Below are 220,027 nucleotides of genomic sequence, written 5' to 3' on the forward strand. Positions count from 1 at the left end.
CTGGCGGCCGAGCAGGCCGAAGCCGAGCGTCTCGCGGCGGAAGAAGCCGCGCGCCAAGAGGCCGAACGCATCGCTGCGGAAGAAGCTGAAGCGGCGCGTCTGGCGGCCGAGCAGGCCGAAGCCGAGCGCCTCGCGGCGGGAGAAGCCGCGCGCCGGGAAGCCGAACGCATTGCTGCGGAAGAAGCCGAAGCAGCGCGTCTGGTGGCCGAGCAGGCCGAAGCCGAGCGCCTCGCAGCGGAGGAAGCCGCGCGCCAGGAAGCCGAGCGCATCGCTGCGGAAGAAGCCGATGCGGCGCGTATGGCGGCCGAGCAAGCCGAAGCCGAGCGCCTCGCGGCGGAGGAAGCGGCGCGGCGGGAAGCCGAACGCCTTGCGGCGGAAGAAGCCGAACGTCAGCTGGCGGAAGAGGCCGCGCGCCTCGAAGTCGAACGCATTGCCGCGGAGGAGGCAGAGGCCGCGCGCGTAGCCGCAGAGCAGGCCGAGGCCGAGCGCGTGGCGGCGGAAGAAGCCGCGCGCCAGGAGGCCGAACGCATCGCTGCGGAAGAAGCCGAGGCGGCGCGTCTGGCGGCCGAGCAGGCCGAGGCCGAACGCCTCGCGGCGGAAGAAGCGGCGCGTGCGGAAGCCGAGCGCATCGCCGCCGAAGAGGCGGCGCGGCGCGAAGCCGAGCGCGCCGAAGCCGAACGCATCGCCGCCGCGCGCGCCGAGGCCGAGCGCCTCGAGGCGGAGCGCGCCGCGGCACGCCGCGCGGAGGCCGAACGCGCCGACGCGGAACGCCGCGCCGCGGAAGCCGCAGCAGCGGCCAGGGCGCGCGAGCAAGCGGCGCTGGCCGCACTGCAGGCCAGCGCGGGAGCGAGCGAGGACCCGGACGAGCCGCTGGATACCAGCGAACTGGACCTGGAGCTGGTCGACATCTTCGTCGAGGAGGCAGGCGACCTGCTGGACCACTCCGACGGGCTGCTGGCGAAGCTGCGCGAGACCCCGGACGACAACGAACTGGTGGTGGGCCTGCAGCGCGACCTGCACACGCTCAAGGGTGGCGCGCGCATGGCCGGCATGATGCCTGCCGGCGAACTGGGCCACGCCATGGAGTCGCTGCTGGAAGCCGTGGCGGCGCAGAAGATCGACTTCGGCATGGATGGCGTGCCGCTGCTGGAACGCGGGTTCGACCGCCTGCACGGCATGATCACCCGCATCGCCGCGCGCCGTGCGCTGGGCATGCCGGATGCGCTGATCGAGGAATTCAATGCACGTGCGGAACAGCGCCCGGCGGCGGTGGCGGGGCCGGCGGCCGGTGCCGGCCCGGTCCCGGCAGTGCAGCCCACCGCGAAGATCGGACTCAAGCCGCTGTCTGCGCCGATGGGCCAGGACGGGTTCGGCGAGGACGACGAGATCGGCGTGCGCGCGCCGCAGGAACAGGTACGCATCCGCGCCGACCTGCTCGACCGCCTGGTGAACTACGCGGGTGAGGTCGCCATCTATCGCGCCCGCCTCGAGCAGCAGCTGGCGGCGTTCCGCAGCACCGCCGCCGAAATGGAGCAGACCAACCTGCGCCTGCGCGACCAGCTGCGCCGCCTGGATTCGGAAACCGAAGCGCAGATCATCGCCCGCTTCCAGCGCGAGCACGACACCGGCAACGAAGCCTTCGATCCGCTGGAGCTCGACCGCTTCAGTACCCTGCAGCAGCTCTCGCGCGCGCTGGCCGAATCGGCGGCCGACCTGCAGAGCCTGCACGGGTCGATGGACGACCTGACCCGCCAGTACGAAACCCTGCTCACCCAGCAGTCGCGGGTGAGCTCGGAGCTGCAGGAAGGCCTCATGCGCACGCGCATGCTGCCGTTCGACTCGCTGGTGCCGCGCCTGCGCCGGGTGATCCGCCAGGCCGCCGCCGAAACCGGCAAGCAGGCGCAGCTCAAGCTGGACGGCGCGCAGGGCGAACTCGACCGCAACGTGCTGGAGCGCATGACCGCGCCGCTGGAGCACATGCTGCGCAACGCCATCGCCCACGGCCTCGAGGCGCCGGATGCCCGCCGCTCCGCCGGCAAGGCGGAGGAAGGCAGTATCCGCGTGGCGGTGCGCCGCGAAGGCTCGGAAGTCGTCCTGCAGATCTCCGACGACGGCGCCGGCCTGAACCGGGCCGCGATCCGCGCACGCGGCGTTGAGCGTGGCCTGATTGCGGCGGACGCGCAGCTGACCGACATCGAACTCGATCAGCTGATCATGCAGCCCGGCTTCTCCACCGCCGAAACCGTCAGCCGGCTGGCCGGCCGCGGCGTGGGCATGGACGTGGTCGCCAGCGAGGTCCGCCAGCTGGGCGGCACCATCGACATCGCGTCGCAGCCCGGCAAGGGCACGGCGTTCACCCTGCGCCTGCCGCAGACCCTGGCGGTGACGCAGGCGGTCTTCGTCAGGATCGGCGAGACCGAGTATGCGGTGCCGATCGCCTCGGTCCGTGGCGTCGGCCGCATCTCCCGCGAGGAGCTGGCGCAGGCCGGCGCGACTTACCGCTACGGCGGCGAGGACTACGTGCTGCACGATCTGGGCGTGCTGGTCGGCACGGCGCCGGCGCGCGCCGAAGGCCACCTGCAGATGCCGCTGCTGCTGGTCGGTTCGGGCGAGCTGCGGGCGGCGGTGGCGATCGACCAGGTGCTGGGCAGCCGCGAAATCGTGGTCAAGACCGGTGGCCCGCAGCTGACCTCGGTGCCGGGCATCTTCGGGGCCACCATCATGGGCGATGGCCGCGTGGTGGTGATCCTGGACGTCGCGCCGCTGGTGCGCCGGCAGGCCGCGGCGACGCCGGCGGACGTCGAGGTCGCCCACGTTCCCGGCACCCAGCGGCGGGTGCCGCTGGTCATGGTGGTCGACGACTCGGTCACCATGCGCAAGGTCACCGGCCGCGTGCTGGAGCGCCACAGCCTGGAGGTCGCCACCGCGAAGGACGGCCTGGATGCGCTGGAGCGGATGGTCGACATCGTGCCGGACCTGATGCTGCTGGACATCGAGATGCCGCGCATGGACGGCTACGAGCTGGCCACCGCGATGAAGGCCGATCCGCGCCTGCGCGAGGTGCCGATCGTGATGATCACGTCGCGCACCGGCGATAAGCACCGCCAGCGCGCGTTCGAGATCGGCGTGGAGCGTTACCTCGGCAAGCCGTACCAGGAAGCCGAGCTGATGCGCAACGTGTTCGAGCTGTTGGGGCTGGAGCACGCGGGCGCCGGAACCGCGCAATGAGCGCGCGTCGCGTGCTGGTGCTGGCGCGCGCGGGGGTCGCGCGCGACCGCACCGAGGCGGCGCTGCGGCAGGCGGGCGCGGCGCTGGCGGGGGTGTTGGACCCGGCCAGCGCGGAGGAGGCGCAGATTCGCGCGGCCGCGCCGGACGCGGTGTTGGTGGTGCTGGATCCGGTGGCCGAAGCGGCGCTGGAGAAGTTCGACGCGGTGCTGGCCGACCCGTCCCTGCTGGTGCTGTTCGACGACGCCGAGGTGGCGGCCCGCCGCGACGGTTGGGAAGCGGCGCGATGGGCGCGGCACCTGACCGCCAAGCTGCAGGGCCACCGCGATGTCCTGCCGGCGCCGCCCGGTGGTGCGCCGGCGAGCGACTTCGAACAGGAAATGCGCGACCTGACCATGGAGGTGGCCGCCATGCAGCCGCTGCCGGCGGCATCGGTGGGTTCGGCGCTGATCCACCCGGACGGCGCGGTGGTGATCGCGGCCGGTGTCGGCGGGCCGGATGCGGTCCGCCAGCTGCTCGGCGAATTGCCCGAACATTTCCCGCGCCCCGTGCTGTTGCGCCAGCGCATCGAGGGGGGGCAGTACGACCGCCTGGTCCGGCAGATGCAGCGCGCCGCGCGCATGCCGGTGGTGCTGGCCAGCGCAGGCGAGCCGCTGCGTCCCGGCCACGTCCACGTGATGCCGGACCACATCGACGTCCACCAGGCGCCGGTCGGCCTGCATTTCGTGGAGGCTGCCGGCGAACCGCGCTTCGCCGCGCTGCGCCCCGCCGACAGCGCCATGCTGCTGCTCAGCGGCGCGTCGCCGGGACTGGTCGACGTGGCCCTGTCGATGCGCATGGCCGGCGGGCTTGCGCTCGGCCAGGCGGCCGAGAACTGTTTCGATCCCGCCGCCAGCCAGGCGCTGGCGGCACGCGGCGGCGACGCGGACAGCCTCGCCGGGATGTCCCGTCAACTGCTGCAACGCTGGCCTGCCTGAGGTTTCCATGTCCGACATCGCATACATCATCCGCGGCGTGCTCATCCAGGTGGCCGATGCGCGCCTGCTGCTGCCCAACGCGACCATCGCCGAGGTGTTGTCCTATGCCGAGCCGGAACCGCTGGAGGACGCGCCGGACTGGTTGCTGGGCCGGATCCGCTGGCGCGGCTGGCAGCTGCCGCTGGTGTCGTTCGCGCGGTTCGCTGGCATCGCCGAGGAGCAGGGCGGCCTGGGCAGCAAGGTGATCGTGCTGAAGGCGCTGGGCGGCAATCCCAAGCGGCCGTACTTCGCGCTGCTGACCCAGGGCTTCCCGCGGCTGGTGACGGTGACCGAGCAGACCCTCGCAACCCAGGAGGAGGGCGACGGGCTGCCCGCCGGCGTGCTGGCCCGCGTTCGCCTGAACGAAAACGACGCGATGGTGCCTGACTTGGCCGCGCTGGAGCAGCGCCTGCACGCGGCGCTGGCGGCCGCCGCCTGAAACCCTGCCCGGCCGCAAGCGCGGCCTGGCATCTTCAACCCAGATCGCCGGCCATCGCCTGCAGGGCGGCTATCGCGGCGATGCCGGCGGTTTCGGTACGCAGGATGCGCGGGCCCAACCGCAGGCCTTCGAAGCCCGCCGCCGCAAGCTGCTCGCGGTCGCGCGGCGACCAGCCGCCTTCCGGGCCGATGGCCAGCGTGCAGGCGCCCAGTGCGCCCCCCTGCAGCGCCACCAGCCCCTGCTGCGCAAACGGATCGAGGATGAAGCCGCGGCCTTCGCGCAGCGCGGCCGCCCGCGCCAGCGGTTGCGGCGCGGCCACCTCGGGAACGCGGGCGCGGCCGCTCTGTTCGCAGGCGGACACCACCACTTCCCGCCAGTGCGCCACCCGCTTGTCGGCGCGCTGCGCGTCCAGCTTCACCTCGCTGCGCTCGCTGCTTGCCGGCAGGATGCGGGTGACCCCCAATTCGGTCGCCTTCTGCAGGATCAGATCCATCTTCTCGCCGCGGGCGATGCCCTGCAGCAGGGTGATCGCCAGCGGCGATTCGCTGTCGACGCGGCGGGTGGCGACGATCTCCGCCAGCACTTCGCGCTTGCCGACCGACACGATGCGGGCATCGCAGTCCAAGCCGTCGCCGTTGAACAGCACGCAGGCATCGCCGGCCTGCAGGCGCAGCACGCGGACGAGATGCGCGGCAGCGTCCTCGGGCAGGGCGACGGTCTCGCCCGCGCGCAGCGGCAGGGCGACGAAACTGCGGGTCAGGCGCATCGGAATGCCCTCTGCGGTGCCGGTGAACGAAGGAGCGAGAAGGGTCGACGCCTCATGCGACGGCCTCCGCCAGCGCGGCGCGGGTGGCCGCTGCCAGCTGCTCCAGCTGGGCGTCCTCAATGCAGTACGGCGGCATCCAGTACAGCACGTCGCCCAGCGGCCGCAGCAGCACGCCGGCCCCGAGCGCCGCGCGGTACATGCGCAGGCCACGGCGGCCGGCGATCTCCACCGCGTGGCCGTCCTCGTCGTTGCCCGTTTCCGGGTGCAGCTCGATGGCGACCACCATCCCGCGCTGGCGGACTTCCGCCACCGCCGGGTGGGCCCGCAACGGCGCGGCCAGCGCGGCCATCCTGGCGGCGGTGGCGCGATTGCGCGCCAACACGTCGTCGGCGGCGAAGATGTCCAGCGAGGCCAGCGCCGCCGCGCAGGCCAGCGGGTTGCCGCTGTAGCTGTGCGAATGCAGGAAGGCGCGCTCCCGCGAGTCGTCCAGGAAGCCGTCGTAGATGGCCTGCGTGGCCAGCACCGCGCACAGCGGCAGGAAGCCGCCGGTCAGGCCCTTCGACAGGCACAGGAGATCCGGTTGGACGCCTGCCTGCTCGCAGGCGAACAACGTGCCGGTGCGGCCGAAACCGGTGGCTATCTCGTCGGCAATCAGGAACACGCCGTGCGCATCGCAGAGTTCGCGCGCGCGTTGCAGGTAGCGCGGGTGATGCATGCGCATGCCGCCGGCGCATTGCAGCAGGGGCTCGACGATCAGCGCGCAGACCTCGCCGGCGTGCGCGTCCAGCAGGCTGGCCAGGGCATCGGCGGCGCGCTCGGCGCAGGCGATGGCCCCGGCCTCGTCGCGCGCGCCGAAGGCATCCGGCGACGGCGCGAACAGGGTTTCCAGCAGCAGCGGCGCGTACACCCGCCGGTACAGCGGAAGGTCGCCCACCGACAGCGCTCCCAGCGTTTCGCCGTGGTAGCTGCCGGTCAGCGCGACGAACTTCGTGCGCCCCTGGACCCCCTTGTTGTGGAACCAGTGGAAGGCCATCTTCAGCGCCACTTCCACGCCTGCCGATCCGTTGTCGGCATAGAACACCTTGGCCAGCGGATCGCGGCCGGGCTGGCGCGGGGCAAGGGCCAGCAGGCGCTCGGCGAGCTCCACCGCGGGGGCGTGCGAGCAGCCTGCCAGGATCACCTGCTCCAGCTTGTGCGCCTGCCGGCCGATGGCCGCGGCGATGCGCGGTTCGGCGTGGCCGTGCAGGTTGGTCCACCAGCTGCTGACGCCGTCGAGGACGCGGCGGCCATCGAACCCCACCAGCCAGGCGCCTTCGCCGCGCGCCACGGGGAACAGCGGCAGCGCGTGCGGGTGTTCGCGCATCTGCGTGCAGGGATGCCAGAGCACCGCCAGGTCGCGCGCCCGCCAGTCATCCGCCGCGGCTATCATTGGGCCATCGTGAAGTCCTTCCATCCCGCCATTATCGCCGCCGGGGCGACCGCATGAGCCGCCGCCTGCCGGTCATCCACGGCATCACCGAGCACGACGCCGGACCGTACCGGATGGAGCGGCTCGACCTGGAGTTCAGCAACGGCGAGCGTCGCCTGTACGAGCGCCTGCACGGGCGTGGCCATGGCGCGGTGGCGGTGGTGCCGATGCTGGATGCGCATACCGTGCTGCTGGTGCGCGAATACGCCGCCGGCGTGCACCGCTACGAACTGGGGCTGGTGAAGGGACGTATCGACGCCGGCGAGACGCCGCTGGAAGCGGCCAACCGCGAATTGATGGAGGAGGCCGGCTATGGCGCGCGCGACCTGCGCGTGCTGCGCAGCCTGACGCTGGCGCCCACCTACATGAGCCACCAGACCCACGTGGTGCTGGCGCGCGACCTGTATCCGCAGCGGCTGCCCGGCGACGAGCCGGAGGAGCTGGAACTGGTGCCGTGGAAACTGGCCGACCTCGGCCAGCTGATCCTGCAGGATGATTTTTCCGAAGGCCGCAGCATCGCGGCCCTGTTCATGGTGCGCGAATGGTTGCAGCAGCATGCAGGTGAATGACGCGCTCCGCGACGGCGTGATCGCCATCGCCCGCCAGGCCGCTGCGGCGATCCTGACGGTCTACGACAGCGCGTTCTCCGTGCAGCACAAGGACGACCGCTCGCCGCTGACCGCAGCGGATCTGGCTGCGCATCGCTGCATCGTCGCCGGGCTGGCCGCGCTGACCCCGGGCATCCCGGTGCTGTCGGAGGAATCCAGCGGCGCCGACATCGCCATGCGCCGGCAGTGGACGCGGTTCTGGCTGGTCGACCCGCTCGACGGCACCCGGGAATTCATCAAGCGCAACGGCGAGTTCACCGTCAACATCGCGCTGATCGAGGACGGCGTGGCGATGTTCGGCGTGATCCAGCAGCCGGTCACCGCCGCGCTCTGGCACGGCGCGCCGGGCCGCGGCGCGTTCCGTCGCGACGGCGATGCCGACGTCGCCCTCCATGCACGCATTCCGGCAGAGGCGCCGCTGCGCATCGCCGCCAGCCGCTCGCATCGCGATGCGCGCACGCAGGCGCTGCTGGAGGCGTTGCCGGGCAGCGAGGTGATCGGCTGCGGCTCGTCGCTGAAGTTCTGCCGCATCGCCGAGGGCGCGATGGACCTGTACCCGCGCTTCGGGTCCACCAGCGAGTGGGACACCGCCGCCGGGCAGGCGATCCTGGAAGCCGCCGGCGGCGCGGTGCTTGACCCGAAGGGGCGGCCATTCCGCTACAACCAGCGCGACACCCTGCTCAACGGCGACTTCATCGCGATGGGCGATGCCGCGCTGCGCGCGCGGTTGCCGGCATGAGCGACATCGCCGACCTGCTCGCCATCATGGCGAAGCTGCGCGACCCGGACGGCGGCTGCCCGTGGGATCTGGAACAGGACTTCGCGACCATCGCCCCGTACACCATCGAGGAAGCCTACGAAGTCGCCGACGCCATCGACCGCGGCGACATGGCCGACCTCAGGGACGAACTGGGCGACCTGCTGCTGCAGGTGGTATTCCATGCGCGGATGGCCGAAGAAGCCGGCGCGTTTGCGTTCGGCGACGTGGTGGCGGCGATCTGCGACAAGATGGTGCGCCGGCATCCGCATGTGTTTGCCGCAGGGACGGCCGATGCCGACGACAGCGCCGCGGTGCTGCGCCACTGGGACGCGATCAAGCGGGCCGAGCGCGCGGCGAAGGGCGAGACCGATACGTCCGCGCTGGCCGGCATTGCCCGCGGCCTGCCGGAGTGGCAGCGTGCGGTGAAGCTGCAGCAGAAGGCGGCCAAGGTCGGCTTCGACTGGCCTAGCCCGGCGCCAGTGCTGGACAAGCTGCACGAGGAAATCGACGAGGTCCGCGCCGAGTTCGATGCCGTGGCCGCCGATCCCGGCGATGCCGCCGCGCGCGACCGGCTGGAGGATGAGCTGGGCGACGTGCTGTTCGTCTGCGCCAACCTGGCGCGGCATGCCAGGGTGGACGTGGGCAACGCGCTGCGCCGCGCCAACGCCAAGTTCGAGCGCCGCTTCCGCGCGATGGAAGCGATGGCGGCAGCCGATGGCGGCCTTGCCGGCAAACCCCTGGACGCGCAGGATCGCTACTGGGTGCGGGCCAAGCTGGCGGAACGTGATAAGCCTTAGGGCGGCGGAAGCCGGAGGGAGAAAAAAGATGGCGGATTTTTCCAGCTTCCGCGAGTTCTACCCGTTCTACCTGGGCGAGCACCGCAACCGCACCTGCCGGCGCCTGCATTTCGTCGGCACCAGCTTCGCGATCGGTTTCATCGTGCTGGCGATCAAGGGCGGCAACCCGTGGTGGTTGCTGGCAGCGCTGCTATCGGGCTATGCGTTCGCCTGGATCGGCCATTTCTTCTTCGAGAAGAACCGTCCGGCCACCTTCAAGCATCCGTTCTATTCGTTCGCCGGCGACTGGGTGATGTACCGGGACATCCTCATCGGCCGCATTCCGTTCTAGCGACACCATCTGGCAGGCGTCCGCGCGGTCGGTGCCCGTCCGGGGACCATCGGCGGCAAGGATGCCGCCGATGGTCCTACATGGATGTATTCACGGCGTGTCCCCGGACGGGTGCCGGCCGCGCGGATGCCCGCGCAGGACCCGTCACGCGAACCCCTCTACGCCTGCGGTCACTCAAGAAAAATCAGCCACGCCGCCACCGCGATCAGCGCAAACCCCGCCCAGTGGTTCCATTTCAGCGGCTGGCCGAGATACCAGGTGGAAAACCCGACGAACACCAGCAGGGTGATGACCTCCTGCATGCCTTTCAGCTGCGGCGCGCTGTAGACCGTGCTGCCGATGCGGTTGGCTGGCACCATCAGCAGGTATTCGAAGAACGCGATGCCCCAGCTGACCAGGATGACCTTGGCCAGGGCGGTCTCCCGGTACTTCAGGTGGCCATACCAGGCGAAGGTCATGAATACATTGGAAAATACCAGCAGGAGCGGGGCAATCAGGCGGTCGTAGGGCATGCGGGCGGGCGGTGTGCGCGGGAGCGCGCAGATTACGCCTTCACGCGGCTTCGACTCCGCAATCGTCATCGTTTGGCAAGTCAATTCGAGCGAGGCGCGCATGCGCGAACAGGAACAGGCGGGACTGGTGCTCATCGTCGAGGACAACCGCAACATCTCCGAGATGGTGGGCGAATACCTCGAGAGTCGTGGCTTCGAGATCGATTACGCAGCCGATGGCCTGGATGGCTATCGGCTGGCATCGGAGAACGTCTACGACGCCATCGTGCTGGACCTGATGCTGCCGCGGCTGGACGGGATCGAGGTGTGCCGCCGCCTGCGCGGCGACGCGCGCAAGGCCACGCCGATCCTGATGCTGACCGCGCGCGACACCCTGGACGACAAGCTCACCGGCCTGTCGTCCGGCGCCGACGACTACCTGACCAAGCCGTTCGCGATCCGCGAACTGGAGGCGCGACTGCATGCGCTGATCCGCCGCGACCGCCGCCAGGTGGGATCGGAAGTGCTGCAGGTGGGGGACCTGGTGCTGGACCCGGCGTCGTTGCGGGCCACCCGCGGAGGCATCGAGCTGCAGCTGTCCCCGATCGCCCTGCGCCTGCTGACGATCCTGATGCGCGAGTCGCCGCGGGTGGTCAGCCGGCAGGAAATCGAGCGCGAGATCTGGGGCGACGAGCTGCCGGACTCGGATACGCTGCGCAGCCACCTGTACAACCTGCGCAAGGTGATGGACAAGCCGTTCGAGCGTCCGCTGCTGCATACCGTGCAGAGCGCCGGGTATCGGATCGCCGATCTCGCCGACTGACGCCGAAAGCCTGCCCATGTCCGTTGCCCTGCCGCGCCCGCCTTCTGCCGCCAATCCATCACCGGAGGCGGCGGAGCGCGAGCGTGATTTCACCCGTGACGCCAGCCACGAGCTGCGTACGCCCCTGACGGTGATCCGGGTGGCGAGCGACCTGATCGCACACGATGACGGGCTTTCCCCCGCCTCGCGGCGTTCATTGGCGCGCATCCAGGACGCGGTGGCGGGCATGGAAGCCGTGATCGATGCACTGCTGTTCCTGGCCCGCTCCGAGCAGGCGCCGCTGGACGTGGACGATGTCGTGGTGCGGGAAGTGGTGGAGCGTGAGGTCGATCGGGTCCGCCCGATCCTGCGCCACAAGCAGCTGGCCCTGCATCTGGAAGTCGAGGCGGAGCCGGTGCTGCATGCGCCGTCGCGCATCCTGCAGGTGATGCTGGGCAACCTGCTGTCGAACGCGGTGCGGTTCACCGACGCCGGCGGGGTGGTGGTGCGGCTCAAGGAAGGCTGCGTGGAGGTGGAAGACACCGGTATCGGCATGGACGCGGCCACGCTGGCGCGCGCGTTCGAGCCGTTCTACCGGGGCGAGGGCGAACAGTACGTCGGCTCCGGGCTGGGGCTGTCGATCGCGCACCGGCTGGGGCAACGCTGCGGCTGGCCGGTGCGGCTGGAGAGCACCCCCGGACAGGGAACCCGGGCCAGCATCCTGTTCGGAAGGATCAACCGGGACTGAAGGCACGGTTGCCGCGCGGGCAACGCGGCTAGGATGCGCGGCTGTCAACCGGACGCGCATCCGTGCGTTCCCACCCGTCAATCCCAGCCGACCGTCCCCATGAGCCAGCCCCGTCGTTCCCGCAACACTTTCCGCAAGGCCGGCCTGGCCGTTGCCGCCATCGCAGTGCTGGCCGCAGGCTGGTATGCCTGGAGCAAGCGCGCCGCCACCGACGAGGCCGGCGGCTACCGCACCGAAACCGTCCAGCGCGGCGATATCCGCGTGGCGATCTCTGCCACCGGCACCCTCAGCGCCATCACCACCGTCACCGTGGGCAGCCAGATTTCCGGCCAGGTCACCGACATCCTGGTCGACTTCAATTCACCGGTGAAGAAGGGCGACGTGCTGGCGCGGATCGATCCGTCCACTTACCAGGCCCAGCTGGAGCAGGGCAACGCGCAGATCGCCAACGCGCAGGCGCAGCTGCGGCAGGCGCAGGCCAGCCTGCACAACGCGACCCTGGACTTCGAACGCAAGCAGTCGCTGTCCGCGCAGAAGCTGATCGCACGCAGCGACCTCGACCTTTCCCGCGCCGCGCTCGACCAGGCTCGTGCCCAGGTCAACGCCGCGCAGGCCCAGATCCGCCAGCAGACCGCGTCGCTGAAGAACACCCAGGTCAACATCGACCGCGCGGTGATCCGTTCCCCGGTCGATGGCGTGGTGCTGACCCGCAAGATCGAGCCGGGCCAGACCGTGGCCGCGAGCTTCTCGGCGCCGGAGCTGTTCACCATCGCCGAAGACCTCTCGAAGATGAAGATCGAGCTGGCCGTCGACGAATCCGACATCGGCCAGGTGCGCACCGGCCAGGCGGTGGGCTTCACCGCGGACGCCTTCCCCGACCGTCGCTTCAAGGGCGTGGTGGAGCAGGTGCGGCTGGCGGCCACCACCAACAACAACGTGGTCACCTACCCGGTGGTGGTGACCGTGGACAACAGCGATGGCACCCTGTTGCCGGGCCTGACCGTGAACGCGGAAATCGAGGTCAGCAAGCGCGAGGGCGTGCTGCGGCTGGGCAACGCCGCGCTGCGCTTCAAGCCGGCGGAGGGCTCGGCGCTTGCCGAACTGCAGCCGCAGGGCGCGCCGGCCGGCGGCGGTGCAGGCTCCGGGCGCGGCCCGGGCATCGGCGAGGATCTGCAGGCGCTGGCGGGGACGCTGGGGTTGAGCGCCCAGCAGAAGGCGGCGTTCGATGCGGCGCTGGAGGAAATGCAGCGACGCCAGGCCGAGCGCATGGCGCAGGCGCAGGCGCAGCAGGGGGCACAGTCCCAGCAGCAGGGTGGCAACCGGCTGTTCGGTGGCGGCGGCATGCGGATGGGCGGCGGCAACGGCGGCGCCAACCCGGCGATGCTGGCGCAGATGCGCGCGCGCATGCGCGACCGCCTGAACCAGCAGTTCGATGCGTTCGTCTCCAGCCTGGACGAGGCCCAGCGGGGCAAGTGGAATGCCGGCCTGGAGGCCCAGCTCAGCGCCAAGCGTGTGCTGGCTTACAAGCTGGTCGGCGGCAAGCCGCAGCCGGTCATGCTGAAGGTTGGCGCCAGCGACGGCAGCAGCACCGAGATCTCCGGCCGCGACATCAAGGAAGGCGACCTGATCGTCTCCGGCGAGCGTTCGGCGGCGGAGAGCAAGTGATGGCGGCGGAGTCGGTTCCGGTCATCCTCACGCGCGGTCTGGGCAAGGTGTATTCGGCCGGCACCGAGGCCGAGGTGGTCGCCCTGCGCGGGGTCGACCTGCGCATCGACCGCGGCGAATTCGTGGCGATCATGGGGCCGTCCGGTTCCGGCAAGTCCACGCTGATGAACCTGCTGGGCTGCCTGGACACCCCCAGCGCCGGCCGCTACGAGTGCGATGGCGTTGACGTGGCGACGCTGGACGCCGAGGCATTGGCGGCGCTGCGCCGCGACAAGATCGGCTTCGTGTTCCAGGGCTTCCACCTGTTGCCGCGGATGAACGCCACCGACAACGTGGCGATGCCGATGGGCTATGCGCAGATCCCGCCGGCCGAGCGCCGGCGCCGCGCCGTGGCCGCGCTGGAGGCGGTGGGCCTGGGCGCGCGCGCCGCGCATTTTCCCAACGAGTTGTCCGGCGGCCAGCAGCAGCGCGTGGCGATTGCCCGCGCGCTGGTCAACCAGCCGCCGATCCTGCTGGCGGACGAGCCCACCGGTGCGCTGGACAGCAAGACCGGCGAGGAAATCCTGGCCCTGTTCAAGCGCCTGCGCGACGACGGCCATACCGTCATCCTGATCACCCACGATGCCCACGTGGCGGCCCATGCCGACCGCACCTTCGTGATGCGCGACGGCGAGCTGCACGCCCAGACCGACGCGGAGGCCGCATGAGTTTCCTCGACATCCTGCGCACCGCGTTCTTCGCCCTGCGCGGCAACTGGATGCGCAGCGCGCTGACCTCGCTGGGCGTCATCATCGGCATCGCGGCGGTGATCGTGATGGTCTCGATCGGCCAGGGCACCCAGGCCGAGATCGACAAGATGGTCTCCGGGCTGGGCTCGCAGCGGCTCGACATCAGCAGTTTCGGCGGCATGGGGCCGGGTGGCGCGCGCATGGCCCAGGGCAGCCGCTGGAGCCTGGGCGAGGGCGACGTGGAGGCCATCCGCAGCGAGGTGCCGAGCGTGCAGTACGTGGCCGGCTCGCTGCGCGGCGGCACCCAGGTGGTGTTCGCCGAGAACAACGCTTCCACCCAGTGGCAGGGCGTGCAGGCGGACTGGTTCGCGATCAACGACTGGCAGGTGGCCAAGGGCCAGGGCTTCGACGCCGGCGACTACGGCGGCGGCGCCAAGCCGGTCATCCTAGGCGAAACCGTGCGCAAGGCGCTGTTCGGCGACGACGAGGACGGCATCGGCCAGACCGTGCGGCTGGGGCGGGTGCCGTTCACCGTGGTCGGCGTGCTGGGGTCGAAGGGCCAGGGCGGCTTCGGCCAGGACCAGGACGACATCGTGGTGGTGCCGCTGGAAGCGGCGCGGCGCCGGCTGGCGAGTTCGCAGGGCATGCCGCCGGGGGCGGTGCAAAGCATCGCCGTGGGCGTCGACGACCCGCGCAACCTGGCCAGCGCGCAGGCCGAGATCGAGGGCCTGCTGCGCCAGCGGCACAAGATCGAGCCCGGCGCCGACGACGATTTCGCGGTGCGCAACATCAGCCAGATCGTCGCCACCCGCACAGCCACCACCAACCTGATGTCCAAGCTGCTGGGCGCGGTGGCAGGCATCTGCCTGATCATCGGCGGCATCGGCATCATGAACATCATGCTGGTGTCGGTCACCGAGCGGATCAAGGAGATCGGCCTGCGGATGGCGGTGGGCGCGGGCCCGCGCGACGTGCGCCGGCAGTTCCTGGCCGAGGCGATGCTGATCTCGCTGATCGGCGGGGTGATCGGCATCGGGATCGGCGTTGTCGGCGCGCTGCTGGTGGGCAAGTTCGGCAACCTCCCGGTGGAGTTGAACGCCAGGGTGGTGCTGCTGGCGGCGGCGTTCTCGATCAGCACCGGGCTGTTCTTCGGCTACTACCCGGCGCGCAAGGCCTCGCTGCTGGACCCGATCGAGGCGCTGCGCGCGCAGTAGCGCGCCGGCCCGCGCCTGCCGCGCGGCCTGCCGGGGCCCGCAGCGGGGTGTGGCAAAATGGCGCATTCGCTCCTCGACGCTGCCGCCAGATGCCAACCCGCCTCACCGCCATGTCCGCCCGCCCCCCGGTTCCCTCGCATGGCTGACCTTTACGGACACCTGCCGCGCGGTCCGGCGGGCGTGCTGCGCGCCGCCCGCTGGTCGATGTTGGGCCTGCGCGCGGCGTGGCTGCACGAATCCTCGTTCCGGCTGGAAGTCTGCATGTTCGCCGTGCTAGGGCCGCTGGGCTGGTGGCTGGGCGCCACCCCGGTGGAGCAGGTGTTGCTGATCGGCAGCTGCCTGCTGGTGATGGCCATGGAGCTGATGAACTCCTCGATGGAGGCGGTGATCGAACGCTTCGGGCCTGAACGCCACGAACTGGCCGGGCGGGCCAAGGACATGGGTTCGGCCGCGGTGTTCGTGCTGATGGTCAACGTGGTACTGGTGTGGTCGCTGCTGCTGCTGCCGCGCTATCTGTAAACCGCGCGATGGCGCGACATGAAGAGTAAAGAATGGACCTGAGTTTTCTTGCTTCGCCGGACGCCTGGCTCACCCTGGTGACCCTGAGTGCCCTGGAAATCGTGCTGGGTATCGACAACCTGGTGTTCATCTCCATCGCGGTCAGCCGCCTGCCCGAACACCGCAAACCGTTCGCGCGCAAGCTCGGCATCGCGGTGGCCTGCATCACCCGCATCCTGCTGCTGGTGACCCTGGCGCACCTGGCGCGGATGTCGCAGGACCTGTTCGTCCTGTTCGGGCAGGGCATCTCGATCCGCGACCTGGTGCTGATCCTGGGCGGTGCCTTCCTGCTGGTGAAGGGCCTGCAGGAAGTCCGCGACATGGTGACCGGCGGCGAAGACGAGGATCCGCGCACCACCAAGGCATCGGCGGTGTTCGGGATGGTGATCGCGCAGATCGCGGTGATCGACATCGTGTTCTCGCTGGATTCGGTGATCACCGCGGTGGGCATCGCCGAGCACATCCCGATCATGGTGTTCGCGATCCTCACGGCGGTGGCGATCATGCTGCTGGCCGCCAACCCGCTGGGCCGCTTCATCGATGCCAACCCGACCGTGAAGATGCTGGCGCTGACCTTCATCCTGCTGGTCGGCGTGGTGCTGATCCTGGACGGCCTGGAGGTGCACGTGCCCAAGCCGTACATCTATTTCGCGATGGGGTTCTCGGTGCTGGTGGAATGGCTGAACCTGCTGATGCGCCGCAAGGCGGTCGCGCACAAGGTACCCGGCGCCGGCGAGTGGTAACCGTCCCGAATTGACCCGTTTCCCGGAGCCGCAGCCGCATGCCCATCCTCCACCAGATCGATCCCGTCGCCGTCGCGCTGGGGCCGCTGAAGATCCACTGGTACGGGCTGATGTACCTGCTCGGTTTCGCGGTGGCCTGGTGGCTGGGCCGGCGACGGGTGCGCGCCGGCCGCCTGCCCGGCGTGGACGACAACGGCTTTGGCGACCTGATGTTCTACGCCATGCTGGGCGTGGTGCTGGGCGGGCGCATCGGCTACGTACTGTTCTACGACTTCGGCGCGTTCCTGCACGACCCGCTGATGCTGTTCAGGGTGTGGGAAGGCGGAATGAGCTTCCACGGCGGCCTGCTGGGCGTGCTGGGGGCGGGCGCATGGTGGTCGCGCCGGCATCGGCTGCACTTCTTCGATACCGTCGACTTCGTGGCCCCGCTGGTGCCGGCCGGGCTTGGCTTCGGCCGCCTGGGCAACTACATCGGCGGTGAATTGTGGGGCAAGCCCACCCAGGGCACCGCGTTCGAGGGCTGGGGCGTGGTGTTCCCGCATGCGCTGCCGGCGCCGTTCGCCTCGATGGACCCTGCCGCGCTGAAGGCGCAGTTCGACAGCGGGATGTTGGACGCGTTCGCGCGCCACCCCTCGCAGCTGTACCAGGCCACGCTGGAAGGGCTGGTGATGTTCGCGGTGCTGGTCTGGTATTCGCGCAGGCCGCGTCCGCGCTACGCGGTGGCCGGCCTGTTCGCGCTGCTGTACGGCAGCTTCCGTTTCCTGGTGGAGTTCGTGCGCGAACCCGATGCGCAACTGGGCTACCTGGCGTTCGGCTGGCTGACCATGGGCCAGGTGCTGAGCACGCCGCTGGTCCTGCTGGGCCTGTTCTGGCTGTGGCGCTCGCGCAGCGCGCCGACGCTGATGCCGGAGGCGCGCTGATGCGGCAGTACCTGGAGCTGCTCCGGCACGTGCTGGAGCACGGCAGCGACAAGGCCGACCGCACAGGCACCGGCACCCGCAGCGTGTTCGGCTGGCAGATGCGCTTCGACCTGGGCGAAGGCTTCCCGCTGGTGACCACCAAGAAGCTGCACCTGCGCTCGATCGTCCACGAGTTGCTGTGGTTCCTGCAGGGCAGCACCAACATCGCCTACCTGAAGGACAACAAGGTTTCGATCTGGGACGAATGGGCCGATGCCGATGGCGAACTCGGCCCGGTCTACGGCAAGCAGTGGCGCAGCTGGGAAGGCGCGGATGGCCAGACCCACGACCAGATCCGCTGGGTGGTGGACGAGATCCGCCGCAACCCGGATTCGCGCCGGTTGATCGTGTCGGCGTGGAACGTGGCCGACCTCCCGAAGATGGCGCTGATGCCCTGCCATTCGCTGTTCCAGTTCTACGTGGCGGACGGGAAACTGAGCTGCCAGCTGTACCAGCGCAGCGGCGACATCTTCCTCGGCGTGCCGTTCAACATCGCCAGTTACGCGCTGCTCACCCACATGGTGGCGCAGGTCTGCGGACTGGGCGTGGGCGATTTCGTGCACACGCTGGGCGATGCGCATCTGTACAGCAACCATTTCGAGCAGGCCCGCGAGCAGCTGGCGCGCACGCCGCGCGCGCTGCCGCGGCTCTTGCTCAACCCGGGCGTGAAGGACATCTTCGGCTTCCGTTTCGATGACATCGCCATCGAGGGCTACGATCCGCTGCCGGCGATCAAGGCGCCAGTGGCGGTGTGAGCCGGCCATGCGCGTTTCGCTGATCGCCGCGCTCGACCGCAATCACGCCATCGGCCGCGGCAACGCATTGCCCTGGCACCTGCCCGACGACCTCAAGCGGTTCAAGGCGCTGACCTTGGGCAAGCCGGTGCTGATGGGCCGCAGGACCGCGCAGTCGCTGGGCCGTGCGCTGCCCGGCCGCAGCAACCTGGTGCTCACCCGCGGCGGCGCGGTGCCCTTCGCGGGCATGCAGGCGGTGGCGTCGCTGGAAGTGGGGATCGCGCAGGCGGCTGCGGAATGCGACGAGCTGTGCGTGATCGGTGGCGGCGAGGTTTACCTGTTGGCGCTGCCGCAGGCCACCCACCTGCACCTGACCTTGGTCGATACCGTGGTGGAGGGGGCCGACGCGTTCTTCCCGCGCTTCGACGCCCGGCACTGGCGCGAAACCGCGCGCATCCACCATCCGGCGGATGCGACGCATCCGTTCGCGTTCGATTTCGTCGATTACGAGCGCGCCTGACCCTGGCCTTCTGGCGCACGGCCCCCGTCGTGGCGGCGCGGACCGTGGTTGCCATGCGGCTTGTGGCCGTGCCGCGGCGGGCGCTGCCGCGGCGCCGGTGCCGGCACGTCGCGGCCCGGGACCTGCACCAGCTGGAAGTCGTCGGCATCCAGCCGCAGGGCGGTCAGCTTGCCGCTCCACACCGCGCCGGTGTCGATGGCGTGCACGCCGTGGCCGATGAACAGGCCCAGCGTGCTCCAGTGGCCGCAGACGATCTTCAGGTCGCGCGGCGCGTGGCCGGGCACCGAGAACCACGGGTACAGCCCCGGCGGCTGGGTGCCGGGCGCGCCCTTGTGTTCGAAAGCGATGCGCCCGCGCGGGCTGCAGTAGCGCATGCGGGTGAAGATGTTGATGATGGCGCGGTCGCGGTCGCTGCCCTGCAGCCGCGGCGACCAGTCGGGGCCATCCCCGTACATGTTCTTCAGCAGCTTGCGGTAGCCGTCGCCGCGCAGGCGGGCTTCGATCTCGCGGGCGTGCTTTTCGGCCAGTTGGGTGGTCCACTTCGGCGCCAGCCCGGCGTGCACCATCATCCAGCCCAGCTTGCGGTCCACGTGGACCAGCTGGCGCCCCCGCAGCCAGGTCAGCAGCTCCGGCGCGTCCTCCGCGAACAGCACGCCCTGCAGGTCCGGATTGACCCGGCGCTGTTCCTCCGGCGTGCGCTCGGCCACCGCCAGCAGCGACAGGTCGTGGTTGCCCAGCACCACCTCGCACTGCTCGCGCAGCGAATGGACCAGCCGCAGGGTCTCGATCGACTGCCCGCCGCGGTTGACCAGGTCGCCGCAGAACCACAGCCGGTCCGCCGCCGGGTCGAAGTTGATCTTCTCCAGCAGGCGCCGGGTGACGTCGTAGCAACCCTGCAGGTCGCCGATTGCCCAGACGGCCATCTCAGTGCAGGGTGCGCGGGACGGACAGGGTGAACGCCGGGATCGGCGCGGCGAAGCGGGTGCCGTCGTCGGCCAGCACGTCGTAGCTGCCGCGCATGGTGCCGAAGTCGGTCTCCAGCACTGCGCCCGAGGTGTATTCGAAGCCTTCGCCTGGCTGCAGCCACGGCTGCTCGCCCACCACCCCTTCACCCACCACTTCGCGGACCTTGCCGTTGCCGTCGGTGATCAGCCAGTGGCGGCCCAGCAGTCGCGCGGGGATCTTGCCCAGGTTGCGGATGTGGATGGTGTAGGCGAACACGTAGCGGTCTTCCTCCGGCGCCGACTGCTCGTCGAGGAAGCGGGTGTCGACATCGATGTCGAACTGGTAATCGTTGCTGCTCATGCCGACATTCTAGCGGCGCGTGGCGCGGCGCGCCGGCTCCATTCAGGCGCCGGCCAGCAGGTTGGCCAGGCGCACGAAGCCGGCGACTTCAACCTGCTCCGCGCGGGCGTCCGCGCGCAGGCCGGCAGCTTCGATGGCGGCACCATCGGCGACGCCATTGAGTGCGTTGCGCAGGGTCTTGCGGCGCTGGCCGAAGGCGGCGCGGACGACGTTGGCGAATACCGCGCGGTCACGCACCTCGATGCGTTCGGCAGCTTTCGGCACCAGCCGCACCACCGCTGAATCCACCTTCGGCGCCGGCCGGAACGCGCCCGGCGGCACCACGAACAGCGGCGTCACCGTGCAGTAGGCCTGCAGCATCACGCTCAGGCGGCCGTACACCTTGCTGCCGGGGCCGGCGGCCATGCGCTCCACCACTTCCTTCTGCAGCATGAAGTGCATGTCGCGGATCGCGGCGGCATGGTCCAGCGCATGGAACAGGATCGGCGAGGACAGGTTGTAGGGCAGGTTGCCGACCAGCCGGATCTGCCCGAGGGCATCGCCGCGCTGCGCGGCCAGCGCGCCGAAGTCCACCCCCAGCACGTCGCCCTCGATCAGGTGCAGCTGGCCGTGCTCGCGCGCTGCGGCCTGCAGCGGGGCGTGCAGGTCGCGGTCGAACTCGATGGCGGTGACCTCGCCATGTTTCCTCAGCAGCGGGAAGGTCAGCGCGCCCTGGCCGGGGCCGATCTCGACGAGCACATCGCCCGGTCGTGGATCGATGGCCTGCACGATCTTCTCGATCACGCCCTTCTCGTGCAGGAAGTTCTGGCCCAGATGCTTCTTGGCCGGTTCGGTGAAGCCAGTGTTCATGGCAGGCGGGCTCATGGCGGGCGGGCTCACAGCAGGCGCGTCCCCAGCGGCACGTCGCGGTCCGGCACGCACAACGCCACTGCGCCGTCGGCGTCGTGGAAGCCGGTGACCAGGCATTCGGACATCAGCGGGCCGATCTGTTTCCTGGGGAAGTTGACCACGGCGACCACCAGCCGGCCCACCAGGTCTTCGGGGCGGTAGTGGACGGTGATCTGCGCGCTGGATTTTCGCACGCCGAGTTCGGGGCCGAAGTCGACCTGCAGCACATAGGCGGGCTTGCGCGCCTGCGCGAATGGTTCTGCCGACAGCACTCGGCCGACGCGCAGCTCGACCTTCAGGAAGTCGTCGAAGGCGATCTCGTCCATCACGCGCCCGCGCGCCGCGACGCCAGCTGCGTGCAGCAGCGGATGGCGGCGAACAGGCTGGACGGATCGGCCTTGCCGGTGCCGGCCAGGTCCAGCGCGGTGCCGTGGTCCACCGCCACGCGCGGGTAGGGCAGGCCGAGGGTGAGGTTCACCGCATGGGCGAAGTCGGCGTGCTTGAGCACCGGCAGGCCCTGGTCGTGGTACATCGCCAGCACCGCGTCGAAAGCGCGCAGCTTGTCGGGCAGGAAGGCGGTGTCGGCCGGCAGCGGGCCGACTAGGCGCAGGCCATCAAGGCGCAGGCGCTCCAGCGTCGGAATGATGACGTCCAGTTCCTCGCGCCCCAAGTGGCCGTCTTCGCCCGCATGCGGGTTCAGGCCGAGCACGGCGATGGTCGGCGCGGCGATGCCGAACTGGGTGCGCAGGACCCCATCGACGATCCGCAGCGTGCGCTCCAGCGCGCCAGGGGTGATCCGGTCGGCCACCTCGCGCAGCGGCAGGTGCACGGTCTGCAGGGCCACCCGCATGGCGGGATTGGCCAGCATCATCACCACTTCAGTGCCGGCGTGCGCCGCCAGCAGGCCGGTGGTGCCGGTGTAGTGGATGCCCCCCTCGTTGATCGCCGCCTTGTGCACGGGGCCGGTGACCAGACCGTGCAGCCGCCCTTCGAGGCAGGCCTGCGCGGCGCTGGTCAGCGCATCCACCACCGAGGCCGCGTTGGCCGGCTCGGGCGTGCCGAACGCGGCTACGACCGGGTGCGGGATGTCCACGATCTCCAGGCTGCGCGGCCCGGCGGGAGGTTCGCCGCTGCGATGCAGGGCCAGCGGCAGCGACAGCGCGGCGGCTGCGCGGTGCAGGCTGCCGGCGTCGCCGAACACGACCAGGTCCGCGTCCCAGTCGCGCTGGGCCGCGTGCACGACGAGCTCCGGGCCGATGCCCGCGGGCTCGCCGGGGACCAGCGCAAGCAGGGGACGCATGTGCGCCTCAGAAGACCGCGCGGCTGCCCTCGGCGCGCTCGACCGGGGTGACCTTGGGCTGTTCCTTCTGCGTCTCCGGCAGTTCGGGCCGGGTGGACCTGCCCTGTTCGTTGCGCACGTCCACGTAGGCTTCCCCGCGCATCTCGCGCAGGAAGCGGTCCCATTCCTCTTCCAGCTTGCGGCGACCGATGGTCTCGCGGACCTGCGCGCGCAGGTTCTCGTCGCCTGCGGCGATCTCGCGGCTGCCGTTGCGCTGCACGATCACCCAGCCCGCATCGGTCTTGAACGGCGCCGAGGTCTGCCCGTCGCCCAGCGCCGCCACCTGCATGCCGAACGCGGTGCCGTAGGTGTCGGCGCCGAACCAGCCCAGGTCGCCGCCGCGGCGGCGGGTGGTGGCGTCGTCGGAATCCTCGCTGGCCAGCTTGGCGAAATCCGCGCCGCCGGCCAGCCGCGCCGCCAGCGTGTCGATCTTCGCCTTGGCGGCCGCGTCGTCGGTCTTGTCGTCGACCTTCACCAGGATCTGGCGGGCCGAGAACTGGGTGACCTTCTCGCCGCTGCCGGCGGCCTGGGTGCGGGTGCCCACCAGCTGCAGCAGCTGGAAGCCGCTGGGGCCGCGGATCGGGCCGATCACCTGGCCGTCCTGCATCTGCTGGATGACCGACGCGAACGACGGCGGAATCTCGTTGAGGCTGCGCCAGCCGAGGTCGCCGCCCTCCAGCGCGTTGGGGCTGTCGGAATAGCGCACCGCGGCGGCGGCGAAGGTCATCTCGCCGCGGTCGATCAGGCCCTTCACGCCCTCGATCTTCTTCTGCGCGGTGGCGATCTGCTCCGGACTGGCCGCTTCCGGCGTCCCCACCAGGATGTGGGCGAGGTGGAACTGCTGGCTGGCGGTAGCCGAGGCGTTGGCCATCGCCGCGTCGACCTCGCCCTCGCTGACGTTGATCCGGCCCTGGGCGAAGCTCTGGCGCAGCTTCTGGGTGATGATCTCGTCGCGCAGGCTGTTGCGGAAATCGGTGAACGACAGGCCGTCCTCGGCCAGGCGCGCGCGCAGCTGGTCGATGGTCATGCCGTTCTGCTGGGCGACGCCCTGCACCGCGCGCTCCAGGTCCTGGTCGCTGGCGGTGATGCCGGCGTCGGTGGCGCGCGCGATCTGCAGGCGCAGCAGCACCAGGCGCTCCAGCACCTGCCGTTCCAGCACGTCGGCCGGCGGCAGCTGGTTGGCCTGGCCGGCGTACTGGGCGCGGATGTTGGCGACCGCGCGGTCGAGTTCGCTGCGCAGGATCACGTCCTCGTTGACCACGGCGGCGATCCGGTCGACCGGCTGGAGGGACGCGGCGTCCTGCGCGGCCGCGCCACCGGCGAGCAGCAGCACGGGCAGCAGCGCGGCGAGATGGCGGGGGGCACGCAGGCGATGGATGAAGGTCATGGATTGGCGTTCGCGTTGTCGGGCGGGAAAGGCTGGCCCGTGGCGGTCTGCGGCGGCACCAGATAGAGGTCGTCGCGATTGTAGCCGAGGATCGACCGGCGCAAGGCGCGGCGCGCGTCTTGGCCGGCGGAACCGAGGCCCTTGAGTTCGATCTCGAACATCAGTGCGTTGCTCAGCTCGCCGGCGCGGTTGTGCACGTAGCGGCGGGCGACCAGGCGCATCGCCACGCAGCAGCTGTCCCACTGCACGCCGGCCAGGCTCTCCAGCGCCTTGCGGTCGCGCAACGAATAGTAGCCGCGGCCGACCAGGCTCCAGCTGGCGTTCAGCGGGTACAGGAAGGAAACATCCACCTGTTCCAGCAGCGCGCGGCGGTAACGGTAGGCGAGGTTGAACACGCCCTCGTCCGGCAGCAGGTAGCGCGCGCGCATGCTGGCCAGGTCGGTGCGCTTGAACTTCGGGTCGCGCTGGTAGGAGGCGCCGATGGTCCAGCGGTCGGTGGGCGCGTAGTTGACGTCGGCTACCCACGCCGAGCGGCCCTTCTCGGTCACCGGCTCGTTCGGCAGCCGCACCAGCGATTCCTTCAGGTAGCGGATCTGGCCCAGGCTGGCGGAAAAGCGTTCGAAGCCGTCCGCCTGGCGGATCATGCGGGAGCTGACCGCCAGGGTGATCTGGTTGGCATCGGCCTGGCGGTCGGCGCCGGAATAGCGGTTCTCGCGGAACAGCTGGCTCCAGCTGAAGGTCAGCGGCTGGGTGTCGAACACCGGCATGTCGCCCTGGTCCTCGTAGGGCACGTTCAGGTAGAACAGGCGCGGTTCGATGGTCTGCAGGTAGCGCTTGCCCTTGACCTGGGTTTCGCGGTCGAAGAACAGGCCGGTGTCGACGCTGAAGATGGACTGTGCGCGCGTCGGCGACTCCCCGCCCAGCGCCTGCCCCAGCGTGCGGTCCAGCGAATAGCCGGTGTAGCGCCAGGCCAGGGTGGGGCGGAGGAACCAGGCGTCGCCCTCGAGCGGGGCGCCGATCCACGGGCGCAGGTCCACGCGCGAGCCGGCGGCGTATACCGGGTGATGGAAGCGCACCGCTTCGGCATCCACGCCCGCGTGCAGCAGGCCGCCGACGCGGCGTTCCCAGTTCAGGTAGGCCCGCGGCAGGCGGTCGTAGGGCAGCACCGCGTCGGTCAGGGTGTAGTCCGCCAGCTGCCAGTGATCGGCGACCACGCCGGCGGTCCAGTCGCGGCCGCGGCCGTAGACGCCCAGCGCGCTGTACGAGGTCGCCTGCGACAGGCCGTCGATGCTGCTGCTGAAGTCTTCGTAGTAGCGCGGGTCGCTGATCCAGTTGAGGCTGGCGCGCGCCTGCCAGTCCGGCGCGAGGTTGTGCACGCCCTCGAAGTGGGCCAGGCCGCGGCTGCGGTCGCGCAGTTCGTCGTTCGGCATCCAGACGCCATCCAGCGTGCCTTCGCCGTTTTCCAGCAGGTAGCGGAACTGCGCGCCCAGCAGCGCGCCGCGCTTGCTCATCCAGCGCGGGCTGAGGGTGGCATCGTAGTTGGGCGCCAGGTTGAGGTAGACCGGCTGGCGCCAGTCGAAGCCGTTGCGGCCGGAATTGGAGATCGACGGATACAGCAAGCCGGTGCGGCGGCGCTCGTCGGTGGGGAACATGAACCACGGCATGTAAAGCACCGGCACCTTGCCCACCTTCAGGCTCGCGCCGCGGGCCACGGCCATGCCGCTGTCGGTATCGATGTCGATCCGCCGCGCGCTGACTTCCCAATGGCGCTGCGCCGGCGGGCAGGTGGAGAACGTGGCGCCGCGCAGGCTGCCCATTTCCCCGGCCAGGTTGAGGCTGTCGGCCCTGCCGTTGCCGCGCCGCGACAGCAGTTGGTATTCCAGGTCCTGCATGGCATGGGTGTCGGTGTTCTGGTCGCCTTCGGCGCGCGCCGCGCGCAGGCGCAGGCCGCGGGCCTGGAAGCGCACGCTGCCTTCCGCTGCGTACTGGCCCGCCTCCTTGTCGAAGGTGAGCTGGTCCGCGCCCATGAACTGGTTGCCGCGGCGCATGGTCACGTTGCCCTGGAACATGGGGTTGGCGTCGGTGCCGGACAGCAGGTCGCCTTCGATATCGGTGGGCGTCTCGCCGGTGGGATCGATGTTCAGCCCTTCCGGCGCACGCATGGCGTCCGCGAACGGTGGCACCACGTCGCCGACCGGGCACAGCCGCCAGTTCTGCGGTGGGTCGTCGGCGGCGCGCGCCTGCAGGCAGAGCGCGACGCACAGGGACAGGGGAAGCAGGCGCAGGACGGGACGCACGGGCGATCCGGGGCGAAAAACGGATCGTTAGCTTGCCGGAAGCAGCCAGCAGCGGCAAACGCGGGAAGCGCCGCGCGTTTGCGTGGGCTTCAGCCGCGCCTTCACAGGCGCAGGCTGTCGACGTGCGCCACCACGCATTCGGCCAGCGTGGCGAGGTCGTAGCCGCCCTCCAGCGTCGACACGATCCTGCCGTCGGCGTGGCGGTCGGCGATGGCGACCAGTTCGCGGGTCAGCCAGGCGAAGTCGGCGGTGTCCAGCAGCAGCCCGGCCAGCGGGTCGCGGCGATGGCCGTCGAAGCCGGCGGACACCAGCAGCAACTGTGGCTGGAACAGGTCCACCGCCGGCAGCAACTCCTCGCGCCAGGCGGCACGGAAATCCAGGCCGTCGGTCCCCTTTGGCAGGGGCAGGTTGAAGATGTTGCCGCAGCCGGTCTCGTTGCGCGCCCCGGACTCGGGATACAGCGGCCACTGGTGCGAACTGGCGTAGAGCACGCGCGGCTCGCGCTCGAAGATCGCCTGGGTGCCGTTGCCGTGGTGGACGTCGAAATCGACGATCGCCACCCGCTCCAGGCCGTGCCGGTCGATGGCATGGCGGGCCGCCACCGCCACGTTGTTGAACAGGCAGAAGCCCATCGCCGCTGCCGCGGTGGCGTGGTGGCCGGGCGGGCGCACCGCGCAGAACGCGCGGCGGGTGCGGCCGGCCAGTACGGAATCGACCGCGGCCACGCCAGCGCCGGCGGCGCGCAGCGCGGCATCGGCGGACTGGGGCGACAGCATGGTGTCGGGATCAAGCGGTTGCAGCGCGCGCGGCGCCGCCTCCAGCACCGCGTCGAGCAGATGCGGGTCGTGCACACGCAGCAGCTGGCCCCGGCTGGCGGGGGGCGCCTGCTGCCAGTCCAGGTCCGGATGCGCCGCTTCCAGCGCATGCAGCACCGCGCGCAGGCGCTCGGGGCGTTCCGGGTGGTCGGGGCCGGTATCGTGCGCCAGGCAAGCGGCATGGGTGTAGATCTGCATCACCTGCCGTTCCTCCGCCAGAGGTCTACCTGCGGCGCTCGTGCTTCCACAGCACCTCGCCGTGGCCGCTGGCGCGGGCGAGCACGCGGGCGAGCACGAACAGCAGGTCGGACAGCCGGTTCAGGTAGCGCACCGGCTGCGGACGCACCTCTTCCAGACGCGCCAGCGACACTGCGGCGCGTTCGGCCCGGCGCACCACCGTGCGGGCGACATGGCAGCGCGACGCCGCTTCGCCGCCGCCGGGCAGGATGAATTCCTTCAGCGGCGGCAGGTCTTCGTTGAAGTGGTCGAGCTGGGCTTCCAGCGCTTCGATGTCGGCATCGAAGATTGCCGCATGCCCGGGAATGCACAGCTCGCCGCCGAGGTCGAACAGCTGGTGCTGCACGCGCACCAGCAGGCCGCGCACGTCCTCGGGCACGTCCGCGGCCAGCAGCACGCCGATGCAGGAATTGGCTTCGTCGACGGTGCCGTAGGCCTCCACCCGCGCCGAGTCCTTGCCGACCCGCGAACCGTCGCCCAGGCCGGTGCTGCCGTCGTCACCGGTGCGGGTGTAGATCTTGCTGAGGCGGTTGCCCATCAGGCCGTCTGCGCGCGCAGCGCCGGCAGCTGCCGGCGCAACAGCTCGAAGCCCCCGAACAGCAGCGCCGCGTAGACCAGGGTGCCGAGCACGGTCCACTGGAAGAACGGCACGCCGGCGACGAAGGCCGCGGTCAGGCCGGCGGCGTTATGCGGATACATCGACCCGAACGCCCACACGCCGGCATTGGTCAGCACGAAGAACAGCAGCGAGCCGGCCAACGAATAGCCCAGCACGCGGCCGGCGCCGACCTTGCCGCGCAGGCCGAAGCCCAGCACGGTGGAGAGGGCGATGCAGGCATACACCATCAGGTAGCCGGCGCTGGCGAAGTAGCTCCAGTAGATGCCGCCGTTGACCAGGCCCAGCACCAGGTCGGAGGCGAACATCGCCACCAGCGGCACGACCAGCGCCCACTGGCGCTTGGCGAAATAGGCGCCGCCAAACAGCGCAACCGCCTCGATCGGGGAGAAATTCGGCGGGTGCGGAATGACCCGGCTCAGCGCCGCGACGAAGATCAGCGCGGTGAGCAGCAGCGGGCCGGCGGGGAGCGTCGAGGCGGGGCGATTCATGGCATCGGGACGGGCGGACTGCGGAGCCGTTAGCATAGCGCAATGTCCATTCAAGCCTCTGGAAACGGCCCCGCGCATGACGTGCTGATCGTCGGCGGCGGCCTGGTCGGCGCCAGCCTCGCGATCGCGCTGGACGCGCAGGGGCTGGATGTCGGCATGGTCGAGGCCGCACCGGCCGGCGCGCTGCCGCCGGTGTTCGACCAGCGCAATCTCAGCTTTGCCGAAGCTACCCTCAATGCGCTGCAGGCGCTGGGCGTGCTGCCGCTGATGCGTGCGCCCACCGGGCCGATCCGGCGCATCCACGTCAGCCGCCGCGGCGACTTCGGGCGCATGCTGCTGGACGCGCAGGCCTACGGGCGCAGCGAGTTCGGCCGGGTGGTGGTGGCGCGGGATTTCGGCGAGGCGCTGGAGGCGCGGCTGCTGCAACTGAAAGGCCTGACGCGCTACCGGCCCGCGCGTTTCACCGGACTTGGCGAAGGCGAAAATGGCCTGCGCGCGATCCGCATCGTCGATGCGAATGGCGAGCGGGAGCTGCGGGCGAAACTGCTGGTGGCCGCCGACGGCGCGCGCAGCGCGCTGCGCGAGGCACTGGCCATCGGCACGCGCGAGCACGACTACGGCCAGACCCTGTTCGTGGCCCGCCTGCGCACGCAGCGCGCGCCCGACGGCACCGCCTTCGAACGCCTGACCGAGCACGGCCCGACCGCGCTGCTGCCGCGCGGCGACGGCCATTACGGGCTGGTGCACGGCGTCCGGCGCGAGGACGCGGAAGCGGTGGCCGGGCTGGACGATGCGGCCTTCCTGGCGCGCGTGCAGGAAGCGTTCGGCTGGCGCGCCGGGCGCTTCCTGTCGGTCGGCGAGCGCAGCCGCTACCCGATGCTGGGTTGCGTGGCCGACGCGCTGGCCGCGCCGCGCGCGGTGCTGGTCGGCAATGCCGCGCAGTCGATCCATCCGCTCGGCGCGCAGGGTTTCAATCTGGGCCTGCGCGATGCGCTGACGCTGGCCGAATGCATTGCCGAACACGCCCGCGATCCCCGCGATCCCGGCGATGACGCCGTGCTGCGACGGCATGCCGCGCGCCGCGAAGAGGACCGCAGCCGCACCATCGCGTTCTCCGACGGGCTGGCGAAGCTCACCGCCAACGACGCACCGTTGCTGCGTCCATTGCGCAGCGCCGGTCTGGTGGCGGGCGATGCCTTCGGCTGGCTGCAGGGCCGGCTGGTGGGCGGCGCGATGGGCTACCGCGGCGACGTGCCGGCGCTGTGCCGCAAGGTGGCGGCATGAACCGGCGCGGCCTGCTGGACGCGGTGGTGGTCGGTGGCGGCGTGGTCGGCGCGGCCAGCGCCCTGATGCTGGCGCGGGAAGGCCTGCAGGTGGCGCTGGTGGAGGCGCGCCAGCCGGAGCCGTGGCGGCGCGAAACGCGCGACCTGCGGGTGTTCGCCTTTGCACCCGACAACGCCGCGCTGCTGGCCGATCTGGGCGTGTGGGCGCAGGTCGAAGCGGCGCGCGTGCAGCCGTATCGCGGCATGCGCGTGTGGGATGCGGCTGGCGGTGCGCCGCTGGCCTTCGATGCAGACGCGCTGGGCGAGCCGCAGTTGGGTTGGATCGTCGAGAACGCTCTGCTGGTGGATGCGCTGTGGAACGCGCTGCCGGCCGCCGGCGTGCGCCTGCACTGCCCGGCGAAAGTGGAAACGCTGGCGCAGGATACCGGCGGCGTGCGCCTTGGCCTGGAAGATGGACTGGTGCTGGAGGCGCGGCTGGCGATCGCCGCCGACGGCGGCCATTCGGCGCTGCGCCGGCTGGCCGGCATCCAGGCGCCATCGCACGACTACCACCAGCGCGGGCTGGTCGCCTTCGTCGCCAGCGAGGCGCCGCATCGCGAGACCTGCTGGCAGCGCTTCCTGCCCACCGGGCCGGTGGCGCTGCTGCCGTTCAATGACGATGGCGAGGCGCTGCTGCGTGGCCGCCTCGGTTCGATCGTTTGGACGCTGCCGGAAGCCGAGGCGCAGCGGCTGCTGGACGCACCGCAGGCCCAGTTCGAGCGCGAGCTGTCGGTGGCGTTCGGCGGCGAGCTCGGCGGCTTTACCCTCCAGTCGCAGCGCGCGGCGTTCCCGCTGCGCCGGCAACTGGCGCAGCGCCAGGTCGAAGGCCGGGTGCTGCTGGTCGGCGATGCCGCCCATGTGATGCACCCGCTGGCCGGGCAGGGCGTGAACCACGGCTTGCGCGATGTCTCCGCGCTGCGGGCGATGTTGCGCGGCGCGCAGGCGAAGGGTGGCGACATCGCCTCCGCGAGCCGGCTGGCGCGCTGGGCGCGCGCGCGCCGCAGCGACAACGCGCTGGGCGCGCACGCCTTCGAGGCCATCAACCGCGTCTTCAGCAACGACGCACTGCTGCCGACCCTGCTGCGCGGCCATGCGCTGGGGCTGGCGGGGCGCATGCCGCCGCTGGTGCGCGCGCTGTGGCGGCATGCGGCGGGGCGGTAGGCGGCAACCCGCGCGAACGGCATGGACGGCAATGCCGGCACCCCCTTCGATGGCGGCCGGTCACGGCGTGATGCCGCTACTGGCGCGGCAGGGCGCGGGTCGCGCCGGATGGGCCGCCAGTCAGTCGCGCGGGCGGTCGACCGTGGCGCTGGCGAACACGGTGATCTCCTCGCGGTCGTGGTAGAGCTGCTTGGCGCGGATGGTCAACGGCCTACCGGCCTGCTGCGCGAACAGGTCCAGGCACAGCCGGGTTTCCTGCCAGCGCTTCTTCATCGGCAGTTTGAGATTGAAGATGGCGTGGCGGCACCAGCCTTCGCGCAGCCAGGTGGCCATGCGTTCGGCCACGCGGCGCGGCTGTTCCACCATGTCGCACACCATCCAGTCCAGCGGATGGGGCGGCTGCCAGGAAAATCCGTCGGCGCGCAGGTGCTGCACCATGCCGGTGTCCAGCACGTGCTGGCGCAGTGGGCCGTTGTCGATGGCCGACACCCGCAGGCGGTTGCGGACCAGCACCCAGGTCCAGCCGCCGGGGGCGGCGCCGAGATCGGCGGCCACCATGCCTTCCTTCAGCAGGCGCGTGCGCTCGTCTTCGCTGAGCAGCACCAGCAGCGCCTCTTCCAGCTTCAGCGCGGAACGCGACGGCGCGTCCTTGTGCATGCGCAGGCGCGGGATGCCCAGCGGCCAGGGCGCGCTGTCGGCGGGCGTGCTGGTGGCGAGGAAGGCGTGGTCGCCGGCGGCGAAGCAGACGTGCAGGCGCGGCAGCCGGCGGCTGTCCTGCGCACTGAGCAGGTAACCCTTGCGCAGCGCCGGGCGCAGCGCGTTGCCGAGGCTGCGCGCCAGCCCCGCCAGCGGTTTGCCGGCATCGCTGTCCGGATGCTCCATCACCAGCTCGCCGTATAGCGGCGCCTGTCCCGCGGTGCGGGCGGGCGGCAGCGCCGCCAGCATCGGCGCGATGCGGTCGCTCGGATCCAGCCCGTTCAGTTCGGCCAGCAGGCGCAGCTTCTGCCGCGCGAAGATCAGTTCCGAGAACGGCAGCGCGCGATCCAGCGCTTCGCCGTCTTCGCAAAAGAACACCACGTAGCCGCTGTCGCGCTCGGTGCGCGCATAGCCGGCGATCCCGGCCTGTGCGGCGCGTTCGGTCAACTCGCCGGCCAGCTCCGGCTCGAAGCCCTGGCGGCAGTAGCACAGCAACCCGTCAATAATTCGGCCCGCCCAGTTCGCCGTAGGTCTTCAGCACCGCGCAGGCGGCGTCGCGCTGCACGTCGCGCACGACTTCAATGCCGCGCTTGTTGAGTTCGCCCACCCAGTCCGCCGGCAATGGGCCTTCGTCGAACGCGGTCAGCGCCATCACGTCCTCGGCGCGGGCGCCGATCAGCAGGCGGTCGATGCCGGCCCACATGGTCGCGCCGTAGCACTGGCAGCAGGGCTGCGCCGAGGTGGCCAAGGTGACCGGGCCGCCCAGCTCGTTCAGGCGGAACTGCTGCAGGCGCTGCTGCGCCAGCATGTAGGCCATGGTTTCCGCATGCGCCAGCGAGCAGCTCTGGCGCACCACCCGGTTCACGCCCACCGCGATCAGCTGGTGCTGCGGGCTGAACACCGCCGCGCCGAACGGGCCTCCGCTCTGGCGCTCCACGTTGTATTGCGACAGTTCGATGGCGAAGGCGACCTTGGCCTCGTCGCTGGAGAAATCGCGGCCGGCCACGTCCAGTTCCAGTACCCAGATCGGCAGGGTGATGTGCAGCTGCGCGGGAAGCGGCATCGCCATGTCAGGCCTTCTGCGCCCAGGTGTCGCGCAGGGTCACGCTGCGGTTGAACACCGGCTTGCCGGGCGCGTGGTCGTAGCGGTCGGCGACGAAATAGCCCAGCCGCTCGAACTGGAAGCCCTGCTCGTTCGCCGCCTGCGCCGCCGCCGGTTCGACGTAACCCGTTACCACCTTGCGCGAATCGGGATTGAGGTAGTCGACGTAGGTCTTGCCGCCTTCGTCGTTGTCCGGGTCCGGAACCGTGAACAGGCGGTCATACAGACGCACTTCCGCCGCCACCGCGTGCTGCGCGCTGACCCAGTGGATGGTGCCCTTGACCTTGCGGTTGGCGCCTTCCATGCCGGGGCGCGATTCCGGGTCCAGCGTGCAGCGCAGCTCGACCACGCGGCCGTCGGCGTCCTTCACCGCCTCGTCGCAGCGGACGATGCCGGCGCCGCGCAGCCGGACTTCGCCACCCAGGGTAAGGCGCTTGAAGCCCTTCGGCGGCACTTCCTCGAAGTCCTCGCGCTCGATCCACAGCTCGCGCGAGAACGGGATGCTGCGTTCGCCCTGCGCCTCGTCCTTGGGATGATTGGCGAAGGTGAGGGTTTCCTCGAAGCCGGCATCGAGGTTGGTCAGCACCAGCTTCAGTGGATCGATCACCGCCATCCGGCGCGGCGCGTGCGCGTCGAGGTCGTCGCGCAGCGCGCCTTCGAGGATGGAGATGTCCAGCAGCGAGTTCTGCTTGCTGATGCCCACGCGCTCCACCATCAGCTTCAGCGCCGACGGCGTGTAGCCGCGGCGGCGGATGCCCTGCAGGGTGGGCATGCGCGGGTCGTCCCAGCCGTCCACCAGCTTGTCGGTGACCAGCGCCATCAGCTTGCGCTTGCTCATCACCAGGTAGTTGAAGTTCAGTCGCGAAAATTCGATCTGGCGCGGCTTCCCGGCTTCCTTCGGCAGCCCCCGGGCGACCAGCGGCTCCAGCAGGTCCGGGTTGCCGGCCAGGTCCACGTTGTCCACGCACCAGTCGTACAGCGGGCGGTGGTCCTCGAATTCCAGCGTGCACAGCGAATGGGTGATGCCCTCGATGGCGTCGCCCAGCGCGTGGGCGAAGTCGTACATCGGGTAGATCGGCCATTCGCTGCCGGTGTTCTGGTGCTCCACGTGCTTGATCCGGTACAGCGCCGGATCGCGCAGGTTGATGTTGCCACTGGCCATGTCGATCTTCGCGCGCAGGGTGCGCGCGCCGCCCGGGAACTCGCCCGCGCGCATGCGCCGGAACAGGTCCAGGTTTTCCTCGACGCTGCGCTCGCGGAACGGCGAATTGCGGCCCGGCTCGACCAGGCTGCCGCGGTATTCGCGCACCTGTTCGGCGGACAGGTCGCAGACGAAGGCCTTGCCGTCGCGGATGAGTTTCTCGGCGGCAAGGTAATAGACGCCGAAGTAGTCCGAGGCATGGCGCAGGCTGTGCCAGTCGAAGCCCAGCCAGCGCACGTCGTCCTGGATGGCGCGCACGTATTCGGGGTCTTCGCGGGCGGGGTTGGTGTCGTCCAGCCGCAGGTTGCAGACGCCGCCGAACTCCTGCGCGACGCCGAAATCCAGGCAGATCGCCTTGGCGTGGCCGATGTGCAGGTAGCCGTTGGGCTCGGGCGGAAAGCGCGTCTTGATCGCGCTGTGCTTGCCGGAGGCGAGGTCGTCGCGGACGATCTGGCGGATGAAGTCGGTGCGGACGGGGGCGTCGGCGGCGGGCGGGGTCGGGGTCGAGGACACGGCGTGGGTGCTTCCTGGGTAGTCCGCTAGTCTATCCGAGCCGCACAGTGCAAGGGTTTCGCGGCGCCGTCGCGGGGCGTACGCTGGCCGCCACAAGGAGTGCCGATGCGCAGCGTGTACGAAGCCGCCAACCTGATCGATGCCCACCTGGTCCGGCAGGCGCTGGAAGCCGAGGGTATTCCCGCGTTCGTGCGCGGCGAGGCGCTGACCGGCGGGATCGGCGAACTGGGCGTGTTCGGGCTGGTGGGGGTGATGGTGCCCGATGCCGCCTGGCCGCAGGCGCGCGACGTGGTGGCGGCGCTGCAGCTGGGCGAGCAGGCGCTGGCGGACGACGAGGAATTTCCCGGCGCCCAGCCCGCATGAGCGCGGCGCATCCGCAGCGTGCGGCCGGCCTGCAGCTGCTGGCCGGTGCGGCGATCATCGGCAGCAATGGCCTGATGGTGCGGATGGCGGCGATGCCGCCGACCGCGGTGGCGTTCTGGCGGATGCTGCTGGCCGGCGCGCTGCTGGCCGCACTGGTGAGCGCACGACATGGTTGGCAACCGTTGCCGCGCAAGGCGTGGTGGTGGCTGGCGGTGCCGGTGGTCGCCTTCGCGGTCGACCTGTGGATGTGGCACAAGAGCATCCTGCTGGTGGGGCCGGGACTGTCCACCCTGCTGGCCAATGCGCAGGTGTTCTTCATGGCTATCGCCGGCGTGCTGCTGTTCGGCGAGCGGCTGAACGCGCGCTTCGTCGCCGGCGTGCTGCTGGCGTTCTCCGGCCTGTGGCTGCTGCTGGGCGCGGACTGGGCCACGCTGCCGCCGCAGTACCGCTGGGGCGTGTGGCTGGGGCTGGGCGCGGGCGTGTGCTATGCCGCCTACAACGTCGGCATCAAGCGCTCGCAGGCGGAGGCCGGCGCCGGGCGGGCGCGGGTGCCGGTGGAGCAGGTGCTGTGCTACGCCGCGTTCGGCAGCGCGCTGTGCCTGGGCTTGATCGGCTGGGCCGAGGGCGAGGCGTTCGCGCCGCCGTCGCTGCGCAGCTGGGGCGTGCTGCTGGCGCTGGCCGCGTTCGGCCATTGCCTGAGCTGGGTGCTGATCTCCCGCGCGATGGGCATGCTGCCGGTGGCGCTGGCCGGGTTGCTGCTGCTGGCGCAACCGATCGTGGCCTACCTGCTCGACGTGGTGTTCCTGGACGTGACCATCACCCCGCGGCAGTGGGCGGGGCTGGCGGTCAGCCTGGCCGGGATCTTCGTGGCCGGGATGAAGACCCGGCAGGACCACGCCGCGCAGGAGCCGTGAGCGCGGTCACAGCGCGGTCATAGCGTGGTCAGCGCACAGGCGTAGACCAGCTCGCACGCGCCGTCGCCGCTGTCGTCGCGGCGGAGCGAGCTGCGCCAGTGCCAACGGCCGTCGTCGGCATCGATGCGGACCAGCCAGCCGTCGATGCGCAGGCGCTGGCCGGCCTCGACCCTGCCCAGCGCGGCGGCCACGGCGTCGTTGGCGGGCACGATGTGCATGTTGGCGCTGCTGCGGGCGATTTCGTCCGCCGGAATCGGCGGCTGGTCCTGCCACCGGTAGCGGTACCAGCGGCCGCCCTGGCTGATGGTCAGCTGCGCCAGCACGGTGTCGTCGGCCATGCGGCCCCAGCCCAAGGCAAGGTCGGTGGGCGAAAACTCCGCTTCGCGGCCAAGCCGGTAGTCCTCGCGGCCCAGCACCCGCGCCTCCACGCTGAAGCCGGCCAGCGGCGAAAGCGTGGCGGCGCCGATGGCGGGCAGGGCGAGGCCGCGCGGTGCGTCGGTCTGCAGTGGCGGGTCGCCGCGCGGCACCCGCGGCGGCAATGGACAGCCGGTGATCGCCGTGGGGTCCGGCCGTGGCAGGGTGGACGGGGGATGCGCCAGCCACCAGCCCGCCAGCAGGCAGGCGACGACCGCCGCGAGCACCCCGCCGCGTATCCGCATCGATCTTGCTCCCGGTGCGCTTCTCTCAACCCTGCGCCAATTGTGCCCGTGCCTGCGTGCCGATCACATCCGCAAGCTGCTGCAGGAAGCCGTCCAGCGCCGAGGACTTGCGCCAGACCAGCGCGATCCGGCGGCTGGGCGCCGGATCGGCGAAGCGCACCAGGCGGATGCCGGCCGGCTGCACGATCGGGTCGTGCACCGACAGCGCCGGCAGCAGGGTGACGCCCACGCCGGCGGCCACCATCTGCCGCAGCGTCTCCAGGCTGGTGGCGCGGAAGCCGGTCTTCTCCTGCGCGCCCGACAGCCGGCACACGTCCAGCGCCTGGTCGCGCAGGCAGTGGCCGTCTTCCAGCAGCAGCAGGGTCTCGTCGCCCAGCGCATCGACGCGCAGTCCGTTGGCCTGCGCCAGCGGATGCTGCTGCGGCGCGGCCAGCAGGAACGGCTCCTCGAACAGGAACTGCGCATGCAGCTGCTCGTCGTGGAGCGGCAGCGCCAGCAGCGCGGCGTCCAGCTTGCCTTCGCGCAGCCGCGCCAGCAGCACGTCGCTCTTCTCTTCGGTGAGCAGCAGCTCCAGCTGCGGGAAGCGTTCGCGCAGCTGCGGCACCACGTGCGGCAGCAGATACGGGCCAAGGGTGGGGAACACGCCCAGCCGCAGCGCGCCGGACGCCGGGTCGCGGCCGCGCCGCGCGGACTCCTTCAGTTCGTCCACCTCCGCCACGATCCGGCGCGCGCGCTGCACCGCGTCCTGGCCGGCCGCGGTCAGCATGACCTTGCGCGGCGCGCGTTCGATCAGCACCACGCCCAGCTCCTCCTCCAGCTTGCGGATCTGGGTGGACAGGGTGGGCTGGCTGACGAAGCAGGCGTCCGCGGCGCGGCCGAAATGGCGCAGGTCGGCCAGGGCGACGAGGTAACGGAGATCGCGCAGGTTCAAGCGGAGGGGCCCTTGAGTTCGACGGTGTTGCCGTCGGGATCGTCGAAATAGAGCGAAAGGCCATCGCCTTCCGCGCCGAAATTGCTGGTTGCGGGTCTCTGGGGCACAACGCCATGCCCGGCAAGATGGGCGACGATGGCGGCCTCGTCAAACGGTTCGATGCGCAGGCACAGGTGGTCCAGGTTGCGGCCCTCTGAGCCCGCCGCACCGCCGCCCCGGCGGCCCAGTTTCCCGTCCACCGCGACCAGGTCGATCATCGAGGCGCCGGCGCGCAGGTGACGCAGGCCGAGGTCGTCGCGGCGGCGCGCGACCTCGCAGCCCAGCACCGCGCGATAGAACGCCTCGCTGCGGTCCAGGTCGCGCACGCGCAGCACCACGTGGTCGAGGCGCTGCACGTCGAACGGCCGGGCAGTCATCGCTCAGGCCGCCTGCGCCACGGCTGCCGGGGCGGAGTGGCGGATCAGGAAGTCGAAGGCCGACAGCGCGGCGGTCGAACCCGCGCCCATCGCCACGACGATCTGCTTGTACGGCTCGGTGGTGGCGTCGCCGGCGGCAAACACCCCCGGCACGCTGGTGTGGCCGCGGTCGTCGACCACGATCTCGCCGCGCGGGGACAGTTCCACTGCGCCCTTCAGCCATTCGGTGTTGGGCAGCAGGCCGATCTGCACGAACACGCCGGCCAGCTCCAGGTCGCTCACCTGGCCATTGGTGCGGTCGGTGAAGCGTAGGCCGGTCAGCTTGGCGCCATCGCCCACCATCTCGGTGGTCTGCGCGTTCAAGTGCACCGCGGTGTTGGGCAGGCTGCGCAGCTTGCGCTGCAGCACGTCGTCGGCGCGCAGCTTGCCGTCGAACTCCAGCACGGTGACGTGTTCGACCACGCCGGCCAGGTCGATCGCGGCCTCGATGCCGGAGTTGCCGCCGCCGATCACCGCCACCTTCTTGCCCTTGAACAGCGGGCCGTCGCAGTGCGGGCAATAGGTCACGCCCTTGGTGCGGTAGTCGGCCTCGCCGGGCACGCCGGTCTGGCGCCAGCGTGCGCCGGGGGCGAGGATGACGGTGCGGGCGCGCAGGGTGGCGCCGCTCTCGAGCTCCACGCCCGCCAGCTCGCCGGCCGCGCTGGCTGGATGCAGGGCCTTGGCGCGCTGCGCGGTGATCACGTCGACGCCGTAGCTGCGCACGTGCGCCTCCAGCGAGGCCGCCAGCTTCGGGCCTTCGGTGTATTCCACCGACGGGAAGTTCTCGATCGACATGGTGTCCAGCACCTGGCCACCGAAGCGCTCCGCCACCAGGCCGGTGCGGATGCCCTTGCGCGCGGCGTAGATCGCCGCCGCCGCACCGGCCGGGCCGCCGCCCACGATCAGCACTTCGTACGGCTCGCGCTCCTTCAATGCCTCGGCCGCGCGCGCCGCGGCGCCGGTGTCGAGCCTGGCCAGCACCTGCTCGATGCTCATGCGGCCGGCGTCGAATTCCTCGCCGTTCATGTAGATCGTCGGCACCGACAGGATCTGCTTGGCCTCGACCTCGGCCTGGAACAGCGCGCCGTCGATGGCCACGTGGCGGATGCGCGGGTTGAGCACGCTCATCGCGTTCAGCGCCTGCACCGTGTCCGGGCAACTCTGGCAGTGCAGCGACATGTAGGTCTCGAAGGCGTAGTCGCCCGGCAGCTCGCGCACCTGCTGCGCCAGCGCCTCGTCGATCTTCACCGGGTGGCCGCCCACCTGCAGCAGCGCCAGCACCAGCGAAGTGAATTCGTGGCCCAGCGGGATCGCGGCGAAGCCGACCTGCACGTCGCTGCCGGTGCGGCGGATCAGGAACGAGGGCTTGCGGGCGTCGTCGCCGCTGGCGCGGGTGATCTTCGGCGACAGCGCGGCGATCTCGCCCAGCAGTTCATCGAGTTCGCGCGCAGCCTCGGAGTCGTCCAGCGAGGCGACCAGTTCGATCGGCTGCTGCAGCTTTTCCAGATAGGCGGCGAGCTGGGTCTTGAGGGCGGCATCCAACATGGCTGTCTCCTGCGGGGGTCGGGATTCGGGTAGGCGTTGCCGTTGCGCACGGCATCGCCGGCGCGGACGGGCGAAGAAAGGGTTGCGCGGAACCGGCGCGTGGCACCAATTCCGCGCAACCCTCTCCCTTGCGGAAGAGGGTGCGCGTGCCGGGGTCAGATCTTGCCGACCAGGTCCAGCGACGGGGTGATGGTCTTGGCGCCTTCCTTCCACTTGGCCGGGCAGACCTCGTTCGGATGACTGGCGACGAACTGGGCCGCCTTGAGCTTGCGCACGGTCTCGCTGACATCGCGGGCGATGGCGTTGTCGTGGATTTCCATCGTCTTGATGGTGCCGCTCGGGTCGATCACGAAGGTGCCGCGCAGGGCCAGGCCCTCCTCCGGGATGTGCACGCCGAAGGCGTTGGTCAGCGCGTGGGTGGGGTCGCCCACCAGCGGGAACTTGGCCTTGCCGACGGCCGGCGAGGTTTCGTGCCAGACCTTGTGGCTGAAGTGGGTGTCGGTGGTGACGATGTAGACCTCGGCGCCGGCCTTCTGGAACTCGTCGTAGTGCTCGGCGGCGTCTTCGATCTCGGTCGGGCAGTTGAAGGTGAAAGCGGCCGGCATGAAGATCAGGACCGACCACTTGCCCTGCAGATCCTTCTCGGTCACTTCGATGAACTGGCCGTTCTTGAACGCGTTGGCCTTGAACGGCTGGACCTGGGTATTGATCAGGGACATGGATGCTCCTCGGATGGTTGGGGGGTGGATGGTCTGGAACGAAGGCCAGCATAGGTGCCGGCAATCAATTTTTGAAATTGATTGTTGCCATTCAATTGATAGCTCAAGACTATCATAGTTGGCGTTTCCATGCTGCGCGGCGATACCTTTCTTTGGCGTCAAGACGCGCGCTGGCTACCATCTGGCGATGAATCCGGACGTTCCCACCGTTGCGCGCCTGCTGGCCCGCGCCCGCGACCTGATCGATCCCGCCGATGCCGCGCTGCTGCTGGCGCACGCGCTGGGCGAATCGCGCAGCTGGCTGTTCGCGCATGCCGACGACGCGCCGGGCGAGGCGGAAGCCGCGCGCTTCGACGTCCTGCTGGCGCGGCGGGCCGCGGGCGAGCCGGTGGCCTACCTGACCGGCTGGCGCGGGTTCTGGACGCTGGAGCTGGCGGTCACCCCGGCGACCCTGGTGCCGCGCCCGGAGACGGAACTGCTGGTGGACTTGGCGCTGGCGCGGCTGCCCGTCGATGCGCCGGTACGGGTGGCCGACCTCGGCACCGGCAGCGGCGCGATCGCGCTGGCCATCGCCAGCGAGCGGCCGCGGGCGCAGGTGCTGGCGACCGATGCCAGCAGCGCGGCGCTGGACGTGGCCCGCGGCAACGCCGCGCGCAACGGCATCGGCAACGTGGCGTTCCGCCTTGGCAGCTGGCTGCAGCCGCTGGGCGAAGACACATTCGACCTGATCGCCAGCAATCCGCCGTACATCGCCGAGGGCGATCCGCACCTGGCCCGTGGCGACCTGCGCTTCGAACCGGCGATGGCGCTGTCCTGCGGTGCCGATGGGCTGGATGCGATCCGGGTGATCGTGCGCGACGCGCCGGCTTGCCTGCGTCCGGGCGGCTGGCTGCTGCTGGAACACGGCTGGGACCAGGGCGATGCGGTGCGCGCGCTGCTGGCGGCGGCCGGGTTCGCGGACGTCGCCACCGAGCGCGACCTCGAGCAGCGCGACCGGGTGAGCCTGGGCCGGTTGCGCTAGCCGCGCGGCGATCCTGCGCCGCGCTTCTACAATGGGCGCCAGGATTCGCCACAAGGATGCCCCCATGCGCACGCTGTATCCCGAGCTCGCCCCCTACCAGACCGGCACCCTGCAGGTCGACGACCGCCACACCCTGTACTGGGAGCAGTGCGGCAATCCCGACGGTAAGCCGGTGGTGCTGCTGCACGGCGGCCCCGGGGCCGGCTGCAGCGACAACATGCGCCGCTTCCACGATCCCGCGAAGTACCGCATCGTGCTGTTCGACCAGCGCGGCGCCGGCCGCAGCACGCCCCACGCCGACCTGGTGGACAACACCACCTGGGACCTCGTCGCCGACATCGAAAAGCTGCGCGAGCACCTGGGCATCGCGCGCTGGCAGGTGTTCGGCGGCAGCTGGGGCTCCACCCTGGCGCTGGCCTATGCCGAAACCCATCCGCAGCGCGTCACCGAACTGGTCCTGCGCGGCATCTTCATGCTGCGTCGCTGGGAGCTGGAATGGTTCTATCAGGAGGGCGCCTCGCGGCTGTTTCCCGATGCGTGGCAGCACTACATCGACGCCATCCCGCCAGTGGAACGCCACGACCTGATCTCCGCATTCCACCGCCGGCTGACTTCGGACGATCCGCAGCTGCGGCTGGCCGCGGCGCGCGCCTGGGCGATCTGGGAGGGCGGCACCAGCTACCTGCAGATTCCTTCCGATTACGCCGACACCCACGGCGATGCCGAGTTCGCGCTGGCGTTCGCGCGGATCGAGAACCACTACTTCGTCAACGGCGGCTTCTTCGAAGTGGAAGACCAGCTGCTGCGCGACGTCCACAAGATCGCCGACATCCCCGGCGTGATCGTGCACGGCCGCTACGACGTGGTTTGCCCCATCCAGAACGCATTCGACCTGCACCGGGCGTGGCCGAAGGCCGAGCTGATCGTGTCCGCCACCGCCGGCCACTCCGCCTTCGAGGCGGAGAACGTGGACGCGCTGGTGCGGGCGACCGACCGCTTCGCCGGGCGATAACCGATCCAGGCATCGTGGGAGCGCACCGCAGGGCGCTGCGCTTTGAGTGATCTCGCAAAAGCGTTCGCGCCCCCGTGCCCCAGGAAGCGATCGGGCTGCAGGCTCAATCCGCCGGCGAGCCGTCCGGATTGTGGTCGATCATCCAAAGCCCCGCCCAGAGCTTGAGGTCCAGCTCGTAGCCTTCGGCGCGCTTGCGCATCAGCCAGGCCGGCGCCTGTGCGCGCGGGACCGCGTGGACGACGATGTTCTCGTCGTCCACGCCGCCGCCGTCGCCCACCCGCACCAGGTCGCGGGCGCGGACGAAGGCGATGCGCTCGTTGCTCATGCCGGAACTGGTGGGGCCGGTCAGCAGCACCTCCACGCGCCCCGGCGACCAGCCGGTTTCCTCGACCAGCTCGCGCCGCGCGGCGTCCACCAGGGTGTCCTCGGCGTGGTCGTCGCCGACCAGGCCCGCCGGCATCTCGATGGTGCGCGCGCCCAGCGGGATGCGGAACTGCTCGACGAACAGCACCTCGTCGGCCGGGGTCACCGCGATCACGATCACCGCCATCCCTTGCGCATGCGTGCGCTCGCAGGACTCCCAGTGGCCGATCCGCACCAGCCGCAGCCATTGGCCTTCGTACAGGGTCTGTTTGAGGTTGGTCATGCGCCGATGCTAGCGCAGGCGGGTGACGGTGTTCGTGCGCAGCGCGGCGCTGCCACGGCAAGGGTTCGCCGCTCAGGCTCCGCGTCCGGCTTCGATGCACGGCCGCCCGCCCGCGATGCGGTCCGGCCCAGCACAGTGTGCCGGGCGATCGCAACCACGCACGGCATGCCGCGCTGGCGACATTTGCGCACGCATGGCGCGCTCGAACCCTTGCCGCAGCAGCGCCCCGGTGCCCGGCAACGGATGGGGGTGGGAGTGAAAGGCAGAAGCAAACTGCAGCAAGCGCTGCGCCGAATTCGGCGCTACAGGCCGGCCGCGTCGACCAGCCGCTTGCGCGTCATCGGGCCGAACTTCACCCAGTCGGCCAGCGCGGCCAGTTCGTCGGCGTCGCCGCGGCCGCGGGCGAAGCCGTGCTCCGGCAGCGGCGCGTCCAGCGCGATGGTGGTCAGCTGCCGCCACAGCAGGGCGTGCTCGCGCTGCTCGCGCAGGCGCGTGGCCAGCGTGGCGGCGCCGCGCAGGCGCAGGAACGGCACCTCGTCGATGCGGTCCAGCAGCGCGTCCAGCGACTGGAAATGCGCCAGCAGCACCGCCGCCGATTTCGGGCCGATGCCGGTGACGCCGGGGATGTTGTCCACCGCGTCGCCGGTCAGCGCCAGGTAGTCGGCGATCTGGTGCGCATGCACGCCGTGCCGCGCCTTCACGCCATCCGCGCTCCAGCGCTGGCCCTTGGCGAAATCGTATTGTTCGTCGTGCGCGTGCAGCAGCTGCGACAGGTCCTTGTCGGCGGACACGATGACACTGCGGAAACCCTGGCCGCGCGCGCGGTGCACGGCGCTGCCGATCAGGTCGTCGGCCTCGTAGTCGGTGTGCGCCAGCGTGGCCAGGCCCATCGCCCGGCACAGCGCCTTGCACCAGGCGAACTGGCGGCGCAGCTCCGGTGGCGCGGGATCGCGGTTGGCCTTGTAGGCGGGGTACAGCGCGTTGCGGAAACAGGAATCCAACGCTTCATCGAAGGCCACCACCACGTGCCCGGGACGCTCGCGCTCCAGCAGTTCAAGCAGGAAGCGGGCGAAGCCGTGCACCGCATTGGTCGGCCAGCCGTCGGCGTCGTGGAATTCGTCCGGCATCGAATGCCAGGCGCGGAACACGTACAACGAGGCATCGACGAGGTGGAGCGTGGGCTGTGACATCTCCGTATTGTAGGAGCGCACCACAGGGGCGCGGTGCTCTTGCCGGATCACGCAGCGGGCATCGCGCCGCTGCGGTGTTCTGACGCATGCCAGTCCGCGAGCAGTGACGCCGCATCCGGGCGGTCGCGTTCCGGCACGTCGACCGTCGCGGTGCCCAGGGCGATCGTGCCCACCAGCTGCTCATCGGCGGACAGCCCCAGCGTCTGTTCCAGGAACGGCCGGTCATAGGCCGGCCAGCCGGTCAGCCACTGCGCGCCATAGCCTTCGGCCTGCGCGGCCTGCATCAGCAGCAGGCAGACGCAGGCGGCGGTGGAGAAGCGTTCGGATGCGGGGATCTGCGCGTCTTCCTCCAGCCGCGCGATCACCGCCAGCGTCACCGGCGGCAGCAGGAAGCGTGTGCGCAGCTTTTCAATCACGCCTTCGCCGGAGTCGGGCGCGCGTTCCAGCAGCCGGCGCGCCGCCGCATCGGCCAGGCGTCCGCGCGCCGCGCCGGCGATGCGCAGGAACCGGAACGGCACCCGCTTGCCGTGGTCGGGCACGCGCACCGCGGTCTGCAGCATGCGCAGCAGCTGGGCCTCGCCCGGGCCCGGTTCGGCCAGCTGGCGGGTGGGCGTGGAGCGGCGGCTGTCGAGGGCGTCCAGGGTCAGCATGGCGGGCCTGCTTGCGGGGGACGGCCATGGTAACGGTAGGATGCGGAATCCAATCTGAGGCGGAGCGGGCGATGGCGGCGACAGCGGTAATCGTGGGCGTGGCGCGCGAAACGGCGGCGGGCGAGCGCCGGGTGGCGCTGAGCCCGGAAACCTGCAAGAAGCTGGTGGCGGCCGGTGCCACCGTGCGGGTGCAGCCAGGCATCGGCCTGGGCGCGTTCTTTCCCGACGAGGCCTATGCCGCCGCGGGCGCGCAGCTGGCCGAAGACGCCACGGCGGATGCCGACCTGGTGGCCTGCGTGCAGCCGCCGTCGAATGCGGCCATCGCCGCCCTGAAGCCGGGGGCGGTGCTGGTGGGCAGCCTGCATCCGCAGGCCGACGCGGAGCGCGGCGAGGCGATCCGCGCACGCGGCATCGTCGCCTTCCCGCTGGAACGGCTGCCGCGCACCACCCGCGCGCAGGCGATGGACGTGCTCAGCTCGCAGGCCGGCATGGCCGGCTACAAGGCGGTGCTGATCGCGGCCCAGCTGGCGCCGCGGTTCTTCCCGATGCTGACCACCGCGGCCGGCACCATCCGGCCGTCCAGGGTGCTGATCGTGGGCGCCGGCGTCGCCGGCCTGCAGGCGATCGCCACCGCCAAGCGCCTCGGCGCGCAGGTGGAAGGCTTCGACGTGCGCCCGGAAACCCGCGAACAGATCGAGTCGCTGGGCGGCAAGTTCCTCGACCTGGGCGTGTCCGCGGCGGGCGAGGGCGGCTATGCGCGCGCGCTGACCGACGAGGAGCGCGCCGAGCAGCAGCGCCGGCTGGCCGAACACCTGAAGAACATCGACGTGGTGGTGTGTACCGCCGCCGTGCCGGGGCGGCCGGCGCCGAAGATCGTGTCGGCGGCGATGGTGGCGGGCATGAAGCCCGGCAGCGTGATCGTCGACCTGGCCGCGGAAACCGGCGGCAACTGCGAGTTGACCCGGCCCGGCGAGCAGGTGGAAAGCGGCGGCGTCACCATCGCCGGCCCGCTCGATCTGGCATCGATGGGCGCCCAGCACGCCAGCGAGATGTATGCGCGCAACGTGTTCAATTTCGTCAGCCTGCTGCTGAAGGACGGCGCGCTGGTGTTCGATTGGGGCGACGAGCTGCTGGCGAAGACGGTCTGGCCGGAGCGGGCCGCGCCGGCCAGCTGATCAATCCGGTTGCCGCCGCTCCGGGGCCGGGTGCGCCTTCACCCACTCGGCGCGCTGCTGGGGCGTCATCTGCCGCCATTTCTCCATGAAGTCATGCCGCGCGTCCTTGTCCAGGCCGCGCACGGCGTGGAACAGCGCGCGCGCCTGCTCGCGCTGTTCCGGCGTCATGCCCTCCCAGCGCTGCATGCCGTGGCGGGCGCGTTCGCGCTGCGGCGGCGGCATCGACTTCCAGCGCTCGGCGTACTCCATGAAGCGCGCGCGCTTTTCCGGCTCGCGGTTCCAGCGGTCGCGCACCGGTGCGATCAGCAGTTCGCGCTGGGCGGGGGTGAGTTGGTCCCAGGCCGGCAGCGGCGTGGCGGCGGGCTTGTTGGCGTCCTGCGCCAGTGCGGCGGCGGGTGCCAGCGCAAGCGCGACGAGCAGGAACAGGGGGGCGGTGTGGCGGCGCATGGCTTACTCCATCGCCAGCCGGGGGGCGTCCGCCGAACCCAGCCAGGCATAGAAAGCGGGATCCTCGTCCAGCGGCAGGCTGCCGCCGGTGTTGCTGGTAGCCGCCGTGACCGGCACCGCGGCGGTCGCGGGTACCGCCTGCGGCGACTGCGACTGCGGATACAGGCGCAGGCCCAGCGCCAGCGCGCACAGCGCGGCGAAGCCGGCCACGGCAAAGCGCAGCCGGTGCTGGCGCGGACCGGGTGGTTGGCCGCGCAATGCGGCTCCGCGTCGCTGCGCCAGCTGCGCGCGCACCTGCGGCGACAGGTGCGCAAGGGCGGTTGCGTGGCGTGCGCGGACGGCCGCGTCGAAGCGGGCGTCGGCGCCCCCTTGCATCGACGGGCTGTTCATCGACGGCTTGTTCATCGGAAGTCCTCCAGTTGCTTTTGCAGCGCCGCGCGCGCGCGCGACAGATGCGTTTTCACCGAGCCTTCGCTGCAGCCCATGACCCGCGCGGTGTCGGCCACGTCCAACTCCTCCAGCACGCGCAGGGTGAAGGCTTCGCGCTGGCGGGCAGGGAGTCGTCGCAGCGTGGCTCCGATCCGCTCCCAGGCCTCGCGGCCGTCGTGGCTGCGCGAGGGATCGGGCGCATCGTCGGCCCAGTCCAGCGCCTCGCCGTCCCGGTCGGTGCTGCCGGGCAGCAGCCAGCGCAGCCGCAGCAGGCCGCGCCGCTGCATGTCCACCATGCGGTTGCGCAGGATGCTCCAGAACAGCGGGCTCCATTCCGACGCCGGCCGGTCGCGGTAGGCCAGCATCTTCAGCATCGCGTCCTGCACCGCGTCCAGCGCATCCTCGCGGTGGCGCAGGCCAAGCTCGGCGAAGCGGAAGGCGCGTGCCTCGATCCCGCGCAGGAACGCTTCCAGCGTGGCCGGTTCAGGCGGGGGCAGCGGGACTTCGGCGTTCACCGGTCCAAGCTTAGCGGGGGTCAGCAGCAGCATGGCGGCCCGGGGGCAGGGGCGGCGCGGGATTGCGCCGGGCATGCTGGGAAAACGCACGGCGCCGGCCGCGGTTGACACCGCGCGCGGCGGCGGGGCGCAGACGCCGGACATATCGTTATGATGCGGACAGGCAACCGGGGAGCGGCATCGTGGGCGACGGGTTCGTGGCGCTGTACATCTTCATGCTGGCGGCGATCGCCGGTCACGTCATCATCTCGCGGGTACCGGTGATCCTGCATACGCCGCTGATGTCGGGCTCCAACTTCATCCACGGCATCGTCCTGATCGGCGCGATGATGGTGCTGGGCGAGGCGCAAACGCCACTGGAGCAGGCGTTGGGCTTTGTCGCCGTGCTGCTGGGCGCGGGCAATGCCGCCGGCGGCTACGTGGTGACGGAACGGATGCTGGAGATGTTCAAGGCTTCGAAGAAGCCCGGGGGCGCGGCATGACCGACGTCCTGGTGAAGCTGAGTTACTTCATCGCCGCCACCCTGTTCCTGCTGGGCCTGCAGCGCATGGCCAGCCCGAAGACCGCGCGCAGCGGCATCCAGTGGGCCGGCGTGGGCATGCTGATCGCCACCTTCGCCACGTTCTTCCTGCCCGGACTGCACAACATCGGGCTGATGATCGCGGCCATCGTCATCGGCGTCGGCCTGAACTGGGCCTGGGGCCGCAAGGTGGCGATCACCGACATGCCGCAGATGGTGGCGCTGTTCAACGGCATGGGCGGCGGCAGTGCGGCGGCCATCGGCGCGGTGGAGCTGGTCAAGCTGGCCGCGCAACCGGGCGCGCATCAGGTGGCTGGCTTCGTGATGTCGACGACCGATGGCGTCACCACCATGCAGCTCAATGTGGGCCTGCCGCTGGCTGTGGTAGGCGCGCTGATCGGCGCGGTGTCGCTGACCGGTTCGATCATCGCCTGGGCCAAGCTCGACGGGCGCATGGACAAGCGTTACACCTTCCCCGGCCAGCAGTACTTCAATGCCTTGGTCGCACTGGCAGCGGTGCTCTGCGGGGTGATGGCGCTGGCCACGCTGGCCCTGCCGTGGATCATCGCCTTCTTCGTGCTGGCGCTGGCGCTGGGCGTGCTGATGACGCTGCCCATCGGCGGTGCGGACATGCCCGTGGTGATCTCGCTCTACAACGCCTTCACCGGCCTGGCGGTGGCGTTCGAGGGCTATGTGCTCGGCAACGAGGCGCTGATCATCGCCGGCATGATGGTCGGCGCGGCCGGCATCCTGCTGACCCGGCTGATGGCCAAGGCGATGAACCGCAAGATCAGCGGCGTGCTGTTCTCCAGCTTCGGCGGCGGCGGTGCGGAAATGCAGGCCATCGGCGGTTCGATGAAGCCGATCGAGGCCGCCGACGTGGCGGCGATGATGGCCTTCGCCGAGCGCGTGGTGATCGTTCCGGGCTACGGCCTGGCGGTGGCGCAGGCCCAGCACAAGATCTGGGAGCTGGCCCAGCGCCTGCAGGAGCGCGGGGTGAAGGTGAAGTTCGCGATCCACCCGGTCGCCGGCCGCATGCCGGGGCACATGAACGTGCTGCTGGCCGAGGCCGGCGTGCCCTACGACCTGATCGCCGACATGGACGACATCAACCCGGAGTTCGCCAACACCGACGTTTCGCTGGTGATCGGCGCCAACGACGTGGTCAACCCGGTGGCCAAGACCGACCCGGCCAGCCCGATCTACGGCATGCCGATCCTGGACGTGGTCAACTCGAAGAACACCGTCGTCATCAAGCGTGGCAAGGGCACCGGGTTCGCCGGCATCGAGAACGCGCTGTTCTATGCGGACAACACCCGCATGCTGTACGGCGACGGCAGCGAGATGGCGAACGCGCTGGTCAGCGAACTGAAGGCGCTCGACGGCGGCCACTGAGCACCGCCGGCGCCGACGCGCGGCTCAGCGTGCGGCCCACCATGCCACCAGCAGGGCGGCGGCATAGAAGAGCAGGTCGATGCCGCCGTTGGCCATGCCGGCCAGCAGCCAAGCGTACGAGGGCCCCATCTTCAGCGCGGATTCCCACGGCCGCAGGCCGAAGCTCTGGCCGATCTGTCCGGCCGCGATCAGCATGTTGGCGGCGCCGATGACCGCGGCGCAGGCGGCGACCGCCAGCGCCCGCCGGGAGTTCGCGGCAGGCCATCTGGCCAGCTTGAGCAGCAGCGCCATGTCCAGCGCCGCCACCGGCGCCAGCCAGCTGCACTGCCGGTTCAGCGCCAGCGCCAGCAGCATCCAGGCGGCGGCAAACCCGGCCCCGCCCAGCGCCAGCAGGGGCAGGGCGTACCAGCGGGGCGGCGGGATGGCGTGATCGGGCATGCGGGGCTGATCGAGATCAAACAGCCGGCGATGATCCCATTGCGAAGGCAGACGGGCAATTCGATTGGGACTAGAATGGTACGGATTCGATCCGGCCATTCTTTCCGCCATGTACTCCCGCAGCAGTGAACCCGTCCGATTCGAGCGCGATTGCGCCGCCGTCCTCGTCCCGCAGGGCGACGAGGTCACCCTGCCCGCCGGCACCGTGGGCTACATCACCCAGGCGCTGGGCGGGAGCTGGACGGTATTCGTGGAAGGCAACCTGATGCGCATCGCCGGCGAGGATGGCGATGCCATCGGCAAGCAGCCGGCCGAACCGCTGGAGCTGCCGGAAGGCGCCACCGATGCGGATGTCGAGCGGGTGGTCTGGGACCAGCTGCGGACCTGTTTCGACCCGGAAATCCCGGTCAACATCGTGGATCTGGGGCTGGTCTACCTGGCCGAACTGTATCAGCCCGAGGAAGGCGGCCGCGGGGTCAGGGTGCGGATGACGTTGACCGCGCCGGGCTGCGGGATGGGCGACATCCTGGTGGACGATGTGCGCAACAAGCTGGAAAAGATCCCCACGGTCGTCGCCACCGACATCGAGCTGGTGTTCGACCCGCCGTGGAACCAGACCATGATGTCGGACGTGGCCCGCCTGGAAACAGGGATGTTCTGAGTGCGCCATTCCCGGCGTGCGTCGGGGGGGGGGGGGGCTGGAGTAGAAAACGACCCTAGCCGGGCAGGTTAATTCAGTTGGCCGCCTCGAAGCGATTGGCGGCCACGTTCTTGCGCACTCGCTCCGGCGTCCAGATGCGGCCGTTCATGGCGATGTAGACGCCCTCCGGCAGCGACTGCACTGCGCCGATCGCGCAGCCGATGTTGAATTCGGCGTCCGAGCCGCGGAAGCGTGCCGGGCTGAGTGCGCCGGTCATCACGATGGTCTTGCCCGGGATGCTCTGCAGCACCTTGCCGGTAGCCACCATCGAGTCGGTGCCGTGGGTCACCAGCACGTGGCGGGTGGGCTGGGCGGCGATGGTGGCGCGGATCAGCTCGCGGTCGTCGTCGGTGATGTGCAGCGAATCCTTGCGCAGGATCGGGATCACGTTGAACTGGAAGGTCACCCCCAGTTCGCGCAGGATCATGCCGATCTGCGGCTCGCCGATCTGGTAGTCCGACTTGTCGTCGAAGTAGATCTTGTCGATGGTGCCGCCGGTGGTGACGATGAGCAGGTTGTCCATGCCCGCATTGTCCGTCAAAAAATGCGGCGGGCACACCCGGCCTGCAGCTTGGCCTTCGCCGCTGGCCATGCGCGAGGCGTAGCGCCGGTGCAAGGCCGGCCGCCCGTGGGTCGACGGCCTCAGGATTGCCGGTTGCGCGTCCGGCGGGCGCGGATGCCGGGCAGGCAGGCGGCATGCACCACCACCAGGGCCAGCGCGGCCTCCGCCAATGCGAACAGGCGCTGCGCAGGCTCCGCCCACGCCAGCATCACCCCGTGGCTGAACCACAGCAGCGCCAGCACCGCGGCGGTGAAGCCGGCGCGGCGCCAGCCGCGCAGGGCGGTGATCGCCAGCAGGGCGGGCGGCAAGGCGAACACCAGCAGTCCGGAAACTGCGGCGGCATGCGTCGCCGACCAGCCGACGAACAAAGCGGCGAGTGCGCCCAGCGCCGCGGCCAGGTAGCGCTGCGCGCTCATGCCTGCAGCCGCTGCGCAAGCTGTGCGATGCGGCGACCCAGCGCACGCGCCAGCACGGTTTCATCCTCGCTCAGCTGCGGGTCGTCGTCGATGCCGGCGACGTGGCTGGCGCCGTAGGGCGTGCCGCCGCTGCGGGTCGTGTTGAGCGCAGCCTCCGTGAACGGGATGCCGGCGATCACGCAGCCGTGGTGCAGCAGCGGCACCAGCATGGTCAGCAGGGTCGATTCCTGGCCGCCGTGCATGGTGGCGGTGGAGGTGAACGCCGCCGCCGGCTTGCCGACCAGCGTGCCGCTGGCCCATTCCGCGCCGAGGGTGTCGAGGAAATGCTTGACCGGGGCGGCCATGTTGCCGAAGCGGGTGGGGCTGCCCAGCAGCAGGCCTGCGCATTCCGCCAGGTCGCGTTTGTCGACGTAGGGCGCGCCCTCTTCCGGCTCCGGCGGCTGCGCGGCCTGCGTCACCGGTGCCACCGGCGGCAGCGTGCGCAGGCGTGCCTGCATGCCGTCTACTTCCCCGATGCCGCGCGCGATCTGCCGCGCCAGCCGCGCCACCGAGCCGCCGCGGCTGTAGTACAGGACCAGGATCTCGGACATGCGCGCCAATCGTGCGAGGGGACGCGGCAGCATAGTGCAAGCGGTGCATTCATGGCATCGGTTACGCTTGCCGGATGGAACCGCTGGATTCGATCTACCGCTGGAGCGAACGCCTGCGCGACCCGGCGCGGGCCGGCAGCTTCGGCCGCTTCGTGCTGCGGCGCTTCCTCGACGACCGCCTGTTCGAGGCCGCCGGCGCGCTGTCCTACACCACCGCATTCGCGCTGGTGCCGCTGTCGATGGTGGCGTTCGGCGTACTGTCGGCGTTCCCGGTGTTCGATGCCTGGAGCGAGCGCCTCAGCGGCTACATCTTCGCCAACTTCGTGCCACGCGCCGCGCAGGCGGTGTCCGGCTACCTCACCGATTTCTCCTCCAACACCAAGTCGCTGACCACCGCCGGCGCGCTGGCGCTGATCGTGTCGCTGCTGGTGACGCTGAGCAGCGTGGAGGCGATCTTCAACCGGATCTGGCGGGTGCCCACCGCGCGGCCCAAGTTCGGCCGCTTCCTGGTCTACTGGACCGTGCTGACCCTGGGCACGCTGGTGGCGGCGGCCAGCGTGGCGCTGTCCACCCGCTTCTTCGCGCTGGCGATCTTCGAAACCCTGGCCGGCCGCTGGCTGGAGGCGCTGATGCTCCGCCTGGCGCCGATGGGGATCGAACTGCTGGCGTTCGCCGCGGTGTTCAAGGTGGTGCCGCACCGCACCGTGGCGTGGCGGCACGCGCTGGCAGGCGGGCTGCTGTCGATGGCGCTGTTCGAATGCGTGAAGTCTGGCCTGGGCCTGTACCTGGGCAGCTTCGATTCGTACCAGAAGATCTACGGCGCGGTGGCGCTGGTGCCGATCGTGATGCTGTGGATCTTCCTGAGCTGGGTGTCGATCCTGTTCGGCGCCTCGTTCGCTTCGTCGATGTCGGCGTTCCGTTACCAGCCGCAGGCGCTGCGGCTGCCGCACGGGCACGAACTTTACGGGCTGCTGCGCATGCTCGGCCGCTTCCAGCGCGCGCGCGCCAGCGGCAACGGCCTGACCAGCGAGCAGATCGAGGCCATGGAGCCCAGCCTGACCGACAGCATGGTGCAGTCGCTGCTGGGGCGGATGGCCAGCATCAACGTGCTGCAGCGGGCCGAGAGCGGGCAGTGGCTGCTGGCGCGCGACCTCGACGACGTCCGCCTGGACGAACTCTACGAGGCCGCACAGCTGCGCATCCCGGCGGTGGACGTGCCGGTGCCGCAGCCGGACGACGCGCTGGGCGTCGCCGTGCGCGACACCATCGCGCAGCTGCGCACCCCCCTGCAGCAGCCGTTGCGGCAGCCCGTATCCAGTGTCTTTGCCGGGATCCCTGAGGAATGAATCGCATGCACGTTCGCATCGTCGCCCTGCTGCTGGCGGGCTTGCTCGCGGCCTGTTCGCGTGGGCCAGCCCCAGCGCCGCAGGCGACCGCGCCCGCCGCCAAGCCCAAACCCGCTTCCGCCGCGGTGCAGCCGCCGCAGGTGGAGCGCCCGTCGCTGCGCGTCACTACCCTGGACGGCGCGGATTACGACCTGGCTGGCCAGCGCGGCAAATGGGTGATCGTCAATTACTGGGCCACCTGGTGCGGGCCGTGCATCAAGGAGATGCCGGAGCTGTCGGCGCTGGCGGCGATGCGCCAGCACATCGCGGTGATCGGACTGGCCTACGAGGACACCAGCGAGGACGAGCTGCGCGCGTTCCTAGCCAAACGCCCGGTGGCGTACCCGATCGCACGCATCGACGTGTACGAGCCGCCGAAGGATTTCGGCGCGCCGCGCGGCCTGCCCACCACCTGGCTGATTGGCCCCGACGGCAGGATGCTGCGCAAGTACACCGGCCCGGTGACCGCGCGCATGCTGGAAGACGATATCGCCGCGTTCGGCGGGCCGAAGCCGGCCGCCGCGGAGCCGGCAGGCTGAGGGATGGCTGCCGCCCGCTTCCTCGTCCGCGGCCGGGTGCAGGGCGTGCGCTTCCGCGCCGCCACCCGCGACGAGGCGCTGCGGCTTGGGTTGTCCGGGCATGCGCGCAACCTCGCCGACGGCAGCGTCGAGGTGCTGGCCGCGGGCGAAGACGCATCGCTCGCGGCGCTGCAGCGCTGGCTCCAGCGTGGCCCGCCGCTGGCGCGGGTGGACGAGGTGGTGCGTTTCGAAGCGGACGCCGCGGGCGCGGAAGGTTTCGTGACCGGATGAGCGGCGTCAGGGCGTGAAGCCGGGAATCGGCTTGAGCACGCCATAACGCTCCTTCGCCAGCCGGCCTGGCAGCGGCGGGAACGCGAGATCGGGGGCGTCGATGCGGGTGTCGGGCAGGCGGTCCAGCAGGTCGCGGATCAGGGTCAGCCGGCCCAGTTTCTGGTCGTTGAAGTCCACCAGCGTCCACGGCGCGTGCTCGCTGTGGGTGGCCTTGAGCATCGCCTCGCGCGCGTCGGTGTACGCGCGGTAGCGGGTGCGCGCCTCCAGGTCGATGGGCGAGAGCTTCCAGCCCTTGAGCGGGTTGTCCAGGCGCTCGGCGAAGCGCTTTTCCTGCTTGTCCTGGTCGCAGCACAGCCAGTACTTGAACAGCAGGATGCCGTCGTCGACCAGCTGCCGCTCGAACTGCGGGGCGGCCCGCAGGAACGCCGCCACCTGCGCTTCGCTGGCGAAGCCCATGACCTTCTCGACCCCGGCGCGGTTGTACCAGCTGCGGTCGAACAGCACGATCTCGCCGGCCGCGGGCAGCTGCGCGATGTAGCGCTGGAAATACCACTGGCCGGCTTCGCGTTCGGTCGGCTTCGGCAACGCCACCACCCGGCACTGGCGCGGATTGAGGTGCTCGTGGATGGCGCTGATGGCGCCGCCCTTGCCGGCGGCGTCGCGGCCCTCGAACAGCACCACCAGCCGGCGGCCGCTGTGCTGCAGCCAGCGCGCGGCGTGGGCCAGTTCCACCTGCATCGGCTCCAGCAGGGCTTCGTACTGCTTGCGCTTGAACTGGCTCATTTGCGCGATGTCCTCGGCTTCATGCTGCGCGCCACTTCCAGCAGCGCCCCCTGCTGGCGGGTGCCCAGGGCGCGGTAGGCGGCCAGCAGCTCGTGTTCGCCCTTGGTGCGGGCCGGGTCGAGGGTGCTGGCCAGTTCCGACAGCAGCGCGCTGGCGGGCACGCCGAAGGCCCGCGCCAGCGCGTCGATCTGTTCGCGACCGGGGAGCTTCTCGCCCTTCAGCCAGGCGTTGACGGTGCCGATCCCGGCCCTGGGGATGGCGGTGGCGATGTCCGCCACGGACAGGCCGCTGGCCTTGCTGAGCAATCGCAGGGTGGCGTCGATCGACATCGTCGTCCCTCGGATGGGCGGTGCGCCGAGTGTAGCGCTGCCCGCCCGGCAGTCACGGCATCGCCGATGCCGGCCGCGGGCTCAATCCAGCCGCAGCGAATGCCACTGCGTGGCGTCCTCGTGCCAGCCCGCGGCGCGGTACAGCGCCCGCGCGGGGGCATTGTCGCGCGTGGTCTCCAGCGAGATCCCGGCGGCGCCGTCGGCGCGGGCGAAGTCGGCGGCGGCATCCATCAGCGCGCGGGCCACGCCGCCGCGGCGGTTCGTGGGCAGCACGTAGAGGTCGTTGAGGATCCAGGTGCGGGCCAGCCGGACCGAGGAGAACATCGGGTAGAGCTGCACGAAGCCGACCATGTCGGCGCCGCGGCGCGCCACCAGCACCATCGACTCGCCGACCCGCAGGCGGCTGCGCAGCCAGTCGCGGGCGGCCGCAGCGTCGGACGGCTGGCCGTAGAACTGGCGGTAGGCATCGAACAGCAGGGCCAGCGCGTCGAGATCGGCCGGGCCGGCGCGGGAGATGGTGGTCGTCATGGCATTCCTTGGTGGGTCAGGCCCGCGGATGCGGGCATTCCGGTGCCCGGCCGCTGCGGCCGGTGGTCACGCCTCGCGTGCCAGCTGCGCCAGCGCCTCGGCCTGCTGTTCGTGCTGCAGGCGGACGATGAGCGGATCGAGGTCGCCTTCGAGGATGTGCGGCAGGTCGTACAGGGTCAGGCCTTCCACCCGGTGATCGGTGATCCGGCCCTGCGGGAAATTGTAGGTGCGGATGCGCTGGCTGCGGTCGCCACTGCCCACCTGCAGCTTGCGGTCGGCGGCGGTGGCGGCGGCGCGCTTCTCCAGCTCGGCTTCCACCAGCATCGCCTGCAGGCGCTTCATCGCCTTGTCGCGGTTGGCGTGCTGGCTGCGCTCGGTCTGCGACTCCACCACCACCCCGCTGGGCACGTGGGTGATGCGGATCGCCGATTCGGTCTTGTTGACGTGCTGGCCGCCGGCGCCGGAGCTGCGGAAGGTGTCCACTTTCAGGTCGGCGGGGTTGATGACGATGTCGGTATCGCCGTCGTTCTCCAGCGCGATGATCGCCACCGTCGCCGCCGAGGTGTGGATGCGGCCCTGCGATTCGGTGGCCGGCACCCGCTGCACGCGGTGGGTGCCGGATTCGTATTTCAGCTTGGCGTAGGCACCGGCGCCCTCGACGCGGGCCACGATCTCCTTGTAGCCCCCGTGCTCGCCGGGGTTGGCCGATTCCACCTCGACCCGCCAGCCGTTGCGCTCGGCGTAGCGCGCGTACATGCGGAACAGGTCGCCCGCGAAGATCGCCGCCTCGTCGCCGCCGGCGCCGGCGCGCACTTCCAGGTACAGGCCGCCATCGTCGCGGGCGTCCTTGGGCACCAGCTGCGCCAGCAGTTCGCCTTCCAGCTGGACCAGGCGGGCAGTGGCGGTTTCGATCTCGTCGTCGGCCAGCCCGCGCAGCTCCGGATCGGCCCGCATCGCCTCGGCGGCGGCCAGGTCGTCGCGTGCGCGCGCTTCCGCCGCCAGAGCGTCGGCCACCGGCTGCAGGCCGGCGAATTCGCGCGACAGGGCGCGGAAGCGTTTCTGGTCGGCCGCCACCGCCGGGTCGGCCAGCAGGCGCTCCACTTCCTCGCGCCGTTCCAGCAGCGCTTCCAGCTTGCGGCGCAGGGCAGGGGTCATGCGTCGGCGTCGCCGGTGGGCGCGGGCGGGAACATCCGCTCCGCCGCGCGCGCCAGCTGCGCGTCGCCGCTGCGGGCGGCTTCGCGCAGGGCCACGGTGGGCGCATGCAGCAGGCGGTTGGTGAGGGTGTGCGCCAACAGCTCCAGCGCCTGTTCGGGGGGCATGCCGGCGGCCAGCTGCTGGCGCGCCTTGGCCAGCGCCTCCGCGCGCGCCGCCTCCCCGTGCGCGCGCAGCTGCAGGAGCGGCTGCTGGCGGTTGCTGGCCTGCCACTGTTCGACGAAGCGCGAGGTCTGCAGCTCGATGATGGCTTCGGCCTGTTCGGCGGCCTCGCGCCGGCTGCGGCGGTTGTCCTCGATCACCCGCTCCAGGTCGTCGACCGTGTAGAGGAACACGTCGCGCAGTCCGGACACGTCGTGCGCGATGTCGCGGGGCACCGCCAGGTCCAGCAGCAGCATCGGCCGGTGCCGGCGGGCGCGCAGCGCCTGCTCGACCTGGGCGCGATGCAGGATGGGCGTGCGCGCGGCGGTGGCGGAAATAACCACGTCGGCTTCTGCCAGGTGCCGGTCCAGCTCTGTCAGCGGCAGCGCGATGCCGCCATGGCGGCTGGCCAGGTCCTGCGCGTGCGCCAGGGTGCGGTTGGCGACGAGCATGCGTTGCGCCTTGGCCTCGGCCAGGTGGCGCGCGGCCAGTTCGATGGTTTCGCCGGCGCCGATCAGCAGCACGGTGGATTCGTCCAGGCGGGCGAAGTTGTCCTGCGCCAACCGCACTGCGATGGACGCCACCGATACCGGATTGGCGCCGATGCGGGTGTCGGTGCGGGTGCGCTTGGCGGTGGCGAAGGCCTGCTGGAACAGCCGGTCCAGCTGTCCGCCCAGCGCCCCGGCCTCGCGCGAGGCCACCCATGCCTGTTTGACCTGGCCCAGAATCTGCGGCTCGCCCAGCACCAGCGAATCCAGCCCGCTGGCGACCCGGAACAGGTGGCGCACGGCGTCGGCGTCGCGGTGCCGGTACAGGTAGCCGTGCAGGGCGTCGCCCGCCTCGGGATGCGCGGCCAGCCAGTCGGCCAGCGGTCGCCCGTCGCCTTCCGCGTGCGCATACAGCTCGGTGCGGTTGCAGGTCGACAGCAGCACCGCCTCATGCACGCCCGGCAGCGAGCGCAGCGATGCCAGCGCCGGCGCCAGCGCGTCCGGGGCGAACGCCACCCGCTCGCGCAGGGCAACCGGCGCGGTCTGGTGGTTGATGCCGAGGACGTACAGGCTCATGGGGCGTGGCAGGGGCTGCGATGCGCGACGGATGCGTTCAGGCGCCTGCGCTAAGCTGCGGGCCCGACCGTCAATTGTACCGGCCCTTGCCATGCCCAATCCGCAACGCTCCGGTTCGCGCACGTTTCCGCTGGCTGCGCTGCTCGGCGCTCTGCTGGCCTGCACCGGGGCCCTTGCCGGCAATCCGGCCGCGGCGCCGGCGCAGGTGGATCCGCTGGAGGCCAGCCTCGCCGGGGAGTTCGCGCTGCAGGCCGGGCTGCTGCCGGAGGCGGCCCGGCATTATCTGGACGCCGCGCGCGCCGCGAGGGATCCGGTCCTGGCCGAGCGGGCCACCCGCATCGCCCTGCTGGCGGACCAGGATGCGCTGGCCCGCGAGGCTTACGGCACCTGGCAGGCGCTGGCCCCGCAGCGGGGCCTGGAGGCGCGGATGGTCGCCGCCAGCCTGGCCCTGCGCGCCGGCCACAAGCGCGATGCGCGACGCGAGCTGCGGGCCCTGCTGGCCGAACCGGAGGGCTGGCGGCCGGCGCTGACGGCGCTGGTGGGCGCGGTCGGGCGCCAGCAGGCGCTGGTGGTGAGGATGCTCAAGGACATCGTGTCCCGCGATGCCCTGCCGCACCAGCTGCAGGCGTGGCTGGGCTTCGGCGGGCTGGCGCAGCGGCTGGATCAGCCGAAACTGGTGGACCACATCGTCCAGCGGGTGGTGGCGCTGTTCCCGGGAGAGCCGCGCGTGGCATTGCTGCGGGCGCAGCTGCTGCGCGAGGGGGGCAAGCTGGAAGAGGCGCGCGCGGCGTTGGCGGCGCTGGGCGAGCCGGCGCAACTGCCGCCTCCGCTGCGCTGGGCACTGGCGGGCGAATACGATGCGCTGGGCGATGCCGGCAAGGCCGCGCAGGTGCTGGCCGCGGGCGCGCAGGACGAAGCGGCCTACGCCCGCCGCGCCGCACTGCTGGACAAGGCCGGCGACAAGGCCGGGTTGGCTGCGCTGTACGACGAGGTCAAGCGCGGTGCGACCAAGCCCAACCCCGTGCGCCGGCTGCTGCTGGGGCAGCTGGCCGAACTCCTTGGACGCTACGAGGAAGCGTTGGAGTGGTATGCCCGCGTGCCCGGCGAGCGGATGCAGGGCGCCGCCCGCCTGCGCGCCGCCGGCGTGTTGCATGCGATGGGTCACCCGCAGGAGGCCTACGATGCAGTGCATGCCATCCAGGCCGACGCCGGGCTGGACGACGACGAGCGTCGCGACGGCTACCTGCTGGAGGCGGAGCTGCGCCAGAAGGGCGGCGATGCCGAGGGTGAGCAGGATGCCTACGCGCGCGGCCTCGCGGCCTTTCCGGATGACGCGGTGCTGCTGTACGCGCGCGGGTTGATGTGGGAGCGGCTCGACCAGATCGGCAAGGCCGAGGCCGACCTGCGCCGCCTGCTGGTGGTCGAGCCCGACAACGTCGCCGCGCTCAACGCGCTGGGCTACACCCTGGCCGACCGCACCGACCGCTACCGCGAGGCGCTGGAGCTGATCGACCGTGCGCGCGTGGCCGAACCGGGCAATGCCGCGATCATCGACAGCTACGGCTGGGTGCTGTTCCGGCTGGGCAAGCCGCGCCAGGCGCTGGACCACCTGCGCCATGCCTACGCCCTGCAGAAGGACCCGGATATCGCCAGCCATCTCGGTCAGGTGCTTTGGGCGCTGGGGCACCGGGACGAGGCGCGCAGATATTTTGATGAGGCGCGTCGCCTGGATCCGGACAACCGTTCATTGCAGCGGGCCCTGCGGGAGACCGGGGCGTGAGGCGGGCGGCCTGCATCCTGCTGGCGCTGGCGCTGGCGGGTTGTGCCTCGCTGCCGCCGCCGGCGAGTGGCGACGCCTTCGCCGGCGATGCCGCCCAGCGCGCGCGGATCGATGCCCTGGGGCTGGCCGGCGGCGACTGCGCCGCGCCGGCCTGGTCGCTGGTTGGCAGGGTGGCCCTGTCCAACGGCAGGCAGGGCGGCAGCGGCCGGATCGAATGGACGCAGGCGGCGGGCGCGCAGCGCCTGCAGCTGTCGGCGCCGGTGACCCGGCAGAGCTGGGTGCTGGAGGTCGACGCCGGCGGCGCCGAGCTGCAGGGCATCGCCGGGTCCCCCATCAGCGATTCCGACCCCGCGCGGCTGCTGCGCGACGCCACCGGCTGGGATATCCCGGTGGCCGCCCTCGGCTGCTGGGTGCGCGGCGCGGCGGCGGCCGGGCTCGGCCCGGCGCGGATCGACTACGGCGTGGATTTGTTGCCGCGGCGGATCGAACAGGACGGCTGGACGGTGGAATACGACGGCTGGCGCGGCAGTTCCGATGGCCCCGCCCTGCCGGGCAGGATCGAAGCCCGCCGCGGCGAGGATCGGGTGCGCCTGGTGGTGGACCAGTGGGCGATCCAGTGAACGGCTTCGACCGGGCCGATGGCTGGACGGCCTGGCCGGCACCGGCCAAGTTGAACCTGTTTCTGCATATCACCGGCCGCCGTGCCGACGGCTACCACGAATTGCAGACCGTGTTCCGGCTGCTGGATTGGGGCGATACCGTATTCCTGCGCCCGCGCCGCGACGGCGTCGTGGCCCGCGCCGGCGCCGGCACCGCGGGTGTCGCCGAGGCCGACGACCTGACGGTTCGTGCCGCCATCCTGCTGCAGGATGCAGCCAAATGCGCTCAGGGTGTCGATATAAGGATCGAGAAGAGAATTCCGATGGGGGGCGGATTCGGCGGCGGCTCGTCCGATGCGGCCAGCGTCCTGGTCGCCCTCGACCGCCTGTGGAGGTTGGGGCTCGGCGAAGCGCGACTGGCCTTGCTGGGGCAGCGGCTGGGGGCGGACGTGCCGGTGTTCGTGCGGGGTCGCAATGCGTGGGCGGAAGGAGTCGGCGAGCGCTTGACGCCCATCCAGCTCCCGTCGGCTTGGTACGTACTGGCCTCGCCGGACGTGCACGCGGCCACCGCGGCCCTGTTCCAAGCCCCTGATTTGACGCGCGATGCGCCACCCGTGACAATAGCGGGCTTCCTTTCCGGGACTGTGCTCGGCAATGCGTTCGAGCCGGTGCTGCGTCGCCGCGAACCCGCCGTCGAGGCCGCGTTCGAGGCGCTTGCGCGCGTCGGCACGCCGCGTCTGACGGGTTCGGGCAGCGGCTGTTTCGTGGAATTCGCGGATCGCGGTTCCGCCGAAGCGGCGCTGGCGGCGCTGCCGCCGGGCATGAACGCCTGGCTGGCGCGCGGCGCGGAACGGTCGCCGCTGCTGGATGCAGTGGAGCAGCATCACTAGGGGCGTCGCCAAGTGGTTAAGGCACCGGGTTTTGATCCCGGCATTCGTAGGTTCGAATCCTTCCGCCCCTGCCAACCCGCGCTTGCGCGCGTCGTCCATCGTCCTCCAACGCGGCCACCACAATGCAGGACAACCCCAACTTGCTGGTCTTTTCGGGCAACGCCAACAAGCCGCTGGCCGACGCGGTCTGCCGCGAGCTGGGGGTGCGCCCGGGCAAGGCCCTGATCAGCCGCTTCTCCGACGGTGAAGTGCAGGTTGAGATCGAGGAGAGCGTGCGCCGGCAGGAGGTGTACGTCATCCAGCCGACCAACGCGCCGAGCGCCGAGAACTTCATGGAACTGCTGGTGCTGATCGATGCGCTCAAGCGCGCGTCGGCCGCCAGCGTCACTGCGGTGGTCCCGTACTTCGGCTATGCCCGCCAGGACCGCCGCCCGCGGTCCTCGCGCGTGCCGATCACCGCCAAGGTGGCGGCCAAGATGTTCGGCGCGGTCGACACCGACCGCGTGCTCACCGTTGACCTGCACGCCGACCAGATCCAGGGCTTCTTCGACTGCCCGGTGGACAACGTCTACGCCTCGCCGCTGCTGCTGGCCGACATCTGGCGCGTGCACGGCACCGAAGGCGTCATCGTGGTGTCGCCGGACGTCGGCGGCGTGGTGCGCGCGCGCGCCATTGCCAAGCGCCTGGACGACGCCGACCTTGCCATCATCGACAAGCGCCGCCCGCGCGCCAACGTCGCAACGGTGATGAACATCATCGGCGACGTCGAGGGCAAGACCTGCGTGCTGGTGGACGACATCGTCGACACCGCCGGCACCCTGTGCGCCGCCGCCAACGCGCTGAAGGAGCGCGGTGCGCGCAAGGTCGTGGCCTACTGCGTGCACCCGGTGCTGTCGGGCGCGGCGATGGACAACCTCAACAAGTCCTCGCTGGACGAACTGGTGGTGACCGATACCATCGCGCTGTCGCCGGCAGCCAAAGCCTGCGGCAAGATCCGCCAGCTCAGCGTGGCCGAACTGCTGGCCGAAACGATCCGCCGCATGGCGTTCGGCGAATCGGTCAGCTCGCTGTACGTCGACTGATCCCATCCGCGTCGTCGGCTTGCCGGCGGCGCACCCCCACTCACCTGGTCGCGGGTGAGTGCCTCCACCGCCGCGAGGCGGTTCCATCGCAACAGAAGTGAGTCATTCCCATGTCCGAACACACCATCAAGGCCACCAGCCGCAATGTCGAGGGGAAGGGTGCGAGCCGCCGCCTGCGTCATGCCGCCCAGCTGCCGGCCATCGTCTACGGCGGCAGCGCCGCGCCGCAGGCCATCCAGATCGAGCACGAGCAGATCTGGCTCGCCAGCCACCACGAGTGGTTCTATTCGTCGATCCTGAACCTGGACGTCGACGGCAAGGTCGAGCAGGTGCTCCTGCGCGACATGCAGCGCCATCCGTACAAGCAGCTGATCATGCACCTGGACTTCCAGCGCGTTGACGCCAGCCAGGCGCTGCGCACCAAGGTGCAGCTGCGCTTCCTGGGCCAGGAGAAGTCGCCGGCCGGCAAGACCGGCGGCGTGATCATCATGCACGAGCTGACCGAAGTGGAAGTCAGCTGCCTGCCGAAGGACCTGCCGGAGGCGATCGAGGTCGACCTGTCCGCGCTGGAGATCGGCCAGGTGGTGCACCTGTCCGCCCTCAAGCTGCCGGCCGGCGTGGAAATCCCCGCGCTGAAGCTGGGCAAGGAGTACGACGTCGCCGTCGTGGTCGCCAAGCACGGCAAGGAAGAGGTGGAAGAGGCGGCTGCGCCGGAAACCGCCGAAGTGCCGGCGACCAAGGCCGCCAAGAAGGACGAGAAGTAAGCCTGCTCCGCGCGTCATCCCTGCTGGCGCGGGGATGACGCCGCGGGCGCGGGGTCGATCCGATGGCTGGTCTTCGCCTCATCGTCGGGCTGGGCAATCCCGGTGCCGAACACGCCCGAACCCGGCACAACGCCGGGTTCTGGTTTATTGACGCGCTGGCGCAGGCCGACGGCGTGCGCTTCGGCTTGGAAAGCAGGCTTTTCGGCGAAACCGCGAAGGTTTCAGTTGCCGGCCAGCCGGTCTGGCTGCTGCGGCCGGCCACGTTCATGAACGCCAGCGGCAAGTCGATCACCGCGGCCCTGCGCTACTGGAAGATCGAGCCGGAGGAAATGCTGGTCGTGCACGACGAACTGGACCTGCCGCCCGGCGTGGCGCGGCTCAAGTTCGACGGCGGCCACGGCGGCCAGAACGGCCTGCGCGACACCATCCGCCTGCTTGGCCACGGCAAGTTCCACCGCCTGCGCATCGGCATCGGCCATCCGGGCCACAAGGACAAGGTCACGCCCTGGGTGCTGGGCCGTCCCGGCGCGGCCGACGAGGCGCTGATCCTGCGGGCGATCGGCAATGCCGCCGAAGTGCTGCCGCTGGCGGTGCAGGGCAACTACATGGATGCGATGACCCGGCTGCACACGCCGGCGCCGTGACTGGCGATTGGTGATTGCCGATTCGGCGGAAGCGTCGAATCGGCAATCACGAATCCCCGAACCACGGATCCCCCATGGGCATCAAATGCGGCATCGTCGGGCTGCCGAACGTCGGCAAGTCCACCCTGTTCAACGCGCTGACCAAGGCTGGCATCGCCGCCGCCAACTTCCCGTTCTGCACCATCGAGCCGAACGTGGGCGTGGTGCCGGTGCCGGATCCGCGGCTGGGCGCGCTTGCCGAAATCATCAGTCCGCAGAAGGTGATACCGACCGCGGTGGAGTTCGTCGACATCGCCGGACTGGTGGCCGGCGCTGCCAGCGGCGAGGGTCTGGGCAACAAGTTCCTCGCCCACATCCGCGAGGTGGATGCGATCTGCCACGTGGTGCGCTGCTTCGAGAACGACGACGTCATCCACGTCAGCAACCGCATCGACCCGATCGCCGACATCGAGACCATCGACACCGAGCTGGCGCTGGCCGATCTGGAGTCCGTGGACAAGGCGATCGCCCGCTACGAGCGCGTGGCCAAGGGCGGCGACAAGGATGCCAAGGCGAAGATCGAGGTGCTGGGCAAGCTGCGCGCCGCGCTGGACCAGGGCAAGGCGGCGCGCACGGTGGCGCTGGATGAAGATCAAAAGGCGGTCATCCGCGAGCTCTTCCTGCTCACCCTGAAGCCGGTGATGTACGTCGCCAACGTGCTCGAGGATGGCTTCGCCGACAACCCGCACCTGGAGGCCGTGCGTGCCCGCGCGCAGACGGAAGGGGCGCAGGTGGTGCCGGTGTGCGCGGCGATCGAGGAGGAGCTCAGCCAGCTGGACGACGCCGATCGCGATGCCTTCCTCGCCGACCTCGGGCTGGAGGAGCCGGGCCTGAACCGGGTGATCCGGGCCGCCTACGCGCTGCTGGGCCTGCAGACCTATTTCACCGCCGGGGTCAAGGAGGTGCGCGCGTGGACGGTCAAGGCCGGCGCCACCGCGCCGCAGGCCGCGGCGGTCATCCACACCGACTTCGAGAAGGGCTTCATCCGCGCCGAGACCATCGGCTACGACGATTTCATCAGGTATCGCGGCGAAGCCGGCGCCCGCGACGCGGGGCGCCTGCGCCTGGAAGGCAAGGAATACCGCGTGCAGGAAGGCGACATCCTGCATTTCCGCTTCAACGTCTGAACCGGCCGGGCCCGGAGGGGAGCCGTGCACGGGCCGCCGCCACGGAGGGAGCGGGATCCGGATCTTTTTGCAAAAAAGCCGTTGACACAATCGAAAGTGACGGCCAGAATAACGGGCTCTTTGAGGGGCTTCGCCGTCTTTCAACGAGGAAAGCACGGAGGGATACCCAAGCGGCCAACGGGGGCAGACTGTAAATCTGCTGGCTTACGCCTTCGGTGGTTCGAATCCACCTCCCTCCACCAGTTCCGGGTCCGCTTGCGGGGTCGGCAATTTGATGAGTCAAGCCGCCGGCCTTACCAGCCGGGGGTGCAGCAAGGCAGGACTCCCGGCGCGGGAGTAGTTCAATGGTAGAACTGTAGCCTTCCAAGCTACTAGCGCGGGTTCGATTCCCGTCTCCCGCTCCACCATTGCTTTCAGCGCGCGGTCCTGTCGTACAACCTGCTCACGTAGCTCAGTCGGTAGAGCACCTCCTTGGTAAGGAGGAGGTCGATGGTTCGATTCCATTCGTGAGCACCATTTTTCGCAATCCCACGCCTGCCTTGGCAGGCAAACCCAGCGAGACGCAGCCATGGCAAAGGGTAAGTTCGAGCGCACCAAGCCCCACGTGAACGTGGGCACGATCGGTCACGTGGACCACGGCAAGACGACGCTGACGGCGGCGCTGACGAAGGTGGGCGCGGAGCGTTTCGGTGGCCAGTTCCACGCGTACGACGCGATCGACAAGGCGCCGGAAGAGAAGGCGCGCGGCATCACGATCTCGACCTCGCACGTGGAGTACGAGAGCCCGACCCGCCACTACGCGCACGTGGACTGCCCGGGCCACGCCGACTACGTGAAGAACATGATCACAGGTGCGGCGCAGATGGACGGCGCGATCCTGGTGTGCTCGGCCGCTGACGGCCCGATGCCGCAGACGCGCGAGCACATCCTGCTGTCGCGCCAGGTGGGCGTGCCGTACATCGTCGTGTTCCTGAACAAGGCCGACATGGTGGACGACGCCGAGCTGCTGGAACTGGTCGAGATGGAAGTGCGCGAGCTGCTCTCCAAGTATGACTTCCCGGGCGACGACACCCCGATCATCGCGGGTTCGGCCCGCCTGGCGCTGGAAGGCGACCAGAGCGAGATCGGCGTGCCGGCGATCATCAAGCTGGTGGACGCGCTGGACACCTGGATTCCGGAGCCGGAGCGTGCGATCGACATGCCGTTCCTGATGCCGGTGGAAGACGTGTTCTCGATCTCGGGCCGTGGCACCGTGGTGACCGGCCGCATTGAGCGCGGCATCATCAAGGTGGGCGACGAAATCGAGATCGTCGGCATCCGTCCGACCCAGAAGACCACCGTGACCGGCGTGGAGATGTTCCGCAAGCTGCTGGACCAGGGCCAGGCGGGCGACAACGCGGGTCTGCTGCTGCGCGGCACCAAGCGTGACGACGTGGAGCGCGGCCAGGTGCTGTGCAAGCCGGGTTCGATCACCCCGCACACCGAGTTCGAGGCGGAGGTGTACGTGCTGTCGAAGGACGAGGGCGGCCGTCATACCCCGTTCTTCAAGGGCTACCGCCCGCAGTTCTACTTCCGCACGACCGACATCACCGGTGCGGTGACCCTGCCGGAAGGCGTGGAGATGGTGATGCCGGGCGACAACATCAAGATGGTGGTCAGCCTGATCAACCCGGTGGCGATGGACGAAGGCCTGCGCTTCGCGATCCGCGAAGGCGGCCGCACCGTCGGCGCCGGCGTGGTGGCGAAGATCCTCAAGTGACGTGAGGCCCCGCGCGCTACGGCGCGCGGCTGGCCCGGACGTCATCCCCGCGAAGGCGGGGATCCAGCTTCGACGAGCCGCCAAGCAAGTCGAGGCCAGGGCAGGCGGCGCAAGCCGCCGTTGCCTTTTTCGGAAGCAACAAGTTTTTCGATACGCCAGTAGCTCAATTGGCAGAGCAGCGGTCTCCAAAACCGCAGGTTGGGGGTTCGAGTCCCTCCTGGCGTGCCAATCGCGGGAAGCCCGTCGTGGATTCCCTGTAGAGGGATGACGTTTTGACCAGCCATACGCTGCCTACCCAGTCCGCCAGCGCCGGGGATATCGCCAAGTACGCCGCGGCCCTGCTGCTGGTGGCCGCGGGCATCTTCGCTTACTACTGGTTCGAGGGTTCCTGGCCGTCCGGCGTTCGCATCCTGGCGATCGTGGCCGGGCTGGTGCTGGGTGGCGTTGCCTTCTTCGCCACGGCCAAGGGGCATCGGACCCGCGACTTCCTCTCGGAGTCCCGCTTCGAGTTGCGCAAGGTGGTCTGGCCGACCCGGCAAGAAGCCACCCGTACGATGTGGGTCGTGATCGCCGCGGTCATCATCATCAGCCTCATCCTCGCCGCCTTCGACTGGGTGATTCAGCTCGTCGTGAAGGCGCTGCTCGGTTCGTGATGGAGACCTCAGTGAGCAATTCCGAAGTCCACAAGCGCTGGTACGTGGTTCACGCCTATTCCGGCTTCGAGAAGTCGGTGGCGCAGGCGCTGCGTGACCGCATCGTGCGCATGGACATGCAGGAGCGCTTCGGCGAAGTGCTGGTTCCGACCGAAGAGGTCGTGGAGATGCGCGGCGGCCAGAAACGCCGCTCCGAGCGCAAGTTCTTCCCGGGCTATGTGCTGGTCCAGATCGCGACTCATACCGAAGACGGTATCCCGCGCATGGACAGCGAGTCCTGGCATCTGGTCAAAGAAACCCCGAAGGTGATGGGTTTCATCGGCGGCACCGCCGACCGCCCGTTGCCGATCCGCGACGACGAGGCCGACGCCATCCTGCAGCGCGTGCAGGACGGCGTGGAGAAGCCGAAGCCGAAGGTGCTGTTCGAGCCGGGCCAGATGGTCCGCGTGGTCGACGGCCCGTTCAACGATTTCAACGGCGTGGTCGAAGAGATCAACTACGAGAAGAGCCGCCTGCGCGTGGCGGTGCTGATCTTCGGGCGCTCGACGCCGGTGGAACTGGAGTTCGGTCAGGTCGAGAAGGCCTGATTCCCGCCTGCGGGCGGCGCTCCTCGAAAACCTGTTATCATTGCCGGCTCCCTCGCGGGAGCTGGTTGCGTGTCGGCCGCCTTCGGGTGGCGATGGCGCGGCGGCAAACGAATGAAGGGTGGCGGCGTGACGCCGGGACGCGCCGCCTCCGATAACGATGATCCCGGTCCGATGGGGAGCCTGCAACCCAGGCGTTCGCACCCGGAGACAATCCAATGGCAAAGAAAGTAATCGGCTACATCAAGCTGCAGGTGAAGGCCGGTCAGGCCAACCCCTCGCCGCCGGTCGGTCCCGCGCTGGGCCAGCGCGGCCTGAACATCATGGAGTTCTGCAAGGCGTTCAACGCGGCGACTTCCAAGCTGGAGCCGGGCCTGCCGACGCCGGTGATCATCACCGCGTACTCGGACCGCACCTTCACCTTCGTCACCAAGAGCACCCCGGCGACCGTGCTGCTGAAGAAGGCGGCGGGCGTGACCTCGGGCTCCAAGCGCCCGAACACCGAGAAGGTGGGCAAGGTTACCCGCGCGCAGCTGGAAGACATCGCCAAGGCGAAGGAACCCGACCTGACCGCGGCCGACCTGGACGCGGCGGTACGCACGATCGCGGGCTCGGCCCGTTCCATGGGTCTGACGGTGGAGGGCTGAGACAATGGCACTGAACAAGCGACAGAAGGCGATCCTCGCCGCCACCGTGCCGGGCAAGGCCTACGCCATCGATGAAGCCCTGAAGATCCTCAAGGACAACAGCAAGGCCAAGTTCGTCGAGGCCATCGACGTGGCCGTGCGCCTGGGCGTGGACGCCAAGAAGTCCGACCAGCAGGTGCGCGGTTCCACCGTGCTGCCGGCCGGTACCGGCAAGTCGGTGCGCGTGGCGGTGTTCTGCCCGGCCGGCGCCAAGGCTGACGAAGCCATGGCCGCTGGCGCCGACGTGGTGGGCATGGACGACCTGGCGGAGAAGATGATCGCCGGCGACCTGAACTACGACGTGGTCATCGCCACTCCGGACGCGATGCGCGTGGTCGGCAAGCTCGGTCAGGTGCTGGGCCCGCGCGGCCTGATGCCGAACCCGAAGGTCGGCACCGTGTCGCCGAATCCGGCCGAGGCGGTCAAGAACGCCAAGGCGGGCCAGGTGCGCTACCGCACCGACAAGGCCGGCATCATCCACTGCACCATCGGCAAGGCCAACTTCGAGAACGACGCGCTGAAGGGCAACCTGCAGGCGCTGCTGCTGGACCTGATCAAAGCCAAGCCGGCGACTTCGAAGGGTACCTACCTGCAGAAGATCTCGATCAGCTCCACCATGGGTCCCGGCGTGACCGTGGACCAGGCCTCGCTGACCCTGAAGTAATGTTCCACGCCGCGTCGCCCCGGCGGCGCGGCGGTTCCGAATTTTGAAGGCCCCGTTCGACTCCTCGAGCGGAAGCCGTCAAAGACCGCAGGTGCGGTCCGCGCATGGCAACGACGGGCAGGGATGCTCACACGGCATGGAATCGCCGTTGCCAGAGGCGGGATCGCTTAATCCGCACCCTACGGGGGCGGGCCTGCGTAGATGGTGCAGCCCTTCTGGAAATGTTTTGGATCAAGACAGATCTGGATGGCCACCGCCAGGGATGCCCCGCATCCCCGATGCCACGGACCGGCATCGCCCAGGACCGCCGGCGGCAGGAGCCGCGGGCGGCGTTCAATGTAGGAGTGACTATGGCTCTCAATCTGTCCCAGAAACAGGACGTTGTCGCGGAGGTGGCGGAAGTCGCCGCCAAGGCGCACTCCCTGATCGCGGCCGAGTACGCCGGCACCACGGTCTCGCAGATGACCGCGATGCGCAAGCAGGCCCGCGAGACGGGCGTGTTCCTGAAGGTTGTCAAGAACACCCTCGCCGCGCGCGCCGTCACCGGCACCGAGTACGAAGTGGCGAAGGACTCCCTGGTGGGTCCGCTGCTGTATGCGTTCTCGACCGAGGAGCCCGGCGCTGCCGGTCGCCTGATCAAGGAATTCGCCAAGGGCAACGACAAGCTGCAGCCCAAGGTCGTCGTCGTCGGTGGCCAGCAGTACCCGGCCAGCCACGTCGATGTCCTGGCCTCGCTGCCGACCCGCGACCAGGCGCTTGCCATGCTGGCCCGCGTGCTGGCCGAACCGGCGGCGATGTTCGCCCGTGCGGTCAAGGCGGTTGCCGACAAGCAGGGTGGTGGCGAAGCCCCGGCCGAAGCCGAGGCGCAGGCCGAACCGGCCTGATCCGCGTCCGATCCTGACAACGTTCCCATTTAAACGAAACATATCCAGAGGTAATTGAAATGTCCCTGACCAACGAGCAGATCGTCGACGCCATCGCCGCCAAGTCGCTGATGGAAGTGATGGAGCTGGTGAAGGCCATCGAAGAGAAGTTCGGCGTCTCCGCCGCCGCCCCGGTCATGGCCGTCGCCGCTGCCGGCCCGGCCGCTGCTGCTGAAGAGCAGACCGAGTTCAACGTCATCCTGAAGACCGCTGGCGACAAGAAGGTCGAAGTGATCAAGGCCGTTCGCGCGATCACCGGCCTGGGCCTGAAGGAAGCCAAGGACCTCACCGAGGCCGGCGGCACCGTGAAGGAAGGCGTGTCGAAGGAAGACGCCGAGAAGATGAAGAAGGACCTCGAGGCCGCGGGCGCGACCGTCGAAGTCAAGTAATCCGCTGTTGCGTCGCCTGGCAGAACACGCTGGCGACCACCGAAGGCTGGGGACGAAAGTCCCCGGCCTTTGGCCGTTGTAGAACAACCGTTCCAGAACCGTTCGAGTTGGCAGTCGGAAGTAGCGGGAGAAGGCGTGCTGGTGCCGGCAATACCAGCGACTTCCCACTGCCAGTTTGATATTCCCCCGTTGGCCGCCCGCGGCCGCACATGACGAGGCGCACGCTCCATGACTACCGCCAAGCAGTATTCGTTCACCGAGAAGAAGCGCATCCGCAAGGACTTCGGCAAGCGCCGTTCGATCCTGGAAGTACCCTATCTGCTCGCCATCCAGGTGGACTCCTACCGTGAGTTCCTGCAGGAACACGTCGACGCCGCCGCGCGCGACGACAAGGGGCTGCACGCCGCGCTGAAGTCGGTGTTCCCGATCTCCAGCTACAGCGGCAACGCCGCGCTGGAATACGTGGGCTACAAGCTGGGCGAGCCGGCCTTCGACGAGCGCGAGTGCCGCACCCGCGGCCTGTCCTACGGCGCCCCGCTGCGCGTCACCGTGCGCCTGGTCATCTACGACCGCGAGTCGTCCACCAAGGCGATCAAGTACGTGAAGGAGCAGGAGGTCTACATGGGCGAGATCCCGCTCATGACCGACAACGGCACCTTCATCGTCAACGGCACCGAGCGCGTCATCGTCTCCCAGCTGCACCGCAGCCCGGGCGTGTTCTTCGACCACGACCGCGGCAAGACCCACAGCTCCGGCAAGCTGCTGTTCTCGGCCCGCGTGATCCCCTACCGCGGCTCCTGGCTGGACTTCGAGTTCGACCCGAAGGACGCGCTGTACACCCGCATCGACCGCCGCCGCAAGCTGCCGGTCAGCGTGCTGCTGCGCGCCCTGGGCTACAGCAACGAAGAGATGTTGAACGACTTCTTCGACATCAACACTTTCCACATCGAGTCCGAAGGCGTGCAGCTGGAGCTGGTGCCCGAGCGCCTGCGCGGCGAGACCCTGGACTTCGACCTGGCCGATGGCGACAAGGTCATCGTCGAGGCCGGCAAACGCGTCACCGCGCGCCACGTCAAGCAGCTGGAAGCCGCGGGCGTCGCCGCGCTGTCGGTGCCGGACGACTACATCCTCGGTCGCATCCTCTCGCACGACGTCATCGACCCGGCCACCGGCGAGCTGCTGGCTTCCGCCAACGACGAGATCAGCACCGACACCCTGGAGAAGCTGCGCAAGGCCGGCATCGCCAGCGTCGGCACGATCTGGGTCAACGACCTCGACCGCGGCCCGTACCTGTCCAACACCCTGCGCATCGACGGCACCAAGACCCAGCTGGAAGCGCTGGTCGAGATCTACCGGATGATGCGCCCGGGCGAGCCGCCCACCAAGGACGCCGCGCAGAACCTTTTCCACAACCTGTTCTTCACCTTCGAGCGCTACGACCTGTCCACGGTCGGCCGGATGAAGTTCAACCGCCGCCTGGGCCGCAAGGAAGTCACCGGCGCGCCGGTGCTGTTCGATGCCAAGTACTTCGCCGACCGCAAGGACGAGGAGTCCGTGCGCCTGCGCAACGAAGTGGGCGGCGGCTCCGACATCCTCGACGTGATCCGCGTGCTGTGCGAGATCCGCAACGGCCGTGGCGTGGTTGACGACATCGACCACCTCGGCAACCGCCGCGTCCGTTCGGTCGGCGAGATGGCCGAGAACGTGTTCCGCGTGGGCCTGGTCCGCGTCGAGCGCGCGGTCAAGGAGCGCCTGTCGATGGCCGAATCCGAAGGCCTGACCCCGCAGGAGCTGATCAACGCCAAGCCGGTGGCCGCCGCGATCAAGGAGTTCTTCGGCTCCTCGCAGCTCTCGCAGTTCATGGACCAGAACAACCCGCTGTCGGAAGTGACCCACAAGCGCCGCGTCTCGGCGCTTGGTCCGGGCGGCCTGACCCGCGAGCGCGCCGGCTTCGAAGTGCGCGACGTGCACCCGACCCACTACGGCCGCGTCTGCACCATCGAGACGCCGGAAGGCCCGAACATCGGCCTGATCAACTCGCTGGCGGTGTTCGCCCGCACCAACAAGTACGGCTTCCTGGAGACGCCCTACCGCAAGGTGGTGGACGGCAAGGTCACCGACGACGTCGAGTACCTGTCGGCGATCGAGGAGAATGAGTACGTCATCGCCCAGGCCAACGCGCCCCGCGACGACAAGGGCAACATCTCCGCGCAGTTCGTGGCCTGCCGATTCCAGGGCGAGAACCTGCTGAAGCCGCCGAGCGAAATCCACTTTATGGACGTCTCGCCGATGCAGACCGTGTCGGTGGCGGCGGCGCTGGTGCCGTTCCTTGAGCACGACGACGCCAACCGCGCGCTGATGGGCGCGAACATGCAGCGCCAGGCTGTGCCGACCCTGCGCGCGCAGAAGCCGCTGGTGGGTACCGGCATCGAGCGCGCGCTGGCGCGCGACTCCGGCGTGACCGTGAACGCGCGTCGTGGCGGCGTGGTCGAGCAGATCGACGCCGGCCGCATCGTGGTCAAGGCGAACGAGAGCGAGATCTCCGGCGAGCACGATGCCGGCGTGGACATCTACTCGCTGGTCAAGTACACCCGCAGCAACCAGAACACCTGCATCAACCAGCGTCCGCTGGTGAACGTGGGCGACGTGGTGGCGCGCGGCGACGTGCTGGCCGATGGTCCATCCACCGACATCGGTGAGCTGGCGCTCGGCCAGAACATGCTGATCGCGTTCATGCCCTGGAACGGCTACAACTTCGAAGACTCGATCCTGCTCTCCGAGCGCGTGGTCGAGGAGGATCGCTACACCACGATCCACATCGAGGAACTGACCGTGCAGGCCCGCGACACCAAGCTGGGGCCGGAGGAGATTTCCGCTGACATCCCGAACGTGTCCGAGCAGGCGCTGGGCCGGCTGGACGAGTCCGGCGTGGTCTACATCGGTGCCGAAGTGCGCGCCGGCGACATCCTGGTGGGCAAGGTCACGCCGAAGGGCGAGAGCCAGCTGACCCCGGAAGAGAAGCTGCTGCGCGCGATCTTCGGCGAGAAGGCCTCGGACGTGAAGGACAGTTCGCTGCGCGTGCCCCCGGGCATGGACGGCGTGGTTATCGACGTGCAGGTGTTCACCCGCGACGGCATCGAGAAGGACAAGCGCGCGCGCCAGATCGAGGAAAACGAGATCAAGCGCGTCAAGAAGGACTTCGACGACCAGTTCCGCATCCTCGAGAACGCGATCTACGCGCGCCTGCGCGAGCAGCTGCTCGGCAAGGTCGCCAACGGCGGCCCGGGCGTGAAGAAGGGCGACACCGTGTCGTCGCTGGTGCTGGACGGCATCAAGCGCTCCGACTGGCTGCAGTTGCGGATGAAGGACGACGATGCGGCCGATGCCATCGAGCGCGCCGCCAAGCAGCTCGACGCGCACCAGAAGGAGTTCGAGCGCCGCTTCGCCGACAAGCGTTCCAAGATCACCCAGGGCGACGACCTCGCGCCGGGCGTGCTGAAGATGGTCAAGGTCTTCCTCGCGGTGAAGCGCCGCATCCAGCCGGGCGACAAGATGGCCGGCCGCCACGGCAACAAGGGCGTGGTGTCGAAGATCGTGCCGGTCGAGGACATGCCGTACATGGCCGACGGCCAGACCGTCGACATCGTGCTGAACCCGCTGGGCGTGCCGAGCCGAATGAACATCGGACAGGTGCTGGAAGTGCACCTGGGCCTGGCCGCGAAGGGCCTGGGCCAGAAGATCCAGCGCATGCTGGACGCACAGGCGAAGGTGGCCGAGCTGCGCAAGTTCCTCGGCGAGATCTACAACCACGACAGCAAGACCCACATCGAGCGCGTGGACCTGACCCAGTTCAGCGACGACGAACTGGTGGCGATGGCGAAGAACCTCACCGACGGCGTGCCGATGGCCACCCCGGTGTTCGACGGCGCCACCGAGGCCGAGATCAAGACCATGCTGAAGCTGGCGGACCTGCCGGAATCGGGACAGACCCAGCTGTACGACGGCCGCACCGGCGAGGCGTTCGACCGCCAGACCACCGTGGGCTACATGCACATGCTGAAGCTGAACCACCTGGTCGACGACAAGATGCACGCGCGCTCGACCGGTCCGTACTCGCTGGTCACCCAGCAGCCGCTGGGCGGCAAGGCGCAGTTCGGCGGCCAGCGCTTCGGCGAGATGGAAGTCTGGGCGCTGGAAGCCTATGGCGCGGCCTACACCCTGCAGGAAATGCTGACGGTGAAGTCCGACGACGTGCAGGGCCGCAACCAGATGTACAAGAACATCGTCGATGGCGAGCACGAGATGGTCGCGGGCATGCCGGAATCCTTCAATGTCCTCGTGAAGGAAATCCGCAGCCTGGCCATCAACATGGAACTCGAGGAGCACTGAGTCTGGCGACGGCGCGGCGTTGACGCCGCGCCGACCCGCTCAGACCCATTGCCCCCGACCCGGAGAATCCCAATGAAAGATTTGCTGAACCTCTTCAACCAGCAGCGCCAGACGCTCGACTTCGACTCGATCAAGATCGCGCTGGCCAGCCCGGACCTGATCCGCTCGTGGTCGTACGGCGAGGTGAAGAAGCCCGAGACGATCAACTACCGCACCTTCAAGCCGGAGCGCGACGGCCTGTTCTGCGCCGCCATCTTCGGCCCGATCAAGGACTACGAGTGCCTGTGCGGCAAGTACAAGCGCATGAAGCACCGCGGCGTGGTCTGCGAGAAGTGCGGCACCGAAGTCACCCTGGCCAAGGTGCGCCGCGAGCGCATGGGCCACATCGACCTGGCCTCGCCGGTCGCGCACATCTGGTTCCTCAAGTCGCTGCCGTCGCGCATCGGCCTGATGCTGGACATGACCCTGCGCGACATCGAGCGCATCCTGTACTTCGAAGCGTTCGTGGTGACCGATCCGCTGCTGACCCAGATGGAGCGCGGCCAGCTGCTGACCGAAGAGCAGTTCCTGCAGGCGCGCCAGGAGCATGGCGATGATTTCGAAGCGGCGATGGGCGCGGAAGCGGTCTATGACCTGCTGCGCACCATCGACCTGCAGAGCGAGATGGCGCAGCTGAAGGAGGAGATCGCCTCCACCGGCAGTGAGACCAAGCTCAAGCGCCTGACCAAGCGAATCAAGCTGATCGAGGCCTTCATCGAGTCCGGCAACCGCCCGGAATGGATGGTCATGACCGTGCTGCCGGTGCTGCCGCCGGACCTGCGCCCGCTGGTGCCGCTGGACGGCGGCCGCTTCGCGACCTCCGACCTCAACGACCTGTACCGCCGCGTCATCAACCGCAACAACCGCCTGCGCCGCCTGCTCGAGCTCAACGCGCCCGACATCATCGTGCGCAACGAGAAGCGCATGCTGCAGGAGTCGGTGGACGCGCTGATGGACAACGGCCGCCGTGGCCGCGCCATCACCGGCACCAACAAGCGCCCGCTGAAGTCGCTGGCCGACATGATCAAGGGCAAGCAGGGCCGGTTCCGCCAGAACCTGCTCGGCAAGCGCGTCGACTACTCCGGCCGTTCGGTGATCGTGGTCGGCCCGTACCTGAAGCTGCACCAGTGCGGCCTGCCGAAGAAGATGGCGCTGGAACTGTTCAAGCCCTTCATCTTCGCCAAGCTGCAGCTGCGCGGCCTCGCCACCACCATCAAGGCGGCGAAGAAGCTGGTCGAGCGCGAAGAGGCCGAGGTGTGGGACATCCTCGAAGAGGTGATCCGCGAGCACCCGGTGCTGCTGAACCGTGCACCGACGCTGCACCGCCTGGGCATCCAGGCGTTCGAGCCGGTGCTGATCGAAGGCAAGGCGATCCAGCTGCACCCGCTGGTCTGCACCGCGTTCAACGCCGACTTCGACGGTGACCAGATGGCCGTCCACGTGCCGCTCTCGCTGGAAGCCCAGCTGGAAGCGCGTGCGCTGATGATGGCGTCCAACAACATCTTGTCGCCGGCCAACGGCGAGCCGATCATCGTCCCGTCGCAGGACGTGGTGCTGGGCCTGTACTACATGACCCGCGCGCTGGAGAACAAGGCGGGCGAGGGCATGGTGTTCGCCAACATCGCCGAAGTGAAGCGCGCCTACGACAACCGCGTGGTGCAGCTGCACGCCAAGTGCAAGGTGCGCATCACCGAATCGGTGGTTGCCGAGGACGGCAGCCGCAGCCAGCAGACCTCGATCGTGGACACCACGGTCGGGCGCGCGCTGCTGCGCGAGATCCTGCCGGAAGGCCTGCCGTTCGCGCTGGCCAACACCGAGCTGACCAAGAAGAACATCAGCCGCCTGATCAACAGCTGCTACCGCATGCTGGGCCTGAAGGACACGGTGGTGTTCGCCGACAAGCTGATGTACACCGGCTTCGCCTACGCCACCCGCGCCGGCGTGTCGATCGGCATCGACGACATGACCATCCCGCTGGAGAAGAAGTCGATCCTCGACGAGGCCGAGGCCGAAGTGCTGGAAATCCAGCAGCAGTACCAGTCGGGCCTGGTCACCGCCGGCGAGCGCTACAACAAGGTGGTCGACATCTGGTCGCGCACCAACGAGCGCGTGGCCAAGGCGATGATGGACACCATCGGCACCGAGAAGGTGGTCAACGCCAAGGGCGAGACCATCGACCAGAAGTCGATGAACTCGATCTACATCATGGCCGACTCTGGCGCGCGTGGTTCGCAGGCCCAGATCCGCCAGCTGGCCGGCATGCGCGGCCTGATGGCCAAGCCGGACGGCTCGATCATCGAGACCCCGATCACCTCGAACTTCCGCGAGGGCTTGAACGTCCAGCAGTACTTCATCTCGACCCACGGTGCCCGTAAGGGCCTGGCGGATACCGCGCTGAAGACCGCGAACTCCGGTTACCTGACCCGCCGCTTGGTCGACGTGGCGCAGGACGTGGTGATCACCGAGACCGACTGCGGCACGCTCAACGGCCTGACCCTGACCCCGATCGTGGAGGGCGGCGACGTGGTCGAGCCGCTGAAGGATCGCGTGCTGGGCCGCATCGTGGCCGAGGACGTGTTCCTGCCTGGTAACGACGAGGATCCGTTCGTCACCCGCAACACCCTGATCGACGAGCAGTGGGCGGCGCGCCTGGAAGAAGCCGGCGTGCAGGTCATCAAGGTGCGCAGCACCATCACCTGCATGGCGCCGTTCGGCGTGTGCGCGCACTGCTACGGCCGCGACCTGGGCCGTGGCCACCTGGTCAACCACGGCGAAGCCGTGGGCGTGGTCGCCGCGCAGTCGATCGGCGAGCCGGGCACCCAGCTGACCATGCGTACCTTCCACATCGGTGGTGCGGCGTCGCGTGCGGCAGCGATCGACAACGTGACGGTGAAGACCACGGGCTCGGTCAAGTTCAACAACCTCAAGTTCGTGACCCACGCCGACAGCCATCTGGTCGCGGTGTCGCGCTCGGGCGAACTCTCGGTGCTGGACAACCACGGCCGCGAGCGCGAGCGCTACAAGCTGCCCTACGGCGCCACCATCCAGTTGCAGGATGGCGGCGAGGTCAAGGCCGGGCAGGTGGTGGCCAACTGGGATCCGCACAACCACCCGATCGTCTCGGAAGTCGCCGGCTTCGTGCGTTTCATCGACTTCGTCGACGGCGTGACCGTGATCGAGAAGCTGGACGAACTGACCGGCCTGGCCTCGCGCGAGATCACCGATCCCAAGCGCCGTGGTTCCCAGGGCAAGGATCTGCGCCCGCTGGTCCGCATCGTCGACAAGGACGGCAACGACCTCAACATCCCGGGCACCGACCTGCCGGCGCAGTACCTGCTGCCGCCGCGCTCTGTGGTGAACCTGCAGCACGGCGCCGCCGTGGGCGTGGGTGACGTGGTCGCCAAGATCCCGCAGGAAGCGTCCAAGACCCGCGACATCACCGGCGGTCTGCCGCGCGTGGCCGACCTGTTCGAGGCCCGCAAGCCGAAGGACCCGGCGGTGCTGGCCGAGAAGTCCGGCATCATCTCGTTCGGCAAGGACACCAAGGGCAAGCAGCGCCTGATCATCAAGGGTCCGGATGGCGAGGAGCACGAGGAGCTGATCCCGAAGTACCGCCAGATCATCGTGTTCGAAGGCGAGCACGTGGAGAAGGGCGAGACCGTGGTGGACGGCGAGCCGAGCCCGCAGGACATCCTGCGCCTGAAGGGCGTCGAGGAGCTGGCCGCCTATCTGGTCAAGGAAATCCAGGACGTCTACCGCCTGCAGGGCGTGAAGATCAACGACAAGCACATCGAGGTGATCATCCGCCAGATGCTGCGCAAGGTCGAAGTCGTGGACCAGGGCGATTCCAAGTTCCTCAATGGCGAGCAGGTCGAGCGCCAGCGCGCCATCGAGGAGAACGAGCGCCTGGTCCGCAAGGGCGAGATCCCGGTCAAGGTGGAGCCGGTGCTTCTGGGCATCACCAAGGCCTCGCTGGCGACCGAGTCGTTCATCTCGTCGGCGTCGTTCCAGGAGACCACCCGCGTCCTCACCGAAGCGGCGGTGCGCGGCACCCGCGACACCCTGCGTGGCCTGAAGGAGAACGTGATCGTGGGTCGCCTGATCCCGGCAGGTACCGGTCTGGCCTACCATAACCAGCGCCGGAAGAGCGCCACCGGCCTGACCGAGGCCGAGATGGCGACCCTGGCCGGCGAGCCGGCCGAAGCCGAGTCCGCCGCGGAATAAGTGGTTCCAGTCCCGCCCGGTGCAAAACCCCGGGCGGGACTTGCGGGATTGACCGGCGATACGTATAATCGCCGGGTTTTTCGATGGCTTTGTGCCATCCAGATCACCAAATGAGGTCGCAGGGAGCGCCTCGTGTTGGGTCCAGGACGGACGGGATCGCAGATGAATCGCCGCTGCCCGCGTTGCGGGCGGGGTGGTTTTTCGGTATGGCTGCGTTTGGTCGCAAGATCGAGCGCGGGCTATACTTTTTCGTCTTGGCTGGCTGGATTGCGACATGGATCCGGCCTGCTTTGTCTCCGAATGGGCCCCAGGCCCACCAATTGAGCCCCGAAATGGCAACGATCAACCAGCTGGTGCGCAAGCCGCGCAGCCCGGAAACCTACAAGAGCAATTCGCCCGCGCTTGCCAATTGCCCGCAGCGCCGCGGCGTGTGCACCCGCGTGTACACCACGACCCCGAAGAAGCCGAACTCGGCACTTCGCAAGGTGGCCAAGGTGCGCCTGACCAACGGCTACGAGGTCATCTCGTACATCGGCGGCGAGGGCCACAACCTGCAGGAGCACAGCGTGGTGCTGATCCGCGGCGGCCGCGTCAAGGATCTGCCGGGCGTGCGCTACCACACCGTGCGCGGCTCGCTCGACGCCGCCGGCGTCGCCAAGCGCAAGCAGGCGCGCTCGAAGTACGGCGCCAAGCGTCCGAAGTCCTAAGAGGCGGGCCGGCCCGGTGTCATCCGGGTGACAGGTTCATCCACGCAGAATAACGGTGGGCTGCCGCCCGCCCTACGAGAGAAGCAACATGTCCCGTAAAGGCAATACTCCGCAGCGTTCGGTGCTGCCGGACCCGAAGCACGGAAGCGAAACGATCGCCCGCTTCATCAACATGGTGATGCAGAGCGGCAAGAAGTCGGTCGCCGAGAAGATCGTCTACGGCGCGATGGACGTGATCGGCGAGAAGAACCCGAACGCCCTCGAGCTGGTCGAGAAGGCGCTGGGCAACGTGTCGCCGTCGGTCGAGGTGAAGTCTCGCCGCGTCGGTGGCGCCACCTACCAGGTGCCGGTCGAAGTGCGCGCCTCCCGCCGCATGGCGCTGGCGATGCGCTGGCTGATCGAATCCGCGCGCAAGCGCGGCGAGAACTCGATGCCGCGCAAGCTGGCCGGCGAGCTGATCGACGCGTCCGAGAACCGTGGCGGCGCGATCAAGAAGCGCGAGGAAACCCACCGCATGGCCGACGCCAACAAGGCGTTCGCCCACTACCGCTGGTAATTCCGGCGGCGCTCCAGGGCGGGTGGTGGCGATCGCCGCCAACCCGTCTCGCGGCCCCGAACCGGCCGTGCGACCCCGAACGCCGCCGACAGGCGGCATTCGGTCATTCCGAAATCCGAAAAAATTGAGAGGCTCCCGTGGCCCGTTCCACTCCCATCGAGCGTTACCGCAACTTCGGCATCATGGCCCATATCGATGCCGGCAAAACCACTACGTCCGAGCGCATCCTGTTCTACACCGGCAAGAGCCACAAGCTGGGTGAGGTGCATGACGGTGCCGCCACCATGGACTGGATGGAGCAGGAGCAGGAGCGTGGCATCACGATCCAGTCCGCCGCCACCACCGCGTTCTGGAAGGGCATGGACAAGTCCCTGCCGGAGCACCGCTTCAACATCATCGACACCCCCGGGCACGTCGACTTCACCATCGAGGTGGAACGCTCGCTGCGCGTGCTCGACGGTGCGGTGTTCGTGCTGTGCGCGGTCGGTGGCGTGCAGCCGCAGTCCGAGACCGTGTGGCGCCAGGCCAACAAGTACCACGTGCCGCGCATCGCGTTCGTCAATAAGATGGACCGCACCGGCGCGAACTTCCTGAAGGTCCGCGACCAGGTCAAGGCGCGTCTCGGCGCGCACCCGGTGCCGATGCAGGTACCGATCGGCGCAGAGGACAACTTCGAGGGCGTGGTCGACCTGCTCAAGATGAAGGCGATCCACTGGGATTCCGCCTCGCAGGGCCTGACCTTCGAGTACCGCGACATCCCGGAAAACCTGAAGGCGCAGGCCGAAGAGGCGCGCGCGTTCATGGTCGAGTCCGCGGCCGAAGCCAGCGAAGAGCTGATGGACAAGTACCTGGGTGGCGAAGAGCTGACCGAGGAAGAGATCGTCAAGGGCCTGCGCGAGCGCACCCTGAAGACCGAGATCGTGCCGATGTTCTGCGGCACCGCGTTCAAGAACAAGGGCGTGCAGGCCATGCTGGACGGCGTGGTCAACCTGCTGCCGTCGCCGGTGGACGTGCCCTCGATCAAGGGCGTGGACGTGGACGACGAGACCAAGGAACTGGAGCGTCATTCCAGCGACAAGGAGCCGTTCTCGGCGCTGGCGTTCAAGATCATGACCGACCCGTTCGTGGGCTCGCTGACCTTCTTCCGCGTCTACTCGGGCGTGCTCAACGCTGGCGATCAGGTGCTGAACTCGGTCAAGGGCAAGAAGGAGCGCATCGGCCGCGTGCTGCAGATGCACTCGAACAACCGCGAAGAGATCAAGGAAGTGCTGGCCGGCGACATCGCCGCGGCGGTGGGCCTGAAGGACGTCACCACCGGTGACACCCTGTGCGCGATCGACGCGCCGATCATCCTCGAGCGCATGAGCTTCCCGGAGCCGGTGATCTCGATGGCGGTCGAGCCGAAGACCAAGTCCGACCAGGAGAAGATGGGCAACGCGCTGAGCCGCCTGGCGCAGGAGGATCCGTCGTTCCGCGTGCGCACCGACGAGGAATCGGGCCAGACCATCATCGCCGGCATGGGCGAGCTGCACCTGGACATCATCGTCGACCGCATGAAGCGCGAGTTCAACGTCGAGGCGAACGTCGGCAAGCCGCAGGTGGCCTACCGCGAAACCATCCGCAAGTCCGACGTCAAGAGCGACTACAAGCACGCCAAGCAGTCCGGCGGCAAGGGCCAGTACGGCCATGTCGTGATCGAGCTGTCGCCGATGACCGAGGCCGACAAGGCCAATCCGGATGTCAAGAACGACTTCCTGTTCGTCAACGAGATCACCGGTGGCGTGATCCCGAAGGAATTCATCCCGGCGGTCGAGAAGGGCATGCGCGAGACCATCACCAGCGGCCCGCTGGCCGGCTATCCGGTGGTGGGCGTCAAGGCCAAGCTGGTGTTCGGCTCGTACCATGACGTCGACTCGTCGGAAATGGCGTTCAAGCTGGCCGCGTCGATGGCGTTCAAGGAGGGCTTCCGCAAGGCCGATCCGGTCCTGCTGGAGCCGATCATGAAGGTCGAGATCGTCAGCCCCGAGGATTACCTGGGCGACGTGATGGGCGACGTGAGCCGCCGTCGCGGCGTGCTGCAGGGCCAGGACGACAGCCCCTCGGGCAAGATTATCAACGCGATGATCCCGCTGGGCGAGATGTTCGGCTACGCCACCTCGCTGCGTTCGATGTCGCAGGGTCGCGCCACCTTCTCGATGGAATTCGACCATTACGAAGAAGCGCCCAACAACATCGCGGAAGCAGTCATCAAGAAGGCCTGACGGCCTGACGCGAGGCCCGGGATCCCCCGATGGATCCCGGATCCGCGCGAACCAGCATTCACGGGTCGCCGCGCCGGCGGCAGCCCAGTTCAAAACCCCCAATCTCGGAGTTTCAGGCAATGGCAAAGGGTAAGTTCGAGCGCACCAAGCCCCACGTGAACGTGGGCACGATCGGTCACGTGGACCACGGCAAGACGACGCTGACGGCGGCGCTGACGAAGGTGGGCGCGGAGCGTTTCGGTGGCCAGTTCCACGCGTACGACGCGATCGACAAGGCGCCGGAAGAGAAGGCGCGCGGCATCACGATCTCGACCTCGCACGTGGAGTACGAGAGCCCGACCCGCCACTACGCGCACGTGGACTGCCCGGGCCACGCCGACTACGTGAAGAACATGATCACAGGTGCGGCGCAGATGGACGGCGCGATCCTGGTGTGCTCGGCCGCTGACGGCCCGATGCCGCAGACGCGCGAGCACATCCTGCTGTCGCGCCAGGTGGGCGTGCCGTACATCGTCGTGTTCCTGAACAAGGCCGACATGGTGGACGACGCCGAGCTGCTGGAACTGGTCGAGATGGAAGTGCGCGAGCTGCTCTCCAAGTATGACTTCCCGGGCGACGACACCCCGATCATCGCGGGTTCGGCCCGCCTGGCGCTGGAAGGCGACCAGAGCGAGATCGGCGTGCCGGCGATCATCAAGCTGGTGGACGCGCTGGACACCTGGATTCCGGAGCCGGAGCGTGCGATCGACATGCCGTTCCTGATGCCGGTGGAAGACGTGTTCTCGATCTCGGGCCGTGGCACCGTGGTGACCGGCCGCATTGAGCGCGGCATCATCAAGGTGGGCGACGAAATCGAGATCGTCGGCATCCGTCCGACCCAGAAGACCACCGTGACCGGCGTGGAGATGTTCCGCAAGCTGCTGGACCAGGGCCAGGCGGGCGACAACGCGGGTCTGCTGCTGCGCGGCACCAAGCGTGACGACGTGGAGCGCGGCCAGGTGCTGTGCAAGCCGGGTTCGATCACCCCGCACACCGAGTTCGAGGCGGAGGTGTACGTGCTGTCGAAGGACGAGGGCGGCCGTCATACCCCGTTCTTCAAGGGCTACCGCCCGCAGTTCTACTTCCGCACGACCGACATCACCGGTGCGGTGACCCTGCCGGAAGGCGTGGAGATGGTGATGCCGGGCGACAACATCAAGATGGTGGTCAGCCTGATCAACCCGGTGGCGATGGACGAAGGCCTGCGCTTCGCGATCCGCGAAGGCGGCCGCACCGTCGGCGCCGGCGTGGTGGCGAAGATCCTCAAGTGACGCAATCCGACCGTGCGCGCCAAGCGCGCACGGCTGCGGTTGCGTCATCCCCGAGTGCTATTGTCGGGGATCCAGTGTCTTGAACGTCATTGGATTTCCACTGTCGCGGGGATGACGGGCAAGAGCGGAACCGGGGCTTGCAAAGCCCCGGTTCCCTCCGTTAGAATGCAAGACCCTCGCGCAATGTGAGTTGTCGAAGGGTCGCGAAATGAGGTGCAGGAAGCGCCTCGTGTTCGCCAGACAGGGAGATGTCGCGTGGCAAGGCCTCGTCCGTTCCGGAGATTTCCGGGACACATCGGCGGGGCCTTTCGGCGCGTTCATGGAAACCTGATCTGGCGGGCCGGGCAACCGGTTCGCCAAAACGCGTGCAGGACGCAACGAAAACCAGCAAGACCCGTTGTATTCACGGGGTGTGGCGCACCCAACGCCGTCGCACCTGTCGCTCTTTAGAACACGAGGCATTCCTCCCATGGCGGACCAGAAGATTCGCATCCGGCTGAAGGCGTTCGATCATCGTCTGATCGACCGTTCGGCCAGCGAGATCGTCGAGACGGCCAAGCGGACCGGCGCGCAAGTGCGCGGCCCGATCCCGCTGCCGACCAAGATTGAGCGCTACACCGTGCTGGTGTCGCCGCACGTCGACAAGGACGCGCGCGACCAGTACGAAACCCGCACGCACAAGCGCGTGCTCGACATCGTCGACCCCAACGACAAGACCGTGGACGCGCTGATGAAGCTCGAGCTCGCGGCTGGCGTTGATGTCCAGATCAAGCTGACCTGAGGAGTACCGAGATGAGCGCGAAGAAGTATTCGCTCGGCATCGTCGGTCGCAAGGCCGGTATGAGCCGCATGTTCACCGAAGACGGCAAGGCCGTGCCGGTGACCCTGATCGAAGCCACGCCGAACCGCATCACCCAGATCAAGACCGTGGAAACCGACGGCTACAGCGCCGTGCAGGTGACCGCGGGCGTCAAGCGCGCCAGCCTGCTGACCAAGCCGGCCACCGGCCACCTGGCCAAGGCCAAGGTGGAAGCGGGCCGTGGCCTGTGGGAGCTGCGCGTCGAAGCTGACCAGATCGGCGGTTATGAAGTGGGCGGCGAGATCAAGGCCGACATATTCAGCGAAGGTCAGGTCGTCGACGTCCAGGGCGTGACCAAGGGCAAGGGTTTCCAGGGCACGATCAAGCGCTGGAACTTCAAGATGGGTGACGCCACCCACGGTAACTCGCTGTCGCATCGCGCGCCGGGTTCGATCGGCCAGCGCCAGACGCCGGGCCGCGTGTTCCCGGGCAAGAAGATGGCCGGCCACATGGGCCACGTCACCCAGACCACGCAGAACCTGCGGGTCGTGAAGGTCGACGCCGAGCGCGGCCTGATCGCCGTGCGTGGTGCGGTCCCGGGTGCGCCGGGCGGTGACGTGATCGTGCGCCCGACGAGCAAGGGAGTCTGATCATGGAACTGAATATCAATGGCGGCGCCAAGCTGCCGGTCTCCGAGGCGGTGTTCGATCGCGCCTTCAGTGAGGACCTTGTCCACCAGGTCGTCGTGGCCTACCGCAACGCGGGTCGCGCCGGCACCAAGGCGCAGAAGACCCGTTCGGAAGTGAACGGCACCACCAAGAAGTCGAAGAAGCAGAAGGGCGGCGGCGCCCGTCACGGTGCCCTGACGGCCCCGATCTTCGTCGGCGGCGGCGTGACCTTCGCGGCCAAGCCGCGCAGCTTCGCGCAGAAGGTGAACCGCAAGATGTACCGCGCGGCGATCGCGTCGATCCTGTCCGAACTGAACCGCCAGGGCCGGATCACCGTGGTCGAGTCGTTCGACATCGACGCGCCGAAGACCAAGGGTCTCGTGGCCAAGCTCGCCGAGCTGAAGGCCGGCAAGCGTCCGCTGATCGTCACCGAGGAAGCGACCGACAACCTGTACCTGTCCGCCCGCAACCTGCCCTACGTGCAGGTGCGTGACGTCCAGGGCCTGGATCCGGTCGCCCTGGTCGGCGCCGATACCGTGCTGGTGACCACCGACGCGGTGAAGAAGATCGAGGAGTGGCTGGCATGAGCGCCGCAAACCTGTACGAAGTGATCCGTGCGCCGCGCGTGTCCGAAAAGACCGCGCGCCTGCAGGAAGTCTCCAACCAATACGTCTTCGAAATCGCGAAGACCGCCACCAAGGCTGATGTCAAGGCGGCGGTCGAGAAGATCTTCGACGTCAAGGTCGAGGCGGTCAACGTGGTGAACGTGAAGGGCAAGACCAAGTCCTTCAAGTTCCGCCAGGGCCGTCGCGGCGACTGGCGCAAGGCGTACGTCACCCTGGCCGAAGGCCAGGCGATCGACGTGATGACGGCCTCGGCCTGAGGAACGAACCATGGCACTGATGACATTCAAGCCCACCTCGGCCGGCCGTCGCTCGATGGTCCGCGTGGTGACGCCGGATCTGCACAAGGGCGCGCCCTACGCGCCGCTGGTTGAAAAGCAGAGCCGGACCGGTGGCCGCAACCACCACGGCCGCATCACCACCCGCCACATCGGCGGTGGGCACAAGCAGCATTACCGCATCATCGACTTCAAGCGCGACAAGGAGGGCATTCCGGCCCGCGTCGAGCGCATCGAGTACGATCCCAACCGCACCGCGCACATCGCGCTGCTGTGCTACGCCGACGGCGAGCGCCGCTACATCATCGCGCCGAAGGGCCTGAAGGCCGGCGACCAGGTGATCGCGGGCCGCGACGCCCCGATCAAGGCCGGCAACACCCTGCCGCTGCGCAACATCCCGGTGGGTTCCACGATCCACTGCATCGAGATGAAGCCCGGCAAGGGCGCGCAGCTCGCCCGCGCCGCTGGTGCCGGCGTGCAGCTGGTCGCCCGCGAAGGCGTCTATGCCACCCTGCGCCTGCGCTCCGGCGAAATGCGCAAGGTGCCGGCCGAATGCCGTGCAACCATCGGCGAAGTCAGCAATGACGAGCATGGCCTGCAGAAGCTCGGCAAGGCCGGTGCCGCCCGCTGGCGCGGCGTCAAGCCGACCGTGCGTGGCGCGGCCATGAACCCCGTCGACCACCCGCACGGTGGTGGTGAGGCGAAGGCAGGCCAGGGCAACCCGCATCCGGTCACCCCGTGGGGCGTGCCGACCAAGGGTTACAAGACCCGCAAGAACAAGCGCACCCAGCAGTTCATCGTGCGCGATCGCAGGAGCTAATCGGCAATGGCACGTTCACTCAAGAAAGGCCCGTTCATCGACCACCATCTGCAGAAGAAGGTGGAGACCGCGGGTAGCAGCAAGAAGCCGATCAAGACCTGGTCGCGTCGTTCGACGATCCTGCCGGAAATGATCGGGTTCACCATCGCCGTGCACAACGGCAAGAACCACGTTCCGGTGCTGGTCAACGAGAACATGATCGGCCACAAGCTTGGCGAATTCGCCGTGACCCGTACGTTCAAGGGTCATGGCGGCGACAAGAAGGGGAAGTAAGGAGATGACCATGGAAGCGAAAGCCGTCCTGCGCAGTGCGCGCATCTCCGCCCAGAAGGTCCGCCTGGTCGCCGACCAGGTGCGCGGCCTGCCCGTGGCCCGTGCGCTCGACCTGTTGAAGTTCTCGGACAAGAAGGCCGCCGGCATGATCTACAAGGTCGTGTTCTCGGCTGCCTCGAACGCCGAGAACAACAACGGCGCCGATGCGGACGAACTCAAGGTCAAGACCATCATGGTCGATGAGGGTCCCTCGCTGAAGCGCTTCATGGCGCGTGCGAAGGGCCGTGGCACGCGCATCACCAAGCGCACCAGCCACATCACCGTGGTCGTGGGCGAGGGCAAGTAATCATGGGTCACAAAGTCAATCCGATCGGCATCCGCCTGGGCATCGCCAAGGACTGGAACTCCAAGTGGTATGCCGGCAAGAAGCAGTTCGCCGAGTTCCTGTCGGCCGACCTCCGCGTCCGCGACATGTTGCGCAAGAAGCTGGCCCAGGCCGGCATCAGCAAGATCCTGATCGAGCGTCCGGCCAACAATGCCCGCGTGACCATCCACACCGCCCGTCCGGGCGTGGTGATCGGCAAGCGCGGCGAGGACATCGAGAAGCTGCGCAAGGAAGTGTCCGATGTGCTCGGCGTGCCGGCGCACATCAACGTCACCGAAGTCCGCAAGCCGGAACTCGACGCGCAGCTGGTGGCCGAGTCCATCGCCCAGCAGCTGGAGCGCCGCATCATGTTCCGCCGCGCCATGAAGCGCGCGGTGGGCAACGCGATGCGTCTGGGCGCGCTGGGCATCAAGGTCAACGTGGCCGGCCGCTTGAACGGCGCTGAAATCGCCCGTTCCGAGTGGTACCGCGAAGGCCGCGTGCCGCTGCACACCCTGCGTGCGGACATCGACTACGGCTTCGCGGAAGCGAAGACCACCTACGGCATCATCGGCATCAAGGTGTGGGTCTACAAGGGCGAGATCTTCGATTTCTCCCAGGTCGGCCAGGAGAAGCAGGACGACTCCCCGGCGCCGCGTGGCGGCGACCGTGAGCGTCCGCGTGGTCCGCGCCGTGACCGTGGCGACCGCGCCGAGCGCGGCGAAGCGAGGGAATAAATCATGCTGCAACCCAAGCGAACCAAATACCGCAAGGTCCACAAGGGCCGCAACGAAGGCCTGAGCTGGAGCGCTAACGCGGTCAGCTTCGGCGAGTTCGGCCTGAAGGCGACCGCCACCGGCCAGCTCACCGCTCGCCAGATCGAGGCCGCGCGCCGTTCCATCAGCCGTTACGTGAAGCGTGGCGGCAAGATGTGGATCCGCGTGTTCCCCGACAAGCCGATCACCAAGAAGCCGATCGAAGTCCGCATGGGCTCCGGTAAGGGCAACGTGGAGTACTGGGTCGCCCAGATCCAGCCCGGCCGCATGATCTACGAGATCGAGGGCGTCAGCGAGGAAGTCGCGCGCGAGGCGTTCCGCCTGGCTTCGGCCAAGCTCTCGGTCACCACCACTTTCGTGACCCGGACGGTGCGCTGATGGAACTCAAGCAACTGCGTCAGAAGTCGGCGGACGAACTGAAGGCCCACCTGGTCGAGCTGCAGAAGGAGCGCTTCGCGCTGCGGATGCAGAAGGCCACCGGCCAGCTGCCCCCGTCCAAGACCAACGAGCCCCGCCGCGTGCGCCGCGAGATCGCTCGCGTCAACACGCTGCTTGGCGCGCTGCAGAACAGCGCGTCGAAGTAAGGAACGGCAGACATGACTGAACAAACCAAGAAGCTGCACACGGTCGAAGGCCGCGTCGTCAGCAACAAGATGGACAAGACCGTGACGGTGCTCGTCGAGCGCCAGGTCAAGCACGCGCTGTACGGCAAGTACATCCGTCGCTCGACCAAGCTGCACGCGCACGATGCCGACAACACCTGCAATGAGGGTGACGTCGTCCGCGTGGCGGAATGCGCGCCGATGTCCAAGACCAAGAACTGGCGCGTGGTGGAAATCATCACGCGCGCCGCCGAGTAAGCAGGAGAGACAGCCATGATCCAGATGCAGAGCTTTCTCGACGTTGCCGACAACTCGGGTGCCAAGGAACTGATGTGCATCAAGGTGCTCGGCGGCTCCAAGCGCCGTTACGCCGGCATCGGCGACATCATCAAGGTTTCGGTGAAGGAAGCGATTCCGCGCGGCAAGGTGAAGAAGGGCGACGTCTACGACGCCGTCGTGGTGCGCACCCGCAAGGGCGTGCGCCGCGCTGACGGCTCGCTGATCCGCTTCGACGGCAACGCCGCCGTGCTGCTGAACAACAAGCAAGAGCCGATCGGCACGCGCATCTTCGGGCCCGTGACCCGCGAGCTGCGCACCGAGAAGTTCATGAAGATCGTCTCGCTCGCGCCTGAAGTGCTCTGAGCGGAGGAAGGAAGAACATGAACCGTATCCGCAAGGGCGACCAGGTGGTCGTGACCACCGGCAACAAGAAGATCAAGGGCCAGACCGGCGAAGTGCTGCGCGTCGATGGAGAGCGCGTGTACGTCGCCAACCTGAACCTGGTCAAGCGCCACACCAAGCCCAACCCGCAGGCCGGCCAGCCCGGCGGCGTGGTCGAGCGCGAGGCGTCGATCCACATTTCCAACGTGATGCTGCTCAACCCGGCGACGGGCAAGGGCGAACGCGTTGCCACCAAGGTGCTCGAGAATGGAAAGCGCATCCGCGTGTTCCGCTCCAGCGGCGAGGCTATCTGACATGACCACCCGTCTCGAAAAGTTCTACAAGGAAGAAGTGGTGCCGAAGCTGATGCAGCAGTTCGGCTACACCAATCCGATGCAGGTCCCGAAGCTCGTCAAGGTCACGCTGAACATGGGCGTGGGCGAAGCGGCCACCAACAAGAAGGTGCTCGAGAACGCCGTCGCCGACATGACCAAGATCGCGGGCCAGAAGCCGGTGGTCACCAAGTCGCGCGTTTCGGTGGCGTCGTTCAAGATCCGCGACGGCTGGCCGATCGGTTGCAAGGTCACCCTGCGCCGCGCCCAGATGTTCGAGTTCCTCGACCGCCTGATCAACATCTCGCTGCCGCGCGTGCGTGACTTCCGCGGCGTGTCGGGGCGTTCTTTCGACGGCCGCGGCAACTACAACATGGGCGTGAAGGAGCAGATCATCTTCCCCGAGATCGACTTCGACGCCGTCGACGCGATGCGCGGCATGGATATCGCCATCACCACCACCGCGAAGACCGACGCCGAGGCCAAGGCCCTGCTCGAAGCCTTCCGCTTCCCGTTCCGCAACTAAAGGACACGTCATGGCCAAGACTTCCATGATCAACCGCGAGGCCAAGCGCGCCAAGCTGGCCAAGCAGCACGCCGCCAAGCGTGAGGCGCTGAAGAAGGTCATCGCCAGCCAGGACGCCTCCTATGAGGACAAGATGGCGGCGGCGACCAAGCTGCAGAAGCTGCCGCGCGACTCCTCGCCGTCCCGCCAGACCACCCGCTGCGCCCTGACCGGTCGCCCGCGCGCTGTCTACAGCAAGTTCGGCCTGGGCCGCAACAAGCTGCGCGAAGCCACCATGCGCGGCGACGTGCCCGGTCTGCGCAAGGCGAGCTGGTAAGAAAAGCTGCTATACTGTCCAGCTACCCGCCGCGAAAGTGGTGGTAGCGGCACCCGGACCCCGCAGCAATGCGGGGTTCGCGCCTGCAACAGCGCCGCGGCGTTCCGTGCCCGTGGCGTCCACAACCCGACAGATTTTCGCGAAAGCGGATATCGGTGCTACTCATCAGGTGAATCCACATGAGCATGACTGATCCCATCGCCGACATGCTGGTCCGCATCAGGAATGCGGCCGCGGTTGGCAAGCCGGCGGTGAAGATGCCGTCCTCCAAGGTCAAGGTCGCGATCGCCAACGTCCTCAAGGACGAGGGCTACATCGCGGACGCCCGCGTGACCCCGAACGGCGCCAAGGCCGAGCTTGAAATCGCCCTGAAGTACTTCGAGGGCAAGCCGGTGATCGAGACCCTGAAGCGCGTGTCGCGCTCGGGCCTGCGCCAGTACCGCGGCAAGGACGCGCTGCCCAAGGTCCTCAATGGCCTCGGCGTTGCGATCGTTTCCACCTCCAAGGGCATCATGACCGATTCGCAGGCGCGCCAGCAGGGCGTCGGCGGAGAAGTCCTGTGCATCGTGGCCTAAGGGAGTAACGCACATGTCCCGAGTCGCCAAGAAGCCCGTCGCCCTCGCCAAGGGCGTCGAAGTCAACGTCCAGCCGGACTCCATCAGCGTGAAGGGGCCCAAGGGCACCCTGAGCATCGCCAAGCCGGCCGGCGTCGAAGTCAAGATCGAAGACGGCCAGGCGCTGCTGTCGGCCAGCGATGCGTCGCTGGTGCCGATGGCCGGCACCCTGCGCGCGATCGTGGCCAACATGGTCCACGGCGTCAGCGCCGGCTTCGAGCGCAAGCTCGAGCTGGTCGGCGTCGGCTACCGCGCCGCCATGCAGGGCCAGGACCTGAACCTCTCGCTGGGCTTCTCCCATCCGGTTCTGTTCGCGCCGCCGGCCGGCATCACCATCACCACGCCGACCCAGACCGAAATCCTGGTCTCGGGCGCCGACAAGCAGCTGGTGGGTGAAGTCGCCGCCAAGATCCGTGGTTACCGCCCGCCGGAGCCCTACAAGGGCAAGGGCGTGAAGTATTCCGACGAGACCATCATCCGCAAGGAAGCCAAGAAGGCGTAATCGCGCCTTCAGCTTTCGGAGAAGAAGACCATGGAAAAGAAGATCGCTCGCCTGCGTCGCGCCAAGTCCACCCGCGCGCACATCCGCGAACTGGGCGTGCCGCGCCTGTCGGTGCTGCGCACCGGCCAGCACCTGTATGCCCAGGTGTTCACCCACGACGGCGCCAAGGTGCTGGCTTCGGCCTCCACCGTGCAGGCCGACGTGATGGCTGGCCTGAAGAACGGGAAGAATGCCGAAGCCGCCGCCAAGGTGGGCCAGGTGATTGCCGAGCGTGCCAAGGCCGCCGGCATCGAGCGCGTCGCGTTCGACCGTTCGGGTTACCGCTACCACGGCCGCATCAAGGCGCTGGCCGACGCCGCGCGCGAAGGCGGCCTGCAGTTCTAAGGGCCTGAGGCGCGGGGCTTCGGCTCCGCCTCGCCCGCTGCCGATGCGGCCTGCATCGGGCGCGGTCGCCGGTTGCGGCGGTCGCGGAACGTCCGCGGTACTCAACAACCATAAGCGGCGAAGCCGCAAATCCCCTCAATAATCGAGACATCGAAATGGCAGAACAGCGCGAATCCCGCGGCCGCGATCGCGGTCCCCGCGAGGAAAAAGTCGATGACGGCATGATCGAGAAGCTGATCGCCGTCAATCGCGTCAGCAAGACCGTCAAGGGTGGCCGCCAGTTCACCTTCACCGCGCTGACGGTGGTGGGCGACGGCGCCGGCAAGGTCGGTTTCGGCTATGGCAAGGCACGCGAAGTGCCGGTTGCCATCCAGAAGTCGATGGAGCAGGCGCGCAAGGGCATGAGTTCGGTCGACCTGAACAACGGCACCCTGCATCACCAGGTGAAGGCCGGTCACGGTGCGGCCCGCGTGTTCATGCAGCCTGCTTCCGAAGGTACCGGGGTGATCGCCGGCGGCGCGATGCGCGCCGTGCTGGAAGCGGTTGGCGTCAAGAACGTGCTGGCCAAGGCGGTTGGCTCGCGCAATCCGATCAATCTGGTGCGCGCCACGATCAAGGGCCTGGAGTCGATGCACTCCCCGGCGAAGATCGCGGCAAAGCGCGGCAAGAAGGTGGAGGATCTAGTCAATGGCTAACGACAAGACCATCAAGGTCCGCCTGGTCAAGGGCCTGCGCGGCACCCAAGCGCGCCATCGCCTGTCGGTCAAGGCGCTCGGCCTCGGCAAGCTCAACAGCGTCCGCGAACTCAAGGACAGCCCGCAGGTTCGTGGCCTGATCAACAAGGTCCACTACCTGGTGAAGGTGGAGGAGTAATCACATGAAGCTCAACACGCTCAAGCCCGCAGACGGCGCCCGCAAGGAGCGCACCCGCGTTGGCCGTGGCATCGGTTCCGGCCTCGGCAAGACCGCCGGTCGCGGCCACAAGGGTTCGTTCGCGCGTTCCGGCAAGGGCAAGATCAAGGCCGGTTTCGAAGGCGGCCAGATCCCCATGCAGCGTCGCCTGCCCAAGATCGGCTTCCGCTCGAAGCTGGCCAACGACTGCGCCGAAGTGCTGCTGTACAAGCTGGACCTGCTCCCGGCCGGGGAAGTCGACTTCGCGGCCCTGCGCGCAGCGAAGCTGGTTCCCAGCACCGCCAAGCGCGCCAAGGTCGTCTCCAAGGGCGAAGTGACCAAGGCCTACGTGCTCAAGGGCATTGCTGCGACCGCCGGCGCCAAGGCCGCGATCGAGGCGGCCGGCGGCAAGCTGGCGGAGTAAGAACGGCATGTCGCGCAGTGCGGGAGCATTGGCAGGCCTGATGGGCGCGGGCAAGTTCACCGAACTTCGCTCGCGCCTCCTCTTCGTCATCGGTGCGCTGATTGTCTATCGCATCGGGTGTTTCATCCCGGTGCCGGGCGTCAATCCCGAAGCCATGCTGCAGCTGATGGACTCGCAGAAGGGCACCGTCGTGGACATGTTCAACATGTTCTCGGGCGGTGCGCTCGCGCGGTTCAGCCTGTTCGCGCTGAACGTGATGCCGTACATCTCGGCGTCCATCGTCATGCAGCTGATGGTGCAGATCCTGCCCAGCCTGAAGGCGCTGCAGAAGGAAGGCGAGTCGGGTCGACGCAAGATCACCCAGTACTCGCGCGTTGGCTCGGTGTTCCTGGCGGTGTTCCAGGCCGCGGGCATCGCCATCGCGCTGCAGGGGCAGGGCGCCAGTGGCGGCGTCCCGGTCGTGTACAACCCGGGCATCGGCTTCGTGGTGACCGCGGTGGTGTCGCTGACCGCCGGTACCGTGTTCCTGATGTGGCTCGGCGAGCAGGTGACCGAGCGCGGCATTGGCAACGGCGTCTCCCTGATCATCTTCGCCGGCATCGTCGCCGGCCTGCCTGGCGCGGTGCTCAACACCCTGCAGCAGGCCAACAGCGGCGACATGCAGTGGATCACGGTGTTCTTCATCCTGGCGATCGTGCTGGCAGTGACCTGGTTCGTGGTGTTCATGGAGAGCGGCCAGCGCCGCATCACCGTGAACTATGCGCGCCGCCAGGGTGCACGCGGCGGCTACCAGAACCAGAGCTCGTTCCTGCCGCTCAAGCTCAACATGTCGGGCGTGATTCCGCCGATCTTCGCATCGTCGATCATCATGTTCCCGGCCACCGCGTCGACCTGGTTCGGCCAGTCCGGCAGCCCCGCTACGATGTGGTTGCAGAAGGTCAGCCAGATGCTGTCGCCCGGCGAGCCGCTGCACATGATCCTGCTGGCGGCGCTGATCGTCGGTTTCGCGTTCTTCTACACGGCGCTGGTCTTCAACTCGCAGGAAACCGCGGACAACCTGAAGAAGTCCGGCGCGCTGATCCCCGGCATCCGCCCGGGCAAGGCGACCGGCGAGTACATCGACGGCGTGCTGACCCGACTCACCGCGGCCGGTTCGCTCTATCTGGTGCTGGTCTGCCTGCTGCCGGAAGTCATGCGCACCGAGATGGGCGCTTCGTTCTACTTCGGCGGCACCTCGCTGCTGATCGTGGTGGTGGTGGTGATGGACTTCATCGCGCAGATCCAGGCGCACCTGATGTCCCACCAGTACGAGAGCCTGCTGAAGAAGGCGAACCTCAAGGGGCGCGGCGCCCGCTGATCGGGCCGTGCATCCAGCCCGCAGCTGCTGCGGGCACGTGACAACCGCCGGTTCGACGAACGCGCGAACCGGCAAATGGGCGACCCGCGCGACGATCCCGCGTGCGGGTGGCCCCGGACCGATCCGCGCACCAGAGTAGTGCGCGGGCAGGCCGGCCCGGCAAGGGCCAGGCGCTGCCAGTCCGGGGCCATCGCCGGAGCATGGGCACACTCCCCATGCCGGGCCAGGGCTTGCCCTGGCTTCCTGACAAGTCGGGATTGGGTTACAATTTCACGTTTCCCACGTCGAATCTCCCGGTTCGGCGTCATTTCGTTTATCGGAGATCGCCTTATGGCGCGTATTGCAGGCGTCAACCTGCCTGCCCAGAAGCACGTCTGGGTCGGGCTGCAAAGCATCTACGGCATTGGCCGTACCCGTTCCAAGCAGGTCTGCGAGTCGGCTGGCGTGAGCTCGTCGACCAAGATCCGCGACCTGTCCGAGCCGGAAGTCGAGCGGCTGCGCGCCGAAGTCGGCAAGTTCATCGTCGAGGGCGACCTGCGTCGCGAAGTCGGCATGGCCATCAAGCGTCTGATGGACCTGGGCTGCTACCGCGGCCTGCGCCATCGCCGTGGCCTGCCGCTGCGCGGCCAGCGCACCCGCACCAATGCGCGCACCCGCAAGGGCCCGCGCAAGGCCATCAAGAAGTAAGGAACAGACATCATGGCCAAGCCGGCAGCAACCAAGACCAAGAAGAAGATCAAGCGCGTCGTCACCGACGGCATCGCGCATGTCCACGCTTCGTTCAACAACACGATCATCACCATCACCGACCGCCAGGGCAACGCCCTGAGTTGGGCGACTTCGGGCGGCGCGGGTTTCCGCGGTTCCCGCAAGTCCACGCCGTTCGCCGCGCAGGTTGCCGCCGAGAAGGCCGGCAAGGCAGCGCTGGACTACGGCGTGAAGGCGCTGGAAGTGCGCATCAAGGGTCCGGGTCCGGGCCGAGAATCCGCCGTTCGTTCGCTGAACAACGTCGGCTACAAGATCCTCAACATCATCGACGTGACGCCGATCCCGCACAACGGGTGCCGTCCGCCGAAGAAGCGTCGCGTCTGACGCGCGGGAGCACCTAGAACATGGCTCGTTATATCGGTCCCACCTGTAAGCTCGCCCGCCGCGAAGGCACCGACCTGTCGCTGAAGTCGCCGGCCCGCGCGCTCGATTCGAAGTGCAAGCTGGAGCAGAAGCCCGGCCAGCACGGCGCCACCGCCCGCAAGGGCAAGCTGTCCGACTACGCCACCCAGCTGCGCGAGAAGCAGAAGGTCAAGCGCATCTACGGCCTGCTGGAGCGCCAGTTCCGCAACTACTACAAGAAGGCCGCTACCAAGAAGGGCAACACCGGCGAGAACCTGCTGCAGCTGCTGGAAACCCGCTTGGATAACGTCGTCTATCGCATGGGCTTCGCCGTCACCCGTCCGGCCGCGCGCCAGCTGGTCAGCCACCGCGGTGTGACCGTCAACGGCAAGCCGGTCAATCTGCCGTCCTACGCGGTCAAGGCCGGCGATGCCATCGCCCTGTCCGAGAAGGCCCAGAAGCAGCTGCGCGTCAAGGAGTCGCTGACCCTGGCCGAGCAGATGAACCTGTCGCCCTCGTGGGTCGAGGTGGATTCGAACAAGTTCGCCGGCGTGTTCAAGGCCGTGCCGGACCGGGCCGACCTGCCCAGCGACATCAACGAAGCGCTGATCGTCGAGCTGTACTCGAAGTAAGCCATTGCCACCGGCCTGCGCCCAGCGCGCAGGCCAGCAGGAGACACCACGAATGACGGTTACCGCCACCCAAGTGCTGCGTCCGCGCGGACCGCAGATCGAGCGCATCACCGACAACCGCGCCAAGGTCGTGATCGAGCCGCTGGAGCGCGGTTACGGCCACACCTTGGGCAATGCGCTGCGTCGCGTGCTGCTGTCCTCGATCCCCGGCTTCGCGATCACCGAAGTCGAGATCGACGGCGTGCTGCACGAGTACACCACGGTCGAAGGCCTGCAGGAGGACGTGCTCGAGGTCCTGCTGAACCTCAAGGACGTCGCCATCCGCATGCACAGCGGCGACACCGACACCCTGGAGCTGAAGAAGCAGGGTCCGGGCGTCGTCACCGCCGGCGACATCAAGACCAGCCACAACGTCGAGGTGCTCAACCCCGACCACGTGATCGCCAACCTGACCAAGGACGTGGCGCTGAACATGCGCCTCACCATCAGCCGCGGTTTCGGCTACCAGCCGGCCTCCGCGCGCCGCCGCCCGGACGAGGAGACCCGCACCATCGGTCGCCTCATGCTGGATGCTTCGTTCTCCCCGGTCCGGCGCGTCGCCTACGCGGTGGAAGCCGCGCGCGTCGAGCAGCGTACCGACCTCGACAAGCTGGTGATGGAGATCGAGACCAACGGCACCATCGATGCGGAAGAGGCGGTGCGTACCGCTGCCGACATCCTCACCGACCAGCTGTCGGTGTTCGGCGATTTCACCCATCGCGACCGCGGCGCCAAGCCGCAGGCCAGCACCGGCGTCGATCCGCTGCTGCTGCGCCCGATCGACGACTTGGAGCTAACGGTGCGTTCGGCCAACTGCCTCAAGGCCGAGAGCATCTACTACATCGGTGACCTGATCCAGAAGACCGAAGTGGAGCTGCTCAAGACTCCGAACCTGGGCAAGAAGTCGCTCACCGAGATCAAGGAAGTGCTGGCCCAGAAGGGCCTGTCGCTGGGCATGAAGCTGGAGAACTGGCCGCCGGCCGGCGTCGCCAGCCACGGCATGATGGGGTGAGTGGACGGCGCCTAGCCGTTGCCCTCAGGCAACGGCTGGGGTCCGCGAACGCCCGGCGCGCCGCGCCGGGCCGGCGGTGCAAACGCGGCGCAGCCGCGGCTCCCGCTCTGCTTTAGCTTTTCTTGAACCAGTAATACCGCCGACGAACCAAAGTTCGCGGCATGACCGGCAAGGGACGCCGGTTCGGGCCACCCGCAGCCCAAGACTCCAACGTCAGGACGACGACAGCGAACTCCATCGTTTCAACCTTCATCAGGAATCACACCCATGCGCCACCAGAAATCCGGCCGCAAGTTCAACCGCACCAGCGCCCACCGCAGTGCGATGTTCTCGAACATGGCGGCGTCGCTGATCAAGAACGAAATCATCCGCACCACCCTGCCCAAGGCCAAGGAACTGCGCCGCGTGGCCGAGCCGCTGATCACCCTGGCCAAGACCGACGGCGTGGCCAATCGCCGTCTGGCCTTCTCGCGCCTGCGCGACAAGGAAGCGGTCGGCACCCTGTTCACCGTGCTGGGCCCGCGCTACGCGCAGCGTCCGGGCGGCTACCTGCGCATCCTCAAGTGCGGCTTCCGCGCCGGTGACAATGCGCCGATGGCTTACGTGGAGCTGGTGGATCGTCCGCAGGCTGCCGAGTAATCCCGGCATCGCCAAGCGCGTCATCGAAAACCCCGGGCAACCGGGGTTTTTCGTTTTTGCGTGAACTGCAGCATAATCAGAGCGATTGATCGAAGGCGTTGGCATGAATCCGTTCCGATGGTCGTTCCGCAGGCAGTTCCTCTTGGGCTTCGCCTGTTGTGCCGCATTGCTGGGTTATGCGCTGTTCGTGCAGTTCAAGCTCGGCATCGAGCCTTGCCCGTTCTGCATCTTCCAGCGCCTTTGCTTCGCCGCACTCGGCGTCGTGTTCCTGCTGGGCGCCATGCACGCGCCGCGTGCGCAGGGCGCGCGCAAGTGGTGGGGCGTGCTGGCGTTCGCCGCCGCTGCCGCCGGCATGGGCGTGGCGGGGCGGCATTCATGGGTGCAGTTGCATCCGCCGGAGCTGCCGACCTGTACGCCGGGCTGGAACTTCCTGGTCGAACAGAATTCGTGGCTGGGTGTGGTGCGCAAGGTGCTGCTGGCCAATGGCGACTGCAGCAGCATCGACTGGCAGTTCCTTGGGCTGAGCATGCCGATGTGGGCGCTGGTCTGGTTCGTCGCGTTGGGGCTGGGCGCGCTGTATGCAGGATTCCAGCGGCGTCATTCCCATCTGTTCCGAAGGTAACGGTTGCGGTGGCGCCGAGGGGACGGGATGATGCGATGCAACACATCCGGTTTTCCTGATCATGTCCACCGCCAACGCCACTGCCATTTCCGCTTCGCGCACGCCCGACTGGGCGCCTGACAGCTGGCGCGGCAAGCCCGCGCTGCAGATGCCGACCTATCCGGATGCGGCCGAACTGGCGGCGACCCAGGAAGAACTGCGCGCGCTGCCGCCGCTGGTGACTTCGCGCGAGATCCTTTCGCTCAAGCAGCAGTTGGCCGAAGCCCAGGAAGGCGAGCGTTTCCTGCTGCAAGGTGGCGACTGCGCCGAGACGTTCGCCGAATGCAATTCGGACGTGATCTCCAATCGGCTCAAGGTGCTGCTGCAGATGAGCCTGGTGCTGGTGCACGGGCTGAAGGTGCCGGTGGTGCGCGTGGGCCGGTTTGCCGGCCAGTACGCCAAGCCGCGTTCGGCCGACACCGAGACGCGCGACGGCGTGACCTTGCCCAGTTACCGCGGCGATATCGTTAACAGCCCCGAGTTCACCGGGCAGGCGCGCCGGCCGGATCCGCGCCGGATGATCAAGGCGCATGCGCGTTCGGCGATGACGATGAACTTCGTGCGGTCGCTGATCGACGGCGGTTTCGCCGACCTGCACCATCCCGAATACTGGGGACTGGGCTGGGTCAGCCAGTCGCCGCATGCAGCCGATTACCAGAAGATGGTGGCCGGCATCGGCGATGCCGTGCGTTTCATGGAGACGCTGGCCGGGCGGCGCATGCAGAGCCTCAACCGGGTCGATTTCTACACCTCGCACGAGGCATTGCTGCTGCACTACGAAGAGGCGCAAACGCGCCAGGTGCCGCGCGCGGACGGTTGGTTCAACCTGAGCACGCATTTCCCGTGGATCGGCATGCGCACCGCCGCGCTGGACGGCGCGCACCTCGAATACTTCCGCGGCATCCGCAACCCGGTGGCGGTGAAGGTGGGGCCGTCGGTGACGCCGGACCAGCTGCTGCGCGTCATCGATGCGCTGAATCCCGACGACGAGCCGGGCCGCTTGGGGCTGATCCACCGCATGGGCGCGGAGCACATCGCCGACAAGCTGCCGCCGCTGCTGGACGCGGTGAAGCGCGAAGGCCGCCGCGTGCTGTGGATCTGCGATGCGATGCACGGCAATACCGAATCCACCAGCAATGGCTACAAGACCCGCCAGTTCAAGAACATCCGCAGCGAGATCGAGCAGGCGTTCGACCTGCACGAGGCGGCCGGCACGCGGCTGGGCGGCGTGCACCTGGAGCTGACCGGCGAGAACGTAACCGAATGCCTCGGTGGCGCGCGCCAGCTGACCGAAGTGGACCTGCAGCGCGACTACCGCACCACCGTCGATCCGCGCCTGAACTACGAGCAGGCGCTGGAGATCGCCATGCTGATCGTGCGCAAGCGCGGACAGCTCACGTGATTGCACGCGGCTTCGCGCTGGCTTTGCTGTTGGCTTGCGCCGGCGCATCGGCGCGGCAGCCGGCGGAGCTGGAATTGCAACGCAGCGGCGTGGACGTGCGCCTGCGCGGGCTTTCCGCGGTGGATGCGGATGTGGCGTGGGCCAGCGGACGCAACGGCATCGTGCTTCGCACCGTCGATGGCGGCGCGCATTGGCAGCAACACCCGGTGCCCGGTGCGCAGCAGCTCGATTTCCGCGACATCCAAGCGTTCGATGCGAACACCGCGCTGGCCTTGAGTATTGGCCCGGGCGAAAGCTCGCGCATCTACCGCACCGAAGACGGCGGCGCGACATGGGCGCAGGTGCTGCGCAATCGCGATGAACGTGGTTTCTTCGATTGCATGGCGTTCGAGGGCGAGCGCGGCTGGCTGCTGGGTGATCCGGTCGATGGCCGCTTCCAGTTGTTCATGACCCGCAACGGTGGCCGCAGCTGGATGCAGCTGGGCGATGCGCCGCAGGCGCTGCCCGACGAAGCCGCATATGCCGCCAGCGGCACCTGCATCGCGCGCCTGCGTGGTGCGCTTGCCATTGCGACCGGCAACACCGCGCGGGTGCTGGTGCGCAGGGACGGCGGGGCATGGCAGGCGTTCGATCCGCAGATGTCGCGCGGCAAGCCGGAGGCAGGTGTTTTTTCGGTGGCGGTGTCCGGCGCTGGCTGGTTCGCGGTGGGCGGCGACTACAGGGCGGAAACCGCGCCCGGCAATGCCGCAGCGTTCGACGGCGGCACGTTGCGGATTGCGCCGGCTCCGCGCGGATTCCGCTCCGGCGTTGCCTGCGCGGGTGCAGGCCTGCCTTGCATCGCCGCCGGGCCTGCCGGCGTGGATCGCTGGGACGGCAAGGCGTGGGCGCCGCTGTCCGACGTGGGGTTCGACGCAGTGGAGATCGCCGGCGGCGTCGCCTGGTTCAGCGGCGATGCCGGCCGTATCGGCCGGCTCCGCCTCGCCGAATAACAGTCAGCGGGTTGCGCCGGGAGCTTCCGGCAGCAGCGTCGGCAGGAACTTCGGAGGCGTGCGCGCCTTACTGGCCTGTTCGTAGGCGTAGCCCAGCTCGATCAAGCGCGGCTCGCTCCAGGCGGTGCCCATGAACACGAGGCCGACCGGTAGGCCATGTACGCTGCCCATCGGCACGGTGAGGCTGGGGTAGCGGGCGACCGCGGCAGCACTGTAGCCGGCGCCCAGGAAATGGTCGCTGTTGACCGGATCGGTGGGCCATGCGGGTGACATCGCCGGTGCGACCAGCGCATCGAGGTGCTGTTTCTCCAGCGCGGCGTCGATGCCTTCCGGGCCGGCCAGCCGGCGCGCCTTGTCGCGCGCAGCGGCATAGGCCTTATCGGTCAGCGGGCCTTTCGCATTCGCCCGCTCGAAGATTTCCTGCGCGAAGAAGGGCATCTCCTGCGTCGCATGCCGCGTGTTGAAATCGATCAGCGCGGCCATGTCCTTGTGCGGGGCGCCGCTGCCGGCGAGGTAGGCATTGAGGCCGTCCTTGAACTCGTACAGCATCATCTCGAACTCGTCGGCGTCCCATTTTCCGAGCGTCGGGATCTCCGCATCGACCACGGTCGCGCCCGCGGCCTGCATCGCGGCGATGGCGCGCTCCATCGCTGCATCGGTATCCGGGTGATAGCCCATCAGCTTGCGCACGACACCGATACGCGCGCCTTCCAGCGCGCCGGGCTTGAGGTGCGCGGTGTAGTCGATGGGCGTGGCGTCCCTGCGTTCGGACGCGGCGGGGTCGTTGGCATCCGGCGCAGCGATCGCGGTCAGCAGCGCGGCGGCGTCGGCGACGCTGCGCGCCATCGGGCCGGCGGTGTCCTGCGAGACCGAGATCGGGATGATGCCGCTGCGGCTGACCAGCCCCACCGTGGGCTTGATGCCGACAAGGCCCGCCACGGCGGAGGGGCAGATGATGCTGCCGTCGGTCTCGGTGCCGATGCCGAGGGTGGCGAGGTTGGCGGCGATGGCGCTGCCGGTGCCGGAACTCGATCCGCAGGGATTGCGGTCGAGCGCGTAGGGATTCTTCGTCTGCCCGCCGCGCCCGCTCCAGCCGGAGGTCGAACGCGTCGAGCGGAAGTTGGCCCACTCCGACAGGTTGGTCTTGCCGAGGATCACCGCGCCGGCCTCGCGCAGTTTCGCGACCAGGAAGGCATCGGTCTTCGGGCGATGCTCCGCCAGTGCCAGCGAGCCGGCGGAATTGACCATCGGCGTGGCGTCGATGTTGTCCTTCAGCAGCACCGGGATGCCGTGCAGCGGGCCGCGCGTCTTGCCGGCCTTGCGCTCGGCGTCCAGGGCGTCGGCTTCCCGCAGTGCCTGCGCATTGGTTTCGATGACGGCGCCAAGCGTCGGGCCGGCGTCATCGATGGCGGCGATGTGGTCGAGGTAGGCCTGCACCAGTGCGCGGCTGGTCAGCGTGCCGGATACCATCTGCCGTTGCAGGTCGGTGACGTTGGCCTCATCGAAGGCGAACGCGGTGGCGGATGCCGTGGGCTTGCTCGGGTCAGGTGCGGGCTGCTGCGCGCCGGGCTGGCAGGCGGTAAGCAGGGCGGCGATCGTGAGGGCAAGCGGCAAGTGGCGCATCGGCGAGGCTCCCGGTAAGAGCCGCAAGCATTGCCCGGTGCGCCGGTGCAGGCAAGTGGCGATTCAGCGCCGGCGGATCACCAGGTCGCGCGCCAGCACCCACAGCACCAGCAGGTTGATCGCTACCACCGCCAGCGACAGCCAGCCGGGGTGCTTCACCAGCGCGTACAGGTCGAACGGCAGGTACAGGGAGACGGTGACGCAGCCCAGCCACGAGGCCCAGGCCTTCGCGCGCCACAGGCCCCAGCCCTCCAGCAGATGCATCACGCCGTACAGCGCCGCGACCAGCGCGGCGAGGTGGATGCCATCGGGGCTGATCGCGCCGTTCAACCACGCCAGCGCGCCGTGGTTCGGGTCGAAGTGGAAGCGGGTGATCAGCTCTTGCACCCAGCGCCGCAGCGGCGCCGGGCCGAGCAGTTCCAGGCCGCTGGCGGCCAGCAGCGCCAGCGCGCCTTTGGCCACTTCGAACAGGGCGATGGCATGCAGGCCCGGATGCGCGTGCGGATCCGGGTTGTAATGCTGCTGGCTCATGCCGTTCCCGATGCGATGAAGCGGCCGGGGGGCCCGGATCAGGCCGCGCGGCTGGCCCGCTTGCGGTCGCTCTCGGTCAAGAGTTTCTTGCGCAGGCGGATTTCCTTCGGGGTGATCTCGACCAGCTCGTCGTCGTCGATGAAGTCCAGCGCCTGCTCCAGCGAGAACTTGGTGGCCGGGGTCAGCTGGATCGCATCGTCCTTGCCGGAGGCGCGCATGTTGGTCAGCGGCTTGGTCTTGATGACGTTGACGGTGAGGTCGTTGTCCTTGCTGTGGATGCCGACCAGCTGGCCTTCGTAGACCTGGTCGCCTTCGGCGGCGAACAGCTTGCCGCGCTCCTGCAGCGGGCCCAGCGAATAGGCCGGGGTGGGGCCGGCGGCGTTGGCGATCATCACGCCGTTGAGGCGCTTGGCAATGGGGCCGGTTTCCTTCGGGCCGTAGTGGTCGAACACGTGGAACAGCAGGCCCGAGCCCTGGGTCAGGGTCTTGAACTCGTTCTGGAAACCGATCAGGCCGCGCGCCGGGATCATGTAGTCCAGGCGCACGCGGCCCTTGCCGTCGGACTCCATGTTCTTCAGCTGGCCCTTGCGCATGCCGAGCTTCTCCATCACGCCGCCCTGGTGGGTTTCCTCCACGTCGACGACGAGCTGCTCGATCGGCTCCATCAGCTGGCCGTCGATCTCCTTGATGATGACCTCGGGGCGCGACACCGCCAGCTCGTAGCCCTCGCGGCGCATGGTCTCGATCAGCACCGACAGATGCAGCTCGCCGCGGCCGGAGACCAGGAACTTGTCGGCGTCCTCCAGCTGCTCGACCTTCAGCGCCACGTTGTGCACGGTCTCGCGCTCCAGCCGGTCCTTGAGCTGGCGGCTGGTCAGGAACTTGCCGCCGGAGAGGTCCTTGCTGCCGGCGAACGGCGAGTTGTTGACCTGGAAGGTCATCGAGATGGTGGGCTCGTCCACGGTCAGCGCCGGCAGTGCTTCCGGCATGTCGACGGAGCACACGGTGTCGGAGATGCTGAGCTCCGCGATGCCGGAGATGGCGACGATGTCGCCGGCTTCCGCGCTGTCCTGCTCGATCCGCTCCAGGCCCATGAAGCCGAGCACCTGCAGCACCTTGCCCTGGCGCTTCTTGCCCTCGCGGTCGATCACGGTGACCGGCATGTTCTTCTTCAGCGTGCCGCGCTGGATGCGGCCGATACCAATGACGCCGACGAAATTGTTGTAGTCCAGCTGCGAGATGCGCATCTGGAACGGGCCTTCGGTTTCCACTTCCGGCGCCGGCACGTACTTCATGATCGCCTCGTACAGCGGGGTCATGTCGCCGCTGCGCACGGTGTCTTCCATGCCGGCATAGCCGTTCAGGCCAGAGGCATAGACGATCGGGAAGTCCAGCTGCTCGTTGGTGGCGCCGAGCTTGTCGAACAGGTCGAACACCTGGTCGATCACCCAGTCCGGGCGGGCGCCGGGGCGGTCGACCTTGTTGACTACCACTATGGGCTTGAAGCCCATCGCGAACGCCTTCTGGGTGACGAAGCGGGTCTGCGGCATCGGGCCGTCCATCGCGTCCACCAGAATCAGCACCGAGTCGACCATCGACAGCACGCGCTCGACCTCGCCGCCGAAGTCGGCATGGCCGGGGGTGTCGACGATGTTGATGCGGTTGCCCTGCCAGGTGATGGCGGTGTTCTTGGCCAGGATGGTGATGCCGCGTTCCTTTTCCTGGTCGTTGCTGTCCATCACGCGTTCGGCCAGCACCGTGCGCTCGTTGAGGGTGCCGGACTGCTTCAGCAGGCAATCGACGAGGGTGGTCTTGCCGTGGTCGACGTGGGCGACGATGGCGATGTTGCGGAGGCGTTCGACGGACATTCGGAAGGGCTCGTGGAAACCGCACCCGGATACCGTCTACGAGACGGCAGGGCGCGGCAATGACGGATGGGAAGCCGGCTATTATATAGGGTTCATGTGCCCGTCCGGGCATCCGGAGATGAACAGAATGAGCCTGATCGCCAATTTCGACACCGACCGCGGCCTGATCAAGGTCGAGCTGGCCGCCGACAAAGCCCCGCTGACGGTGGCCAATTTCGTCAACCTGGCCAAGCGCGGCTTCTACGACGGCCTGAATTTCCACCGCGTGATCGCCGATTTCATGATCCAGGGCGGCTGCCCCGAAGGCTCCGGCCGCGGCGGCCCGGGCTACCGCTTCGAGGACGAGGCCAACAACGGCCTTGGCCATGAGCGCGGCGTGCTGTCGATGGCCAATGCCGGGCCGAACACCAACGGCAGCCAGTTCTTCATCACCCACGTGCCCTGCGGCTGGCTGGACGGCAAGCACACCGTGTTCGGCAAGGTGATCGAGGGCATCGAGGTGGTCGATGCCGTCCAGCAGGGCGACGTGATCAAGTCGGTGAAGATCGAAGGCGACGCCGACGCCGCGCTGGCCGCAAGGGCCGACCGCGTGGCCGAATGGAACAAGATCTTGGCGGCCTGACCGCCGGTTGCCCGCGGCGTGGCGGCGCCGGCGTCACGCCGCTGCCGCGACGCGGGCGCAGCGCGGCCTTGCCGGTCAGGGTCAATGCCGGGCGGCAGGCGCCGGGCCATGCAGTCCCGCCAACAGCGTCGCCGCGACGCGACGCGCGCCTTCGAGGGTACGCAGGTCGCCTTGCGGCCCCGACGTCCGGTTTCGCCACACCACCTGTCCGGAGCGCAGCTCCACCAGCCATGCCTCCGCTTCCTGGGTGTCGCCGCCCATATCGCCGCCCACCAGCAGGCGCCCCGCCGCGTGCAAGGCGGCGCGGCCGCGGGTGGCATGGCTGCCGCGCAGATGGGTGAACAGCCCGTAGTCGGCGCCGGTGGCGCGCGACATCTGCGTCATCTCCGCCCGCACTGAAGCTGTCCGGGCGTCGTCAGCGGCGGCAGGCACCGCCGTTGCGGTCGCGTGCAGGCCACCGCCCGGCCCGCCCGAAGCGACCGGTCCGTGATCGACGGTGGCGATGGCCTGCCGGCCCAGCACTTCGCGGGCTGCCTGCGCGTACAGCAGGCGCGCAGCCGCGCCCCATTCGACGCGCGGAATCGCGGTGCCGTCGGAGCGCAGCTCGGCCAGCGCGATGTCCGCCTCCACCAAGGCAATGCGGCCGCGCACCTCGAATGCCGCGGCAGTGGGGCCGGTCCGCTCCAGCGCCCTCGGGGCGCAGCCCGAAAGCAGTGCCGCCAGCAGCAGCGGGAACAGCCGCAAGTACCGGGGCGACGCCGTTTGCGCGGGTTGGGCGGCCCTGGGCCGGGTGGGGTGCTGTGCTAACATCACGGGGCTCATTCCAACGTCCATTGCCGCGTCCGCGGCCATTTCCCGAGGTTCCCCACGATGCCTCAGCTCGCCCGGCGCATGAGTCGCGCCAAGCCCAGCGTCATCATGCAGGTCGCCGAAAAGGCCAAGCGCCTCAAGGCTGACGGCCGCGACATCATCAGCTTCTCCATCGGCGTACCGAACTTCCTGCCCGGCCCGCACGTGTACGAAGCCGCGCGCCAGGCGGTGGACAAGGATAGCGGCCAGTACGGCAGCAACCGCGGCCCGGATGCGCTGCTGGACGCCCTGCTGCAGCACGTCGAGCATATCGGCCTGACCGGCTACACCCGCGCCAACTGCGCGACCGGCATCGGCGCCAAGCACGTGATCTACAACCTGGCCGAGGCGCTGCTGGACGAGGGCGACACCATCGCCTTCCCGGCACCGTACTGGACCAGCTACGTCGACATCGCCGAGATCGTCAACGCGAAGATCCAGCTGCTGCCGTGCCCGGCCAGCCAGAACTACAAGCTGACCCCCCAGCAGCTCGACGAGGCGCTGGCTTCTAAGCCGAAGGTGTTCCTGTTCAACAACCCGTCCAATCCGACGGGCATGGTGTACACGAAGGACGAGGTGGTCGCGTTGGCCGACGTGCTGGTGAAGCACCCGGACACCTGGATCATCGCCGACGACATCTACAACCGCATGCTGTTCGACGGGCTGGAGTACTACAACTTCGTGCTCGCCCGTCCCGAGTTGCGCGACCGCGTGATCTTCCTCGACTCGCTGTCCAAGACCTACGGCATGCCGGGCTGGCGCCTGGGCTTCATGGTCGGGCCGGAGGCGGTGGCCAAGGCGCTGGTGACGCTGAACTCCAACCACATCACCAACGTGCCGGAGGTGGTCAATGCCGCCGGCATCGCCGCGCTGACCGGCCCGCAGGACGTGCCCGAGCAGAAGCGCGTGGAGTTCCAGGCCAAGCGCGACCAGGTCATGGCGGTGATGGACGCCATCCCCGGCGTGGTCTGCCCGCGCCCGCAGGGCGCGTTCTACGTGTTCCCGGACATCAGCTGCGCGTTCGGCAAGTCGCACAACGGCGTGAAGATCGAAAACGACGTCGACTTCTGCAACGCACTGCTGGAAGCCAAGGGCGTGGCCTGCGTGCCGGGCTCGGCGTTCGGCGAGCCGAAGGCGCTGCGCATCAGCTACACCTGCCCGACGCCGCAGCTGGCCCCCGGCCTGGCGCGTTTCCAGGAGTTCTTCGCCGAGCTGGCCTGAGGCGGCGTGTTCCGCCTCGCCATCCCCATGAATCGCTAGACGGCGGGCCGTGCCCGCCCCACAGGAGCCCCCACAGATGAAGACCCCCGTTCGAGTTGCCGTCACCGGCGCCGCCGGCCAGATCGGCTACGCCCTGCTGTTCCGCATCGCCTCCGGCGAGATGCTGGGCAAGGACCAGCCGGTCATCCTGCAGATGCTGGAGCTGCCGCTGGACAAGGCCCAGGCCGCGCTGCGCGGCGTGATGATGGAGCTGGAGGACTGCGCGTTCCCGCTGCTGGCCGGCATGGTCGGCACCGACGATCCGGAAGTCGCGTTCAAGGACGCCGACTACGCCCTGCTGGTCGGCGCGCGTCCGCGCGGCCCGGGCATGGAGCGCAAGGACCTGCTGCTGGAGAACGCCAAGATCTTCACCGCCCAGGGCGCCGCGCTGAACAAGGTGGCCAGCCGCAACGTGAAGGTGCTGGTGGTCGGCAACCCGGCCAATACCAATGCCTACATCGCGATGAAGTCGGCGCCGGACCTGCCGGCGAAGAACTTCACCGCGATGCTGCGCCTGGACCACAACCGCGCGCTGTCGCAGCTGGCCAACAAGGCCGGCGTGGCCGTGGCCGACATCGAGAAGCTGGTGGTGTGGGGCAACCACAGCCCGACCATGTACCCGGACTACCGCTTCGCCACCGTCAACGGCGCCTCGCTGAAGGACAGGATCAACGACGCCGACTGGAACGCCAACACCTTCATCCCGACCGTCGGCAAGCGCGGCGCCGCCATCATCGAGGCGCGCGGCCTGTCCTCGGCCGCCTCGGCCGCCAACGCCGCCATTGACCACATGCGCGACTGGGCGCTGGGCACCAACGGCAAGTGGGTGACCATGGGCGTGCCGTCCGACGGCAGCTACGGCATCCCGGAGGGCGTGATGTACGGCGTGCCGGTGACCTGCGCCAACGGCGAGTACACCCGCGTGGAAGGCCTGCCGGTGGACGAGTTCAGCCGCGCCGCGATGGACAAGACCTTGGCCGAACTGGAGGAAGAGCGCGCGGGCGTCGCCCACCTGCTCTGAACCGATAGCGGGCCACGCGGTGCGAGGGAAGGCGGCCTTCGGGCCGCCTTTTCCATGCCTGGGGTGCTTGCATGTATCGGCCGGACGGCGTTTAGTAGCGCCATGGGGGAGAACAAGGTCGGACCGGACGCGCCTGCGGCGCAGGGGCGCCACCCGCTGCTGAAGCTGGCGGCGAACCGGGCGCTGCTGATTGCGCTGGTCTATCTGCTGCTGGGCATGCTGTGGATCCTGGGGTCGGACCGTTTGGTCGAGGCAATGTTCCAGGATCCGGTGCACGTCTCGTACGCGCAGACCTGGAAGGGCTGGCTCTACGTGTGCATCACCGCCCTCCTGCTGTACGCCGTGCTCCATCGGCTGCTGTGCAGCGAGGCGGCCCAGGCGCTGCGCCAGCGCCAGCAGCGCGATGACCTGGACCTGCTCAACCAGTTCCGCGAGAGCATCATCGACAACGCCAACATCTGGATCAACGTGCTGGACGCTGGCGCGCGGGTCACGGTGTGGAACAAGGCCGCCGAGCAGATCAGCGGTTACCGGCGCGAGGAGGTGGTTGGCCGCGACGTCGTGTGGGACTGGCTGTACCCGGACGAGGCTTATCGCGACGACATCGCGCGGCGGGTGCGCACCATTCTCGACGATGGCGCCGAAGTTGAAGGCTTCGAAACCCGCATCCGGTGCAAGGACGGCCAGGTCAGGACGATGGCCTGGAACCAGCGGCGATTTTTCAGCGAGAGCGGCGGGATCGGCTCGATCACGATCGGCCAGGATGTCACCGAACGCAAGCGCCTGCAGGACGAGCTGGAGCGGATGGCGGTGCACGATCCGCTCACCGGCCTGCTGAATCGCCGCGAATTCGAGGACCGGGCGTCGCAGCTGTTGGCGGCCTGCGCGCGCGAGGGCAGTCCCTGCTGCCTGCTGTGGGTGGACATCGATGACTTCAAATCGGTCAACGACCGGTTCGGCCATCAGGTGGGCGACGAGGTCCTGCTTGGCGTCGCCGGAGCGATGCGCGCGGCGGTCGGCGGAAGGGGCATCACTGCGCGCTGCGGTGGCGACGAGCTGGTGGTGGCGTTGCCGGGCTTGGCGCTGGACGCGGCTTGCGCGGTGGCGGAGGCGATCCGGCGGCAGGTGGAGGCAGCCGCGCTGCTGGCCGCCCATGCCAAAGGCGCGGCGCTGACCGTCAGCATCGGTGCGGCCGAGCGGACCGGCGACAGCGGGGGGCTGGCGGCCTTGGCGAGCGCCGCGGACCACGCGATGTACCGGGCCAAGGCGGCCGGGCGCAACCGCGTCTGCCGCGTCGCCGATGCGGTCGATCCCGGGGCGACGCCGGGCGGGTAAGCGGGACGGCTTGGGCTAAAATGGCCTTTTGCCGGAGTTCGCATGAGCCAAGTCTCCGCAGGCGCCCGTTTCCGGGCCGCCGTCCAGGAAGAAGCCCCCCTGCAGGTCATGGGCGCGATTACCGCATACGCCGGCCTGATGGCCAAGCGCATCGGCTACAAGGCCTTGTACCTGTCCGGCGGCGGCGTGGCCGCCAATTCGCTGGGCATGCCGGACCTCGGCATCAGCACCATGGAAGACGTGCTGACCGATGCGCGCCGCATCGTGGATGCCACGGGGATGCCCCTGCTGGTCGACATCGACACCGGTTGGGGCGGGGCGTTCAACATCGGACGCACCATCCGCAGTTTCGAGCGCATCGGCGTGGCCGCCGTGCACATGGAGGACCAGGTCGGGCAGAAGCGCTGCGGCCACCGTCCCGGCAAGGAAGTGGTGCCGAAGGAGGAGATGGTCGACCGGGTCAAGGCGGCGGTGGATGCGCGCCTTGATCCCGGCTTCGTGATCATGGCGCGCACCGATGCAGCGGCGGTGGAGGGCATCGACAGCGCGATCGAGCGCGCCGTGGCCTACGTCGAAGCCGGCGCCGACATGATCTTCCCCGAGGCGATGAAGACGCTGGACGACTACCGCAAGTTCAAGGCGGCGGTGAAGGTGCCGATCCTGGCCAACCTCACCGAGTTCGGCAGCACGCCGTTCTTCACCACCGACGAGCTGCGCGATGCCGGCGTGGACATGGCGCTGTACTGCTGCGGCGCGTACCGCGCGATGAACAAGGCAGCGCTCAATTTCTACGAAACGGTGCGCCGCGAGGGCACCCAGAAGAACATCATCGACACCCTGCAGACGCGCGCCGAACTGTACGACTTCCTGGGCTACCACGCCTACGAAGACAAGCTCGATACGCTGTTCGCGTCGAAGAAGTAACCGCGCCCGTCGTTTCCGCGAAAGCGGGAATCCGGCATTTGATCTTCAGAGAACGGCAGGCGCTGGATTCCCGCTTTCGCGGGACGACGGCGAAGGCAATTGCGAGGAGGCAAGCATGAGCGAACAAACCACCCCCGGCTTCAAGCCGAAGAAATCCGTCGCCCTGAGCGGTACCGCCGCCGGCAACACCGCGCTGTGCACCGTCGGCCGCAGCGGCAACGACCTGCACTACCGCGGCTACGACATCCTGGACCTCGCCACCACCAGCGAGTTCGAGGAAATCGCCCACCTGCTGGTGCACGGCAAGCTGCCGAACCGGGCCGAGCTGCGCGCCTACAAGGCCAAGCTGAAGGCACTGCGCGGCATCCCGGCCGCGGTCAAGGCGGCGCTGGAGGAGCTGCCGCCGTCGGCCCACCCGATGGACGTGATGCGCACCGGCGTGTCGGTGCTGGGCTGCGTGTCGCCGGAGAAGGACGACCACAACCATCCCGGCGCGCGCGACATCGCCGACAAGCTGATGGCCAGCCTCGGTTCGATGCTGCTGTACTGGTACCACTACAGCCACAACGGCCGGATCATCGATGTCGAAACCGATGACGACAGCATCGGCGGCCACTTCCTGCACCTGCTGCACGGCGAGCCGCCGCCGGAGTCGTGGGTGCGGGCGATGCACACCTCGCTGATCCTGTACGCCGAACACGAGTTCAACGCCTCCACCTTCACCTGCCGCGTCATCGCCGGCACCGGCAGCGACATGCATTCCTGCATCGCCGGCGGCATCGGCGCGCTGCGCGGACCCAAGCATGGCGGTGCCAACGAGGTCGCCTTCGAAATCCAGAAGCGTTACGAGACGCCGGACGAGGCGGAGGCCGACATCAAGGCCCGGGTGGAGCGCAAGGAGGTGGTGATCGGTTTCGGCCACCCGGTCTACACCGTGTCCGATCCGCGCAACAAGGTGATCAAGCAGGTTGCGAAGGACCTGTCGGAAGAGCAGGGCAACATGAAGATGTACGACATCGCCGAGCGCCTGGAGTCGGTGATGTGGGACATCAAGAAGATGTTCCCCAACCTCGACTGGTTCAGCGCGGTCAGCTATCACATGATGGGCGTGCCCACCGCGATGTTCACCCCGCTGTTCGTGATCGCCCGCGCCAGCGGCTGGAGCGCCCACATCATCGAGCAGCGCATCGACGGCAAGATCATCCGCCCGTCGGCCAACTACACCGGGCCGGAAGACCGCAGCTTCGTGCCGATCGACCGGCGCTGAGAGGGGTGCTGTTCACGAAGAAGGCCGCGTATGTACGCGGCCTTTTTTGTCGCCGGGTGATGGCGGCTCAGAGCAGGCCTTCGGCTTTCATCGCCGCCTGCACGCCGGGGTCGGCGGCCATGCGCGCGTCGAAGCGGGCGAGGTTGTCCAGGCCGGACAGGTCCACCCCGGTCTTCTTGGCCCACTGCGTCACCACGAACAGGTAGGGGTCGGCGATCGAGCGGGAATCGGCCAACCAGTCGCGGCCCGCCAGCCTGGTATCGGCGCGCTCGAACAGTCCGCGCAGCTGCTTGCGGGCGGCGAGGTGCGACTTCTCGATCAGCGCCGGATCTTCAAGATAGGCGGTGGCGCCGAACAGCGGCTTGAATGCGGGATGCAGGTCGGCATTGACGAAGGCCAGCCAGCGGTTGACCTCGGCGCGGCTCTCCGGGGTGCCGTCGCCGCACAGGCCGGCTTCGGGGAAGCGGTCGGTCAGGTAGTGCAGGATCGCGGAGTTCTGGGTCAGCACCCAGTCGCCGACCTGCAGCGCCGGCACCGCGCCGGCCGGATTGATGGCGCGGAATTCCGGCGTGTTGCGCTGCTCGCGGGTGACCAACTGCACTTCGAACGGCGCGCCGATCCAGTGCAGGACGATGTGGTCGGTGAGCGAGCAGGCACCGGGAGAGGAATAGAGCTTCATCGCATGGCTTCCTGAGCAAAGGTCGCCACTATCGGCAATCGCCGCTGGCGCGTCGATGCCGGCACGCGCAACGCTGCGTGCCGTCCGCGTCGGTCAGCCGCGCTTGGCGGGACGCAGGCTCTGCACTCTATAGAAGGTGTGGTCGCCGATGGTCGCCACCTGGAAGGCGCTGTTCCAGCTCGGGCTGGCGATGGCGTGGGCGGCGAAATGGCTGGCGCCGGGGACCACCAGTTTGCGCTGGTTGCGCGGCAGCGCCCAGTTGCGTTCGGACTCCAGCGCGACGCCCACCGCTTCCGACCAGGCCTGGATGTTGGACAGGCGGGTCTGCGGCGAGACGATGGTGGGGGCGAACTGCTTGCGTGCGGTCACCACCTGGCACAGGTTGTGACCCCACAGGCCACTGTCGCGCCGGCGCAATGCGACCTCGGCCACGGCCTGCTGGCCAAGGACGGACTGGTCGCGCGCTTCCAGGTAGACGGTGGTGGACAGGCACAGCGAATCTGCGGCCGGCTGCGGCAACACGTGCGACAGCCAGAGTATCCACGCCAGTTTCATGTCGGACTCCTTGCTCCGTTGCGGCGCAGGGCGGGCATCGTGTGTCGCGGATGCCGCACGCCTGCGTCATGGCGTACTGGGGAGGGCGGCTGCTCTATGGCGGCCTTTGCCCGGGCGCGCCGTCCCGTCAATGGGTTCGGGCGGCGTGCCGGTTCACCTGACAATCACGCAACAGGGCAGTGGGTCAGGCCAAAAGTTGGCGCAAGGTAGGGGGTGATTCCCCAACGTTGGCTGAATGGGGGGTGGCCGATCCGTGACGGAATCGGGGTTTCCGCGGGGCGCGGCGACCTCAGAGCGAGGCCGCCAAGCGGCTGCCTTCGTCGATGGCACGCTTGGCGTCCAGCTCGGCGGCGAGTTTGGCGCCGCCGATGAGGTGCGGCTTGCGCCCCCGCGCCAGCAGTGCGTCGAATAGTGCGCGGCGCGGCTCCTGCCCCGCGCAGACCACCACGTGGTCGACCGGCAGGATCTGGTTGCTGCCATCCACGCGGATGTGCAGGCCCTCGTCGTCCACCCCCGCGTACTCCACGCCGCCCAGCATCTTGACCGCCTTGGCCTTGAGGGTGGCGCGGTGGATCCACCCGGTGGTCTTGCCCAGCCGCGCCCCCGGCTTGCCGGGCGAGCGCTGCAGCAGCCAGATTTGCCGGGCCGGGGGTTCCGGGTGCGGCCGCGCCAGTCCCCCCGGCGCGGTGAAGGTCGGATCCACGCCCCATTCGGCCATCCAGCGCGCGGGCGCCAGCGTCGGGGAACCACCGGCCTGCGCCAGGAATTCGGCGACGTCGAAGCCAATGCCGCCGGCACCGATGATCGCCACCTTGCCGCCCACCTCGACCCGACCCTCCAGCACATCCAGATAACTGACGACCTTGGCGTGGTCGGCGCCGGCGAGCTTCACCGCGCGCGGGGTGACCCCGGTGGCGACCACCACTTCGTCGAACCCGTCCAGCGCCTCCGCGTCCACGCGAGTGTTCAGGCGCAAGTCCACCCCGGTTTCCTCGATCCGGTGGCGGAAATAGCGCAGCGGTTCGTGGAACTCCTCCTTGCCCGGGATGCGCTTGGCCAGATTGAACTGGCCGCCGATCTCGCTGGCCGCATCGAACAGGGTGACGCGATGGCCCCGGCCGGCGGCCTCGGTGGCGCAGGCCAGGCCGGCGGGCCCGGCACCCACGACTGCGACGGTCTTCGGCGCTCCCGTCCGGGTGAAGTTCAGCTCGGTTTCCGCGCAGGCGCGAGGATTGACCAGGCAGCTGGCGCGCTTGTTCTCGAACACGTGGTCCAGGCAGGCCTGGTTGCAGGCGATGCAGGTATTGATGGCGTCGCTGCGGCCAGCGCGCGCCTTGTTCACCCACTGCGGATCCGCCAGCAGCGGGCGGGCCATCGAGACCATGTCGGCGTGGCCGGCGGCCAGCACGGCCTCAGCCACGTCGGGCATGTTGATGCGGTTGCTTGCCACCAGCGGCACCGAGACATGGGGCTTCAGCTTGGCCGTGACGGCAGTGAATGCCGCGCGCGGCACCGAGGTGGCGATGGTCGGGATGCGCGCCTCGTGCCAGCCGATGCCGCTGTTGAGGATGGTGGCGCCGGCGGCTTCCACCGCTTTGGCCTGGGCGACGATGGCGCCCCAGTCGTTGCCGCCTTCGACCAGGTCGAGCAGCGACAGCCGGTAGATGAGGATGAAATCAGGCCCGCAGGCTTCGCGCACCCGCCGCACGATTTCCACCGCGAAGCGCATCCGCCGATCGGCGTCTCCGCCCCAGGCGTCGTCGCGGTGGTTCACCCGGGGCGTGGTGAATTCGTTCAGCAGATACCCTTCCGACCCCATGATCTCGACGCCGTCGTAGCCGGCATCGCGCGCCAGCATCGCTGCCGTCGCGAAGTCGCGGATCTGGCGTTCGATACCGCGCGCCGACAGCGCGCGCGGGGTGAAGGGATTGATTGCCGATTTCAAGCGCGACGGCGCCACCGACAGAGGATGGTAGGCATAGCGGCCTGCATGCAGCAGCTGCAGGCAGAGTTTGCCGCCGTGGGCATGCACTGCCGAGGTGACCTGGCGGTGCCTGCGCACGTGCCAGGGCAGGGACAGTCGTCCCGCGAACGGCTTGAGCCAGCCCACGATGTTGGGTGCAAATCCGCCCGTGACCATCAGCCCGACGCCACCCTGGGCACGTTCGGCGAAGTACGCGGCCAGCTTCGGGAAATCGCCGGCGCGGTCCTCGAGCCCGGTGTGCATCGAGCCCATCAGGACGCGGTTGCGCAGGGTGGTGAAGCCCAGATCGAGCGGGGCGAGCAGATGCGGAAAGGGGGTCGTCATCGCGAAAGCATACCGTCAGGTATGGTGGACTGCATGCGCAGCGCGATGCGGCCGGCATCGGGGGTGCATACTTTGCAGGCGTTTACCGTTATGTTAGTGTTAACGCGGCTTTCACGTGCCCGGCTGTAACGTGCGCCCAGCGCCGGAACTGCCGTTTGGAGCAAGCGCTTTTAAATTCCGCGTCACGGTTTCTTTCACTGAATCAAGGAGCTGAACATGAACAAGAAACTCCTCTGCGCCGCCCTTCTGGGTGGTCTGGGTCTGGCGCAGGCTGCGTCTGCCCAGGAGTTCGACGATCGCTGGTACGTTTCCGGATCCACCGGTGTCAATTTCCAGGATTCCGATCGCGGCACTGAAGATGCCCTCTTCGGTACCATCGGCTTCGGCAAGTTCCTCACCCAGCGCTTCTCGCTGGAAACCGAGCTGAACTACCAGAACCCGGACCAGACCAGCAATCCGAACCTGTGGTGGAGCCAGTACGGCGTTTCGCTGGACGGCCGCTACCACTTCCGCAATGCCGACTCCAAGTGGTGGCCCTACCTGCGCGGCGGCCTGGGCTGGCAGCGTCATGAAGAAGAGTTCGTGATTCCCTCGCCGACCTCGCCGGCGGATCACAAGGATTCGAACCTCGCCGTCAACCTGGGCGCCGGCCTGCAGTTCGACTTCGGCCGCCTGGATCTGCGCACCGAGATCGGCACCCGCGTCGATTTCGACGATCAGCAGGCCCGCGTCGGCAAGCAGCAGAACCAGTTTACCGATCTGCTGGCCTCGGTCGGCCTGACCATCGCCCTCGGCCCGGAGCCGGTGGCCCCGGTCGCGCCGGCACCGGCGCCGCAGCAGACCTGCGCTGATCTGGATGACGACGGCGACGGCGTCAACAACTGCAACGACAAGTGCCCGGGTTCGCAGGCCGGCCAGACCATCGGTCCGGACGGCTGCCCGGTGCCGGTCTCGATCGACCTGAAGGGCGTGAACTTCGATTTCGACAAGTCGACCCTGCGTCCTGACGCGGTGGCGATCCTCAACGAGGCCGTCGAGATCCTGAAGCGCTATCCGGAGCTGAAGGTTGAAGTCGCCGGCCACACCGACCAGTGCGGTACCGATACCTACAACCAGAGCCTGTCCGAGCGTCGCGCCAAGGCGGTCTATGACTACCTGACCAGCAACGGCGTGGACGCCGGCCGCATGTCCGGTCCGACCGGCTACGGCGAGAGCCGTCCGCTGGAAGACAAGGGCCAGACCCTGCCGGGCTGCAAGAGCGAAACCAACCGCCGCACCGAGCTGAACAGCCTGTAATCCCGGCTGTCGTTCATGAGGCAGCGAAGCCCGGCCCAGTGCCGGGCTTCGTTTTTTTGTGGCGGCGGTGCGGCGTTGAATTGCGGTTAGCCGCAGGCAGCGCCTACACTGTCGCGGTCCGTCGGGGAGTCCGTTGCCATGTCGTCCATGTTCCGCACCTGTGTGCTGTCCTTGCTCGCCGCTCCGGGGCTCGCGCAGGCGGCTGGGGACGTCTGCTCGACCAGCGTCATCTCCGCCGAGCCGGTTCGTCCGACCGTGATTTCCGCCGTCGCCTCCGAGTTCGCTCCGGCCATCACCCAGCTGGGCGGTGCCAGCGGCGTGCTGGCGCAGTCGTTCGACGAGGCGCTGTCGGTGGACAACGTGCTGGCGCGGATCCGCGTGGATGGTTGCCGGGCGATGGCGAAGGCCACCCAGCCAGGCGCAGCGGGCCTCGATCCGGCCGCGTACAAGCCGCAGACCGCGTTCGACAACACGCCGTGGCGGTTCAACATGACCCAGAACGGCAAGCGCATGACCGCCGATGAGTTCGACGCGTGGATGAAGTCCCGCGGCGTGCGCGTGGTCGGGCGCAAGGATGCCGCCGAGGTCGCTGCTCCCGAACCTGCGCCCGCCGTGGAAGGCAAGTCGGCCAACTGATCGGCCGCTGCCGCCGATGGGCGCGCGGCATGGATTGGCACGCGTGCTGTCCAAGCGCGGCCTGTGTTCGCGCAGCCAGGCAGAACGACTGGTCCGCGCGGGTTGCGTGCGGCTTGACGGCCGGGTCGTGCGGGATCCCGAGCATCCCACCGACGTGGCCGCGGCACGCCTCGAGATCGAGGGCCTGGCGGTTGCGCCGGCAGCGCCGCGCTATCTGATGCTCAACAAGCCGCGTGGGCTGGTCACCACCGCGCAGGACGAACGCGGCCGGGACACGGTGTACCGCTGCTTCGAGGGCGCTGACCTGGGCTGGATCGCCCCCGTCGGCCGCCTCGACAAGGCCAGCGAGGGCCTGTTGCTGTTCACCAGCGATCCGCAGTGGGCGGCCGGCATCACCGATCCGGCGCGAGGCCCCGAGAAGACCTATCACGTCCAGGTGGACCGCATTCCCGATGCGGCCATGCTGTCGGGCGCGCAATCCGGCGTGGTCGTGGACGGCGAGCTGCTGCGGGCTGCCTCCGCCAGGTTGCTGCGTGCCGGTGCCAGGAACGCCTGGCTGGAGATCGTGCTGGACGAGGGCCGCAACCGCCAGATCCGCCGCCTGCTGGCGGCGTTCGGTATCGGCGTGCTGCGGCTGGTGCGGGTGGCGATCGGGCCGCTGGCCCTCGGCACCTTGCCGAAAGGCCAGTGGCGCGAATTGAGCGCGGAGGAGGTGGCCGCGCTGCGCGGCGGCTGAGCCTCAGGCCTTCAGCACGCCCAGTTCCTGACCGATGCGGATGAAGGCGTCGATGGCGCGGTCGAGGTGCTCGCGGGTGTGCGCGGCCGAGATCTGCGTGCGGATGCGCGCCTGGCCCTTGGGCACCACCGGGAAGAAGAAGCCGATCGCGTAGATGCCTTCCTCCAGCAGCCGCTCCGCGAAGCGCTGCGCCAGCGGCGCGTCGTACAGCATCACCGGCGAAATGGCATGCACGCCGGGCTTGATCTCGAAGCCGGCGGCGGTCATGCGCTGGCGGAAGTAGGCGGTGTTCTCGCGCAGGCGCTCGCGCAGCTCGCCGGCGGAGGAGAGCATCTCGAACGCCTTGATGCCGGCGGCCACCACGTGCGGCGGCAAGGAGTTGGAGAACAGGTACGGCCGCGAGCGCTGGCGCAGCAGCTCGATCACTTCCTTCCTCGCCGTGGTGAAGCCGCCGAGCGCGCCGCCCATGGCCTTGCCGAGGGTGCCGGTGAAGATGTCGATCCTGTCCATCACGCCCTTGACCTCCGCGCTGCCGCGGCCGCTGGCGCCCAGGAAGCCGGTGGCGTGGCATTCGTCGATGTGCACCAAGGCGCCGTACTTCGCGGCCAGCGCGGTGATTTCGTCCAGCGGCGCGATGAACCCGTCCATCGAGAACACGCCGTCGGTGGTGATCATGATGGTGCGCGCGCCGTCGGCCTTGGCCTGCTGCAGCTGCTTCTCGAGGTCCGCCATGTCGCAGTTGGCGTAGCGGTAGCGCCTGGCCTTGCACAGGCGCACGCCGTCGATGATCGAGGCGTGGTTGAGCGCATCGGAGATGATCGCGTCCTGCTCGCCCAGCAGCGGCTCGAACAGGCCGCCGTTGGCGTCGAAGCAGGCGGCGTAGAGGATGGTGTCCTCGGTGCCGAAGAAGTCGGCGATGGTCTGCTCCAGCTGCTTGTGCAGGTCCTGGGTGCCGCAGATGAAGCGCACGCTGGCCATGCCGAAGCCGTGGGTGTCCAGCGCGTCCTTGGCGGCGGCGATCACGTCCGGATGGTCGGCCAGGCCGAGGTAGTTGTTGGCGCAGAAGTTCAGCACCTTGCGGCCGTCCGCCAGCTCGATTTCCGCCGACTGCGGCGAAGTGATGATGCGTTCGGACTTGAACAGCCCCTGCGCGCGGATGTTGTCCAGTTCCTCGGCGTAGTGCCGGGTCAGCGAAGGGGCGTTGGTCATGGCGTGGTCGTTGCGGTTCGGGGAGGGCTACAGATTCTAGCCGGCGGCCGTTATTGCATCAGGTGCGGCGGCCGTCCCCGGCAGATCTTCGCGCCGGGATTGAACGTTAAAATGTCGTAATTCCAGTGACCCACTGCCAGAGCTTCCCATGACCCTATTCCGCCGCCCGCTCGCCCTTGCCCTCTTGCTGCTGTCCGTGCCGTTCGCCGCCAGCGCGGGCGAGGACGATGCGCCTGCTTCGTCCGTCAGCTGGGACGTCAGCGCGGTGTCCGACTACCTGTTCCGCGGCGCCTCGCAGACCGACGAGAAGGCGACCGTGCAGGGCAGCCTGACCTGGACCTCGGCCTCCGGGCTGTACGTGGGCAGCTTCGCCTCCGGCGTGGATTTCGGCGAAGACAGCCCGGAAATCGAGGTGGATTACTTCGTCGGCTACGGTTTCGACGCCTCCGACAAGGTCAACATCGACATCGCGCTCAACCGCTACACCTACCCGGGTGCCAGCGAGATGGCCTACAACGAGCTGATCACCACCGCCACCATCGCCGAAAACTGGGCGCTGAGCGTGGGCTACACGAATGATGTCTGGGGCAGCGGCACCAGCGGCTGGTACTACGGCGTAAGCCGCGACTGGGCACTGCCGAACGAGATCACTCTGTCCGCCAGCGTCGGTCGCAGCGTGTTCGCCGATGCAGAGGTCGCAGCGGACTACACCGACTGGGGCGTGGGCATTGGCCGCAGCTTCGGGCCCGCCGAAGTTTCGCTGGGCTATTACGGCGTCGACGGCAAGGGGCGCGACAACTTCGGCCAGCTGGCCGACAGCCGCTTGCTGCTGACGGTGAAGTTCGCGCGCTGAAGCGGGGCCGCGAACGAAAAAAGGCGCCGTGAGGCGCCTTTTTCGTTGGGGCGGCGTGCGCCTTCAATACCAGCTCAGCACCACCTTGCCGGCCTTGCCCGCTTCCATCAGGTCGAAGCCCTTCTGGAAGTCGTCCACCGGCAGCTGGTGCGTCAGCACCTTGCCCAGCGGGAAGCCGGATAGCACCAGCTGGGTCATCTTGTACCAGGTCTCGTACATCTTGCGGCCGTAGATGCCCTGCACGGTCAGGCCCTTGAAGATGATCTTGTCCCAGTCGCAGCCGGCGCCCTTGGGCATGATCCCGAGCATGGCGATCTTGCCGCCGTGGTACATGCAGTCGAGCATGTCGTTGAAGGCGCGCGGGTTGCCGCTCATCTCCAGGCCGACGTCGAAGCCTTCCATGTGCAGGTCGGCCATCACGTCCTTGAGCGAGGTGTTGGCGACGTTGACCACGCGGGTGGCGCCCATGTCGGCCGCCAGCTTCAGGCGGTAGTCGTTGACGTCGGTGACCACCACGTTGCGCGCGCCGATGTGCTTGCAGATGCCGGCAGCAATGATCCCGATCGGGCCTGCGCCGGTGATCAGCACGTCCTCGCCGATCACGTCGAACTCCAGCGCGCAGTGCGCGGCGTTGCCGTAGGGGTCGAAGAACGCGGCCAATTCCGAGGGGATCTGGTCGGGGATCGGCCACAGGTTGCTGGCCGGCATGGTCATGTATTCGGCGAATGCCCCGTTGCGGTTCACGCCGATGCCCAGCGTGTTCGGGCACAGGTGCGGGCGGCCGCCGCGGCAGTTGCGGCAATGTCCGCAGACGATATGGCCCTCGGCCGAGACGCGCTGGCCCACTTCGTAGCCGGTCACCGCCGACCCGAGTTGGGCGATGCGGCCGACGAACTCGTGGCCGATGGTCAGGCCCGGCTGGATGGTGCGCTGGCTCCAGTCGTCCCACAGGTAGATGTGCAGGTCGGTGCCGCAGATCGCGGTCTTCTCCAGCTTGATCAGGACCTCGTTCGGGCCCGGCACCGGCACCGGCACCTGTTCCATCCAGATGCCCTTGGCGGCTTCGCGCTTGACCAGCGCGCGCATCGTGTTCGCTTGCGTCATGTCCATGACCGGTCGGGATAAGACCGCCATTTTACCGCCGTTCCCGCCTGCGGCCGGGGCCTGACCATGGTCATGGGTCGGCGCCCGGCCGGGATGGTCTAATAGGGGTTTGCCGTTCACCGGAGTGCCGACCCATGCGCAAACGCACCTTGTCCGCCGCCCTGGCCCTGATCCTGGCCGGCGGTGCCGCCCATGCCGACGAAGGCATGTGGATGCCATCGCAGCTGCCGCAGCTGGCTGCCCAGCTGCAGGCTGCCGGCTTCAAGGGCGATCCCGCCCGCTTGGCCGATGTGACGAAGCCGCCGCTGTCGGCGGTGGTGTCGCTGGGCGGCTGCACCGCCAGCTTCGTCTCGCCGGAGGGCCTGGTGGTGACCAACCACCATTGCGCGATGGGCGCGATCCAGCTCAACTCCACCCCCGAGAAGAACCTGATCCAGGACGGCTTCATCGCCGCCACCAGCGCCGACGAAGTCTCCGCCGGCCCGGCCTCGCGGGTCTGGGTCACGGTGGGCTTCGACAAGATCACCGACCGCATCCTTGCCGACGCCAAAGGCAAGACCGGGCGCGCCTACTTTGATGCGGTCGATTCCGCGAAGAAGGCCGCGGTGGCGCAGTGCGAGGCCGATGCCGGCCATCGCTGCAGCGTCGCCGACATGTACTACGGCAGCGACTTCTACCTGATCAAGCAGCTGGAGCTGAAGGACATCCGCCTCGTCTACGCGCCGCCGCGCGCGATCGGCAACTACGGCGACGAGATCGACAACTTCATGTGGCCGCGCCACACCGGCGACTTCACGTTCTACCGCGCCTACGTCGGCAAGGACGGCAAGCCGGCCACCTACAGCAAGGACAACGTGCCCTACGCGCCGCCGGCGCACCTGACCGTGTCCACCGCGCCGGTGAAGGCGGGTGATTTCGCGATGGTGGCCGGTTATCCGGGGCGCACCTTCCGCCACCGTACCGCGACCGAGTTCGCCGGCCAGATCGACTGGCTGCTGCCGACCCGCGTGGCGATGTACGACGGCCTGATCGATACCGTCGAGCAGGCCAGCGCCGGCAGCAAGGCGAAGCAGGTGGCATATGCCTCCGCGGTCGCCGGCTACAAGAACACCCTCAAGCGCGCACAGGGAGAACTGGAAGGCCTGCGCCGCAGCGACGCGGTGCGGGTGCGCCGCGCCGACGAGGCGGCGATGCTGGCGTGGCTGGGCAAGCAGCCGGGCAGCAAGGCCAGCCTGGCCGGCATCCGCGCGATGCAGGGGGAACTGGATGCCGATGACGCCAACCGCGAGCGCGACTTCATCCTGCCGTTCCTGCGTCCCGGCCTGCTGGGCGCGGCCACGCAGTTGCAGCGCCTCGCGCTGGAGCGCGGCAAGCCGGATGCGCAGCGCGAGAGCGGCTACCAGCAGCGCGACGAGGCGCTGATCGAAGGTGGCCTCAAGCAGCTGCAGCGCCGCTATGACCCGGAGGTGGAGAAGGCCACCCTGCGTTATGCGCTCAAGCGCTATTTCGCACTGCCCGCCGGACAGCGCGTGGCCGAGTTCGATGCGGTGTTCGGTGCCAACGAGACCGAAGCCGCGCAGCGCCTCGACGCGCTGTACGCCGGCACGAAGCTGGGCGACGAGGCCACCCGGCTGGCCGCGCTGAAGCTTGACGCCGCCGCTCTGTCTGCATCGGACGACGCGCTGCTCAAGGCCGCCGCCACCCTGCAGCCGGCGCTGCTGCGTCTGGAAGCCGAAGCCAAGCAGCGCGCCGGCGAACTGCTGCGGTTGCGCCCGGCCTACATGCAGGCGCTGATCGGCTACCGCGATTCGCAGGGCAGGGCGGTCTATCCGGACGCCAATTCCACCCTGCGCATCAGCTATGGAAAGGTCAGCCCGCTGTCGCCGCGCGATGGCATGGACTACCGCCCGCTGACCACGGTGGCCGGCATCGTCGAGAAGAACACCGGCGTCGAGCCGTTCGATGCGCCGAAGCCGCTGCTGGACGCGATCGCCAAGGGCGATTTCGGCAGCACCGCCGATCCCGAGCTGAAGACCCAGACCGTCGACTTCATGACCAATCTCGACACCACCGGCGGCAATTCCGGTTCGCCGGTGCTGGACGCCGAGGGCAAGCTGATCGGCCTGAACTTCGACAGCAACTGGGAAGCGGTCAGCGCCAGCTGGATGTTCGACCCGCGCTACAAGCGCGCGATCCACGTGGACATGCGCTACCTGCGCTGGCTGCTGGCCAAGGTCTATCAGGCCCCGCACCTGCTGCAGGAAATGAATCTGCCGGCCGAGTAAGCCGATCCCCCGCGTTCCCCCGATGCAATCACCAAGGACATCAATGATGCGCAAGACCCTCCTCGCCGCGGCCGTCGCCGCCGCCACCGCCAGCCTCGCACCGGTCGTGCATGCCGACGAAGGCATGTGGGTGCCGCAGCAGCTGCCGGAAATCGCCGGCCCGCTGAAGAAGGCCGGCCTGAAGCTGGACCCGAAGCAGCTGGCCGACCTCACCGGCGACCCGATGGGCGCGGTGGTGTCGCTGGGCGGCTGCACCGCCAGCTTCGTCTCCCCGCAGGGCCTGGTGGCGACCAACCACCACTGCGCCTACGGCGCGATCCAGCTGAACTCCACCGCCGAGAAGAACCTGATCCGCGACGGCTTCAACCCCGCCGCCCCGGCGGATGAACTCTCGGCGGGTCCGAACGCGCGCATCTACGTGCTCGAGGACATCACCGACGTCACCGCGCAGGCCAAGGCCGCGATGGCGGCGGCGGGCAGCGACCCGGTCGCCCGCGCCGACGCGCTGGAAGCTTTCGAGAAGCAGACCACCAGCGCCTGCGAGGCCGATGCCGGCTACCGCTGCCGCGTCTACAGCTTCATGGGCGGCAACACCTACCGCCTGTTCAAGAACCTCGAGATCAAGGACGTGCGCCTGGCCTATGCGCCGCCCGGCAGTGTCGGCAAGTTCGGCGGCGACATCGACAACTGGATGTGGCCGCGCCACACCGGCGATTTCGCGTTCTACCGCGCCTACGTGGGCAAGGACGGCAAGCCGGCCGCGTTCTCGAAGGACAACGTGCCCTACCAGCCGAAGCACTGGCTGAAGATCGCCGACAAGCCGCTGGGCGCGGGCGACTTCGTGATGGTGGCCGGCTACCCGGGCCGCACCGACCGCTACGCGCTGGCGGCGGAGTTCGAGAACACCCAGGCCTGGCGCTACCCGGCAATTTCCAAGGCGTTCAAGGACCAGATCGCGCTGGTCGAGGCGGCGGGCAAGGACAACCCCGACATCGCGGTGAAGTACGCCGCCACCATGGCCGGCTGGAACAACACCAGCAAGAACTTCGATGGCCAGCTGGAAGGCTTCGCCCGCAACGACGTGCTGGGCTTCAAGCGCCGCGAGGAAGCGGCGGTGCTGGGCTGGCTGCGGGCGCAGGGCGAGGCCGGCAAGCCGGCGCTGGCCGCGCATGCCACGCTGGTGAAACTGGTGGACGACGCCAAGCGCACCCAGGAGCGCGACCTGGTGCTGGGCAGCTTCAACCGCAGCGGCGTGCTGGGCACCGCGGTCAGCCTGTACCGCCTCGCCATCGAGAAGCAGAAGCCCGATGCCGAGCGCGAGTCCGGTTACCAGCAGCGCGACCTGCCGGTGATCGAGGGCGGCCTGAAGCAGATGGAGCGCCGCTACGTGCCGGCGATGGACCGCCAGCTGCAGCAGTACTGGCTGGACCGCTACGTGGCGCTGCCGGCGGAGCAGCACATCGCTGCCGTCGACGGATGGCTGGGCGGCAGCGACAAGGCCGCCGCCGACAAGGCGCTGGCGCGCCTGGACGGCAGCAAGCTGGGCAGCCTGGACGAGCGCCTCAAGTGGTTCAACGCCGACAAGGCCGCGTTCGAGGCCAGCAGCGATCCCGCCATCCAGTACGCGGTGGCGGTGATGCCGACCCTGATGGAGATGGAGACGAAGTCGAAGGCCGTCTACGGCACCGCACTGCAGGCGCGCCCGCTGTACCTGCAGGCGATGGCCGACTACAAGAAGAGCAAGGGCGAAGCGGTGTATCCGGACGCCAACTCCTCGCTGCGGATCACCTTCGGCACCGTCAAGGGCTACACCAAGCTGGACGGCAGCGTGCAGCAGCCGTTCACACTGCTGGAGCAGGTGGCAGCGAAGGAAACCGGCAAGGATCCCTTCGACAACCCGAAGGCGCTGCTCGACGCCGTCGCCGCCAAGCGCTACGGCGGCCTGGCCGACAAGCGCCTGGGCACGGTGCCGGTGAACTTCCTGTCCGACCTCGACATCACCGGCGGCAATTCCGGTTCGCCGGTGCTCGACGCGCAGGGCAAGCTGGTCGGCCTGGCCTTCGACGGCATCCAGGAAGCCGTGGCCAGCAACTGGGTGTTCGAGCCGGTGATGACGCGCATGATTTCGGTGGACCAGCGCTACATGCGCTGGATCATGCAGGAAGTCATGCCGGCGCCGCAGCTGCTGCAGGAACTGGGCGTGGCGCCGAAGAAGTAAGCGCCTCGAGTCAGAACGGAAAACGCCGGCCTCGCGCCGGCGTTTTCCTTTGCGCGATCCTCACGCGTCGCGGAAGTCGTAATCGAACGTGTAGGAGTGCTTGCCGTCGGTGATGTCGATGCCGATGCGTCCGTGCAGGCCTTCCAGTTCGCCGGTGCCGGAGTCGGGGATCACCGTGACCTCCAGCGACGGTCGGCCGCGATCCATCGTGCCGCTGTGCTGGACGAAGAAGCTGCCGCGGCGGCCGTCCAGGGTGCCTTCGATGCGCTCGATCGCCACGTAGGCGCCGGATCCCTGCACGGGCGACATCAGCGCCAGCATGTGCACCACGCTGACGGCATCCAGCGGACCGCGGAAACGCTTGTCGAAGCGGGAGTGGCCGATGGTCGCGCCCTCGCCGATCTCCAGTTCTTCCTGTGGTATGCGGGTGACTTCGAATTCGCCCTTGGCCTGCATGTCCCGGACTCCTGTCTGTGGGAACCCGAGCCTACCGCGCAGCGTGTAAACCGCGTGCAACCTGCTAGCATGGTGCGCTGCACAAACGGTGAGCCCGCTGCACATGAAGATCCTGCTTGCCCGCCACGGCGAAACGCCGTGGAACGCCGAAGGCCGCTACCAGGGCCAGGTCGATATCCCCCTCTCGGACCTCGGCATCGCCCAGGCCACCGCGCTGGGCGAGCGGTTGAAGGACCTGCGCATCGACCGTGCAGTGGCGTCGCCGCTGGCGCGCGCCACCCGCACCGCGCAGCTGGCGCTGGGCGCGGCACGGGCACCGCGGCTGGTGTTCGACGAGGGCCTGCTGGAAATCGGCCACGGCGAGTGGGAAGGCCTGCTGGCCAGCGAGATCGCCGCGCGCGATCCCGAGCGCCTGCGCGACTGGCGCGATGCGCCGGAGACGGTGCTGATGCCGGGGGCGGGCGGCGAATCGCTGCAGGGCGTGCTGGACCGGGCCTGGCCGGCGCTGGAGCGCGCCTGCGACGGCCTCGGTGCGGACGACACGCTGCTCATCGTCGCCCACGACGCGGTCAACCGCGTGCTGCTGTGTCGTGTGCTGGGCCTGCCGCTGTCGCGGCTGTGGACGTTCCGGCAGGCGCCGACCACGCTCAACCTGCTGCAGGGCGACCGCGTCGACGCGCTGGAAGTGGTGCGCCTCAACGATTGCGCCCACCACACCCCGTTCTTCGGCGAGGCGAAGCACCGGGCGCTGTGATGCCGAAGTGCAGCGCCGGAGCCCTACCGCCCGCAGACTTCGAGCGCGCCAGGGATGGCGCGCGGTCGCGCATCGGAGCCGGATGCGGAGCCTAAGCGGCGAAGCCTGCGGGCGGTAGGGTTTCGGCGCGGTGGCGCGCTTAAAATGAGTGCCATGCCTCACTCCTTATCCGACTGGCTCGAGTTCATCGAGTGCCAGCACCCGAACAACATCGCCATGGGCCTCGACCGCGTGCGCGCAGTCGCCGCGCGCATGGGCCTGGGCAAGCCGGCGAGAAAAACGCTCATCGTCGGCGGCACCAACGGCAAGGGCTCGACGGTCGCCTTCGCCGAGGCCATCGCCCGCGCGCAGGGGCTGCGCGTCGGTGCCTACACCTCCCCGCATCTGCACCGCTACAACGAGCGCGTGCGCATCGACGGGCGCGATGCCGATGATGCGGCGCTGGTCGCCGGCTTCGAAGCGGTGGAGGCCGCGCGCGGCGACATCGCACTGACCTATTTCGAATACGGCACGCTGTGCGCGCTGTGGCTGTTCCAGCGCGAGGCGCTGGATCTCGCAGTACTGGAGGTCGGCCTGGGCGGGCGGCTGGACGCGGTGAACCTTGTCGATGCCGATGCCGCGATCGTCACCACCGTCGATCTGGATCATCAGGACTGGCTGGGCGGCGACATCGAGGCGATCGGCTTCGAGAAGGCCGGCATCGCGCGGCCGTTCAAGCCGCTGGTGCTGGGCGACGATGATCCGCCGGCCAGCGTGCTGCGCCACGCCTACGCCATCGGTGCGCCGGCCTGGCGGATCGCCAACGACTTCTTCGCCGAACCGGTCGATGGCGGCCAGTGGCGCTGGTGCGAAGTCGGCTACGAGATCGTGCTGCCGCTGCCGATGCAGGCGCAGGGCGCGCCGGTGCAGCTGCGCAATGCCGCCTGCGCGATCGCCGCGCTGCGTGCGCTGGACCTCCCGCTGGAGGATGAAGCGCTGGCGCGCGGCGTGGCCGATGCCGCAGTGGCGGGCCGGCTGCAGCGGTTCAAGCGTGGCGGCGTGGAAGTTGTCGTCGACGTCGGTCATAACCCGCAGGCCGCCGCTGCGCTGGCCGATTGGCTGCGTGCCCAGCCGAGGCGGCGCACCCTGGCCGTGTACGCTGCGCTCGCCGACAAGGACGCCGCCGGCGTGGCGACCGCACTGGTCGACACGGTGGACGGCTGGCTGTTGGCCGGCTCGCTGGATGCCGGTCCGCGCGGCAGCGATGCGGCGGCATTGGCCCAGCGCCTGGCGGGCACGGTGGCGGCCGGGGGTACCCGCCACGCCGATGTTGCAGACGCCCTGGCGGCCGCGCTGGCGCAGGCAGCGCCGGACGGCCGCGTGCTTGCGTTCGGTTCGTTCCACGCCGCTTCGGAAGCGCTGCGCCACCTGAACGCGTCGGACTGACCGCCGCCGGCATGCCGGTATAATCGTCCTCCCACTGCGCCTGGCTCCACGGAATGTCGATGGATACGTCGCTGAAACAGCGCCTGGTCGGCGCCGCCGTGCTGGTTGCGCTGGCCGTGATCTTCCTGCCGCTGCTGGTCAAGGGGCCCGCGCCCGACAGTGGCGTTTCCGATGTGTCCCTGCGGGTGCCGCCGGAGCCGAAGGGGCCCGACGGCACCGTGACCCAGGACCTGCCGCTGGTCGCTCCAGCTGCGGCACCGGCCGGCAGCGTCTCCGGCATGCCCGATTCGGTGCCGGACGCGGCCCCGCCGCCGGCGGCCGATGCGGCGCCGCTGGCAGCGGTCGCGGCCGGCGACTTTGCGGTGAGCTTCGGCAGCTATGCCAGCGCCGGCGATGCGGACAAGGTGATTGCGGCGCTGTCTGCGGCCGGCCTGCCGGGCTATCGCGAAGCGGTGGCGCTGGGCGATCGCCAGGCGCAGCGCGTGCGCATCGGGCCGTTCGCCGACCGCGCCACTGCCGAATCGGCGCGCCTGCGCGCCGGCCAGGTGCGCAGCGACGTGGAGGCCAAAGTGGTGGCGCTGGACGCCGCAGCCACGGCGACTCCCGCTGCGCCCACCGCTCCGGCGGCGACCAAGCCCGCGCCGGCGCAACCGAAGATCGAAGCCAAACCGCTGCCCAAGATCGAGCCAGCCAAGTCCGAGCCGGCCAAGCCCGCCGTCGCGCCGGCAGCCAAGCCCGAGCCGCAGCCGGCGAAGCCGGCCAATCCCGCCGGCACCGGTTTCGTGGTGCAGATCGGTGCGTTCGCTTCGGCGCCGGATGCGCTGGCCCAGCGCGATGCGCTGCGCAAGGCCGGTTTCAATGCGTTCACCGATTCCGTGCCCGGCCCGAACGGCACCCTCACCCGGGTGCGGGTGGGGCCGGTGATGACCCGCGCCGAGGCCGATGCGCTGAAGGCAAAACTCAAGGCTGCAGGCAGGGACGGCATGGTCCGTCCGCATCCCTGAGCCCAACCAACAGGAAGTCCCAAGCATGTGCGGCATCGTGGGTATCGTCGGCCAGAGCGAAGTGGCCGGGTTGTTGTATGACGGGCTGACCATGCTCCAGCACCGCGGCCAGGACGCGGCCGGCATCGCCACCGTGCACGGCTCGCACCTGCGCGTGCACAAGGGCAACGGGCTGGTGCGCGACGTGTTCGACGCGAAGTCGATGGCGCTGCTGGAAGGACAGGTCGGCATCGCCCACTGCCGCTACCCGACCGCCGGCAGCGAAGGCAGCGACGAGGCGCAGCCGTTCTACGTCAACTCGCCGTTCGGCATCGCGCTGGCGCACAACGGCAACCTGACCAACGCCGAAGCGCTGCGCCGCGAGGTGTTCGAGCAGGATCGCCGCAACGTCAACACCGGATCCGATTCGGAAGTGCTGCTCAACGTGTTCGCGCACGAGCTGGACACCCAGCGCGCGCTGACGCCGGACGCGGTGTTCGCCGCGCTGGAAGGCGTCAACCGCCGGGTGAAGGGCGGCTACGCCGTGGTCTGCACGGTGCTGGGCCTTGGTCTGGTGGCGTTCCGCGACCCTCACGGGATCCGGCCGCTGGTGCTGGGCAAGCGCAGCGGTGCGGCGCGCGACGAGTACATCGTCGCCTCCGAGTCGGTGGCGCTGGACGTGCTGGGCTTCGAGCGCGTGCGCGACGTCGCGCCCGGCGAGGGCATCATCATCACCAACGATGGCGAGCTGTTCGCGCGCGAATGCGCGCCCGCCGCGCCGCATGCCACCTGCATCTTCGAGTACGTGTATTTCGCCCGGCCCGATTCGATGATCGAGGAAATCTCGGTGCACAAGGCGCGCATGCGCATGGGCGTGACGCTGGGCGAGAAGATCCTGCGCGAGCGGCCGGGCCACGACATCGACGTGGTCATCCCGATCCCCGACACCAGCCGAGACTCCGCGCTGGAGATCGCCAACGTGCTGGGCGTGAAGTACCGCGAGGGCTTCATCAAGAACCGCTACGTCGGCCGCACCTTCATCATGCCGGGGCAAGGCGAGCGGGCGAAGTCGGTGAAGCGCAAGCTCAACCCGATCCCGCTGGAATTCCGCAACCGCGTGGTGCTGCTGGTGGACGATTCCATCGTGCGCGGCACCACCAGCCAGCAGATCGTGCAGATGGCGCGCGATGCGGGCGCGAAAAAGGTCTACCTGGCCTCGGCGGCGCCGCCGGTCCGCCACCCCAACGTGTACGGCATCGACATGCCGTCGCGCGAGGAGCTGGTGGCGCACGGCCGCAGCGAGAAGGAGATCGAGCAGCTGCTGGGCTGCGACTGGCTGGTCTACCAGGACCTGGCCGACCTGGAAGTGGCGGTTGCCGGGCCGAAGTTCCCGGGGCGCAAGTTCGACAGTTCGTGCTTCAACGGCGAATACGTGACCGGGATCGATGCCGATTACTTCGAGCGTATCCAGCAGCAGCGCTCGGACGAGGCGAAGAAGAAGCGGAGAGCCGGCTAACCGCCCACGGGATTCCCGGGAGGGCGATGGAGGGCAGGCCCCGCAAGCCGCTCCCCGATACTCGCTTGGTTGCGGGGCCTGCCCTCCATCGCCTCGCGAGAGTGTCGGGTGGGGGAGTGACCGGGTGCGTTTCAACCAAGCGAGTATCGGGGAGCGACTTGAAACGCACCCGGTCACTCCCCCTGCGGTAAGCCTCAGTTCCCATGACCAGTCTCTTCACCGCCGCCCGCGCCTGCCTCGACGCCGCCACTGCGGACGACAAACCCGCGTTGACGCTGGCGATGGCCGCCGCGTTTGCACGCGGCGAGTTGGTGGTCGATGACGACGCGCCGCCGCCCGCGCCGATCCGCATGCCGGGCCGGCCCGCGCGCCCGGTGCTGGTGCATCCGCGCGACCTGCCGCGCCGCGGCTTCGGCACCGATGAAGGCCGTGCAGCATTCATCCACGCCGTCGCCCATATCGAGTTCAACGCGATGGACTTGGCCTGGGATGCGGTCTACCGGTTTCGCGGCATGCCGGCCGCGTTCTACGCGGACTGGGTGGCGGTGGCCGGCGACGAGGCGCGCCACTTCAACCTGCTGCGCGAGCGGCTGCGCGATCTCGGCCGCGACTACGGCGATTTCGACGCCCACAACGGCCTGTGGGAAATGGCGGAGAAGACCGCGCACGACGGCCTGGCGCGGATGGCGCTGGTGCCGCGGGTGCTGGAGGCGCGTGGGCTCGACGTCACGCCGGGGATGATCGTGAAGCTGCGCGGGCTGGGCGACCTGGCCACGGTCGGCATCCTGGAGGTCATCCTGCGCGAGGAAGTGGCGCACGTCGCCGCAGGCTCGCGCTGGTATCGCTGGTACTGCGCGCGCGCGGGCATCGAGCCTCGCGCGCGCTTCCGCGAGCTGCTGCGCGACTACGCCAGCGGCGTGCTGCACAAGCCGTTCAACACCGAAGCGCGGCTGCAGGCGGGGTTCGATGCCGAGGAGCTGGAAAGCCTGCTGGCGCAGGCGGACGCGCCGGGGCATTGACCTGCCCGTCACCCCCGCGCAGGCAGAGTCCGGGTGGACATTCGCTGGACGGAGCCGCCATGCCCATCGCCCGCCTGTTCCTGCTGGTCGCATTCGCTGCCACCAGCACCGCCTGCAACCGGCCCGCCGATCAGGATGTGCCGCAGGCGGTGGCGCCGTCGCCGGTGCAGCAGCCCGAATCCACGGCAGCGGCGATGCGCGGGGACCCGCCGCCCGAGGCGGATGCGCCGCCGCTCGCCACGCCGGCCACCCTGCATTTCCATGCCAACGGGTTTTCCCCGGCGTGGCGGGTGGAGGGCGAGGGCGAGACGCTGAAGATCGACGTGCCGGAACACCGCCGTACCGACCGCGGTTATGTCACGGTTACCGCCCGCCACAGCAAGGACGGTAGTTTCGAGATCTACAGCGGCAAGGATGGGGCGGTCGAATACACCCTCACCCTGGATGCGAAGGCGCCGTGCAATCTGGCCAGTGGCGAGGACGGCCGGGGTAACCGCGAGTTCGAGGCGATCCTCACTTACGGCGAAACCGTCTACCGGGGATGCGCGGACCGCCGATGAAACATGCACGCAACGCGACGAGGGGCTGCGCGCGCCGGGGCGGTGGGGTGATGACGGTCCTGTGCGTATTGCTTGCCGCCTGCACCGGCTCGCCGCCGCCGACGCAGGCCGTGTCCGCCCACCGCGCCGGACCGGCCCCGCCTTCTGCACCGGCAGCGGGCGGGGCGCCAGCGCGCTGGCATGTCGTCGGCACCGAGCCCTTCTGGAGCGTGCGCATCGAGGGCATGACGCTGCTGTTTGCCACGCCCACGGACCCCGCGGGCCGGAAGCTGGCCGGGAGCGTCGAGCGCGAGGAGGGAGCGCTGCAGTTCCGCGGCGAGGACCGCGGCAGGCCGTTCGCCCTGCGGCTGGTGCGCGGTGAATGCAGCGACGGCATGTCGGATCGGCGCTATGCGTACCGGGCCGATTTCGAGATCGACGGTGCGCGCTACCGCGGCTGCGCCGATGCGGACCCCGCCGCCGCTTCCCGGGATTAAGCCTGCGTCAGCGAGGCGAGGTCGGTCACGCCGGCACCGATCCGCAGCGCCGAGCCCTGCTCGTACCAGTCGCCCAGCACGATGCGGGTGCGGCCGTCGCTTTCGTCGTGGATCGCGGGACGGTGCGTGTGCCCGTGGATCATCCGTTGCACGTCGAAGCGGGTGAACCAGTCCTGCACGGTGGCCGGGGCCACATCGCCGATGGTTTCCGCCATGCCCTTGGCCGCCAGCTCGCCGTAGCGCGCCTTGCTGGCCGCGCGTGCCTGCGCCGCGAAGGCCAATCGCGCCGCCAGCGGCTGCGCGAGGAATTGCGCCTGCCACTGCGGGTCGCGGGTCTGCGCGCGGAACTGCTGGTAGGCGGCATCGTCGGTGCACAGCAGGTCGCCGTGCAGGAGCAGGGTGGGCTTGCCGTAGAGGTCCACGACGGTGGGATCGTCGAGCAGGATCATGCCGCTGCGCGCGGCATAGGCTTCGCCGAGCAGGAAGTCGCGGTTGCCGCGGATGAAATAGGTCGGCACGCCGGCATCGGCCAGCGCGCGCAGGCGGTCGGCGACGAACGTGCCGGCGTCGGACGGATCGTCATCGCCCACCCAGGCCTCGAACAGGTCGCCGAGGATGTAGAGCGCGTCGGCGCCGCGCGCCTCGCCATCGAGGAAACGGCCGAACAGCGCGGTGATCTCCGGGCGTTCCGGGTCGAGGTGCAGGTCGGAGACGAAGAGCGTGGTCATGCGGCAATTGTAGGGCGGCATGCCTTAGCGCAGCGCGCGCAGTTCCGCCAGCTCCGGCAGCCATGCCGCCTTCGCGGACAGGATGGCGATGGCGGCGTCGAGTTCCTTGCGCGCGTCGGCGCGCCGGCCCGAGGCGAACAGCGCGCGGGCAAGGACGCCGTGCGCCAGCCCGGTGTCGCGATGGTCGTCGCCGATCGTGGCGGCGAACATCGCGATGGCCTTGCGCGCTTGCTCGGCGGCGGCGCCGGCATCGTGCGATGCGAGCTGCGCGCGGGCCAGCGTCATCAGGGCAAACGCCTCGCGGCGGCTGTCGGGCGAGGATGCATGCGCGCGCTCCAGCGACATGCGCGCGTGCTGAGATGCGGGCGCGGGCAGCCCATTGGCGAGTTCGGCCAGCGCCAGCGTCCACAGCACGCTCGGCGCCTCCTCGGCGGAATCGCCGCCGGCCGGCAGATCCCGCCAGTTCCGCCGGGCCAGCGACAGCGCTTCGGCAGTGCGGCCCTGATGCAGCAGGTTGGCGGACAGTTCGTTGCGCGCAACCGCCAGCGAAGAACCCGTTTGCGCCCCGGGAGCGGCACGCAGCTTGGCCTCCAGCACCGATGCCACCTTGCGCAATTGCGCCTCGCCTTCGGCCAGGTTGCCGCTACGGCTGTACAGCGCGGCCAGGTTGCCGCGCGCGGCCAGCAGGTTGCTGTTGTCGGCCGGCAGGGCCTTGGCCCAGACGCTCACGGCTTCGTTGATCTTGTCGGTGGCGCAGGCCATGTCGCCGAGCTGGTAGCAGGCCACGCCCCAGTTGTTGAGTTCGCGGCCCAGGTCGCTCTCGCGGCCGGGTGGTTGCCTGCGGTAGATGGCAACCGCTTCGGCGTGCAGGGGAAGCGCTTCCTTGTTGCGGCCCAATGCGTCCATTTGCTGGGCCAGCTGACCGGTGCCGAGCGCGATGTAGGGATGCTGCGGTGGCAGGATGCGGCGGCGAATTGCCAGCGAGCGTTGCTCCGTCGTGGCGGACTGTTCGTTCTGGCCGGCCAGGGCCTGGTAGACGGACAGGTTGTGCAGGGCGCTGGCGAGCTTGAACTCGTTGAGCGGCCTGGCCTGGCGGATGCCCGCGACGACGTCCTGCATGTGGCTGGCGGCTTCGGCCTGCTGACCGGGGCCGCTGCTGAGGAGTTCTGCGTATTGCAGTCTTGCGCTCAGAGTCAGCGGGTCGTTGTCGCCGCGCAGTCCACGCAGGAGTGTCCAGGCGCGGCGGGCGAGCGGCAGGGCCGCATCGTATTGCTCGCGGTAACCCAGCAACTGGGCACGCTTCACTTGCAGGTAGGCCGCGTTTGCCTCGGATTCGGCCAGCGTGTCGGCATGCGCGCGTCGCCAGTCTTCCGCGGCATCAAGGCACTGTCCGGTTGCTTCCAGCTTCTCGGCCAGTTGCAGGATTTCGCATTGGCGCAGCCGCGCCTGCATGATGTCGCCGGTCTGGGAAGCGGGCAGCAATTCCAGCGTCTGTGCCACCTCCCTGCCTGCCTTCGGGTATTCGCCCAATGCGATGTAGCCGCCAGCCAACGTCAGCCGCAGTTTTCCTTCCGCATCCGGCTGTCCATGCAGTTCGCCGTGGTCCAGCCGCGCCACGCCGGCATCGATCAGTTGTCGCACCGTGGCGTCCGGGCCCAGCCCTTCTTCCGGATCGATGCTGCGGAACACGTCGACCAGATAGGCGTTCACCACGTCGGCGCGCTGCGCCTGCAGGCGCGCCTCGTGCGCCTGCCACAGCGCGGTGCCGAGGCCCGCGCACAGCGCGACGACCACCGCGGCGGCGGCGCCCACCGCCAGCGTGTTGCGGCGGACGAAGCGGCCGGCGCGATAGCGCCAGGTCGGCGCGCGCGCCGAGACCGGGTTGCCGTCCAGCCAGGCCAGCAGGTCGTCGCGCAGCGCATCGACGCCGCCGTAGCGTTGCGTGGGGTCGGACGCCAGGCAGCGCCGGGCGATGGCGGACAGGTCACCGCGCAGTTGCTTGGCCAGCGCGGCGGGCGTGCCGCCGCGCTTCGCGGCGTCTTCCGCGGAGGCATGCAGGCCGGCTTCCCACAGCGGCTGCGGGTCGCCATCCATGCGGGTCAGCCGGGTGCGCAGCGGGGTGTCGCCGGTCAGGCCGTAGGGATGCGCCTGTGCCAGCAGTGCATACAGCAGCACGCCGAGTTGATACAGGTCGGTGGCGGTGGAGACCGGCTCGCCGTGCAATTGTTCGGGCGAGGCGTATTCGGGGGTGAACGCGCGCTCGCCGGTGCGGGTCTGTCCGGCGTCTTCCTCCTCCATCAGCTTGGCGATGCCGAAGTCCAGCAGGAACGCGTGCCCGCCGGCATCGACCACGATGTTGGAGGGCTTGAGGTCGCGATGCACCACCAGTTGCCGGTGCGCGAATGCCACCGCGTCCAGCACCTGCAGCAGCAGGCGCACGCGGGCGCGCACGTCCAGCGCGTGTGCATCGCACCAGCGGTCGATGCGTTCGCCGTCGACCTGCGGCATGACGAAGTAGGGCGCGTCGCGGTCGTCCACGCCGCCGTCGAGCAGGCCGGCGATGTGCGGGTGCTGCAGGCGGGCGAGGATCTGCCGTTCGCGCAGGAAGCGCTGGCGGGCGAGCGGGCTGTCCAGGCCGATGCGGATGCGCTTGAGCGCGGCCTCGCGGTCGTAGGCGCCGTCGACGCGCGCCACCCGGTACACCGCGCCCATGCCGCCGCGGCCGAGCACGCCGCGCACTTCCCACGGGCCGATGCGCGTGCCGGTCGGCAATTCGGCGGCGTCGGCCGCGTCGTCGCGCAGCGCGGCGAGTTTCGGCGTGATCGGATCGGACGCGGTGGCGGCGTCGGCGGCCAGCATCGCCCGCACGTGCGCCAGCAGTTCGGCGTCTCCGGCGCAGGCGTCCGCGAGCCATGCGTCGCGCGCGTCGGCAGGCCGTTCCAGCGCGTCCTCGAACAATTGCAGCGCCTGTTGCAGGCGGGCCGGATCCACACTCATGCGCGTGCGGGCTCCAGTTGCGACATCAGGAAGGCGCGCGCCTTGCGCCAGTCGCGCTGCACGGTGCGTTCGGTGACGTCGAGCATCTTCGCGATCTCGGTTTCCGCGTAGCCGCCGAAGCAGCGCAGTTCCACCACCGCAGCGGCGCGGGCGTCGGCGGACGACAGGTGTTCCAGCAGCGCATCCAGTCGCAGCACGTCGATCGGGTTGTCGGGGGCGGCCAGGCCGGTGTGCAGGGTGACCTGCGCGAGGTCGCCGCCGCGCTTGTCGGCCTTGCGGTGGCGGGCGTGGTCGATCAGCACCTGCCGCATCGCCCGCGCGGACAGCGCCAGCAGCGCGTGCCGATCCTGCGGGCGGAAACCGGGATCGCGCGCCAGCTTCAGGTAGGTCTCGTTGACCAGCGCGGTGGTGTTGAACTCGCCGCCGCCGCGCCGCAGCTGCGCGTGCGCGGCCTGCTTGAGGTCGGCATAGACCGCCGCGTAGGCCTGGCCCAGGGCCGCGCCGCCCGCGCTGGGGATCTGTTGCAGCCAGTGGGTGACGGAGGCGTGGTCCATGACCATGCGAAAGGGGTGCCCGCGCGCAGGATAGCGAAGCCGGGGCGCGCGATGTCGGGTCGCGCGCCGCTTCTTCGCATTGACGGATATGGCCCGCATTCCGCGCGGCCTGTACCTACCGTTCGGGGAGTCCGTCATGTCCACGCACCACCGCAATACCCGCCGCCGCGTGCCGGCGCTTTCCTTGCTCACGCTGGCGCTGCTGGGCGCGGTGTCGATGCCGGCCTTCGCGGCAGACGATGGCTGCTGGAGCTACGACTTCCTGACCGATACATGGACGCAAGGGGCGCCGGGTGCCGGTACCGATGCGGGTCAGGAACAGGGAAGCAGCAACAGCACCTGCAATTTCTCGTCATCCGCCTATGGCGCATGGAACAACGCCAGCGGCGAAAGAAGCAGTGCGGTGGGTTACTACAACGTCAGCGCCCAAAGGGACAGCAGCGCCTTCGGCAACGCCAACCAGGCCTGGGGCGATGGCAGCAACGCGTTCGGCCGCGGCAATGTCGCGTACGGCGCTTCCGCTTCCGCCTTCGGCTATGCCAATACGACCACGGGCGACTACAGCAGTGTGTTCGGGTTCTTTGGCTCGGCCAAGGGGACGGGCAGCGTGGTGGTGTCCGGCTGGTTCGACAAAAACCTCGATGGCGTGAGGGATGCGGATGAAACGTCAATGGCGAACGGCCTGTCCTCGGTGGCGGTGGGCACGGGCGTGATCGCCAGTGGCGACTATGCCAGCGCGGTCGGCGTGGGGAATGCCGCCGCTGGAGATTTCAGCAGTGCCTTCGGCATGGGCAGTTGGGCCAAGACTGCCTACAGCAACGCGTTCGGCTTTGGCAGCACCGCGTCGGGCAAGGCCAGCCTGGTGTTGGGTGGCTGGTTCGACTGGAACGACGACGGGATGGTGGATGCGGATGAACTGTCGAGCGCTAGCGGCCTGTCCTCGGTGGCGGTGGGCACGGGCGTGACCGCCAGTGGCGACTATGCCAGTGCGTTCGGCGTGCACAATTTCGCCGCTGGCGATTTGAGCAGTGCCTTCGGCGAAGGCAATACCGCCAGCGGCAACAGTGCCGGTGCCTTCGGCACCGGCAACAAGGCGAGCCAATCGAACGCCGGCGCGTTCGGTTACTGGAACACCGCCAGCGGTTCCAACAGCAGTGCCTTCGGCAACTTCAACACCGCCAGCGGTAGCGGCAGTAGTGCGTTCGGTTTCAACAACACCGCCAGCGGCTTTGCCAGCAGTGCGCTGGGGCTCGATGGCAAAGCCACCGGCAGCTACAGTCTGGCCGTGTCCAGCTGGTTGGACTTGAATGGAGACAACATTCGCGATGCGGGCGAGGCGGCCACCGCCAGCGGTTCGTACTCGGTGGCCATCGGCGGCGCGGTGACCGCCAGCGGCTACTCGAGCAGCGCCGTCGGCCTGATGAACACGGCCAGCGGCCAGCAGAGCAACGCCTACGGTTACGGCAATACCGCAAGCAAAATATGGAGCAGTGCCTTCGGCACCGGCAACAAGGCGATCGGCGACGGCAGCAATGCCTTCGGTTACGTCAATACCGCCAGCGGCCTGTACAGCAGCGCGTTCGGCAACAGCAACAAGGCGATCGGTGACCGCAGCCTGGCGATGGGCTTCACGTCGCAGGCGCTTGCGGCGCGCAGCGCGGCGATCGGTTACCAGGCCGTTGCAAATGCGGAGAACGTGGTGTCGTTCGGCCATGCCGCCGCCGATCTCAACGTGTTCGGCAATGCGTATGGCAGTGACTTCAACGCGCGCCTGATCCATGTCGACGATGGCATCGACGACACCGATGCGGTGAACGTCCGGCAGTTGAACGCGGCGATTGCAGGCGGCGCGTTCGATCCCACCGCCATCGTTAACGCTTTCGGTGGCGGCGCAGCATGGGCCGGCGGCCTCTTCACCGCGCCGAGCTACACCATCCAGGGCGTGAACTACAACAACGTGGGCGCGGCGCTGGCCGCCATCGACGGCTGGATGACGAGCAATGCCAACGGCGTGCAGTACGACGACGCCAGCCACGGCACGGTGACGCTGGATGGCGCAAGCGGCACCCAGATCAAGAACGTGGCCGACGCGACCGACGGCATGGATGCGGTGAACAAGGGCCAGATGGATGCCGGCGACGCGGCCACGTTGACCGCCGCGAACGGCTACACCGATGCGCGCGAAACCGCGATCCGCACCGACATGGCCGCGGGCGATGCGTCCACCCTCGTCGCGGCCAACGCCCATGCCGATGCCGGGGATGCCACGACGCTGACCGCGTCGAAGGGCTATGCCGACGCCAAGTCGGCCGCGACGCTGGCCTCCGCCAATGCCTACACCGACGGCAAGTTCGCCGCGTGGAACGATGCTTTCACGCAGTTCCAGCAGCAGACCGACCGCCGCTTCGCGCAGACCGACAGGCGCATCGACCGGATCGGCGCGATGGGCACGGCAATGACACAGATGGCGGTGAACGCGGCGCTCGCCAATAGCCCGCGCGGGCGCATCGCGGTCGGTATCGGTTCGCAGGGCGGGCAGGGCGCGGTGTCGATCGGCTACGGCAAGCGGGTGGGCGATCGCGGCTCGTTCTCGCTCGGCGCCTCGTTCGCCAGCGGCGAATCGTCGGCGGGCGCGGGTTTCGGCTTCGACCTGTAATCGCAGGCGCCGGCGATGCGAAACGGCGCGGATGACCGCGCCGTTTCTCGTCAACAGGGTTTGCCGTGCCTGCCCCCGGGCTTATCGACCGAACTTCGGCATCGCCTTCAACGGCAACGACGCATAGTCGAAGCGCCCGCTGGCCGAGGGCAGCATCTTGCTGTCCAGTTTCTTCGCCATCGACGATGCCGCCAGATCCTTCGCCGAGAAAGTGCCGGCAATGGCGTAGGTGTCGTCCGCCGTGCGCTCGAAGCGCTCGATAGTCACCTGCACGGTCTTGCTGCTGTAGACATCGAAGACCGCCTTGCTGTTGGGGCGGTAGTTCAGGCTGGCGCTGTCCAGCGCCAACGTCTTGTCGTCGAAGCGCATGCTGAGTTCCACCTGGCTACCGTCGCCGGCCTTGCCGTTCAGGTTCACCTGGAGCACGTGGATGATGTCGATCTTCTGGACGACGGCCTCGTGGAAGGTCTTGCCGGCCATGCTGCCCACCACGTCGCGCACGTCGCCGGCATCCACCTTCATGCCGGTGCCCAGCTTCTCCAGCTTGCGGTTGGCGTCTTCGAGGGCCTGGCTGCCTTTGCGCGTGGCCAGCTTGTCGTCCAGTTGCTCGGCGATGTCGTCCGCCACCTTGGTGGACAGCGAGCGGAAGCGCTGGGTGCCCTTGCCGACGTCGGCTTCGATCATGCCTTGCACGCTCTGACCCGGTTGCAGCGGTGCGTCGCCACCGGGCAAGGCACCGGCATCGGCGGCATCGCCCGCGGCCTGTTCGATGGCGGCCTGCATGCCGGAGGCGGCGTTGCCCGCGGCGGGTGCGGCGTCCTGCTTGCAACCGGCAAGCAGGATCAGGGGCAGGGAAGCGGCAAGCAGCAGGGGACGATGGCGGGTCATGGGGAAACTCCTGTGAAGTCGGAAATGGGGAAACGGCGATGCGTCATTCGGCCGGGTTGGCATGGATGATCTCCACGCCGGGCTTGACTCCGGCCACCCAGCCGTCGTCTTGCTTTTCCAGCCGCAACGGTGCGCTCTTGCCTTTCAGTACGCAGCGCGGATGGTCGATGAAGTAGCTGCCCGCGGGTTCGTAATGCCAGGCGGCGCACCGCCCGTCGGCATAGCAGACGGCCTGGCAATCCTTCGCGCTCTGGTCGGTGCGGAAGTCCATTGACCGCGTGCCGCCGCCGTCTTCCACGCCTTCCAGCTGCGAGCCGGGCACCCAGGTCAGCGAATAGCCCGGCAGCCATTCCTGCGCGGACTTCACCTTCGGCTTCGGTGCGGCCGGCGCGGCGGCCACGTCGCCCAACGCCTTGTCGAGTTCCGCCGCGTTGCGCGCATGGACGTAGCGCCCGCCGGTGTTGGCGGCCAGGCATTGCAGTTGGCGATCCGCCTTGCTGCCTTTCTGGATGTCGAAGCCGATCACGTGCGCGGTGAAGTCCACGCCCGCCGCTTCCAGTTCCTTGCCCAGCGCGCAGGGATCGGCGTTGCAGGTTTCCTCGCCATCGCTGACCAGGATCACGGTCGCTTTCTGTTCGGTGTAGCGCAGCTGGTTGGCCGCCATCCGTACCGCCTCGGTGATCGGGGTCATGCCCTTGGGATTCAGCGCGTTGACCTGGCGACGGATGCCGGCCGCGGTGTTCGGGCCGATGGGCTGCAACACCTCGATGTCGCCGCAGTCGCCCTTGCGGCGGTGGCCGTAGGCCATCAGGCCCAGGTCGCCGCCTTTCCAGCCGTCCAGCATCTCGCCCACCGCTTCGCGGGCGATGGCGATCTTCGGCTTGCCGTCGATCTGGCCCCACATCGAGCCCGAGGCATCCAGCACCAGCATGGTCTTCGGTGGCTGCTGCCCGGCGGCATGCAGGCCGGCAGTGGTCAACGTGGCAGCGGCCAGCAGGCCGATGACGAAACGCGTTTTCATCGTACGGAGTCCTCGATACAGGTTTGGGATACGGCTTGGCATGCACGGCGGCCCAGGACGCTGCGTCCTGCCGCAATCAGCCGGGGAAAAGGCGGAACGGAATCCTGCGTATGGCCGCCACCTGGCTCAGCCGCCAAAGAGCTTGTTCAGCACCTTGTCGGTGGCCTTGTCGACGGCACGATCAGTGGCGCGATCCACCGCGTCTTCGGTTCGCTGCTGCTGGCGCTGGCCCTGCCGGCGGACTTTTTCATCGACCACGGTGGTTCGGGGCTGCCGGCGTGGTGCCACGCTCGCCTGGGGCTGTTCGCCAGCCGCCTCTTCTTCCGTCAACGTGTCTCCGAAATAGATGTAGGAGCTGGCCACCGCACCCAGGCCAGTCATTTCGGCGCCGTTGTCGATCATGAGGTAGTCGCCCTCGCGATCCTTGTCGTTGTAGAGGTACAGGCCCGACTCCATGCTGCATTTCAGGGAGCGCACGCGGTTGTCCCAACCCGGCGGCATCTCGTTGTCGTAGCCGTGCGCGCCCAGCAGCACGCTTTCGCCCTGGTAGTTGTCGCGGTCGTAGAGCCGGCAGCCCTTGGCCGGCCTGCCATCCGCCACCACGGCGGGCTTTGCGGGGGTGGTGCTGGCCACGTCACCCAGGGCCCTGTCGAGTTCCGCCGCGTTGCGCGCATGGACGTAGCGCCCGCCGGTGTTGGCGGCCAGGCATTGCAGTTGGCGATCCGCCTTGCTGCCTTTCTGGATGTCGAAGCCGATCACGTGCGCGGTGAAGTCCACGCCCGCCGCTTCCAGTTCCTTGCCCAGCGCGCAGGGATCGGCGTTGCAGGTTTCCTCGCCATCGCTGACCAGGATCACGGTCGCTTTCTGTTCGGTGTAGCGCAGCTGGTTGGCCGCCATCCGTACCGCCTCGGTGATCGGGGTCATGCCCTTGGGATTCAGCGCGTTGACCTGGCGACGGATGCCGGCCGCGGTGTTCGGGCCGATGGGCTGCAACACCTCGATGTCGCCGCAGTCGCCCTTGCGGCGGTGGCCGTAGGCCATCAGGCCCAGGTCGCCGCCTTTCCAGCCGTCCAGCATCTCGCCCACCGCTTCGCGGGCGATGGCGATCTTCGGCTTGCCGTCGATCTGGCCCCACATCGAGCCCGAGGCATCCAGCACCAGCATGGTCTTCGGTGGCTGCTGCCCGGCGGCATGCAGGCCGGCGGCGGCCAGCGTGGCGGCAGCCAGCAGGCCGGTGACGAGGGGTTTCTTCATGGTTCGGCTCCAAGGGGAATGGACGGCGCAGGAGGCACAGGCCCCGGCTCGGGATCACGTACGCAGATCCGGCACGAATGTGGACATCGGGCGGCGATGTCCGCATTCGCCGTGCGGACTGCGTAACCAACGCATCCCCTCTCTGGAGCCTGCTGATGACAACGATGCGATTCGCGCTGCTCACTGGACTGCTGGTAGCCGGCGGCGCCGCCGCCTACGGCATGCTCCAGGTGCCACGGCTCCAGGACCCGCCCAAGGCGAAGGTGGACCGCCTCACCGATGCGGACAGCGACCTGTTGCCGGTCAAGCCCAAGGGGGCGGGCGCGGACGACCTGCTGCCGGTCGAGCCCAAGGGCGCGGGCAAGGACGACCTGCTGCCGGTCAAATCGAAGGGCACGCCCAAGGATGAACTGCTGGATCCGTTTGCCGACGACAACAAGCCCGACGCGGCCGAGCGCCGGCGCCGGCTCGGCAGCAAGGCCGGCAAGCATCCCGCGCCGGGCATCAATACCAATTTTTCGTTCGACATGGTTCTTGGCTACCAGGCCCTGGTGCCGGGGACGGGAATGGTGCAGTCCTACTACCTGCTGAACTCCCGCCAGGGCCATATCGGCATGGATCGCGGCGCCATCGAAAGCATGGCGCAGGCATCGGCCGCGTCCGACGAAGCGTCGCTGGATTTCCAGGTGATCACCAACACCGGGAACCTCTACGCCTATACCACCAGCAGCGAAATGGGCCGTGTGGCGATGACGTTGCACAAGGAAGGCGGCGGGCTGGGGCGCGACTTCGACGCGCTCGAGGGCGGCGACTGGTTCGAGACCACCTTCAAGCCGACCGGCAAGGTGCGCGACATCGGCCGCGGCCTGTCGAACAAACCCTATCGCTCCGTGGAATACGCGGGCGTCGATCCGAACAGCGGCAAGCCGTTGAAGGTCTGGCTGGCCAACCCCGATTTCGAGGTGGATTTCTACTCGGTGTCGTACATGGGCGTCGGCATCGTGCCGTTGCCGAAGGCCGGGGTGCAGAAGCTGGTCACGCGGATGGAAGGCGACGGCGCCACGTTCGAACTGAGCTACGTGATGCGCAAGCAGCAGACGTTTTCCGGTGCCGGCTACAAGGACATGAGCGCGCTGATGGGTGCCTACGGGCGCGGCGCCCCGGGCGGATTCTGACCACATGGAGACCTCGATGAAAACGCACATGAAGACCCCATGCGCCGGCATGCTGCTGGCGATGCTGGCCGCCTTGCCGGCCGTCGCGCAGGAACCGCAGGGCCAGCTCAACCGCGGCGAGAAGCTGCTGATGGCGTACTGCGTGCAAGGCCAGGGATGCAGGGGCCACCTGGCCGACGTCACCCTGGACGATGTCGAGGTGGTGCTGCCCGGCATCGGCAACCCCAAGGGCGCGAAGGACCCCATCCTGGTGTTCCCGCGCGACAAGAACGGCGAGTGGACCTACTACGTGGACACCCGCCGCCAGCTGGGCGAGCTGCATCGCGCGTTCGGCGGCGTCGGGCAGCCGGAGATCGCCCTGTTCCCGCCGTCGCTGGACGGCGACATCCAGCCCCGCGACGGTCGCTGGGCGGTGACCACCGGCACGCCGAAGGCGCACGATTGCCTGCCCGGCGTGGCCTCGGCGGTGGCGCGACAGATGCCGGCGATGGCCGGCGGCAATATCGCCTTCAGCAAGCCGTTCAACGGCCGCCAGCTCATCGACAATCCGCGGATGACCTGGGTGAAGACCGCGCCGAACGCGTATGCCGCCGCGCTGAAGCCGCCCAACGGCAAGACCGCGATGGTGTTCCGCTACGAGATGCGCGTCGCGGCGCCGGAGCGCATCGACGGCAAGGCGCTGGTGATCGTGTCCATCCCCGGCATGAAGACCTGCCGCATCGAGACGCCGGTCAGCTACCGCAGGAAGTAGCAGTAGGCGCCGCGACTCAAGGCCGGTCGTCCGGCGTGCGCTCCGCAGCCACTGCGCGGCGCACGCCGTTGGCCTCGGCCACGTAGTCGCCCACCAGCTTCGCGCCGTCGCGGTGCAGTTCCAGTCGGTGCTCCGCGCCGTCGGCGGTTGGGTGGAAGGCCAGCACGATGCGCTCCGGCCCGGCCGTGACGCGGTCGAAGGCGGCGCCCAGGCCGATCGCTTCGCACTCCGACGTGCCGGTGATCGGTGCGTCCGCCAGTGCATCGCAGAACGGCTGCAACAGCACGTAGTCACCGCTGCCTTGCGCTTCGCCGGCGCTGCTCTGGATGGAGACCATCATCAGCGCGGCGTCGTTCAGATCGTCCGCGGCGACCACGCGCCAGTTGCCGTGGTAGCGATCGGGCGACGATTCGACGGTCGCAGCGTCCGGGCCTGCGCCGGGATCGGTGATTGGGTTGGTGATGGGATCGGTAATAGGCGCGGCGATGGGCACGGATTGGCTCTGCGCGGCAGCGGTGGCCTGCGGACGGGCCTCGGTCTGCGGTGCCACGGCGGTCGAGGGCACGCAGGCGGCCAGTGTGATGCAGCAGGCGGCCATCGACGACAGCAGCATGGAAGGATTCGGAATGGATATCGGCATCTTCTTGCGGGACGGAGCGGGGATCGCGATGGATACGCGATGCGGCAACGAAACCGGACAGCCAAGCCCGCTGTCACGGCGATGGTATGGTGCGGCCTTGCCTCTCGGATCGGTTCGCACGGCATGACCGACAGCCTGGACAGCACCGACGCTTCCGATACCTCCGACGCCTCCGCATGCCGGTTGGCGGCGACCGCGCAGGAGTTGGCGCCGCTGTTGCTCGACGACCTGCGTCGGCGCGCGCGCCGCGAGCGCAGGCGCGTGTCCGCGGGCGAGACCCTGCGCACCACCGCGTTGGTCAACGAGGCCTTCCTGCGCCTGCACCGCGGCGGTGGCTGGGAAGATGAGCGGCATTTCCTGCATGCGGCGGCGCTGGCGATGCGGCAGGCATTGGTGGACCACGCGCGCCGGCGACTGGCGGAGAAGCGTGGCGGCGGGCGCGTCGATTCGCTCGACGACCATCCGGGCGTGGAGCCGTTCTGGACCAGCGACGAGCAACTGGTCGAGCTGGACGAAGCGCTGCGCGAACTGGCCGCGCTCAACCCGCGGCTGGCGCAGATGGTGGAGTGCCGCTTCTTCGGCGGCTATTCCGAGCGCGAAACCGCCCGCATCCTGGACATCACCGACCGCACCGTACGGCGCGACTGGATCAAGGCACGGGCGTGGCTGTACCAACGGCTGGAAGCGCAGCTGGACTGAGGCTGCCGCGGACCTGCGCGCTCTGCGCGGCGATGCGCTGGCCGATGGGGCCGGCCGCGGCGGCGATGGTGTCCACTTCGTCCAGCAGCGCCAGCGCAGCTCGGGTCTCGCCACGCGCCGCATGCACGCGGGCCAGCGCCAGTCGCGGCGAGGCCGTGCCCGGATGGCGCTTGCCCAAGCGCGCGTCGGCGGCGGCAAGCGCCTCGCGTGCGGTGGCTTCCGCGCGCGTCGCATCGCCGGCCTGCAGCTGCGCCTCGGCCACGCCGCTGAGCGCGGCGACGTGGTGCATGCTGCCCACCCCGGCGAAGCGCGCGCCCATGGTGGCGGCTTCGGACAACACCGGCAGCGATTCGGCGGCGCGCCCCGACAGCAACAGCAGCTTGCCGTAGTTGTTGAGCAACGCGGCGGTCGCCGCGGACGGCCCGTACAAGCGGCGGCGCAATGCCAGGGCCTGCCGCAACAACGGCTCGGCCTCGCCCGCGCGACCGCCGGCAAGTTCCATCGCGCCCCAGTTGTTGAGCGTGTTGAGTGCGTCCGGCGTTTCTTCCAGGCCGGTCTTACGCCAGATCGCGGCGGCGGCCCGGAACGCTTCGCGCGCTTCGTCGCCATGGCCCAGGCCGAACAGCGCGACGCCCAGGTTGTTCTGGAACACGCCGGTTTCGTGGTCGTCGGGGCCGTTCAGGGCGATGCGTTCCTCCAATCCCTGTCGCAGCAGTGCCACGGCATCGTCGGCTTTGCCATGCGCCTTCAGCACCTGCGCCTCCAGCAAGCGGCTTTCCACCAGCCGCGAGCGCCAGCGCTTGGGATCGGTCTGCCAGAACGCCTGCGCCTGCGCCAGCAGCGTCGCGGCGCGGTCGAGGTCGCCATTGCGCAGCACGACCTGGGCCAGGTCGTGGCGACTGATGGCCAGCAGGGCGGGATCCAGCCGGCCGGGATCGGCAGCGGCCAGGCGTTGCAACAGCGGTTCCGCCGCGGCGTAGTCGTTGAGCAGGAAATACAGCTCGCCCAGCGTGTGCAGCACCTCGCCCTGCGAGGGGTCGCGCGCGAACCGGTCCACCACGCGCTGCGCGGTGTGGCGCAGCACCTCGCCGGCGGTGGCGTCGGCACCCTGCATTTCGCCGGCATTGCGGAACATCAGGAACACCGCTTGCTGCACCGCCTCCAGCCGCGCCTTTTCACGCAGGGCCTGGTCGCGCTGCAAGGCCGCCTGGTGCGCCTGCCACAGCGATGCGCCCAGCCCGATCGCGAGCGCCGCGATCACCGCCGCCACGCCGGCCACCGCCCAACGCTGCGCATGCAGGAAGCGGCCCAGCCGGTAGCGCGGTTCGCCCGCGCGCGCCTGCACCGGGCGGCCGTCCAGCGCGCGCGCCAGCTCGTCCGCGAAGGCATCCATGCTGCGCTGCCGCTGCGCCGGGTCGCGTCGCAGCGCCACCGCCAGCACGGCATCCAGGTCATGCAGCAGCGCCTTGTCGCCGCGCAGCGCCGCGCATGCGGCGGAGTCGTCGCGCAGGCGCGGCGGCTCTTGTCGCAGGCCGCGCGCCAGCAGCAGTGCGGTGGGCGGGTCGTCCTGTCCGTGCGGCGGGTGCCCACACAGCAGCGCGTGCAACACCGCCGCCATCGCATGGATGTCGGCGGCCACGCCCACTTCGCCCTGTTCGTCCAACTGCTCGGGTGCGGCATAGCCCGGCGACAGCGGCACGCGGGCATGCGCCTCGCCGCCCGCGCCGGACAGGTCGGCCACGCCGAAATCGATCAGCCGCACCCGGCCATCCGCGTCCACCAGCAGGTTGGACGGCTTGATGTCGCGGTGCACGACCAACCGCGCATGGGCATGGGCGACCGCCTCGCAGGCTTGCAGCACCAGCCGGATGCGTTCGCGCGGCGCTGCCCGGCGCTGCCGGCACCAGCGGTCGATCGGCAGCCCGTCCACGTACTCCATCACCATGTAAGGCTGGCCGTCGGGCAACAGGCCGCCGTCGATCATGCGGGCGATGCCGGGATGCTCCAGCATCGCCAGGATGCGGCGCTCGTTGCGGAAGCGCTGCCAGTCGCCCTCGCGCGCGTGGGCGATGCGCTTGAGCGCGGCGCGCTGGCGGTATTCGCCGTCGGCGCGTTCGACTTCATGCACTTCGCCCATGCCGCCGCGACCGAGCGGACGCACCACCCGCCACGCGCCGGCGATGTCGCCCGGGCCCAGCGCCGGCAGCGCGGACGCCGCCTCGGCGGCGCCCTCAAGGAACCCGGTGCTGGCATCCGCGGCGGCCAGCAGGCGCTCCACCTCGCGCCGTGTCGGCTCGTCCGCGCAGTGCACGCGCAGCCATTCGCCACGCTCGCCCGCTGGCAACTCCCACGCGGCGTCGAACAGGGATTCGATCTCGTTCCAATCCGGGGGTGCAGCCATGGCGCTCCTCGCCTGGGGGGCGGGCATATGGCATGCCCATCGGGATATGAGAGGGGACGGTAGAGCAAGCCGGCATGTGGCGCCACCGGCAAGGCTCTGGAAGACATGGCGATGCGGGAACGTCCGCATTCTTCGCCGTTTTGCGAACTAGGCGAACCGGCTCGCATCCCGCGCGGCCATGACCCACAGTCCACGGAGTTCGCCATGTCCTTGCAGAAAAGTCCCTCCCGCCGCCGCAACCCGGCCATTTCCCTGCTGGCCCTTGCGTTGCTGGGTGCCATCGCAATGCCGGCGCTGGCCGCGGACCAGTCCTGCGTGGACAGCAATGGGAACCCGGTGGGGGGCAGCACTGACCAGGGCTCCGAGAACGGAACCTATGCCGACGGCACCACGCCCGCGAACAACACGACCTGCGGTGCCTCCGCCTCGAGCGCGTTCGGTTTCCAGAACAATGCCAGTGCGAGCGGCAGCAATGCGTTCGGCTTCAACAATACGGCCAGGGCTATCGACGCCAGCGCGTTCGGTGTCGGCAATTTGGCCGCCGGGCAGTCCAGCAGCGCGTTCGGTTACGTCAATATGGTCTTCGGTGCCTCAAGCAGCGCCTTCGGCTACCGCAACGTCGCCGTTGGCGTCAGCAGCAGCGCCCTCGGCTACAGGGGTGCGGCCAATGGCGATGGCAGCCTGGCGGTGTCTGCCTGGTACGACGGCGACCTCAACGGCACCGTCGACGCGGGCGAGACCGCACTGGCCGGTGGCATCAGCGCGGTGGCCGTCGGTGCCGGCGTGACCGCGGGCGGCGACTATGCGAGTGCGGTCGGCGTGACCAACAACGCCAGCGGAATTGCCGGTTCGGCGTTCGGGTTCGGCAATGTCGTCGCGGGCGATTTCGCCAGCGCGTTCGGCTATTCCAACAGCGCCTATCAGCCCAGGAGCAGTGCGTTCGGATTTTCCAACGCCGCCAATGCCTATGCGAGCAGCGCCTTCGGCTACGAGAACGTTGCCAACGGGATCGGCAGCAGCGCCTTGGGCGTGAAGGGCAAGGCCGAAGGGCTCGGCAGCCTGGCGGTGTCGGCATGGTATGACGCCAACACCAATGGGACGATCGACGTGGGCGAGACCGCGCACACCAGTGCCGAAAGCGCGGTGGCCGTTGGTGCAGGCGTGGCCGCGTCCGGCGACTACAGCAGCGTGTTCGGCGTCGGCAGCTCCGTTTCCGGCAAGGGAGCCACGGCGCTCGGCTTCGGCAACATCGCCTCGGCCGACTACAGCAGCGTGCTCGGCTACAACGCGCAGGCGCTGAACATCGGCGGCGTCGCCATCGGCTACGAGGCCATTGCCGACCGCGACTTCGCCGTGTCCGTCGGCCAGGCCGGCGGCGAGCACCAGATCATCCACCTGGCGGACGGCACGCAGGACACGGATGCGGTGAACGTCCGGCAGTTGAATGCGGCGATCGCGGGGGCCGGCGGCTTCGCCGATTTCTCGGGTCTTGTGGCGGCTTTCGGCGGCGGCGCGAGCTGGGTGGGCGGGGTATTCACCGCACCGACGTTCAATATTCAGGGCAGCAACTATCACGATGTCGCATCGGCGTTCGCAGCGGTGGACTCGCAGCTGACCGCATTGGCGGGAAGCGTGGGCGGCTCGCAGGGGCCGGCTGGCCCGCAAGGCCCCGCAGGTCCTGCCGGTCCGCAGGGCCCCGCCGGCCCACAAGGCCCGGCAGGGACGACCGGCACGGACATGGCCTATGTGGATGCGGGCGATGTGGCCACGTTGGATGCGGCGCAGCAGTATGCGGACGCGGGCGATGCCGTGGTGCTGACTACTGCGGGCGCCTATGCCGATGCCGGTGACGCGGCCACGCTGACTGCATCGAAGGGATATGCCGATACCAAGGCGGCGTCGACATTGCAGGCGGCGAATGCGTACACCGACCAGAAGTTCGCGGCGTGGAACGATTCCTTCACGCAATTCCAGCAGCAGACGGATCGCCGCTTCGCACAGACCGACCGGCGCATCGACCGCAGTGGCGCCATGCAGACGGCCATGGCGCAGATGACGGCGAGTGCGGCGGGAATCCGCACCGTGAACCGCATGGCGGTGGGCGTGGGGGCGCAGAACGGCAGGACCGCGGTGTCGATCGGCTACCAGCGCGCGATCGGCGACAAGGCGGCGTTCACCGTCGGTGGCGCGTTCAGTGGCGGGGAATCCTCTGCCGGCGTTGGCTACGGCATCGGCTGGTAAGCAACGCGGCTGCGGCAGGAAGGAAACGGCGCGGGGAACCGCGCCGTTTCCGCATGCAGGCGGGTTGGCTGGCCGACGGCGTAAAATGCGCGTTTCCCCGCTTCCGATGTCCCCATGACCGTCCGCACCCGCTTCGCCCCGTCCCCCACCGGCTATCTGCACATCGGCGGCGCGCGCACCGCGCTGTACTGCTGGCTGGAGGCGCGCCGCAAGGGCGGGCAGTTCATCCTGCGCATCGAGGACACCGACCGCGAGCGCAGCACGCAGGCGGCCATCGACGCCATCCTGCAGGCGATGGACTGGCTGGGTCTGGACTACGACGAGGGCCCGATTTACCAGACCCATCGCCTCGACCGATACAAGGAAGTCGCCGAACAGCTGGTCGCCTCCGGTCACGCCTATTACGCCTACGAGTCGAAGGAAGAACTGGAGGCGATGCGCGAGGCGGCGATGGCCGCGGGCGAGAAACCGCGGTACAACGGCGCCTATCGCGACGCCAACGCCGGCTGGCGCGACGACCCCAACCGCGTCATCCGCTTCAGGAACCCCACCGATGGCGTGGTGGCCTGGGAGGACAAGGTCAAGGGCCGCATCGAGATCGCGAATTCCGAACTCGACGATCTGGTCATCTTCCGCAGCGACGGCTACGCCACCTACAACTTCGCGGTGGTGGTGGACGACATCGACATGCGCATCACCGACGTGGTGCGCGGCGACGACCACGTCAACAACACCCCGCGCCAGATCAACATCTACAAGGCCCTTGGCGCGCCGGTGCCGCATTTCGCGCACCTGCCGATGATCCTCGACGAGCACGGTGCCAAGCTGTCCAAGCGCACCGGCGCGGCCGACGTGATGCAGTACCGCGACGCCGGCTACCTGCCGCACGCGTTGCTGAACTATCTCGTTCGCCTGGGCTGGTCGCATGGCGACCAGGAAGTCTTCTCGATCGCGGAGATGCAGGCGCTGTTCGACCTGGCCGACGTGAACGCGAAGGCGTCGCGCCTGGATCCGGCCAAGCTGGGCTGGCTGAACCAGCAGTACCTGAAGTCGGACGCTCCGGAGGCTGTGGCGAAGCACCTGGCCTGGCACCTGGAGCAGGCCGGTTACGACCTGGCGAAAGGCCCCAGGCCCGCCGAGCTCGTCATCGCCCTGCGCGAGCGCGCGCAAACCCTCAAGGAAATCGCGGAGAAGTCGGCGGTGTGGTTCGCGCCGCTCACGACCTACGACGAGGCCGCCGTCGCCAAGCACCTCAAGCCCGAAGCGCGCGGCGCGCTCGAGGAGGCGCGCGCGCGCATCGCCGCGCTGGCCGACTGGACGCCCGAAGCCATCGGCGAGGCGCTCAAGGCCACCGCCGAGGCGCAGGGCATCGGCATGGGCAAGATCGCGCAGCCGATGCGGGTGGCGATCACCGGCACCCAGGTCAGCCCGGACATCGGCTGGACCGTCTACCTGTGCGGGCGGGGGGAAGCGCTGGCGCGGATCGACGCGGCCCTTGCCCGCATCGCCTGAACGGGGGCGGGCGCGCGGCATGCGGGTAGGCAGGCGCGCGGTGGCTTGAGCTCCGGCATTCCAGCCCGCATCATCCGGGCATGGGCCATCCGCATGCGTGTACCGATCCCCACCATCATGTCGACGACGCCGACGCCTTCGTGGCCGCGGTGGAGCGCGCCTGCGGCGAACGCGGGCTGCGCCTGACCCCCCAGCGCGCACGGGTGCTGGCGCTGATCGCGCAGGCCGGGCAGCCGATCAAGGCCTACGACCTGCTGGACCGGTTCCGCGCCGGCGACGACGGCGCCAACGTGGCGCCGCCCACCGTCTACCGCGCGCTGGATTTCCTGCTGGCCAACGGCTTCATCCACAAGCTGGAGTCGATCAACGCCTTCGTGGCCTGCCACCACCCCAATGCCGCCCAGCATTCGGTGCCGTTCCTGATCTGCAACCGCTGCCATTCCGCCACCGAGCTGGAGGATGCCAGCATCGTGGCGACCCTGGACGCGGCGGCGCGTGCGCTGGGTTTCGCACCGCAGGCGCAGACGCTGGAAGTGCACGGCCTGTGCGCGCGCTGCGCGGACGGAGACGCCGGCTGACGTCGCCGCCGGCGCGCAGCCGACGCGCAGGCGCATCCTTCAGAAGAACATCCGCACGCCGAGGGCGATGTTGCGGCCCTGCAGCGGCACCACGTCCTTCAGGAACGAGGTGTGCGGGCGCGCCTCGCGGTCAGTGAGGTTGCTGGCGTCCAGGAACACCTCCCACTCGCGCCCACCGGCCGTATCCACGTGCCAGGCCAGATGGGCATCGACCAGGGTATAGCCGGGCGTGGGGCGCTCGAACGCCGCCACCTTGTCCTGGCGGGCATGGCGCACCGCGCCGACGCTGGCGCGCCAGGCATCGCGTTCCCAGCGCAGGCGGGCGCCGGTGCGGGAGGGGGCGATCCGCGGCAGGTTGCCGCCAGCGGCAACCTGCGCCTGCTCGATGTGGCTGTGATCGCCGTGCGGCACCTCCACCGGCACCGCCACGGTGGTGCCGGCAGGGGCCGCCCGCCGCCCGCGCACCGTGTCCGCGAACACGCCCAGCGACCAGAGGCCGCTGCCGTTGTCGACGATGTCCCAATCCAGCTTGGCCTCGAAGCCGGTCAGGCGGGCGTCGTCCTGGCGCCACAGGCGCAGCGGGGCGCCGTCCACGGCAAGGTCGGTGTTGGCCAGATAGACGAAGTCGTCGTAGCGGGCGTGCCAGCCGGACAGCTGCAGCTCGAACGGGCCATGGTGCAGATGCATGCCCAGTTCGGCGCGGTTGGCGGTTTCGACGCCCAACCCGGTGTCGCCCAGCTCATGGCTGCCGGTGGCGACGTGCAGGCCGGACGAATACAGCTCTTCCGCGGTCGGCGCGCGCTGCGCGCGATCCAGTCCGAGGTTGAAGTGCAGCGCGTCGTTGACGTTCCAGCCCAGCCCCGCGGACAGGCTGGTGGTGCTGAAATCGCGGTCCGGCGCGGCCGATGCGGCGCCGTCCACGTCGACGTGGTTGCGGTCGTGGCGCAGGCCCAGGTCCAGCTGCAGCGGCCCGAACGCGCGCTTGCCGATCCAGAACAGGCCGGTGTCGTCGGATGCCGTGCCGGGGACGAACGCCTCGTCGCCGACGGCGGTGAAGTCGCGCTGGCTGGCCTGCAGGCCGAACGCGCCGTTCCAGCCGGCTAGCGGCCGGTGGACCAGTTCCACCCGCGCCTCGCGGCCGCGGTTGTTGAACACGGTGCCGATCGCATCGCCCTCGAATTCGGTGTGGGTGTAGTCGGTATCGGCGTACTTGACCCGCAGCGAGGCGAACGGACCGAGGTCGTCCAGCCCGCCGCGGAGCTCGGTGCGGCGCTGGTCCATGCCGATCCGGACCGGACCGCCTTCCTCGTGGCCGTGGTCCTCGCCGGGCGCGTCGTCGTCGTGCCCGTGGTCGTCATGGTCGTCCGCGCCAGGCGCGTGCGCGTGGCCACCGGGGATGCCGTAGCGGGTGTTGTAAAGGCTGTAGGCTGCGCCCAGGAAGCCGCGCTCGCCGATCCACGAGAGCCCGAGCGCGGCGCTGTCGGTGCGCACGGCGCTGTTGTCGAGGCGGCCGGCGTCGTCCGGCGACGGGGTTTCGCCGGTTTCGGCGCGGTGCTCGGCGCTCTCGGCGAAACCGGGGATGCGGTAGTCGCCGGCTTCGCGGTGGAGGGCGTCGAAATGGAAGGCGAAACTGCCGCTGCCACCGTCGATGCGGACCATGCCGGTCGTGCCGTCGCTGACGCCGTCGTGGCGGAGTTCGGCGCGCCCGGACAGCGGGGCATCAGGACGGACCACCGGGATCCGGCCATCGACCACGTTGACCGCGCCGCCGATCGCGCCGCTGCCGTAGAGCAACGTGGCCGGCCCCTTGAGCACTTCGATCTGCTCGGCAAGGAAGGGTTCGATGCTCACCGCATGGTCGACGCTGACCGTGGACACGTCGCCGGAGCCCAACCCATCGCTCAACACCTGCACGCGCGCGCCGTCCAGGCCGCGGATGATCGGCCGGCCCACGCCGGGACCGAAGTTGGAGGTCTGCACGCCCGGCAGGCCGGCCACCGTTTCGCCCAGCGTGCCGGCCTTGGCTTCGTCCAGCTTGCTGCCGGCCAGCACTTCCACCGGCGCGGTCAGGTTCTCCGCGGTATCCGCCAGCGGCGTGGCGTGCACTTCCACCGCGGCAAGATCCTTGGGCATGCTGTCATGCCGCGCCTGCTGGGGCGCGTCGGCAGCGTTGGCGGCGGGGGACAGCGCCAATGCCAGTGCAGCGGCAAGTGCGGCGCGGGGCAGGGTGGGAGAGGTGCCGGCCATGGGATTGTGTGAAGATGTGAAGATGGTAAATATGTTATAACATAACAAATGGAGCCTCCCCTGCCGGACGTCATGCCACGATGAACCCACGCCTGCACCTGTTGCTGGACCGGATCGGTGCCACCGGTTCGCTGATCTGCGCCATCCACTGCGCGCTGATCCCGCTGGCGGTGGCACTGCTGCCGTCGCTGGGGGTGGCGCTGTGGCTGGACGACGGCTTCGAGGCGGCGTTCGTGACTTTCGCCAGCCTGTTCGGCCTGGCGGTGCTGGCCTGGAGCTACCGCCGCCATCGCGCGATGCGCGCGCTGGGTCTGCTGCTGCCGGGCCTGGGAGCGCTGTGGCTGGCGGTCCTGTACCCGCCGCTGCATCACTCGGTGGTGATGCACGCGGTGGTGATGACCTTCGGCGGCACCCTGGTGGGGTTGGCCCACCTGGCCAATCTGCGCCTGACCCATGGCCATGTCCACGACGCGACTTGCGCGCATTCGCATTGAGCCGCGGCGAGGGCGCCCCCGGTCGCCGCTCGCGATCCCGGGCGCGTGCTAGAATCCCCGGTTCTCGCGCGCGGCGCGATCCACCGACACGTATCGATCCAGGAGCAACACGATGGGCAAGGGCGACCGCAAGACCGCCAAGGGCAAGCGCTACAACGCCAGCTACGGCAACGCGCGACTGAAGACCGTGACCAAGGCCGCCGGCACCGCCGCTGCGCCGGTCGCGAAGAAGGCTGCTGGCAAGAGCGTGGCGAAGAAGGCGGTCAAGAAGACCGCTGCCTGATCCCGGCGCTGCCGTGGCAACGAAAACCCCGCCTTGGCGGGGTTTTCGCGTTTCAGGGCCGGCGCCCGTTTGGGCGGGCGCCGGGGCCGCAGGATTACTTCCCGGCGCCGGCCTCGATGGCCGCCCAGGCGCGCAGCAGGTTGCCGCCGAGGATCTTGCGGATGTCGGCATCGGAATAGCCGCGCGCCTGCAGGCCGGCCACCAGGTTGGGGAAGTCGGCCACGGTCTTGAGTTCGTTGGCCAGCTCGCCGCCCACGCCGTCGAAATCCGAGCCGATGCCGACGTGGTCGACGCCGAGCAGTTTCACCCCGTAGTCGATCTGGTCCAGCACCTGAGCAAGGGTGCTGCTGCGCACCGGATGCGCTTCTTCCCATGCCTTCTCGAACGCGGCACGATCTTCCTGCGGCTTGCCCTGCGCTTTCAGCTCGGCGTTGCGCTGGTCGAACGCCACCCGCGCGCGGAACTGCGCCTGCAGGTCGGCGGCGCTGTCGGGGTTGATGAACGCGGTGCCGAACGGCACCTGCACCACGCCGCCGCGCGCCGCCACCGCCTTGGCGATCTCGTCGCTGATGTTGCGCTCGAAGCCAGGGGTGAAATGACGGAACGCCGAGTGGCTGGCGATCACCGGCACCTTGCTCAGCCGGATCGCTTCCAGCGCCGAGGCATCGCCCAGGTGCGAGACGTCGACCATGATGCCGAGCCGGTTCATTTCCGCCACCACCTGGCGGCCGAGCGGGCTCAGCCCGTTCCACTTCTTCTCGGCGGCGTAGGAGGAGTCGGCCAGCCGGTTGGCCGCGCTGTGGGCCAGGGTGATGTAGCGCACGCCGCGATCGAAGAAGAACTGCACGTTCTCCAGCTTGTCCCCCAGCGGGGCGCCGTTCTCCATGCCCAGCGGCAGCAGCACGCGGTCGCCTTCCAGCAGGCGCTCGGCGTCCTTCGGCGAGGTCAGGATGGCGAACTTGTCGGGATGCCGCTGCACCAGCGCCTCGACGCCGTCGATCATCGCGTTGGCCGCCTGCCAGGCGCTGCCGTCGGCGTCCTGCCGCGGGGAGGTGTAGATCGACATGAACGCCACGTCCAGCCCGCCCGCGCGCGCCTTCGGATAGTCGAACTCGCGGTCCTGGTGCGCGTCGGCAAGGTCGGCCCATTTGTCGACCAGCACGCCGGGCGCATCGATATGGGTGTCGACGATGATCGCGTCCTGCGCCAGCCTGCGCGCGGCGTCGGTCGCCTGGGCATAGACCACGACAGGGGCGGACAGCAGGCAGGCGGCGGCAAGCAGGGTGAGGCGCATCGGGATCTCCGGGTCAGGAAAGTGGCAGGCCGGCGGCGTAGACGCGCGCGGCCAGTTGACCGCCAAGCCAATAGCACAGTTCGGCGGGATGGGCGACCTCCCAGGCCACCAGGTCGGCGCGCAGTCCCGCGCGCAGGACGCCGCGATCGGCCAGTCCCAGCGCGCGCGCGGCATTGACGGTGGCGCCGCGCAGCGCCTCTTCCGGGGTCAGCCGGAAGTGCGTGCAGGCCAGCTGCATCGCCTGCCGCAGCGACAGCAGCGGCGAGGTGCCCGGATTGCAGTCGGTGGCCACCGCCATCGGCACGCCGTGTTGGCGGAGCAGGGCGATCGGCGGCAGCTTCGTCTCCCGGAGCACGTGGAAGGCGCCGGGCAGCAGTACCGCCACCGTGCCGCGCGCCGCCATCGCGCGCACGCCGTCTTCGCCGGTGTATTCGACATGGTCGGCGGACAGCCCGCCGAACTCCGCCGCCAACGCCGCGCCGCCGAGGTCGCTGAGCTGGTCGGCATGCAGCTTCACCGGCAGGTCCAGCGCGCGCGCGGCCTCGAACACGCGCCGCGTCTGCGCGGGCGAGAAACCGATGCTTTCGCAGAACGCGTCGACCGCGTCCACCAGCCCTTCCGCGTGCAGCTGCGGCAGCCAGTCGACCACCGCATCGATGTAGCCATCCGGGTCGTCGCGGTACTCCGGTGGCAGCGCGTGCGCGGCCAGATAGGTGGTGCGCACGTCGATGCCCAGCAGCTGGCCGATGCGTCGCGCGACGCGCAGCATCTTGCGCTCGTTGTCGAGGTCTAGGCCATAGCCGGACTTGATCTCCAGCGTGGCCACGCCGTCGCGCAGCAGCGCGCGGGCGCGCGGCAGCGACTGTCGCAGCAGCTCGTCCTCGTCGGCCTGCCGGAGCGCCGACACGCTGGAACGGATGCCGCCGCCCGCGCGCGCGATCTCCTCGTAGCTGGCACCGTTCAGGCGCATGTCGAATTCGTTGGCGCGGTTGCCGGCGAACACCAGGTGGGTGTGGCAGTCGACCAGCGCGGGGGTGAGCAGGCGGCCGCCGAGATCTTCGCTGCGGCCGATGCTGGCCTGCCTGGGCAGCGCGTCCATCGATCCCAGCCAGGCGATGCGGCCATCCGCGATCGCCAGCGCGGCGTTTTCCAGCAGTCCGAACGGCGTTTCGCCGTCCAGCGTCGCCAGCGTGGCGTGGGTGAGCAGCAGGTCCCAGCGATGGGCCGGCATGGCGACGACTCCGTGATGCGCGTGCGGCCGGGGATTATCGCAAACGCGTCGACGCATCGGCGGCGGTGGATTCCGGCGTCGCGCCGCCGCGTTTCCTAGAATGGGGCATCGAATCCTCAGGAGTCCGCCATGCACCCCGTCACCGCCTGCGAGTTGCCGGCATGAACGCCATCGAAGGCTGGAGCGGCCGCATCGACCTGCCCGAGGACGCGGCAAACCGCCGCTGGCACCAGTGGGTGCGCGCGCCGCGGCCTGGAAGTGCGCCCGGGGTGGCGCTGCTGGGGTTCGCCTGCGACGAGGGCGTGCGCCGCAATCAGGGCCGGGTGGGCGCGGCGGAAGGCCCGGCGGCCCTGCGCCGCATGCTGTCCAACCTGCCGGTGCTGGACGAGGTGCCGCTGTACGATGCCGGCACCGTGGCCTGCGGGGATGGCGATCTGGAAGCCGCACAGGCGCGCTACGCCGAAGCGATGGCGGCGCTGCTGGACGCCGGCCACCTGGCGGTGGGATTGGGCGGCGGCCACGAGATCGCATTCGCCAGCTACCTTGGCCTGGCAGGGCATCTGCGCGCGCGCCGGCCACGCGTGGCCATCGTCAACATCGACGCCCATTTCGACCTGCGCCGGCAGGAGCAGGGCAGCTCCGGCACGCCGTTCCTGCAGGCGATCGAGCATGCGCGCGCGCTGGGCCTGCCGCTGGACTACCTGGCCTACGGCATCAGCGCCGCCGCCAACACCCGCGTGCTGTTCGATACCGCCGACGCGCTGGGCGTGCACTACGTGCGCGACGACGAGCTCGGCCTGCTCGAGCTGCCGCAGCGATTGGCGGAACTGGAAGACAGGTTGGCCGACGCGGATGCGATCTACCTGACCATCGACATCGACGGCCTGCCGCACGCGATGGCGCCCGGCGTCAGCGCGCCTGCCGCGCGTGGGGTGCCGATGGAGGTCGTGGAGCCGCTGCTGGACGCCGTGGCCGCGACCGGCAAGCTGAAGCTGATGGACGTGGCCGAACTGTCGCCGCCGCTGGATCGCGACAACGTCACCGCACGTGTCGGCGCGCGCCTGATCCACCGGGTGGCGCATGCCGCGATGAAGGTCGCGCGCGCGCAATGACGCGCGGCTGGCGGCGCTGGTTGCCGCCGCGCAGGCGGTTCTAGAGGAGGCTGCCGGTGGCCGCGGCGTGGCCGAACAGGTCGGCGGCCGGCGGCAGCGCGCCTTCCAGCCGCAGCAGTGCTTCCTTGACCGGCAGGCCGCCGCCGAAGCCAGTCAGCGCGCCGTCGGCGCCGATCACGCGGTGGCAGGGCAGCACGATCGGCAGCGGGTTGCGGCCGTTGGCTGCGCCCACCGCGCGGGTGCCGTTGGGGTTGTCCAGCCGCTGCGCCAGCTGCGCGTAGCTGATGGTGTCGCCGAACGGGATTCGCGCCAGTTCCCACCAGACGCGCAGCTGGAAGTCGGTGCCTTGCGGCGCCAGCGGCAGATCGAAGCGCTGGCGCTTGCCGGCGAAATACTCGCCAAGCTGCGCCTCGGCGGCCTGCAGCACTTCGTTGTCGCCGCCGTGCCAGTCGGCCCGGTTGGCGGGATGGCGGTTGTGGCGGAACTCGATGTGGCGCAGGCCGCTGGCATCCGCCGCCAGCATCAGCGGCCCGACCGGGCTGTCGATCCGGCGGCAAAGGATCACCGCGCTGGCTCCAGCGCCGGCAGCAGCGGGGAGATGTCGCCGTCGTTGTCCTCCGCCGGCAGCGCCAGCAGGCGCATCAGCAGCGGATAGACGTCGACGTTGTCGAACACCGGCAATCGCGTGCCGGACCGGAACGCCGGCCCGGCGGCGATGAAGGTCGCGCGCATCGACGGCAGTTCCGGATCGTAGCCGTGCGAGCCCCGCGCGTGTTCCAGCTGCTGGCGCGCTGCGTGTGCCTCCGCGAACAGGGCGTCCCAGCCCGGTGCCATCTGACAAAGGATGGGCGGGATGCGCGGATGGTGGCCATAATGCCAGCGCGCGGGCAGTTCGCCCTTGCGCCAGCACCGGTACTGCGCGTGTTGCCCCAACAGCACGCGCTCGGCGTCGGCGGTCTTGCCGGCGCGCGGCATGAAGCCGATCACCTGGCCCACGCTGACCGCCTGCGCGAGCTCGCGCGGGGCCATGTCGTCGACCGCGATGCTGTGGTCCGGCGGGACCGCTTCGAACCCGTGGTCGGAGACGATGACCAGGTTGGTGGTTTGGAGCTGCCGCGCATCGCGCAGGCCATCCAGCAGCTGCCCCAGCGCTGCATCCACGTCGGCGCGCGCCGCACGGGCCTGGGCGGAACCGGGGCCGTGATCGTGGCTGACGTGGTCGACCACGTCGAAGTACAGGGTGACGAAGCGTGGCCGCTCGGCAGCAGGCAGGCGCAGCCATTCCAGCACCTGGGCCACCCGATCGGCATTGCCGATCGCGCCGTCGTAGGCACGCCAGCGCCACGGCCGCACCCCATCGATCTCGGCCTCGCTGCCGGGCCAGAACATGGTGGCCGCGCGCAGGCCGGCGCGCTGTACGCTGGTCCATACCGGCGCGCCTCCCTGCCACCAGTCGCCGTTGCCCACCGCACCGCGGTTGCTCAGGCGGAACTCGCCGAGTCGGGCGTCTTCCATGCTGTTGTGGATGATGCCGTGGTGGTCCGGCCGCCGCCCGGTGACCAGCGTGTAGTGGTTGGGAAAGGTGAGGCTGGGATAGGAAGGGCGCATGCCTTCCGCGCGCACGTTGGCGTTGCCCAGCGCATCGAGCACGGGCATCTGGGCGGGAGTGACGTCGGCAGGCCGCAGGCCGTCCACGGACACCAGCAGCAGGGTGGCCGGTTGCGCTGCGGCCGCGGCTGTCGAAGGGGATCGGGTCGCGCAGGCGGAGGCCAGCAGGGCGAAGGCCAGCAGCCCGGTTCGGAGGAGGATTTGCATCCTCCGGATGATAGCGAAGCCGGATGGCGGTTGATCGCGCGGTCAGGCGCGCAGTCCGTCCAGCAGATGGTGCAGGGAAGTAGTGAAGAAGGCGCGGAAACCGGCTTCATCGAAGCTGAAACGCCCGGCGCGCTGCAACGCGATCAAGCCGTGCGCGTGCGCCCATACCGTCATCGTCAGCCCCCACGCATCGCCCGCGCGCAGCTGGCCGCTGGCCTGCGCCTCCAGCACCGCTTCGTGCATCACGTTGGCAGTGGGCGATTGCGCGGCGATGAAGTCTTCGGGGAACCGCCGCGCATTGCGGCGGCGGGCGAGGAAGGCGTGGTCGAACAGGTGCGGATAGGCCAGCGCGTAGTCGAGATAGATCTGCTGGGTCGCCAGCAGCCGCGCGATCGGATCCCGGGCCTGGCGGTGCGCGTTCCAGTGGCGGGCGATCTCGTCGAAGCTGTCGTCGCTGATTTTCTCCAGCAGCGCCTCACGGTTGGGGAAGTGGCGATAGATCGCCGTCGCAGTGATGCCCACCGCTTCCGCTACCCTGCGCATGCTCACACTGCCGGCGCCTTCGCGTTCGAACAGTGCGCGGGCGGCATTGAGGATGCGCATCGCGGTATCGGGCCGAGCCATGTTTACAGCGTAAACAAAGCGCTGCAAATCATGCAAACCATGGCGGAAACAGGGCGAATCCTGTCCTGATGCGCTGGCGGGGCGGGGCCGGCCGGCGCAGACTTTTGGTCATTCCCGTTTCGCCGTTGGAGCGCCCATGACCGCCAGCAACCGCTTTGACCCGTCCCGTTCGATCCGCGCACCCCGCGGCAACCAGCTCAACTGCAGGAGCTGGCTGACCGAAGCGCCGTTCCGGATGCTGCAGAACAACCTGGATGCGGAAGTGGCGGAGGATCCGGCCTCGCTGGTGGTGTACGGCGGCATCGGCCGCGCCGCGCGCGACTGGGACTGCTACGACAGGATCCTGGAAACCCTGAAGACGCTGGGCGACGACGAAACCCTGCTGGTGCAGTCGGGCAAGCCGGTCGGCGTGTTCCCGACCCATGCCGGCGCGCCGCGCGTGCTGATCGCCAACTCCAACCTGGTGCCGCATTGGGCCAACTGGGAGCACTTCAACGAACTCGACAAGAAGGGTTTGATGATGTACGGCCAGATGACCGCCGGCAGCTGGATCTACATCGGCAGCCAGGGCATCGTGCAAGGCACGTACGAGACCTTCGTGGAGATGGGCCGCCAGCACTACGGCGGCAACCTCACGGGCAAGTGGCTGTTGACCGCCGGTCTGGGCGGCATGGGTGGCGCGCAGCCGCTGGCCGCATCGCTGGCCGGGATGAGCAGCCTCACCATCGAATGCCGCCAGAGCAGCATCGACTTCCGCCTGAAGACCCGCTACGTCGATGAGCAGGCCACCGACCTCGACGACGCGCTGGCGCGCATCACGAAGTACACGCAGGCGGGCGAAGCCAAGTCCATCGCGCTGTTGGGCAATGCCGCCGAGATCCTGCCGGAGCTGGTGCGCCGCGGCGTGCGCCCGGACTGCGTCACCGACCAGACCAGCGCGCACGACCCGGTGCACGGTTACCTGCCGATCGGCTGGACGGTGGAGCAGTGGCTGGCGGAGCAGCAGGCGAACCCGGAACAGGTGCGCGACGCGGCCAAGCAGTCGATGCGCGTCCACGTGGAGGCGATGCTGGCCTTCCACGCACAGGGCATCCCTACCGTGGACTACGGCAACAACATCCGCCAGATGGCGTTCGACGTCGGCTGCGAGCACGCGTTCGCCTTCCCCGGCTTCGTGCCCGCCTATGTGCGCCCGCTGTTCTGCCGCGGTATCGGCCCGTTCCGTTGGGTGGCGCTTTCGGGCGATCCGGAAGACATCTACAGGACCGACGCCAAGGTGAAGGAGCTGATCCCCGACGACGCCCACCTGCACCGCTGGCTGGACATGGCGCGCGAGCGGATCAGCTTCCAGGGCCTGCCGGCGCGCATCTGCTGGGTGGGCCTGGGCCTGCGCCACAAGCTGGGCCTCGCGTTCAACGAGATGGTGCGCAATGGCGAGCTGAAGGCGCCGGTAGTGATCGGCCGCGACCATCTGGACAGCGGCAGCGTGGCTTCGCCGAACCGCGAAACCGAATCGATGCGCGATGGCAGCGATGCCGTTTCCGACTGGCCGCTGCTCAACGCCATGCTCAACGTCGCTGGCGGCGCGACGTGGGTGAGCCTGCACCACGGCGGCGGCGTCGGCATGGGCTATTCCCAGCACAGCGGCGTGGTGATCGTCTGCGATGGCTCGGCGGAAGCGGACAGGCGCATCGCCCGCGTGCTGTGGAACGACCCCGGCACCGGCGTCATGCGCCATGCGGATGCGGGCTACGAGATCGCCAGGGACTGCGCGCGGGAGCAAGGCCTGAAGCTGCCGATGCTGTGAGCCCCGCTGCGGGAAACTCCGGGCCCGCGCCGGTGTCCCCGCGCAGGGCGCACAATGCGTGGTTTGCAGACCCTCGGATGTGCCATGGACGTTGAAACCCTGATCAAGGCCGCCCTGCGCGAGGCCGGCTATGGCCCCGACGCCATCGGTTCGGCCCTGCCGCGCATCATGCGCATCCTGCAGGCGGAGGACGTGCGCGTGGAGATGGGGCGCCCGCTGTCGCGCAAGGAGCGCGAGTACGTGCGCCTGCAGCTGGAGCTTGGCCTGAATGTTTCGGAAGTGCTGGCTGGCCTGAGGGCATGACCCGCGTCGCCATCCTCACTCCCGACCCCGCGGAAGTCGCCTATCCCGACCTGTGGCCGAAGGTGCTGGCGCGCCTCCAGCGCGCGCTGGACGGCGCCGGCATCGACGCCATGCCGACGCCGTGGACGGCGCATGTGGACGATGTTTCCGCATTGCGCGGCTACGCTTGCGTACTGCCGCTGCTGGCGTGGGGCTACCACCACGACGCCGCGCGCTGGCAGCGGGCCTGCGCAACCTGGCAGCGCGAAGGCCTGCCGCTGGCCAACCCGGCCAGGGTGCTGGCGTGGAATACCGACAAGCGCTACCTGCGCGAGCTGGCGGCGCAAGGCGTGGCGATCCCGCCCACCGCGTTCGTGGACGCGCTGTCGCAGGCGGCGGTGGAGCAGGCGTTCGCCGACAGCGGCGCGGACGAGCTGATCGCCAAGCCGGCGATCTCAGGCGGCGCGTGGAAGACGCGGCGGCTGCGGCGTGGAGACGTCATCGACGCGATGGAGCCGATGCCGATGCTGCTGCAGCCCTATCTGCCGACCATCGGGACGCAGGGCGAAACCTCGCTGCTGTATTTCGATGGCCGTCTCAGCCACGTGGTGAACAAGCGGCCGCTGGCCGGCGAGTTCCGCATCCAGGAGGAGTTCGGCGGGCAGTACGCGCTGGTGGCTGCGCCACCGGCCGGCGCGCTGGCGTTGGCGGAACAGGTTCTGCGGGCGGTTGGCGAGCCACTGCTGTACGCGCGCATCGACATGCTGCCGGATGCCGATGGCCGCTGGCTGCTGATGGAGGCGGAGCTGATCGAGCCCGATTTCTACCTCGCTGTGGACCCTGCGCAGGGCGCAGGCTTCGCGCAGACGCTGCGGCGGTGGGTAGGCGCCGGCGGTTGAGTCGCGACGCTGCGTTGCAGCGCAGCGGATGAAGCGATGGTGTCGGCGTGGCACTCTGCACGTCTTCCGTCCAGAGGTTTCGACATGACCAAGCTGCGCATCGATTTCGTGTCCGACGTGGTCTGCCCGTGGTGCGCGGTGGGCCTGGCCTCGCTGGAGCAGGCGCTGCGCCAGCTGCAGGGCGAGGTGGAGGCGGAGATCCATTTCCATCCGTTCGAGCTGGACCCGAACATGCCGGCCGGCGGCATGGACGTGGCCGAGAACCTGAAGCGCAAGTACGGCATGAGCGACGCGCAGCTGGCCGAGAACCAGGCGCGTATCCGCGATCGCGGCGCGGAGCTGGGCTTCAGCTTCGACTTCAATGCCCGCAGCCGCACCTGGAACACCTTCGATGCCCACCGCCTGCTGCACTGGGCGGCCGCGGAAGCGCCGGAGCGTCAGCTGCCGCTCAAGCGCGCGCTGCTGGTGGCCAACTTCAGCGAAGGCCGCGACATCAGCGACCGCGCGGTGCTCGCCGAAGTGGCCGCCGGCGTCGGCCTTGATCCGGAGCGCGCAGGCGCGGTGCTGGCGGACGGCGAGTTCGCCGATGCCGTGCGCGATGCGGAGAAGTTCTTCCAGGGCCTGGGCATCAGCAGCGTGCCGGCGGTGATCGTGGAGCGGAAGCACCTGATTTCCGGCGGACAGCCGCCGGAGGTGTTCGAACGCGCGCTGCGGGAGATCGCCGCCGGGGAGGGCTGAGCGCGTCGCCGCCGGTCAGCCGCTTGCAGCGGCGCACGCCGCCAGAGGCAGCAGCGCCTCCAGCGCCTTGGGGCCCGCGGCGGGGATCTGGTAGACCGGGGCAAACCCGCCGCCGGGGGTGCGGAAGTTGGTGGTCTGCCCCTGGTACAGCCTGGCCGCGGTCCACTGCACCTGCCCCCGGTAGACGTATTCGCGCAGGTCGAACTTCAGCGCCTGCGCGGCATCGCGCTCCGACAGCATGCGCTCGCCGGGCGCGACCAGCGCCTGCGCGATGTAGCCCCCACCGGTGATTTCCTGCCAGACGCGCCGGGTCAGCTTGTCGCCGCGGTAGGCGGCGCGGCTGCCGAACCCCGCGAACGGTTTGAAGAACAGCTGCCTGCGCTCGCCCCACAGGCGGTCTGCGTTGCCCGCCGCCACCACCTCGGTACGCGGGATGTGGGCCAGCAGCACGGCCTGCGTGGCCTCGGGGACGCCGAGACGGCGCAGCTGGTCGGGATCGGAAAGCAGGGCGAGGTTGCGCTTGTCCGCATACAGCGCATGCGCGCGGGGATGCGGCGTCACCACCGCAGCGTCGGACAGGTACGCCTCGCGCAGGACTGCGCTGGCCTCGCCCTCGAAGTAGAAATCGGTCAGCCTGTTGTAGACCAGATCGAGCGCCTGCGTGCCGCAATACAGCACGCCGTCGCGAAGCTGCAGGTCCTCCGGTGCGGCAATCAATGCGCGCAGCCCGTTGGCCTCGAACAACTGCCTGAACAGCAGGAACTCCGGGTACAGGTATTGCGCTTCAGGGTTCTCGTCCACGATGGCGATGGTGCGCAGCGGCCCGGGTCTTCCGCTCAGCGCCCATTCGTTGCGGAACATGGCCACGATGCCGGCCTCGAAGGCGTGCACCGTGGCCGCCGCCGGCAGCAGGCCTTCCACCGGCGCACAGCACGCGCGCTGGGCGCGGGCAAGCAGGGCGTTGAGCATGCCGCCGCCGGCATTGGTGTTGATTTCGATGAGGCCCATGCCGGTGCTGCCGACATGGAAGTCGTAGCCGAAGAACACGCCGCTTGCGCCCGGCTGGTGGCGCGCGATGGCAGGCGCGCGCGCCAGCACTTCGGCCTGGTAGGCGGGCAGCGCCACCACCGATTCGATGGCATCGACCAGCGCGGAGATCCGGGCCGCCTGTTGCGCAGCAACGAACACCGGGTGCGCCGCAAACGCGTAGGGGCAACGCTCCTGCAGCAGCGCCAGAAATCCGGGTTGGGGGCTGGCCGCTTCGATCGCCCCGCGCAGCGCGTTTGCGTCCAGTCCCACGCAGAAGCAGGCGGCGTTCAGGCGCTCGCTGGTGGGGGTCGCGATCGCATCGCCCGCCCACTTGCCGCAGTCGCTGCCCGTCGTTTCGGATGCGGGGGTTGGGCTGCGTCCGGAGGTGGCCGCATCGGCCGGGAGGCGTGTGGAGGCTGCGGCGCGGCGCGATCCCGGCCGGCCTGGCGCGGCGATGCCCGTGGCTGGCGGTGCAGTGTCGGGTTGTCGCATTTCTGTCATGGCGGATTGCTAGGATTCGTTTATTCCAATATTCTAGAAAAATGGAAATAAAAGATGCAACCCTTGCTCTGGCGGCACTGGGGCAGGCCACCCGGCTGTCGGTGTTCCGGCTGCTGGTCGAGGCGGGGCCGGAAGGCCGCAAGGCGGGCGATATCGCCGAGGCGCTGTCGCTGCCGGGGGCCACGCTGTCGTTCCACCTGAAGGAACTGAGCGCCGCCGGGCTGATCCGCGGCGAACCGCTGGGCCGCTTCATCCGCTACAGCGCCGACTTCCAGCGGATGGCCGAGCTCATCGCCTTCCTCACCCGCAACTGCTGCGGCGGCCAGTCCCTTGCCGTGTGCAAGCCCACGGCCGGGAAGCGGGTGCGGAAGGCGGCGGGTAAGGCGGCCACCTAGCGTTCGCACCTCCATTGCCCCTTCCATCAACGGAATCCTTCCATGAGCATCCGCGTCGGCATCAACGGTTTCGGCCGCATGGGCCGCCTCACCCTGCGTGCGGCCTGGGGCAACCCCGGCCTGCATTTCGTGCAGATCAACGACCCGGCTGGCGATGCGGCGACGCTGGCGCACCTGCTGAACTTCGATTCCGTGCACGGGCGCTGGGACCGCGAAGCGACCGCCGATGGGGATGCGCTGCTTGTCGATGGCGCGCGCATTCCGGTCAGCCGCAACAAGGATATCGCCGCCACCGACTGGTCGGGTTGCGACGTGGTGATCGAAGCCTCGGGCAAATTCCGCAAGCCGGACGTGTTGCAGCCGTACCTCGACCAGGGCGTGCAGCGGGTGGTCGTGACCGCGCCGGTCAAGGCTGCCGGCGCCCTGGACGTGGTCATGGGCGTGAACCACGAGCGCTTCGATCCCGCGCGGCACCGCATCGTGTCCGCGGCCTCGTGCACCACCAACTGCCTGGCGCCGGTGGTCAAGGTGATCCACGAGGGGTTGGGGATCCGCCATGGCAGCCTGACCACCATCCACAGCCTGACCAACACGCAGGTGATCGTCGATGCGCCGCACAAAGACCTGCGCCGCGCGCGCGCCTGCGGCAGCAGCCTGATCCCGACCTCGACCGGCTCGGCCACCGCGATCGCCGAGATCTTCCCGGAGTTGCGCGGGCGCCTGGACGGCCACGCGGTGCGCGTCCCGCTGACCAATGCCTCGCTGACCGACTGCGTGTTCGAGGTGGAGCGCGCGACCACGGTGGAGGAGGTCAACCGGCTGTTGCAGGTTGCGGCCGAAGGCGCGCTCAAGGGCGTGCTGGGCTATGAAACCCGCCCGCTGGTGTCGATCGATTTCCAGACCGATCCACGCTCCAGCATCATCGATGCGCTGTCCACCATGGTGGTCAACGGCACCCAGGTGAAGCTCTACGCCTGGTACGACAACGAGTGGGGCTATGTGAACCGCACCGCCGAGCTGGTGCGGCTGGTTGGCAGGGCGGGCTGAGCCGATGCTTGCGCGCCTGTCGCCGGACGTCCGCCAGTACCTGCTGGTCACCGGCAACTACTGGGCGTTCACCCTGACCGACGGCGCGTTGCGCATGCTGGTGGTGCTGCACTTCCACCAGCTGGGCTATTCGCCGCTGCAGGTGGCGATGCTGTTCCTGTTCTACGAGATCTTCGGCGTCATCACCAACCTCGTCGGCGGCTGGCTGGGCGCGCGCCTGGGCCTCAACCGCACGATGAACCTCGGGCTGGCGATGCAGGTGGTGGCCCTGTCGATGTTGCTGGTGCCATCGGCGCTGCTGACGGTGCCGTGGGTGATGGCGGCGCAGGCGCTGTCCGGCATCGCCAAGGACCTCAACAAGATGAGCGCCAAGGGCAGCATCAAGCTGCTGGTGCCGGGCGAGGCGCAGGGCACGCTGTACCGCTGGGTGGCCGCGCTTACCGGCTCCAAGAATGCGCTGAAGGGAATCGGGTTCTTCCTCGGGGGCGCGCTGCTGAGCGTGATCGGGTTCAAGGCCTCGGTTGCCGCCATGGCCATCGCGCTTGCGCTGGTGTGGGTGTCGAGCCTGGCCCTGCTCAAGCGCGACATGGGCAAGGCGAAGCACAAACCGAGGTTCCGCGACCTGCTGTCCAAGAGCCGCGCGATCAACCTGCTGTCGGCGGCGCGGCTGTTCCTGTTCGGCGCACGGGACGTGTGGTTCGTGGTCGCCCTGCCGGTGTTCCTGGCGCAGTCGCTGGGTTGGGATTTCTGGCAGGTGGGCGGGTTCCTGGCCGCGTGGGTGATCGGTTACGGGCTGGTGCAGTCGCTGGCGCCGTACGTCACCACCCGGCGTGGCGGGGAAGTCCCCGACGGCCGGACGGCGTTCGGCTGGGCGACGCCGCTGGCGATCGTTCCGGCGGCGATGGCGCTGCTGCTGGCGCGTGACTACCCGGCTGCGCCCATCCTGGTCGTCGGGCTGATGGTGTTCGGCGTGCTGTTCGCGATCAATTCGTCGCTGCACAGCTACCTGATCGTCAGCTATGCCAGCGAGGACGGCGTATCGCTGGACGTGGGCTTCTACTACATGGCAAACGCGCTGGGCCGCCTGCTGGGCACGGTGCTGTCCGGCTGGGTGTTCCAGCTGGCGGGACTGGGCGCATGCCTGGCGATATCGACGCTGTTCGTCGCGCTGGCGGCAGCCATTTCGCTGGCGCTGCCGCGGCATGCCGTGCCGGTATCGAGCGCACCATAGCCCGGGCGTCGGCCGTGCACCTTCCGCCTAGAGCCGATGGATGCGGAAGCGCCGCCCCTTGATTTTGCCGGCACGCAGGCGTTCCAGCGCGCGGTCGGCCTGGCCGCGGGCGATGGCCACGTAGCTGCGGGTGGGGTAGACGTCGATCTTGCCGATGGCCTCCTTGGCCAGCCCGGCCTCGCCGGTGAGCGCGCCGACGATGTCGCCGGGGCGCAGCTTGTCGGTGCGGCCGGCGTCGATGCGCAGCGTCGCCATCGCCGCCTGCGGCACGCCGCGCGGCTTGCCTTCCAGCGCGGCGATGCGTTCGAAGCGGAGCGGATGTCCCTGGCGTTCCTCGATCAATACCGCGCGGTTGCGCTCGCCCGGCGCGACCAGGCTCAAGGCCAGCCCGCGGCGGCCGGCGCGGCCGGTGCGGCCGATGCGGTGCAGATAGGTGTCGGCATCCGTGGGCAGCTCGAAGTTCACCACCGCGCCGATGTCGTCGATGTCCAGCCCGCGCGCGGCCACGTCGCTGGCCACCAGGACGTTGCAGCTGCGGTTGGCAAAGCGCACCAGCACTTCCTCGCGGTCGCGCTGTTCCATGTCGCCGTGCAGCGCCAGCGCGGTGAAGCCGTAGTGGGCCAGCGAACCCACCACTTCCTCGGTGTCCTTGCGCATGTTGCAGAACACCACGGTGGAGTCCGGGTTGAACTGCAGCAGCAGCGCCGCCAGCTGCGGCGCGCGGCGGGCGGGTTCGGCCTCGAAGAAATGCGTCTCGATGGTGGCTGGCTGGGCGCCGCCCTCCACGCTGACTTCCAGGGGATCGCGCAGCATCGCGGTGGCCAGCGTGCGGATGGCGTCGGGGAAGGTGGCCGAGAACAGCAGGCCCTGCCGGTCCTTCGGCGTGCGCTTCACCAGCGCGCGGATGGGCTCGTCGAAGCCCATGTCCAGCATGCGGTCGGCCTCGTCCAGCACCAGCACGCGCACGCCGCGCAGGTCCAGCGCGTCCTTCTGCACCAGCTCCAGCACCCGCCCCGGCGTGCCCACCACCACCTGCGGCGCATGCGCCAGCGAGGCCAGCTGCGGCGCCAGCGGGATGCCGCCGCACAGGACCGACAGCTTCAGGTTGGCCAGGCCGGTGGCCAGCTTGCGCAGCTGCTTGCCGACCTGGTCGGCAAGCTCGCGGGTGGGACAGAGCACCAGCGCCTGGGTGCCGCCGGCCGTGGGGTCGATCCGCTGCAGCAGGCCCAGCCCGAACGCCGCGGTCTTGCCGCTGCCGGTGGGCGCCTGCGCGACAAGGTCGCGGCCTTCCAGGATCGCTGGCAGCGCCTGCGCCTGGATGGGGGTGAGGGTGGTGTAGTCGAGTGCGTCGAGGCCGGCGCGCAGGGTGGGAGCGAGGGCGAGGTCGGCGAAGGTGGTGGGGGTGGTCATCCGCCCATGATCGCAGTTGCGGGCACCGCGCGGGGAGTCGAGGTGCGGCCGCGATCACCGCGGCCGCTGCCCGGCGGGGACGGATTCAGGGCGTTACGATGTCGCCGTGCATCGGCGCGAGCCGCAGCAGCAGGCGGTTCTGCGCACGGACCGGGATCCCGCGGGCGGTCATCACCTGGATCAGATCCTCGACCAGCGCGTTGAACTGGGCGTCGGTGATGTGGCGGCCGGCGTGCGACTCTTCCATGGTCAGACCGGTGTAGGTGCAGGGGCCGTCGGATTCCGCGCAGATCCGTTCGATCAGTTTTTCCCGCAGCCGAAGGATGTCGGCGTTCGCGAACTGCTGGTTGATGCGCTCGTCGTCCACGATGGCGTTCAGCAGGTCGTCGACGATGCCTTCCACCCCCGCGGCACCGCCAAGCTGGGCATAGGTGGAGGACGGCACGGTGCGGCTGGCGCAGCCGGCGACCAGGGCCAGGGCCAGGAGGGCGGCTGCGGTGTGATGGCGGTGCATCAGAAGGAGGCCTGCAGGGAGAGGTAGGCGCCGCGCTGGCGGTCCAACGTGGCGATGGAACCGAGGTCGGCGTAGGCCGCGACCACGGCGACGTGCTTGTTCGGGAACCAGGCGACGAAGACATCGCGCCAGTCGTCCTCGCGGGCGAAGCCCAGGTTGTCCGGCTTCTGCCGGTACTCCACGCCGACCGCCCAGTGCGGGTCCAGCAGCACCGCCGCGGAGGTTTCCAGCACCAGCGAACGGCCGGCCTTGCGATCGCCACCGAAGCCCAGCAGGCCGGCCTGGTTGGCGCGCGTGCTGCGCACGGTGGCGTTGAGCAGCATGTGGCGGTCGTCGACGGCAGCGAGGAACAGCTTGCTGGCCGACAGGTAGACGTCAATGCCGCGGTCGTCCCGTGCGCCCACCGCCCGTGGGATCGCGAAATCCAGCTGGCGCTTGTACTGCACCCCCAGTGCGACCTGCGGCATGGTGGTGTACACGAGATCGCCGCCCAGCCGCAGCTTGGCGCCGACCACCTCCGCATCGAAGCGCCCAGTGGGCAGGGACAGGCGCCGCTGCAGTTCGCCCAGTTCGAAGCGCTGGCGCGCGTAGGACAGTTCCAGGCGGTTGTCCCACGCGTACGCGGCGCCGTAGCTGGTCAGTGCGTAATCCCCGGTGTCCACGCGGGTGGCGAAGGCGGTCCCGCCGTGCTGGCCGGCCGTGCCGTAGCCGGACAGCACGGCCCACGGCACGATGCCGCCGCCCGCGCTGCCTTCGACCTGGGTGGCGCCGCCGGTGGCCAGCAGGCGGCCGTCGCCGGCGCTGGCCACGCAGGGCAACGCCAGCGACAGCGCCAGGACAAGCGCTGCTGCACGCTTTTGCGTGAAGAGGTGGGAAACGGTCATGCGGCGGGCTCGTCCTGGTGGGATGCGGAGATCCTGTCGGTTTCGTACGCGGCGTGCCACTGGCGGAAGTCCTCCGCCGGCAGCGGTCGGGAGAACAGGTAGCCCTGCACCATGTCGCAGCGCAGGCCGCGCAGGATGTCCAGGGACCCTTGCTGCTCCACGCCTTCGGCGATCACCAGCAGCCCCATGTTGTGGCCGATCTCGATCGCCGACCGGACGATCACGGTGTCCTCGGGGTGGTGGTCCAGGTGCATCACGAAGCTCTTGTCGATCTTGATCTCGTCCACCGGCAGGCTGCGCAGGTGCGCCAGCGAGGAATGGCCGGTGCCGAAGTCGTCGATCGATAGCCGCACGCCGACGTCGCGCAGGGCGTGCATCGTGGCCATCGCGGCCTTCACGTCGCGCATCACCGTGCCTTCGGTGATTTCCAAGACCAGGTCACCCGGCGCGACGCCGTGGGTGCGCAGCAGCTCGGCAACGGTCTGCGCCAGCTGCGCGTCCAGCAGGTCCATCGGCGACAGGTTGACGGCCAGCCCGATCGCCAGCCCGTCGGCGCGCCAGGCCGACACCTGCGCCAAGCCGACGCCGAGCACGAAGCGGGTGATCTCGTGAATCAGCCCGCAGTGCTCGGCCAGGGGGATGAACTCGTCCGGCGGGATCGGGCCGAGTTCCGGATGGCGCCAGCGCAGCAGCGCTTCGGCGTGGGCCGGCCGCTGCGTGCGCAGGTCCACCTTGGGCTGGTAGACGACTTTGAATTCGCCGCGTTCGCGGGCCTTGCGCAGGTCGCCGATCAGGCGGACCTGGCGCAGGTGGGACTCGTCCCGGCCGGCCTGGTAGACGGCCACGCGTTGGTGCGCCTGCTTCGCTTCGTACATGGCGATGTCGGCGCGCCTCAGCAGGGCGTCGGGGGTGGCCGCGTGCGCGGGGTAGAGCGCGAGGCCGATGCTGGCGCCGATGCTGACCTGTGCCTGCCGCTCCGCCACGACCAGCGGTGACTCCAGGCTCCTGACGATCGCCCACGCGCGCTCGCTGGCACTGGCCTCGTCGGTGGATTCGATCAGCACCAGGAACTCGTCGCCGCCCAGGCGCGCCAGCAGATCGCCACTGCGGATCGCTTTGCGCAAGCGCTGCGCGACCAGTTCCAGCACGCTGTCACCGAAGGCATGGCCCAGCGTGTCGTTGATTTCCTTGAAGCGGTCGAGGTCGATCATCAGCACCGCGCACGACAGCCCCGCGCGGTCGTGGCGGCCCAGCAGGCGTTCCAGCTGCGCCAACGCGTACATGCGGTTGGGCAGGCCGGTCAGGCTGTCGTGCTGGGCCTGGTAGCGGATCTGCACCTCGCGTTCGGCGATGCCGTCCTGCATCCGGTTGAACGCGCCGGCGAGGTCGGCGAACTCGTCGTTGCCGATCACGGGCAGCGGTTCGGCGTAGTCGCCGCTCGCGATCCTGCGCGTCGCCGCGGCCAGCCGGGCCACCGGGCGCGCGACGCTGCGGCCGACCAGCACCGACACCAGCAGCACCAGCGCCGCGGCCACTGTGGCCAGCAGCAGGATCTGTTGCTTCAGGCGCTGGTACGGCTGCATCGCGTCGTCCACGTCGGCCAGCAGGACCACGTCGACGGCGCCGGCACGGGCCGGGTCGGCGGTGGTCATGCGCAGGTGGAAGTTGCGCCCGGCCAGCGCCTCCGTCCGTGCTTGGTGCGGCACGTCCGCCATTCCCGCCAGCGCCTTTGCCTGTTCGGGGGCAAGGCTGGTGCCCACCAGTCGCCAGCGGCCCGCGTCGGCCACCACGATGGCGGCGTCCAGGCCCGTGAGCGTGCGGTAGTCGCGGGTCGCCTGGGCCCCGAAGCGCTTGCCCATCGCCACCCAGCCGATCCGCTGCGGCGCCATCACCGGCACGATCGCCAGCGAATACGGTGCGTCGTCCAGCACGGCGACGCCGGCGCTATCGCCGCGTGCGCTGGCTTCCGCCAGCAGCGGCGCCAAGGCCTTGGCCTGTCCGGCGGGGTCGCCGTCCAAGGTGCCGGCCAGCACGCTGCCGTCGCCCGCCAGCAGCAGGGAGGCGTCGGCGCCGATCCGCCGGCCGTGGTTGAGCAGCGCGGACAGCACGGTATTCGCATCGCCGGTGGCCACCGCCTCGCGGAACGCGAAGTCCGACGCCAGGGCCGACACCGCCTGAGTCAATTCGTTGCCGCGGTCCACCTGCAGCTGGTGCCAGACGCGGTCGCCCACGTCCAGGCGCGCGGCCAGCTGGCGGTTCACCGCGCGATCGACCGCGACGTCGATGATCAGCAGCGTCGCTGCCTGCATCAGCAGCAGGATGGCCACCAGCGCGATCACGAGCCTGGCGCCGAAGCTGAGGCGTCCCCGCCCGGGCATGGTCAGCGCTGCTCCTTCAGCCGCCGGAATTTCTCCTGCAGCGCGCGCAGCTTGTCGTCGGCGGGCGCCACCGGTGCCTTTTGCGGCGCCAGGTCGAGATCGACGATGGCGTCTGCGGTAGCCCCGGCCAAGGTGATCTTGCGCTCCACGGGCTGGTTGTCGCGGATGTCGGGATGCCAGACGCGCAGCGTGTAGGTGCCGCCAGGGGCGCTCATGCGCGCTTGCCCGTCCGCCCCGGTGATCGCGTGGTACGGGGAATCGACCACCACCACGTAGGCCAGCATCAAGTCATGGATGTTGCAGCCAAGGACCACCACGCCGGGCGTTTCGAACGTCACCGGCGGTGCGGCGCGCCCGCTGTAGAGGGGCAGGTCGAAGCGCTTGGCCGGCGAGAACGAATACACCTGGTGGCGCACGTTGTCGCTGTTCGGGAAGCGCACGCGCGTGCCGGTGGTGATGACCGTCACCCGCGGCGTGAACTGCGAGTTGCGCTGGTCGATCACCGCGGCTTCCGGCGTCGCGGCCGCGGCGGCCGATGCCGAATGCAGGCTCGCTACCGCATCGATGACCGCCTTGCCGCCGGCGCGCACCGTGATCCGGACCTCCGTGGCCTGCGCCGCCAGGGCCAGCAGCCCGGCGCCCGCGAGCACGGCCATGCGGATGCCCCATCGTTCAGTGCCGCGATGCGCCTTGTGCGGGGCGTGTCTCATCCTGGAAATCCCGGAGCGAAGTGGTCGGGCACCATCCTAACCGTCGCCAAGCGCCCAGTGCCAACCACGCAGCGTTCCGCGGGCAGCACGCTGGTGGGAGGCGGTTCTCCGGGCACGGCACGACTCCAGGGCGTCCGCGGGATTCATGCGGGGGTTATCCAGGCGGGCAGCCAACCCCCTAGACTGAGGGCATATCCCCACGCCCGATGCTTCGATGCCGCTCCGCTGGCTGCTTCCCGCGCTGTCCCTGCTGCTGCTCCCCGCGTGCAGCCGCGCGCCCGCTCCCGACCAGACCAGCGCCAGCACCGGGCCGATGGAGGCGCCGGCACCGGTGGTCCAGCGCAAAGCGCAGGGTGAGATCGACTGGTCCCCGGTGCGATTGGAGGCCGGCGATGCCTGGGTGGACTGCAGCGCCGGCTATCGTCAGGGCGATGGGCGGCCGGTGCTGTCGTTGGCCTACATCGACCTGCGCGACGTCATGCAGGATTGCCGCGCCACCGGCCTGATGCGGCTGCGCTACAAGGGCAAGATGACCCAAAGCTTCGCCGCGCTGGCCGAGCGCGCCGGCAAGGTTGCGGGCGACCTTGGCATCGGCAAGCGCATCCTCGACATCGACTCCGGCGGTGGCAGCGTGGAGTCGGCCATGCGTGCCGGCGATGCCATTGGCGAAAACGACTGGACCATCTGGGTGCGTGGCGATTCGGTCTGCCACAGCGCCTGCGTGCTGCTGCTGGCGGCGGGCGACATGCGCGTGATCGTGGGGCCGGTGGGCATCCACCGGATGATCCGGCTGCGCTCCACCGCCACCTCGCGTAAGGAGCTGGGCGAGGAGCTGCGCAGGATCAGCGACGACCTGCGCAACTACCTGGAGCGCAACGGCGCCTCCGCCGAGGTCTACGACCTCATGACCACGGTGCCCAACCGCACCCTGCACATCCTCACCGACCAGGAACTGGAGAACTTCGGCCTGTCCGGCTCCAACGCGGTGGAGGACGACCTCGACCGCATCCGTCTGGCGCGCCGCTGCGGCACCGAGTTCCTGCGCCGCCGCGACAGCTTCCGTCGCGCCTACGAGGCGCAGTGCGTGGAACCCGCCGACGCGGCCCGTCAGGACGTGGCCGACATCAACGCCTGTGGCCTGGCACTGCGCACGAGCTATGGCTTCCCGGACCCGCGATGCCCGATCGAGAGCCCGATGGCGGAACTGGATGGCGCGGTCCTGGCGATGCCTGCGGAACCGGCACCGGCGGATGGAACGGGGGGCGGCGAGCCCGGCACTGCCACGCCGGATACGACCGAGCATGGCGCCGGCGACGACGCCACGGTGGCTCACCCCTGATCCGCGCCGGTGTGGAAGCTGCAGGTTGGAACGGCCGGGCCGGCCTCAGCGACCTCCTCCTCCTCCTCCGCCGCCTCCGCCGCCGGAGAAACCGCCACCGCCACTGCCAGACGAACTGCCGGGCGGGGACGATGCCGAAGCGATCTGCGAACCGAGGCTGCTGCCCAGGCTGCTGGTGAGCTGGTTCAGGCTGCTCAGGTTGCCGCCGCGGTACCAGCCGATGTTCGCGGTGGCCGCTTCCGCCGCCGCGGCGCCGACCGCAGTGGTGAACTTCTCCGTCCACGCCGCTTCCACGTCCAGCGCCAGCGCGTACGGCAGCAGCAGCTGGTACCGCTGCGCGTCCAGCGCCGGCGGCGCCTCCGGGCCGGGCATGCGCGCCAGCTCGTCGCGTTCGGCCACGCCCAGGTACAGCTTCAGGCCCTCGATCTCGTCCAGCAGCTTGCGGCCTTCAGCGGTCGGTGCCGGCACCAGAAAGGCGAAGGCGATCACTGCCGCCAGCATCAGCACGCCGATGACGGCGATCAGCACGATGCCGCCGCCCCCCGACGCCGCCGCCGCCAGCGCCAGGCCGATCGCGCCGATCGCGAAGGCGATCCCCAGGCTGCCGTAATTGCGCTGGAACATGCGCCCGGCGTAGGCCTTTTCCATGACCTTGGTCTGCGCCGCGATGGCCGCCTGCAGCAGGGCGTGGTTGCTGTTCTTGAGTTCGAGCGTGTCGCCGTCGCGGAACAGTCCGGCCAGCAGCGCCCGCGGTGAGTCCGCCAGCGCCGCCACGTCGCCACCGGGCAGGTGGTGCAGGGTCCAGTCGTCCTTCAGCAGCCCCTTCTCGCGCTCGATGCGCAGGTGACCTGCCACCGCCAGCGCCAGCAGGTCGGCGGTGATGCAGCGGGTGTCGCTGCTCATCCGGCGGATGAAGCGCAGCGCCGCCGGCGAATAGCCCTCGGGCGGCTGGTAGCGCGCGATGATGATGCCTGGCGCGGGGTCGCGCCCCACCTGGCGCCAGCGGCGCAGCATGAAGCCCAGCATGGCCAGCAGCGCGCCCAGCGCCACCAGCACGCCGCGGTTGTCGCGCAGCAGCCACCATGCGCGCTGTGCGGCGGTGGGCGCGGCCACCACGCCCTTGGGGAAGGAGAGCACGATGGTCAGGCCTTCCTGCGGCGCCAGCGGCCGCGTCAGCTGCCAGTGCGCCATTCCCGGTGCCGGTAGCGAGGCGGCGAAGCCTTGGCCCTGCGCGCGCTGCGTACCGGTGTAACCCTCGGCGCGCAATTCGCTGGTGGCGACGGTGCGCGGCAGGTGCACGTCCACGCTGCCGCGCTCGATCGAAAACACGCTGCCGGTGCCGATCGCGTTCCAGTACAGCTCGTCGTGGTCGGCAAAAAAGCCCAGCTGGCGGCTGGTGCGGTAGCGCAGGGTGTAGGTGTAGTCCGCTGGCACCGGCAGGAAGTCGTCGTTGCCGGTATTCAGGCGCACGCCGTTGGCCTTGCGCTCGGTGAACCACGGCTCCGGCCGGCCGTCGCGCAGCACGTCTTTCACCGTGAAATCGACGACTACGCGGTTGCCGTGGCGGTCCTTGTAGCGGGTGGGAAAGTCGCGCGTGATGCCGCGGCGGATCGCCTGGCCCTCGGCGCGCACGCGGATGCGTTCCTCCACGTCCATGCTGCCGTCGGCGTTCACCGCCACCGTGCTGTCGTAGGACAGGATGCGTTCCTGTGCCCGCAACTGCAGTGGCAGTACCGACAGCAGCGCAAGCGCGGTCAGCAGCAGCGCGCGGATCACGGCGCCAGCTCCAGCTTGGGCGCGGCGCGGCTGTCGCTCTCGGCCTGGAAGAATTCGGCCGCGTCGAAGCCGAAGCCACGCGCCACCAGCATCGCCGGGAAACGCTGGCCGGCGTCGTTGTAGTCGCGCACCGCGCCGTTGTAGAAGCGGCGGGCGTACTGCAGGTGTTCCTCCACGTCCACCAGCGCGGACGAGAGCTGGGCGAAGGTCTGGTTCGCCTTCAGGTCGGGATAGGCCTCGCGCAGCGCGATCAGCCGGCCCAGCGCCTGCTCCAGCGCCGCTTCGGCCTGCCCTTGCCGGGCCGCGCCGTGCGCCGCCTGCGCCTGCGCGCGGAGTTCGGTGACCGCTTCCAGCGTGGCGCGTTCGTGCGCGGCGTAGGCCTGCGCCACCGTCACCAGCTGCGGCACCAGGTCGTGGCGGCGCTGCAGCTGCACGTCAATGTCCGCCCAGGCCGTGCGGGTCTGGTTGCGCAGCCGCACCAGCCGGTTGTAGGCCAGCACCGCCCAGGCGGCCAGGACCACCAGCACCGCCAAGGCCAGCATCGTCATGCGCCCGCTCCGCCCACGTGGATTTCGACGTCGCCCACCTGCACCCGCTGGCCGGCATGGATCTTCGCAGTCTTGCGCTGCTCGGGTACGCCGTCCACGCGCACCGCGCCGCTGGCGACCAGCTGCTTGCCGGCGCCGCCGGAGTCGCACAGGCCGGCAAGCTTCAGCAGCTGGTTCAGCTCGATGTGTTCGCGGTCCAGTTCGAAATCGATGGTCTCGGTTACCTGCATGGGTGGCGCTCCTTGGACGATGCGGTGGGATGCGGTTTCAGTCGGCGAGGTGGTGGGATTCGCTCACGCCGATCTGCTCCACGTGCGCCGGCTGGCGACGCCCTGCCAGCAGGCCCTGCGCGAACACCACGCCGAGGATGATGGCCACGCCCAGGTAAAAGCGCGGCGACAGCTCCTGCTGCTCGTTGAACAGGATGGCCGCCAGCACGATGGCGTAGACCGGTTCCAGGTTTACCGACAGCTGCGCGGTGAACGCCGACAGGTGGCGCAGCGCCACCAGGCAAAGCGCGAATGGCAGCAGTGTGCAGGCCAGCGCCAGCAGCACCAGCCACAGCGCGTCGGTGGTGGACGGCAGCACCAGCAGCGGGCCGGCGAAGGCCGGAACGAGCAGCGGCATCAGCGGCGCCAGCAGGGTCAACATCAGGGTGCCCGCGCCCAGTTCCAGCGCGGTCACGGTGAGCGGATCGCCGCCGTCGACCATGCGCTTGTTGAGGGTGCCGAACAGCGCCACCAGCGCGGCCGAGGCCACGCCGGCCACGATCCCCGCGTGCATGCCGGCGGGCACGCCGCCCACCACCAGCCAGATGCCCGGCAGCGAAGCCAGGCCCAGCAGCAGGTCGCGCGGTTGGAACTTCTGCCGGGTCAGCAGTGGTTCGATCAGCGCGGTCATCGGGGTGGCGAACGCGATGCAGGTGGCGGCAACCGACGCGTTGGCCAGCTTGATCGCGCCGTAGAACGTCAGCCAGTGCAGGGCGACCAGTACACCGATCCCGGCGTAGGCCCAGCGGCTGCCCGTGGGCATCGCGCGCAGCCGGCGCCAGACCTTGGGCAGCAGCGCCAGCGCGGCCACCACGATCAGCATCCGCCACCACACCAGCGGCAGCGCCGGGAGCGAAATGAGCTTTCCGAGGATGGCGGTGAAGCCCCAGAGCAGCACGCAGAAGTGGATCTGCCAGAGCGCGCGGGTGGTGTCGGGAGTTCGCATCCGCGCATTATCGCGGGCGGCGGACCGCCTGTGCCTATCCGCGCCGACGCCGACGAAGTCCTCGATCTGCGGTCCGGTCTTCTCCAGCGCGTGCGCCTACATGATCCGCTTCGGCGCCTTGGCCGAGAACATGAAGCCGGGCGGCGTTTCATCGCGCCATTTCGCATAGGTCGCGGGCTTCTGCGTGCCGTAGTAGGTGCCGTTGATCTCGATGCAGCTGAGCTGGCGGCTGGCGTACTCCAGCTCGCGCCGCTGCACCAGGCCCTGCGGGTAGAAGTTGGCCCGCCACGGCGCGAAGGTCCAGCCGCCGATGCCGACCCGGATGCCGTCGATCGCACCGACGCCGTCATCGAACATGTCCATCGCCGCAGCATAGCGCGCATGACCGATGGCGGATCGCGCCGGGCCACCCGCGCCGGCATACTCGGCGCTTTCGATCCCCGAGGAAGCCCCGTCATGCGCATTGCTCCGCTGGCCGTCGCCCTGGCCCTGACCCTTGCCATCGCCGCGCCGGTGTCGGCGCAGCAGGCCGAGCGGACCGTCTCGCGGCCGTTCCTGATCGACGACACGCGCGCGCCGCTGGCCGCGCCGCTGCCGGACGTCGCGCGGCTGGCCCGCTTCGATGCCTACGTCGAAGCGGTGCGCAAGCAGTTCGACGTGCCCGGCGTGGCGGTGGCCATCGTCAAGGACGGGCAGGTGGTGCTGGCGCGCGGCTACGGCGTGCGCGAGATGGGCAAGCCGGCGAAAGTGGACGAACACACCATGTTCGCCATCGCTTCCAACACCAAGGCGTTCACCGCGGCGGCGCTGAACATGCTGCAGGACGAGGGCAAGCTTGCCACCACCGACCGGGTCATCGACCACCTGCCGTGGTTCCGGATGAGCGATGCCTACGTGACCCGCGAGATGCGCATCCGCGACCTGCTGGCGCACCGCAGCGGGTTGAGTCTCGGCGCCGGCGACCTGCTGTACTGGCCCACCACCACCTACACCACGCGCGAGGTGGCGGAACGGCTGAAGGACGTGCCGCTGACCGGCGGTTTCCGCGAGCAGTACGCCTACGACAACATCCTGTTCGGCGTCGCCGGGCTGGTGGTGGAAGCCGCATCCGGCATGTCGTTCCAGAAGTTCCTGGAAACCCGCATCTTCGATCCGCTGGGCATGAAGGAGACGCGCTACAACAGCGACGGGCTCAAGCCCGGCGACAACGTCGCCACCGGCCACGCCAAGTTCGACTTCAAGGACCTGCGCCCGGTCGGCGTAACCAGCTGGCGCAACGTGTCGGGCGCCGGCGGCATCTATTCCAGCGTGCATGACCTGGCCAAGTGGATGAACGTGCAGCTGGCCGGCGGCGTGATTTCCGGCGAAGGCGACAAAGCCAGGCGGCTGTTCTCCGAGCAGCGCCAGCGCGAGATGTGGACGGTGCTGACGCCGATTCCGTCGGGCAAGCCGTCGATCCCGGAACTGGTGCCGGCGGCGGCCAACTTCGTCGGCTACGGGCAGGGCTGGCAGCTGTCCGACTATGCCGGCAATAAGCTGGTCTGGCACACCGGCGGCTGGCCGGGCCAGGTGTCGCGGCTGACCCTGGTGCCGGAGCAGAAGCTGGGCGTGGTGGTGCTGACCAGCGCCGAGGTGGGCGTGGCCTTCAACGCGATCACCTACGAAGCGCTGGACATGATGCTGGGCAAGTCCGGCAATGACTGGCTGAAGGGGTATGCCGCCGCGTTCGCCAAGGCGCAGGGCAACGCCGACGAGGACTGGCAGAAGCACGTCGCCGCGCGCGACGCCACCAGCAGGCCGTCGCTGCCGCTGGCGAAGTACGCCGGCACCTACCGAGACCCGTGGTATGGCGACGTCGTGATCCGCCAGGGTGGGAAGGGACTGGAGATGCAGTTCAGCAAGACCGCCGAGCTGCTGGGCGACATCGAGCACTGGCAGCACGACAGCTTCATCGTGCGCTGGCGCGACCGCGGCCTGAACGCCGATGCCTTCGTCAACTTCGCGCTGGACCCGGATGGCAACATCCGCGAGCTGCGGATGGAGCCGATCTCGCCGCTGACCGACTTCAGCTTCGACTTCCAGGACCTGCGGCTGGCGCCGGTCAAGGCGAAGTAATCACGCGAAGGCCGCGGCACGTTCCGCAAGCCCGCAATGGAACCGGCCGCGATTGCGGCCGGTTCCGTTTCCGGGTGATCGCAGGCGGCAGGTCAATCGCGCCCGAACTGCTCGAGGTCATCGAGCAGGTGCAGGCTGCGGCGGATGCCGCCGGTGCCGTCGTCGATGCGCGCATGCAGGCCGTCGGGCCTGCCCGCGGCGCGTGCCGCCCACGCCCAGGTCGCCAGCGTGCCGGCCACGCCGATGCCCAGGCTGATCCAGATCCAGGCCGGCGTGCCCGCCGCGGCCGGCTGTGGCGACAGGCCTGCGAACCCGATCACCACCACCACCCACATGATCCACCACGGCGCGCCGCACAGGTTGGAGTTCAGCGTCTGCAGCCGCAGCAGCAGGCGCAGCCGTTTCTGGATGGCCAGCACGGGCGAAGCGAGATCGATCCCGGCGGCCAGCGCGGTGAGGATGCCGGCGAAGGCGATATTGAGGACGCCGAAAGCGTGCAGGGCGATGCCTCCAGCAAGCAGGCCGCCGGCATCGAGGTTGCGCGTCCAGCAGGCCACGCCCAGCGCCACCAGCCCGATCCCGAGCAGCAGCTGCAGCAGCAGGCCCACGTGCAGCGGGCGCAGGTTGCGGCGGGCCTGGTGCAGCCGATGTTCGCGCAGCAGTTCCAGCTGCAGCCGGTCGTGGCGGGCCAGCCGCGCGTCCAGCGCCTGCCAGGCGGATTTGAAGTCGTCGAGTTCCATGGTGGTATCCATCGTCGTGGGCCTGGTCGTTGCTCAGAAAGCGTCGCGGATGCGCTGTTTCAGCCGCCCGATCTTGGTGGAGACATTGCTTTCGCTGATGCCGAGGATCTCGGCGATCTCGCGCTGCGGGCGGTCGTCGAGGTAGAGCAGCAGCAGGGCGCGCTCCAGCGGCGGCTGGCGGGCGATGAAAGCCTGCAGCAGGCGCAGGTGCTGCGCCTGTTCCGGATCGAGGGCATTCGCATCCGCCACGTTGTGCAGGGCATCGTCCAGCGGCAGGGCATCGTGCCGGCGCCGCAGTTCCTGCTGGCGCAGGTGGCTGATCGCCACGTTCAGCGCGATCCGGTACATCCAGGTGCTGGCGCTGCGCGCGGGGTCGTATTTCGGCCAGGCGTGCCAGAGCTGCGCGGCGATTTCCTGCGCAAGATCGGCGCGGTCCTCGGCGCCGCGCGCGTAGCCGCCGGCGATCTTGAACACGATCCCGGCGTGGCGCTGCAGCAGCGTGCCGAAGGCGGCGCGGGCATCGTCGGTGGTCATGCGGGCGATGGTATCCATGGAATCCCCGGCGCGGCCTTCGCGCCTCTCGATTCCATGATTCGCACTAACGCGGGAAATCTCACAGCCTGTCCGCAAACCCCGCAGGAGCGCACCGCAGAGAGCGAGTGTATTCCCAACATCCTTGTAGGAGCGCACGGAACGGGCGCGAACGCTTTCGCAATATCCCCGCAGGAGTCCACCGCAGGGGCGCGAACGCTTTTGAACATCCTCGCAAAGAGCATCGCGCCCCTGCGGTGCTCCTACAGGAGCTGAAGCGTCAGGCGTCCGGCCACTCCAGTTCGCCGGTCACCACGCGCGCCGCGCGGCCACCGGACCAGACTTCGCCGTCGGCATCCACGGTGAGTTCGATGATGGCGTCGTGGCCCACTTCGCGGCCCTGGCTGACCCGGTAGAAGCCGTCGCCGCCGGGCAGGGCGCCGCGTTCGGCCAGCCACGCCGCAAGGGTGGCGTTGGCGGCGCCGGAAGCAGCATCCTCGAAGCGTGCCGGTGCACCGACGAAGGCGCGCACCGCGTAGTAGTAGACCGGATCCGTGCTGCGCGCATAGACGAACAGGCCCATGCTGTCGCTGGCTTCGGCCAGCGCGGCGATGGCATCCCAGTTCGGCTTGACGCTGCGCAGATGCGCCTCGCTGGCAAGTTCCACCAGCCACCAGCGGCGGCCGCCGTCCATCAGCACCGGCGGCAGTGCGCCCAGCTCCAGTCCGGCCAGCGCGGCGGTCAGGCGGGCGTCGTCGGGCGCGGCGATTTCCTGCGCGCGCGCGCGCGGCGTGCGTACCGCCACCGTGCGCGCGGCCCCCTCGCCGTGCACGCGCAGCGGCAGGTTGCCGGCGATGCCTTCCTGCACCAGCACGCCATCACGCGGCGACACCAGGCCCGCATCCAGCAGCGCATAGGCGGTGCCGACGCTGGGATGGCCGGCGAACGGCACCTCGCGGCGCGGGCTGAAGATGCGGAGGGCGTGGGTCGCGTCCGGCATGGTGGGCGGGAACACGAAGGTGGTTTCCGGCAGCCGCGTCCAGCGCGCGATGGCCTGCATGGTGGCATCGTCCAGCCCCTGCGCGTCCAGCACCACCGCCAGCGGGTTGCCGTCGCCGGGACGGGAGGCGAATACATCGAGTTGCACGTAGCGGCGCGGCATGGGGGAAGGCCGTCGGAAGGGCCGCGCAGGTTACCAGTCCAGCGTGCCGGCGATCACCTGCTGCACCTGGCCGCCGATCCAGACCTCGCCCTCGGTGTCCACGCGGACCGCCACCCGGCCATCGCGGCCGAGCTCGCGGCCCTGGCTGGCCACATAGGCGTTGCCGCCGCCCGGCAACCGGCCCTGACGGTGCAGGCAGGCGGCGATGGCGGCATTGGCGCTGCCGGTGACCGGGTCTTCCGGCACGTTCACGGCATCGCCGGGGCAGAACGCGCGCACCGCCAGCTGGTGGTCGGCGCCGTCCTCGAAGGCGAACACGGCCACGCCAGTGGACGCGGTGGCGTTGCTCCATGCGGCGATCCCGGCGAAGTCCGGGCGCAGGCTGCGCAACCGGGCGGCCGATGCGGCCTCCACCAGCCACCAGCGCGGGCCGTTATCCCACAGCGCGGCGGCGATGCCCGGAGCGGCCAGCGCCTCCAGCCCCGCCGGCAGCGCCCCCTCGTGGCGGGCCAGCTCGCGCGCACGCGGACTGCGCACGAACGGCAGCAGGCGTCCGGCTTCCGCTTCGATCCGCACCGGCAGCAGCCCGGCGCCGCACTGCTGCACCAGCGCGCCCGCGCGTGGCTGCGCCAAGCCCAGCTGCGCCGCCGCCCACGCCGCGCCCACGCTGGGGTGGCCGGCGAACGGCAGTTCGCTGCCGGGGGTGAAGATGCGGATGCGGTAGTCGGCGCCGGCATCGGGGGGCAGGAAGAACACCGTCTCCGACAGGTTCAGCCATGCGGCCAGCGCCTGCATCGAAGCGCCGTCGAGATCCGCCGCGTCCAGCACCACGCCCAGCGGGTTGCCCAGGCCGGAGCGGGCGGCGAAAACGTCCAGCTGCATATAACGACGTGCCATGTTGCGATGCGTCATGGTGGCGGAAGAGGCCGCTAGAATGCCGCAGGCCCGCGCGAGCGGCATCTTTCCCCCTTTCCCGACCAGGACCCATGTCCCCTTCCTCCCCCGCGTCCGACGATCGCTGGCTTGTCCTCAAGTTCGGGGGCACCTCGGTCTCGAAACGCACGCGCTGGGACAATATCGGGAAGCTGGCGGCGGCGCGCGCGCGCGACTTCGACGCGCGGGTGCTGGTGGTGGTGTCGGCGCTGTCCGGCGTCACCAACGAACTGACCGCGATTGCCGATGGCGCCGCGGACAGCGCGGAACGCATCGCCAAACTCGACGCGCGCCACCGCGAGTTCGTCGCCGGTCTGGACCTCGATGCAGGCGCGGTGCTGGGTGAACGGCTGGCCGCGGTGCACGCCCTGCTGGCCGATCCGCGCGCGGCCGCGCGCACCCTGGACTGGCAGGCCGAGGTGCTGGGGCAGGGCGAGTTGCTCTCGTCCACCATCGGTGCGGCCTACCTGCGTTCGCAAGGGCTGGACATCGGCTGGATGGATGCGCGCGACTGGCTCGATGCGCTGCCGCCGCAGCCCAACCAGAGCGCATGGTCGCAGCGGCTGTCGGTGAACTGTCGCTGGCAGGGCAGCGCCGACTGGCGCGTGCATTTCGCCTCGCAGCCCACCCGCCTGCTGATCACCCAGGGCTTCATCTCCCGCCACCAGGACGGCGGCACCGCGATCCTCGGGCGCGGCGGTTCGGATACCTCGGCCGCCTATTTCGGCGCGCTGCTCGGCGCCCGCCGGGTGGAGATCTGGACCGACGTGCCCGGCATGTTCAGCGCCAATCCGCGCGAGGTGCCGGACGCGCGCCTGCTGACCCGGCTGGACTATTACGAAGCGCAGGAGATCGCCACCACCGGCGCCAAGGTGCTGCACCCGCGCTCGCTGCGGCCCTGCCGCAACGCCGGCGTGCCGATGGCCATCCTCGATACCGAGCGCCCGCACCTGCCCGGCACCAGCATCGACGACGCCGCCGCGGCGGTGCCGGGGGTGAAGGCGATCAGCCGCCGCAACGGCATCGTGCTGGTGTCGATGGAAGGCATCGGCATGTGGCAGCAGGTCGGCTTCCTCGCCGACGTGTTCGCGCTGTTCAAGCAGCACGGGCTGTCGGTGGACCTGATCGGTTCGGCCGAAACCAACGTCACGGTATCGCTGGACCCGTCGGAGAACCTGATCTCCACCGACGTGCTGGCGCGGCTGTCGGCGGACCTGGCGCAGGTCTGCCGGGTCAAGGTGATCGCGCCCTGCGCGGCCATCACCCTGGTCGGGCGCGGCATGCGTTCGCTGCTGCACAAGCTGCAGGACGTGTGGGCGATGTTCGGGCGCGAGAACGTTCACCTGATCTCGCAGTCGTCCAACGACCTCAACCTGACCTTCGTGGTGGACGAGGCCGCCGCCGACGGCATGCTGCCCAAGCTGCACGAAGCACTGATCGACTCCGGCGCGATGCCGGTGCACGAGGCCGGCGTGTTCGGCCCGCGCTGGCGCGAGATAGAAGGCACGTTCCGCCCGCGCACGGCGCCGTGGTGGCAGGCCCCCGCCGAGCGCGAAGCCCTGCTGCACCTGGCACAGCAGGGCACGCCGCGCTACGCCTACCACCTGCCCACGGTGCGCGCCCGCGCCGCCCAGCTGAAGGCGATAGCCGCGGTGGACCGGCGCTATTTCGCGGTCAAGGCCAACCCGCACCCGGACATCCTGCGCACGCTGGCGGACGAGGGGTTCGGGCTGGAATGCGTGTCGCTGGGCGAGATCGAACGCGTGTTCGAAGCGCTGCCCGATTTCGACCCGCAGCGCGTGCTGTTCACCCCCAGCTTCGCCCCGATCGGCGAATACCAGGCGGCGCTGGCGCGCGGCGTCACGGTGACGGTGGACAACGTCGAGCTGCTGCAGCGCTGGCCGGAGGTGTTCCGCGGCCGCACGCTGTGGCTGCGGATCGACCTGGGCCATGGCGATGGCCACCACGAGAAGGTCAACACCGGCGGCAAGGAGGCCAAGTTCGGGCTGCCGGCGCAGCGGGTGGACGAATTCGTGGATCTGGCGCGCGCGCTGGACGTGCGCATCACCGGCCTGCACGCGCACCTGGGCAGCGGCATCGAAACCATCGGCCACTGGCAGGAAGTGGTGGACGAGCTGGCCGGCTTCGCCCGCCGCATCGGCAGCGTGGAAGTGCTGGACATCGGCGGCGGCCTGCCGATTCCCTACACCGACGACGACGAGCCCTTCGACCTCGACACCTGGGCGGCGGGGCTGGCCGCGATCAAGGCGGTGCATCCGGCCTTCCAGCTGGCGATCGAGCCCGGGCGCTTCCTGGTGGCCGAAGCCGGCGTGCTGCTGGCGCGCGCAACGCAGGTGGTGGAGAAGGACGAGGTGCTGCGGGTCGGGCTGGACGCCGGCATGAACGCGCTGATCCGCCCGGCGCTGTACGACGCGTGGCACGACATCCACAACCTGTCGCGGCTGGACGATGGCGCGCAGCGCGATTTCGACGTGGTCGGGCCGATCTGCGAGTCCAGCGACGTGTTCGGCCACCGGGTCAAGCTGCCCGCCGCCACCGCGCCGGACGACGTCATGCTGATCGCCGATGCCGGCGCCTACGGCTTCAGCATGGCCAGCGCCTACAATCTGCGGGCGCTGCCGGCGGAAGCCGTCCTTCCGGACGCGGGTTGAACCGCGCAGCAAAGCTATCGAGCAACCATGACCGACTGGATTTTCAACCGCGACACCATCCGCACGTTCCGCTTCGTCCGCTGCGCCTTCGACGCGCAGACCGGCGTGGCGCAATTGGTGTATGCCTTCGACGACGGCCCGGAACTGACCGAGACGGTCACCGTGCCGGGCGCGCCGTTCGCGCTGGACGAAGCGCGTGCCGCCGCTGCGCTGCGCGCGCTGCGCCTGCTGCACCTGATCGCCGGCGTGAGCTACTACAAGGCGGCGGTGCCGGGCGAGATCCGCCTCGACGATTACGCCATCGACGTCGACACCGCCGCGCTGCTGGAGAGCGTCTACCGCAACGGGCTGGGCGAATTCGCCTACCGCAACGGGCTGGACCTGCGCGGCAGGATCCGCTTTCCGGCTGACGCCGCGCCCTCGCTGCCCGCACCCGGGCTCGGCCTGCGCGAGCACGCGCTGGTCGCCATTGGCGGCGGCAAGGATTCGCTGGTCAGCATCGAGGCGCTGCGCGCCGAGGGCATCGCCCAGACGGTGACCTGGATCGGCGGCTCGCAGCTGATCGCCGCCTGCGCCGCGCACACCGGCCTGCCCACGCTCAACATCGGCCGCCAGCTGGCGCCGCAGCTGTTCGAATTCAACCGCCAGGGCGCGTGGAACGGCCACATCCCGGTGACCGCGGTGAACTCGGCGATCATGGCCTTCGCCGCGGTGGTGCTGGGCGTGGACCAGGTGGTGTTCTCCAACGAGCGCTCGGCCAGCTACGGCTCGCTGATCCCCGGCACCGGCGAGGTCAACCACCAGTGGTCCAAGGGCTGGGCGTTCGAATCGGCGTTCGGCGACTACCTGCAGTCGCACGTGGCCGCCGACCTGCACTACTACTCGCTGCTGCGGCCGCTGAGCGAGCTGGCGGTGGCGCGGCAGTTCGCGAAGACGGACCGCTACGACGCGCATTTCTCCAGCTGCAACCGCAACTTCCACATCCTCGGCGAGCGCCCCACCAGCCGCTGGTGCGGAGTCTGCCCGAAGTGCCATTTCGTGTTCCTGGCGCTGGCGCCGTTCATGCCGAAGCTGCGGCTGGTCGGCATCGTCGGCCGCAACCTGCTGGACGATCCGGCGCAGATCCCGGGTTTCGACGCGCTGCTGGAATACGGCGACCACAAGCCGTTCGAATGCGTGGGCGAAGGCCGCGAGTCGCGCGCGGCGATGGCCGCGCTGGCGCGGCGCCCGGACTGGCGCGAGGACGCGGTGGTGCAGCGCTTCGCCCGCCAGATCGCGCCGCAGCTGGACGCGGCCGTGCTGGCCATCGAGCCGCTGCTTGCGTTGGACGCGGAGCACCGCATCCCCGCCGCGCTGTGGGAGCGCCTGCGTGCCCGCTTCGCTGCCTGAGCGGCTGCGCATCGCCGATCTGGCCGGCCGCCGCGTGGCGCTGTGGGGTTGGGGCCACGAAGGCCGCGCCGCGCATGCGGCACTACGCACGCGATTGCCCGCGCAGCCATTGACGCTGTTCTGCAGCGAAACCGAAGCGGCGGACGTGGCGGCGCTGGGCGACCCGCTGCTGTCCATCGAGCATGCCGCCACCGGCGAGCGCCTCGCCGCATTCAACGTGGTGGTGAAGTCCCCCGGCATCAGCCCGTACAAGCCCGAAGCCGCGTATGCTGCGCAGCAGGGCACCCGCTTCATCGGCGGCACCGCGCTGTGGTTCGCCGAGCGCGCCGATGCAGCGGGCGAGGTGGCCAATGCCATCTGCGTGACCGGCACCAAGGGCAAGAGCACCACGTCCTCGCTGCTGGCGCACCTGCTGCGTGCAGCGGGGCTGCGCACCGCCCTGTGCGGCAACATCGGCGTGCCGCTGCTGGAATTGCTGGACGGCCATGCCGATGCCTGGGCCATCGAGCTGTCCAGCTACCAGACCGACGATGTTGCCGCTTCCGGCGCACGCCCGCGCATCGCCATCGTCACCAACCTGCACCCGGAGCACCTGGACTGGCACGGCAGCGAGGCGCGCTACATCGCCGACAAGCTGGCGCTGGTGACGCAGGCAAAGCCGCGCATCGCCGTGCTCAACGCCGCCGACCCGCTGCTGGCGAAACTGCAGCTGCCGGACAGCGAGATTCATTGGTACGGCGATGGGCGCGGCTGGCACCTGCGCGGCGATGCGCTGTGTCGCGGCGACACTCTGGTGATGGACACCACCGCACTGCCGCTGCCCGGCCGCCACAACCGCAGCAACCTGTGCGCGGTGCTGACCGCGCTGGAGGCGTTCGGCCTCGACGCGGTGGCCCTTGCCCCGCATGCGGCGACATTCCAGCCGTTGCCCAACCGGCTGCAGCCGCTGGGCGAAAAGGACGGCATCCTCTACGTCAACGATTCCATCAGCACCACGCCGATGGCCACGCAGGCGGCGCTGGACCTGTATGCCGGCCGCGAGGTCGCGGTGCTGGTCGGTGGCCACGACCGCGGCCTGCCCTGGGACGAGTTCGCCGACGCGCTGCGCGCGCGCGCGCCCAAGGCGGTCATCACGATGGGCCAGAACGGGCCGCGCATCCACGCGCTGCTGATGCCCGTGGCGGCGCAGGCCGGTTTCGTGCTGGAGACCGCGGGCGATCTGGCCGATGCGATGGACAAAGCGCGCTCGGCCCTGCCCGACGGCGGCGTGGTGCTGCTCTCGCCCGGCGCCCCCAGCTTCGGGCCGTACCGCAACTACGTGGAGCGCGGCCGCCACTTCGCCCGGCTGGCCGGCTTCGATCCCGACGCGATTTCCGGCATCCGGGGCATGGGCATCGCCTGAGCGTTCGCGGGTCGTTCCGCTGCCGCCCCCCGCGCCAGCCACTCGACGCGGGGCGCGCCGGCAGCGGATCAGGCCCCGCCCGCAGGCGCAGGCGATTCGGCGCGGCCGGCCCGACTGCGGGGCAGGCGCGGAAAAAACTTCACGGAAGCTGAACCGGATTCGCGTAGCGTGCGCGGATCATCTTCCCGGAGTCCCGCCATGCGCCGCCCATTGCTCGCCCTCGCGCTTTCGTTTGCCGCCTTGCCCGCATTCGCCGCCATGCAGGCCAAGCCCGTCGAATGGACGGTGGGCAAGGACCGTTTCAGCGGCTACGTGGTCTATGACGATGCCTCGGCGGCGAAGCGGCCCGGGCTGGTGATGGTGCCGAACTGGATGGGCGTCACCGACGATGCGGTGGCGCGCGCCAAGGCGGTGGCCGGGGCCGATTACGTGGTGCTGGTGGCCGACGTGTACGGCAAGGGCCGCCAGCCCGCCAACGCGGGCGAAGCCGGCAAGCTGGCCGGTGGCCTCCGCGGCGAGGACCGCGGCGCGCTGCGCGCCCGCATCGAAGGCGCGGTGGCGACCTTGAAGGCGCAGGCCGGCAACGCGCCGCTGGATGCCGCGCGGATCGGCGCGTTCGGGTTCTGCTTCGGCGGCTCCACCGTGCTGGAGCTGGCGCGCAGCGGCGCGGATCTCGCCGGCGTGGTCAGCGTGCACGGCGGGCTGGCGCCGGGCGCAAAATCGGCCACCGCCACCGCGGTGAAGACGCCGGTGCTGGTGCTCAACGGCGCCGACGACAAGGCGGTACCCGACAGCGATATCGCCGCCTTCGAACAGGAGATGGATGGCGCCGGCGCCGACTGGCAGTTCGTCGATTTCAGCGGCGCGGCGCACTGCTTCGCCGAGCCGTCGGCCGGCAGCGATCCCGCCAGCAACTGTCGCTACGACGAGCGCGCGGCGAAGCGCGCCTACCGGATGATGGCGGACTTCTTCCGCGAGCGGTTCGCGCTGTAGCGGGGCGCTTGGGCGTTCGGCGCCGCGGCCAGTTCAGTGGTCGCGGCTGACCGAATACCGCGCCAGCCCGCGCAGCGCATCCACGTAGGCATTGCCGGGCAGCGCCGCCAGCGCGGCATCGGCGGCGTCGGCGTAGGCCATGGCCCGCGCGCGGCTGTAGTCCAGGCTGCCGCAGCGGGCGATCGCCGCCTGCACCGCGGCCAGGCCGTCGAGGTCGCCGTCTTCCACGATCCGTCGCAGCTCGGCGCGCACGCCGTCGTCGCTGTGCGCCATCGCGTGGATCAGCGGCAGGGTCATCTTGCCTTCGGCCAGGTCGTCGCCGAGGTTCTTGCCCAGGATGGCGGCGTCGGAAGCGTAGTCCAGCACGTCGTCGGCGATCTGGAAGGCGTAGCCCAGGCGCAGGCCGTAGTCGTGCAGCGCCTGCTGGGTGGCGGCGTCGGCGCCGGCCAGCAGCGCGCCCAAGCGGGTGGCGGCGGCGAACAGGATCGCGGTCTTGCGCTCGATCACCCGCAGGTAGGCGGCTTCGTCGGTGTCCGGGTTGCGCACGTGCAGCAGCTGCAGCACCTCGCCCTCGGCGATCAGGTTGGTGGTGTCGGCCAGGATCTTCTGCACGTCCATCCGCCCCAGTTCCACCATCAGCTGGAAGCTGCGCGAGTACAGGAAGTCGCCGACCAGCACGGACGCCGCGTTGCCCCAGACGGCATTCGCGGTCTTGCGGCCGCGGCGCAGGTCGGATTCGTCGACCACGTCGTCGTGCAGCAGGGTGGAGGTATGGATGAATTCCACCACCGCCGCCAGCTGGTGCGCGTCGGCGCCGATGCCCTTGCCGTCCCCGTCGCCCAGCGCGCCCGTCGCCAGCAGCAGCAGCATCGGCCGCAGCCGCTTGCCGCCGGCGCCCACGATGTACTCCGCGATCTGGTTGACCAGCACCACGTCCGAGGCCAGCCGGCGGCGGATCAGCGCGTCCATCGCGGTCATGTCGGGCGCGGCCAGGGCCTGGATCGCCTTGAGGTCGGGCGCGGCGTGCGCGAGGTCGGGAGCGGTCATGGGTGGCATCGGCGGGGAATGCCGAAGTATAAGCGGTGGGGGTGTTTTCCGACCCCCCGGCGCGGCGTCGGCCGGCTGCCGGCCGTTATACTCGGATGCCATCGTCCACCCCGGGCGAGACGAGACAAGAGCGAGGCAGCACATGGCACGCGGCGTGAACAAAGTGATCCTGGTCGGCAACCTCGGCAACGATCCCGACGTGAAGTACACCCAGGGCGGGATGGCGATCACCACGCTGAGCGTGGCCACCACCAGCGTGCGCAAGGACCGCGACGGCAACCAGCAGGAGAAGACCGAGTGGCACCGGGTCAAGCTGTTCGGCAAGCTCGGCGAGATCGCCGGTGAGTACCTGAAGAAGGGCCGCCAGGTCTATATCGAGGGACGCCTGGAATACGGCTCCTACGAGAAGGACGGGGTCAAGCACTACACCACCGACATCGTGGCCGACGAGATGCAGATGATCGGCAGCGGCGACGGCCAGCGCGGTGGCGGCGAAGGTGGCGGCGGCTACCAGCAGCGCGGCGGCGGTGAAGGCGGCGGTTACCAGCGTGGAGGCGGTGGCGGCTACGGCGGCGGCGACCGCCCGCAGCGCAGCGCCCCGGCGCAGCGTCGCGAGCCCGCGCAGGCGCCGGCCAAGCCGGCGTTCGACGACGTGCCGTTCGACGACGACATCCCGTTCTAGGACCTACCTGCCCGCAAGGGTTGGGCCCGGGCGCGCAGCGCGTGCCGGGGCAGCCGACTGGAGGAAAGCAGGGTTTCCCCCGATGCGCCGGCGCGGCGCGGCGGGCAGCATCCGGGGACGGGCGTGGCCATGGCGCCGCCCGTCCTGCGCGGCGATCCGCCCGGCGGTTCCGCGCTTTTCCGACTGGAGGCGATGCATCGATGAAACCCGGATTCCTTGTCCTGCTCCTGCTGCTCCTGCCGGCCGCGATGGCGCCCGCCGCTGCCGGCGAGCAGCGGCCGCGCGCGCGCGCCGCCGGCGTGATCATCGGCAGCATGGCGCCGGGCCCGCACAACGCGATCACCGACGTGGAAGGCGTCGGGGTGGGCCACGCCACCCTGACCGAAGGCACGCGCCTGCATACCGGCGTCACCGCGATCGTGCCGCACGCCGGCAACATGTTCCGCCAGCGGGTGCCGGCGGCGATCGTGGTCGGCAATGGCTTCGGCAAGCTGGTCGGGATCACCCAGGTGCAGGAGCTCGGCGAACTGGAAACGCCGATCCTGCTGACCGGGACCCTGGGCACGTGGAAGGTCGCCGACGCCGCGGCGGACTGGCTGCTGCGCCAGCCCGGCATGGAGAACGTCCGCTCGATCAATCCGGTGGTCGGCGAAACCAACGATGGCTATCTCAGCGACATCCGCGCGCGCCCGCTGACCCCGGCGCTGGTCGAACAGGCCTTGACCACGCTGTCGACCGGTGCGGTCGCCGAAGGCAGCATCGGCGCCGGTGCCGGCACGGTGGCGTTCGGCTGGAAGGGCGGCATCGGCACCAGTTCGCGCCGGCTCGCGCAGGCGGACGGCGGCTATACGGTCGGGGTGCTGGTGCAAAGCAATTTCGGTGGCGACCTCACCATCGCCGGCGTGCCGGTATGGAAGCAGCTGCCCGACCCGGCGGCACAGGCGCAAAGCCTCAAGGCGCCGCCGCCGAGCACCGGCGATGGCAGCATCATGATCGTGGTGGCCACCGATGCCCCGCTGGACGCTGCCGGCCTGCAGCGGCTGGCCCGGCGTGCGCTGGTGGGCCTGGCCCGCACCGGCTCGGTGATGTCGAACGGGTCCGGCGATTACGTCATCGCCTTTTCCACCGCGAAGGAAAACCGTCGTGATCCAGAGGTGGCCGTGCAGCCGGCGCGCAGCGTTGCCGGCGAAGCGATCACGCCGCTGTTCCAGGCCACTGCCGAGGCGACCGAGGAAGCGATCGTGAATTCGCTGTTCCGCGCCACCAGCGTCCGCGGGCACCGCGGCAACGCCGCCGCGCTGCCGCTGGCGCCGGTGCTGCAGGCGTTGCGCCGGGCCGGGGCGGTGCAGGCGCCCGCGCGCTGAGGCTGTTCAGCCGAGCAGCCGCGCCAACTGGGTGCGGTTGGCGACATCGAGCTTGCGGAAGATCGAGCTGACCTGGCTTTCGATGGTCTTGCGCGAACGGCACAGCTGCTGCGCGATGTCCCCGTTGCGGAGCCCGGCGGCGACCAGCGCCGCCACCTTGCGCTCGCTCGGTGACAGCGACTTCAGCAGCGGCACGACCCGTGGCGAGGTGGCGTCGACCGCCGCCGCAGGGCCGCCATCGGCGAGGATCAGCAGGTGCTGGGCGGAACGGGAGGAACGGCCCGGCGCCGAGCTGATTTCCAGGCGCAGGCGCAGGTCGGGACGCCGCGGGTGCTGGAGCGCCAGCGTCGCCCTGTTGCCGGGGGATTGCGGGCACGCGGACGCGTCTTCCAGCCACTGGCGCAATGGCGTTTCGATCGTGCGCGGAAGCCGTCCGCTCGCTTCGGCATCCTCGCTCCAGCGACGGCACAGGCGGCTTGCTTCCAGCGACATCCAGCTCGGCACCAGGTCGCCGTCCACCAGCACCGCCGGCAGCGGGAACTCATGCAGCAGGGTTTCGAATGCGTGGCTGCGCGCGCGTTCGCGCTCCAGCGTGCGGATGCGCTGCAGGCTGGCATCCAGCAGGGGGTACAGGTCCATCAGGAAAGCGGTTTCGCCGTCCGACAGCGCCGTGTGGCCGGCGCGGATGCGGATGCTCAGCACCGCTTCCAGCCGGGTGGCGTCCCAGAACGCAAGATGGATGAATTCGTGCCAGCCGGGCGTCTGGTCCTGTGCTTCCAGGCGCGCGCGCGCAGCGGCATCCTGCGAAGCGATCTGCGAAAAGGTGTACCAGCGCACCCGCGGGTTCGCGGTCAGATAGGGGGCGGCGACATCCAGGCTGGTGGCCAGTCGCGCGGCATTGCCGCCGCTTTCCGGCAGGTGGTGCCTGCCCTGCAGGGGATGGAATCCCTGGATGTCGAACAGCAGGCTGCAGGAGTGGCAGGGCAGGGCGCTGGTGATGAGCGCGGCGCAGGATGCCCAAAGTGCGTCCAGGTCGGCGGCCTTCACCAGGTTGGCACGCGCCACTGCCAGCGTGTCCGCATGGGCGAGGGCGTTGCAGGCATCGGGTATCAGCATTTCGTCCCTTGGCGGAAGGCGCGCGGCATGTCTCGGCGGTGGTGCGTGGCGTCGTGCGCGCGAACTTGTAGCACCGGCCCAAGGGGGCGGCAAGGCGGGTGGCGGGAACATGCGGGTTTTCTCCGATTCCGGCGGCGGGCGGCTGTGGTCGAATGGTGCGCGAATGGCGGACGCGGACCTGCGGCCGCGGCAATGGAGGACAGATTCGTGGACCAGTCGTTGAACACGGTGGTTTTGCAGACGCCCTATGTGCTGTTCCTGGGCGAGGAAACCAATCCGCTGAAGGCCAAGACCGCGCTGGGCCTGCGCGACTGGGCGCCGGCCCATTGCCTGGGCCAGACGCGCATGCCCGGTGGCAGCGTGGACCTGGGCCTGCCCGAACTGGCGCCGGTCGCGGCCGCTGCGGCTGGCGCCCGCTCGCTGCTGATCGGCGTCACCCCCGTGGGCGGGCGCATCCCCGCGCACTGGGCGCCGGTGCTGGTCGCCGCAGCGCAGGCGGGCCTGGACATCGTCAGCGGGCTCCACACGCCGCTGGAATCGGTGCCGGGCCTGGCGCGGGCCGCCGCCGCGGCGGGCGTCAGGCTGGTGGACGTGCGCCGCCCGCCCGACAACCTGCCGCGCGCCACCGGCAAACGCCGCAGCGGCAAGCGCGCGGCGATGGTCGGCACCGACTGCGCACTGGGCAAGAAATACACCGCACTGGCGCTGGCCAAGGCGATGCGCGAGCAGGGGATCGACGCCGATTTCCGCGCCACCGGGCAAACCGGGATCATGATCGCGGGCGCCGGCATCGCGGTCGACGCGGTCATCGCCGACTTCATCGCCGGTGCGGCCGAGTGCATCTCGCCCGCGGCCGCGTCCGACCATTGGGACCTCATCGAAGGCCAGGGCTCGCTGTTCCATCCAGCCTATGCCGGCGTCACCCTGGGCCTGCTGCATGGCTCGCAGCCGGATGCGCTGATCCTCTGCCACGACCCGTCGCGCACGCACATCGTCAGCTGGCCTGACTATCCGCTGCCGGGCCTGGAGGATGCGCGCGATCTGTACCTGCGCATGGCGCGGATGACCAATCCCGGCGCCCGCCTCGCCGGGGTCAGCCTGAACACGTCTGCCCTGGACGATGCGGCGGCGCAGGAAGCGCTGGCGCAGGCCGAACGGGTGCTGGGCGTGCCGGCGTTCGACCCGATGCGCACGCCGCTGGAGCGTGCGGTTGCGGCCCTGCTGGATTGAGCGGTGGGCCAGTGATGCCACGCTGCCGAGGGAAGACATGACGCGCAAGCTGCTGGTCAGGCCGCACGCCTGGAAACTGAAGGAACCTTTCGCCATCTCGCGTGGCGTGCGCAGCGAGGCGCGGGTCGTCATCGTCGAGCTGGAGGAGGACGGCAAGGTCGGTCGCGGCGAAGCCTGCGGCGTGCCCTACCACGGCGAAACCCAGGAGACGATGGCGGCGCAGATCGAAGCGGTGCGCGCGGCGATCGAGGCCGGCTGCGACCGCCAGCAGCTGCTGCACCTGCTGCCCGCCGGCGGTGCGCGGCACGCCGTCGATGCGGCGTTGTGGGATATGGAAGCCAAGCGCACCGGCGTACCGGTCTGGCAGCGCGCGGGTGCGCCCGGCTGGCGGCCGATCGACAGCGCCGTGACCATCGGCATCCGCGGCATCGCCGATTACGAAGCGGCGGCGCGCGAACGCGCGGCCTTTTCCTGGATCAAGGTGAAGGTCGGCCCCGGCTCGCCGCTGGAAGCGGTGGCCGCGGTGCGGCGCGGCGCGCCGGACGCGCACTTGATCGTCGATGCCAACCAGTCGTGGACGCTGGACGAGCTGCGCGAGTACGCGCCGCAGCTGCAGCCCTGTGCGGTGGATCTGCTCGAACAGCCGCTGGCCGCCGGCACCGACGCGGGGCTTGGCGACTACGCCGGGCCGATCCCGCTGTGCGCCGACGAGTCGCTGTCCACCGAGGACGACCTGCCGCAGCTGGTGGGGCGCTATCAGTTCGTCAACATCAAGCTGGACAAGGTCGGTGGATTGACCGCCGCACTGCGGTTGGCAGAGGCGGCGCGCGCATCAGGATTCCGGCTGATGGTCGGCTGCATGCTGGGCGGTTCCGTTTCGGTCGCGCCGGGCATGGTGCTGGCGCAGCAATGCGAGGTCTGCGATCTCGACGGCCCCTGGCTGCAGTCGGAGGACTGGCCCGGGGGCATCGTCTATCGGCAGGGACGCATGTCACTGCCCGCGCCTGCGCTCTGGGGCTGAGATCGCGGCAGGCCGGGCGGAACCGGCCGCCCTTGGGGTTCGCCGGTTCCAGCGCCGCAGGCCGGGTGTCATTCCTGGCCGTTGATCCAGTCGAGCGCCGGATAGCTGCCATCGCCCATGAACAGCCGCAGCACCTGCTTGTAGGTGGCCGGCCCGTTCTCGCTGTTGGTGAACAGCACCAGGCTTTCGCCGGTGGATGGATCGAGCGCGAAGAAGGCCTTGAAGCCGGGATTGTCGCCCCAGTGCCAGGCCAGCCGCCGGCCATCCGCATCCTGCAGGCCCACCCCCAGGCCCCAGGCGATGAAGGGGTCGGCCGGATTGGGCGACGACGCGTTGTCGGCGTTGCTGGACGGCGAGAACATCATCGAGCGGGTTGCCGGCTCCAGGCCTTCGCCCTTGTACAGCGCGCGCTGGATGAAGTTGGCGTAGTCGCGGGCGGTGGTCACCAGCGTCCATGCCGTGTTCTCCCACGCGAACACCCGCTCCGCTCGGGGCGTCCCGTCCTGTTCGTGGCCCGACGCATTGCGCGGGTCGGATGCGTGCTTGGTCAGGAAACTGCTGCTGGGCATGTCGAACCGCGAAAAGACTTCCTGCTCCGCCAATGCGTCCCAGCTCGAACCGGCGATGTGCTCGAGGGTCCGCTGCAGCAGGTAGAAGCCTTCGCCGGAATAGGCGAAGCGCGTGCCGGGCGCAAAGCTGCTCTCCAGCGGCGTGCCGTCGATAGCCGGGTTCGAAGGCGAGATCTGCCAGTTCGGCAGGCCGGTGGTGTGGTTCAACACCATGCGGGCGGTGATCCCGCGGGCAAGCGCGTTGTCCTTGGTCCTGGGCGAATGCCAGTAATTCCACAGCGGTGCGTCAAGGTCGATCTTCCCTGCAGCCGCGAACCTGAGCGTGATGTAGGCGGCGACGACTTTCGACAGCGATGCAGCCTGGAACGTCGTCTGTTCGGTGACCCTTGCCCCGGTGTCGGCGTTCAGTACGCCGTGGAGATAGGTTTCGCCCTCGCCGTGCCGCAAGTGGACCAGCTGCGCCCCGGGGATGCCGGCGGCTCGCAACGCGTCCTCGAAGGCTGCGTGCCGGGCGGCGCGTTCGTTGCCGCTTGCCGCCGGTTGGATGCGCTCGTCCTTCGCGGGATCGGCCCCTTGCGCGGACAGATGGGAGCAGGCGGCCGTCGACAACAGTGCCATCGACAGGACGGCTGCGCGTATCTGAATCCTCATGTTTCCCCTTGGGGTGTCGGGCACGTGCCGGCACGACTGCATGGCAATGGCCGCTTCGTGCCGGCAGGAGGAGCGCTGTCCACGACGCACGCCGTCGTGTCCGCTGGATACTAGCCCGCTGCTTCGCGAGTCCTGCGCAGCGGGAGAAGAATCAGGGTTTTCCCTGATCCGCCCGGCGCTGGCGCACCGGCCCATGCCTGCTGGCCCGCGCATGCCGGTCCGGGGGGCGGGCGCAAGGCGAGAGGCGCGGCGGATGCAGCCGACCATATGTGGCATCGGTTCCGTTAGTCTTGGTGCCGCCGCCGCACCCGGCGCGCTTCCGGAGCCTTCCATGAGCGGACGCCAGCGCCAGTTGAGCATGGGGTTCCTTGCCGAGCCGTCGGACGTGAACTTCGGCGGCAAGGTCCACGGCGGGCAGGTGATGCGCTGGATCGACCAGGCCGGCTACGCCGCCGCGGTCGGCTGGAGCGGCCACTACAGCGTCACCGTGGCGGTAGGCGGCATCCGCTTCGTGGCGCCGATCCGGATCGGCGACCTGGTCGCGGTGCAGGCCACGCTGATCCATACCGGGACCACGTCCATGCATTTCGCGGTGGACGTGCGTGCGCGCGATCCGCGGGCCGACGAGGCCGACGCACGCCTGTGCACCCACTGCGTCATCGTGTTCGTGGCGCTGGACGCTCCGGAAGGCGCACCTGTACCGGTGCCCGCGTGGCAGCCGCGCAGCGAGGAGGACCGCAAGCTGGCGGAGTACGCGCAGCAGGTGATGGCGCTGGGCCGCGACGTGGAACAGGCGGTGGCGCGCTACCGGATGGCTGCCGCCGACGCTCGCAAACAGTGACGCCGCCCGCAGGCGGCGTCATCGGTGCGGTTCGTGGCGTGCCGGCTCAGCTGCCGGTGGCCAGGCGCCGCGCCTCGAGATACTTCTGCGCCCAGTAGCCGTTGGTCAGGCTGGAGACGGTGACGTCGCGGCCGGTGCGCGGCGCGTGCACGAACTTGCCTTCGCCGACATAGATGCCGACGTGGTCGATGTGGCCGCGCTTGCCGAAGAACACCAGGTCGCCCTCGGCCAGCGCGTCGCGGCTTGCCACCTTGGTGCCTTCGTCGGCCATCGCGCGGGAGACGCGCGGCAGGTCGATGCCGATGGTGCGGAACACGTAGCCGACCAGGCCACTGCAGTCGAAGCCGCTCTCCGGCGAACTGCCGCCCCAGCGATAGGGCGTCCCGAGCAGGGAGAACGCGCGCTGCAGCACGGTCTTGACCAGCGATGGGCTGGTCGGCGCGTCCTTGGCCTTCTGCAGGATGGCCAGCTGGGTGGCCAGCGGCGCGGTATCGGGGGTGGCGATGGCGGCGGGGGCGGGCAGGGCCAGCGCGGTGGCCGGGGTTAGCGCAGCCGCTGCTTGCGGTGCGGTGTCGGCCTTTGAAATCGCGGGATTCATGGCCAGTGCCGGCAGGCTGCCCGCCACGAGGGCGAGGGCAAGGACCAGTCGGAGCGCGCGGCGGGAGCGCGGTGCGGAATGGCCGTGGGGCAGGTTTGCTGTCTTCACGCGGTCATCACGAAGCAAAAACAGGGGCGACTATGCCCGCGATGACGGGTCAGGAAGTTCAGAAAGCGTTAGATGGTGAAAGATGAATAGGCGAGAATTCACATATCCATCATCGGGATGCGAGATTTCGTGACGGATATCACGTTTCACTCCAGCAGCCTCTTGGCCCCCGTGTAATGGTCGATCCACCAGTGTCCGTCCAGGGAATCCAGCCGGACCGTCCCGCCGCTGCTGGGCGCATGGACGAAGCGGCCTTGGCCGACGTAGATGCCGACGTGGCTGACCTGCCCGCCGCTGCCGAAGAACACCAGGTCGCCTCCTGCCAGCCGCTCCGGCCGGATGCGCGGCCCCTGCAGGGCCGCCAGTTCCCGGGTGGTGCGCGGCAGCTGCAGGTTCAGCATGTCGCGGAACACGTAGCCGACCAGGCCGCTGCAGTCGAAGCCGCTCTCCGGGGTATTGCCGCCATAGCGGTAGGGCGTGCCGACCAGGCTGATGGCGCGCATCAGCACCGCGTTGGCCCTGGCCGGGTCGGCCGGCGCCACGGTGGGCCAGTCGCGCGCGGCCTCCCGCGGCGGCGGGTTGCGGACCGCTTCGCCACCCCCGCAGCCGGACAGCGCCATGGCCAGCAGTACGGCTGCCAGGAGCGCCGGCAATGGCGCTGGCGCGGCGCAGCGTCGATAATGCGCGCCCGGTCGCTGGATGCAGTCGGCTGGTTCCATCCCGCGCAGTGTTGTCGCAACTGCATGCTGCGGCAAGCGCCCAACCGATTGGCAGGCACATCATGAAGATCGAAAAAGACCGCGTTGTCCGTTTCCACTACGCCGTGGCCGAAGCCGGCAAGGAACAGCTGGAAAGCTCGAAGGCCGTGGGCGAGCCGCTGGCCATCCTGTTCGGCCGCGGGCAGATCATCCCCGGCCTGGAAAAGGCGATGGATGGCCATGAGGCCGGCGACAGCTTCAAGGCCGCCGTCACCGCCGCCGACGCCTACGGCGAGCGCCGCGACGGCCTGACCCAGCGCATCCCCAAGAAGCATTTCGGCGAACAGAAGCTGGCGCCGGGCATGCAGGTGGTGCTGAACACCAATTTCGGCCCGCGCGCGGTGACCATCGAGAAGGTGGGCATGAGCGTGGTCGACGTGGACCTGAACCACCCGATGGCCGGCAAGGACCTGGAGTTCGACATCGAGATCGTCGAGGTGCGCGAGGCCAGCGAGGAAGAGATCGCGCACGGCCACGTGCACGGCGAGGGCGGCCACCAGCATTGATTCATGCTGGGCATGAATCGATCCCAAGATTTGCCACGCGAACCTTGGCCCCCGCAGTTCGCTGCCAGGCCCCCATTGGTGCCTGCGGCACGAATCGCCCCCTGACGGCGGTTTCCGGGTTGCACCCGGAAACTCCCCAAAGTTCGCCTTGCGAACTTCGGGCCCCGCCGGGTGCTTCCACACCCCCATTCGCGCCTGCGGCGCGAATCGCCCCCTGACTCGGGGGGCTGTTTCCGGGATTGGTGATCGCAACGGCCCGCTCGCGGGCCGTTCGCGTTTTTCCCGCCGGTGCATGACGCCATTCCGTCAAGCACGGGCATGGGACTGCTTCGCCGGCGCCGGCGCGCGATAATGGGCGATCTTTCCAGTGGACATCGACCATCGTGAGCGCAGCCATCGCCGAACAATCCATCGATTGCCTCGTGGTCGGCGCCGGCGTGTCCGGACTCGCCACTGCGTTGGCGCTGCTCGATGATGGCCGCGAAGTGACGGTGATCGACGCCGGCAAGGTCGGCGCCGGCGCTTCCCACGGCAACTGCGGCACGCTCACGCCCAGCCACGCGCCGCCGCTGGCCGGCCCGAACACCCTGTTGCGCGCCGCGCGCTGGATGTTCACCCCTGACGCGCCGCTCTACATCAAGCCGACCCTGGACCCCGATACCCTGCGCTGGATGCTGGGCTTCATGCAGCGCTGCAACCACCGCGACTACGTGGCCAGCGCCCGCGCCAAGTACACCCTGCTGTCGGATTCGCGCCAGCGCATCCAGCAGTGGGTGGAGCGCTATGCGCTGGACTGCGAGTTCGCCGAAACCGGCGAGGACTACGTGTTCAAGACCCGCCGCGACATGGACCGCGAACTGGGCGACGTGCCGCTGCTGAACGAGCTGGGCGTGGACGTGGAGGTCGTGGAAGGCAGGGACTACGAGGCGCGCGATCCGGCCTTCAAGCCGGGCCTGGCCGGCGCGATGTGCTTCCGCGGCGATGCCGCGCTGCGCCCGGACCGCTACGTGGCCGAACTGGCCCGGGTCGTGCGCGAGCGTGGCGGCCGGATCGTCGAGCACTGCGCGCTGCAATCGCTCGAGTCCGGCGCACAGGGCGTGCTGGCCACCACTGCGCAGGGACCGCTGCGCGCCCGCGACGTGATCCTGGCGACTGGCGCGTGGTCGCCGCGGATCGCCTCGGCGGTGGGCCTGCCGTGGCTGCGCAAGACGATCCAGCCCGGCAAGGGCTACTCGATCACCTACAGCTCGCCGCCGCTGGCGCCCAAGCGGCCGGTCATCCTCTACGAGCCCTCGGTCTGCGTGACCGCGTGGGGCAGCGGCTACCGGCTGGGCAGCACGATGGAGTTCACGGGTTTCGACGACAGCCTCAATGAAAAGCGCCTGGGCGCGCTTGAGCGCGGCGCGGCGCAGTTCCTGCACCACCCGGTCGGCCCGGAAGTGCGCGAGAAGTGGTGCGGCTGGCGGCCGATGAGCCGCGACGACATCCCGCTGATCGGCCGCGCGCCCGGCCATCCGCACCTGTGGATGGCGGTCGGCCACGGCATGATGGGGGTGAGCATGAGCGCCAGCACCGGCCAGCTGCTGGCCGACATGATCGCCGGCCGCACGCCCTGCGTGGACCCGGCGCCGTTCGATCCCGCGCGTTTCGCCTGAGCCCCGGTGGCCTGTTGGCCGCGGCCGGTGCACTATCGAGCGCCGGCCGGGGATCGGCGCAGGAGACGGATGATGACCACGAGCAAGGCCCGCGCCGACTTCCGCATGCAGCTGCTGGGGCTGGCGATCCTCGCCGCCGCGGCCTGGCTGGTCTACTGGCTGCTGGGCCGGTTGTTCCCGTCCGAACTGCACGCCACCGCGGACTGGCTGGCCGCGCGCTTCCACGGCGTGGTGCGCTGGGTTTCCGGCTGGTTCTCCTAGAGCCCTGCGCCAGGGGCCGCGTTGGGCGGCGCAGCCGCGGACGGTCGGGTTTCTCGGGCCGGCAACACGGCTGGCCGCCCTTGCGCTGAAGTCGCGCCCCGGAAAATCACTCGTTGCCGGATGAACGGATGCCGCCGGCACGGCCGGCGGCAGCGAATCGCCAGGTCAGACTTCCAGCGTGGCCAGGTCGCCCTTCTGCTCCAGCCAGCTCTTGCGGTCGGAGGCGCGCTTCTTGGCCAGCAGCATGTCCATCAGCGCGCGGGTGGCCGCGTCGTCGTCCACGGTGAGTTGCACCAGCCGGCGCGTGTCCACGTGCATGGTGGATTCGCGCAGCTGCTGCGGGTTCATCTCGCCCAGGCCCTTGAAGCGGGTCACGTGGACCTGGCCCTTGAGCTTCTCGCGCTGGATCTTCTCCAGCAGCAGGCGCTTTTCCTCCTCGTCCAGCGCATAGAACACCTGCTTGCCCACGTCCACCCGGAACAGCGGCGGCATCGCCACGAACACGTGGCCGGCGCGCACCAGCGCGGGGAAGTGGCGCAGGAACAGCGCGCTGAGCAGGGTGGCGATGTGCAGGCCGTCGGAATCGGCGTCGGCCAGGATCACGATCTTGCCGTAGCGCAGGTCGTCGATCTCGTCCTTGCCGGGGTCGCAGCCGATGGCGACGGCGAGGTCGTGCACTTCCTGCGAACCCAGCACCTGCCCGGAGGCGACTTCCCAGGTATTCAGGATCTTGCCGCGCAGCGGCAGGATGGCCTGGAAATCCTTGTCGCGCGCCTGCTTGGCGCTGCCGCCGGCGGAGTTGCCCTCGACCAGGAACAGCTCGGTGCGCGACAGGTCCTGCGAAATGCAGTCGGCCAGCTTGCCGGGCAGCGCCGGGCCCTGCGTCACCTTCTTGCGGACGATCTGCTTCTCGGTCTTGAGCCGCGCCGACGCTCGCTCGATGGCCAGCTGCGCGATCTTCTCGCCTAACTCGGTGTTGGCGTTGAGCCAGAGGCTGAAGGCGTCGTGCGCGGCGCCCTCGACGAAGCCCGCGGCCTGCCGCGAGGACAGGCGTTCCTTGGTCTGGCCGCTGAACTGCGGGTCGGTCATCTTCAGCGACAGCACGAAGGCGACGCGGTCCCACACGTCTTCCGGCGCCAGCTTGACGCCGCGCGGCAGCAGGTTGCGGAAGTCGCAGAACTCGCGCAGCGCATCGGTGAAGCCGCTGCGCAGGCCGTTGACGTGGGTGCCGTGCTGGGCGGTAGGAATCAGGTTGACGTAGCTTTCCTGCACCAGCTCGCCTTCCGGCAGCCAGGCCACCGCCCAGTCCACCACCTCGGTGTCCTTTTTCAGGCTGCCCACGAACAGCTCCGGCGGCAGCAGCTCGCGGCCGTCCAGCTCGCCCTTCAGGTAATCGCGCAGGCCGTCCTCGTAATGCCACTGCAGGCGCTCGCCGCTGGCCTCGTCGAACAGGCTGACGGTCAGGCCGGGGCACAGCACGGCCTTGGCGCGCAGCAGGTGCTTGAGCGCGCGCAGGTTGAACTTCGGCGTGTCGAAGTATTTGGGATCGGGCCAGAAACGCAGCCGCGTGCCGGTGTTCTTCCTGCCGACGCTGCCGACCACCGACAGGGCGGAAGCGCGGTCGCCATCGGCGAAGGCCATGTGGTATTCGCTGCCGTCGCGCTTGATGAACACGTCGACCCGCGTCGACAGCGCGTTGACCACGCTCACGCCGACGCCGTGCAGGCCGCCGCTGAAGGTGTAGTTCTTGTTGCTGAACTTGCCGCCGGCGTGCAGGCGGGTGAGGATCAGCTCGACGCCGGGGATCTTCTCCTCCGGATGGATGTCCACCGGCATGCCGCGGCCGTCGTCGGCCACTTCGCAGCTGCCGTCGGCGTGCAGGGTCACTTCGATGCCGCGCGCGTGCCCCGCCAGCGCCTCGTCCACTGCGTTGTCGATGACCTCCTGCGCCAGATGGTTCGGGCGGCTGGTGTCGGTGTACATGCCGGGCCGGCGCTTGACCGGGTCCAGGCCGGAGAGGACTTCGATGTCGGCGGCGTTGTAGCGGGTGTTCATGCGGGCATGCTGCAGGGGGACGGCGCAGGATGGTCGCCGCGGATGCCGCGGTCAAGGTTGAACGCCATCACGAACCGTGCCACGCCGCGTGCGGGTTTGCGCCAGATCAACACCGGCCGGGCCCCCTGCGTCGATCATGCCGCGCTTCCCCCCACGGAGAGCGGCCGGCGATGTCCGACCAGTACGAGGACTTGCAGCAGAGCTACGGCCGCTGCCTGCGCGACAAGCGCTTCATCGAGCGTTTCTACGAGGTGTTCATGGCCAGCCATCCGGCGATCGCGCCGATGTTCGCCGACACCGACTTCAGCAAGCAGCGCATGGCGCTGCGGCGCGGGATCAGCGTGGCGATCCTGCATGCGGCCGGCAGTGGAATGTCGCGGGGCGCCACCGAGACCATGGCCGACGTGCACAGCCAGGCGGGCCGCGTGCCGGTCGATCCCGCGCTGTATCCCTACTGGATCGACAGCCTGCTGCAGGTGGTCGAGGCCACCGACGACGAGGCCACGCCGGCGCTGCTGGCGCGCTGGCGCACGGCGATGGGGGTGGTCTGCGACACTTTCACCCGGCGCTATCGGGCCGCGTGATCCAGCACCGCGCCGGCCGTCCGGCGGCGTGGCGCCATCGCCTACAATCGCCGCGGGGTCGCCGGACGGGGCGATCCTTCCCGAAGGCAGGCGACGGCGGCAGGTGCATGGGCGACAGGGCGGTGGATCAGGCGGGCGCGACCGCACCGGCAGCGACGGCGCGGCTGCTTGCCGCTGACGTAGGCGGCACCTATGCGCGGGTGGGTCTGGTTGATCCGCAGGGCAACGGTTTCGCCGTCGGCTTCCACCGCCGTTACCAGTGCGCGGCCTTCCCCAGCCTGGCCGCGGTGCTGCGCCACTTCCGCGACGAGGCCGCGGAGGCCGGCGAAGCCGCGTTCCCGGACGCCTGCGTGGTGGCGATCGCCGGCGTACTGCAGGGCGACCACCTGCTCAACGGTAACCTGGCCTGGCCGGTGTCGCTGTCTGGGACCCGGCGCGACGCCGGCATCCGCCACCTGCACCTGATCAATGATTTCGAGGCGCTGGCCTGGGCGCTGCCGCGGATTCCGCAGGCGCAGTTCCAGCCGCTGGGCGCGGCGGGAGGCCTGCCGCTGCCGGCGCTGCTGCTGGGTCCGGGCACCGGGCTTGGCGCGGCGCTGCTGGTCGATCAGGGCGGCCGGCTTGCCGTGCAGCCCAGCGAAGCGGGGCAGGCCGCGCTGGCCGCCGGTACGCCGCTGGAGCTGGACGTGGTGCGGCTGCTGCAGGCGCGCTTCGGGCACGTGGCCAGCGAGCGTGTGTTTTCCGGCCCTGGCCTGGTGCACCTGTACGAGGCGCTGTGCGCGCTGCGCGACCTGCCGCCGCGCTGGCACACGCCGGCCGCACTGGTGGAAGCGGCGGGCCGGGGGGATGATCCGCTGGCCGTGGAGTGCATCGCGCTGTTCTGCGGATGGCTGGGCAGCTTTGCCGGCGACCTGGCGCTGACCTTCCGGGCCGGTTCGGTCTGCCTGGCCGGTGGCCTCACCGGCCACCTGCAGCGCCATCTGCCGCGGGGCGATTTCATGCGGCGCTTCCTCGACAAGGGCGTGCTGTCCGACAGCCTGCGCCAGCTGCCGGTGCATGCGCTGGAACACGGCGACCTGGGCCTGATCGGCGCGGCGGCCTGGCACGACGCGCAACCGCAGGGCTGAGCGGAGGCCGCGACAACCCCCGATTGCGGCAGGGTTGGGGCGATTGCGCCCCGCCGGCGAACGTTCCGGAACCACGTCTTTCCTTATCTGGATCAAAGGCTTATCTGCTGAGGGCAGGGCGGATGCCATGTACGCCGGCGCGTCTTGCCGCTAGAATGCGGGTTTCCAGCGCCGCGCTGCCGCCATGACTTCCCCTGCTACCCATACGCCCCTCCTCTTCGTGACCGGGGGCGTGGTGTCCTCGCTCGGCAAAGGCATTTCCGCCGCCTCGCTCGCAGCGATCCTCGAAGCCCGTGGCCTGTCGGTCACGATGATGAAGCTGGACCCCTACCTCAACGTCGATCCGGGCACGATGAGCCCGTTCCAGCACGGCGAGGTCTACGTTACCGACGACGGCGCCGAGACCGACCTCGACCTCGGCCACTACGAGCGCTTCGTCAACACCCGCCTGTCCGGCCTGAACTCGATCACCACGGGCAAGATCTACGACGCCGTGATCCGCAAGGAGCGCCGCGGCGACTACCTCGGCGGCACCGTGCAGGTGATCCCGCACGTCACCGACCAGATCAAGCACTGCATCGACGCCGCCACCACCGGCTTCGACGTCGGCATCGTCGAGATCGGTGGCACCGTCGGTGACATCGAATCGCTGCCGTTCCTCGAGGCGATCCGCCAGCTGCGGATCGAGCGCGGCGCCGACAAGGCGATGTTCATGCACCTGACCCTGGTGCCCTACATCGCCGCCGCCGGCGAGCTGAAGACCAAGCCCACCCAGCATTCGGTGAAGGAACTGCGCGGCATCGGCATCCAGCCGGACGTGCTGATGTGCCGCAGCGAGAAGCCGCTGCCGGACGGCGAGCGCCGCAAGATCGCGCTGTTCACCAACGTGCCGGAGAAGGCGGTGGTGTCCGCCATCGACCTGGACAACATCCACAAGATCCCGCGCTGGCTGCACGCGCAGGGCCTGGACCAGCTGGTGGTGGAGCAGCTGCGCCTGGACGGCAAGGCGCGCGCGGCGGACCTGTCGGAATGGGATGCGGTGGTGGATGCCGCCGAGCACCCGGACGGCGAGGTGACCATCGCCGTGGTCGGCAAGTACATCGACCACAAGGACGCCTACAAGTCGGTGGGTGAGGCGCTCAAGCACGGGGGCATCCGCCAGCGCACCCGCGTGAACCTGAAGTGGCTGGAGGCCGGCGACATCGAGCGCGAGGGCGCTGCCGCGCTGCTGGCCGACGTCGACGGCGTCCTGGTGCCGGGCGGGTTCGGCGACCGCGGCTTCGAGGGCAAGGTGCTGACCTCGCAGTACGCCCGCGCCACCGGGCTGCCGTATTTCGGCATCTGCTACGGCATGCAGGCGGCGGTTGTCGACATGGCCCGCCACGAAGCCGGCCTGGCCGGCGCCAACAGCACCGAGAACGACCGCAACGCCGCGCATCCGGTGATCGGGCTGATCACTGAATGGCGCACCCAGAGCGGCGAGGTGGAGCGCCGCAGCGAGGGCTCCGACCTGGGCGGCACCATGCGCCTGGGCCTGCAGGAGCAGCGCATCAAGCCGGGCACGCTGGCGCACGCGCTGTACGGCAAGGACGTGGTCGGCGAGCGCCACCGCCATCGCTACGAATTCAACAACCGCTACCGCACCCAGCTGGAGGATGCCGGGCTGGTGATTTCCGCCAAGTCGATGGACGACCTGCTGGTGGAGATGGTGGAACTGCCGCAGGCCGTGCATCCGTGGTTCCTGGCCTGCCAGGCGCATCCCGAGTTCCTGTCCACGCCGCGCAGCGGGCATCCGCTGTTCGTCGGCTTCATCCGCGCCGCCCGCGAACGCCGCGCGGCCCAGCAGAAGTGAGTACACCCATGGATCTTTGCGGCTTCAAGGTCGGCCTCGACCAACCGCTGTTCCTCATCGCCGGCCCCTGCGTGGTCGAAAGCGAGCAGCTGCAGATCGACGTGGCGGGGCAGTTGAAGGAGATCACCGGCAAGCTGGGGATCAACTTCATCTTCAAGTCCAGCTTCGACAAGGCCAACCGCACCTCGATCAACAGCTTCCGCGGCCCCGGCATGGAAGAGGGCCTGCGCGTGTTGGCGGAAGTGAAGCGCCAGCTCGGCGTGCCGGTGCTGACCGACGTGCACGAATACACGCCCATGGACGAAGTGGCCGCGGTGGTGGACGTGCTGCAGACGCCGGCCTTCCTGGTGCGCCAGACCGACTTCATCACCAGGGTCTGCGCCACCGGCAAGCCGGTCAACATCAAGAAGGGCCAGTTCCTGTCGCCGTGGGACATGAAGCCGGTGGTGGAGAAAGCCAAGTCCACCGGCAACCAGCAGATCATGGTCTGCGAGCGCGGCGCCAGCTTCGGCTACAACAACCTGGTCAGCGACATGCGCAGCCTCGCGGTGATGCGCGACACCGGCTGCCCGGTGGTGTTTGACGCCACCCACTCGGTGCAGCTGCCCGGTGGCCAGGGCAGCAGCTCTGGCGGCCAGCGCGAATTCGTGCCGGTGCTGGCGCGCGCCGCGGTTGCCGTGGGCGTGTCCGGCGTATTCATGGAAACGCATCCAGACCCCAGCAAGGCGCTGTCCGACGGCCCCAACGCCTGGCCGCTGGGCAAGATGGAAGCGCTGCTGGAAACGCTGCTGGCGCTGGACGCCGCGACCAAGCGCGGCGGCTTCCTCGAACAGACCCTCTGAAATTCCCTGGACGATTTCACACGATGACCACGATCACCCACATCCACGCCCGCGAAATCCTCGACAGCCGCGGCAACCCCACGCTTGAAGCCGAAGTGACGCTGGCTGACGGTTCGTTCGGCCGCGCCGCGGTGCCGTCCGGCGCTTCCACCGGCAGCAAGGAAGCGGTGGAGCTGCGCGACGGCGACAAGACCCGCTACCTCGGCAAGGGCGTGCAGAAGGCCGTCGGCAACGTCAACGGCGGGATCGCCGACGCGCTGCAGGGCTTCGATGCCGCCGACCAGGCCGGGCTGGACAAGCGCTTGATCGACCTCGACGGCACCGAGAACAAGGGCCGGCTGGGCGCGAACGCGCTGCTGGGCGTGTCGATGGCGGCCGCACACGCGGTGGCGGCGTCGCGCAAGCAGGCGCTGTGGCAGTACCTCGCCAGCCTGACCGGCGCCGCACCGGTGCTGCCGGTGCCGATGATGAACATCATCAACGGCGGCGCGCACGCCGATAACAACGTGGACCTGCAGGAGTTCATGGTGCTGCCGGTGGGCTTCGATTCGTTCTCCGAGGCACTGCGCAGCGGCACCGAGATCTTCCACGCGCTGAAGTCGGTGCTGAAGGCGCGCGGCCTGTCCACCGCGGTGGGCGACGAGGGCGGCTTCGCCCCCGACCTGCGCAGCAACGAGGAAGCGCTGGAAACCATCCTCGAGGCGATCGGCAAGGCCGGCTACAAGGCCGGCGAAGACGTCCTGCTGGGCCTGGACGTGGCGTCCACCGAGTTCTTCGAGAATGGCAAGTACAACCTCACCGGCGAGGGCAAGCGCCTGACCTCGGAGCAGTTCGTCGACTTCCTGGCCAACTGGTGCGCGCAGTACCCCATCGTCACGATCGAGGACGGCATGGCCGAGGACGACTGGGACGGCTGGAAGCTGCTGACCGACCGCCTTGGCGGCAAGGTGCAGCTGGTCGGCGACGACCTGTTCGTCACCAACCCGCGCATCTTCCGTGACGGCATCGGCCGCGGCGTGGCCAACGCCATCCTGATCAAGGTCAACCAGATCGGCACCCTCAGCGAGACGCTGGAGGCGATCGCGATGGCCGACGCGGCGAAGTACGCGGCGATCGTCTCGCACCGTTCCGGCGAGACCGAGGACACCACCATCGCGGACATCGCGGTGGCGACCACCGCCACCCAGATCAAGACCGGCTCGCTGTGCCGCAGCGACCGCGTGGCCAAGTACAACCAGCTGCTGCGCATCGAGCAGCAGCTGGGTGCCGCCGCGCGCTACGCCGGACGCGACGCGTTCGTGTCGCTGAAGCGCTGAGCCTGCCCGCCGCCGTGGCGAAGCCGTTGCGCGTGCTGCTGGTGGTGCTGGTGCTGCTGCTGGCGGCGCTGCAGTACAAGCTCTGGTATGGCAGCGGCGGCCAGCATGAAGTGATCGCGCTGAAGGCCCAGGTGGCCGCCCAGGCGGCGGAGAACCGCAAGCTGCAGGCGCGCAACGACGCGCTGGCCGCGGAAGTCGCCGACCTCAAGGCCGGCGGCGAGGCGGTGGAGGAGCGCGCGCGCAGCGAGCTGGGCATGGTCAAGCCGGGCGAGACCTTCTACCGGGTGATCGACGGCGCACAGTTGCCCGCCACTTCGCCTGTCCCTGCGGCAGGCGCCGACGGCGCGACGCCATGAGCTGGGCGCTGGTGCCGGCCGCCGGCAGCGGGCGCCGCTTCGGCGGCGAGGTGCCCAAGCAATACCTGCACGTCGCCGGCAAGCCGCTGATCGCACATGCGCTTGACGCGTTGTTGGCGCATCCGCGCATCGACGGCGTGGTGGTGGCGCTGGCCGTGGACGATCCCCGTTGGCCTGGCTGGACGTCGCTGCACGGCAAACCGGTGATCGCCTGTGCAGGCGGTGGCGAGCGCGCCGATTCGGTGCTGGCCGCGTTGCGCGCACTGCCGGAGGGCGTGGCCGAAGACGAACTGCTGCTGGTGCACGACGCCGCGCGGCCCAACCTGCGCGGCGACGACATCGGCAGGCTGATCGACGCTGCGACCGCCTGCGCCGACGGCGCCATCCTCGCCGCGCCGGTGCGCGACACCCTCAAGCGCGCCGGCGAATCCGGACGCATCGCGGCGACCGAGCCGCGCGACGGGCTGTGGCGCGCGCTGACCCCGCAGGCGTTCCGCCGCGATCTGCTCGGTCGCGCGCTGGAGGTGGCGCAGCTCGCCGGGATCGCCGTCACCGACGAAGCAATGGCGGTCGAGCGGTTGGGGCTGCACCCCGCGCTGGTCGAGGGGCGCGAAGACAATCTCAAGGTGACCACGCCGGCGGATCTGGCGTTGGTGGAATTTTTGCTGGCAAGGACCCCGTAGGAGCGCACCGCAGGGGCGCGAACGCTTTCGCAGGATCACGCCAAGAGCATCGCGCCCCTGCGGTGCGCTCCTACAAGAAGCGGTCGAGAGGCGGACAGATGGATTTCAGGATCGGCCAGGGCTTCGACGTACACGCGTTTGGTGAAGGCGACCATGTGATGCTGGGCGGCGTGCGCGTCCCGCACGAGCGCGGCGTGCTGGCGCATTCCGACGGCGACGTGGTGCTGCACGCGCTGTGCGACGCCATGCTCGGCGCGCTGGCGCTGGGCGACATCGGCCGCCACTTCCCGCCGTCGGACGCGCGCTGGAAGGATGCCGACAGCCGCGCCTTCGTCCGTCACTGCGATGCGCTGCTGCGCGAGCGCGGCTGGCGCGTCGGCAACTGCGACATCACCGTGGTCTGCGAGCTGCCGAAGGTGGGCCCGCATGCGCAGGCGATGCGCGAGCTGATCGCCGCCGACCTCGGCATCGACGTGGATGCGGTGAGCGTGAAGGCGACCACCAGCGAAAAGCTGGGCTTCACCGGCCGCGGCGAAGGCATCGCGGCGCAGGCGGTGTGCCTGCTGGTGCGGGCGTGACGGCGCTTGCGCGTGCGCACGGTGCGCCGGTGCTGGCCGCGCGCATACGCAGCACGCCGGAAGATTTCTTCGTCGAGGAGCTGCCGGGTTTCGAGCCCAGCGGCGCCGGCGAGCATCTGCTGCTGACCATCGAGAAGCGCGGCATGAACACCGCGTTCGCCGCCAAGACCATCGCGCAGTGGGCGGGCGTGGACGAGTCGGCCATCGGCTACGCCGGCCTGAAGGATCGCCATGCGGTGACCCGCCAGCGGTTCTCGGTGTGGATTCCGAAGAAGATCGCGCCCGATTTCGCCGCCCTGCAGTCGGATGCGCTGCGGGTGCTCGACCATGCCTGGCATGCGCGCAAGCTGCCGCGCGGCGCGCTGGCGGGTAACCGCTTCGTGCTGGTGCTGCGCGAGCTGGAGGGCCAGCGCGAAGCCGTCGATGCGCGGCTGTCCGCGATCGCGCAGCGCGGTGTGCCCAACCATTTCGGCGAACAGCGCTTCGGCCGCGGCGGCGACAACGTGCGCAAGGCGGTGGCGATGTTCGCCGGGGGCAGGGTCAAGCGCGAGGAGCGCACGATGCTGCTCTCTGCCGCGCGTTCGGAGCTGTTCAACCGGGTGCTGGCGGTGCGGGTCGAGGCAGGCAACTGGGATGCGGCGTTGGACGGCGAGGTGTGGATGCTGGACGGCAGCCGCAGCGTGTTCGGGCCCGAGCCGTTGACCCCCGGCCTGCAGGCGCGGCTGGAAGCCTTCGACATCCATCCCAGCGGCCCGCTCTGGGGCGAGGGCGAGCTGCGCAGCACCGGCGCGGCGCGCGATGTGGAGCTTGCTGCGCTGGCAGGCGATACCGCACTGCGCCTGCGCGCCGGGCTGGAGCGTGCCCGCCTGAAGCAGGAACGCCGCGCGCTGCGGCTGCGGCCTGCGGAGTTGGCGTGGGACTGGCGCGACAGCGGCGCGCTGGAGCTGCGCTTCACCCTGCCGCCGGGCAGCTATGCGACGACGGTGCTGCGCGAGCTGGGCGACATGCGGGATGTGGAATGAGGTGGCATCGGCAAAACGGGATTCCCGACAATCCCGATTTCGAACCCGAGGCCGAAGGCGGCTGGGCCGCCTTGCCCGAGCCGCCCCCGGAAAAGCTGCAGATCCATGCGCTGGTGCCGCTGGCGTTGACCCTGCCGCTGTTCGCGCTTGCCTGGCTGTGGCTGCTGCGCGCTGGTGCGCGAGACTTCGGGCCGATCGGCGCGGTGGCGGGCCTGCTGGTAGTGCTGCCGCTGGTGGTGGTGCACGAGGGAATCCACCTGCTGCTGCATCCGGGGCAGGGCCGGTCGCCGCAGAGCGTGCTCGGCGCCAGCAGCAAGCACGGCATCATCTATGCGATGTATTTCGGGGAAATGAGCCGGAAGCGCTATGTGGCGGTGTTGCTGGGGCCGTTCGTCGTGCTCAGCGTCCTGCCGCTGCTGGCCTGCGCCATCGCGGGGCGATTCCACCCGCTGCCCGCGCTGACCTCGCTGTGGAACACGCTGTTCGCCTGTGGCGATCTGCTCGGTGCCTGGCTGATCCTGCGGGGTTCGCCGCCCGGCGCGCGCCTGCGCAACCGTGGCTACCACACGTGGTGGCGGATGCCGCGATGATCAGTCGCGCCTGAGCAGCACCAGCACCGCCCCGGTGCCGCCCTGCGCGGCCGGCGGCGAGTGGAAGGCCAGCACGTCGGCGCGCTGGCGCAGGATGCGGTCCACCAGGTTCTTCAGCACCGGCAGCCGCTCCTCCGAGTTGCGGCCCTTGCCGTGCACGATCCGCACGCAGCCCAGCCCGTGCGTGCGGCAGTCGCGCAGGAACTCGCGCAGCAGCGCTTCGGCGGCGCGGGCGGGCAGGCCGTGCAGGTCCAGCTCTTCCTGCGCCGCGTACTCGCCGCGCGCCAGCTTCTTCAGCACCCGCGGGGTGATTTCGTCGCGCCGGTAGCTGAGCACGTCGCCGGCTTCGAGGGCAGACACCAGCATGTGGCGGAACTCCTCGCGCGCGGCCGCCTCGTCGCGACGGGCCATTTTCGCGGACGGTTTCGGCTTGGGCACTGCGGGCGGTGGCGCGGCCTGCGGCAGTGCGCGGACCTTGCCCTGGTCGGCGCCAATGGCGGCGCGGAACAGGCTGGCGTCGTCGCGGTCGTCGGGTTCGGGCGGGGCCTTGCGCATTGCTTCAGGTTACCGCGAAGCGCTTCCGGCATCCGGTATCATGGCCGCATGCACAATGTTCCGATGCCGTGATGCGGGTCCTGGTCAGCAACGACGACGGCGTCGACGCCCCCGGCATCCATGCGCTCGCCAAGGGCCTGCGCGATGCCGGCCACGACGTGGTGATGGTGGCGCCCGACCGCGACCGCAGCGGCGCCAGCAATTCGCTGACGCTGGACGCGCCGATCCGGGTGGTGCGGCTCGACGAGCGCACCTGGAAGGTCTACGGCACTCCCACCGACTGCGTGCACGTGGCGGTTACCGGCATGCTGGAGGCGTTGGGGCTGGAGCCCGACATCGTGGTGTCCGGCATCAACAACGTCGCCAACCTCGGCGACGACGTGATCTATTCCGGCACCGTGGCGGCGGCGATGGAAGGTCGCTTCCTCGGGCTGCCGGCGGTGGCGGTGTCGCTGGTCACCGAGTCCCACCAGGGCAAGCACTACGAAAGCGCGGCGCGCGCGGCGGTGGAGATCGTCGAGCGCCTGCGCCGCGACCTGCTGCCGGCGTCCACCATCCTCAACGTGAACGTGCCGGACCTGCCGTGGGACGAGATCCGCGGCTTCGAGACCAGCCGCCTCGGCCATCGCCACCGCGCGGAGCCGTGCACGCCGCAGGAAGATCCGCGCGGTCGCCAGTGGTGGTGGATCGGCGCCGCCGGCGACGAGCAGGATGCCGGGCCCGGCACCGATTTCCACGCGGTGCGCAGCGGCCATATCGCGATCACCCCGCTGCACGTCGATCTGACCCGCTACCAGGCGCTGGAGCAGGTGGCCGGCTGGGTGGGCGGGCTGGCCGCGTCGCTGGAGGCGGACGCGTGATCGCGCGGATGCGCCTGCAGCCGGCCGACCTCGGCATGGGCCTGACCGGCCAGCGCGTGCGCGATCGCCTGATCGACGACCTGCGCAAGGGCGGCATCGCCGACGAGCGCGTGCTCAATGCGATCCGCACGGTGCCGCGCCACCAGTTCGTGGACGAGGCGCTGGCCTCGCGCGCCTACGAGAACAACGCCCTGCCGATCGGGCACGGGCAGACCATCTCGCAGCCGTTCGTGGTGGCGAAGATGACCGAGGCGCTGCTGCGCGACGGGCCGAAGAAGGTGCTGGAAGTGGGCACTGGCTCCGGCTACCAGGCGGCGGTGCTGGCCGCGCAGGGGCTGGAGGTGTTCACCGTCGAGCGCATCGGCGACCTGCTGCGCACCGCGCGCAAGCGCTTCCGCGGTCTTGGCCTGCACGTGCGCAGCAAGCACGACGACGGCCGCATCGGCTGGCCGGAAGAGGCGCCGTTCGACGCCATCATCGTCACCGCCGCCGGTCCTGCGCTGGTGGATGCGCTCATCACGCAGTTGGCGCCGGGCGGGGTGCTGGTGGCGCCGGTGGGCGCCTCCGCCGGGCAATCGCTGCTGTGCCTGCGCAGGCAGCCCGACGGCACCATCGCGCAGGAAGACCTGGGCGCGGTGGTGTTCGTGCCGCTGCTGTCGGGGATGACCGATCGATGAAGCTGTTCGGCCCGCTCTACCTGCGCGCACTGGCCTGGTCCCGGCATCCGAAGGCGCCGGCGCTGCTGGGCGGCCTGAGCTTCGCCGAAGCCATCGTGTTTCCGGTGATGCCGGAAGTGATGCTGGCGCCGATGTGCCTGGCCCAGCCCAGGCACGCGTTCCGTTTCGCCAACATCAGCCTGCTGTTCTCGCTGCTGGGGGCCGTGGTCGGCTATCTGCTGGGCCACTACGCCTATGAACTGGTCAAGCCGGGGTTGGCCGCGCTGGGCTGGCTGGCGCGGATCGATGCCGAGGTGGCCGAGCTGCGGGCGATCGTGGCGCATTCGCCGTGGCGCGCGTTCTGGTTGCTGGTGCTGGCCGGGTTCACGCCGATCCCGCTGAAGATCTTCACCTGGGCCAGCGGCGTGGTCGGGGTGCCGCTGCTGCCGTTCCTAGCGGCGATGCTGGTGGGCCGCGGCAAGCGCGTCTACCTGCTGGCGCTGGTCCTGCGGCTGGGCGGCGAACGCGCCGAGCGCGCTCTGCACCGCTGGATCGAGCACCTGGGCTGGGCGGCGATGCTGCTGCTGGCGGTACTGGTCGGTTGGCTGCTGTTGCGCGGGCCTGCGGCATGATGGGCGGCATGAGGGCATACCGGGTCCTGGCGTTGGTGGTGGCAGTGGTCGTGCTAGCGGGCTGCGGGCGCAGCCGGGTGGTGCGCGAATACCCGCCTCGCGGCGGGCACGGGGCAACCACCAGGCTGCCGCCGGTGCGCGTGTCCCAGCCCAAGTACGGCGCCACCGCGGTGGTCCAGCGCGGCCAGACGGTCTACCGGATCGCCACCGAGAACGGCATCACCGCGCTCGACCTTGCGCTCTGGAATAACATCCCGCCCCCCTACACCATTTACCCGGGGCAGCGCCTGCGCCTGTACCCCAGCGATCGCCGCGATCCACCCGCGCATGCCGCGGTGGCAACGCCACCGCGGCCGCAGCAGCCGCCGCCACAGCCGCGGCCTGCGACCGTGCCGGCCGCGCCCGCCAGCAGCGAGCTGTCCTGGCGCTGGCCCGCCGAGGGCGCGGTGGTGGCCACCTTCG

225 protein-coding genes, 5 tRNA genes and 2 pseudogenes (1 of these 232 cut by a window edge) are annotated in these 220,027 nt (G+C 69.2%); 149 read left to right on the forward strand and 83 right to left on the reverse strand.

Annotated features, from left to right (window positions below):
• A partial coding sequence (locus SPK54_RS01645) for a hypothetical protein (protein WP_330946504.1) occupies positions 1-312 on the reverse strand: 312 nt, incomplete at its 3' end.
• Here SPK54_RS01645 and SPK54_RS01650 point away from each other — a divergent pair.
• The 3 genes and pseudogenes from SPK54_RS01650 to SPK54_RS01660 all read left to right on the forward strand — a co-directional run.
• Positions 283-3,228 (forward strand): annotated as a pseudogene (locus SPK54_RS01650) (hybrid sensor histidine kinase/response regulator); the annotation flags it as partial. The gene SPK54_RS01645 and the pseudogene SPK54_RS01650 overlap by 30 nt on opposite strands.
• Positions 3,225-4,202 carry a chemotaxis protein CheB gene (locus SPK54_RS01655; protein WP_330946210.1) on the forward strand — a complete coding sequence of 326 codons (978 nt, stop codon included), beginning with the start codon at positions 3,225-3,227 and terminating at the stop codon, positions 4,200-4,202. The pseudogene SPK54_RS01650 and the gene SPK54_RS01655, both read left to right, overlap by 4 nt.
• Before the next feature lie 7 nt (positions 4,203-4,209).
• The gene (locus SPK54_RS01660; RefSeq protein WP_330946211.1) at positions 4,210-4,680 is read left to right on the forward strand and encodes a chemotaxis protein CheW; all 471 of its coding nucleotides are present in this window, start codon (positions 4,210-4,212) and stop codon (positions 4,678-4,680) included.
• 34 nt (positions 4,681-4,714) lie between these two features.
• On the opposite strand, the gene SPK54_RS01665 is transcribed toward SPK54_RS01660, so the two are convergent.
• Complete coding sequence (locus SPK54_RS01665) at positions 4,715-5,446, reverse strand: 16S rRNA (uracil(1498)-N(3))-methyltransferase (RefSeq protein WP_330946212.1); 732 nt, start codon at positions 5,444-5,446, stop codon at positions 4,715-4,717.
• A 52-nt stretch (positions 5,447-5,498) separates the two neighbouring features.
• Complete coding sequence (locus SPK54_RS01670; protein WP_330946213.1) at positions 5,499-6,899, reverse strand: adenosylmethionine--8-amino-7-oxononanoate transaminase; 1,401 nt, start codon at positions 6,897-6,899, stop codon at positions 5,499-5,501.
• Between the two features lie 29 nt (positions 6,900-6,928).
• On the opposite strand from SPK54_RS01670, the gene nudE reads away from it, so the two are divergent.
• The 4 genes from nudE to SPK54_RS01690 are packed head-to-tail and all read left to right on the forward strand — an operon-like array spanning position 6,929 to position 9,410.
• Positions 6,929-7,483, forward strand: a complete 555-nt coding sequence (gene nudE / locus SPK54_RS01675) for an ADP compounds hydrolase NudE (protein WP_330946214.1) — start codon at positions 6,929-6,931, stop codon at positions 7,481-7,483.
• The gene (gene cysQ, locus SPK54_RS01680; protein WP_330946215.1) at positions 7,470-8,261 is read left to right on the forward strand and encodes a 3'(2'),5'-bisphosphate nucleotidase CysQ; all 792 of its coding nucleotides are present in this window, start codon (positions 7,470-7,472) and stop codon (positions 8,259-8,261) included. The genes nudE and cysQ overlap by 14 nt, the downstream gene beginning before the upstream one ends.
• The gene (gene mazG / locus SPK54_RS01685; protein WP_330946216.1) at positions 8,258-9,079 is read left to right on the forward strand and encodes a nucleoside triphosphate pyrophosphohydrolase; all 822 of its coding nucleotides are present in this window, start codon (positions 8,258-8,260) and stop codon (positions 9,077-9,079) included. The genes cysQ and mazG overlap by 4 nt, the downstream gene beginning before the upstream one ends.
• Before the next feature lie 28 nt (positions 9,080-9,107).
• Positions 9,108-9,410, forward strand: coding sequence for a DUF962 domain-containing protein (locus SPK54_RS01690; protein WP_330946217.1), 303 nt, complete (start codon positions 9,108-9,110; stop codon positions 9,408-9,410).
• 170 nt (positions 9,411-9,580) lie between these two features.
• Here SPK54_RS01690 and SPK54_RS01695 read toward each other — a convergent pair whose 3' ends face one another.
• Positions 9,581-9,922: a DMT family protein gene (locus SPK54_RS01695; protein ID WP_330946218.1), complete on the reverse strand. Its 342-nt coding sequence runs from the start codon at positions 9,920-9,922 to the stop codon at positions 9,581-9,583.
• A 100-nt stretch (positions 9,923-10,022) separates the two neighbouring features.
• Here SPK54_RS01695 and SPK54_RS01700 point away from each other — a divergent pair, with 100 nt between their 5' ends.
• The 10 genes from SPK54_RS01700 (at position 10,023) to SPK54_RS01745 (ending at position 18,572) form a co-directional block, all read left to right on the forward strand.
• On the forward strand, positions 10,023-10,724 hold the full coding sequence (locus SPK54_RS01700; RefSeq protein ID WP_190281827.1) for a response regulator transcription factor: 702 nt from the start codon (positions 10,023-10,025) through the stop codon (positions 10,722-10,724).
• A gap of 16 nt (positions 10,725-10,740) precedes the next feature.
• Positions 10,741-11,451: a HAMP domain-containing sensor histidine kinase gene (locus tag SPK54_RS01705; RefSeq protein ID WP_330946219.1), complete on the forward strand. Its 711-nt coding sequence runs from the start codon at positions 10,741-10,743 to the stop codon at positions 11,449-11,451.
• 99 nt (positions 11,452-11,550) lie between these two features.
• Positions 11,551-13,116: an efflux RND transporter periplasmic adaptor subunit gene (locus tag SPK54_RS01710; protein ID WP_330946220.1), complete on the forward strand. Its 1,566-nt coding sequence runs from the start codon at positions 11,551-11,553 to the stop codon at positions 13,114-13,116.
• Positions 13,116-13,823, forward strand: coding sequence for an ABC transporter ATP-binding protein (locus SPK54_RS01715; RefSeq protein ID WP_330946221.1), 708 nt, complete (start codon positions 13,116-13,118; stop codon positions 13,821-13,823). Before SPK54_RS01710 ends, SPK54_RS01715 begins: the two co-directional genes overlap by 1 nt.
• Positions 13,820-15,058 carry an ABC transporter permease gene (locus SPK54_RS01720; protein WP_330946222.1) on the forward strand — a complete coding sequence of 413 codons (1,239 nt, stop codon included), beginning with the start codon at positions 13,820-13,822 and terminating at the stop codon, positions 15,056-15,058. The genes SPK54_RS01715 and SPK54_RS01720 overlap by 4 nt, the downstream gene beginning before the upstream one ends.
• Positions 15,059-15,196: 138 nt before the next feature.
• Positions 15,197-15,577 carry a diacylglycerol kinase gene (locus SPK54_RS01725; RefSeq protein WP_330946223.1) on the forward strand — a complete coding sequence of 127 codons (381 nt, stop codon included), beginning with the start codon at positions 15,197-15,199 and terminating at the stop codon, positions 15,575-15,577.
• Between the two features lie 32 nt (positions 15,578-15,609).
• Positions 15,610-16,359 (forward strand): TerC family protein, encoded by a 750-nt coding sequence (locus SPK54_RS01730; RefSeq protein ID WP_330946224.1) that lies wholly within the window; start codon positions 15,610-15,612, stop codon positions 16,357-16,359.
• A gap of 38 nt (positions 16,360-16,397) precedes the next feature.
• Positions 16,398-17,279, forward strand: coding sequence for a prolipoprotein diacylglyceryl transferase (gene lgt, locus SPK54_RS01735; protein WP_330946225.1), 882 nt, complete (start codon positions 16,398-16,400; stop codon positions 17,277-17,279).
• Entirely contained in the window at positions 17,279-18,073 is a 795-nt protein-coding gene (locus SPK54_RS01740; protein WP_330946226.1) for a thymidylate synthase, read from the forward strand. Before lgt ends, SPK54_RS01740 begins: the two co-directional genes overlap by 1 nt.
• Positions 18,074-18,080: 7 nt before the next feature.
• A complete protein-coding gene (locus SPK54_RS01745; protein ID WP_330946227.1) occupies positions 18,081-18,572 on the forward strand; it encodes a dihydrofolate reductase in 492 nt (163 codons plus the stop codon).
• On the opposite strand, the gene SPK54_RS01750 is transcribed toward SPK54_RS01745, so the two are convergent.
• From SPK54_RS01750 to SPK54_RS01795, 10 genes are all read right to left on the reverse strand, one after another.
• Positions 18,557-19,495, reverse strand: a complete 939-nt coding sequence (locus SPK54_RS01750; protein WP_330946228.1) for a symmetrical bis(5'-nucleosyl)-tetraphosphatase — start codon at positions 19,493-19,495, stop codon at positions 18,557-18,559. The genes SPK54_RS01745 and SPK54_RS01750 overlap by 16 nt on opposite strands.
• A 1-nt stretch (position 19,496) precedes the next feature.
• A complete protein-coding gene (gene apaG, locus SPK54_RS01755) occupies positions 19,497-19,877 on the reverse strand; it encodes a Co2+/Mg2+ efflux protein ApaG (protein WP_330946229.1) in 381 nt (126 codons plus the stop codon).
• A 42-nt stretch (positions 19,878-19,919) separates the two neighbouring features.
• Positions 19,920-20,726 (reverse strand): 16S rRNA (adenine(1518)-N(6)/adenine(1519)-N(6))-dimethyltransferase RsmA, encoded by an 807-nt coding sequence (rsmA, locus tag SPK54_RS01760; protein WP_330946489.1) that lies wholly within the window; start codon positions 20,724-20,726, stop codon positions 19,920-19,922.
• Between the two features lie 26 nt (positions 20,727-20,752).
• Positions 20,753-21,091: a tRNA-binding protein gene (locus tag SPK54_RS01765; protein WP_190281814.1), complete on the reverse strand. Its 339-nt coding sequence runs from the start codon at positions 21,089-21,091 to the stop codon at positions 20,753-20,755.
• Positions 21,091-22,065 carry a 4-hydroxythreonine-4-phosphate dehydrogenase PdxA gene (pdxA, locus tag SPK54_RS01770; protein ID WP_330946230.1) on the reverse strand — a complete coding sequence of 325 codons (975 nt, stop codon included), beginning with the start codon at positions 22,063-22,065 and terminating at the stop codon, positions 21,091-21,093. Before pdxA ends, SPK54_RS01765 begins: the two co-directional genes overlap by 1 nt.
• Before the next feature lie 7 nt (positions 22,066-22,072).
• Positions 22,073-23,491 carry a peptidylprolyl isomerase gene (locus SPK54_RS01775; protein WP_330946231.1) on the reverse strand — a complete coding sequence of 473 codons (1,419 nt, stop codon included), beginning with the start codon at positions 23,489-23,491 and terminating at the stop codon, positions 22,073-22,075.
• The gene (lptD, locus tag SPK54_RS01780; RefSeq protein ID WP_330946232.1) at positions 23,488-25,788 is read right to left on the reverse strand and encodes an LPS assembly protein LptD; all 2,301 of its coding nucleotides are present in this window, start codon (positions 25,786-25,788) and stop codon (positions 23,488-23,490) included. Before lptD ends, SPK54_RS01775 begins: the two co-directional genes overlap by 4 nt.
• A 101-nt stretch (positions 25,789-25,889) precedes the next feature.
• Complete coding sequence (locus tag SPK54_RS01785) at positions 25,890-26,801, reverse strand: histone deacetylase family protein (protein ID WP_330946233.1); 912 nt, start codon at positions 26,799-26,801, stop codon at positions 25,890-25,892.
• A gap of 25 nt (positions 26,802-26,826) precedes the next feature.
• Positions 26,827-27,378: a cob(I)yrinic acid a,c-diamide adenosyltransferase gene (locus SPK54_RS01790; protein ID WP_330946234.1), complete on the reverse strand. Its 552-nt coding sequence runs from the start codon at positions 27,376-27,378 to the stop codon at positions 26,827-26,829.
• Positions 27,378-27,947, reverse strand: coding sequence for a DUF6580 family putative transport protein (locus SPK54_RS01795; protein WP_330946235.1), 570 nt, complete (start codon positions 27,945-27,947; stop codon positions 27,378-27,380). Before SPK54_RS01795 ends, SPK54_RS01790 begins: the two co-directional genes overlap by 1 nt.
• A gap of 42 nt (positions 27,948-27,989) precedes the next feature.
• Between SPK54_RS01795 and ubiH the strand changes: the two genes are divergently transcribed.
• Both ubiH and SPK54_RS01805 read left to right on the forward strand, forming a co-directional pair.
• Entirely contained in the window at positions 27,990-29,231 is a 1,242-nt protein-coding gene (gene ubiH / locus SPK54_RS01800; RefSeq protein ID WP_330946236.1) for a 2-octaprenyl-6-methoxyphenyl hydroxylase, read from the forward strand.
• A complete protein-coding gene (locus SPK54_RS01805; protein WP_330946237.1) occupies positions 29,228-30,430 on the forward strand; it encodes an FAD-dependent oxidoreductase in 1,203 nt (400 codons plus the stop codon). Before ubiH ends, SPK54_RS01805 begins: the two co-directional genes overlap by 4 nt.
• A gap of 120 nt (positions 30,431-30,550) precedes the next feature.
• Here SPK54_RS01805 and rlmM read toward each other — a convergent pair whose 3' ends face one another.
• From rlmM to SPK54_RS01820, 3 genes are read right to left on the reverse strand one after another with little or no spacing between them, the layout of a single operon-like run.
• Positions 30,551-31,630, reverse strand: coding sequence for a 23S rRNA (cytidine(2498)-2'-O)-methyltransferase RlmM (gene rlmM, locus SPK54_RS01810; protein WP_330946490.1), 1,080 nt, complete (start codon positions 31,628-31,630; stop codon positions 30,551-30,553).
• The gene (locus tag SPK54_RS01815; RefSeq protein ID WP_330946491.1) at positions 31,626-32,189 is read right to left on the reverse strand and encodes a nucleoside deaminase; all 564 of its coding nucleotides are present in this window, start codon (positions 32,187-32,189) and stop codon (positions 31,626-31,628) included. The genes rlmM and SPK54_RS01815 overlap by 5 nt, the downstream gene beginning before the upstream one ends.
• Positions 32,190-32,196: 7 nt before the next feature.
• The gene (locus tag SPK54_RS01820; protein ID WP_330946238.1) at positions 32,197-33,942 is read right to left on the reverse strand and encodes a glutamine--tRNA ligase/YqeY domain fusion protein; all 1,746 of its coding nucleotides are present in this window, start codon (positions 33,940-33,942) and stop codon (positions 32,197-32,199) included.
• Positions 33,943-34,047: 105 nt separating this feature from the next.
• On the opposite strand from SPK54_RS01820, the gene SPK54_RS01825 reads away from it, so the two are divergent.
• A complete protein-coding gene (locus SPK54_RS01825; protein ID WP_330946239.1) occupies positions 34,048-34,305 on the forward strand; it encodes a DUF2007 domain-containing protein in 258 nt (85 codons plus the stop codon).
• A complete protein-coding gene (locus SPK54_RS01830) occupies positions 34,302-35,219 on the forward strand; it encodes a DMT family transporter (RefSeq protein WP_330946240.1) in 918 nt (305 codons plus the stop codon). The genes SPK54_RS01825 and SPK54_RS01830 overlap by 4 nt, the downstream gene beginning before the upstream one ends.
• Positions 35,220-35,236: 17 nt before the next feature.
• On the opposite strand, the gene SPK54_RS01835 is transcribed toward SPK54_RS01830, so the two are convergent.
• The 5 genes from SPK54_RS01835 to ahpC form a co-directional block, all read right to left on the reverse strand.
• Positions 35,237-35,878 carry a hypothetical protein gene (locus tag SPK54_RS01835; RefSeq protein ID WP_330946241.1) on the reverse strand — a complete coding sequence of 214 codons (642 nt, stop codon included), beginning with the start codon at positions 35,876-35,878 and terminating at the stop codon, positions 35,237-35,239.
• A gap of 25 nt (positions 35,879-35,903) precedes the next feature.
• Positions 35,904-36,809, reverse strand: coding sequence for a DNA-binding transcriptional regulator OxyR (gene oxyR, locus SPK54_RS01840; protein ID WP_330946242.1), 906 nt, complete (start codon positions 36,807-36,809; stop codon positions 35,904-35,906).
• Complete coding sequence (locus SPK54_RS01845; protein ID WP_330946243.1) at positions 36,806-37,225, reverse strand: VOC family protein; 420 nt, start codon at positions 37,223-37,225, stop codon at positions 36,806-36,808. The genes oxyR and SPK54_RS01845 overlap by 4 nt, the downstream gene beginning before the upstream one ends.
• Before the next feature lie 3 nt (positions 37,226-37,228).
• Positions 37,229-38,809, reverse strand: coding sequence for an alkyl hydroperoxide reductase subunit F (ahpF, locus tag SPK54_RS01850; RefSeq protein ID WP_330946244.1), 1,581 nt, complete (start codon positions 38,807-38,809; stop codon positions 37,229-37,231).
• Between the two features lie 155 nt (positions 38,810-38,964).
• A complete protein-coding gene (ahpC, locus tag SPK54_RS01855) occupies positions 38,965-39,528 on the reverse strand; it encodes an alkyl hydroperoxide reductase subunit C (protein WP_190281798.1) in 564 nt (187 codons plus the stop codon).
• 187 nt (positions 39,529-39,715) lie between these two features.
• Between ahpC and prmC the strand changes: the two genes are divergently transcribed.
• Together prmC and pip are read left to right on the forward strand one after the other, a co-directional pair.
• On the forward strand, positions 39,716-40,549 hold the full coding sequence (gene prmC / locus SPK54_RS01860; protein WP_330946245.1) for a peptide chain release factor N(5)-glutamine methyltransferase: 834 nt from the start codon (positions 39,716-39,718) through the stop codon (positions 40,547-40,549).
• A 64-nt stretch (positions 40,550-40,613) separates the two neighbouring features.
• Positions 40,614-41,561 (forward strand): prolyl aminopeptidase, encoded by a 948-nt coding sequence (gene pip / locus SPK54_RS01865; RefSeq protein ID WP_330946246.1) that lies wholly within the window; start codon positions 40,614-40,616, stop codon positions 41,559-41,561.
• Positions 41,562-41,664: 103 nt separating this feature from the next.
• Here the strand turns inward: pip and SPK54_RS01870 are convergent, their stop codons facing one another.
• The 3 genes from SPK54_RS01870 to SPK54_RS01880 form a co-directional block, all read right to left on the reverse strand.
• Positions 41,665-42,207, reverse strand: coding sequence for an NUDIX hydrolase (locus tag SPK54_RS01870; RefSeq protein ID WP_330946247.1), 543 nt, complete (start codon positions 42,205-42,207; stop codon positions 41,665-41,667).
• Between the two features lie 302 nt (positions 42,208-42,509).
• On the reverse strand, positions 42,510-43,397 hold the full coding sequence (locus tag SPK54_RS01875; protein WP_330946248.1) for a 5'-3' exonuclease H3TH domain-containing protein: 888 nt from the start codon (positions 43,395-43,397) through the stop codon (positions 42,510-42,512).
• Between the two features lie 47 nt (positions 43,398-43,444).
• Positions 43,445-44,047: a nitroreductase gene (locus SPK54_RS01880; RefSeq protein WP_330946249.1), complete on the reverse strand. Its 603-nt coding sequence runs from the start codon at positions 44,045-44,047 to the stop codon at positions 43,445-43,447.
• Between the two features lie 71 nt (positions 44,048-44,118).
• Here SPK54_RS01880 and SPK54_RS01885 point away from each other — a divergent pair, with 71 nt between their 5' ends.
• The gene (locus SPK54_RS01885; protein WP_330946250.1) at positions 44,119-45,222 is read left to right on the forward strand and encodes an NAD(P) transhydrogenase subunit alpha; all 1,104 of its coding nucleotides are present in this window, start codon (positions 44,119-44,121) and stop codon (positions 45,220-45,222) included.
• Here the strand turns inward: SPK54_RS01885 and SPK54_RS01890 are convergent, their stop codons facing one another.
• Genes SPK54_RS01890 through SPK54_RS01900 form a run of 3 tightly spaced genes read right to left on the reverse strand, consistent with a single transcriptional unit; the run spans position 45,223 to position 46,646 of the window.
• Positions 45,223-45,669: a DUF3106 domain-containing protein gene (locus SPK54_RS01890; protein ID WP_330946251.1), complete on the reverse strand. Its 447-nt coding sequence runs from the start codon at positions 45,667-45,669 to the stop codon at positions 45,223-45,225.
• 3 nt (positions 45,670-45,672) lie between these two features.
• Positions 45,673-46,074 (reverse strand): hypothetical protein, encoded by a 402-nt coding sequence (locus SPK54_RS01895; protein WP_330946252.1) that lies wholly within the window; start codon positions 46,072-46,074, stop codon positions 45,673-45,675.
• Positions 46,071-46,646, reverse strand: coding sequence for an RNA polymerase sigma factor (locus tag SPK54_RS01900; RefSeq protein ID WP_330946253.1), 576 nt, complete (start codon positions 46,644-46,646; stop codon positions 46,071-46,073). The genes SPK54_RS01895 and SPK54_RS01900 overlap by 4 nt, the downstream gene beginning before the upstream one ends.
• A 149-nt stretch (positions 46,647-46,795) precedes the next feature.
• Between SPK54_RS01900 and SPK54_RS01905 the strand changes: the two genes are divergently transcribed.
• Positions 46,796-47,095, forward strand: coding sequence for an NAD(P) transhydrogenase subunit alpha (locus tag SPK54_RS01905; protein ID WP_330946254.1), 300 nt, complete (start codon positions 46,796-46,798; stop codon positions 47,093-47,095).
• Positions 47,092-48,528 (forward strand): NAD(P)(+) transhydrogenase (Re/Si-specific) subunit beta, encoded by a 1,437-nt coding sequence (locus SPK54_RS01910; RefSeq protein ID WP_330946255.1) that lies wholly within the window; start codon positions 47,092-47,094, stop codon positions 48,526-48,528. Before SPK54_RS01905 ends, SPK54_RS01910 begins: the two co-directional genes overlap by 4 nt.
• A 24-nt stretch (positions 48,529-48,552) precedes the next feature.
• Here SPK54_RS01910 and SPK54_RS01915 read toward each other — a convergent pair whose 3' ends face one another.
• Complete coding sequence (locus SPK54_RS01915; protein ID WP_330946256.1) at positions 48,553-48,966, reverse strand: hypothetical protein; 414 nt, start codon at positions 48,964-48,966, stop codon at positions 48,553-48,555.
• Between the two features lie 109 nt (positions 48,967-49,075).
• On the opposite strand from SPK54_RS01915, the gene sufT reads away from it, so the two are divergent.
• The gene (sufT, locus tag SPK54_RS01920) at positions 49,076-49,627 is read left to right on the forward strand and encodes a putative Fe-S cluster assembly protein SufT (RefSeq protein WP_330946257.1); all 552 of its coding nucleotides are present in this window, start codon (positions 49,076-49,078) and stop codon (positions 49,625-49,627) included.
• 73 nt (positions 49,628-49,700) lie between these two features.
• On the opposite strand, the gene SPK54_RS01925 is transcribed toward sufT, so the two are convergent.
• The 3 genes from SPK54_RS01925 to wrbA all read right to left on the reverse strand — a co-directional run bounded on the left by SPK54_RS01925 (position 49,701) and on the right by wrbA (position 51,234).
• Complete coding sequence (locus SPK54_RS01925; RefSeq protein WP_330946258.1) at positions 49,701-50,189, reverse strand: asparaginase domain-containing protein; 489 nt, start codon at positions 50,187-50,189, stop codon at positions 49,701-49,703.
• A gap of 119 nt (positions 50,190-50,308) precedes the next feature.
• The gene (locus SPK54_RS01930; RefSeq protein ID WP_330946259.1) at positions 50,309-50,644 is read right to left on the reverse strand and encodes a DUF2069 domain-containing protein; all 336 of its coding nucleotides are present in this window, start codon (positions 50,642-50,644) and stop codon (positions 50,309-50,311) included.
• Positions 50,641-51,234, reverse strand: a complete 594-nt coding sequence (wrbA, locus tag SPK54_RS01935; RefSeq protein ID WP_330946260.1) for an NAD(P)H:quinone oxidoreductase — start codon at positions 51,232-51,234, stop codon at positions 50,641-50,643. The genes SPK54_RS01930 and wrbA overlap by 4 nt, the downstream gene beginning before the upstream one ends.
• A 74-nt stretch (positions 51,235-51,308) precedes the next feature.
• On the opposite strand from wrbA, the gene SPK54_RS01940 reads away from it, so the two are divergent.
• The 3 genes from SPK54_RS01940 to SPK54_RS01950 are packed head-to-tail and all read left to right on the forward strand — an operon-like array spanning position 51,309 to position 53,428.
• Positions 51,309-52,580, forward strand: coding sequence for a YihY family inner membrane protein (locus tag SPK54_RS01940; RefSeq protein WP_330946261.1), 1,272 nt, complete (start codon positions 51,309-51,311; stop codon positions 52,578-52,580).
• A gap of 5 nt (positions 52,581-52,585) precedes the next feature.
• Entirely contained in the window at positions 52,586-53,158 is a 573-nt protein-coding gene (locus SPK54_RS01945) for a TlpA disulfide reductase family protein (RefSeq protein WP_330946262.1), read from the forward strand.
• Positions 53,159-53,161: 3 nt separating this feature from the next.
• The gene (locus SPK54_RS01950) at positions 53,162-53,428 is read left to right on the forward strand and encodes an acylphosphatase (protein ID WP_330946263.1); all 267 of its coding nucleotides are present in this window, start codon (positions 53,162-53,164) and stop codon (positions 53,426-53,428) included.
• A gap of 6 nt (positions 53,429-53,434) precedes the next feature.
• Here the strand turns inward: SPK54_RS01950 and ppk2 are convergent, their stop codons facing one another.
• The 5 genes from ppk2 to hemA form a co-directional block, all read right to left on the reverse strand.
• Complete coding sequence (gene ppk2 / locus SPK54_RS01955) at positions 53,435-54,211, reverse strand: polyphosphate kinase 2 (protein WP_330946264.1); 777 nt, start codon at positions 54,209-54,211, stop codon at positions 53,435-53,437.
• Positions 54,208-54,540 (reverse strand): helix-turn-helix transcriptional regulator, encoded by a 333-nt coding sequence (locus SPK54_RS01960; RefSeq protein WP_330946265.1) that lies wholly within the window; start codon positions 54,538-54,540, stop codon positions 54,208-54,210. Before SPK54_RS01960 ends, ppk2 begins: the two co-directional genes overlap by 4 nt.
• Before the next feature lie 81 nt (positions 54,541-54,621).
• Entirely contained in the window at positions 54,622-55,068 is a 447-nt protein-coding gene (locus tag SPK54_RS01965; RefSeq protein WP_330946266.1) for a GNAT family N-acetyltransferase, read from the reverse strand.
• Between the two features lie 66 nt (positions 55,069-55,134).
• A complete protein-coding gene (gene prfA / locus SPK54_RS01970) occupies positions 55,135-56,223 on the reverse strand; it encodes a peptide chain release factor 1 (protein ID WP_330946267.1) in 1,089 nt (362 codons plus the stop codon).
• Complete coding sequence (hemA, locus tag SPK54_RS01975; protein ID WP_330946268.1) at positions 56,220-57,485, reverse strand: glutamyl-tRNA reductase; 1,266 nt, start codon at positions 57,483-57,485, stop codon at positions 56,220-56,222. The genes prfA and hemA overlap by 4 nt, the downstream gene beginning before the upstream one ends.
• Before the next feature lie 91 nt (positions 57,486-57,576).
• On the opposite strand from hemA, the gene SPK54_RS01980 reads away from it, so the two are divergent.
• The 55 genes from SPK54_RS01980 (at position 57,577) to SPK54_RS02250 (ending at position 101,247) form a co-directional block, all read left to right on the forward strand.
• On the forward strand, positions 57,577-59,265 hold the full coding sequence (locus tag SPK54_RS01980; RefSeq protein WP_330946269.1) for a tetratricopeptide repeat protein: 1,689 nt from the start codon (positions 57,577-57,579) through the stop codon (positions 59,263-59,265).
• The gene (lolB, locus tag SPK54_RS01985; protein WP_330946270.1) at positions 59,262-59,885 is read left to right on the forward strand and encodes a lipoprotein insertase outer membrane protein LolB; all 624 of its coding nucleotides are present in this window, start codon (positions 59,262-59,264) and stop codon (positions 59,883-59,885) included. Before SPK54_RS01980 ends, lolB begins: the two co-directional genes overlap by 4 nt.
• Positions 59,882-60,754 (forward strand): 4-(cytidine 5'-diphospho)-2-C-methyl-D-erythritol kinase, encoded by an 873-nt coding sequence (gene ispE, locus SPK54_RS01990; protein WP_330946271.1) that lies wholly within the window; start codon positions 59,882-59,884, stop codon positions 60,752-60,754. Before lolB ends, ispE begins: the two co-directional genes overlap by 4 nt.
• Positions 60,753-60,828 (forward strand) — tRNA-Gln (locus SPK54_RS01995). Before ispE ends, SPK54_RS01995 begins: the two co-directional genes overlap by 2 nt.
• A gap of 48 nt (positions 60,829-60,876) precedes the next feature.
• Positions 60,877-61,836, forward strand: coding sequence for a ribose-phosphate diphosphokinase (locus SPK54_RS02000; RefSeq protein WP_330946272.1), 960 nt, complete (start codon positions 60,877-60,879; stop codon positions 61,834-61,836).
• 110 nt (positions 61,837-61,946) lie between these two features.
• Complete coding sequence (locus tag SPK54_RS02005) at positions 61,947-62,600, forward strand: 50S ribosomal protein L25/general stress protein Ctc (protein ID WP_330946273.1); 654 nt, start codon at positions 61,947-61,949, stop codon at positions 62,598-62,600.
• A gap of 62 nt (positions 62,601-62,662) precedes the next feature.
• Positions 62,663-63,244 (forward strand): aminoacyl-tRNA hydrolase, encoded by a 582-nt coding sequence (pth, locus tag SPK54_RS02010; protein ID WP_330946274.1) that lies wholly within the window; start codon positions 62,663-62,665, stop codon positions 63,242-63,244.
• Between the two features lie 74 nt (positions 63,245-63,318).
• The gene (ychF, locus tag SPK54_RS02015) at positions 63,319-64,410 is read left to right on the forward strand and encodes a redox-regulated ATPase YchF (protein ID WP_330946275.1); all 1,092 of its coding nucleotides are present in this window, start codon (positions 63,319-63,321) and stop codon (positions 64,408-64,410) included.
• A gap of 156 nt (positions 64,411-64,566) precedes the next feature.
• Positions 64,567-64,652 (forward strand) — tRNA-Tyr (locus SPK54_RS02020).
• An 88-nt stretch (positions 64,653-64,740) separates the two neighbouring features.
• A tRNA-Gly gene (locus SPK54_RS02025) sits at positions 64,741-64,814 on the forward strand.
• A gap of 36 nt (positions 64,815-64,850) precedes the next feature.
• Positions 64,851-64,926 (forward strand) — tRNA-Thr (locus tag SPK54_RS02030).
• Between the two features lie 52 nt (positions 64,927-64,978).
• Entirely contained in the window at positions 64,979-66,169 is a 1,191-nt protein-coding gene (tuf, locus tag SPK54_RS02035) for an elongation factor Tu (protein WP_330946276.1), read from the forward strand.
• Between the two features lie 152 nt (positions 66,170-66,321).
• Positions 66,322-66,397: transfer RNA gene (locus SPK54_RS02040), tRNA-Trp, on the forward strand.
• 44 nt (positions 66,398-66,441) lie between these two features.
• Complete coding sequence (gene secE, locus SPK54_RS02045) at positions 66,442-66,822, forward strand: preprotein translocase subunit SecE (protein ID WP_330946277.1); 381 nt, start codon at positions 66,442-66,444, stop codon at positions 66,820-66,822.
• 11 nt (positions 66,823-66,833) lie between these two features.
• Positions 66,834-67,409: a transcription termination/antitermination protein NusG gene (gene nusG / locus SPK54_RS02050; protein ID WP_330946278.1), complete on the forward strand. Its 576-nt coding sequence runs from the start codon at positions 66,834-66,836 to the stop codon at positions 67,407-67,409.
• 215 nt (positions 67,410-67,624) lie between these two features.
• Positions 67,625-68,053 carry a 50S ribosomal protein L11 gene (gene rplK / locus SPK54_RS02055; RefSeq protein ID WP_330946279.1) on the forward strand — a complete coding sequence of 143 codons (429 nt, stop codon included), beginning with the start codon at positions 67,625-67,627 and terminating at the stop codon, positions 68,051-68,053.
• A 4-nt stretch (positions 68,054-68,057) separates the two neighbouring features.
• Positions 68,058-68,756, forward strand: a complete 699-nt coding sequence (gene rplA / locus SPK54_RS02060; protein ID WP_330946280.1) for a 50S ribosomal protein L1 — start codon at positions 68,058-68,060, stop codon at positions 68,754-68,756.
• Between the two features lie 350 nt (positions 68,757-69,106).
• A complete protein-coding gene (gene rplJ, locus SPK54_RS02065; protein ID WP_330946281.1) occupies positions 69,107-69,640 on the forward strand; it encodes a 50S ribosomal protein L10 in 534 nt (177 codons plus the stop codon).
• Between the two features lie 59 nt (positions 69,641-69,699).
• Entirely contained in the window at positions 69,700-70,068 is a 369-nt protein-coding gene (gene rplL / locus SPK54_RS02070) for a 50S ribosomal protein L7/L12 (protein ID WP_330946282.1), read from the forward strand.
• A gap of 228 nt (positions 70,069-70,296) precedes the next feature.
• On the forward strand, positions 70,297-74,457 hold the full coding sequence (gene rpoB / locus SPK54_RS02075) for a DNA-directed RNA polymerase subunit beta (RefSeq protein ID WP_330946283.1): 4,161 nt from the start codon (positions 70,297-70,299) through the stop codon (positions 74,455-74,457).
• Positions 74,458-74,529: 72 nt separating this feature from the next.
• Positions 74,530-78,720 carry a DNA-directed RNA polymerase subunit beta' gene (gene rpoC, locus SPK54_RS02080; RefSeq protein WP_330946284.1) on the forward strand — a complete coding sequence of 1,397 codons (4,191 nt, stop codon included), beginning with the start codon at positions 74,530-74,532 and terminating at the stop codon, positions 78,718-78,720.
• A gap of 332 nt (positions 78,721-79,052) precedes the next feature.
• Complete coding sequence (rpsL, locus tag SPK54_RS02085) at positions 79,053-79,427, forward strand: 30S ribosomal protein S12 (protein WP_330946285.1); 375 nt, start codon at positions 79,053-79,055, stop codon at positions 79,425-79,427.
• Between the two features lie 88 nt (positions 79,428-79,515).
• Positions 79,516-79,983, forward strand: coding sequence for a 30S ribosomal protein S7 (gene rpsG / locus SPK54_RS02090; RefSeq protein ID WP_028840186.1), 468 nt, complete (start codon positions 79,516-79,518; stop codon positions 79,981-79,983).
• A 137-nt stretch (positions 79,984-80,120) separates the two neighbouring features.
• A complete protein-coding gene (gene fusA, locus SPK54_RS02095) occupies positions 80,121-82,244 on the forward strand; it encodes an elongation factor G (protein ID WP_330946286.1) in 2,124 nt (707 codons plus the stop codon).
• Between the two features lie 119 nt (positions 82,245-82,363).
• Positions 82,364-83,554: an elongation factor Tu gene (tuf, locus tag SPK54_RS02100; protein ID WP_330946276.1), complete on the forward strand. Its 1,191-nt coding sequence runs from the start codon at positions 82,364-82,366 to the stop codon at positions 83,552-83,554.
• A 469-nt stretch (positions 83,555-84,023) separates the two neighbouring features.
• Entirely contained in the window at positions 84,024-84,335 is a 312-nt protein-coding gene (gene rpsJ, locus SPK54_RS02105) for a 30S ribosomal protein S10 (protein ID WP_005408208.1), read from the forward strand.
• Between the two features lie 11 nt (positions 84,336-84,346).
• Complete coding sequence (gene rplC / locus SPK54_RS02110) at positions 84,347-85,003, forward strand: 50S ribosomal protein L3 (protein ID WP_330946287.1); 657 nt, start codon at positions 84,347-84,349, stop codon at positions 85,001-85,003.
• A 2-nt stretch (positions 85,004-85,005) separates the two neighbouring features.
• Entirely contained in the window at positions 85,006-85,608 is a 603-nt protein-coding gene (gene rplD, locus SPK54_RS02115) for a 50S ribosomal protein L4 (RefSeq protein ID WP_330946288.1), read from the forward strand.
• On the forward strand, positions 85,605-85,904 hold the full coding sequence (gene rplW, locus SPK54_RS02120) for a 50S ribosomal protein L23 (RefSeq protein WP_028839552.1): 300 nt from the start codon (positions 85,605-85,607) through the stop codon (positions 85,902-85,904). Before rplD ends, rplW begins: the two co-directional genes overlap by 4 nt.
• Positions 85,905-85,914: 10 nt before the next feature.
• On the forward strand, positions 85,915-86,742 hold the full coding sequence (gene rplB, locus SPK54_RS02125; protein ID WP_190281756.1) for a 50S ribosomal protein L2: 828 nt from the start codon (positions 85,915-85,917) through the stop codon (positions 86,740-86,742).
• A 6-nt stretch (positions 86,743-86,748) separates the two neighbouring features.
• Positions 86,749-87,015: a 30S ribosomal protein S19 gene (gene rpsS, locus SPK54_RS02130; RefSeq protein WP_190281755.1), complete on the forward strand. Its 267-nt coding sequence runs from the start codon at positions 86,749-86,751 to the stop codon at positions 87,013-87,015.
• A 10-nt stretch (positions 87,016-87,025) separates the two neighbouring features.
• On the forward strand, positions 87,026-87,361 hold the full coding sequence (gene rplV / locus SPK54_RS02135; protein ID WP_138348980.1) for a 50S ribosomal protein L22: 336 nt from the start codon (positions 87,026-87,028) through the stop codon (positions 87,359-87,361).
• A gap of 2 nt (positions 87,362-87,363) precedes the next feature.
• On the forward strand, positions 87,364-88,116 hold the full coding sequence (rpsC, locus tag SPK54_RS02140) for a 30S ribosomal protein S3 (protein WP_330946289.1): 753 nt from the start codon (positions 87,364-87,366) through the stop codon (positions 88,114-88,116).
• Positions 88,117-88,119: 3 nt separating this feature from the next.
• On the forward strand, positions 88,120-88,533 hold the full coding sequence (gene rplP, locus SPK54_RS02145) for a 50S ribosomal protein L16 (RefSeq protein ID WP_330946290.1): 414 nt from the start codon (positions 88,120-88,122) through the stop codon (positions 88,531-88,533).
• Complete coding sequence (gene rpmC / locus SPK54_RS02150) at positions 88,533-88,739, forward strand: 50S ribosomal protein L29 (RefSeq protein ID WP_190281753.1); 207 nt, start codon at positions 88,533-88,535, stop codon at positions 88,737-88,739. The genes rplP and rpmC overlap by 1 nt, the downstream gene beginning before the upstream one ends.
• A gap of 12 nt (positions 88,740-88,751) precedes the next feature.
• Positions 88,752-89,015 (forward strand): 30S ribosomal protein S17, encoded by a 264-nt coding sequence (gene rpsQ, locus SPK54_RS02155; RefSeq protein WP_297144952.1) that lies wholly within the window; start codon positions 88,752-88,754, stop codon positions 89,013-89,015.
• A 15-nt stretch (positions 89,016-89,030) separates the two neighbouring features.
• Positions 89,031-89,399, forward strand: coding sequence for a 50S ribosomal protein L14 (rplN, locus tag SPK54_RS02160; protein ID WP_028839560.1), 369 nt, complete (start codon positions 89,031-89,033; stop codon positions 89,397-89,399).
• Between the two features lie 17 nt (positions 89,400-89,416).
• Positions 89,417-89,731, forward strand: coding sequence for a 50S ribosomal protein L24 (gene rplX / locus SPK54_RS02165; RefSeq protein ID WP_330946291.1), 315 nt, complete (start codon positions 89,417-89,419; stop codon positions 89,729-89,731).
• 1 nt (position 89,732) lies between these two features.
• Positions 89,733-90,275 (forward strand): 50S ribosomal protein L5, encoded by a 543-nt coding sequence (rplE, locus tag SPK54_RS02170; protein WP_330946292.1) that lies wholly within the window; start codon positions 89,733-89,735, stop codon positions 90,273-90,275.
• A gap of 10 nt (positions 90,276-90,285) precedes the next feature.
• Entirely contained in the window at positions 90,286-90,591 is a 306-nt protein-coding gene (gene rpsN / locus SPK54_RS02175) for a 30S ribosomal protein S14 (RefSeq protein ID WP_330946293.1), read from the forward strand.
• 179 nt (positions 90,592-90,770) lie between these two features.
• The gene (rpsH, locus tag SPK54_RS02180) at positions 90,771-91,166 is read left to right on the forward strand and encodes a 30S ribosomal protein S8 (protein ID WP_190281749.1); all 396 of its coding nucleotides are present in this window, start codon (positions 90,771-90,773) and stop codon (positions 91,164-91,166) included.
• Positions 91,167-91,179: 13 nt separating this feature from the next.
• Positions 91,180-91,707, forward strand: a complete 528-nt coding sequence (rplF, locus tag SPK54_RS02185) for a 50S ribosomal protein L6 (RefSeq protein WP_330946294.1) — start codon at positions 91,180-91,182, stop codon at positions 91,705-91,707.
• Between the two features lie 30 nt (positions 91,708-91,737).
• Positions 91,738-92,091: a 50S ribosomal protein L18 gene (gene rplR / locus SPK54_RS02190; RefSeq protein ID WP_330946295.1), complete on the forward strand. Its 354-nt coding sequence runs from the start codon at positions 91,738-91,740 to the stop codon at positions 92,089-92,091.
• 155 nt (positions 92,092-92,246) lie between these two features.
• The gene (gene rpsE / locus SPK54_RS02195; RefSeq protein ID WP_330946296.1) at positions 92,247-92,786 is read left to right on the forward strand and encodes a 30S ribosomal protein S5; all 540 of its coding nucleotides are present in this window, start codon (positions 92,247-92,249) and stop codon (positions 92,784-92,786) included.
• Positions 92,779-92,964: a 50S ribosomal protein L30 gene (gene rpmD / locus SPK54_RS02200; RefSeq protein ID WP_330946297.1), complete on the forward strand. Its 186-nt coding sequence runs from the start codon at positions 92,779-92,781 to the stop codon at positions 92,962-92,964. The genes rpsE and rpmD overlap by 8 nt, the downstream gene beginning before the upstream one ends.
• A 4-nt stretch (positions 92,965-92,968) precedes the next feature.
• Positions 92,969-93,406 carry a 50S ribosomal protein L15 gene (gene rplO, locus SPK54_RS02205; RefSeq protein WP_330946298.1) on the forward strand — a complete coding sequence of 146 codons (438 nt, stop codon included), beginning with the start codon at positions 92,969-92,971 and terminating at the stop codon, positions 93,404-93,406.
• A gap of 7 nt (positions 93,407-93,413) precedes the next feature.
• Positions 93,414-94,763 (forward strand): preprotein translocase subunit SecY, encoded by a 1,350-nt coding sequence (secY, locus tag SPK54_RS02210; protein ID WP_330946299.1) that lies wholly within the window; start codon positions 93,414-93,416, stop codon positions 94,761-94,763.
• Between the two features lie 330 nt (positions 94,764-95,093).
• Complete coding sequence (gene rpsM / locus SPK54_RS02215; RefSeq protein ID WP_330946300.1) at positions 95,094-95,450, forward strand: 30S ribosomal protein S13; 357 nt, start codon at positions 95,094-95,096, stop codon at positions 95,448-95,450.
• Positions 95,451-95,462: 12 nt separating this feature from the next.
• Positions 95,463-95,855, forward strand: coding sequence for a 30S ribosomal protein S11 (rpsK, locus tag SPK54_RS02220; RefSeq protein ID WP_028839572.1), 393 nt, complete (start codon positions 95,463-95,465; stop codon positions 95,853-95,855).
• Positions 95,856-95,875: 20 nt separating this feature from the next.
• A complete protein-coding gene (rpsD, locus tag SPK54_RS02225; RefSeq protein WP_330946301.1) occupies positions 95,876-96,505 on the forward strand; it encodes a 30S ribosomal protein S4 in 630 nt (209 codons plus the stop codon).
• Positions 96,506-96,557: 52 nt separating this feature from the next.
• On the forward strand, positions 96,558-97,556 hold the full coding sequence (gene rpoA / locus SPK54_RS02230) for a DNA-directed RNA polymerase subunit alpha (protein WP_028839574.1): 999 nt from the start codon (positions 96,558-96,560) through the stop codon (positions 97,554-97,556).
• 267 nt (positions 97,557-97,823) lie between these two features.
• Positions 97,824-98,195 carry a 50S ribosomal protein L17 gene (rplQ, locus tag SPK54_RS02235; protein WP_187569708.1) on the forward strand — a complete coding sequence of 124 codons (372 nt, stop codon included), beginning with the start codon at positions 97,824-97,826 and terminating at the stop codon, positions 98,193-98,195.
• A 103-nt stretch (positions 98,196-98,298) separates the two neighbouring features.
• On the forward strand, positions 98,299-98,817 hold the full coding sequence (locus SPK54_RS02240) for a disulfide bond formation protein B (RefSeq protein WP_330946302.1): 519 nt from the start codon (positions 98,299-98,301) through the stop codon (positions 98,815-98,817).
• A 61-nt stretch (positions 98,818-98,878) separates the two neighbouring features.
• Positions 98,879-100,258, forward strand: a complete 1,380-nt coding sequence (locus tag SPK54_RS02245) for a 3-deoxy-7-phosphoheptulonate synthase class II (RefSeq protein WP_330946303.1) — start codon at positions 98,879-98,881, stop codon at positions 100,256-100,258.
• Entirely contained in the window at positions 100,255-101,247 is a 993-nt protein-coding gene (locus tag SPK54_RS02250) for a YCF48-related protein (protein WP_330946304.1), read from the forward strand. The genes SPK54_RS02245 and SPK54_RS02250 overlap by 4 nt, the downstream gene beginning before the upstream one ends.
• Before the next feature lie 3 nt (positions 101,248-101,250).
• Here SPK54_RS02250 and SPK54_RS02255 read toward each other — a convergent pair whose 3' ends face one another.
• The 3 genes from SPK54_RS02255 to typA form a co-directional block, all read right to left on the reverse strand.
• On the reverse strand, positions 101,251-102,870 hold the full coding sequence (locus SPK54_RS02255) for an amidase (RefSeq protein WP_330946305.1): 1,620 nt from the start codon (positions 102,868-102,870) through the stop codon (positions 101,251-101,253).
• Positions 102,871-102,933: 63 nt separating this feature from the next.
• Complete coding sequence (locus SPK54_RS02260) at positions 102,934-103,401, reverse strand: DUF2127 domain-containing protein (RefSeq protein ID WP_330946306.1); 468 nt, start codon at positions 103,399-103,401, stop codon at positions 102,934-102,936.
• Positions 103,402-103,439: 38 nt separating this feature from the next.
• Positions 103,440-105,269 carry a translational GTPase TypA gene (typA, locus tag SPK54_RS02265; protein ID WP_330946307.1) on the reverse strand — a complete coding sequence of 610 codons (1,830 nt, stop codon included), beginning with the start codon at positions 105,267-105,269 and terminating at the stop codon, positions 103,440-103,442.
• Positions 105,270-105,396: 127 nt separating this feature from the next.
• Here typA and SPK54_RS02270 point away from each other — a divergent pair, with 127 nt between their 5' ends.
• Positions 105,397-105,891: a peptidylprolyl isomerase gene (locus SPK54_RS02270; protein ID WP_330946308.1), complete on the forward strand. Its 495-nt coding sequence runs from the start codon at positions 105,397-105,399 to the stop codon at positions 105,889-105,891.
• Positions 105,892-105,972: 81 nt separating this feature from the next.
• Here the strand turns inward: SPK54_RS02270 and SPK54_RS02275 are convergent, their stop codons facing one another.
• The gene (locus SPK54_RS02275) at positions 105,973-106,635 is read right to left on the reverse strand and encodes a hypothetical protein (protein WP_330946309.1); all 663 of its coding nucleotides are present in this window, start codon (positions 106,633-106,635) and stop codon (positions 105,973-105,975) included.
• Positions 106,636-106,761: 126 nt separating this feature from the next.
• Here SPK54_RS02275 and SPK54_RS02280 point away from each other — a divergent pair, with 126 nt between their 5' ends.
• From SPK54_RS02280 to prpC, 5 genes are all read left to right on the forward strand, one after another.
• Positions 106,762-107,961: a pyridoxal phosphate-dependent aminotransferase gene (locus SPK54_RS02280; protein WP_330946310.1), complete on the forward strand. Its 1,200-nt coding sequence runs from the start codon at positions 106,762-106,764 to the stop codon at positions 107,959-107,961.
• Between the two features lie 76 nt (positions 107,962-108,037).
• Positions 108,038-109,021 (forward strand): malate dehydrogenase, encoded by a 984-nt coding sequence (locus SPK54_RS02285; RefSeq protein WP_330946311.1) that lies wholly within the window; start codon positions 108,038-108,040, stop codon positions 109,019-109,021.
• A 102-nt stretch (positions 109,022-109,123) separates the two neighbouring features.
• The gene (locus tag SPK54_RS02290) at positions 109,124-110,356 is read left to right on the forward strand and encodes a sensor domain-containing diguanylate cyclase (protein WP_330946312.1); all 1,233 of its coding nucleotides are present in this window, start codon (positions 109,124-109,126) and stop codon (positions 110,354-110,356) included.
• 42 nt (positions 110,357-110,398) lie between these two features.
• Positions 110,399-111,280 carry a methylisocitrate lyase gene (gene prpB / locus SPK54_RS02295; protein ID WP_330946313.1) on the forward strand — a complete coding sequence of 294 codons (882 nt, stop codon included), beginning with the start codon at positions 110,399-110,401 and terminating at the stop codon, positions 111,278-111,280.
• Positions 111,281-111,395: 115 nt separating this feature from the next.
• Positions 111,396-112,547 carry a 2-methylcitrate synthase gene (gene prpC / locus SPK54_RS02300; protein ID WP_330946314.1) on the forward strand — a complete coding sequence of 384 codons (1,152 nt, stop codon included), beginning with the start codon at positions 111,396-111,398 and terminating at the stop codon, positions 112,545-112,547.
• A 67-nt stretch (positions 112,548-112,614) separates the two neighbouring features.
• Here the strand turns inward: prpC and SPK54_RS02305 are convergent, their stop codons facing one another.
• From SPK54_RS02305 to SPK54_RS02315, 3 genes are all read right to left on the reverse strand, one after another.
• On the reverse strand, positions 112,615-113,226 hold the full coding sequence (locus tag SPK54_RS02305) for a glutathione S-transferase N-terminal domain-containing protein (RefSeq protein ID WP_330946315.1): 612 nt from the start codon (positions 113,224-113,226) through the stop codon (positions 112,615-112,617).
• 93 nt (positions 113,227-113,319) lie between these two features.
• The gene (locus tag SPK54_RS02310) at positions 113,320-113,781 is read right to left on the reverse strand and encodes a cell wall hydrolase (protein WP_330946316.1); all 462 of its coding nucleotides are present in this window, start codon (positions 113,779-113,781) and stop codon (positions 113,320-113,322) included.
• 289 nt (positions 113,782-114,070) lie between these two features.
• Positions 114,071-116,089, reverse strand: a complete 2,019-nt coding sequence (locus SPK54_RS02315) for an NADPH-dependent 2,4-dienoyl-CoA reductase (RefSeq protein ID WP_330946317.1) — start codon at positions 116,087-116,089, stop codon at positions 114,071-114,073.
• 216 nt (positions 116,090-116,305) lie between these two features.
• Here SPK54_RS02315 and SPK54_RS02320 point away from each other — a divergent pair, with 216 nt between their 5' ends.
• From SPK54_RS02320 to SPK54_RS02330, 3 genes are all read left to right on the forward strand, one after another.
• Positions 116,306-117,385 (forward strand): OmpA family protein, encoded by a 1,080-nt coding sequence (locus SPK54_RS02320; RefSeq protein WP_330946318.1) that lies wholly within the window; start codon positions 116,306-116,308, stop codon positions 117,383-117,385.
• 138 nt (positions 117,386-117,523) lie between these two features.
• Positions 117,524-118,021 (forward strand): hypothetical protein, encoded by a 498-nt coding sequence (locus SPK54_RS02325; RefSeq protein ID WP_330946319.1) that lies wholly within the window; start codon positions 117,524-117,526, stop codon positions 118,019-118,021.
• A 16-nt stretch (positions 118,022-118,037) separates the two neighbouring features.
• Entirely contained in the window at positions 118,038-118,757 is a 720-nt protein-coding gene (locus SPK54_RS02330; protein WP_330946320.1) for a pseudouridine synthase, read from the forward strand.
• A gap of 3 nt (positions 118,758-118,760) precedes the next feature.
• Here the strand turns inward: SPK54_RS02330 and kbl are convergent, their stop codons facing one another.
• Complete coding sequence (kbl, locus tag SPK54_RS02335; RefSeq protein WP_330946321.1) at positions 118,761-119,966, reverse strand: glycine C-acetyltransferase; 1,206 nt, start codon at positions 119,964-119,966, stop codon at positions 118,761-118,763.
• Between the two features lie 148 nt (positions 119,967-120,114).
• On the opposite strand from kbl, the gene SPK54_RS02340 reads away from it, so the two are divergent.
• Entirely contained in the window at positions 120,115-120,819 is a 705-nt protein-coding gene (locus SPK54_RS02340) for a TorF family putative porin (protein WP_330946322.1), read from the forward strand.
• 63 nt (positions 120,820-120,882) lie between these two features.
• Here SPK54_RS02340 and tdh read toward each other — a convergent pair whose 3' ends face one another.
• Complete coding sequence (gene tdh, locus SPK54_RS02345) at positions 120,883-121,905, reverse strand: L-threonine 3-dehydrogenase (protein ID WP_330946492.1); 1,023 nt, start codon at positions 121,903-121,905, stop codon at positions 120,883-120,885.
• A 152-nt stretch (positions 121,906-122,057) separates the two neighbouring features.
• On the opposite strand from tdh, the gene SPK54_RS02350 reads away from it, so the two are divergent.
• Together SPK54_RS02350 and SPK54_RS02355 are read left to right on the forward strand one after the other, a co-directional pair.
• Positions 122,058-124,208: a S46 family peptidase gene (locus SPK54_RS02350; protein WP_330946323.1), complete on the forward strand. Its 2,151-nt coding sequence runs from the start codon at positions 122,058-122,060 to the stop codon at positions 124,206-124,208.
• Between the two features lie 124 nt (positions 124,209-124,332).
• On the forward strand, positions 124,333-126,426 hold the full coding sequence (locus SPK54_RS02355) for a S46 family peptidase (RefSeq protein WP_330946493.1): 2,094 nt from the start codon (positions 124,333-124,335) through the stop codon (positions 126,424-126,426).
• 60 nt (positions 126,427-126,486) lie between these two features.
• On the opposite strand, the gene SPK54_RS02360 is transcribed toward SPK54_RS02355, so the two are convergent.
• On the reverse strand, positions 126,487-126,882 hold the full coding sequence (locus tag SPK54_RS02360; RefSeq protein WP_330946324.1) for a DUF3224 domain-containing protein: 396 nt from the start codon (positions 126,880-126,882) through the stop codon (positions 126,487-126,489).
• A gap of 103 nt (positions 126,883-126,985) precedes the next feature.
• Here SPK54_RS02360 and SPK54_RS02365 point away from each other — a divergent pair, with 103 nt between their 5' ends.
• The 7 genes from SPK54_RS02365 (at position 126,986) to SPK54_RS02395 (ending at position 133,615) form a co-directional block, all read left to right on the forward strand.
• Positions 126,986-127,636, forward strand: a complete 651-nt coding sequence (locus tag SPK54_RS02365; RefSeq protein ID WP_330946494.1) for a histidine phosphatase family protein — start codon at positions 126,986-126,988, stop codon at positions 127,634-127,636.
• A gap of 144 nt (positions 127,637-127,780) precedes the next feature.
• Positions 127,781-129,061, forward strand: coding sequence for a bifunctional tetrahydrofolate synthase/dihydrofolate synthase (gene folC, locus SPK54_RS02370; RefSeq protein WP_330946325.1), 1,281 nt, complete (start codon positions 127,781-127,783; stop codon positions 129,059-129,061).
• A 59-nt stretch (positions 129,062-129,120) separates the two neighbouring features.
• Positions 129,121-130,065, forward strand: coding sequence for an SPOR domain-containing protein (locus SPK54_RS02375; RefSeq protein WP_330946326.1), 945 nt, complete (start codon positions 129,121-129,123; stop codon positions 130,063-130,065).
• Between the two features lie 25 nt (positions 130,066-130,090).
• A complete protein-coding gene (gene purF, locus SPK54_RS02380; RefSeq protein ID WP_330946327.1) occupies positions 130,091-131,560 on the forward strand; it encodes an amidophosphoribosyltransferase in 1,470 nt (489 codons plus the stop codon).
• A gap of 203 nt (positions 131,561-131,763) precedes the next feature.
• On the forward strand, positions 131,764-132,579 hold the full coding sequence (locus tag SPK54_RS02385; RefSeq protein WP_330946328.1) for a ferritin-like domain-containing protein: 816 nt from the start codon (positions 131,764-131,766) through the stop codon (positions 132,577-132,579).
• A gap of 59 nt (positions 132,580-132,638) precedes the next feature.
• Positions 132,639-133,139 carry a hypothetical protein gene (locus tag SPK54_RS02390; protein ID WP_330946329.1) on the forward strand — a complete coding sequence of 167 codons (501 nt, stop codon included), beginning with the start codon at positions 132,639-132,641 and terminating at the stop codon, positions 133,137-133,139.
• Positions 133,136-133,615 carry a hypothetical protein gene (locus SPK54_RS02395; RefSeq protein WP_330946330.1) on the forward strand — a complete coding sequence of 160 codons (480 nt, stop codon included), beginning with the start codon at positions 133,136-133,138 and terminating at the stop codon, positions 133,613-133,615. The genes SPK54_RS02390 and SPK54_RS02395 overlap by 4 nt, the downstream gene beginning before the upstream one ends.
• Here the strand turns inward: SPK54_RS02395 and lpxH are convergent.
• From lpxH to SPK54_RS02410, 3 genes are read right to left on the reverse strand one after another with little or no spacing between them, the layout of a single operon-like run.
• Positions 133,612-134,343: a UDP-2,3-diacylglucosamine diphosphatase gene (lpxH, locus tag SPK54_RS02400; RefSeq protein WP_330946331.1), complete on the reverse strand. Its 732-nt coding sequence runs from the start codon at positions 134,341-134,343 to the stop codon at positions 133,612-133,614. The genes SPK54_RS02395 and lpxH overlap by 4 nt on opposite strands.
• 24 nt (positions 134,344-134,367) lie before the next feature.
• Positions 134,368-137,340 (reverse strand): protein kinase, encoded by a 2,973-nt coding sequence (locus SPK54_RS02405; protein WP_330946332.1) that lies wholly within the window; start codon positions 137,338-137,340, stop codon positions 134,368-134,370.
• Positions 137,337-137,894: an ECF-type sigma factor gene (locus tag SPK54_RS02410; protein WP_330946333.1), complete on the reverse strand. Its 558-nt coding sequence runs from the start codon at positions 137,892-137,894 to the stop codon at positions 137,337-137,339. The genes SPK54_RS02405 and SPK54_RS02410 overlap by 4 nt, the downstream gene beginning before the upstream one ends.
• A 136-nt stretch (positions 137,895-138,030) precedes the next feature.
• Between SPK54_RS02410 and SPK54_RS02415 the strand changes: the two genes are divergently transcribed.
• A complete protein-coding gene (locus SPK54_RS02415; protein ID WP_330946334.1) occupies positions 138,031-140,550 on the forward strand; it encodes a hypothetical protein in 2,520 nt (839 codons plus the stop codon).
• Positions 140,551-140,631: 81 nt separating this feature from the next.
• On the opposite strand, the gene SPK54_RS02420 is transcribed toward SPK54_RS02415, so the two are convergent.
• The 3 genes from SPK54_RS02420 to SPK54_RS02430 form a co-directional block, all read right to left on the reverse strand.
• Positions 140,632-141,438, reverse strand: coding sequence for a hypothetical protein (locus SPK54_RS02420; protein ID WP_330946335.1), 807 nt, complete (start codon positions 141,436-141,438; stop codon positions 140,632-140,634).
• 43 nt (positions 141,439-141,481) lie between these two features.
• A complete protein-coding gene (locus SPK54_RS02425; protein WP_330946336.1) occupies positions 141,482-142,459 on the reverse strand; it encodes a VWA domain-containing protein in 978 nt (325 codons plus the stop codon).
• A 126-nt stretch (positions 142,460-142,585) separates the two neighbouring features.
• Positions 142,586-143,713, reverse strand: coding sequence for a VWA domain-containing protein (locus tag SPK54_RS02430; RefSeq protein WP_330946337.1), 1,128 nt, complete (start codon positions 143,711-143,713; stop codon positions 142,586-142,588).
• 155 nt (positions 143,714-143,868) lie between these two features.
• Here SPK54_RS02430 and SPK54_RS02435 point away from each other — a divergent pair, with 155 nt between their 5' ends.
• Positions 143,869-144,888 carry a hypothetical protein gene (locus SPK54_RS02435; RefSeq protein ID WP_330946338.1) on the forward strand — a complete coding sequence of 340 codons (1,020 nt, stop codon included), beginning with the start codon at positions 143,869-143,871 and terminating at the stop codon, positions 144,886-144,888.
• A gap of 16 nt (positions 144,889-144,904) precedes the next feature.
• On the forward strand, positions 144,905-145,639 hold the full coding sequence (locus tag SPK54_RS02440) for a hypothetical protein (RefSeq protein ID WP_330946339.1): 735 nt from the start codon (positions 144,905-144,907) through the stop codon (positions 145,637-145,639).
• A 16-nt stretch (positions 145,640-145,655) separates the two neighbouring features.
• Here the strand turns inward: SPK54_RS02440 and SPK54_RS02445 are convergent, their stop codons facing one another.
• Positions 145,656-146,252 (reverse strand): hypothetical protein, encoded by a 597-nt coding sequence (locus SPK54_RS02445; RefSeq protein WP_330946340.1) that lies wholly within the window; start codon positions 146,250-146,252, stop codon positions 145,656-145,658.
• A gap of 150 nt (positions 146,253-146,402) precedes the next feature.
• Between SPK54_RS02445 and SPK54_RS02450 the strand changes: the two genes are divergently transcribed.
• Positions 146,403-146,978, forward strand: coding sequence for an ECF-type sigma factor (locus SPK54_RS02450; protein ID WP_330946341.1), 576 nt, complete (start codon positions 146,403-146,405; stop codon positions 146,976-146,978).
• Here SPK54_RS02450 and SPK54_RS02455 read toward each other — a convergent pair.
• Positions 146,929-149,379 (reverse strand): serine/threonine-protein kinase, encoded by a 2,451-nt coding sequence (locus tag SPK54_RS02455; protein ID WP_330946342.1) that lies wholly within the window; start codon positions 149,377-149,379, stop codon positions 146,929-146,931. The genes SPK54_RS02450 and SPK54_RS02455 overlap by 50 nt on opposite strands.
• A 204-nt stretch (positions 149,380-149,583) precedes the next feature.
• Here SPK54_RS02455 and SPK54_RS02460 point away from each other — a divergent pair, with 204 nt between their 5' ends.
• From SPK54_RS02460 to SPK54_RS02470, 3 genes are all read left to right on the forward strand, one after another.
• The gene (locus tag SPK54_RS02460; protein WP_330946343.1) at positions 149,584-151,620 is read left to right on the forward strand and encodes a hypothetical protein; all 2,037 of its coding nucleotides are present in this window, start codon (positions 149,584-149,586) and stop codon (positions 151,618-151,620) included.
• Between the two features lie 114 nt (positions 151,621-151,734).
• Entirely contained in the window at positions 151,735-153,132 is a 1,398-nt protein-coding gene (gene gltX, locus SPK54_RS02465; RefSeq protein ID WP_330946344.1) for a glutamate--tRNA ligase, read from the forward strand.
• An 80-nt stretch (positions 153,133-153,212) separates the two neighbouring features.
• Positions 153,213-153,710, forward strand: a complete 498-nt coding sequence (locus SPK54_RS02470; protein ID WP_330946345.1) for a transcriptional repressor — start codon at positions 153,213-153,215, stop codon at positions 153,708-153,710.
• A 39-nt stretch (positions 153,711-153,749) separates the two neighbouring features.
• On the opposite strand, the gene SPK54_RS02475 is transcribed toward SPK54_RS02470, so the two are convergent.
• A complete protein-coding gene (locus tag SPK54_RS02475) occupies positions 153,750-155,957 on the reverse strand; it encodes a TonB-dependent receptor (RefSeq protein WP_330946346.1) in 2,208 nt (735 codons plus the stop codon).
• 80 nt (positions 155,958-156,037) lie between these two features.
• Between SPK54_RS02475 and SPK54_RS02480 the strand changes: the two genes are divergently transcribed.
• Both SPK54_RS02480 and SPK54_RS02485 read left to right on the forward strand, forming a co-directional pair.
• Positions 156,038-156,451 (forward strand): MerC domain-containing protein, encoded by a 414-nt coding sequence (locus SPK54_RS02480; protein WP_330946347.1) that lies wholly within the window; start codon positions 156,038-156,040, stop codon positions 156,449-156,451.
• A 112-nt stretch (positions 156,452-156,563) separates the two neighbouring features.
• Complete coding sequence (locus SPK54_RS02485) at positions 156,564-156,734, forward strand: 30S ribosomal protein THX (protein ID WP_330946348.1); 171 nt, start codon at positions 156,564-156,566, stop codon at positions 156,732-156,734.
• Between the two features lie 94 nt (positions 156,735-156,828).
• Here SPK54_RS02485 and SPK54_RS02490 read toward each other — a convergent pair whose 3' ends face one another.
• Together SPK54_RS02490 and hutI are read right to left on the reverse strand one after the other, a co-directional pair.
• Positions 156,829-158,028 carry a dipeptidase gene (locus SPK54_RS02490; protein ID WP_330946349.1) on the reverse strand — a complete coding sequence of 400 codons (1,200 nt, stop codon included), beginning with the start codon at positions 158,026-158,028 and terminating at the stop codon, positions 156,829-156,831.
• A gap of 13 nt (positions 158,029-158,041) precedes the next feature.
• The gene (gene hutI, locus SPK54_RS02495; protein ID WP_330946350.1) at positions 158,042-159,259 is read right to left on the reverse strand and encodes an imidazolonepropionase; all 1,218 of its coding nucleotides are present in this window, start codon (positions 159,257-159,259) and stop codon (positions 158,042-158,044) included.
• Positions 159,260-159,420: 161 nt separating this feature from the next.
• Here hutI and hutG point away from each other — a divergent pair, with 161 nt between their 5' ends.
• Positions 159,421-160,371: a formimidoylglutamase gene (gene hutG / locus SPK54_RS02500; protein ID WP_330946351.1), complete on the forward strand. Its 951-nt coding sequence runs from the start codon at positions 159,421-159,423 to the stop codon at positions 160,369-160,371.
• Positions 160,372-160,411: 40 nt separating this feature from the next.
• Here the strand turns inward: hutG and SPK54_RS02505 are convergent, their stop codons facing one another.
• The 3 genes from SPK54_RS02505 to SPK54_RS02515 are packed head-to-tail and all read right to left on the reverse strand — an operon-like array spanning position 160,412 to position 162,810.
• A complete protein-coding gene (locus tag SPK54_RS02505; protein WP_330946352.1) occupies positions 160,412-160,936 on the reverse strand; it encodes a methylated-DNA--[protein]-cysteine S-methyltransferase in 525 nt (174 codons plus the stop codon).
• The gene (locus tag SPK54_RS02510) at positions 160,933-162,186 is read right to left on the reverse strand and encodes an ectonucleotide pyrophosphatase/phosphodiesterase (RefSeq protein ID WP_330946353.1); all 1,254 of its coding nucleotides are present in this window, start codon (positions 162,184-162,186) and stop codon (positions 160,933-160,935) included. The genes SPK54_RS02505 and SPK54_RS02510 overlap by 4 nt, the downstream gene beginning before the upstream one ends.
• Positions 162,187-162,228: 42 nt before the next feature.
• A complete protein-coding gene (locus SPK54_RS02515; protein WP_330946354.1) occupies positions 162,229-162,810 on the reverse strand; it encodes a TetR/AcrR family transcriptional regulator in 582 nt (193 codons plus the stop codon).
• 136 nt (positions 162,811-162,946) lie between these two features.
• On the opposite strand from SPK54_RS02515, the gene hutU reads away from it, so the two are divergent.
• The 4 genes from hutU (at position 162,947) to SPK54_RS02535 (ending at position 166,536) form a co-directional block, all read left to right on the forward strand.
• Positions 162,947-164,617, forward strand: coding sequence for a urocanate hydratase (gene hutU / locus SPK54_RS02520; RefSeq protein WP_330946355.1), 1,671 nt, complete (start codon positions 162,947-162,949; stop codon positions 164,615-164,617).
• An 84-nt stretch (positions 164,618-164,701) separates the two neighbouring features.
• Positions 164,702-164,920, forward strand: coding sequence for a polyprenyl synthetase (locus SPK54_RS02525; RefSeq protein WP_330946356.1), 219 nt, complete (start codon positions 164,702-164,704; stop codon positions 164,918-164,920).
• Entirely contained in the window at positions 164,917-165,798 is an 882-nt protein-coding gene (locus SPK54_RS02530) for a hypothetical protein (protein WP_330946357.1), read from the forward strand. Before SPK54_RS02525 ends, SPK54_RS02530 begins: the two co-directional genes overlap by 4 nt.
• A gap of 84 nt (positions 165,799-165,882) precedes the next feature.
• A complete protein-coding gene (locus tag SPK54_RS02535; RefSeq protein ID WP_330946358.1) occupies positions 165,883-166,536 on the forward strand; it encodes a DsbA family oxidoreductase in 654 nt (217 codons plus the stop codon).
• A 15-nt stretch (positions 166,537-166,551) separates the two neighbouring features.
• Here SPK54_RS02535 and SPK54_RS02540 read toward each other — a convergent pair whose 3' ends face one another.
• Positions 166,552-167,835, reverse strand: coding sequence for a hypothetical protein (locus SPK54_RS02540; protein ID WP_330946359.1), 1,284 nt, complete (start codon positions 167,833-167,835; stop codon positions 166,552-166,554).
• 272 nt (positions 167,836-168,107) lie between these two features.
• Between SPK54_RS02540 and SPK54_RS02545 the strand changes: the two genes are divergently transcribed.
• The 3 genes from SPK54_RS02545 to arsJ are packed head-to-tail and all read left to right on the forward strand — an operon-like array spanning position 168,108 to position 170,739.
• Positions 168,108-168,461 carry a metalloregulator ArsR/SmtB family transcription factor gene (locus SPK54_RS02545; protein ID WP_330946360.1) on the forward strand — a complete coding sequence of 118 codons (354 nt, stop codon included), beginning with the start codon at positions 168,108-168,110 and terminating at the stop codon, positions 168,459-168,461.
• A gap of 42 nt (positions 168,462-168,503) precedes the next feature.
• On the forward strand, positions 168,504-169,508 hold the full coding sequence (locus SPK54_RS02550; RefSeq protein WP_330946361.1) for an ArsJ-associated glyceraldehyde-3-phosphate dehydrogenase: 1,005 nt from the start codon (positions 168,504-168,506) through the stop codon (positions 169,506-169,508).
• Between the two features lie 4 nt (positions 169,509-169,512).
• On the forward strand, positions 169,513-170,739 hold the full coding sequence (gene arsJ / locus SPK54_RS02555) for an organoarsenical effux MFS transporter ArsJ (RefSeq protein ID WP_330946362.1): 1,227 nt from the start codon (positions 169,513-169,515) through the stop codon (positions 170,737-170,739).
• A 27-nt stretch (positions 170,740-170,766) separates the two neighbouring features.
• On the opposite strand, the gene dbpA is transcribed toward arsJ, so the two are convergent.
• The 5 genes from dbpA to SPK54_RS02580 form a co-directional block, all read right to left on the reverse strand.
• The gene (dbpA, locus tag SPK54_RS02560; RefSeq protein WP_330946363.1) at positions 170,767-172,149 is read right to left on the reverse strand and encodes an ATP-dependent RNA helicase DbpA; all 1,383 of its coding nucleotides are present in this window, start codon (positions 172,147-172,149) and stop codon (positions 170,767-170,769) included.
• Positions 172,150-172,234: 85 nt separating this feature from the next.
• On the reverse strand, positions 172,235-172,663 hold the full coding sequence (locus SPK54_RS02565; RefSeq protein ID WP_330946364.1) for a group 1 truncated hemoglobin: 429 nt from the start codon (positions 172,661-172,663) through the stop codon (positions 172,235-172,237).
• The gene (locus tag SPK54_RS02570) at positions 172,663-173,547 is read right to left on the reverse strand and encodes a DUF3034 family protein (RefSeq protein ID WP_330946365.1); all 885 of its coding nucleotides are present in this window, start codon (positions 173,545-173,547) and stop codon (positions 172,663-172,665) included. The genes SPK54_RS02565 and SPK54_RS02570 overlap by 1 nt, the downstream gene beginning before the upstream one ends.
• Positions 173,544-175,925, reverse strand: a complete 2,382-nt coding sequence (locus tag SPK54_RS02575; RefSeq protein ID WP_330946366.1) for an EAL domain-containing protein — start codon at positions 175,923-175,925, stop codon at positions 173,544-173,546. The genes SPK54_RS02570 and SPK54_RS02575 overlap by 4 nt, the downstream gene beginning before the upstream one ends.
• A 2-nt stretch (positions 175,926-175,927) precedes the next feature.
• On the reverse strand, positions 175,928-176,581 hold the full coding sequence (locus tag SPK54_RS02580; protein ID WP_330946367.1) for a methylamine utilization protein: 654 nt from the start codon (positions 176,579-176,581) through the stop codon (positions 175,928-175,930).
• Between the two features lie 268 nt (positions 176,582-176,849).
• Between SPK54_RS02580 and SPK54_RS02585 the strand changes: the two genes are divergently transcribed.
• Positions 176,850-177,974, forward strand: coding sequence for a hypothetical protein (locus tag SPK54_RS02585; RefSeq protein ID WP_330946368.1), 1,125 nt, complete (start codon positions 176,850-176,852; stop codon positions 177,972-177,974).
• Between the two features lie 45 nt (positions 177,975-178,019).
• On the opposite strand, the gene SPK54_RS02590 is transcribed toward SPK54_RS02585, so the two are convergent.
• From SPK54_RS02590 to SPK54_RS02610, 5 genes and pseudogenes are all read right to left on the reverse strand, one after another.
• Positions 178,020-179,750 (reverse strand): DUF2207 domain-containing protein, encoded by a 1,731-nt coding sequence (locus tag SPK54_RS02590; protein ID WP_330946369.1) that lies wholly within the window; start codon positions 179,748-179,750, stop codon positions 178,020-178,022.
• Positions 179,747-180,298: a LemA family protein gene (locus tag SPK54_RS02595; RefSeq protein ID WP_330946370.1), complete on the reverse strand. Its 552-nt coding sequence runs from the start codon at positions 180,296-180,298 to the stop codon at positions 179,747-179,749. Before SPK54_RS02595 ends, SPK54_RS02590 begins: the two co-directional genes overlap by 4 nt.
• A complete protein-coding gene (locus SPK54_RS02600) occupies positions 180,295-180,528 on the reverse strand; it encodes an RNA-binding S4 domain-containing protein (RefSeq protein ID WP_330946371.1) in 234 nt (77 codons plus the stop codon). Before SPK54_RS02600 ends, SPK54_RS02595 begins: the two co-directional genes overlap by 4 nt.
• A gap of 37 nt (positions 180,529-180,565) precedes the next feature.
• Complete coding sequence (locus SPK54_RS02605) at positions 180,566-181,513, reverse strand: DMT family transporter (protein ID WP_330946372.1); 948 nt, start codon at positions 181,511-181,513, stop codon at positions 180,566-180,568.
• A gap of 99 nt (positions 181,514-181,612) precedes the next feature.
• Positions 181,613-181,876: pseudogene (locus tag SPK54_RS02610) on the reverse strand (DUF72 domain-containing protein); the annotation flags it as partial.
• Between the two features lie 93 nt (positions 181,877-181,969).
• Here SPK54_RS02610 and SPK54_RS02615 point away from each other — a divergent pair.
• Positions 181,970-183,628, forward strand: coding sequence for a serine hydrolase (locus SPK54_RS02615; protein ID WP_330946373.1), 1,659 nt, complete (start codon positions 181,970-181,972; stop codon positions 183,626-183,628).
• Between the two features lie 92 nt (positions 183,629-183,720).
• On the opposite strand, the gene SPK54_RS02620 is transcribed toward SPK54_RS02615, so the two are convergent.
• From SPK54_RS02620 to SPK54_RS02635, 4 genes are all read right to left on the reverse strand, one after another.
• Entirely contained in the window at positions 183,721-184,380 is a 660-nt protein-coding gene (locus tag SPK54_RS02620; protein ID WP_330946374.1) for a serine/threonine protein kinase, read from the reverse strand.
• 21 nt (positions 184,381-184,401) lie between these two features.
• Positions 184,402-184,920, reverse strand: coding sequence for a sigma-70 family RNA polymerase sigma factor (locus SPK54_RS02625; RefSeq protein ID WP_330946375.1), 519 nt, complete (start codon positions 184,918-184,920; stop codon positions 184,402-184,404).
• Between the two features lie 259 nt (positions 184,921-185,179).
• Positions 185,180-186,061: a PhzF family phenazine biosynthesis protein gene (locus SPK54_RS02630; RefSeq protein ID WP_330946376.1), complete on the reverse strand. Its 882-nt coding sequence runs from the start codon at positions 186,059-186,061 to the stop codon at positions 185,180-185,182.
• Positions 186,062-186,091: 30 nt separating this feature from the next.
• Positions 186,092-186,958, reverse strand: a complete 867-nt coding sequence (locus SPK54_RS02635) for a PhzF family phenazine biosynthesis protein (protein WP_330946377.1) — start codon at positions 186,956-186,958, stop codon at positions 186,092-186,094.
• An 89-nt stretch (positions 186,959-187,047) separates the two neighbouring features.
• Between SPK54_RS02635 and SPK54_RS02640 the strand changes: the two genes are divergently transcribed.
• The 4 genes from SPK54_RS02640 to SPK54_RS02655 all read left to right on the forward strand — a co-directional run bounded on the left by SPK54_RS02640 (position 187,048) and on the right by SPK54_RS02655 (position 193,450).
• Positions 187,048-189,666 carry a bifunctional aspartate kinase/diaminopimelate decarboxylase gene (locus SPK54_RS02640; RefSeq protein WP_330946378.1) on the forward strand — a complete coding sequence of 873 codons (2,619 nt, stop codon included), beginning with the start codon at positions 187,048-187,050 and terminating at the stop codon, positions 189,664-189,666.
• Between the two features lie 27 nt (positions 189,667-189,693).
• Complete coding sequence (gene murL, locus SPK54_RS02645; RefSeq protein ID WP_330946379.1) at positions 189,694-191,055, forward strand: UDP-N-acetyl-alpha-D-muramoyl-L-alanyl-L-glutamate epimerase; 1,362 nt, start codon at positions 189,694-189,696, stop codon at positions 191,053-191,055.
• A 4-nt stretch (positions 191,056-191,059) separates the two neighbouring features.
• On the forward strand, positions 191,060-192,457 hold the full coding sequence (gene murD / locus SPK54_RS02650) for a UDP-N-acetylmuramoyl-L-alanine--D-glutamate ligase (protein WP_330946495.1): 1,398 nt from the start codon (positions 191,060-191,062) through the stop codon (positions 192,455-192,457).
• A 198-nt stretch (positions 192,458-192,655) separates the two neighbouring features.
• Positions 192,656-193,450 carry a dienelactone hydrolase family protein gene (locus SPK54_RS02655; RefSeq protein ID WP_330946380.1) on the forward strand — a complete coding sequence of 265 codons (795 nt, stop codon included), beginning with the start codon at positions 192,656-192,658 and terminating at the stop codon, positions 193,448-193,450.
• Between the two features lie 33 nt (positions 193,451-193,483).
• Here the strand turns inward: SPK54_RS02655 and SPK54_RS02660 are convergent, their stop codons facing one another.
• Positions 193,484-194,497, reverse strand: coding sequence for a polyprenyl synthetase family protein (locus SPK54_RS02660; RefSeq protein WP_330946381.1), 1,014 nt, complete (start codon positions 194,495-194,497; stop codon positions 193,484-193,486).
• 142 nt (positions 194,498-194,639) lie between these two features.
• Between SPK54_RS02660 and ssb the strand changes: the two genes are divergently transcribed.
• The gene (ssb, locus tag SPK54_RS02665; protein ID WP_330946382.1) at positions 194,640-195,179 is read left to right on the forward strand and encodes a single-stranded DNA-binding protein; all 540 of its coding nucleotides are present in this window, start codon (positions 194,640-194,642) and stop codon (positions 195,177-195,179) included.
• A 200-nt stretch (positions 195,180-195,379) separates the two neighbouring features.
• A complete protein-coding gene (locus tag SPK54_RS02670) occupies positions 195,380-196,543 on the forward strand; it encodes a P1 family peptidase (RefSeq protein ID WP_330946383.1) in 1,164 nt (387 codons plus the stop codon).
• Between the two features lie 6 nt (positions 196,544-196,549).
• Here the strand turns inward: SPK54_RS02670 and SPK54_RS02675 are convergent, their stop codons facing one another.
• Positions 196,550-197,659: a helix-turn-helix transcriptional regulator gene (locus SPK54_RS02675; protein WP_330946384.1), complete on the reverse strand. Its 1,110-nt coding sequence runs from the start codon at positions 197,657-197,659 to the stop codon at positions 196,550-196,552.
• 207 nt (positions 197,660-197,866) lie between these two features.
• On the opposite strand from SPK54_RS02675, the gene SPK54_RS02680 reads away from it, so the two are divergent.
• Positions 197,867-198,889 (forward strand): DUF1611 domain-containing protein, encoded by a 1,023-nt coding sequence (locus SPK54_RS02680; RefSeq protein ID WP_330946385.1) that lies wholly within the window; start codon positions 197,867-197,869, stop codon positions 198,887-198,889.
• 37 nt (positions 198,890-198,926) lie between these two features.
• The gene (gene dgcA / locus SPK54_RS02685; protein WP_330946386.1) at positions 198,927-199,910 is read left to right on the forward strand and encodes an N-acetyl-D-Glu racemase DgcA; all 984 of its coding nucleotides are present in this window, start codon (positions 198,927-198,929) and stop codon (positions 199,908-199,910) included.
• Between the two features lie 68 nt (positions 199,911-199,978).
• Here the strand turns inward: dgcA and SPK54_RS02690 are convergent, their stop codons facing one another.
• Entirely contained in the window at positions 199,979-201,325 is a 1,347-nt protein-coding gene (locus SPK54_RS02690) for a serine hydrolase domain-containing protein (protein WP_330946387.1), read from the reverse strand.
• Positions 201,326-201,461: 136 nt separating this feature from the next.
• Here SPK54_RS02690 and SPK54_RS02695 point away from each other — a divergent pair, with 136 nt between their 5' ends.
• On the forward strand, positions 201,462-201,971 hold the full coding sequence (locus SPK54_RS02695; RefSeq protein ID WP_330946388.1) for an acyl-CoA thioesterase: 510 nt from the start codon (positions 201,462-201,464) through the stop codon (positions 201,969-201,971).
• Between the two features lie 46 nt (positions 201,972-202,017).
• On the opposite strand, the gene SPK54_RS02700 is transcribed toward SPK54_RS02695, so the two are convergent.
• Together SPK54_RS02700 and SPK54_RS02705 are read right to left on the reverse strand one after the other, a co-directional pair.
• On the reverse strand, positions 202,018-202,569 hold the full coding sequence (locus SPK54_RS02700; RefSeq protein ID WP_330946389.1) for a C40 family peptidase: 552 nt from the start codon (positions 202,567-202,569) through the stop codon (positions 202,018-202,020).
• A gap of 254 nt (positions 202,570-202,823) precedes the next feature.
• Entirely contained in the window at positions 202,824-203,297 is a 474-nt protein-coding gene (locus SPK54_RS02705; RefSeq protein ID WP_330946390.1) for a C40 family peptidase, read from the reverse strand.
• A 161-nt stretch (positions 203,298-203,458) separates the two neighbouring features.
• On the opposite strand from SPK54_RS02705, the gene SPK54_RS02710 reads away from it, so the two are divergent.
• From SPK54_RS02710 to SPK54_RS02720, 3 genes are all read left to right on the forward strand, one after another.
• Positions 203,459-203,941, forward strand: a complete 483-nt coding sequence (locus SPK54_RS02710) for a peptidylprolyl isomerase (protein ID WP_330946391.1) — start codon at positions 203,459-203,461, stop codon at positions 203,939-203,941.
• 395 nt (positions 203,942-204,336) lie between these two features.
• Positions 204,337-205,596 (forward strand): FAD-dependent oxidoreductase, encoded by a 1,260-nt coding sequence (locus SPK54_RS02715; RefSeq protein WP_330946496.1) that lies wholly within the window; start codon positions 204,337-204,339, stop codon positions 205,594-205,596.
• Positions 205,597-205,668: 72 nt separating this feature from the next.
• A complete protein-coding gene (locus SPK54_RS02720) occupies positions 205,669-205,857 on the forward strand; it encodes a hypothetical protein (protein ID WP_330946392.1) in 189 nt (62 codons plus the stop codon).
• Positions 205,858-206,022: 165 nt separating this feature from the next.
• On the opposite strand, the gene parE is transcribed toward SPK54_RS02720, so the two are convergent.
• Positions 206,023-207,912, reverse strand: coding sequence for a DNA topoisomerase IV subunit B (parE, locus tag SPK54_RS02725; RefSeq protein ID WP_330946393.1), 1,890 nt, complete (start codon positions 207,910-207,912; stop codon positions 206,023-206,025).
• A gap of 170 nt (positions 207,913-208,082) precedes the next feature.
• Here parE and SPK54_RS02730 point away from each other — a divergent pair, with 170 nt between their 5' ends.
• The 10 genes from SPK54_RS02730 (at position 208,083) to SPK54_RS02775 (ending at position 216,862) form a co-directional block, all read left to right on the forward strand.
• Positions 208,083-208,496, forward strand: coding sequence for a globin (locus SPK54_RS02730; RefSeq protein WP_330946394.1), 414 nt, complete (start codon positions 208,083-208,085; stop codon positions 208,494-208,496).
• Between the two features lie 107 nt (positions 208,497-208,603).
• On the forward strand, positions 208,604-209,623 hold the full coding sequence (locus tag SPK54_RS02735) for a glucokinase (RefSeq protein ID WP_330946395.1): 1,020 nt from the start codon (positions 208,604-208,606) through the stop codon (positions 209,621-209,623).
• A gap of 184 nt (positions 209,624-209,807) precedes the next feature.
• Positions 209,808-211,475 (forward strand): CTP synthase, encoded by a 1,668-nt coding sequence (locus SPK54_RS02740; protein ID WP_330946396.1) that lies wholly within the window; start codon positions 209,808-209,810, stop codon positions 211,473-211,475.
• An 8-nt stretch (positions 211,476-211,483) separates the two neighbouring features.
• Positions 211,484-212,317 (forward strand): 3-deoxy-8-phosphooctulonate synthase, encoded by an 834-nt coding sequence (gene kdsA, locus SPK54_RS02745; protein WP_330946397.1) that lies wholly within the window; start codon positions 211,484-211,486, stop codon positions 212,315-212,317.
• A gap of 23 nt (positions 212,318-212,340) precedes the next feature.
• A complete protein-coding gene (gene eno / locus SPK54_RS02750; protein ID WP_330946398.1) occupies positions 212,341-213,633 on the forward strand; it encodes a phosphopyruvate hydratase in 1,293 nt (430 codons plus the stop codon).
• 14 nt (positions 213,634-213,647) lie between these two features.
• Positions 213,648-213,989 carry a cell division protein FtsB gene (gene ftsB, locus SPK54_RS02755; protein WP_330946399.1) on the forward strand — a complete coding sequence of 114 codons (342 nt, stop codon included), beginning with the start codon at positions 213,648-213,650 and terminating at the stop codon, positions 213,987-213,989.
• Positions 213,986-214,672, forward strand: a complete 687-nt coding sequence (gene ispD, locus SPK54_RS02760) for a 2-C-methyl-D-erythritol 4-phosphate cytidylyltransferase (protein WP_330946400.1) — start codon at positions 213,986-213,988, stop codon at positions 214,670-214,672. The genes ftsB and ispD overlap by 4 nt, the downstream gene beginning before the upstream one ends.
• Before the next feature lie 98 nt (positions 214,673-214,770).
• Positions 214,771-215,250: a 2-C-methyl-D-erythritol 2,4-cyclodiphosphate synthase gene (ispF, locus tag SPK54_RS02765; RefSeq protein WP_330946401.1), complete on the forward strand. Its 480-nt coding sequence runs from the start codon at positions 214,771-214,773 to the stop codon at positions 215,248-215,250.
• Positions 215,247-216,272: a tRNA pseudouridine(13) synthase TruD gene (truD, locus tag SPK54_RS02770; protein WP_330946402.1), complete on the forward strand. Its 1,026-nt coding sequence runs from the start codon at positions 215,247-215,249 to the stop codon at positions 216,270-216,272. The genes ispF and truD overlap by 4 nt, the downstream gene beginning before the upstream one ends.
• Positions 216,269-216,862, forward strand: a complete 594-nt coding sequence (locus SPK54_RS02775) for a DUF3267 domain-containing protein (protein ID WP_330946403.1) — start codon at positions 216,269-216,271, stop codon at positions 216,860-216,862. Before truD ends, SPK54_RS02775 begins: the two co-directional genes overlap by 4 nt.
• Here SPK54_RS02775 and SPK54_RS02780 read toward each other — a convergent pair whose 3' ends face one another.
• Complete coding sequence (locus tag SPK54_RS02780) at positions 216,863-217,417, reverse strand: Smr/MutS family protein (protein ID WP_330946404.1); 555 nt, start codon at positions 217,415-217,417, stop codon at positions 216,863-216,865.
• Positions 217,418-217,488: 71 nt separating this feature from the next.
• Here SPK54_RS02780 and surE point away from each other — a divergent pair, with 71 nt between their 5' ends.
• The 4 genes in view from surE to SPK54_RS02800 are tightly spaced (at most 8 nt apart) and all read left to right on the forward strand, a layout consistent with a single transcriptional unit that may run on beyond the window.
• On the forward strand, positions 217,489-218,277 hold the full coding sequence (gene surE, locus SPK54_RS02785; protein WP_330946405.1) for a 5'/3'-nucleotidase SurE: 789 nt from the start codon (positions 217,489-217,491) through the stop codon (positions 218,275-218,277).
• A complete protein-coding gene (locus SPK54_RS02790) occupies positions 218,274-218,954 on the forward strand; it encodes a protein-L-isoaspartate(D-aspartate) O-methyltransferase (protein ID WP_330946406.1) in 681 nt (226 codons plus the stop codon). Before surE ends, SPK54_RS02790 begins: the two co-directional genes overlap by 4 nt.
• On the forward strand, positions 218,951-219,565 hold the full coding sequence (locus SPK54_RS02795) for a YqaA family protein (protein WP_330946407.1): 615 nt from the start codon (positions 218,951-218,953) through the stop codon (positions 219,563-219,565). The genes SPK54_RS02790 and SPK54_RS02795 overlap by 4 nt, the downstream gene beginning before the upstream one ends.
• Before the next feature lie 8 nt (positions 219,566-219,573).
• A protein-coding gene (locus SPK54_RS02800) for a peptidoglycan DD-metalloendopeptidase family protein (protein ID WP_330946408.1) crosses the window boundary here: on the forward strand, positions 219,574-220,027 show its 5' portion. 323 nt of this gene lie beyond the right edge of the window; only the first 454 of its 777 coding nucleotides appear in the window; the start codon lies at positions 219,574-219,576; its stop codon lies off the right edge, out of view.

Origin of the sequence: Thermomonas sp. LB-4, from assembly GCF_036409385.1 — a bacterium.
Taxonomy (GTDB): Bacteria; Pseudomonadota; Gammaproteobacteria; order Xanthomonadales; family Xanthomonadaceae; genus Thermomonas.

Bases quoted from the DNA above. Each gene is read 5' to 3' on its own strand.
- SPK54_RS02255 (WP_330946305.1), bottom strand. From the start codon at position 102,870: ATGCGCCACTTGCCGCTTGCCCTCACGATCGCCGCCCTGCTTACCGCC.
- SPK54_RS02720 (WP_330946392.1), top strand. From the start codon at position 205,669: ATGACCACGAGCAAGGCCCGCGCCGACTTCCGCATGCAGCTGCTGGGG.
- SPK54_RS02310 (WP_330946316.1), bottom strand. From the start codon at position 113,781: ATGAAACTGGCGTGGATACTCTGGCTGTCGCACGTGTTGCCGCAGCCG.
- SPK54_RS02620 (WP_330946374.1), bottom strand. From the start codon at position 184,380: ATGGATACCACCATGGAACTCGACGACTTCAAATCCGCCTGGCAGGCG.
- SPK54_RS02450 (WP_330946341.1), top strand. From the start codon at position 146,403: ATGACCGACAGCCTGGACAGCACCGACGCTTCCGATACCTCCGACGCC.
- SPK54_RS02695 (WP_330946388.1), top strand. From the start codon at position 201,462: ATGAGCGGACGCCAGCGCCAGTTGAGCATGGGGTTCCTTGCCGAGCCG.
- SPK54_RS02290 (WP_330946312.1), top strand. From the start codon at position 109,124: ATGGGGGAGAACAAGGTCGGACCGGACGCGCCTGCGGCGCAGGGGCGC.
- SPK54_RS01670 (WP_330946213.1), bottom strand. From the start codon at position 6,899: ATGGAAGGACTTCACGATGGCCCAATGATAGCCGCGGCGGATGACTGG.
- rplQ (WP_187569708.1), top strand. From the start codon at position 97,824: ATGCGCCACCAGAAATCCGGCCGCAAGTTCAACCGCACCAGCGCCCAC.
- rplB (WP_190281756.1), top strand. From the start codon at position 85,915: ATGGCACTGATGACATTCAAGCCCACCTCGGCCGGCCGTCGCTCGATG.
- SPK54_RS02615 (WP_330946373.1), top strand. From the start codon at position 181,970: ATGCGCATTGCTCCGCTGGCCGTCGCCCTGGCCCTGACCCTTGCCATC.
- SPK54_RS01900 (WP_330946253.1), bottom strand. From the start codon at position 46,646: ATGCTGCTGCTGACCCCCGCTAAGCTTGGACCGGTGAACGCCGAAGTC.
- rplD (WP_330946288.1), top strand. From the start codon at position 85,006: ATGGAACTGAATATCAATGGCGGCGCCAAGCTGCCGGTCTCCGAGGCG.
- SPK54_RS02735 (WP_330946395.1), top strand. From the start codon at position 208,604: ATGGGCGACAGGGCGGTGGATCAGGCGGGCGCGACCGCACCGGCAGCG.
- typA (WP_330946307.1), bottom strand. From the start codon at position 105,269: ATGTCCGTCGAACGCCTCCGCAACATCGCCATCGTCGCCCACGTCGAC.
- rpmC (WP_190281753.1), top strand. From the start codon at position 88,533: ATGGAACTCAAGCAACTGCGTCAGAAGTCGGCGGACGAACTGAAGGCC.
- SPK54_RS01880 (WP_330946249.1), bottom strand. From the start codon at position 44,047: ATGCTGACCCTGGACGCCCTCGACAGCCGCCGCTCCACGCCCACCCGC.
- SPK54_RS02330 (WP_330946320.1), top strand. From the start codon at position 118,038: ATGGGCGCGCGGCATGGATTGGCACGCGTGCTGTCCAAGCGCGGCCTG.
- arsJ (WP_330946362.1), top strand. From the start codon at position 169,513: ATGCTTGCGCGCCTGTCGCCGGACGTCCGCCAGTACCTGCTGGTCACC.
- SPK54_RS01960 (WP_330946265.1), bottom strand. From the start codon at position 54,540: ATGTCGATCGACGCCACCCTGCGATTGCTCAGCAAGGCCAGCGGCCTG.
- rplJ (WP_330946281.1), top strand. From the start codon at position 69,107: ATGGCTCTCAATCTGTCCCAGAAACAGGACGTTGTCGCGGAGGTGGCG.
- SPK54_RS01705 (WP_330946219.1), top strand. From the start codon at position 10,741: ATGTCCGTTGCCCTGCCGCGCCCGCCTTCTGCCGCCAATCCATCACCG.
- SPK54_RS02270 (WP_330946308.1), top strand. From the start codon at position 105,397: ATGAGCCTGATCGCCAATTTCGACACCGACCGCGGCCTGATCAAGGTC.
- SPK54_RS02730 (WP_330946394.1), top strand. From the start codon at position 208,083: ATGTCCGACCAGTACGAGGACTTGCAGCAGAGCTACGGCCGCTGCCTG.
- SPK54_RS01720 (WP_330946222.1), top strand. From the start codon at position 13,820: ATGAGTTTCCTCGACATCCTGCGCACCGCGTTCTTCGCCCTGCGCGGC.
- rplP (WP_330946290.1), top strand. From the start codon at position 88,120: ATGCTGCAACCCAAGCGAACCAAATACCGCAAGGTCCACAAGGGCCGC.
- SPK54_RS02420 (WP_330946335.1), bottom strand. From the start codon at position 141,438: ATGACCCGCCATCGTCCCCTGCTGCTTGCCGCTTCCCTGCCCCTGATC.
- rpsG (WP_028840186.1), top strand. From the start codon at position 79,516: ATGTCCCGTAAAGGCAATACTCCGCAGCGTTCGGTGCTGCCGGACCCG.
- ispD (WP_330946400.1), top strand. From the start codon at position 213,986: ATGAGCTGGGCGCTGGTGCCGGCCGCCGGCAGCGGGCGCCGCTTCGGC.
- rpsH (WP_190281749.1), top strand. From the start codon at position 90,771: ATGAGCATGACTGATCCCATCGCCGACATGCTGGTCCGCATCAGGAAT.
- SPK54_RS02305 (WP_330946315.1), bottom strand. From the start codon at position 113,226: ATGAAGCTCTATTCCTCTCCCGGTGCCTGCTCGCTCACCGACCACATC.
- SPK54_RS02390 (WP_330946329.1), top strand. From the start codon at position 132,639: ATGCCCATCGCCCGCCTGTTCCTGCTGGTCGCATTCGCTGCCACCAGC.
- SPK54_RS02655 (WP_330946380.1), top strand. From the start codon at position 192,656: ATGCGCCGCCCATTGCTCGCCCTCGCGCTTTCGTTTGCCGCCTTGCCC.
- SPK54_RS01790 (WP_330946234.1), bottom strand. From the start codon at position 27,378: ATGGGCAACCGCCTCAGCAAGATCTACACCCGCACCGGTGACGACGGC.
- rplX (WP_330946291.1), top strand. From the start codon at position 89,417: ATGAACCGTATCCGCAAGGGCGACCAGGTGGTCGTGACCACCGGCAAC.
- SPK54_RS02285 (WP_330946311.1), top strand. From the start codon at position 108,038: ATGAAGACCCCCGTTCGAGTTGCCGTCACCGGCGCCGCCGGCCAGATC.
- rpsQ (WP_297144952.1), top strand. From the start codon at position 88,752: ATGACTGAACAAACCAAGAAGCTGCACACGGTCGAAGGCCGCGTCGTC.
- rpsE (WP_330946296.1), top strand. From the start codon at position 92,247: ATGGCAGAACAGCGCGAATCCCGCGGCCGCGATCGCGGTCCCCGCGAG.
- SPK54_RS02625 (WP_330946375.1), bottom strand. From the start codon at position 184,920: ATGGATACCATCGCCCGCATGACCACCGACGATGCCCGCGCCGCCTTC.
- SPK54_RS02455 (WP_330946342.1), bottom strand. From the start codon at position 149,379: ATGGCTGCACCCCCGGATTGGAACGAGATCGAATCCCTGTTCGACGCC.
- SPK54_RS02445 (WP_330946340.1), bottom strand. From the start codon at position 146,252: ATGCTGCTGTCGTCGATGGCCGCCTGCTGCATCACACTGGCCGCCTGC.
- SPK54_RS01930 (WP_330946259.1), bottom strand. From the start codon at position 50,644: ATGAGCGCGCAGCGCTACCTGGCCGCGGCGCTGGGCGCACTCGCCGCT.
- SPK54_RS01690 (WP_330946217.1), top strand. From the start codon at position 9,108: ATGGCGGATTTTTCCAGCTTCCGCGAGTTCTACCCGTTCTACCTGGGC.
- SPK54_RS02600 (WP_330946371.1), bottom strand. From the start codon at position 180,528: ATGCAGGTAACCGAGACCATCGATTTCGAACTGGACCGCGAACACATC.
- SPK54_RS01740 (WP_330946226.1), top strand. From the start codon at position 17,279: ATGCGGCAGTACCTGGAGCTGCTCCGGCACGTGCTGGAGCACGGCAGC.
- ychF (WP_330946275.1), top strand. From the start codon at position 63,319: ATGGGCATCAAATGCGGCATCGTCGGGCTGCCGAACGTCGGCAAGTCC.
- rplE (WP_330946292.1), top strand. From the start codon at position 89,733: ATGACCACCCGTCTCGAAAAGTTCTACAAGGAAGAAGTGGTGCCGAAG.
- SPK54_RS02700 (WP_330946389.1), bottom strand. From the start codon at position 202,569: ATGAATCCCGCGATTTCAAAGGCCGACACCGCACCGCAAGCAGCGGCT.
- murL (WP_330946379.1), top strand. From the start codon at position 189,694: ATGACCGACTGGATTTTCAACCGCGACACCATCCGCACGTTCCGCTTC.
- rplW (WP_028839552.1), top strand. From the start codon at position 85,605: ATGAGCGCCGCAAACCTGTACGAAGTGATCCGTGCGCCGCGCGTGTCC.
- SPK54_RS02595 (WP_330946370.1), bottom strand. From the start codon at position 180,298: ATGACGATGCTGGCCTTGGCGGTGCTGGTGGTCCTGGCCGCCTGGGCG.
- folC (WP_330946325.1), top strand. From the start codon at position 127,781: ATGAGTGCCATGCCTCACTCCTTATCCGACTGGCTCGAGTTCATCGAG.
- SPK54_RS01845 (WP_330946243.1), bottom strand. From the start codon at position 37,225: ATGACTGCCCGGCCGTTCGACGTGCAGCGCCTCGACCACGTGGTGCTG.
- rpsL (WP_330946285.1), top strand. From the start codon at position 79,053: ATGGCAACGATCAACCAGCTGGTGCGCAAGCCGCGCAGCCCGGAAACC.
- SPK54_RS02315 (WP_330946317.1), bottom strand. From the start codon at position 116,089: ATGACGACCCCCTTTCCGCATCTGCTCGCCCCGCTCGATCTGGGCTTC.
- SPK54_RS01940 (WP_330946261.1), top strand. From the start codon at position 51,309: ATGGAACCGCTGGATTCGATCTACCGCTGGAGCGAACGCCTGCGCGAC.
- SPK54_RS02375 (WP_330946326.1), top strand. From the start codon at position 129,121: ATGGATACGTCGCTGAAACAGCGCCTGGTCGGCGCCGCCGTGCTGGTT.
- rpmD (WP_330946297.1), top strand. From the start codon at position 92,779: ATGGCTAACGACAAGACCATCAAGGTCCGCCTGGTCAAGGGCCTGCGC.
- SPK54_RS02490 (WP_330946349.1), bottom strand. From the start codon at position 158,028: ATGCGCCTCACCCTGCTTGCCGCCGCCTGCCTGCTGTCCGCCCCTGTC.
- SPK54_RS01915 (WP_330946256.1), bottom strand. From the start codon at position 48,966: ATGCCCGATCACGCCATCCCGCCGCCCCGCTGGTACGCCCTGCCCCTG.
- SPK54_RS01980 (WP_330946269.1), top strand. From the start codon at position 57,577: ATGCCCAATCCGCAACGCTCCGGTTCGCGCACGTTTCCGCTGGCTGCG.
- rpsD (WP_330946301.1), top strand. From the start codon at position 95,876: ATGGCTCGTTATATCGGTCCCACCTGTAAGCTCGCCCGCCGCGAAGGC.
- SPK54_RS02475 (WP_330946346.1), bottom strand. From the start codon at position 155,957: ATGGCCGGCACCTCTCCCACCCTGCCCCGCGCCGCACTTGCCGCTGCA.
- SPK54_RS01910 (WP_330946255.1), top strand. From the start codon at position 47,092: ATGACCGACGTCCTGGTGAAGCTGAGTTACTTCATCGCCGCCACCCTG.
- SPK54_RS02415 (WP_330946334.1), top strand. From the start codon at position 138,031: ATGTCCACGCACCACCGCAATACCCGCCGCCGCGTGCCGGCGCTTTCC.
- SPK54_RS02535 (WP_330946358.1), top strand. From the start codon at position 165,883: ATGACCAAGCTGCGCATCGATTTCGTGTCCGACGTGGTCTGCCCGTGG.
- SPK54_RS02480 (WP_330946347.1), top strand. From the start codon at position 156,038: ATGAACCCACGCCTGCACCTGTTGCTGGACCGGATCGGTGCCACCGGT.
- rplF (WP_330946294.1), top strand. From the start codon at position 91,180: ATGTCCCGAGTCGCCAAGAAGCCCGTCGCCCTCGCCAAGGGCGTCGAA.
- prpC (WP_330946314.1), top strand. From the start codon at position 111,396: ATGAGCGAACAAACCACCCCCGGCTTCAAGCCGAAGAAATCCGTCGCC.
- prpB (WP_330946313.1), top strand. From the start codon at position 110,399: ATGAGCCAAGTCTCCGCAGGCGCCCGTTTCCGGGCCGCCGTCCAGGAA.
- pth (WP_330946274.1), top strand. From the start codon at position 62,663: ATGGCTGGTCTTCGCCTCATCGTCGGGCTGGGCAATCCCGGTGCCGAA.
- SPK54_RS02350 (WP_330946323.1), top strand. From the start codon at position 122,058: ATGCGCAAACGCACCTTGTCCGCCGCCCTGGCCCTGATCCTGGCCGGC.
- SPK54_RS02740 (WP_330946396.1), top strand. From the start codon at position 209,808: ATGACTTCCCCTGCTACCCATACGCCCCTCCTCTTCGTGACCGGGGGC.
- SPK54_RS02435 (WP_330946338.1), top strand. From the start codon at position 143,869: ATGACAACGATGCGATTCGCGCTGCTCACTGGACTGCTGGTAGCCGGC.
- parE (WP_330946393.1), bottom strand. From the start codon at position 207,912: ATGAACACCCGCTACAACGCCGCCGACATCGAAGTCCTCTCCGGCCTG.
- kbl (WP_330946321.1), bottom strand. From the start codon at position 119,966: ATGACCAACGCCCCTTCGCTGACCCGGCACTACGCCGAGGAACTGGAC.
- SPK54_RS01890 (WP_330946251.1), bottom strand. From the start codon at position 45,669: ATGCGCCGCCACACCGCCCCCCTGTTCCTGCTCGTCGCGCTTGCGCTG.
- SPK54_RS02440 (WP_330946339.1), top strand. From the start codon at position 144,905: ATGAAAACGCACATGAAGACCCCATGCGCCGGCATGCTGCTGGCGATG.
- SPK54_RS01660 (WP_330946211.1), top strand. From the start codon at position 4,210: ATGTCCGACATCGCATACATCATCCGCGGCGTGCTCATCCAGGTGGCC.
- SPK54_RS02515 (WP_330946354.1), bottom strand. From the start codon at position 162,810: ATGGCTCGGCCCGATACCGCGATGCGCATCCTCAATGCCGCCCGCGCA.
- SPK54_RS02710 (WP_330946391.1), top strand. From the start codon at position 203,459: ATGAAGATCGAAAAAGACCGCGTTGTCCGTTTCCACTACGCCGTGGCC.
- SPK54_RS01875 (WP_330946248.1), bottom strand. From the start codon at position 43,397: ATGTCACAGCCCACGCTCCACCTCGTCGATGCCTCGTTGTACGTGTTC.
- eno (WP_330946398.1), top strand. From the start codon at position 212,341: ATGACCACGATCACCCACATCCACGCCCGCGAAATCCTCGACAGCCGC.
- SPK54_RS02425 (WP_330946336.1), bottom strand. From the start codon at position 142,459: ATGAAAACGCGTTTCGTCATCGGCCTGCTGGCCGCTGCCACGTTGACC.
- SPK54_RS01830 (WP_330946240.1), top strand. From the start codon at position 34,302: ATGAGCGCGGCGCATCCGCAGCGTGCGGCCGGCCTGCAGCTGCTGGCC.
- ispF (WP_330946401.1), top strand. From the start codon at position 214,771: ATGGATTTCAGGATCGGCCAGGGCTTCGACGTACACGCGTTTGGTGAA.
- SPK54_RS01725 (WP_330946223.1), top strand. From the start codon at position 15,197: ATGGCTGACCTTTACGGACACCTGCCGCGCGGTCCGGCGGGCGTGCTG.
- SPK54_RS01815 (WP_330946491.1), bottom strand. From the start codon at position 32,189: ATGCCGCTTCCCGCGCAGCTGCACATCACCCTGCCGATCTGGGTACTG.
- SPK54_RS02245 (WP_330946303.1), top strand. From the start codon at position 98,879: ATGTCCACCGCCAACGCCACTGCCATTTCCGCTTCGCGCACGCCCGAC.
- rpsK (WP_028839572.1), top strand. From the start codon at position 95,463: ATGGCCAAGCCGGCAGCAACCAAGACCAAGAAGAAGATCAAGCGCGTC.
- SPK54_RS02405 (WP_330946332.1), bottom strand. From the start codon at position 137,340: ATGAGTGTGGATCCGGCCCGCCTGCAACAGGCGCTGCAATTGTTCGAG.
- SPK54_RS02510 (WP_330946353.1), bottom strand. From the start codon at position 162,186: ATGCAAATCCTCCTCCGAACCGGGCTGCTGGCCTTCGCCCTGCTGGCC.
- tuf (WP_330946276.1), top strand. From the start codon at position 82,364: ATGGCAAAGGGTAAGTTCGAGCGCACCAAGCCCCACGTGAACGTGGGC.
- SPK54_RS02320 (WP_330946318.1), top strand. From the start codon at position 116,306: ATGAACAAGAAACTCCTCTGCGCCGCCCTTCTGGGTGGTCTGGGTCTG.
- SPK54_RS02260 (WP_330946306.1), bottom strand. From the start codon at position 103,401: ATGAGCCAGCAGCATTACAACCCGGATCCGCACGCGCATCCGGGCCTG.
- ubiH (WP_330946236.1), top strand. From the start codon at position 27,990: ATGTCCATTCAAGCCTCTGGAAACGGCCCCGCGCATGACGTGCTGATC.
- SPK54_RS02280 (WP_330946310.1), top strand. From the start codon at position 106,762: ATGCCTCAGCTCGCCCGGCGCATGAGTCGCGCCAAGCCCAGCGTCATC.
- SPK54_RS02705 (WP_330946390.1), bottom strand. From the start codon at position 203,297: ATGGCGCTGTCCGGCTGCGGGGGTGGCGAAGCGGTCCGCAACCCGCCG.
- lgt (WP_330946225.1), top strand. From the start codon at position 16,398: ATGCCCATCCTCCACCAGATCGATCCCGTCGCCGTCGCGCTGGGGCCG.
- rpoC (WP_330946284.1), top strand. From the start codon at position 74,530: ATGAAAGATTTGCTGAACCTCTTCAACCAGCAGCGCCAGACGCTCGAC.
- SPK54_RS02355 (WP_330946493.1), top strand. From the start codon at position 124,333: ATGTGGGTGCCGCAGCAGCTGCCGGAAATCGCCGGCCCGCTGAAGAAG.
- SPK54_RS01715 (WP_330946221.1), top strand. From the start codon at position 13,116: ATGGCGGCGGAGTCGGTTCCGGTCATCCTCACGCGCGGTCTGGGCAAG.
- SPK54_RS02240 (WP_330946302.1), top strand. From the start codon at position 98,299: ATGAATCCGTTCCGATGGTCGTTCCGCAGGCAGTTCCTCTTGGGCTTC.
- SPK54_RS01700 (WP_190281827.1), top strand. From the start codon at position 10,023: ATGCGCGAACAGGAACAGGCGGGACTGGTGCTCATCGTCGAGGACAAC.
- SPK54_RS02670 (WP_330946383.1), top strand. From the start codon at position 195,380: ATGAAACCCGGATTCCTTGTCCTGCTCCTGCTGCTCCTGCCGGCCGCG.
- SPK54_RS02630 (WP_330946376.1), bottom strand. From the start codon at position 186,061: ATGCCGCGCCGCTACGTGCAACTCGATGTATTCGCCTCCCGTCCCGGC.
- SPK54_RS01895 (WP_330946252.1), bottom strand. From the start codon at position 46,074: ATGAACAAGCCGTCGATGAACAGCCCGTCGATGCAAGGGGGCGCCGAC.
- hemA (WP_330946268.1), bottom strand. From the start codon at position 57,485: ATGAGCCTGTACGTCCTCGGCATCAACCACCAGACCGCGCCGGTTGCC.
- SPK54_RS02545 (WP_330946360.1), top strand. From the start codon at position 168,108: ATGGAAATAAAAGATGCAACCCTTGCTCTGGCGGCACTGGGGCAGGCC.
- SPK54_RS02460 (WP_330946343.1), top strand. From the start codon at position 149,584: ATGTCCTTGCAGAAAAGTCCCTCCCGCCGCCGCAACCCGGCCATTTCC.
- SPK54_RS01730 (WP_330946224.1), top strand. From the start codon at position 15,610: ATGGACCTGAGTTTTCTTGCTTCGCCGGACGCCTGGCTCACCCTGGTG.
- rplO (WP_330946298.1), top strand. From the start codon at position 92,969: ATGAAGCTCAACACGCTCAAGCCCGCAGACGGCGCCCGCAAGGAGCGC.
- rplV (WP_138348980.1), top strand. From the start codon at position 87,026: ATGGAAGCGAAAGCCGTCCTGCGCAGTGCGCGCATCTCCGCCCAGAAG.
- lpxH (WP_330946331.1), bottom strand. From the start codon at position 134,343: ATGACCACGCTCTTCGTCTCCGACCTGCACCTCGACCCGGAACGCCCG.
- SPK54_RS02525 (WP_330946356.1), top strand. From the start codon at position 164,702: ATGGACGTTGAAACCCTGATCAAGGCCGCCCTGCGCGAGGCCGGCTAT.
- cysQ (WP_330946215.1), top strand. From the start codon at position 7,470: ATGCAGGTGAATGACGCGCTCCGCGACGGCGTGATCGCCATCGCCCGC.
- ssb (WP_330946382.1), top strand. From the start codon at position 194,640: ATGGCACGCGGCGTGAACAAAGTGATCCTGGTCGGCAACCTCGGCAAC.
- SPK54_RS02570 (WP_330946365.1), bottom strand. From the start codon at position 173,547: ATGACCGTTTCCCACCTCTTCACGCAAAAGCGTGCAGCAGCGCTTGTC.
- hutG (WP_330946351.1), top strand. From the start codon at position 159,421: ATGAACGCCATCGAAGGCTGGAGCGGCCGCATCGACCTGCCCGAGGAC.
- SPK54_RS02365 (WP_330946494.1), top strand. From the start codon at position 126,986: ATGAAGATCCTGCTTGCCCGCCACGGCGAAACGCCGTGGAACGCCGAA.
- prfA (WP_330946267.1), bottom strand. From the start codon at position 56,223: ATGACCCCTGCCCTGCGCCGCAAGCTGGAAGCGCTGCTGGAACGGCGC.
- SPK54_RS02780 (WP_330946404.1), bottom strand. From the start codon at position 217,417: ATGCGCAAGGCCCCGCCCGAACCCGACGACCGCGACGACGCCAGCCTG.
- surE (WP_330946405.1), top strand. From the start codon at position 217,489: ATGCGGGTCCTGGTCAGCAACGACGACGGCGTCGACGCCCCCGGCATC.
- rpsJ (WP_005408208.1), top strand. From the start codon at position 84,024: ATGGCGGACCAGAAGATTCGCATCCGGCTGAAGGCGTTCGATCATCGT.
- dgcA (WP_330946386.1), top strand. From the start codon at position 198,927: ATGACGCGCAAGCTGCTGGTCAGGCCGCACGCCTGGAAACTGAAGGAA.
- hutI (WP_330946350.1), bottom strand. From the start codon at position 159,259: ATGCCGGCCCATCGCTGGGACCTGCTGCTCACCCACGCCACGCTGGCG.
- wrbA (WP_330946260.1), bottom strand. From the start codon at position 51,234: ATGTCCGAGATCCTGGTCCTGTACTACAGCCGCGGCGGCTCGGTGGCG.
- SPK54_RS02690 (WP_330946387.1), bottom strand. From the start codon at position 201,325: ATGGGCCGGTGCGCCAGCGCCGGGCGGATCAGGGAAAACCCTGATTCT.
- rplA (WP_330946280.1), top strand. From the start codon at position 68,058: ATGGCACTGAACAAGCGACAGAAGGCGATCCTCGCCGCCACCGTGCCG.
- SPK54_RS01825 (WP_330946239.1), top strand. From the start codon at position 34,048: ATGCGCAGCGTGTACGAAGCCGCCAACCTGATCGATGCCCACCTGGTC.
- SPK54_RS01765 (WP_190281814.1), bottom strand. From the start codon at position 21,091: ATGGACGAGATCGCCTTCGACGACTTCCTGAAGGTCGAGCTGCGCGTC.
- apaG (WP_330946229.1), bottom strand. From the start codon at position 19,877: ATGAGCAGCAACGATTACCAGTTCGACATCGATGTCGACACCCGCTTC.
- ahpC (WP_190281798.1), bottom strand. From the start codon at position 39,528: ATGTCCCTGATCAATACCCAGGTCCAGCCGTTCAAGGCCAACGCGTTC.
- SPK54_RS02565 (WP_330946364.1), bottom strand. From the start codon at position 172,663: ATGCACCGCCATCACACCGCAGCCGCCCTCCTGGCCCTGGCCCTGGTC.
- rpsS (WP_190281755.1), top strand. From the start codon at position 86,749: ATGGCACGTTCACTCAAGAAAGGCCCGTTCATCGACCACCATCTGCAG.
- tdh (WP_330946492.1), bottom strand. From the start codon at position 121,905: ATGCGCGCGCTGGTCAAGCGCGAAGCCGCCAAGGGCATCTGGATGGAA.
- SPK54_RS01695 (WP_330946218.1), bottom strand. From the start codon at position 9,922: ATGCCCTACGACCGCCTGATTGCCCCGCTCCTGCTGGTATTTTCCAAT.
- ppk2 (WP_330946264.1), bottom strand. From the start codon at position 54,211: ATGAGCCAGTTCAAGCGCAAGCAGTACGAAGCCCTGCTGGAGCCGATG.
- SPK54_RS01945 (WP_330946262.1), top strand. From the start codon at position 52,586: ATGCACGTTCGCATCGTCGCCCTGCTGCTGGCGGGCTTGCTCGCGGCC.
- SPK54_RS02585 (WP_330946368.1), top strand. From the start codon at position 176,850: ATGCCGCTCCGCTGGCTGCTTCCCGCGCTGTCCCTGCTGCTGCTCCCC.
- rpoA (WP_028839574.1), top strand. From the start codon at position 96,558: ATGACGGTTACCGCCACCCAAGTGCTGCGTCCGCGCGGACCGCAGATC.
- SPK54_RS02000 (WP_330946272.1), top strand. From the start codon at position 60,877: ATGCAGGACAACCCCAACTTGCTGGTCTTTTCGGGCAACGCCAACAAG.
- SPK54_RS02580 (WP_330946367.1), bottom strand. From the start codon at position 176,581: ATGGCCGTGCTCGCGGGCGCCGGGCTGCTGGCCCTGGCGGCGCAGGCC.
- SPK54_RS02385 (WP_330946328.1), top strand. From the start codon at position 131,764: ATGACCAGTCTCTTCACCGCCGCCCGCGCCTGCCTCGACGCCGCCACT.
- SPK54_RS01950 (WP_330946263.1), top strand. From the start codon at position 53,162: ATGGCTGCCGCCCGCTTCCTCGTCCGCGGCCGGGTGCAGGGCGTGCGC.
- SPK54_RS02675 (WP_330946384.1), bottom strand. From the start codon at position 197,659: ATGCTGATACCCGATGCCTGCAACGCCCTCGCCCATGCGGACACGCTG.
- SPK54_RS02795 (WP_330946407.1), top strand. From the start codon at position 218,951: ATGAAGCTGTTCGGCCCGCTCTACCTGCGCGCACTGGCCTGGTCCCGG.
- SPK54_RS01965 (WP_330946266.1), bottom strand. From the start codon at position 55,068: ATGACGACCACCATCTCCCGCGCCGGCCCGGCCGATCTCGACGCGCTG.
- SPK54_RS02575 (WP_330946366.1), bottom strand. From the start codon at position 175,925: ATGCCCGGGCGGGGACGCCTCAGCTTCGGCGCCAGGCTCGTGATCGCG.
- SPK54_RS02485 (WP_330946348.1), top strand. From the start codon at position 156,564: ATGGGCAAGGGCGACCGCAAGACCGCCAAGGGCAAGCGCTACAACGCC.
- SPK54_RS01710 (WP_330946220.1), top strand. From the start codon at position 11,551: ATGAGCCAGCCCCGTCGTTCCCGCAACACTTTCCGCAAGGCCGGCCTG.
- SPK54_RS01795 (WP_330946235.1), bottom strand. From the start codon at position 27,947: ATGAATCGCCCCGCCTCGACGCTCCCCGCCGGCCCGCTGCTGCTCACC.
- rplC (WP_330946287.1), top strand. From the start codon at position 84,347: ATGAGCGCGAAGAAGTATTCGCTCGGCATCGTCGGTCGCAAGGCCGGT.
- SPK54_RS01785 (WP_330946233.1), bottom strand. From the start codon at position 26,801: ATGCAGATCTACACCCATGCCGCTTGCCTGGCGCACGATACCGGCCCC.
- sufT (WP_330946257.1), top strand. From the start codon at position 49,076: ATGTACTCCCGCAGCAGTGAACCCGTCCGATTCGAGCGCGATTGCGCC.
- rplL (WP_330946282.1), top strand. From the start codon at position 69,700: ATGTCCCTGACCAACGAGCAGATCGTCGACGCCATCGCCGCCAAGTCG.
- SPK54_RS01870 (WP_330946247.1), bottom strand. From the start codon at position 42,207: ATGACCAACCTCAAACAGACCCTGTACGAAGGCCAATGGCTGCGGCTG.
- SPK54_RS02605 (WP_330946372.1), bottom strand. From the start codon at position 181,513: ATGCGAACTCCCGACACCACCCGCGCGCTCTGGCAGATCCACTTCTGC.
- rpsM (WP_330946300.1), top strand. From the start codon at position 95,094: ATGGCGCGTATTGCAGGCGTCAACCTGCCTGCCCAGAAGCACGTCTGG.
- SPK54_RS02775 (WP_330946403.1), top strand. From the start codon at position 216,269: ATGAGGTGGCATCGGCAAAACGGGATTCCCGACAATCCCGATTTCGAA.
- SPK54_RS01745 (WP_330946227.1), top strand. From the start codon at position 18,081: ATGCGCGTTTCGCTGATCGCCGCGCTCGACCGCAATCACGCCATCGGC.
- rsmA (WP_330946489.1), bottom strand. From the start codon at position 20,726: ATGAACACTGGCTTCACCGAACCGGCCAAGAAGCATCTGGGCCAGAAC.
- purF (WP_330946327.1), top strand. From the start codon at position 130,091: ATGTGCGGCATCGTGGGTATCGTCGGCCAGAGCGAAGTGGCCGGGTTG.
- kdsA (WP_330946397.1), top strand. From the start codon at position 211,484: ATGGATCTTTGCGGCTTCAAGGTCGGCCTCGACCAACCGCTGTTCCTC.
- rpsC (WP_330946289.1), top strand. From the start codon at position 87,364: ATGGGTCACAAAGTCAATCCGATCGGCATCCGCCTGGGCATCGCCAAG.
- SPK54_RS01655 (WP_330946210.1), top strand. From the start codon at position 3,225: ATGAGCGCGCGTCGCGTGCTGGTGCTGGCGCGCGCGGGGGTCGCGCGC.
- SPK54_RS02530 (WP_330946357.1), top strand. From the start codon at position 164,917: ATGACCCGCGTCGCCATCCTCACTCCCGACCCCGCGGAAGTCGCCTAT.
- SPK54_RS01805 (WP_330946237.1), top strand. From the start codon at position 29,228: ATGAACCGGCGCGGCCTGCTGGACGCGGTGGTGGTCGGTGGCGGCGTG.
- SPK54_RS01750 (WP_330946228.1), bottom strand. From the start codon at position 19,495: ATGGCCGTCTGGGCAATCGGCGACCTGCAGGGTTGCTACGACGTCACC.
- rplN (WP_028839560.1), top strand. From the start codon at position 89,031: ATGATCCAGATGCAGAGCTTTCTCGACGTTGCCGACAACTCGGGTGCC.
- SPK54_RS02340 (WP_330946322.1), top strand. From the start codon at position 120,115: ATGACCCTATTCCGCCGCCCGCTCGCCCTTGCCCTCTTGCTGCTGTCC.
- ahpF (WP_330946244.1), bottom strand. From the start codon at position 38,809: ATGTTGGATGCCGCCCTCAAGACCCAGCTCGCCGCCTATCTGGAAAAG.
- tuf (WP_330946276.1), top strand. From the start codon at position 64,979: ATGGCAAAGGGTAAGTTCGAGCGCACCAAGCCCCACGTGAACGTGGGC.
- SPK54_RS01925 (WP_330946258.1), bottom strand. From the start codon at position 50,189: ATGGACAACCTGCTCATCGTCACCACCGGCGGCACCATCGACAAGATC.
- SPK54_RS02395 (WP_330946330.1), top strand. From the start codon at position 133,136: ATGAAACATGCACGCAACGCGACGAGGGGCTGCGCGCGCCGGGGCGGT.
- SPK54_RS02470 (WP_330946345.1), top strand. From the start codon at position 153,213: ATGGGCCATCCGCATGCGTGTACCGATCCCCACCATCATGTCGACGAC.
- rpsN (WP_330946293.1), top strand. From the start codon at position 90,286: ATGGCCAAGACTTCCATGATCAACCGCGAGGCCAAGCGCGCCAAGCTG.
- pdxA (WP_330946230.1), bottom strand. From the start codon at position 22,065: ATGCGTCCCCTGCTTGCGCTGGTCCCCGGCGAGCCCGCGGGCATCGGC.
- SPK54_RS01885 (WP_330946250.1), top strand. From the start codon at position 44,119: ATGGCGGCGACAGCGGTAATCGTGGGCGTGGCGCGCGAAACGGCGGCG.
- SPK54_RS02325 (WP_330946319.1), top strand. From the start codon at position 117,524: ATGTCGTCCATGTTCCGCACCTGTGTGCTGTCCTTGCTCGCCGCTCCG.
- SPK54_RS02360 (WP_330946324.1), bottom strand. From the start codon at position 126,882: ATGCAGGCCAAGGGCGAATTCGAAGTCACCCGCATACCACAGGAAGAA.
- SPK54_RS02635 (WP_330946377.1), bottom strand. From the start codon at position 186,958: ATGGCACGTCGTTATATGCAGCTGGACGTTTTCGCCGCCCGCTCCGGC.
- SPK54_RS01665 (WP_330946212.1), bottom strand. From the start codon at position 5,446: ATGCGCCTGACCCGCAGTTTCGTCGCCCTGCCGCTGCGCGCGGGCGAG.
- SPK54_RS02430 (WP_330946337.1), bottom strand. From the start codon at position 143,713: ATGAAGAAACCCCTCGTCACCGGCCTGCTGGCTGCCGCCACGCTGGCC.
- gltX (WP_330946344.1), top strand. From the start codon at position 151,735: ATGACCGTCCGCACCCGCTTCGCCCCGTCCCCCACCGGCTATCTGCAC.
- SPK54_RS02005 (WP_330946273.1), top strand. From the start codon at position 61,947: ATGTCCGAACACACCATCAAGGCCACCAGCCGCAATGTCGAGGGGAAG.
- SPK54_RS02640 (WP_330946378.1), top strand. From the start codon at position 187,048: ATGTCCCCTTCCTCCCCCGCGTCCGACGATCGCTGGCTTGTCCTCAAG.
- SPK54_RS01835 (WP_330946241.1), bottom strand. From the start codon at position 35,878: ATGCGGATACGCGGCGGGGTGCTCGCGGCGGTCGTCGCCTGCCTGCTG.
- SPK54_RS02410 (WP_330946333.1), bottom strand. From the start codon at position 137,894: ATGGACCACGCCTCCGTCACCCACTGGCTGCAACAGATCCCCAGCGCG.
- rplR (WP_330946295.1), top strand. From the start codon at position 91,738: ATGGAAAAGAAGATCGCTCGCCTGCGTCGCGCCAAGTCCACCCGCGCG.
- hutU (WP_330946355.1), top strand. From the start codon at position 162,947: ATGACCGCCAGCAACCGCTTTGACCCGTCCCGTTCGATCCGCGCACCC.
- mazG (WP_330946216.1), top strand. From the start codon at position 8,258: ATGAGCGACATCGCCGACCTGCTCGCCATCATGGCGAAGCTGCGCGAC.
- SPK54_RS02550 (WP_330946361.1), top strand. From the start codon at position 168,504: ATGAGCATCCGCGTCGGCATCAACGGTTTCGGCCGCATGGGCCGCCTC.
- nudE (WP_330946214.1), top strand. From the start codon at position 6,929: ATGAGCCGCCGCCTGCCGGTCATCCACGGCATCACCGAGCACGACGCC.
- SPK54_RS02660 (WP_330946381.1), bottom strand. From the start codon at position 194,497: ATGACCGCTCCCGACCTCGCGCACGCCGCGCCCGACCTCAAGGCGATC.
- secY (WP_330946299.1), top strand. From the start codon at position 93,414: ATGTCGCGCAGTGCGGGAGCATTGGCAGGCCTGATGGGCGCGGGCAAG.
- prmC (WP_330946245.1), top strand. From the start codon at position 39,716: ATGAATCCGGACGTTCCCACCGTTGCGCGCCTGCTGGCCCGCGCCCGC.
- pip (WP_330946246.1), top strand. From the start codon at position 40,614: ATGCGCACGCTGTATCCCGAGCTCGCCCCCTACCAGACCGGCACCCTG.
- dbpA (WP_330946363.1), bottom strand. From the start codon at position 172,149: ATGACCACCCCCACCACCTTCGCCGACCTCGCCCTCGCTCCCACCCTG.
- SPK54_RS01775 (WP_330946231.1), bottom strand. From the start codon at position 23,491: ATGACCTTCATCCATCGCCTGCGTGCCCCCCGCCATCTCGCCGCGCTG.
- rplK (WP_330946279.1), top strand. From the start codon at position 67,625: ATGGCAAAGAAAGTAATCGGCTACATCAAGCTGCAGGTGAAGGCCGGT.
- rpoB (WP_330946283.1), top strand. From the start codon at position 70,297: ATGACTACCGCCAAGCAGTATTCGTTCACCGAGAAGAAGCGCATCCGC.